The 230686-nt window shown below is 61.1% G+C and carries 177 protein-coding genes, 3 tRNA genes and 2 pseudogenes (2 of these 182 running past the window's edge); 54 read left to right on the top strand and 128 right to left on the bottom strand.

Annotation, left to right across the window (positions count from 1 at the left end; all coding sequences use genetic code 11):
• Positions 1 to 566, bottom strand: the start of a protein-coding gene (locus H3V08_RS01980) for a DNA translocase FtsK (RefSeq protein WP_198181436.1). It extends 2209 nt beyond the left edge of the window; 566 of the gene's 2775 nt are visible here — the first part of the coding sequence; its start codon is at positions 564 to 566; its stop codon lies off the left edge, out of view.
• Positions 567 to 685: 119 nt separating this feature from the next.
• On the opposite strand from H3V08_RS01980, the gene H3V08_RS01975 reads away from it, so the two are divergent.
• Positions 686 to 1399, top strand: coding sequence for a Fic/DOC family protein (locus tag H3V08_RS01975; protein WP_198181435.1), 714 nt, complete (start codon positions 686 to 688; stop codon positions 1397 to 1399).
• Between the two features lie 98 nt (positions 1400 to 1497).
• Here the strand turns inward: H3V08_RS01975 and H3V08_RS01970 are convergent, their stop codons facing one another.
• The 4 genes from H3V08_RS01970 to miaB are packed head-to-tail and all read right to left on the bottom strand — an operon-like array spanning position 1498 to position 5599.
• Entirely contained in the window at positions 1498 to 2565 is a 1068-nt protein-coding gene (locus tag H3V08_RS01970) for an alcohol dehydrogenase catalytic domain-containing protein (protein WP_198181434.1), read from the bottom strand.
• Positions 2562 to 3101 (bottom strand): MerR family transcriptional regulator, encoded by a 540-nt coding sequence (locus H3V08_RS01965; protein WP_198181433.1) that lies wholly within the window; start codon positions 3099 to 3101, stop codon positions 2562 to 2564. Before H3V08_RS01965 ends, H3V08_RS01970 begins: the two co-directional genes overlap by 4 nt.
• Before the next feature lie 46 nt (positions 3102 to 3147).
• Complete coding sequence (gene miaA, locus H3V08_RS01960; RefSeq protein ID WP_198181432.1) at positions 3148 to 4167, bottom strand: tRNA (adenosine(37)-N6)-dimethylallyltransferase MiaA; 1020 nt, start codon at positions 4165 to 4167, stop codon at positions 3148 to 3150.
• Positions 4168 to 4171: 4 nt separating this feature from the next.
• Entirely contained in the window at positions 4172 to 5599 is a 1428-nt protein-coding gene (gene miaB / locus H3V08_RS01955) for a tRNA (N6-isopentenyl adenosine(37)-C2)-methylthiotransferase MiaB (protein ID WP_198181431.1), read from the bottom strand.
• Between the two features lie 136 nt (positions 5600 to 5735).
• Here miaB and H3V08_RS01950 point away from each other — a divergent pair, with 136 nt between their 5' ends.
• Positions 5736 to 6485: a GTP pyrophosphokinase gene (locus H3V08_RS01950; RefSeq protein WP_420796643.1), complete on the top strand. Its 750-nt coding sequence runs from the start codon at positions 5736 to 5738 to the stop codon at positions 6483 to 6485.
• A gap of 95 nt (positions 6486 to 6580) precedes the next feature.
• On the opposite strand, the gene H3V08_RS01945 is transcribed toward H3V08_RS01950, so the two are convergent.
• Positions 6581 to 7420, bottom strand: coding sequence for an aldo/keto reductase (locus H3V08_RS01945; protein WP_033489893.1), 840 nt, complete (start codon positions 7418 to 7420; stop codon positions 6581 to 6583).
• Between the two features lie 366 nt (positions 7421 to 7786).
• On the opposite strand from H3V08_RS01945, the gene H3V08_RS01940 reads away from it, so the two are divergent.
• The 3 genes from H3V08_RS01940 to H3V08_RS01930 all read left to right on the top strand — a co-directional run bounded on the left by H3V08_RS01940 (position 7787) and on the right by H3V08_RS01930 (position 18073).
• Entirely contained in the window at positions 7787 to 13099 is a 5313-nt protein-coding gene (locus H3V08_RS01940; RefSeq protein WP_198181430.1) for an InlB B-repeat-containing protein, read from the top strand.
• Between the two features lie 210 nt (positions 13100 to 13309).
• Positions 13310 to 14284 carry a Bax inhibitor-1/YccA family protein gene (locus H3V08_RS01935; RefSeq protein ID WP_232340064.1) on the top strand — a complete coding sequence of 325 codons (975 nt, stop codon included), beginning with the start codon at positions 13310 to 13312 and terminating at the stop codon, positions 14282 to 14284.
• 276 nt (positions 14285 to 14560) lie between these two features.
• On the top strand, positions 14561 to 18073 hold the full coding sequence (locus H3V08_RS01930) for an RCC1 domain-containing protein (RefSeq protein WP_198181429.1): 3513 nt from the start codon (positions 14561 to 14563) through the stop codon (positions 18071 to 18073).
• Between the two features lie 61 nt (positions 18074 to 18134).
• Here the strand turns inward: H3V08_RS01930 and acnA are convergent, their stop codons facing one another.
• From acnA to H3V08_RS01870, 12 genes are all read right to left on the bottom strand, one after another.
• Positions 18135 to 20849 (bottom strand): aconitate hydratase AcnA, encoded by a 2715-nt coding sequence (acnA, locus tag H3V08_RS01925; RefSeq protein ID WP_198181428.1) that lies wholly within the window; start codon positions 20847 to 20849, stop codon positions 18135 to 18137.
• A gap of 115 nt (positions 20850 to 20964) precedes the next feature.
• Positions 20965 to 23454, bottom strand: a complete 2490-nt coding sequence (locus H3V08_RS01920) for an HAD-IC family P-type ATPase (RefSeq protein WP_198181427.1) — start codon at positions 23452 to 23454, stop codon at positions 20965 to 20967.
• A 2-nt stretch (positions 23455 to 23456) separates the two neighbouring features.
• Entirely contained in the window at positions 23457 to 24116 is a 660-nt protein-coding gene (locus H3V08_RS01915) for a hypothetical protein (protein WP_198181426.1), read from the bottom strand.
• A gap of 174 nt (positions 24117 to 24290) precedes the next feature.
• Positions 24291 to 25568 (bottom strand): class I SAM-dependent RNA methyltransferase, encoded by a 1278-nt coding sequence (locus tag H3V08_RS01910; protein WP_198181425.1) that lies wholly within the window; start codon positions 25566 to 25568, stop codon positions 24291 to 24293.
• A gap of 41 nt (positions 25569 to 25609) precedes the next feature.
• Positions 25610 to 26389, bottom strand: a complete 780-nt coding sequence (locus tag H3V08_RS01905; RefSeq protein ID WP_332461776.1) for a DUF3159 domain-containing protein — start codon at positions 26387 to 26389, stop codon at positions 25610 to 25612.
• 4 nt (positions 26390 to 26393) lie between these two features.
• Positions 26394 to 27284, bottom strand: coding sequence for a DUF3710 domain-containing protein (locus H3V08_RS01900; RefSeq protein WP_198182083.1), 891 nt, complete (start codon positions 27282 to 27284; stop codon positions 26394 to 26396).
• Between the two features lie 80 nt (positions 27285 to 27364).
• Positions 27365 to 29380 carry a dipeptide ABC transporter ATP-binding protein gene (locus H3V08_RS01895; protein WP_198181424.1) on the bottom strand — a complete coding sequence of 672 codons (2016 nt, stop codon included), beginning with the start codon at positions 29378 to 29380 and terminating at the stop codon, positions 27365 to 27367.
• Between the two features lie 11 nt (positions 29381 to 29391).
• Positions 29392 to 30381 (bottom strand): ABC transporter permease, encoded by a 990-nt coding sequence (locus H3V08_RS01890; RefSeq protein WP_232340253.1) that lies wholly within the window; start codon positions 30379 to 30381, stop codon positions 29392 to 29394.
• 31 nt (positions 30382 to 30412) lie between these two features.
• Positions 30413 to 31339: an ABC transporter permease gene (locus H3V08_RS01885; RefSeq protein ID WP_045921180.1), complete on the bottom strand. Its 927-nt coding sequence runs from the start codon at positions 31337 to 31339 to the stop codon at positions 30413 to 30415.
• A gap of 230 nt (positions 31340 to 31569) precedes the next feature.
• Entirely contained in the window at positions 31570 to 33225 is a 1656-nt protein-coding gene (locus H3V08_RS01880) for a peptide ABC transporter substrate-binding protein (protein ID WP_198181422.1), read from the bottom strand.
• 143 nt (positions 33226 to 33368) lie between these two features.
• Complete coding sequence (locus tag H3V08_RS01875; RefSeq protein WP_198182082.1) at positions 33369 to 35063, bottom strand: peptide ABC transporter substrate-binding protein; 1695 nt, start codon at positions 35061 to 35063, stop codon at positions 33369 to 33371.
• A 208-nt stretch (positions 35064 to 35271) separates the two neighbouring features.
• Positions 35272 to 36213, bottom strand: coding sequence for a tyrosine recombinase XerC (locus H3V08_RS01870; RefSeq protein ID WP_198181421.1), 942 nt, complete (start codon positions 36211 to 36213; stop codon positions 35272 to 35274).
• Positions 36214 to 36283: 70 nt separating this feature from the next.
• Here H3V08_RS01870 and H3V08_RS01865 point away from each other — a divergent pair, with 70 nt between their 5' ends.
• A complete protein-coding gene (locus tag H3V08_RS01865; RefSeq protein WP_232340057.1) occupies positions 36284 to 36601 on the top strand; it encodes a DUF6725 family protein in 318 nt (105 codons plus the stop codon).
• Positions 36602 to 36605: 4 nt separating this feature from the next.
• Here H3V08_RS01865 and H3V08_RS01860 read toward each other — a convergent pair whose 3' ends face one another.
• The 18 genes from H3V08_RS01860 to msrA form a co-directional block, all read right to left on the bottom strand.
• Complete coding sequence (locus H3V08_RS01860; protein WP_198182081.1) at positions 36606 to 37643, bottom strand: prephenate dehydrogenase; 1038 nt, start codon at positions 37641 to 37643, stop codon at positions 36606 to 36608.
• Between the two features lie 86 nt (positions 37644 to 37729).
• Entirely contained in the window at positions 37730 to 38755 is a 1026-nt protein-coding gene (locus tag H3V08_RS01855) for a prephenate dehydratase domain-containing protein (RefSeq protein ID WP_198181420.1), read from the bottom strand.
• A complete protein-coding gene (locus tag H3V08_RS01850) occupies positions 38752 to 39303 on the bottom strand; it encodes a hypothetical protein (RefSeq protein WP_051875616.1) in 552 nt (183 codons plus the stop codon). The genes H3V08_RS01855 and H3V08_RS01850 overlap by 4 nt, the downstream gene beginning before the upstream one ends.
• Positions 39304 to 39357: 54 nt before the next feature.
• Complete coding sequence (gene typA, locus H3V08_RS01845) at positions 39358 to 41277, bottom strand: translational GTPase TypA (protein ID WP_033497193.1); 1920 nt, start codon at positions 41275 to 41277, stop codon at positions 39358 to 39360.
• A 120-nt stretch (positions 41278 to 41397) separates the two neighbouring features.
• Positions 41398 to 42126: an SMC-Scp complex subunit ScpB gene (gene scpB, locus H3V08_RS01840; protein WP_198181419.1), complete on the bottom strand. Its 729-nt coding sequence runs from the start codon at positions 42124 to 42126 to the stop codon at positions 41398 to 41400.
• Positions 42123 to 42950, bottom strand: coding sequence for a segregation and condensation protein A (locus H3V08_RS01835; protein ID WP_332461777.1), 828 nt, complete (start codon positions 42948 to 42950; stop codon positions 42123 to 42125). Before H3V08_RS01835 ends, scpB begins: the two co-directional genes overlap by 4 nt.
• An 8-nt stretch (positions 42951 to 42958) precedes the next feature.
• Positions 42959 to 43798, bottom strand: a complete 840-nt coding sequence (locus H3V08_RS01830; protein WP_198181418.1) for a ParA family protein — start codon at positions 43796 to 43798, stop codon at positions 42959 to 42961.
• Positions 43799 to 43880: 82 nt separating this feature from the next.
• Positions 43881 to 44786, bottom strand: coding sequence for a site-specific tyrosine recombinase XerD (gene xerD, locus H3V08_RS01825; protein WP_198182079.1), 906 nt, complete (start codon positions 44784 to 44786; stop codon positions 43881 to 43883).
• A 70-nt stretch (positions 44787 to 44856) separates the two neighbouring features.
• A complete protein-coding gene (locus tag H3V08_RS07605; RefSeq protein ID WP_198181417.1) occupies positions 44857 to 46278 on the bottom strand; it encodes a sensor histidine kinase in 1422 nt (473 codons plus the stop codon).
• Positions 46269 to 46928, bottom strand: a complete 660-nt coding sequence (locus tag H3V08_RS01815) for a response regulator transcription factor (protein ID WP_198181416.1) — start codon at positions 46926 to 46928, stop codon at positions 46269 to 46271. Before H3V08_RS01815 ends, H3V08_RS07605 begins: the two co-directional genes overlap by 10 nt.
• Positions 46929 to 47093: 165 nt before the next feature.
• Entirely contained in the window at positions 47094 to 47870 is a 777-nt protein-coding gene (locus tag H3V08_RS01810) for a lantibiotic immunity ABC transporter MutG family permease subunit (protein WP_198181415.1), read from the bottom strand.
• Positions 47870 to 48631, bottom strand: coding sequence for an ABC transporter permease (locus H3V08_RS01805; RefSeq protein WP_198181414.1), 762 nt, complete (start codon positions 48629 to 48631; stop codon positions 47870 to 47872). The genes H3V08_RS01810 and H3V08_RS01805 overlap by 1 nt, the downstream gene beginning before the upstream one ends.
• The gene (locus H3V08_RS01800; RefSeq protein ID WP_198181413.1) at positions 48628 to 49350 is read right to left on the bottom strand and encodes a lantibiotic protection ABC transporter ATP-binding protein; all 723 of its coding nucleotides are present in this window, start codon (positions 49348 to 49350) and stop codon (positions 48628 to 48630) included. The genes H3V08_RS01805 and H3V08_RS01800 overlap by 4 nt, the downstream gene beginning before the upstream one ends.
• 259 nt (positions 49351 to 49609) lie before the next feature.
• Positions 49610 to 49993: a 50S ribosomal protein L20 gene (gene rplT, locus H3V08_RS01795; RefSeq protein ID WP_033489862.1), complete on the bottom strand. Its 384-nt coding sequence runs from the start codon at positions 49991 to 49993 to the stop codon at positions 49610 to 49612.
• Between the two features lie 49 nt (positions 49994 to 50042).
• Entirely contained in the window at positions 50043 to 50237 is a 195-nt protein-coding gene (gene rpmI / locus H3V08_RS01790; protein WP_033489861.1) for a 50S ribosomal protein L35, read from the bottom strand.
• A complete protein-coding gene (gene infC, locus H3V08_RS01785; RefSeq protein ID WP_198182078.1) occupies positions 50218 to 50979 on the bottom strand; it encodes a translation initiation factor IF-3 in 762 nt (253 codons plus the stop codon). The genes rpmI and infC overlap by 20 nt, the downstream gene beginning before the upstream one ends.
• A 311-nt stretch (positions 50980 to 51290) precedes the next feature.
• The gene (asnB, locus tag H3V08_RS01780; protein WP_198181412.1) at positions 51291 to 53180 is read right to left on the bottom strand and encodes an asparagine synthase (glutamine-hydrolyzing); all 1890 of its coding nucleotides are present in this window, start codon (positions 53178 to 53180) and stop codon (positions 51291 to 51293) included.
• Positions 53181 to 53313: 133 nt separating this feature from the next.
• A complete protein-coding gene (gene msrA / locus H3V08_RS01775; RefSeq protein ID WP_232340055.1) occupies positions 53314 to 54366 on the bottom strand; it encodes a peptide-methionine (S)-S-oxide reductase MsrA in 1053 nt (350 codons plus the stop codon).
• A gap of 241 nt (positions 54367 to 54607) precedes the next feature.
• On the opposite strand from msrA, the gene H3V08_RS01770 reads away from it, so the two are divergent.
• From H3V08_RS01770 to gap, 5 genes are all read left to right on the top strand, one after another.
• Complete coding sequence (locus H3V08_RS01770; RefSeq protein WP_198181411.1) at positions 54608 to 55357, top strand: AzlC family ABC transporter permease; 750 nt, start codon at positions 54608 to 54610, stop codon at positions 55355 to 55357.
• Entirely contained in the window at positions 55354 to 55713 is a 360-nt protein-coding gene (locus H3V08_RS01765; protein ID WP_198181410.1) for a branched-chain amino acid transporter permease, read from the top strand. The genes H3V08_RS01770 and H3V08_RS01765 overlap by 4 nt, the downstream gene beginning before the upstream one ends.
• A 40-nt stretch (positions 55714 to 55753) precedes the next feature.
• A complete protein-coding gene (locus H3V08_RS01760) occupies positions 55754 to 56710 on the top strand; it encodes a thiamine pyrophosphokinase (RefSeq protein WP_198181409.1) in 957 nt (318 codons plus the stop codon).
• A 56-nt stretch (positions 56711 to 56766) separates the two neighbouring features.
• A complete protein-coding gene (locus tag H3V08_RS01755; RefSeq protein ID WP_198181408.1) occupies positions 56767 to 57180 on the top strand; it encodes an arsenate reductase family protein in 414 nt (137 codons plus the stop codon).
• 189 nt (positions 57181 to 57369) lie between these two features.
• Positions 57370 to 58425, top strand: coding sequence for a type I glyceraldehyde-3-phosphate dehydrogenase (gene gap / locus H3V08_RS01750; RefSeq protein WP_033489855.1), 1056 nt, complete (start codon positions 57370 to 57372; stop codon positions 58423 to 58425).
• 82 nt (positions 58426 to 58507) lie between these two features.
• Here the strand turns inward: gap and H3V08_RS01745 are convergent, their stop codons facing one another.
• Positions 58508 to 59107, bottom strand: a complete 600-nt coding sequence (locus H3V08_RS01745) for a DedA family protein (RefSeq protein ID WP_198181407.1) — start codon at positions 59105 to 59107, stop codon at positions 58508 to 58510.
• Positions 59108 to 59275: 168 nt separating this feature from the next.
• Positions 59276 to 60397 carry a 4-hydroxy-3-methylbut-2-enyl diphosphate reductase gene (locus H3V08_RS01740; protein ID WP_198182076.1) on the bottom strand — a complete coding sequence of 374 codons (1122 nt, stop codon included), beginning with the start codon at positions 60395 to 60397 and terminating at the stop codon, positions 59276 to 59278.
• Positions 60398 to 60698: 301 nt separating this feature from the next.
• Here H3V08_RS01740 and H3V08_RS01735 point away from each other — a divergent pair, with 301 nt between their 5' ends.
• Both H3V08_RS01735 and H3V08_RS07630 read left to right on the top strand, forming a co-directional pair.
• Complete coding sequence (locus H3V08_RS01735) at positions 60699 to 61649, top strand: aldose 1-epimerase family protein (RefSeq protein WP_033490791.1); 951 nt, start codon at positions 60699 to 60701, stop codon at positions 61647 to 61649.
• A 95-nt stretch (positions 61650 to 61744) separates the two neighbouring features.
• Positions 61745 to 61819, top strand: coding sequence for a 50S ribosomal protein bL37 (locus H3V08_RS07630; protein WP_099327425.1), 75 nt, complete (start codon positions 61745 to 61747; stop codon positions 61817 to 61819).
• A gap of 121 nt (positions 61820 to 61940) precedes the next feature.
• On the opposite strand, the gene H3V08_RS01730 is transcribed toward H3V08_RS07630, so the two are convergent.
• Both H3V08_RS01730 and H3V08_RS01725 read right to left on the bottom strand, forming a co-directional pair.
• Entirely contained in the window at positions 61941 to 62231 is a 291-nt protein-coding gene (locus H3V08_RS01730; protein WP_232340052.1) for a hypothetical protein, read from the bottom strand.
• A gap of 49 nt (positions 62232 to 62280) precedes the next feature.
• Positions 62281 to 62916 carry a sigma-70 family RNA polymerase sigma factor gene (locus H3V08_RS01725; protein WP_198182075.1) on the bottom strand — a complete coding sequence of 212 codons (636 nt, stop codon included), beginning with the start codon at positions 62914 to 62916 and terminating at the stop codon, positions 62281 to 62283.
• Positions 62917 to 63089: 173 nt separating this feature from the next.
• Here H3V08_RS01725 and H3V08_RS01720 point away from each other — a divergent pair, with 173 nt between their 5' ends.
• From H3V08_RS01720 to H3V08_RS01705, 4 genes are all read left to right on the top strand, one after another.
• A complete protein-coding gene (locus H3V08_RS01720; RefSeq protein WP_198181406.1) occupies positions 63090 to 63845 on the top strand; it encodes an exonuclease domain-containing protein in 756 nt (251 codons plus the stop codon).
• A 166-nt stretch (positions 63846 to 64011) separates the two neighbouring features.
• Positions 64012 to 65616, top strand: coding sequence for a UDP-N-acetylmuramoyl-L-alanyl-D-glutamate--2,6-diaminopimelate ligase (locus H3V08_RS01715; RefSeq protein WP_198182074.1), 1605 nt, complete (start codon positions 64012 to 64014; stop codon positions 65614 to 65616).
• A 75-nt stretch (positions 65617 to 65691) separates the two neighbouring features.
• The gene (locus H3V08_RS01710) at positions 65692 to 66936 is read left to right on the top strand and encodes a carboxylate--amine ligase (protein WP_198181405.1); all 1245 of its coding nucleotides are present in this window, start codon (positions 65692 to 65694) and stop codon (positions 66934 to 66936) included.
• On the top strand, positions 66933 to 67655 hold the full coding sequence (locus H3V08_RS01705) for an aspartate/glutamate racemase family protein (protein WP_198181404.1): 723 nt from the start codon (positions 66933 to 66935) through the stop codon (positions 67653 to 67655). Before H3V08_RS01710 ends, H3V08_RS01705 begins: the two co-directional genes overlap by 4 nt.
• Positions 67656 to 67835: 180 nt before the next feature.
• On the opposite strand, the gene smc is transcribed toward H3V08_RS01705, so the two are convergent.
• Positions 67836 to 71480 (bottom strand): chromosome segregation protein SMC, encoded by a 3645-nt coding sequence (smc, locus tag H3V08_RS01700; RefSeq protein WP_198181403.1) that lies wholly within the window; start codon positions 71478 to 71480, stop codon positions 67836 to 67838.
• Positions 71480 to 72901 (bottom strand): bifunctional folylpolyglutamate synthase/dihydrofolate synthase, encoded by a 1422-nt coding sequence (locus H3V08_RS01695; RefSeq protein WP_198181402.1) that lies wholly within the window; start codon positions 72899 to 72901, stop codon positions 71480 to 71482. Before H3V08_RS01695 ends, smc begins: the two co-directional genes overlap by 1 nt.
• Positions 72902 to 73252: 351 nt before the next feature.
• Here H3V08_RS01695 and H3V08_RS01690 point away from each other — a divergent pair, with 351 nt between their 5' ends.
• Positions 73253 to 74812, top strand: coding sequence for an aminopeptidase P family protein (locus tag H3V08_RS01690; protein ID WP_232340247.1), 1560 nt, complete (start codon positions 73253 to 73255; stop codon positions 74810 to 74812).
• A 3-nt stretch (positions 74813 to 74815) separates the two neighbouring features.
• Positions 74816 to 75352, top strand: coding sequence for an NUDIX hydrolase (locus H3V08_RS01685; protein ID WP_198181401.1), 537 nt, complete (start codon positions 74816 to 74818; stop codon positions 75350 to 75352).
• 95 nt (positions 75353 to 75447) lie between these two features.
• Here the strand turns inward: H3V08_RS01685 and H3V08_RS01680 are convergent, their stop codons facing one another.
• The 4 genes from H3V08_RS01680 to H3V08_RS01665 form a co-directional block, all read right to left on the bottom strand.
• Positions 75448 to 76683: an ROK family protein gene (locus H3V08_RS01680; RefSeq protein WP_198181400.1), complete on the bottom strand. Its 1236-nt coding sequence runs from the start codon at positions 76681 to 76683 to the stop codon at positions 75448 to 75450.
• A gap of 161 nt (positions 76684 to 76844) precedes the next feature.
• Positions 76845 to 78074, bottom strand: coding sequence for a multiple monosaccharide ABC transporter permease (gene mmsB / locus H3V08_RS01675; protein ID WP_232340245.1), 1230 nt, complete (start codon positions 78072 to 78074; stop codon positions 76845 to 76847).
• Between the two features lie 20 nt (positions 78075 to 78094).
• Positions 78095 to 79666 (bottom strand): sugar ABC transporter ATP-binding protein, encoded by a 1572-nt coding sequence (locus H3V08_RS01670; protein WP_198181398.1) that lies wholly within the window; start codon positions 79664 to 79666, stop codon positions 78095 to 78097.
• Between the two features lie 70 nt (positions 79667 to 79736).
• Complete coding sequence (locus H3V08_RS01665) at positions 79737 to 80855, bottom strand: substrate-binding domain-containing protein (RefSeq protein WP_198182072.1); 1119 nt, start codon at positions 80853 to 80855, stop codon at positions 79737 to 79739.
• A gap of 227 nt (positions 80856 to 81082) precedes the next feature.
• On the opposite strand from H3V08_RS01665, the gene H3V08_RS01660 reads away from it, so the two are divergent.
• Entirely contained in the window at positions 81083 to 82588 is a 1506-nt protein-coding gene (locus H3V08_RS01660; protein WP_198181397.1) for a xylulokinase, read from the top strand.
• A gap of 182 nt (positions 82589 to 82770) precedes the next feature.
• On the opposite strand, the gene xylA is transcribed toward H3V08_RS01660, so the two are convergent.
• A complete protein-coding gene (xylA, locus tag H3V08_RS01655) occupies positions 82771 to 84114 on the bottom strand; it encodes a xylose isomerase (RefSeq protein WP_198181396.1) in 1344 nt (447 codons plus the stop codon).
• Positions 84115 to 84413: 299 nt separating this feature from the next.
• Here xylA and H3V08_RS01650 point away from each other — a divergent pair, with 299 nt between their 5' ends.
• Positions 84414 to 85628 carry an ROK family transcriptional regulator gene (locus tag H3V08_RS01650; RefSeq protein WP_198181395.1) on the top strand — a complete coding sequence of 405 codons (1215 nt, stop codon included), beginning with the start codon at positions 84414 to 84416 and terminating at the stop codon, positions 85626 to 85628.
• Positions 85629 to 85782: 154 nt separating this feature from the next.
• The gene (locus H3V08_RS01645; RefSeq protein ID WP_198181394.1) at positions 85783 to 86682 is read left to right on the top strand and encodes a carbohydrate kinase family protein; all 900 of its coding nucleotides are present in this window, start codon (positions 85783 to 85785) and stop codon (positions 86680 to 86682) included.
• A 182-nt stretch (positions 86683 to 86864) separates the two neighbouring features.
• Here the strand turns inward: H3V08_RS01645 and H3V08_RS01640 are convergent, their stop codons facing one another.
• Entirely contained in the window at positions 86865 to 87149 is a 285-nt protein-coding gene (locus tag H3V08_RS01640; protein ID WP_033489840.1) for a hypothetical protein, read from the bottom strand.
• 211 nt (positions 87150 to 87360) lie between these two features.
• On the opposite strand from H3V08_RS01640, the gene dtd reads away from it, so the two are divergent.
• Positions 87361 to 87834, top strand: coding sequence for a D-aminoacyl-tRNA deacylase (dtd, locus tag H3V08_RS01635; protein ID WP_045921153.1), 474 nt, complete (start codon positions 87361 to 87363; stop codon positions 87832 to 87834).
• Positions 87835 to 87838: 4 nt separating this feature from the next.
• On the opposite strand, the gene H3V08_RS01630 is transcribed toward dtd, so the two are convergent.
• The 12 genes from H3V08_RS01630 to mraZ form a co-directional block, all read right to left on the bottom strand.
• Entirely contained in the window at positions 87839 to 88867 is a 1029-nt protein-coding gene (locus H3V08_RS01630; protein ID WP_332461779.1) for a cell division protein FtsQ/DivIB, read from the bottom strand.
• On the bottom strand, positions 88864 to 90540 hold the full coding sequence (locus tag H3V08_RS01625; protein WP_442859354.1) for a UDP-N-acetylmuramate--L-alanine ligase: 1677 nt from the start codon (positions 90538 to 90540) through the stop codon (positions 88864 to 88866). Before H3V08_RS01625 ends, H3V08_RS01630 begins: the two co-directional genes overlap by 4 nt.
• A 196-nt stretch (positions 90541 to 90736) precedes the next feature.
• Entirely contained in the window at positions 90737 to 91957 is a 1221-nt protein-coding gene (locus H3V08_RS01620) for a UDP-N-acetylglucosamine--N-acetylmuramyl-(pentapeptide) pyrophosphoryl-undecaprenol N-acetylglucosamine transferase (protein ID WP_198181393.1), read from the bottom strand.
• 14 nt (positions 91958 to 91971) lie between these two features.
• Entirely contained in the window at positions 91972 to 93201 is a 1230-nt protein-coding gene (locus H3V08_RS01615) for an FtsW/RodA/SpoVE family cell cycle protein (RefSeq protein ID WP_033489838.1), read from the bottom strand.
• Positions 93185 to 94618, bottom strand: coding sequence for a UDP-N-acetylmuramoyl-L-alanine--D-glutamate ligase (gene murD / locus H3V08_RS01610; protein ID WP_198181392.1), 1434 nt, complete (start codon positions 94616 to 94618; stop codon positions 93185 to 93187). The genes H3V08_RS01615 and murD overlap by 17 nt, the downstream gene beginning before the upstream one ends.
• A gap of 87 nt (positions 94619 to 94705) precedes the next feature.
• The gene (mraY, locus tag H3V08_RS01605; RefSeq protein ID WP_033489837.1) at positions 94706 to 95809 is read right to left on the bottom strand and encodes a phospho-N-acetylmuramoyl-pentapeptide-transferase; all 1104 of its coding nucleotides are present in this window, start codon (positions 95807 to 95809) and stop codon (positions 94706 to 94708) included.
• 74 nt (positions 95810 to 95883) lie between these two features.
• The gene (locus tag H3V08_RS01600) at positions 95884 to 97398 is read right to left on the bottom strand and encodes a UDP-N-acetylmuramoyl-tripeptide--D-alanyl-D-alanine ligase (RefSeq protein ID WP_232340049.1); all 1515 of its coding nucleotides are present in this window, start codon (positions 97396 to 97398) and stop codon (positions 95884 to 95886) included.
• A 9-nt stretch (positions 97399 to 97407) separates the two neighbouring features.
• Positions 97408 to 98286 (bottom strand): hypothetical protein, encoded by an 879-nt coding sequence (locus tag H3V08_RS01595; RefSeq protein WP_033489835.1) that lies wholly within the window; start codon positions 98284 to 98286, stop codon positions 97408 to 97410.
• A 47-nt stretch (positions 98287 to 98333) separates the two neighbouring features.
• On the bottom strand, positions 98334 to 100118 hold the full coding sequence (locus H3V08_RS01590) for a peptidoglycan D,D-transpeptidase FtsI family protein (protein ID WP_198181391.1): 1785 nt from the start codon (positions 100116 to 100118) through the stop codon (positions 98334 to 98336).
• On the bottom strand, positions 100115 to 100582 hold the full coding sequence (locus H3V08_RS01585; protein ID WP_198181390.1) for a hypothetical protein: 468 nt from the start codon (positions 100580 to 100582) through the stop codon (positions 100115 to 100117). Before H3V08_RS01585 ends, H3V08_RS01590 begins: the two co-directional genes overlap by 4 nt.
• Positions 100582 to 101697 (bottom strand): 16S rRNA (cytosine(1402)-N(4))-methyltransferase RsmH, encoded by a 1116-nt coding sequence (rsmH, locus tag H3V08_RS01580; protein ID WP_198182069.1) that lies wholly within the window; start codon positions 101695 to 101697, stop codon positions 100582 to 100584. Before rsmH ends, H3V08_RS01585 begins: the two co-directional genes overlap by 1 nt.
• Before the next feature lie 29 nt (positions 101698 to 101726).
• A complete protein-coding gene (gene mraZ / locus H3V08_RS01575) occupies positions 101727 to 102185 on the bottom strand; it encodes a division/cell wall cluster transcriptional repressor MraZ (RefSeq protein ID WP_232340233.1) in 459 nt (152 codons plus the stop codon).
• A gap of 590 nt (positions 102186 to 102775) precedes the next feature.
• Between mraZ and H3V08_RS01570 the strand changes: the two genes are divergently transcribed.
• Entirely contained in the window at positions 102776 to 105046 is a 2271-nt protein-coding gene (locus tag H3V08_RS01570; protein WP_198181388.1) for a HelD family protein, read from the top strand.
• 77 nt (positions 105047 to 105123) lie between these two features.
• Here H3V08_RS01570 and nrdR read toward each other — a convergent pair whose 3' ends face one another.
• Positions 105124 to 105603: a transcriptional regulator NrdR gene (nrdR, locus tag H3V08_RS01565; RefSeq protein ID WP_033497249.1), complete on the bottom strand. Its 480-nt coding sequence runs from the start codon at positions 105601 to 105603 to the stop codon at positions 105124 to 105126.
• 257 nt (positions 105604 to 105860) lie between these two features.
• On the bottom strand, positions 105861 to 106262 hold the full coding sequence (locus tag H3V08_RS01560; protein ID WP_081830756.1) for a LysM peptidoglycan-binding domain-containing protein: 402 nt from the start codon (positions 106260 to 106262) through the stop codon (positions 105861 to 105863).
• Between the two features lie 277 nt (positions 106263 to 106539).
• Between H3V08_RS01560 and lexA the strand changes: the two are divergent.
• A pseudogene (lexA, locus tag H3V08_RS01555) lies at positions 106540 to 107193 on the top strand (transcriptional repressor LexA); the annotation flags it as partial.
• 116 nt (positions 107194 to 107309) lie between these two features.
• Here lexA and H3V08_RS01550 read toward each other — a convergent pair.
• From H3V08_RS01550 to hflX, 3 genes are all read right to left on the bottom strand, one after another.
• Positions 107310 to 108260 carry a cation diffusion facilitator family transporter gene (locus H3V08_RS01550; protein ID WP_198181386.1) on the bottom strand — a complete coding sequence of 317 codons (951 nt, stop codon included), beginning with the start codon at positions 108258 to 108260 and terminating at the stop codon, positions 107310 to 107312.
• 340 nt (positions 108261 to 108600) lie between these two features.
• On the bottom strand, positions 108601 to 109563 hold the full coding sequence (locus H3V08_RS01545; RefSeq protein WP_033489828.1) for an L-lactate dehydrogenase: 963 nt from the start codon (positions 109561 to 109563) through the stop codon (positions 108601 to 108603).
• Positions 109564 to 109778: 215 nt separating this feature from the next.
• Positions 109779 to 111251, bottom strand: coding sequence for a GTPase HflX (hflX, locus tag H3V08_RS01540; protein ID WP_442859353.1), 1473 nt, complete (start codon positions 111249 to 111251; stop codon positions 109779 to 109781).
• A gap of 279 nt (positions 111252 to 111530) precedes the next feature.
• Here hflX and H3V08_RS01535 point away from each other — a divergent pair, with 279 nt between their 5' ends.
• The 3 genes from H3V08_RS01535 to H3V08_RS01525 are packed head-to-tail and all read left to right on the top strand — an operon-like array spanning position 111531 to position 117270.
• Positions 111531 to 112187: a class I SAM-dependent methyltransferase gene (locus H3V08_RS01535; protein ID WP_198182067.1), complete on the top strand. Its 657-nt coding sequence runs from the start codon at positions 111531 to 111533 to the stop codon at positions 112185 to 112187.
• On the top strand, positions 112184 to 116374 hold the full coding sequence (gene hrpA, locus H3V08_RS01530) for an ATP-dependent RNA helicase HrpA (RefSeq protein ID WP_198181385.1): 4191 nt from the start codon (positions 112184 to 112186) through the stop codon (positions 116372 to 116374). Before H3V08_RS01535 ends, hrpA begins: the two co-directional genes overlap by 4 nt.
• Before the next feature lie 2 nt (positions 116375 to 116376).
• A complete protein-coding gene (locus H3V08_RS01525; RefSeq protein ID WP_231570896.1) occupies positions 116377 to 117270 on the top strand; it encodes a hemagglutinin in 894 nt (297 codons plus the stop codon).
• Positions 117271 to 117303: 33 nt separating this feature from the next.
• Here H3V08_RS01525 and H3V08_RS01520 read toward each other — a convergent pair whose 3' ends face one another.
• The 16 genes from H3V08_RS01520 to H3V08_RS01445 all read right to left on the bottom strand — a co-directional run bounded on the left by H3V08_RS01520 (position 117304) and on the right by H3V08_RS01445 (position 136008).
• On the bottom strand, positions 117304 to 118641 hold the full coding sequence (locus H3V08_RS01520) for a glutamine synthetase family protein (protein WP_033497255.1): 1338 nt from the start codon (positions 118639 to 118641) through the stop codon (positions 117304 to 117306).
• Between the two features lie 46 nt (positions 118642 to 118687).
• The gene (priA, locus tag H3V08_RS01515) at positions 118688 to 119419 is read right to left on the bottom strand and encodes a bifunctional 1-(5-phosphoribosyl)-5-((5-phosphoribosylamino)methylideneamino)imidazole-4-carboxamide isomerase/phosphoribosylanthranilate isomerase PriA (RefSeq protein ID WP_198181384.1); all 732 of its coding nucleotides are present in this window, start codon (positions 119417 to 119419) and stop codon (positions 118688 to 118690) included.
• Position 119420: 1 nt separating this feature from the next.
• Complete coding sequence (hisH, locus tag H3V08_RS01510) at positions 119421 to 120170, bottom strand: imidazole glycerol phosphate synthase subunit HisH (RefSeq protein ID WP_198181383.1); 750 nt, start codon at positions 120168 to 120170, stop codon at positions 119421 to 119423.
• A 31-nt stretch (positions 120171 to 120201) separates the two neighbouring features.
• On the bottom strand, positions 120202 to 120993 hold the full coding sequence (locus H3V08_RS01505) for a hypothetical protein (protein ID WP_232340048.1): 792 nt from the start codon (positions 120991 to 120993) through the stop codon (positions 120202 to 120204).
• A complete protein-coding gene (hisB, locus tag H3V08_RS01500) occupies positions 120990 to 121592 on the bottom strand; it encodes an imidazoleglycerol-phosphate dehydratase HisB (RefSeq protein WP_198181382.1) in 603 nt (200 codons plus the stop codon). The genes H3V08_RS01505 and hisB overlap by 4 nt, the downstream gene beginning before the upstream one ends.
• A 127-nt stretch (positions 121593 to 121719) precedes the next feature.
• Positions 121720 to 122868 carry a histidinol-phosphate transaminase gene (locus tag H3V08_RS01495; RefSeq protein WP_198181381.1) on the bottom strand — a complete coding sequence of 383 codons (1149 nt, stop codon included), beginning with the start codon at positions 122866 to 122868 and terminating at the stop codon, positions 121720 to 121722.
• The gene (hisD, locus tag H3V08_RS01490; RefSeq protein WP_033489821.1) at positions 122865 to 124262 is read right to left on the bottom strand and encodes a histidinol dehydrogenase; all 1398 of its coding nucleotides are present in this window, start codon (positions 124260 to 124262) and stop codon (positions 122865 to 122867) included. The genes H3V08_RS01495 and hisD overlap by 4 nt, the downstream gene beginning before the upstream one ends.
• 82 nt (positions 124263 to 124344) lie before the next feature.
• The gene (gene dnaE / locus H3V08_RS01485) at positions 124345 to 127905 is read right to left on the bottom strand and encodes a DNA polymerase III subunit alpha (protein ID WP_198181380.1); all 3561 of its coding nucleotides are present in this window, start codon (positions 127903 to 127905) and stop codon (positions 124345 to 124347) included.
• Between the two features lie 78 nt (positions 127906 to 127983).
• Positions 127984 to 128913: an RluA family pseudouridine synthase gene (locus H3V08_RS01480; RefSeq protein WP_033497264.1), complete on the bottom strand. Its 930-nt coding sequence runs from the start codon at positions 128911 to 128913 to the stop codon at positions 127984 to 127986.
• Entirely contained in the window at positions 128910 to 129473 is a 564-nt protein-coding gene (locus H3V08_RS01475; RefSeq protein ID WP_237742959.1) for a signal peptidase II, read from the bottom strand. Before H3V08_RS01475 ends, H3V08_RS01480 begins: the two co-directional genes overlap by 4 nt.
• 10 nt (positions 129474 to 129483) lie before the next feature.
• Positions 129484 to 130818: a DivIVA domain-containing protein gene (locus tag H3V08_RS01470; protein WP_198181379.1), complete on the bottom strand. Its 1335-nt coding sequence runs from the start codon at positions 130816 to 130818 to the stop codon at positions 129484 to 129486.
• Between the two features lie 98 nt (positions 130819 to 130916).
• Positions 130917 to 131201, bottom strand: coding sequence for a YggT family protein (locus tag H3V08_RS01465; protein ID WP_198181378.1), 285 nt, complete (start codon positions 131199 to 131201; stop codon positions 130917 to 130919).
• A 67-nt stretch (positions 131202 to 131268) separates the two neighbouring features.
• Positions 131269 to 131733, bottom strand: a complete 465-nt coding sequence (locus H3V08_RS01460; RefSeq protein WP_198181377.1) for a cell division protein SepF — start codon at positions 131731 to 131733, stop codon at positions 131269 to 131271.
• A gap of 17 nt (positions 131734 to 131750) precedes the next feature.
• Entirely contained in the window at positions 131751 to 132932 is a 1182-nt protein-coding gene (ftsZ, locus tag H3V08_RS01455) for a cell division protein FtsZ (RefSeq protein ID WP_198181376.1), read from the bottom strand.
• A 345-nt stretch (positions 132933 to 133277) separates the two neighbouring features.
• The gene (gene dusB / locus H3V08_RS01450) at positions 133278 to 134468 is read right to left on the bottom strand and encodes a tRNA dihydrouridine synthase DusB (RefSeq protein ID WP_332461780.1); all 1191 of its coding nucleotides are present in this window, start codon (positions 134466 to 134468) and stop codon (positions 133278 to 133280) included.
• Between the two features lie 22 nt (positions 134469 to 134490).
• Complete coding sequence (locus H3V08_RS01445) at positions 134491 to 136008, bottom strand: glycine--tRNA ligase (protein ID WP_198181374.1); 1518 nt, start codon at positions 136006 to 136008, stop codon at positions 134491 to 134493.
• Positions 136009 to 136209: 201 nt separating this feature from the next.
• Between H3V08_RS01445 and H3V08_RS01440 the strand changes: the two genes are divergently transcribed.
• From H3V08_RS01440 to H3V08_RS01425, 4 genes are all read left to right on the top strand, one after another.
• The gene (locus H3V08_RS01440; RefSeq protein ID WP_198181373.1) at positions 136210 to 136554 is read left to right on the top strand and encodes an MTH1187 family thiamine-binding protein; all 345 of its coding nucleotides are present in this window, start codon (positions 136210 to 136212) and stop codon (positions 136552 to 136554) included.
• 71 nt (positions 136555 to 136625) lie between these two features.
• The gene (locus tag H3V08_RS01435) at positions 136626 to 137675 is read left to right on the top strand and encodes a LacI family DNA-binding transcriptional regulator (protein WP_198181372.1); all 1050 of its coding nucleotides are present in this window, start codon (positions 136626 to 136628) and stop codon (positions 137673 to 137675) included.
• Positions 137676 to 137845: 170 nt separating this feature from the next.
• Entirely contained in the window at positions 137846 to 139138 is a 1293-nt protein-coding gene (locus H3V08_RS01430; protein ID WP_198181371.1) for an MFS transporter, read from the top strand.
• Between the two features lie 78 nt (positions 139139 to 139216).
• Positions 139217 to 140737, top strand: a complete 1521-nt coding sequence (locus H3V08_RS01425) for a glycoside hydrolase family 32 protein (RefSeq protein ID WP_198181370.1) — start codon at positions 139217 to 139219, stop codon at positions 140735 to 140737.
• Between the two features lie 125 nt (positions 140738 to 140862).
• Here the strand turns inward: H3V08_RS01425 and H3V08_RS01420 are convergent, their stop codons facing one another.
• From H3V08_RS01420 to H3V08_RS01390, 7 genes are all read right to left on the bottom strand, one after another.
• Positions 140863 to 141651, bottom strand: coding sequence for an isoprenyl transferase (locus tag H3V08_RS01420; protein WP_198181369.1), 789 nt, complete (start codon positions 141649 to 141651; stop codon positions 140863 to 140865).
• A 2-nt stretch (positions 141652 to 141653) separates the two neighbouring features.
• On the bottom strand, positions 141654 to 142376 hold the full coding sequence (gene recO, locus H3V08_RS01415) for a DNA repair protein RecO (protein WP_198181368.1): 723 nt from the start codon (positions 142374 to 142376) through the stop codon (positions 141654 to 141656).
• 18 nt (positions 142377 to 142394) lie between these two features.
• Complete coding sequence (locus H3V08_RS01410) at positions 142395 to 144119, bottom strand: alpha/beta hydrolase family protein (protein WP_232340045.1); 1725 nt, start codon at positions 144117 to 144119, stop codon at positions 142395 to 142397.
• 33 nt (positions 144120 to 144152) lie between these two features.
• Complete coding sequence (gene ispG / locus H3V08_RS01405; protein WP_045921135.1) at positions 144153 to 145400, bottom strand: flavodoxin-dependent (E)-4-hydroxy-3-methylbut-2-enyl-diphosphate synthase; 1248 nt, start codon at positions 145398 to 145400, stop codon at positions 144153 to 144155.
• A gap of 11 nt (positions 145401 to 145411) precedes the next feature.
• A complete protein-coding gene (gene dxr, locus H3V08_RS01400; protein ID WP_198181366.1) occupies positions 145412 to 146680 on the bottom strand; it encodes a 1-deoxy-D-xylulose-5-phosphate reductoisomerase in 1269 nt (422 codons plus the stop codon).
• 85 nt (positions 146681 to 146765) lie between these two features.
• A complete protein-coding gene (locus tag H3V08_RS01395; protein WP_198181365.1) occupies positions 146766 to 148454 on the bottom strand; it encodes a DivIVA domain-containing protein in 1689 nt (562 codons plus the stop codon).
• 79 nt (positions 148455 to 148533) lie between these two features.
• A tRNA-Val gene (locus H3V08_RS01390) sits at positions 148534 to 148607 on the bottom strand.
• Positions 148608 to 148723: 116 nt separating this feature from the next.
• Between H3V08_RS01390 and H3V08_RS01385 the strand changes: the two genes are divergently transcribed.
• Positions 148724 to 150253 (top strand): MDR family MFS transporter, encoded by a 1530-nt coding sequence (locus tag H3V08_RS01385; RefSeq protein WP_232340044.1) that lies wholly within the window; start codon positions 148724 to 148726, stop codon positions 150251 to 150253.
• A gap of 93 nt (positions 150254 to 150346) precedes the next feature.
• Here H3V08_RS01385 and H3V08_RS01380 read toward each other — a convergent pair whose 3' ends face one another.
• Positions 150347 to 150763, bottom strand: coding sequence for a DUF3052 domain-containing protein (locus H3V08_RS01380; RefSeq protein ID WP_033489805.1), 417 nt, complete (start codon positions 150761 to 150763; stop codon positions 150347 to 150349).
• A gap of 83 nt (positions 150764 to 150846) precedes the next feature.
• Positions 150847 to 151728, bottom strand: coding sequence for a S16 family serine protease (locus tag H3V08_RS01375; RefSeq protein ID WP_198181363.1), 882 nt, complete (start codon positions 151726 to 151728; stop codon positions 150847 to 150849).
• Between the two features lie 92 nt (positions 151729 to 151820).
• Between H3V08_RS01375 and H3V08_RS01370 the strand changes: the two genes are divergently transcribed.
• Complete coding sequence (locus H3V08_RS01370) at positions 151821 to 153401, top strand: zinc-dependent metalloprotease (RefSeq protein ID WP_198181362.1); 1581 nt, start codon at positions 151821 to 151823, stop codon at positions 153399 to 153401.
• 124 nt (positions 153402 to 153525) lie between these two features.
• Here H3V08_RS01370 and H3V08_RS01365 read toward each other — a convergent pair whose 3' ends face one another.
• Positions 153526 to 155034, bottom strand: coding sequence for an ATP-dependent helicase (locus H3V08_RS01365; RefSeq protein ID WP_198181361.1), 1509 nt, complete (start codon positions 155032 to 155034; stop codon positions 153526 to 153528).
• Positions 155035 to 155162: 128 nt separating this feature from the next.
• Here H3V08_RS01365 and H3V08_RS01360 point away from each other — a divergent pair, with 128 nt between their 5' ends.
• A complete protein-coding gene (locus H3V08_RS01360; protein WP_198181360.1) occupies positions 155163 to 156716 on the top strand; it encodes a phosphotransferase in 1554 nt (517 codons plus the stop codon).
• 89 nt (positions 156717 to 156805) lie between these two features.
• Complete coding sequence (locus H3V08_RS01355; protein WP_033490765.1) at positions 156806 to 157045, top strand: DUF3107 domain-containing protein; 240 nt, start codon at positions 156806 to 156808, stop codon at positions 157043 to 157045.
• Between the two features lie 44 nt (positions 157046 to 157089).
• On the opposite strand, the gene H3V08_RS01350 is transcribed toward H3V08_RS01355, so the two are convergent.
• Positions 157090 to 157998 (bottom strand): PHP domain-containing protein, encoded by a 909-nt coding sequence (locus H3V08_RS01350; protein ID WP_198181359.1) that lies wholly within the window; start codon positions 157996 to 157998, stop codon positions 157090 to 157092.
• A gap of 104 nt (positions 157999 to 158102) precedes the next feature.
• Here H3V08_RS01350 and H3V08_RS01345 point away from each other — a divergent pair, with 104 nt between their 5' ends.
• The gene (locus tag H3V08_RS01345) at positions 158103 to 158753 is read left to right on the top strand and encodes a vitamin K epoxide reductase family protein (RefSeq protein ID WP_198181358.1); all 651 of its coding nucleotides are present in this window, start codon (positions 158103 to 158105) and stop codon (positions 158751 to 158753) included.
• 39 nt (positions 158754 to 158792) lie between these two features.
• On the opposite strand, the gene H3V08_RS01340 is transcribed toward H3V08_RS01345, so the two are convergent.
• Positions 158793 to 159821, bottom strand: coding sequence for a diaminopimelate epimerase (locus H3V08_RS01340; RefSeq protein ID WP_198181357.1), 1029 nt, complete (start codon positions 159819 to 159821; stop codon positions 158793 to 158795).
• Positions 159822 to 159888: 67 nt separating this feature from the next.
• Between H3V08_RS01340 and murI the strand changes: the two genes are divergently transcribed.
• From murI to H3V08_RS01325, 3 genes are all read left to right on the top strand, one after another.
• Positions 159889 to 160674, top strand: a complete 786-nt coding sequence (gene murI / locus H3V08_RS01335; RefSeq protein WP_198181356.1) for a glutamate racemase — start codon at positions 159889 to 159891, stop codon at positions 160672 to 160674.
• A gap of 57 nt (positions 160675 to 160731) precedes the next feature.
• A complete protein-coding gene (locus tag H3V08_RS01330; RefSeq protein WP_198181355.1) occupies positions 160732 to 161583 on the top strand; it encodes a patatin-like phospholipase family protein in 852 nt (283 codons plus the stop codon).
• Positions 161584 to 161938: 355 nt separating this feature from the next.
• On the top strand, positions 161939 to 162886 hold the full coding sequence (locus tag H3V08_RS01325; RefSeq protein WP_198181354.1) for an aldo/keto reductase: 948 nt from the start codon (positions 161939 to 161941) through the stop codon (positions 162884 to 162886).
• Positions 162887 to 163083: 197 nt separating this feature from the next.
• On the opposite strand, the gene ileS is transcribed toward H3V08_RS01325, so the two are convergent.
• The 10 genes from ileS to H3V08_RS01275 all read right to left on the bottom strand — a co-directional run bounded on the left by ileS (position 163084) and on the right by H3V08_RS01275 (position 179496).
• Positions 163084 to 166431 carry a mupirocin-resistant isoleucine--tRNA ligase gene (ileS, locus tag H3V08_RS01320; protein ID WP_332461781.1) on the bottom strand — a complete coding sequence of 1116 codons (3348 nt, stop codon included), beginning with the start codon at positions 166429 to 166431 and terminating at the stop codon, positions 163084 to 163086.
• A 290-nt stretch (positions 166432 to 166721) separates the two neighbouring features.
• Positions 166722 to 167747: a LacI family DNA-binding transcriptional regulator gene (locus H3V08_RS01315; RefSeq protein WP_198181353.1), complete on the bottom strand. Its 1026-nt coding sequence runs from the start codon at positions 167745 to 167747 to the stop codon at positions 166722 to 166724.
• A 218-nt stretch (positions 167748 to 167965) separates the two neighbouring features.
• Positions 167966 to 169345, bottom strand: a complete 1380-nt coding sequence (dcuC, locus tag H3V08_RS01310; protein WP_198181352.1) for a C4-dicarboxylate transporter DcuC — start codon at positions 169343 to 169345, stop codon at positions 167966 to 167968.
• Between the two features lie 34 nt (positions 169346 to 169379).
• The gene (gene rihC / locus H3V08_RS01305) at positions 169380 to 170300 is read right to left on the bottom strand and encodes a ribonucleoside hydrolase RihC (RefSeq protein WP_198181351.1); all 921 of its coding nucleotides are present in this window, start codon (positions 170298 to 170300) and stop codon (positions 169380 to 169382) included.
• Entirely contained in the window at positions 170297 to 170764 is a 468-nt protein-coding gene (locus H3V08_RS01300; RefSeq protein WP_198181350.1) for a GNAT family N-acetyltransferase, read from the bottom strand. The genes rihC and H3V08_RS01300 overlap by 4 nt, the downstream gene beginning before the upstream one ends.
• A gap of 107 nt (positions 170765 to 170871) precedes the next feature.
• Positions 170872 to 172146, bottom strand: a complete 1275-nt coding sequence (locus tag H3V08_RS01295) for a glutamate-cysteine ligase family protein (protein ID WP_198181349.1) — start codon at positions 172144 to 172146, stop codon at positions 170872 to 170874.
• 105 nt (positions 172147 to 172251) lie between these two features.
• Positions 172252 to 174552 carry a glycoside hydrolase family 3 N-terminal domain-containing protein gene (locus H3V08_RS01290; protein WP_198181348.1) on the bottom strand — a complete coding sequence of 767 codons (2301 nt, stop codon included), beginning with the start codon at positions 174550 to 174552 and terminating at the stop codon, positions 172252 to 172254.
• 25 nt (positions 174553 to 174577) lie between these two features.
• Positions 174578 to 176692: a beta-galactosidase gene (locus H3V08_RS01285; RefSeq protein ID WP_198181347.1), complete on the bottom strand. Its 2115-nt coding sequence runs from the start codon at positions 176690 to 176692 to the stop codon at positions 174578 to 174580.
• A gap of 19 nt (positions 176693 to 176711) precedes the next feature.
• The gene (locus H3V08_RS01280) at positions 176712 to 178067 is read right to left on the bottom strand and encodes a glycoside hydrolase family 30 protein (RefSeq protein WP_442859340.1); all 1356 of its coding nucleotides are present in this window, start codon (positions 178065 to 178067) and stop codon (positions 176712 to 176714) included.
• A 94-nt stretch (positions 178068 to 178161) separates the two neighbouring features.
• On the bottom strand, positions 178162 to 179496 hold the full coding sequence (locus tag H3V08_RS01275) for an MFS transporter (protein WP_033497517.1): 1335 nt from the start codon (positions 179494 to 179496) through the stop codon (positions 178162 to 178164).
• 296 nt (positions 179497 to 179792) lie between these two features.
• On the opposite strand from H3V08_RS01275, the gene H3V08_RS01270 reads away from it, so the two are divergent.
• The gene (locus H3V08_RS01270) at positions 179793 to 180410 is read left to right on the top strand and encodes a TetR/AcrR family transcriptional regulator (RefSeq protein WP_198181345.1); all 618 of its coding nucleotides are present in this window, start codon (positions 179793 to 179795) and stop codon (positions 180408 to 180410) included.
• Positions 180411 to 180501: 91 nt separating this feature from the next.
• Here the strand turns inward: H3V08_RS01270 and H3V08_RS01265 are convergent, their stop codons facing one another.
• Together H3V08_RS01265 and H3V08_RS01260 are read right to left on the bottom strand one after the other, a co-directional pair.
• Positions 180502 to 181155: a sugar O-acetyltransferase gene (locus tag H3V08_RS01265; RefSeq protein WP_198182064.1), complete on the bottom strand. Its 654-nt coding sequence runs from the start codon at positions 181153 to 181155 to the stop codon at positions 180502 to 180504.
• 131 nt (positions 181156 to 181286) lie between these two features.
• A complete protein-coding gene (locus H3V08_RS01260; RefSeq protein ID WP_198181344.1) occupies positions 181287 to 186731 on the bottom strand; it encodes an acyl-CoA dehydratase activase-related protein in 5445 nt (1814 codons plus the stop codon).
• Between the two features lie 466 nt (positions 186732 to 187197).
• Here H3V08_RS01260 and xseA point away from each other — a divergent pair, with 466 nt between their 5' ends.
• Together xseA and H3V08_RS01250 are read left to right on the top strand one after the other, a co-directional pair.
• Entirely contained in the window at positions 187198 to 188475 is a 1278-nt protein-coding gene (gene xseA, locus H3V08_RS01255) for an exodeoxyribonuclease VII large subunit (RefSeq protein WP_198182063.1), read from the top strand.
• A 77-nt stretch (positions 188476 to 188552) separates the two neighbouring features.
• Entirely contained in the window at positions 188553 to 188873 is a 321-nt protein-coding gene (locus H3V08_RS01250; protein ID WP_045921120.1) for an exodeoxyribonuclease VII small subunit, read from the top strand.
• A gap of 31 nt (positions 188874 to 188904) precedes the next feature.
• On the opposite strand, the gene H3V08_RS01245 is transcribed toward H3V08_RS01250, so the two are convergent.
• From H3V08_RS01245 to H3V08_RS01235, 3 genes are all read right to left on the bottom strand, one after another.
• Complete coding sequence (locus H3V08_RS01245; RefSeq protein ID WP_232340043.1) at positions 188905 to 189930, bottom strand: endonuclease/exonuclease/phosphatase family protein; 1026 nt, start codon at positions 189928 to 189930, stop codon at positions 188905 to 188907.
• A 508-nt stretch (positions 189931 to 190438) separates the two neighbouring features.
• The gene (locus H3V08_RS01240) at positions 190439 to 191206 is read right to left on the bottom strand and encodes a hypothetical protein (RefSeq protein WP_198181343.1); all 768 of its coding nucleotides are present in this window, start codon (positions 191204 to 191206) and stop codon (positions 190439 to 190441) included.
• A 62-nt stretch (positions 191207 to 191268) separates the two neighbouring features.
• Positions 191269 to 191874 (bottom strand): DJ-1/PfpI family protein, encoded by a 606-nt coding sequence (locus tag H3V08_RS01235; RefSeq protein ID WP_198181342.1) that lies wholly within the window; start codon positions 191872 to 191874, stop codon positions 191269 to 191271.
• Positions 191875 to 192073: 199 nt separating this feature from the next.
• On the opposite strand from H3V08_RS01235, the gene H3V08_RS01230 reads away from it, so the two are divergent.
• The 3 genes from H3V08_RS01230 to H3V08_RS01220 all read left to right on the top strand — a co-directional run bounded on the left by H3V08_RS01230 (position 192074) and on the right by H3V08_RS01220 (position 193686).
• The gene (locus tag H3V08_RS01230; RefSeq protein WP_198181341.1) at positions 192074 to 192610 is read left to right on the top strand and encodes a GrpB family protein; all 537 of its coding nucleotides are present in this window, start codon (positions 192074 to 192076) and stop codon (positions 192608 to 192610) included.
• A 187-nt stretch (positions 192611 to 192797) separates the two neighbouring features.
• Positions 192798 to 193439 (top strand): excalibur calcium-binding domain-containing protein, encoded by a 642-nt coding sequence (locus tag H3V08_RS01225; RefSeq protein WP_198181340.1) that lies wholly within the window; start codon positions 192798 to 192800, stop codon positions 193437 to 193439.
• A 174-nt stretch (positions 193440 to 193613) separates the two neighbouring features.
• Positions 193614 to 193686: transfer RNA gene (locus tag H3V08_RS01220), tRNA-Arg, on the top strand.
• Positions 193687 to 194551: 865 nt separating this feature from the next.
• On the opposite strand, the gene H3V08_RS01215 is transcribed toward H3V08_RS01220, so the two are convergent.
• The 4 genes from H3V08_RS01215 to H3V08_RS07625 all read right to left on the bottom strand — a co-directional run bounded on the left by H3V08_RS01215 (position 194552) and on the right by H3V08_RS07625 (position 197002).
• Positions 194552 to 194758, bottom strand: a complete 207-nt coding sequence (locus H3V08_RS01215; RefSeq protein ID WP_232340210.1) for a helix-turn-helix domain-containing protein — start codon at positions 194756 to 194758, stop codon at positions 194552 to 194554.
• 470 nt (positions 194759 to 195228) lie between these two features.
• Positions 195229 to 195301, bottom strand: a tRNA-Arg gene (locus H3V08_RS01210).
• Positions 195302 to 195652: 351 nt separating this feature from the next.
• Positions 195653 to 196492 (bottom strand): excalibur calcium-binding domain-containing protein, encoded by an 840-nt coding sequence (locus H3V08_RS01205; RefSeq protein WP_198181338.1) that lies wholly within the window; start codon positions 196490 to 196492, stop codon positions 195653 to 195655.
• 222 nt (positions 196493 to 196714) lie between these two features.
• A complete protein-coding gene (locus H3V08_RS07625; RefSeq protein ID WP_198181337.1) occupies positions 196715 to 197002 on the bottom strand; it encodes a GrpB family protein in 288 nt (95 codons plus the stop codon).
• Here H3V08_RS07625 and H3V08_RS07620 point away from each other — a divergent pair.
• Positions 196957 to 197352 (top strand): annotated as a pseudogene (locus H3V08_RS07620) (DJ-1/PfpI family protein); the annotation flags it as partial. The gene H3V08_RS07625 and the pseudogene H3V08_RS07620 overlap by 46 nt on opposite strands.
• A 295-nt stretch (positions 197353 to 197647) precedes the next feature.
• Here the strand turns inward: H3V08_RS07620 and H3V08_RS01190 are convergent.
• The 3 genes from H3V08_RS01190 to H3V08_RS01180 form a co-directional block, all read right to left on the bottom strand.
• On the bottom strand, positions 197648 to 198661 hold the full coding sequence (locus H3V08_RS01190) for a LacI family DNA-binding transcriptional regulator (RefSeq protein ID WP_198181336.1): 1014 nt from the start codon (positions 198659 to 198661) through the stop codon (positions 197648 to 197650).
• Positions 198662 to 198764: 103 nt separating this feature from the next.
• The gene (locus H3V08_RS01185; protein ID WP_198181335.1) at positions 198765 to 200054 is read right to left on the bottom strand and encodes an oligosaccharide MFS transporter; all 1290 of its coding nucleotides are present in this window, start codon (positions 200052 to 200054) and stop codon (positions 198765 to 198767) included.
• An 87-nt stretch (positions 200055 to 200141) separates the two neighbouring features.
• Positions 200142 to 201137, bottom strand: coding sequence for a glycoside hydrolase family 43 protein (locus tag H3V08_RS01180; protein WP_198181334.1), 996 nt, complete (start codon positions 201135 to 201137; stop codon positions 200142 to 200144).
• Between the two features lie 265 nt (positions 201138 to 201402).
• Here H3V08_RS01180 and H3V08_RS01175 point away from each other — a divergent pair, with 265 nt between their 5' ends.
• On the top strand, positions 201403 to 202095 hold the full coding sequence (locus H3V08_RS01175) for an L-ribulose-5-phosphate 4-epimerase (protein WP_045921936.1): 693 nt from the start codon (positions 201403 to 201405) through the stop codon (positions 202093 to 202095).
• Between the two features lie 64 nt (positions 202096 to 202159).
• Here H3V08_RS01175 and H3V08_RS01170 read toward each other — a convergent pair whose 3' ends face one another.
• Together H3V08_RS01170 and H3V08_RS01165 are read right to left on the bottom strand one after the other, a co-directional pair.
• On the bottom strand, positions 202160 to 202831 hold the full coding sequence (locus tag H3V08_RS01170) for an endonuclease III domain-containing protein (RefSeq protein ID WP_232340042.1): 672 nt from the start codon (positions 202829 to 202831) through the stop codon (positions 202160 to 202162).
• Positions 202832 to 202964: 133 nt separating this feature from the next.
• Positions 202965 to 203168 (bottom strand): hypothetical protein, encoded by a 204-nt coding sequence (locus tag H3V08_RS01165; RefSeq protein WP_033498764.1) that lies wholly within the window; start codon positions 203166 to 203168, stop codon positions 202965 to 202967.
• A 361-nt stretch (positions 203169 to 203529) separates the two neighbouring features.
• Between H3V08_RS01165 and H3V08_RS01160 the strand changes: the two genes are divergently transcribed.
• The gene (locus H3V08_RS01160; RefSeq protein ID WP_198181333.1) at positions 203530 to 204234 is read left to right on the top strand and encodes a DUF4391 domain-containing protein; all 705 of its coding nucleotides are present in this window, start codon (positions 203530 to 203532) and stop codon (positions 204232 to 204234) included.
• Positions 204235 to 204367: 133 nt separating this feature from the next.
• Here the strand turns inward: H3V08_RS01160 and H3V08_RS01155 are convergent, their stop codons facing one another.
• Positions 204368 to 205486: a zinc-binding dehydrogenase gene (locus tag H3V08_RS01155; protein ID WP_051875599.1), complete on the bottom strand. Its 1119-nt coding sequence runs from the start codon at positions 205484 to 205486 to the stop codon at positions 204368 to 204370.
• A 328-nt stretch (positions 205487 to 205814) separates the two neighbouring features.
• On the opposite strand from H3V08_RS01155, the gene H3V08_RS01150 reads away from it, so the two are divergent.
• Entirely contained in the window at positions 205815 to 206483 is a 669-nt protein-coding gene (locus H3V08_RS01150; RefSeq protein WP_198181332.1) for an SOS response-associated peptidase, read from the top strand.
• Here the strand turns inward: H3V08_RS01150 and H3V08_RS01145 are convergent.
• From H3V08_RS01145 to pepN, 3 genes are all read right to left on the bottom strand, one after another.
• Positions 206469 to 207131 carry a peptide deformylase gene (locus H3V08_RS01145; RefSeq protein WP_198181331.1) on the bottom strand — a complete coding sequence of 221 codons (663 nt, stop codon included), beginning with the start codon at positions 207129 to 207131 and terminating at the stop codon, positions 206469 to 206471. The genes H3V08_RS01150 and H3V08_RS01145 overlap by 15 nt on opposite strands.
• Before the next feature lie 50 nt (positions 207132 to 207181).
• A complete protein-coding gene (glmM, locus tag H3V08_RS01140) occupies positions 207182 to 208558 on the bottom strand; it encodes a phosphoglucosamine mutase (protein ID WP_198181330.1) in 1377 nt (458 codons plus the stop codon).
• A gap of 175 nt (positions 208559 to 208733) precedes the next feature.
• Positions 208734 to 211358 (bottom strand): aminopeptidase N, encoded by a 2625-nt coding sequence (pepN, locus tag H3V08_RS01135; protein ID WP_198181329.1) that lies wholly within the window; start codon positions 211356 to 211358, stop codon positions 208734 to 208736.
• Between the two features lie 278 nt (positions 211359 to 211636).
• On the opposite strand from pepN, the gene H3V08_RS01130 reads away from it, so the two are divergent.
• From H3V08_RS01130 to H3V08_RS01115, 4 genes are all read left to right on the top strand, one after another.
• Positions 211637 to 212479, top strand: a complete 843-nt coding sequence (locus H3V08_RS01130; RefSeq protein ID WP_198181328.1) for a hypothetical protein — start codon at positions 211637 to 211639, stop codon at positions 212477 to 212479.
• A gap of 314 nt (positions 212480 to 212793) precedes the next feature.
• A complete protein-coding gene (locus H3V08_RS01125; RefSeq protein WP_198181327.1) occupies positions 212794 to 214101 on the top strand; it encodes an ABC transporter substrate-binding protein in 1308 nt (435 codons plus the stop codon).
• Positions 214102 to 214207: 106 nt separating this feature from the next.
• Entirely contained in the window at positions 214208 to 215146 is a 939-nt protein-coding gene (locus H3V08_RS01120) for a carbohydrate ABC transporter permease (RefSeq protein WP_033491592.1), read from the top strand.
• Positions 215147 to 215182: 36 nt separating this feature from the next.
• Complete coding sequence (locus tag H3V08_RS01115; protein WP_198182060.1) at positions 215183 to 216064, top strand: carbohydrate ABC transporter permease; 882 nt, start codon at positions 215183 to 215185, stop codon at positions 216062 to 216064.
• 116 nt (positions 216065 to 216180) lie between these two features.
• On the opposite strand, the gene H3V08_RS01110 is transcribed toward H3V08_RS01115, so the two are convergent.
• From H3V08_RS01110 to H3V08_RS01080, 7 genes are all read right to left on the bottom strand, one after another.
• Entirely contained in the window at positions 216181 to 218055 is a 1875-nt protein-coding gene (locus H3V08_RS01110) for a ribonuclease J (RefSeq protein WP_033498659.1), read from the bottom strand.
• Between the two features lie 68 nt (positions 218056 to 218123).
• Positions 218124 to 219029 (bottom strand): 4-hydroxy-tetrahydrodipicolinate synthase, encoded by a 906-nt coding sequence (gene dapA / locus H3V08_RS01105; RefSeq protein ID WP_198181326.1) that lies wholly within the window; start codon positions 219027 to 219029, stop codon positions 218124 to 218126.
• Between the two features lie 79 nt (positions 219030 to 219108).
• On the bottom strand, positions 219109 to 219861 hold the full coding sequence (dapB, locus tag H3V08_RS01100) for a 4-hydroxy-tetrahydrodipicolinate reductase (protein WP_198181325.1): 753 nt from the start codon (positions 219859 to 219861) through the stop codon (positions 219109 to 219111).
• Positions 219862 to 220035: 174 nt separating this feature from the next.
• Positions 220036 to 221337 carry an MFS transporter gene (locus H3V08_RS01095; RefSeq protein ID WP_198181324.1) on the bottom strand — a complete coding sequence of 434 codons (1302 nt, stop codon included), beginning with the start codon at positions 221335 to 221337 and terminating at the stop codon, positions 220036 to 220038.
• Positions 221334 to 222077 (bottom strand): GNAT family N-acetyltransferase, encoded by a 744-nt coding sequence (locus H3V08_RS01090; protein WP_198181323.1) that lies wholly within the window; start codon positions 222075 to 222077, stop codon positions 221334 to 221336. The genes H3V08_RS01095 and H3V08_RS01090 overlap by 4 nt, the downstream gene beginning before the upstream one ends.
• A gap of 195 nt (positions 222078 to 222272) precedes the next feature.
• Positions 222273 to 226448 (bottom strand): ATP-dependent DNA helicase, encoded by a 4176-nt coding sequence (locus H3V08_RS01085; RefSeq protein WP_232340038.1) that lies wholly within the window; start codon positions 226446 to 226448, stop codon positions 222273 to 222275.
• Positions 226445 to 230686 carry the 3' portion of a PD-(D/E)XK nuclease family protein gene (locus H3V08_RS01080; protein ID WP_198181321.1) on the bottom strand. 234 nt of this gene lie beyond the right edge of the window, so 4242 of the gene's 4476 nt are visible here — the last part of the coding sequence; the start codon falls outside the window, past its right edge; its stop codon occupies positions 226445 to 226447. Before H3V08_RS01080 ends, H3V08_RS01085 begins: the two co-directional genes overlap by 4 nt.

Raw genomic sequence — 230686 nt, 5'->3', positions numbered from 1 at the left:
GTCTTGGAAAGGCCCCAGGCCAGCGGCGACCCCAAGGCAAAACCAAGCAGGCCGCCGGAGGCTGTGACCGCCTGGAAGTCAAAACCGCGCTGGTCCGAAACCATGATGACGTCCAGAATCGAGCAGACCGACCAGAGGAGGACGAAAAGGCCGCCGACCACATGGATGTTGCCGGATTCATGACCGGAGTACCGTACCAGCCGGTAGGCCACGATAAGAAGGACCACAGGCAGAATGACGCTGCACAACCCCAGGGATCCGGCAGCCACCACGTGCAGACCGCGCCCCAGGAATCCATCGACACGGAACCACTCGCTGGCGCAGAAGAACACGGCCAGGATGACCAGAATGAAGCAGATGCCATCCTTGCGATATGCCGGATCATACTCATCACCGGTCTGGCCGCGAATCAGGGAGCCAATCCCCCTGGGCAAGGCAAGCAAGACCTTGTGCCATAAGGCTTCCTGGGGTTGATTCGACCCTGATGACCGGCCTGCGCTCTTGGTGCCTCCGGACTTCGACGACCCGGACCGGCCCTTCCTGTCTGTGTCTTGCTTTCGTGTCATAACGCCTTTCAGACTACCCAATACCCCACCCCGCTGCATGAGGTCCGGCCAGCGTCCACAAAGAATTCAGACGGGTCACCCGGTGGCGAGGCAGGACGGGCGGTACTAGCATCGGTGGCATGACACCCGCCGAACGCGAGAGCGCAATCGCCTTCGCCCGCCGCAACCTTCTTATTGACGGAGTGAGACCCAGTACGCATGCCATGGGTATAGCGGCAGCATATTCAGCGGGAAACATCGACGACGATACCCTGATTACACAGACCGGCAGCCAAACCACGGATATTGCCACCGACACCGTCTTCATTGCAACCATCCTGGTCTGCCGCCGACCTTGGGCGCGCACCTGCGACCTGGAAGAGCTCAGGGCCATCCACACCCGCCTCTTCGGACGGCTCGGCCCCTGGGCAGGTCGCCTGCGCGCCGCCGATGAGGCTTCACCACAGCCGGAAGGCTATTTCCCCGCCGGCCTCCTGAACCAGGGAGCCGCAAGCATCGGTGGTGGTCTGGCCGCAGAGCGGAACCTGACCAGCATGGACAGGCCGGATTTCGTCGACAGGCTGGCCTACTACTACGACGAGCTGGGCTTCCTTCACCCCTTTGACAGGGGCAACGCCATGACCCTGCGCATCTTCGCATCCCGCCTGGCCCATGATGCCGGATGGGATCTGGACTGGGGCTCGGTGGACCGCCATACCTATCAGGAGGCCACCCACCGGGCATACCTGGGTGACATATCAGGACTCAGGTCTCTCTTCGCCACCATCATCAGGCCGGTCAACCCGACCAGGATATTCCTCATCGCCGGTTGGGATCAGGGACCCGCCCACTGATTTCCTGGTCGGACCTACCCACGACACACATGCGCAGACAGTCGCGGAAACAGGTAGACGGGCACAGGCCGCCGGGACACGGCAATTCGGTAATCGGGTCAGACCTCACTGACCTTGAGCAGGGATTTGATTGCCCTGCGCTGGTCCATGACCCGGTAGGCGTCATGAATCTGCTCCAGTCCGAAGTCTGCCGTAAAGACACGTCCCGGATTGATTTTCCCTTCAAGGACCCGGTCCAGAAGCCCGTTCACGTCATAGGTGCGCACCGTGGCAGGGCCACCACGCACACCGATGTTGCGGTAGAAGGTCTCCTGCGCGGGGATGGTCACCCCATGGGGAACCCCCACCCTGCCCACGATGGCACCAGGACGGGCCATGGCGAAAGCGCTCTCGTTGGATTCCTTGGTACCCACGCATTCCAGGACGGCATCGGCACCATACCCGCCGGTCAACTCCATGACACGACGCACACCCTCATCGCCACGCTCGGCAATGATATCGGTGGCACCGAAGATCTTGGCCAACTCCTGCCTGTCCTCATGGCGACTCATGACCACCACCCTGCCAGCCCCGCGCAGGCCGGCGGACAGAACCGCACAGAGGCCCACGGCACCATCGCCGATGACAACGACCGTATCGCCCTGCCCCACCTCGGCACTTACCGCTGCGTGGTACCCGGTGGCCATCACGTCGGAAAGGGTCAACAGGGATGCCAGCATCTCTTCGGAGAAACCGCGCGCACGTTCCACTCCACCCGGAACCACCACCAGGGTCCCGTCAGCCTGGGGCACACGCAGATACTCGGCCTGGGCCCCCATCCCCGGCTCGCCCCCGAAGAACCCGCCGTTGGGACAGGCCGACTCGAATCCTGCCTTGCAGATCGAGCAGCGGCCGCAACTGAAGGGGAAGGGAACGATGACGAAATCCCCCTTACGGACAGTGGCGACCTGGTCGCCGACCTCTTCGACGACGCCTATGGCCTCATGCCCGAGGGTGCTGCCGGGGGCGATGGTGGTCAGCCCACGGTAGTACCAGAGGTCCGAACCGCAGACACAGGCCCGAACAACACGGACCACCACATCGGACGGCTCCTGAATCTCCGGCTTCGGAACATCCCTGACCACTAGACCGTCAGCGCCGGCCCCCTCGAACATCACAGCCTTCATGATTGCCTTCCCCCTTCTGCCGGCTTATCGTCGACCGGCCGTTCCATGTTTGCCTTTTTGACCACACTGCACCGGGCCGCCTCGATGATGGAGGAGCCCTGGTCGAGAATCTGTGCCGCGCCATGCTCATCATGGTCTCGGATGTGCTGCCAGTACCGGACCTTGACCTCAACATAGCGACGTTGCGCCTGAAGGCGCTCAATCTCCGTATCCAGACGACGACCCTGTTCGGCCATCAATTCCATCTGCCGCCCGGCCCGCTCGGAACCGTGGCTCTGGTTGGCCAGATACTCCTTCATGTTCTCCAGCGACATGCCCGTGGCGCTGAGGCAGGAGACCGTCAGCAACAGGTCGATATCACCGTCGTTATAAGAGCGGTGACCACTGGAGGGATCCCTGGCGATGGGCGGAATCATGCCGATGGACTCGTAGTATCTGAGCGTGGACTCCGGTAGGCCCGTCATCAGGGAGGTCTGTCGAATCGTGTACCACCGAGGAGCGCCCGATGGTGGTTCAACTTCCGTGGTGCTTGTCATATTCGCCACCCTATGAACTTCAAGCACTTGAAGTCAACACTGGGAGTCAGATGGATTCCCCGTCCAGAGAACCCAGAGGATGCCGGGTACCGTAAAGGCCTTCGTCCTGGTCCGCCTCACGGTCGGCTCCGTCGAAATCGCCATTGTCCGCCTGGTCCACCAGGTCCAATGCCCGACGGATCAGATCGGGTGCCAGGGCATTCAACCAGTGAATCCTGGGGTCACGCCCGAACCACCCCATCTGCTTTCGGGCCAGACGCTTTGTCTTCTGGGCTATCAGGGAGAAGGCTCCATCAAGATCGGTGCGTCCATCAAGGTAGTCCTCCACCTGGGGGTACCCAAGTGCACGGGCTGCAGTGGTACCCAGATTGTCGCGAAGCCGACGGACCTCACCCACCAGGTCGTTGCGGCGCATGGCTTCGGTCCTGGCATCTATACGTCTGTCCAGCTCCTCCCGGTCCAGGTCCAGACCGATCTGGACAGCCGGCAGGAGGTAACGGTACCGGGGCAGGGTGGCGGAATAGGGACGACCTGTAATCTCCATGACCTCAAGGGCCCGGACCGTGCGCCGCACGTTTCGTGGGTCCATCCGAGCCGCCGCCCGGGGGTCCTTCTCCTCCAGCTCTTTGAACAGCAGACCGGCACCCTCGTTCTCCGCCCGCTCCTCGATGCGGGACCGGACAGCCTGGTCGGTCCCGGGGAAGGACAGATCATCGAGGACGGCACGGGTATAGAGACCCGAACCACCCACCAGGATGGGCCTGACACCGCGCTCCCGCAAATCGTCTATCAGGCCCCTGGCCATCTCCTGGAATCGGGCCACGCTCATGGTTTCCCGGGGTTCGATCACATCGACCAGATGGTGGGGTACGGCGGCACGTTCCTCGACCGTGGGTTTGGCCGTACCCACATCCATCCCCCGGTACATCTGGTAGGCATCGGCATTGATGATCTCGGCCTGTTCACCTCGTTGGCGCAGGGCCAGGGCAAGGGCCACACCCAGACCCGTCTTGCCAGAGGCGGTAGGACCAACGATGGAAACGATGCGGGGTACCCCGCCGTCCATTCCCTCACCTGACTTCATAGACCTGCCCGGCTTCCGGATCGGGGTCGGCAACAAGGTAGTGGGGACCGCAATCCGTAACGGTGCAGGTGACCAGGTCTCCGACCTTGGGCTCCGGGAACCCCTGAGGCCTGCCGACATGAACCAGGACACCCGTCCGCTCGCGCCCGGTCAGCCTATGGGTGGTCCGATCGTGGCGACCGTGGCCTCCTTCAATCAGGACCTCCACCTGCCTGCCCACAAAGCCACGCATCTGCTCCTGGGTGATTGACTCCTGAAGGGACTGGAGACGTTCGAACCTGTCATGAACGATCTCCCTAGGCAACTGCTCCATCCCCGCGGCAGGGGTTCCTGGCCTGGGCGAGTACTCGAAGATGAAGGCGGATGAGAATCGAGCCTCTTCCACCACCCGCATGGTCTCCTGAAAATCCTCCTCGGTCTCACCCGGGAATCCGACGATGATGTCGGTGCTGATCTGAGCATCGGGCATGACCTGGCGGACCTTGTCAAGGATGGACAGGAAGCGCCCGGACCTGTATGAGCGGCGCATGGCCCTCAAAACCCGATCGGACCCTGACTGGAGAGGCATGTGCAGCTGATGCATGACGTTGGGCGTCTGAGCCATGGCCAGAATCACATCATCGGTGAATGCAGCCGGATGGGGCGAGGTGAACCTGACCCGTTCAAGCCCTTCGATCCGTCCACAAGCCCTGAGCAACTTGGAGAAGGCGAACCTGTCGCCCACAGACCATCCGTAAGAGTTGACATTCTGTCCGAGGAGGGTGACCTGGCGCGCCCCTCCGTCGACACAGCGCCGAATCTCCCCCAGGACGTCATCCATGGACCGGTCCCGCTCCCGGCCACGTACGGCAGGAACGATGCAGAAGGTGCAGGTGTTGTTGCAACCGACGGAAATGGAGACCCAGGCCTGCGAGCGCGAGGCACGCACCGTCGGCAACTGGCTGGGAAAGACCGTGAGGTCATCCACGACCTCCACCTGGGAGCGCTCCGTCTCCTCGGCCTTCGCAAGCAATCCAGGCAAAGCGCCGATGTTCTTGGTTCCGAATACCGCATCGACCCAGGGGGCCGTTTCCGCGATCCGGTCCCTGTCCTTCTGGGCCATGCACCCACCCACGGCGATTCGGGTGTCGGGCTTGTGCTGCTTGAAGCGGCGCCAACGCCCTATGGTCCCATACATCCGCTGTGTGGCATTGTCTCGCACTGCACAGGTGTTGAGCACCATCACGTCCACCTCACGGCGTTCCACCTGCTCAAGGCTGGCCGGCCTGTAGCCCTGGGCCTCCAGGACCCCGGCGATGCGTTCGGAATCGTGCTCGTTCATCTGGCATCCCAAGGTATGCACATAGTAGACGCCACGATCGGTCACTCCCCCGTCCATGACCTTGGAGGGTTCCACGCTCTGTCCTGTCCTCATAAGCCCTGATTGTATCCACAGACGACGTCCAGGAAACCATCACGGCATGTGCGTACCATTGGGGTGTTCCTATTCAAGGACTGCTTGGGAGGTTTGCGTGATACTCGACCGGAACAGCACCATGAGCGCATCCGAAATGAGGCAACGCCTTTCGGACCTTGACGAAAAGGAACGCCCCAGACTGAGCAAGGACGATATCGTTGAATTCGTCAACCTCATGCAGACCTATGAAGGTGCCATGTATGAGATTTCAACCAAACTGGATGTACTCGACACCGAATTCCAGGTCAGGTTCAGCCACAACCCCATCCACCACATGGAGCGCAGACTGAAGAGCGTGGATTCCCTGATAGGCAAGCTCCACCGTAAGGACCTGCCGGTTTCGATCGAGTCCGTTCGTGACCATATCTTCGATGTGGCCGGGGTCAGGGTCATCTGCAACTACCGCGATGACGTCTATTCGGTCTCCCGCTACCTCTCGGACCAGTCCGACATCCAGGTGCTCCGGGTCAAGGACTACATCCGCAACCCCAAGCAGAACGGATACAGGTCCCTCCATGTCATCTATGCCGTGCCGGTCTTTTTGACCTCAGGCCCCCACTACACCCCGGTCGAGGTGCAATTCAGAACGATCGCCATGGATTACTGGGCCTCTCTTGAGCACCAGCTCCGGTACAAGTCGGATCTGCCGGACAACCGCCTGGCTGAGCACTCCCAGACACTGCTGGATTGCTCTCGGTCCCTGCAGAACATAGAGGTACAAATGCAGTCCATCCACCGCGACATCTCGGGATCACCGCAGGAACAGGAGTCGGACGATGCCACCATCCGTGCGGCCAAGTCCAATCTTGCCAACGGATTCGATACAGGTTTCGACGGAAACTGAACCAGCCCATCCTTGGCAGGCCCGTCCGCATGTGTCCGGAAGCACCGAATCCGGGACCGGGCGGAGAGCGTGTCTCCGAGCCCGGTCCTCCTGAATCAGAAGTCGAAGTTATCCGGGTCCGCACCGGCACGGATGCCGGAGTCCATAGCTGAGATGGCCTTCATGTCGTCCTCATCCAGGGTGAAATCGAATACCTGGGCATTCTGCTCGATCCGCTCCTGATGGGTGGATTTGGGAATGACGACCAGCCCACGCTGTATGTGCCACCTGAGAACGACCTGTGCCGGAGACCTGCCGACCTTCCTGCTGATGGACTCGAGCCTTGGATCAGAGAGCACGGAGCCGCCGGTGCCGCCGAGGGGACTGTATGCTTCCACATCGATCCTGAGTTCACCGTGGCAATAGTCGATCAGTTCCTGGTTCACGAACTGGGGCGAGGACTCAATCTGATTCACGGCAGGCTTGGTGGAACTGATGGAATGAAGCTCCTCCAGATGGTGCTGCTGGAAGTTGCAGACCCCGATTGCCCGGACACGCCGCTGCCTGTACAGCTCTTCCATGTCCTGCCATGCCTGCTGCCACCCCTGGGCCGGCCAGTGAATCAGATACAGGTCAACATAGTCGGTGCCCAGCCTGTCCAGACTCTCCTCGAAAGCCTCTTTGGCCCGACCGGACCGGATGTCATCGTTCCAGAGCTTGGTGGTCAGGAAGACATCGCGGCGTTTCAGCCCGGAATCGCGTAAGCCCTGACCAACGGACTCCTCATTGCCGTAAATCATGGCTGTGTCGATGTGGCGGTAGCCTGCCTGCAGTGCCCAGGTGACCGCCTGACTGGTCGCCTTTCCGTCCGGGGTCTGGAAGACACCCAGTCCCAGCTGTGGAATCTGAACCCCGTTATTCATGGTCAATGTAGTGTCGGTGACGTTTTCAGTCATATGGTCTGCTCCTTGATCGGTTGCCCGTTATGGCCTTATTCTCATCGTAGGCCTGGCGGAAAGCCCCAGGAAAACGAATCTCCGAAAGTTGGTCTTCCCTTAGTCACCGATGTTTGCGCCCGACACCCCGATGCTCAGAGCCTTCCACACTAGGCATGCCCTCATTTTATGCTGCCTCTGGCAAGGGTACGGACACGCAGGCTGTCGCACCCTCGGGAAGCATGGTAAACTTTTCTCGGTTTGATTGTTGGGATCATCCTTACTCTTGTCCGATTCCGTCATGGGGGTGGCGGGATTCCGTTTTAGTTGGGTTTGCTGTTGTTCGGACGACAGTAGGGGTGGATTGTTGGGGAGGTAGCTACGCGTATGCGCAGTTCCGTCGTGTCCGGGCGTCGTTTCTTGCGTCCCGTTCTGGGTATCATGGCCGCCCTGTCCCTTGCGGGGCTGGGATTGGCAGCGGGAGTCCAGGCATCGGGGGCCGAACAGGACCAGGTGGATTCCGTCAGCGTCTCTCCTGCCCCCTCGGCCTCTCCCTCTGTTATGCCCTCCCCCTCGGCTTCACCATCACCTTCGGTTTCGGCTTCGCCGTCTTCGGCAACTGCACCAAAGCAGCAAACCGCCCCCTCCCCGCTGTCGACGCCCAGTCCGCTGGCTGACGCGGGGCGCCCTGCAAGCAGGGCTCTGGGCAACCATACCGTGACCTTCTCTTCCGTGGCGGGCACTCAGGGGATGCCGTCCGGGCAGACCGTGGCCGACGGAAAACCAGCCGCCATTCCACATGACAATCCCACCCGTGCGGGCTGGACCTTCAATGGCTGGTTCCAGGGTGATGTGGCCTACGACTTCTCCAAACCCGTGACCGGGAACGTGACCCTGACCGCCAAGTGGGGCGGCTCGTTCTCCACCAGCCCAAACGAAGGCCCCCATCTGGGCGGCACCGACGTGACGGTGGCGACGCCAACCGACCAGGTCCGCCTTGCCCAAGTGTCCACAGGTAATGGCTTCTCACTGGCGGTGGGCAGCGACGGCAACGCCTACGCCTGGGGTACCAACAAATACGGCCAGTTGGGTGACGGCACCACAACCCAGCGCAACATTACACAGATGGTCGCTCTGCCCGAAGGTGTCAGGATCGCCCAGGTGTCCGCCGGGGACGACTACGCCATGGCTCTGGACCGGGATGGCAAGATCTGGACCTGGGGACACAACAATTGGTACGGTAACCTGGGGCAAGGCTCAAACACCGAGGAGACCATATCGACACCCGTCTTGGTCGCCGCACCCGAGGACGTGACCTTCACAGCGATTACCGCTGGCTCCGTCCATTCCCTGGCCCTGGATCAGAATGGACGGGCTTGGTCCTGGGGTCATTCTGCTTACATTGCTCGCAACACCAGAAACTGCCCTCAATACACACCCGGACTGGTGGAATACAACATGCCCGAAGGGCTCACTGCAATCAGCGCCGGGAAAGACCACTCCATAGCCCTGACAGAGGATGGCATCGCTTGGACCTGGGGGACTTTCAGCAACGCTCTCGGTACTGACAGAACCCCCAACTTTCCACCAGGCATGTCCTTCAGTTTGGATCCCGCCCCGGTCGCTACTGACCTGCGATTCACTGTCATCAGCGCAGGCGATCGTTATTCGACGGCCATAGCCGAAGACGGAACCATTTGGACTTGGGGCGACACAGAAAATGGAAGACTGGGCCATACCATTGATAAGGACAACCCCGCCGACAGACCAGGCCGCGTGCCCGGCCTGACAGGGGCAACCGGTGTCAGCGCCGGAGCCGGCCGTACCGTGGCCGTTACGGACACCGGTATCTGGGCCTGGGGAAGCAACGACCGGGGCCAACTCGGCGACGGAACCACCCAGGATTCAGTCACACCCGTCCGAGTCTCCGCCCCCGACAAGGTACCCGCAGGATTCGGGTACATCTCTATATCGAGCGGCTCAGCAGGCACCCATACCCTGCTCGTCGGCTCCGACGGTAATACATACGCCCATGGAGATAACGCATACGGTCAGTTGGGATTCAACACCGCGAACAAGACATCCAACCCCCTCCCGGTGATGGTCTGGCAGGTCGCCAACACCCAGCTCACCGACCTCCCCTTCGATGAATCACGCAACTCCGCCGGCCCCTATCGCAAGGCCGACGGTTGGCATGTCACCGCCCCCAGGCACGGCCTGGGCACCGCCACCCTCACCATCCAATCCACGATTGACCGTGTCGCCCAACCTGACGACACCAGCCAACGTTTCACCTACACCGGCCGCACCGCCACCGTCACTTTCAAGACCGAGCACGGATCCTCCACGCCCGCACAACACGTCGTCGTCGGCGACACCGTACGCCTCCCCGACGACCCGACCTCGGACGGATGGACATTCAACGGCTGGTTCCAGGGCGACCTGGCCTACGACTTCTCCAAACCCGTGACCGGGGACGTAACCCTGACGGCCCGCTGGGGGCAGAGGGTCACCACCCCCAACAGGGGCCCCTGGCGTGGCGGCACCGACGTGCACCTGGCTTCACCCACAGCACCGGTCAGGTTCGCCCAGGTGTCCACAGGGCTACACCACTCTCTGGCCCTGGGCAGTGACGGCAATGCGTATGGGTGGGGGGGCAACTACGACGGACAGGTCGGCGATGGCACCACCACCAATCGTTCGACCCCAGTGATGGTCGCCATGCCCGAAGGCGTGAAGTTCACCCAAGTGCAGGCAGGCTACTGGCACTCCGTGGCACTGGACCGCGACGGCAGGGTCTGGACCTGGGGCTATAACGGACAGCACCAACAAGGCCGCCCAGCGGACGATGACCACCCCTACAAACGACCCGGCCTGATCGATGTGCCCGCGGATGTGAGGTTCATCGCCATCTGCGTTGGCATGAGCCATACGCTGGCCCTCGACCAGGATGGCAACATCTGGTCTTGGGGACTCAACGGTAACCGTCAGCTGGGACGCCACCTCGGCTGGGACGGCCGAGGTTGGGGTGACACTGCCGGGAAGGTGCTCGTACCCGAGGCGGCTTTCACCACACTTGGCGGAGCCGAATCCCATTCCATGGCCCTGACCAGCGATGGGACGGCCTGGACTTGGGGCGCCGATGACATCATGAGCGACCACCCTGCGGACCCTGATGCTGTGCTCGGCCACGTCGGCAACGGGCCGGCGCCCGTCGACACCCGACTGCGCTTCACAACTCTCTGCGGTGGCTCTTTCCACACCATGGGAATCGGCCGGGACGGTAACGTTTACACCTGGGGGGATGAACCAAGAGCCACGTTGGGCCGCACCTCAGACGCAAACAACCCCGCCAACCGACCCGGCCGGGTACCCGGTCTGTCCGGAGCAACTGAGATAGGTGGCTCGTGGAGCAAGTACATGGTCATCACAAGCACCGGTGTATGGGCTTGGGGCGATAACTCGTACGGAGAGCTGGGCTCCGACATCAACACGGGCCGCAACGACCCGCCTGTATCCAACCCCATCCGTGTCCCAATCCCCAAAGGAATGCCGAACGGATTCAAGTACGCCCGTCTCTTCACCGCGAACAGCAGCGGCTACCACACACTAATCATCGGTTCGGACGGCGACACGTACGCGTTCGGGGACAATGACCGGGGTCAGCTTGGCGTCAACACCGACGGTGATGATGACTACGACGAACGACGCCATATCGATCCGGTCATGGTGTGGCGCCCGGTGGACGGTCGAATCACAAGTGTCCTGTTCGGCCCCAAGACGAATCTCGGGGATATGCGGCGCATGTCCGACGGCTGGCATGCCTATTCGCCACGGCACCGGCCCGAGACCGTTCCGATGACCATCCGGACCCTGCCCGGCGTCCAGGGGGACGACGACTACGAAGAATCCCAGCACGTCGAGGACACGAGCCAGCAGTTCACCTACACCGGCGACATGGCCACCCTCACCTTCACCACCCCACACGGTCACGCCCCCGACCCGCAGCAGGTTCCGGTCGGCGAGCCCACTCAACGCCCGGTTGACCCACACGAGGACGGGTGGACGTTCGACGGATGGTTCGACGGTGACGTGGCCTACGACTTCACCCGACCTCTGGAGCATGACCTGACCCTGACCGGTCGGTGGCACCGAGCCGGTCGGTGGGTCCTGAGCCCGGACCACGGCAGCGAGTACGGCGACGAGACCCTGACCCTGACCGCACCCGCCGCGCCCGGTATCCGCCTGGCATCAGTGGACACGAGTGGATCGTCCGCTTTGGGCATCGGCTCGGATGGCAACCTGTACGCCTGGGGCGACAACACTTACGGGCAACTCGGGGACGGCACCCTCACCCGGCGCACCTCCCCGGTCCTGATTACCCGACCCGACGGCACCGGCGACGAGTTCACCTGGGTGAAGGCCGCATCCGGGCGCACCCACAGCACCGCAGTCGGCTCCGACGGCAACCTCTACATCTGGGGGTCGCTACCCAGCGGACTTGGAGATAGGGACTACAGCACCAGCAGCGCCAGGCCCGTCAAGGTCCGCACCCCTGCCGATGCCGAAGACCCCGAATTCACCTGGGTCTCCACCGCCGCCGGAGACGGTTTCGTCATCGGGCTCGGATCCGATGGCACCATGTACACTTGGGGAACCATGCCAGAAGGGCTCGGCGACCCATACGGGAGCACCAAAAGCGACATCCCTCTGCTCGTGCACGTCCCCAAGGGGGCACCCCCGGCGTTCCGTTACGAACAAATCGCTGCGGGCGATCGGCATGCCCTGGCAATCGGATCGGATGGGAACCTGTACACCTGGGGGTCCAATACACACGGCCAGCTCGGCCACGCCGACACCGATGCCAACGTTGACGAAGACGATGAAGACGAGGACACCGGCACCCCCATCGCCGCCGATGCACCCGACCCGCAACAGCCTACAGGCTATGTCCAGGCCAGCGCGGGAGGCGATCACACCCTGGCCATCGACCAGCAGGGACGCCTCTGGGCCTGGGGAACCCTCGCCGACGGCACCGACACCGCAACCCCCGTACGTATCCAGCCCGCAGGCACGGCCGACACGTACCGGTTCACGCACACCTCCACCGGGCGCGCCCACTACACCGCCACCGGACAGGACCACCGCACCTGGACCTGGGGCGACAACACCAACGGACAAGCAGGCCATGACACCTCCACCCCGTTGCAGCCTACGGTCGTCCCCGGCCTTCGTACCACCGTCACCATTGCAGGCGATGACACCACCATCGCCATCGATACCAACGGCGACACCCAGGCATGGGGAGACAACACCAACGGACAAGCAGGCCACGGCGACACCGATCCCACGCCAACGCCACACAAGGCCACCGTCCCCCCGCAGCCCACACCCACCAGCCTGACCATCGACAACGCCACACTCCCCCTGCGACGGACAGGACCGAACACCTGGCAGGTCACCACCACCGTTCACGACCCGGGACCTGTACCCGTGCGCGTCCGGTGGACCCTCGCAGGGCAGGACCAGCCCGACGACACCACCAACACCTACACCTACCGGCACACCGGCATCCTGCCGAACGCGGGAGGCACCGGCATCATCCTTCTGATCATAGCCGGCATGCTCACCCTTGCCATCACCAATGCCAACCGGCATCGGCACACCCCACCAACCACTACCAATACTTCACCTGAGTAAGAGGCCATTTCGGGCATCCCAAAGCCCATGGCCATCGGAGGCGGCTCACTCAATTCCCCAGGGGGCCGCCTCCATTTTTCTCCCATAGGGGTAACCAGCCAATACGTCACGCATAGTACGGAGACTAATATCGCATACACCCAGTTTCCAAACGTGTAGAATTGACCGAACGGTGCCTAAACTAGTCTCAGGCACTTCAAGGAGAACCTTATGGCACTCAACGGTCAGCCCCAAGAAAGCAATGACTTCAATCAGCAGGGCATCCAGTACAGGCAGCAGAACCCCCAGATGCAGGCCTCGCCTCAGGCGCAATACACGCCACAGGCCCCCTACCCAGGACAGACCCAGTACGCCCCGCAAGGTCAATATGCCCCACAGGGTCAGTACGCCCCGCAAGGACAGTATGCTCCGCAGGCCCAGTACGGCCAGACGATCTATGCTCAGCCACCGGCCATGCCGATGCCCCAGCCTCAATCCACACCGCCGATGAACAGCCGCGCTGCCGCTTCCCTGCGAAGAGCCGAGAATATCTCCATGTCCCGCGCGTACGGGGAAATGGCCGTCGGTCTGCTTGTCACGGCTGCTGTTGCCTACCTTACGGCCGTTTCCGGTCTCCTGTACGCCTTCATCATGGCCACGGGAATGTGGGGTTGGATTGGCCTGTCCGTTGCCCAGGTACTCTTCGCCGTCTTCCTGGGCACCAGGATCATGACGATGAAGACAACGACCGCCAGGGTCATGTTCTACCTCTATGCAGCCTTGATGGGCTTCACGCTGAGTTCCATATTCGTGGCATACTCCCTCCCGAGCATCCTGCTGACCTTGGTGATTTGCGCCGGGTTCTTCTTCGTTCTGAGCATGCTGGGACTCACCACGCGCAAGAACCTGATGGGCATGGGCAGCATCCTCCTGGTCGCCCTGATCTTCCTGATTGTGGTCCAGGTCGCACTGATGTTCCTGACTCCCTCGAACACAGCCCTCAGGATTGTGGCAGGCATCGGCATCGTCCTCTTTGCGGGACTGACCATCTATGATGCCCAACAGACGAAGCGCATCTTCGCCGCTTACCAGAATCAGGGAACCGAGGTCATCAAGAAGGTCTCCATCCTTTGCGCACTGAACCTCTATCTTGATTTCGTCAATCTCTTCCTGTACATCCTGGACATGGTCGGAAACAGTGACTGATTGGTAGACCACCGGCTCAAGGCCGGAGCGGCTGGAACACCAGCTGCTCCGGCCTTTTTGATATATGAAACCCGCCTCCTTGCCGTTCCAATCGGAAAAAGAGACCGAGGTAACAAACCCTGTGTCGTGTCGTTTCTTCGAAATCAACGGATTCCAGGGTTGCATTCCCTACAGTGGATGATTCAGAGCTTATCGAACTTGCAGTAACGGATAAGCGCCATGCTCGATTGCGCGCCCTTATTCTCTTGAGAAGAGGAGCACGACAAGGAGGCCCTCGTGTCCATAGGCAGACGTGCTTCTTCTACCCTGACCACACTTCTGGCTGCTCTGGTCCCGATTTTCCTTATCGTGCCCTTGATTACGACCACGGAAGTCGCGACGGCCAGCGAGGCCGGCTACCAGGTTGAGTTCGATGCCACACAGGGGCAACCGGCCCCCTCCCCCCAGACCGTGCCGGCCAGCGGACTGGTCACCAGGCCCACCAATCCGCAACGCGAAGGGTATCATTTCGACGGCTGGTTCGCGGGTGGTGTTGCATATGACTTCAGCAAGCCGGTAACCTCCCCATTGACTCTGAAAGCAGGCTGGACCCCTGAAAAGAACTGGTCCATGAATCCCGACAGCGGCGACCCGGCAGGTGGCACCCGGATCGTGCTGACGCCCCTGGCACCGGACGGAACCAGATTCAGCAAAATAAGCGCAGGATCCTGGCGGACATTCGGTCTCGGCAGCGACGGCGACATCTACGCCTGGGGCGACAACCGCGACAACACACTTGGCGGAGACTTCGACAACCCCACCACCTCCCCCGTCCGGCTGAAAGGAATACCCGCGGGAACAGCAACCGACATAGCCACCGGTGACTACACCACAATTGCCCTGACCGCAGAAGGGAAGGCCTGGGCCTGGGGACATAACGACCGGGGCCAGTTGGGCGACCCCACCAAACCCTATGGATGGGGCAAGCCAGTCCCCGTTCAGCTCCCCTCGGACCTGACCCTGGCGCAGGTAAGCGCCGGAGCCAGCCATATGATCGCCCTTGGTCGAGACGGCAAGGTCTATACCTGGGGCGACAACCAGTATGGGCAGCTGGGCAGGACGGATCTTCCCACCGGTCACGGGGAGGCGAGCGCCTTGAGCAAGACGCCTGTGGAGGTGCAGGGATTACCGTCGGGCACGGTACCTGTTTCCATCAGTGCAAGAGGCAACTTCAACATCCTCCTGGATTCCAGCGGGAGGGTGTTTACATGGGGCAGCAATGCCCACGACCAACTGGGCAATCCCTCAGTGCCCTCAGGATCGGACCGGGATGATTCCTGGTCCGCCGCACCTACCGAGGTGAAGGGATTCCCCGAAGGCACCAAAATCGTATCCGTCAGCGCAGGTTCCGAACACGCCCTGGCCTTGGACGACCAAGGCACGGTCTGGGCCTGGGGGGTCAATACGTCGGGGGAACTGGGTAACGGTCAGTCCTCCTCATCCAACTCCTCCCCCACCCGCGTGTCCATGCCCAGCGGGATGAAATGCGTTGCAATCAGCGCAGGTTACGGGCACTCCACCGCAATCGGAGGTGACGGCAAGGTCTGGGCCTGGGGTTACGGCGGTGGCGGGGAGATGGGCAACGGCACCACCACGACCACCAATAGGGTCCCGGTCCAGGTCCAGGGCCTACCCAGCCACGTGCAGGCGAATTCCATCAGCGCCGGACGGGCGCATACCATGGCTTTGACCACCAACGGCAGGGTCTATGGGTGGGGCGCCAATGGTTTTGGACAACTGGGCGGAGGCAACGGGGATCAGGCAGTTACCGTGGCCACCGAAACCCCCTTCCCCCTCCCTCAGGTCATCGATTCGGTCACCTTCGACGGGCAGGCGGGAACGGACCTGTCCAGGCTGTCTGACGGCTCCTGGACAGTCACCACACCCCCTCATCCTTCGGGAAGGGCCGTCGCCCTCCTCCACCTGACCCGATACGGGGCATCAACCACCACCGCCCTGCCTTACCTCTACACGGGAGAGACCGCCAAATACCAGGTCACCTTCGATACCGGTCAGGACGGCCCTACAGTCCCGGAACAAACCTTGGAGCCGGGGCAAAGGGTCGCACGACCGAATGACCCGGTCCGTTCCGGATACCGCTTCGACGGATGGTTCATCGGAAAAGTGGCCTATGACTTCAACCGCTCCGTCATCGGAGACACGACGTTGACCGCCCGATGGACCGGTCAGGACGGTTGGAAGATGCAGCCAGCCAAGGGTCCGGACACCGGCGGCACCCGGGTTACTCTGACACCCCCGGCACAACGGGGGGTCAGATTCAGCCAGGTCAGCGCCGGCGGTAGCCATTCCCTGGCCATAGGGTCGGACGGGAAGATCTACGCCTGGGGTTCCAACGCCGAAAGCCAGTTGGGACGGACCCAGGCCGAGGGCGATTCCCCGGTACCGGTGGAGGTCAGGGGGTTTCCAAGCGGAGTGACCCCCGTCAAGGTCTGCGCCGGCAGCAACCACTCCCTTGCACTCGGATCGGACGGGAAGATCTACGCCTGGGGCTCCAACGAATTCGGCCAACTGGGACGTAGTGACATCCCAACCGGGAGCTCCGTATCCGTCGCAATGAGCCCCACACCCACGCCAATACAAGGGCTGGCCTCAGATGTAACGGTGGTTGATATCTGCGCCGGTTACTTCCACAACCTGCTCCTGGACAGCAAGGGAAGGGTCTGGGCTTGGGGGAAGAACGAGCAGGGCCAGCTGGGCAACACCTCGGTCCCCACAGGCGATGGCAATGCGGCCGCCCTGAGCACCACCCCCGTACGCGTTCAAGGACTGTCGGAAGACGTCGGCGTGGTTTCCATCAGCGCAGGCAACAACCACAATGCCGTCCTGGACAGGTCAGGCAAGGCCTACCTCTGGGGCATGAACGGGTCCGGAGAGTTGGGCAATGGAGGCACCACCTCCAGTCCGACAGCTGCTCCGCTCCTTGGCCTACCGACGGGTACCGTCCTGACCAAGATCCTGGCCACGTACGGCCATACAACCGCCCTGGATTCCAACGGCAGCGCCTGGACCTGGGGATTCGGCGGATCGGGTGAGATGGGCAATGGCTACGAAAACCGAACCAACCCGTTGCCTCTTCGGGTTCCCCTGCCTACGGGTGTTGTCCTGACCGACATCGAGACCGGATACGGGTTCAACATGGCCCCCGCAACCGACGGAAAGACTTACTGTTGGGGGTGGAACGGCAGCGGGGCGCTGGGAGTTCCGTCCATTCCGAACGACTGGAATGATCAGACCTCCAAGGCCCTGACCCCGACCACCGTCCAGGGTCTGCCCGAGAACGTATCACTGACCCAGGTAAGTTCAGGCTTCCTCTTTTCCATCGCCATCGGCAGTGATGGGCAGACCTATTCATGGGGCCGCAACACTGAGAACCAGCTGGGACTGGGTGCCATCAGCCAGACACTGGTCCTCACGCCGACGACGATGCCCTTCCCCGGAAGGGTGGATCTCACCTCCGTGGCCTTTGACGGCCGGAACGGCATCGATCTGAAGGCGGAGAACGACGAAACCTGGACGGTGACCACACCGGCCCATCCGGTTGGAGTCGTCGACACCACAATCGTATGGAAAATCAACGGAATCAAGCAGGACGACGCCATCCTCCCCTATGAGTATCTCAGCATGCTTCCTAATGCCGGCGGGCCGGGAATCATCGTGTTCCTGGTGGTCGGCGGTCTGGTCATGGCCTTGGTATCGGCAAGCTCATGGCTGAGACGCCTGAAGCGATAGACAACTCAAGGGCCATGGCCCCCGAACCCAGACAGCAGACCTTGTTCCCACCGGCAGCGGCCTAACGCCCATCCATCAGATTGCGCAGCACATACTGGAGGATGCCGCCGTTACGGTAGTAGTCGGCTTCGCCGGGGGTATCTATGCGAACCTTGGCCTTAAAACTGACGGTACAACCGTCATCACGGCGGGCGGTGACCCTTATCGTATCGGGTATCTCCCTGTTGATGGCCTCAATTCCTTCAAACCCGTAGGTCTCCGTCCCGTCCAGACCAAGGCTCTCGACCGATTCCCTCTGGGGGAACTGCAGGGGAAGAACGCCCATACCGATGAGATTGCTGCGGTGAATACGCTCGAAGGATTGGGCAATGACCACCCTGACCCCCAACATCAGGGTCCCCTTGGCAGCCCAATCACGCGACGAACCGGTTCCGTATTCCTTCCCGGCAAGAATGACCAGAGGGACACCCCGCTCGGCATAGTCCCGGGAGGCTTCGAAGATCGTGGCCGGCTTCCTGGACAGGAAATCATAGGTGAACCCACCCGGACGGACCTCCATCCCGACCGAGGCCAGGAGCTGGTTGCGCAGACGGATATTGCCGAAGGTACCGCGAACCATGACCTCGTGATTGCCGCGCCGTGACCCATAGGAGTTGAAGTCCTTGGGGGCTATGCCGTGCCCCTCCAGGTAGAGCCCTGCCGGGCTATCCGTCTTGATGGCACCCGCTGGCGAGATGTGGTCGGTGGTGACCGAGTCTCCCAGGAGCGCCAGGACCCTGGCTCCCTCGATGTCACCGAGGGGGGCCGGGGTTGCCGTCAAACCATCGAAGAAGGTCTGCCTGCGCACATAGGTGGAATCCGGATCCCAGGTGAACAGTTGCCCGGAGGGAACATCCAGGCCCAGCCAGCGATCATCGCCCTTGAACACCTGGGCATAGTCCTTCACATACATGTCGCGGTCCAAGGTACGGTTGATGACCGTCTGAATCTCCTCATTGGAAGGCCAGATGTCGCACAGGTAGACCGGGCTGCCGTCAGGGGCCTCCCCCAACGGATGGTTGACCAGGTCCACGTCCATGGAGCCGGCCAGGGCGTATGCCACAACCAGGGGCGGAGACGCCAGGTAGTTCATCTTCACATCAGGACTTATCCGGCCTTCGAAGTTCCTGTTCCCCGAGAGGACAGCGGTCATGGTCAGCTCGTGCTCGTTGATGGCCTTGGATACGGCGGGATCCAGCGGACCGGAATTGCCTATGCAGGTGGCGCAGCCGTACCCGACCAGTTCGAATCCCAAGGCATCGAGATCCTCGGTCAGTCCAGCCTTTTCCAGATAGTCCGTCACCACCTGGGACCCCGGGGCCAGGGAGGTTTTGACCCAGGGCTTGGGTCTGAGTCCCAAGGCACGCGCCTTACGGGCCAGGAGGCCCGCCGCCACCATGACCGAAGGGTTGGAGGTGTTGGTACAGGAGGTGATGGAAGCGATGACCACAGCCCCATTGGTCAGCTCGAAGTCCCCGTGTGTCTCCGTGTGGACCGGGACCGGTTTCCGGTCGGCATCAGGCGCTTCATAGTCGGGAAGGGCTGCCCTATAGGCACTCCTGGACTGGTCCAGGGCGATTCTGTCCTGGGGGCGTTTGGGACCTGCAATCGAAGGCCGGACGGTGGAGAGGTTCAGTTCCAGGGTCTCGGAGTACCTCGGCTCCGTGTAATTCGGGTCGTCCGGGTCGTGCCAGAGCCTGTTGGCCTTGGCGTAGACCTCGACCAGGGCTATCTGGTCCTCACTGCGGCCGGTCAGCCGAAGATAGTCCAAGGTCACCTCGTCAATCGGGAATATGCCGCAGGTGGAGCCGAACTCTGGGCTCATATTGCCCAGGGTGGCCCGATTGGCCAGGGGAACCTGGCTCAGCCCCCTGCCATAGAACTCCACGAACTTGCCGACCACTCCATGGTCACGGAGCATCTGGGTTACGGTCAGGACCACATCGGTGGCCGTCACCCCTTCGGGAATGGAACCGGTCAGCCTGAAACCGACCACCCGGGGAACCAGCATGGAAATGGGTTGGCCCAGCATGGCCGCCTCGGCCTCGATACCGCCCACACCCCAGCCCAGAACGCCCAGGCCATTCACCATGGTGGTGTGCGAGTCCGTGCCCACACAGGAGTCCAGATAGGCCAGAGGCCGTTCGCCCTCCCGCCCGGGTTCCTTCTGCATAACCACCTGGGCCAGGTATTCGATGTTGACCTGGTGAATGATGCCGGTGCCCGGAGGCACCACTCGGAAATTCCTGAAGGCCTGCTGCCCCCAGCGCAGGAACTGGTAACGCTCCCTGTTGCGCAGGTACTCCACGTCCATATTGTGCTCGATGGCACCGGGCACCCCGGCCAGGTCAATCTGGACCGAGTGATCGATGACCATCTGGGCCGGCACCTGGGGGTTGATGACCTCCGGGTCACCACCCAGGTCCCTGACGGCATCACGCATGGTGGCCAGGTCGACGATGCAGGGGACTCCAGTGAAGTCCTGCATGACCACCCGGCTCGGAGTGAACTGGATTTCATGGCTTGGTTCCGCATCAGGGTCCCAGCCCAGAAGGGCGTCCACCTGCTCGTCGGTGATATTGATTCCGTCACGGTTTCGGACCAGGTTCTCCACCAGGACACGCAGGCTGTACGGCAGCCGGTCAAGACCGGGAAGGTCGGCAATACGGTAGTAGTCGAACTCCCGGCCTCCCACACGAAGCTTGGACAGCACCTGTCCTGTCGGCCTATCGCTCATGGGCATATCCTCTCGCGCAGCCCGGGAAACCCTGTCGGCACGGTCCGGACAAGACGCAGGAACCGGCTCATACGGTTGCCCGGGAAACGGACACCATCGGAATATGCTCCCTGTTTTACCGCCTGCTTGTTAACTGGGATATGAACCGCGCACATGGCGGATAGGCCAGAACCGCCAAGGCCATGAGAGCACCCCCAGCCACGACTGAGACCGCGGTCACCGCCAGCGCTCCCCCCTGGGGAATAGTGATGGCGAAGAAGCGTGCCACCAGGGGGATGCAGGCACCGATGACCCCGGCCAAGGCAAAGACCAGGACCAGGAGGCCACGCCAGGAGCGCAGGGGACGGGCCACCTGAGCAAGAACCAGAACCCCCATGAAGAAGAGGATGATGGCACAGATGGACCGCTGGGCGTTCAAATCCGAAGAATCACCCCTGTCCAGACCCAACAGAGTCGGCACGAACCAGGCGGCGGACAGGATCGTCAGCCCTGTGGCAAACCCGGAGGGGAGGGCAAAAGCGACCACCCGTTTCAGGAAGCCGGGACGATAACGTCTGGTATTGGGGGCCAGAGCCAGGAAAAAGGCTGGGGTACCGATGGTCAGGGCACCAATGTAGGTGATATGACGTGGCAGATAGGGGAAGGGAATACCCGTCAGGACCACTCCCAGGGAGATGAGAGCCGAGTAGACGGTCTTGACCAGGAAGAGGCCTGCCACACGTTCCATATTGGCCATGACCTGGCGGCCCCTGGCCACGACGTCGGGCAGGTGGGAGAACCGGGAATCCACCAGGACCACCTCGGCAACCGCCTTGGTGGCCGGTGCAGCATTGCCCATCGCAATTCCCAGGTCGGCCTCTTTCAGAGCCAAGGAATCATTGACCCCATCCCCCGTCATGGCCACGGTGTGACCGCTCAGGTGAAGGGCTTGGACTATGGCCTTCTTCTGGTCCGGGAGGACGCGCCCCAGGACGTCCACCGATTCAAGGACATCAGCCAGCTCCTCCAAATTCTCGGGCAGGTCCCGGGCATCCATGGCACGCGGTTTCGCCGCACCTGTCAAGCCGACCTTATTGGCTATGGCTGCGACCGTAGCAGGATTGTCGCCGGAGATGACCCGGCAGCGGACGCCCTGATCCCTGAACCAGGCCAGTGTGGGTCCAGCGTCCTCACGGATATGCTCCGAGCAGGTAATCAGGGCCCTGGGAATCAGATCCGTAGGCAGGGCCTCGGCCTCTTGGAAGTAATCCTGGTCTGCGTCGGACTTTCGAACCGTTCCCCCATCCGCCAGCATCAGGACCCTATGGCCCTTATTTGCCAGGTCGGTCACCTGGGCCTCCACTACGGGATGTGCTTCGGCCTGGGAGGCCAGCAAGACCTCAGGAGCGCCGAAATACCAGAGCCTGCCTGACCGGTCAAGGATGGCACTCCACTTCCTCGCCGAGGAGAAGGGCAGGCGGGCCCAGACGGTTCCGGACGGGGATACCTGGGGCAGGCCCGCCATGATGGCCGTACCGGTGGCGTTGGGATTCTCCTCGGCGCAGACATCAACCAGGGGCTGGGCCAGGACATCCTGGTCGCTCTCCCCTGATGGGTCAAGGGGATGGAGGGCCTCGAAGACTATGCCCCCATCGGTGATGGTTCCTGTCTTGTCCAGGTTGAGGGCATCAACCCGGGCAAGGGTCTCCACCGACTCCATCTGCTGCACCAGGGTTTGCTTCCTGGCCAGCCGAATGGCTGCCAGGGCGAAGTTCAGTGAGGTCAGGAGCACCAGCCCCTCGGGAATCATCCCGACCACCCCGGCCACGGCAGAAACGACGGCCTGCCGCCAGGATCCGTTCGACAAGGCGGTCTGGAGCCCGCCTACGGTGCGCATCTGGGTGAAAATCAGAAGGATGCAGAGGGGTATGACCACCACGGTCATGACCTTGAGTATGGTGTTGATTCCCTCATTCAGGTCAGAATGGACCTTTTTGAAGACCTTGGCCTTGGCGGTAAGCCTGGCCGCGTAAGACCCCGCCCCGACGGCCGTGACCTCGGCCAGGGCCATGCCTGAAACAGCGGTCGAGCCCGAATAGGCCTGGTCACCCGGCTCCTTGCGGACCGTTCTGGACTCCCCTGTCAGCATGGACTCATCCAGCTCCAGCCCGTACGACTCGACGATTCGGGCATCGGCGGGAATCTGGTCGCCGGAACGAATCCAAAGCAGGTCATCGCGGACGATGGCATCATGGGAGACGCGCTGGTCGGCCCCATCCCTGCGGACGTAGTAATCCGAGGCCACCAGGATGGAGAGGTTGTCGAGGGTGTGCTTGGCTTTGAGCTCCGTGGCGATACCGATGCCGGTGTTGATGATGATGACCAGTCCGAAGACGGCATCCTTCCACTGGCCCGTCAAGAGGACCACAACCATGGCCCCCAGGATGATGGCATTGAAGAGAGTGAAGACGTTGGCCCTGACTATCTGCCCCAGGGTCCTGGACGACCTCTCCTGGCTCGTGTTGACCTGCCCGGCATCCCGGCGTTCCTGCACCTGGGAGCTGGTCAGACCGGGTTCATCGACCCGGGGAAACGTGGGGGTGTTTCCGTCTTTATACTCACTCATGCCTATTCCCCCGCCTGACCCAGGGTGACCCGTATGGCTCGGGCGTGAGGGCCGTCATCGATGATATTCTGCAGGGCGTCGGCCAAGAGCACCGGGGTGTCCTTCCCCGTATCGGCATCCAAGCTGAGCGTGGCGGCATAGTAGATGCCATCAGGACCATCTTCCCAGGTGGCCCCACTCTTCGGTATGACCGCCACAGGTATGCCGGCCTTCCTGGCCTTGGCAAGGGAGGGTGTCCAATCCCCTTGTGCCGGGGCATGAACAAGAATCAGGTCGACCTCGCGATTGACCGCATCCTCCACACCCGCCTGCTGGTCAGCGAGCGATTCCGCCTGCGAGTAGTACCCGTCCATCCGTTGCTGCTTCAGGGAGGCCAGGATGCGACTGTCCTCCTCATTGGTTCCCGCATCCGTGGGCTTGGAGGGACTCCCGACCAGTGCCACCATGATATCGGAGCGGTCAACCCCATCATGGTCAACGGTCGAAGGGTGCCAGGTATCGCCCACGGCCTGGCTGGATGGGGTGCAGGCCGTCAGGACAGTCGCCAGAATCAGGGTCAGGGACAGGGCCATCAGGGCTCGCGGAATCCGCCGCCTGCTGAAACGCAGGGTTGAAATACCGAACACGTCTGGTTCGCCTGAACCTCTCGTCATTCCTGCCATCACCGGTATTGTAGACGAAAACCACCATTTCCACCCGCAATGCGCCGACTGCTGGGGCCATCGAGTCAAAGGATGACACCTCCGCCACCGACCTCTGGGCGACCATGGCAGGGCGGGGGCGTCAACCCGGCCCGAAAAATCCACGGATGCAAGGCAGGAGCCATAACCGCGAACCTACCTGGTAAAGACCGCCATGGTCTCCACATGATGGGTCATCGGGTAGATGTCGTAGGCGTGAATATCGGCCAGCTCGTAGCCAAGCGAGAGCAGGGTTCCCGTATCCCTGGCCAGACTGGTGGGGTCACAGGCCACGTAGATGATCGTCGAGGGGGCCGCCTGATCCAGAAGTCTGCATACCTCGGCCTTGGCACCCGCACGTGGAGGGTCCAGGAGGACAAGGTCAGGATGGGACAGTGCCTTGGGCACTCCATGCCTGAGCACGCGCCCCACATCGCCCCGCCTTACCTCAGCATTGGTCATATCCGCAGCCGCGAGGTTTTCCCTGGCCCTGGTCACCGCTCCGGCAGCACCCTCCACTGCCAGAATCCGTGACCGCCCTCCGAAGGCGGCGGCCAGGGGAAGGGTGAAAAGACCAGCACCGGAATAGAGGTCCCAGACAACCGGGGCCTTCTGCTCGCCAACCCGTCTTCTTGCCTCGGTCAGGACCGCACCCGAGAGCAGGGAGGGAGCCAGCCTGTGTATCTGCCAGAACCCGCCGGCATCGACCCTGTACGTGAATGTATCCTCATCCGGGCGACCGGTGTTCGGCCGTATCTGCTCCGTCAGGGGGTCGCTCCCCTTCTCGGTTCTTCCATCAATCTGCAGGGCAAAGTTCCCATCCGTGCCTGGACCGTCCAAGGGTTCCGGCATGGCCATTCTGATTCTGCTGCCCGGCTTGAATCCGCCGTTCCAGAGGCCGAGTTCATCGGCTTGGTCGAGAAGCCGTCGCGAAGCCAGCGGCATGGACTCCAAGGCCACCCTCTCGTGGGAGCCTCGGCGCCGCATTGAGGGTCTGCCTTGGTCGTCGGCAACCAGATCTATACGGGTTCTCCAATGCAGACCATCCGGGCAGGTGCCGTCATCGGGGCGTGCGATGGGCACATCTTCAAGCCGGGTGCCACCCAATCGTCCCATCTGTTGGCGAATCAGGTCGGCCTTCCAGGTCAGTTGCCCGGGCAGGGAGACGTGGATCAGATCGGCACCACCCAGACCGCCTCCCCATGCCAGGGGGCCCGCCATCGGCCAGACCGGCTCCCGTCGGTCAGGACTGGCCTCCAGGACCTCTATCACCTCGCCCGTGCAGTACCGGTCCTGTCGCTTGTGCGGTTCATCCAGTCTGACCCTCACCAGTTCCCCCGGCAGGGCAAAACGCACGAAAACCACGCGTCCGTCCAGATGAGCCACACACCGGCCCTGGTCCGCATATCGTTCAATGCGAAGTTCAACGTCCATATTCGCCTTTCTTACAAGCCAAGGGGTATCCCCTGACGGAATCAGCCCTTGGACCGCCCGGCACCATTCGCACCTGCATCAATGCCGTCAAGCTCTTCCGTTTCAGCACCCTTGTTCCCTGGCACAGCGTGGAAGGCATGGAAGGGATCGCGCATCATCAGCCAGGAAACCCAGATGGCCAGGGCGAAAAAGGGGACGCCGAGCACCAGCCGGGCCCCGCCCAGGAGACCGACTGATCCCGCAAAGTACAGGGGAACCTGCACGGCCAGACGGATGACGAAGACCAGTATCCAAACCAGGGTGACCCTCGTATAGGCCCGAAGCAACGCAGGGTCGGACCGCCAGGATTTCAACCAGGCCCGAAATCCCGAAAGCACGGGTTCGCGCACGTACTCCACCAGGACACCTATCCCCGGAATCCTGACCAGCAGGCTGACGCCCAGTACCAGGATCCAGAACGTGTTAATCAGGAAACCCGGCAGATAGTAGTTCCTGGCATCCTTGCTCAACCAGGCCGAAATCAGACAGATGCCAACCCCCAGCAGGCCGGTCAGGGCTCCCAGGAAGGATCCTCCTTGGAGGAGTCTCAGTATCAGCTGTACCAGGGCAAGGGCACCCGACGCCATGATGGTCCAGGTCAGGCTCTCCGTTATGAGGAACACAACCAGGAACACCAGGCCCGGCAACAGGGACTCCACAATGCCGCGCCATCCGCCGATGGCCTCGTAGACCGAGAAGTCCTCATCGGCCAGGGCCGCCAGGCCGGTGTGCTTCCCATCACCCCGATCGGTGGACCGGTCATCCCGCCCCTGCACGCCCACAGACTCAGCGCACCTCGGTGAACATGGGGCCGCGTGAGAGGGTGGTCTTCACCTCGGTCTGCTGGTCAGAATCGAAAGGCCCCTCGGGCTTGTCGGGAATGGTGTCCTTGGACTTGCCGTCCTCGTCCCCGTCCTGTTCAGGAGTGACCGGGGCATGCATGGGGATCAGGTCACGCGGAGCAAGGGGCTCATTCCCCCTGACCACGACCAGGTCGGCCAGGTATTGGTCGAGCAGGTCCTTCTCCTTGCCCTTCGTTGCCGCAGGGCCGGAGAAAATGCCTCGCAGCATCCAACGTGGTCCGTCGATACCCACGACGCGGGTCATCAACTTCTTGCCACGGACCTCGACGGGAAGGGTCAACTCGCAACCGAAGACCCCATCCACTTCCTTGGACTTGGGATTGGCCTTGTGGATGTCGGCACGGATCTCCTCCCAGAGACCCAGGGACTTGGGTGCCGCGAAGGCTTCCAATTCCAGGCTGGAGGACCCATACGTCACAGTGGCACCCAGGATCTCCCCCGTCTTCCCATTGGACTTGAGCCTGAGCTGACTGCCCTGGAGGAAGGGAAGCAGCAAGGAACCGATGTCGAGGTAATCGTCATAGTCGACGGCATCCTCATCTTCGCTGTCCCAGGGACCACGATCCACACCACGTTCGCCTTCGGTCAGGCTCACGTCACCCCGTTCATCATGAGCGGACTCCTGCCTGGTCTCGCCGGTTTCCTCCGACTGGGCAGGGGCATCCTGGTCCTGTGGGTTCCGGTTTTCGCCAACCTGGTCGGAACCCTTATCCTGGCTCTTCAGGGCTTCGGAATCAGACGTTGAGGTTTCCTCATCGTGACCCTCAAGTACCTGATCCTTCTTGTGCTTCCTACCGAAACCGAACAGTCCCATGATGCCTCGTTTCCTCAGTGACGCCAATCCGGCGCCTTCATAGCCGGCCCCTGCAACCCGTCACAGGAGCCGGCCGATCGTTAATCGAGACCCAGACGAAGCTTGCCGCCGGGAATGGCGTCAAGCAGGTCACGGGTGTACTGACGCTGCGGGTGGTCGAACACCTCATCGGTGGTGGCGTGCTCAACCAACCTGCCATGCTGCATGACGACCACCTCGTCGGCGATCTGCCTGACCACGGCAAGGTCATGGGTGATGAAGAGGTAACTCAGACCACGCTCTGCCTGAAGGTCATTGAGCAGACGCAGAACCTGGTCCTGGACCAGAACGTCCAGAGCGGAAACGGCCTCATCGCAGATGATGACATCCGGATTCAGGGCCATGGCACGGGCGATGGCGATGCGCTGACGCTGACCACCGGAGAGCTCGTTGGGGTAACGCCCCATAACCGACTCCGGCATCTCCACCATGTCAAGAAGTTCGCGGACACGCTCCTCCCTGGCCTTGCGATCTCCGATCTTGTGGATGCGCAGGGGCTCCTCGATGGACCGGAAGATGGAGTACATGGGATCCAGGGATCCGTAGGGGTTCTGGAACACCGGCTGGACATGCCTGCGGAATTCCAAAAGCTCCTTGCCCTTGAATCCGGAAATGTCCTTGTTTTCGTAGGACACCTTGCCCGACGTGGGATTCAGCAGGTGGAGGACCATGTTGGCCACGGTCGACTTGCCCGAACCGGACTCCCCCACTATGGCCAGGGTGGTTCCACGCTTGACCGAGAAGGAGACATCATCGACGGCCTTGAAGAGTTCCCTCCGCTTCGGAAGCTTGAACTCCTTGGTCAGATGCTCCACCGTGATGATGTGCTCGCTGCGCTCCAGGGTCGATTCACCCTTGACGTGGTGCTCCATCAGACTCTCGGCATCCTGCCCCCGCTCCTTGGCGGAAATGATGCGCTGGGAGGCCAGGGACGGAGCGGCCTGAACAAGCCGCTTGGTGTAGGGGTGCTGCGGGTGCTGCAGGACGTCCAGGCTGGGGCCGGATTCGACCACCTGACCCTTGTACATGACCACGATGTGCTGGGCACGCTCTGCGGCCAGACCCAGGTCGTGAGTGATGAAGAGCACGGCCGTACCCAGGGAGTCGGTCAGACCCTGAAGATGATCGAGGATCTTCTTCTGAACAGTCACGTCCAGGGCGCTGGTTGGTTCATCGGCAATCAGAAGGTCAGGCCTGGAAGCCAGACCAATGGCGATCAGGGCACGCTGACGCATACCACCCGAGAACTCGTGCGGATACTGACGGGCGCGGGTGGCCGCCTCCGGCAGGCCCGCCTCGGAGAGGAGACCTGCAATACGGTCGTTCATATCCGAACCGGTCACGTGGGCCTTGGCCAGGGACCAGGCCTCGTCCTCACTCAGACCGGCCTTGATCAGGGAGCTTGCAACCCCCCACCTGGTCTCGGAGCCTACATCCCATTCTGATTTGAGGGACTCCATGACCTTGTCGGCATCCTTGACGCCGGCCCTGTCCAGGGCCGTCTTGGCGGCATCGAGGAGACCGGGCAGATCAGCTGAGGAAATGAAGAGCTCATCATCCGAAGACTTGAGCTTGACCTTCTCGGTCTCCGCCAACCGTTGGGCCAGCTTGGAGCGCTTCTCACGGGAAACGTCCATCTTGTTGGCGACCAGGGCCTCCTTGACCTGTGTTCCGATCTTCCAGACCGGATTCAGGTTGCTCATCGGATCCTGGGGTACCAGGCCAATCTGGGAACCACGGAGGTCCTCATACTCCTTGGAGCTCAGCCCGACCAGCTCTCGGTCGTGCAGCTTGATGCTGCCGCCGACCACCCTGCCGGTGCCGGGGAGAAGGCCCAGCACACCCATGGCGGAGGTGGACTTACCCGAACCCGACTCCCCCACGATGGCAACCCACTGCCCCGGGTAGACGCTGAAAGAGGCGTTGCGAACCGCATGGACATCCCGCCCGTCCGAGGTGAAGTCGACCTTGAGGTCCTTCACCTCCAGGAGAGGACTGGAGGCTTCAGGGGTTGGCTGCTCAGCCTGTTGATTTGCAAAGCTATCTTCTTGACTCATGCTTCCTCCACTCAGGCCGTTCTGCTCTTCGGATCCAATGCATCCTTGACCGCATCACCCATCATGATGAAGGCCAGGACCGTAATGGCCAAGGCTGCGGACGGATAGAAGAGGACCGAGGGATTGGTGGTCAGAAGGCTCTGTGCCGTCGAAATGTCGCCGCCCCAGGAGACCACGCTTGAGGGCAGACCCACGCCCAGGAAGCTCAGTGTCGCCTCGGAGACGATGTAGGTACCCATTGACGTGGTGGCCATGACGATGATAGGGGCCAGGGAGTTGGGCATGATGTGCCTGAAGAGGTTGCGCACCGGAGTGGAGCCCAGGGCCGTCGAGGCCGTGTTGAACTCCAGGTTCTTCGCCTCCATGACCGCACTCCTCGTTATGCGGGCCATGTTGACCCACCCGAACAGGGTCAAGGTGAAGATGATCTTCCACAGGGAGGTGGAGGTGCGGAACATCTGCAGGAGGACGATTGCGCCCAGCAACATGGGGATGGCGAAGAAGATGTCGGTGATTCGGCTCAGCAGGCCATCGACCCAGCCTCCGAAGAAGCCCGCCAATGCGCCAATCAGACCGCCGATCAGGGTGACCAGGATGGTGGTCATGATGCCGATGGAGACCGAGGTTCGGGCCCCATAGACCACACGGCTGTACACATCGCATCCCTGAAGATCGAACCCGAAGGGGTGGCCTGCGCGGCTAGGCTCAAGGGAGTCGTTCAGGTTGCAGACAACGGGGTCTTGCTTGGTGAAGAGCGACGGGAAGAGGGCCACAACGATTACGAAAATGGCCAGAATCGCCGAGATGATGAAGAGGGGGTTCCTCCGCAGGGTCCTCCAGGCATCCACCCACATGCTGGTGGGAGGGACATCGTCATCCACGGAGTCCACCGCACGCAGGGGCGTCTCCTCGGTGGGTGCGACGAAGCGCTCCTGACCGGGCAGGGGGTCCGGGAAGAAGACCTCGGCCTGACTCTCGTTCATTGAATCGAATTCGTTCATTGTCATATCAGTCATATCAACCATGGCCCTTTCACGCGTACCTGATACGCGGGTCGAGGACCGCATAGAGCATATCGACCAGGAGGCTGCAGACCACGAAGATCATGACCAGGATGGTGACCAGGGAGACCACCAGGGTCCCCTCACCACGTGTGATCGCCTGAAACAGCGTGTTGCCCACGCCCTGGATGTTGAAGATTCGTTCCGTGATCATGGCGCCTCCCATGAGTGCACCGATGTCGGCGCCCAGGTAGGTCACAACCGGAATCAGGGAGTTACGGAGAACATGGCGGCCGATGACCTTGGAGTTGCTCATACCCTTTGCTCTGGCCGTACGTACGTAATCCTCGGAGATGTTCGAGGTGATCTCGGTTCTCGTCAGTCGGATGATCGAAGCCATGGATACCGATCCCAGCACCACTGCAGGCATGAGCAGATCGACGAAACCGGGTGAGGCCCCGGCTGTGACCGGAAGGATGTGCCACTTTACACCACAGAGATACTGCAGGATGAAGCCGGTGACGAAGGTGGGCACCGAAATCAGGAGGAGTGAGAGGACCAGGATGACGCTGTCGGACCACCGACCCTTGTTCAGGCCACCGATGATGCCGAAGATGACGCCGAAGACACCCTCGAAGACGAAAGCCATCAATGCGAGCTTGATGGTCACCGGGAAGGCCCTGCCGATGACGGCGATCACGGGCTGCCCCGAGAAGGTGTTGCCGAAGTTCAGGGTCAGGGCGTTCTTGAGGAAGAGGACGTACTGAACGATGAACGGTTTGTCGAGATTGTACTCCGAACGTATCTGTGCAGCCACCGCCTGATTGACCGGCTTGTCTCCGAACATGGCGGCCACGGGGTCGCCGGGAAGCGCAAAGACCAGTGCGTAGATCAGCAGGGTGGTGCCGAGAACGACGGGGATCATCTGCAGAATACGCCGCAGAAGATATTTACCCATCGGCTTTTCTCCTTTATAGTCCGCGACCTGGGCTGACATTGGGACCCGGTCGCCTCAAAAATACTTGTACGAGTCTACCAGTACACCTCAACAGGGCCTGCCGAGACCCCATCCGGCCGGCTGTGCCGGGGTGCTGGATGGAAAAACCGGTGCGGACATCACTCATCCGCACCGGTTCAGACCGCTTCCCTGTCGACTGTACCGATCAGGGAAACAGTATCAGACCAAAATCACTTGCTGAGTTCGGAGTATTCGGGGACGCCCTTCCAGTTGAAGGTGAAGCCCTGAATATCCTTGGCAGCAATGCCGTTGGCGTTCCTGTAGTACAGCGGAATGGCAGGCAGGTCCTCGAAGAGGATCTGCTCGGCCTGCTGATAGATCTTGTTGGCCTCGTCAAGGCTCTTGGCGGAGGCCGCCTTGGTCAGCAGCTGGTCGAACTCGGGGTTCTTGTAGTCGCCATCGTTGGATCCCTTGCCGTCGGCCGCCGAGGAAGCGAAGTTGCTCAGCAGGTAGGACTCGGGTGAGGGGTAATCGGGCTGCCAGCCGGAGCGGAAGGCCGAATCGGTGAACTTGCGGTTCTGGACGTTGCTACGGAACTCGTTGAAGGTGGGCAGGGGGTTGCCGGCTGCGTTGATCTTCAGCGTGTTCTTGATGGAGTTGGTGACAGCGTCGTAGACCTCTTTGTGGGCACCATCGGCGTTGTAGGCGATCTTGAAGGAGTCGGCCTCGGTCCAGGGGCTGATCTTGTTGGCCTCTTCCCAGAGCTCGTTCGCCTTGTCGGGGTTGTACTTCAGCACGTCGGAGCCCTTGATGTTCTTGGAGTAACCGGGGATGACGGGCGAGGTGAAGTCGTGAACCTCCTGGCCGGTGTCGGCGAGCACCTTCTTGATGATCGCGTTGCGGTCGATGGCCATGGAGATGGCCTGGCGGCGGAGCTTGCCTTCCTGATCCTCACCGAAGTGCTTCATGTAGGTCGGCACGGTGAACATCTGAAGGACCGAACCTGGATCATTGATGGCCTGAACGGAGCCGTTGGTCTGGAAGGTCCTGCGGTCGGAAGACGGGATGGTGTCCAGAACGTCCAGATGTCCGGCCTCGACGTCGCGGAATGCCGCGGTCGGGTCGAGGTAGGCACGGAACTCGATTCCGCCGTTCTTCACCTTGACGTCGCCCTTGTAGTTCTCATCCTTGACGACCTTGATGAACTTGTTGTGGCTCCAGGAGTCGAACTTGTAGGGGCCAACGGTCACCGGCTTCTCGCCGAAGGCCTTGGTGTCCTTGTAGAAGGACTCGGGCAGGGGCGCGAAGGCGGTGTAGCCGACCTGGATCGGGAAGGTGGACGAGGCCTCGTTCAGATCCACGGTGAAGGTCTTGTCGTCGACGACCTTGAGACCGGAGAGCTGGGCGTCAGGTGCGACATCATCGCCCTGCAACTCGTCAAAGCCCTTGATGTCCGTGAAGAAGCTCGACCCCAGCTGCTTGTTAGCAGCATTGGCGGCAAACGACCAGGCCTTGGTGAAGGACTGCGGCGTCACTGGGGTGCCATCGGAGAACTTCCATCCGTCCTTGAGTGTGACGGTGTACTGCGTGTTGTCGTCGTTGGCCTTGATCTCCTTGGCGATCTCGTTCTTCGGCTTGCCCTTGTCATCAAACCGGACCAGCTTCGAGAAGAGGATATCGATGGGGTTGCCACCGCCTACCTCATTGGTCATGCTGGGGATCAGGGGGTTGGCGGGTTCTGGGTTGAACACACTGATCATGGTGTTGTTTCCGCCCTTGGCATCTGCGCTGCCAGCGGAATCGCCCGAACCACCGCAGGCGCTGAGCAGGAGCGCCATGGAGCACATACCTGCAGCAGCAATGGTAAGAACCGATTGCTTCTTCATAAACTTGCTTCTTCCTTTGTATTCCTGTTGGTACGAGGCGAGAAAGGAGATTTTGTCCTCTTCCCCGCAACGAATAATAATCTAAATCACGTAACGCCTATGTGAGCGAGGTTATCCAACATAGCGGACGGATCTGGTCAGAATCAATTATCTTGCTCCTCCCTGGACAGGTCCCAGAAGGAGGGCCATCCGTTCCATCCCGGTACCATCCCCCGGACCCTTCTGGACCCTGCACCGACATTGTTGGCGGTGAAGAGCGGGATGGACGGAAGGTCCTCCAGGAGGGTCTCTTCCGCCTCCTGATAGAGCCCATTCGCCTCATCGACACCCTGGGCCTCGCCGGCCTTCTTCAAGAGATTCTCGAACACCGGACTGGCATACCCGGAAGGGTCACGGCCTTGCAGAACATCCGAACCGGTCGGGGAACTCGTACCATCACCGATTGTCACGAACCCTTGATTCAGGTAAGCCTCCGGCGAGGGGTAGTCAGGCAGGATCCGGGTAGAGAATGCAGCCTGACCGTACTCCCCCCTGTCGAGTCCAGACAGAAGTGCGGCCCTGGTGGGAACCGTCCTGACTTCAACATCGATGTCCAGGGCGTCCCGAACCGATGCCGCCAGTCCCTCGTAAAAGACCCCGGTGCCCTCCTCGGTCACGCAGACCAGGGGCAGGGAACGGCCGTGTGGCCACATCCTGATGGCATCGGCCTGGGACCAGGCTTCCCTGGCCGCCCCGGCACGGTACCTCAGGTGCTCTTCCCCCTTCAGGTCCTCGGACCAGCCGGGAATCGCCGGAGAAGTGAAGTCAGTGGGTTGCTGGGCCAGGTTGTCGAGGGTTTCCTCGATCAGGGTTCGCCTGTCTATGGCCATGGAGATGGCCCGACGGCGCAGACGTCCTTCCCGGTCCTGCCCGAAGTGCTCCATACCGGTCGGGATGGTCAGCAGTTCAATTCCGGACCCGGCCTTGTTGTAGGACTGCAGACTGGAGTCCTCGACGAAACTCTTGCGTGCCGAGTCGGGGACCGTGGTGATTACATCCAGTCTTCCGGCCTGCACATCAGACAAGGCCGAGGCAGGATCGGAATAGACCATGAAGTCCACCCCCGCATTCCTAATGCCGATATCACCGGTGTAGGTGGCACTCCTGCGGATTTTCACCACTTTCTGGTGGGTCCAGGACTCGAAGCGATAGGGACCGGAGGTGACCGGTCGACTGCCGAAGGCCCCGGGATCCTTGTAGAAGGATTGCGGTAGGGGTGCATAGGCCAGGGCCCCTACCAGGATGGGGAACGTCGCGGAGGGAGCGCTCAGGTCGACCGTGAAGGTCAGGTCGTCGACAATCTTCAGGCCGGAAAGCTGGGCATCCTTGGGGGTTCCGGCCTGCTGCAGGTCCTCATACCCCCTGATGTTGGAGAAGAGCATGGATCCGGCCTGCCCATTGACGGGATTGGCCGCCCAGGACCAGGCCATGGTGAAGGAGGAGGACCTGACCGGACTTCCGTCCGAGAAGGACCGGCCGTCGACCAACCTGATTGTGTAGCGCGTCATCCGCTCATTGTGGGTGATTTCCTCGGCAAGGTCATTCTGCGGTTTGCCCTTGCTGTCGAACCGGACCAGACGGGAGAACATGGCGTTGACCAGCTGACCACCGCACTCGTCCGCCGTGTCGCTCGGAATCAGGGGCCTTGAGGGCTCGCAACCATACACCTTGATGATGGTGCCGGGGAGGGGCTGTTCGGTGGTCTGGGCGAGGTCCTCCGCATCAGTGCCGCCACACCCACCCAAGGCAAGGGAACAGGCCATGACCGCAACAAGTGCCTTACCGATTCTCTTCTTCATCACACACCACTCCTGCCCACTGTAACCAGCAAGTAAAAACGTGACCCTGCCCACATGATTGGCTACAGCGACCACCCTGCCCGGGGCTTTGACACCCCCGCATGCAGCACCGTTCATTGCTTTGCGGCTGTGGGCCTTTCGCAAAACGCCTCCACCACTGAACCTTAAAGGAAGCCCCATCCATATCGTCAGGCCCGGCCATAAACGTTCAGGCTCTGGGAAAGGCCAACCGATAGCGCTGACGCAGCTGCTCGATGGAAACATGCGTATAGCGTTGGGTGGTCCTCAAGGAGGAGTGTCCCAGCATCTCCTGAACCTCACGCAGATCCGCGCCGCCGTCCAGCATCTGGGTGGCGGCCGTATGACGCAGGGAATGAGGGGCGATGTCGGGAACCTGCGCCCGGTCGGCGGCTTCATGGACCACCTGTCGTACCTGACGCTGACCTATCCGGCGACCGCGCACACCAAGAAAGAGAGCCTGGTCGTCATGAACCACCCCTACCCCACCGGTACGTTCAATCAGCCGTGGCCTCCCCCCGTCAAGCCATCCATCCAGGGCCCGCTCGGCAGGAAGTCCGTAGGGAACGACCCGTTCCTTGCGCCCCTTGCCCAGGACCTTGACGGTCCGAGACCGGGTGTTCAGATCGACCAGGTCCAGCCCGCACAGCTCGGCAACCCGCATCCCGGTCGCATACAGCAGTTCCAGCATGGCTGCATCCCTGAGCTGGATGATTCCGGTCATGTCATCATCCGCACCGTCCTCGACCGGGGACTCTTCCACACGGTCCATCAGACGTTCGGCCTGGTTTCCGGTCAGAACCCGGGGCAGATGCTCCGACTGTTTGGGGGTCTTCAGTCCCTGGGCCGGGTCCGTCTCAATCAGGTCATGGTCGGCCAGGTAGGCGAAGAAGGAACGGATGGCTGCGGTCTTCCGAGCCATGGTGGACCGGGCATGGGACCGTGTTTCATGAGCCAGCCAGGACCGGAGGGTGGAGAGGTCCGTTTCGTTCAGATCCCTGATGCCCCGCAGTTCCATCAGGTGCAGGAAGGACGCCACATCGGTCCGGTAGGAACGAACCGTATTCGGGCTCCGTCCCAGGACCTGGTCCAGATAGCGGGTGTATCCGTCCAGTTCTCGTTCAAAGGCCATCTGACACCTCCCATCCGGCCCAACCTAGTCTACCCGGGGCGGGACGCATATACTGGTCCCGGAGGTGACCATGCACTTGCCGAAAGAGATACCACCTGGTGTCCGTATTGTGGCCAGAACGGTCGAAGGGCGGGACCCGGAGGATGGGCGCCTCAAATTCCGCGACTACATAGGCCATGTCATTTCCTGGGACGGAACCACTCTGGACCTGAGCAGGGACCCGTCGGCCAACGGTTCGCGCGAAGCCCAGAAGGTTCGGTTGACGGCCGCTTCGATAGTCGGACTCAAACCCATTCCTGAGCGCAGATACCCTGCAGGGCACCATGACATGGATCAGGCGGGACTCAGTGACACCAATCCGGTCCAGGACCAACCGAACGAGGATTGAGGACTCAGTCACCGATGGTCGGGAGCTGGACGACCCTGGCCTGGTGGGTGGTCAGGAAGACCTCGACCTCCTGTCCCCGCCTCGCTGATTCCAAGAGCTCGGATCGCCAGCCCTCATCACTGAGTGCCAGCTCGAACCTGTTGTCCTCCTGGTCTGCACCGGCCAGCTCCGCCTTGTAGTCCCTGAAGGGACGGGCCTGGGTGAAGAAGTCATGGATGCCAGACCTGTTCCACCCCTCCGAGCCCCGGAGATTCTTGGCCACGGCACTCAGCCTGATGGCCATATCGTCCAGCAGGCCGGCCACCTGATCGGCATCTTCATCCACCATGGCCTCGGTCCTGTCGGGATCGGTCAGGGCCACCCGGGTCATGTCACGCCAGGACCCCGCCGCCAGGGCAGCGGCTATATTCCTGTCATCCGAATCCACCAGGAGGTTGGCCAGGGCGGTGGCCACCACGTGGGGCATGTGCGATATCAGAGCGGCCGCCCTGTCATGTGTCTGGTCATCAAGGGCAATCAGTCGGTTCCCCAACCCCTGGGTGACCATATCCGCCACGGTCAGGAAACGGCCGTAATCAGTGTTCTCATCTACGGTCAGGGCCCAAAGTGCCCCTTCGAGAAGATCAGGGTCGGAAGCCTCGTAGCCGGAGAACTCGCTACCTGCCATCGGGTGCCCACCCACATATTGGTCGGACAGACCGGCTTCACGAACCTGCTGGCGGACCAGGCCCTTGACACTGCCCACATCGGTCAGGGTGGTTCCGCGAGTCAGGACTGGGGCCAGACGACCCAGCATCTCAGGCATGGCCTTGAGCGGGGTGGCCAAAACCAGCACATCAGGCTTGCCCTGGGCCAGCTCCTCCAGGGTCTCCACGCAGTGGATGCCCTCGGACCTGGCTGCCTCGTATGGGCGGTCCGTATGATTCCAGGCCACCACGAACCTGCCCTGCCGCGCCAGGCGTCTTGCCAGCGACCCGCCGATCAGCCCCAGACCTGCAATCGCGATCTTGTGGGCCGATGTCAGAATGGGCGATGCCGTCATACCAGCCATGGGGTGCATTGCATCCGGCCCGGTCGCAAGGCCGTCACCGTGGGCATGGACGGACCCCGCCTGCAGTTGTTGGTCCTCTACCATAACAACTCCTTATCAACCCCCGACTTGTCCAGGTTACGTTCCCTCCAGGCACCTGCCCTGGGCAGCATCCAGTCCGGTATGGGAGGATCGGGGCGCTCCATCCGGGGATATACGGCCAGGGTTTTGATCCAGTCGCCCAGGTCCAGAAGATCCTGCATGACACCACCCAGGGCAGGCTCCCAGGGGGCCGCATCGATGGTGGCGATGAAACTGTATGTCCCGTCGTTGCCTTTGATGGGGCGGGACATGAAGGATGTCATGTTCAGCCCCGCATCACGGAACCGATCCAGGAGGTCGGCAAGAACACCCGATCCAGTATGGAGCGGAATGAAGGCGATGATGGACTCGAACTCGCGTAAAGGCCTGGACCCGGGACCTTCGCCTGCACCGGCACCCTTCGCACCTTCGACCTCAGACCGCCCGAACATGGCCCTGGCCAGACCGGTTATCTCCTCCCGGGGGGCCAGAAGAAGGAAGTCCGTGCGGGCACCCTGATAGTCCTGAACCTCGCGCCTGTAGGTCTGTAAACCATACAGGCCCCCACAGAGTCTGGGCCCCAGGGCCACCTGATCCTGCCCCAGGTCACGGCAGGCCGCTGCATTGGAGGATGCCGCCTCCTCCGCCAACCCGATGTCACGAATGAATCCGCGGCACTGTGCCAGGCCATGCGGATGAGCGCTGACCGAGCTCAGCCTCCCATGGTCAGGGCGAACAAAGGCATCAAATACGATGGGGAGACTTGTCCTGCCGAACCCGGCCACATTCGTGGAATCGATCAGGGCATCCATGTTGGGGATGACATGACCCTCAACGTTGCTTTCCCAGGCGATGATTCCCCAGCATCCGCCGGATTCCACCGCTTCGACGATCCGGGTGGCCCGGTCGCAGGGCACCAGATCGACCTGCCGCCCCAGGGAGGCTTTCAAGGAGGCGGAGGCCTCAACAGCGGCCTGATGGGTGAACGACCCTTGGGGGCCGAGATAGCACAACCCGACTGAAGAATTCCGATCGGAGCTCATGCCTTGACTTCTTTCGTGGAGGCGGTTCCTGCTACCTGATGCCCATCATGGTCCTGACCAGCTTCCTCCCCGGGTTCGGAGACCGGCCACTCCCTGATGATCCCATCATCGAACCAGGTCCTGGGAAGGCAGAGCGCCAGGAACTGAATCAGTACCAGTCCCCCCATCCAGAGGAACACGGCGTACTTGGCAAAAAAGCTCGGGAAGTCGGCATAGGGCATGAGTACATCCCCACCGGGCCCTCTCATGGACAGGGCCCAGACGACCATCGTGGAGGCCACCAGGTGGAGGGACAGGCCCAGGGTGCCGGAATCGTTACGGACCCACCAGGAGGCCAGGGCCACCAGAAGGTAAGCCAGGGCCATCCCCCAGGGAATGCCGGCGGCCGCCCCGGATCGTTGGACCAGGGTGCCCAGGGTGCCCACCAAAACACCAATGACCAGGGCCAGAAGATACCGACTGGGTCGGATCGCCTGACGCCTGGTCACCTGCTGCTTCCCACCGGCATCCTCATCATCGGCATGGATTGTGTCATGCTGTCTTGCCATGGGAATCAGCCTAGTCCGACCCGGTCACCGAAGCCTCGACCGGGTCGGGTCGTGTCACTTCTTGTTGGCGCGACGCTGGCGGGCATTCCACTTGTACCAGGCGTCACGGTCCAGGATGATCTTGCGCACGCGGATGGACTCGGGTGTTACCTCAACGCACTCATCGTCATTGGCGAAGTCCAGGGACTCCTCCAGGCTCATCTGGATGGGCGGGGTCAGGGTCTCCAGAACATCAGCCGTGGCGGAGCGCATGTTGGTCATGTGCTTCTCCAGGGTGATGTTGATATCCAGGTCCCCGGGCTTGTTGTTGATGCCGACGATCTGTCCCTCGTAAACCGGCGACTGCGGATTGACGAAGAAGTCACCACGGGCCTGGAGCTTCTGCATGGCGTAGGGGCTGGCCTTACCCGAGCGGTCTGAGACCATGGACCCGTTCTGACGGGTCTTGATCTCACCGGCCCAGGGAGCATATCCGGCCGAGATGGAGGACGATATACCCGTGCCGCGGGTGGCGGTCAGCAGGGCCGTACGGAAGCCCAGAAGACCACGGGAGGGAACGGTGAACTGCATCCGCACCCAGCCGGATCCGTGATTGGTCATCGTGTCCATCCGGCCCTTGCGGTCGGCCATGAGCTGGGTCACGGCACCCATATACTCCTCGGGCACATCGATGGTGTCGGACTCCATGGGCTCCTGGACCTTGCCGTCGACCGTCTTGGTGACCACCTGGGGGCGGCCCACGGTCAGCTCATAGCCTTCACGGCGCATCTGCTCGGCCAGAACGGCCAAGGCCAGCTCACCGCGGCCCTGAACCTCCCAGGCATCCGGACGGTCGGTGGGGATGACCTTGATGGAGACATTGCCGATCAGCTCGCGGTCCAGGCGGTCCTTGAGCATGCGGGCGGTCAGCTTGTGGTCCTTGCCCTCGGTTCCCGCCAGGGGCGAATCGTTGGTGCCGAAGGTCATGGAGACGGCCGGGTCGTCAACGTGAATCAGGGGCAGGGGCTTCGGGTCGCTCTGGTCGACGATGGTCTCGCCAATCATGATGTCATCGACACCTGCAACGGCCACGATATCGCCGGGGCCTGCCTCGTCCACGGGGAACCGATCCAGCCCCTTGGTGCGCAGAATCTCGGTCAGCTTGAAGTTCTCGATGGAGCCGTCCACGCGGGAGAGCCCATACTGCTTGCCCTTGAGCAGGGTTCCGTTGTAGATGCGGACCAGGCCCAGACGGCCCAGATAATCCGAGGCGTCGATGTTGGTCACATGGGCCTGAAGGGGGGCGCCCTCCTCGTACTCAGGGGCGGGGATGTTGGTCAGGATGGACTCGAAGAGCGGCTCCAGATCATCATTGTCGGGTACATCGCCGTCTGCAGGCTGGTTGAGCGATGCCTTACCGGCCTTTGCCGCGCAGTAGATGACGGGGAGGTCCAGAAGGGAGTCCAGATCGAGGTCCACCCCCTCCTCGCTCACATCCTGGGCCAGACCCAGAAGGAGGTCGGTGGACTCGGAGACCACTTCGGAGATACGCGCATCGGGACGGTCGGTCTTGTTGATGACCAGGATGACGGGCAGCTTGGCCTCCAGGGCCTTGCGCAGGACGAACCGGGTCTGGGGCAGGGGCCCCTCCGAGGCATCGACCAGCAGGACAACACCATCGACCATGGAGATGCCGCGTTCCACCTCGCCACCGAAATCGGCGTGGCCAGGGGTATCAACCACATTGATGGTGATGCCATCCGGCTGCCCGAGCTTGGGGGCCAGGGGGCCGGTGTACTTGACGGCGGTGTTCTTGGCCAGGATTGTGATGCCCTTCTCGCGCTCCAGGTCATTGGAGTCCATGACCCGGTCGGGCACCTCCTCGCGATCGGAGAAGACGTGCGACTGCTGGAGCATGGCATTGACCAGGGTGGTCTTGCCGTGATCAACGTGTGCCACAATCGCAACATTTCGTATATCGCCGCGTACCGCCATCAATACCTCATTCTCGTAAGTGCTTCATCTCATGTCGCCGGGATTCCAGGGCCGGAACAAACAGCCGCCGAAGACTCCCCAAACGGGCATGGTCCAAGGATTGGACAAACAGAGACAATACTAATCGTCTTTGCTGACAGGACCGCGGAGACCCTCACCCTGAGCGGAAACCACCTGATCCGCACCCTGGGGCAGGGCCTCCTGAACCTGGGCAAGGGCCGACTCCTCGTCAGGCAGGAAGGGGGCCAGGGAGGGCAACTCCTCCAAGGAGTTCAACCCCATCTTCTCCAGGAAGATACTCGTGGTGACCAGGCGGGCGGCGTGGGTATCCGGATCGACTCCATCCTCACGGACCAAACCACGGACCAGAAGGGAACGGATGACCCCGTCGGAGTTGACCCCGCGGATCTGCCCCACCTCGGAGCGGGTCATGGGTTGGCGATAAGCCACAATGGCCAGGGCTTCCAGGGCGGCCTGGGAAAGCCTGGCCGTCTGCCCGTCCTTGACGAATGCGGCAACGACGGGTTGATAGTCCGGGCGACTGTCCAGCTGCCACCCCCGCGTGGTCTCCCTGAGCTCGAATCCCCTTCCCTGATAGGACTCAGCAAGGGTCTGTAGGGCTGTCTGGGCCTGATTCGGTTCGACGGCGAGGACCCTTGAGAAATCCTGGCTGGTCAGGGGTTGGTCCGTGGCCATCAGAATGGCCTCCAGGCATCCCGCCAATCCGCCCGGGAAGTCGTCTACATCGAAATCCACATACTCCGGTCTAGTATCGGGATGTGTGACGGGAACCTGCCCCTCCTCCCCCGGTAGTCCATCCGCCTGGGTCTCTGGTTTGTCCTGGCTCATGCGAAGTCCCCCTCACTGATCCCTTGGAGATCTTCCTTCTCGGTACCGCCCACCCAGCGAAGATAGAGAGGCTCGTATGGCCCTTCCTGCTTGTACTGAATCAGCTGCTGCTTGAAATAGACCAGAACGGCCAGGAATCTGGCCACAATCTCCAGGTTCCCTTCAGCCGAGGCGATGATGGACGCGAATGCCACCGGCTGTCCGGGAGTGGCCACCAGGGCCTCGCGAACCAGATCGGCCTGCTGGTTCAGGTCGACTAGGGGCACGTGAAGCTGCCCCAGTGAGACCTGGGAAGCCGGGGCATTGGCCAGGGCCGTGGCCGCTAGAAGGGCCAGATCCCCGGGGCTGGTGACCCAATCAAGTTCAGGCATGAGGCTGGGCAAACCTTCATCCAGCCGCCCTGGATGAGCGTATCTGCCTGAATTCGCCGCCAAGATGGCCCGGAAATCCTCACCGGCCTCTTTGAAGGCGCGGTATTGCAGAAGCCTGGCAAAGAGGAGGTCACGCTCCCTCAAGGCCTCCATTGAGGCCTGGTCGCGCAGGGACTCATCCTCAACCGGCAGGAGAGCAGCGCTCTTGGCCTCCACCAGGACGGAGGCGACATCAAGAAAAGCGCTGGCCTGATCCAGACTGGTCTGGAAATCCAAGGTGCTCACATAGGACAGAAACTCGCCGGTCACCGCTGCCAGGGAAACCTCAGTCAACTCGAGCTTCCTGTTGGCCAGAAGGCTCAGGAGCACATCAAAGGGACCTTGGTAGACATCCAGGGCGACCGAAAACCCCTCGCCCGATCGGCCGATGGACTCCCGGGGGGATTCTGCCACAACCCCGCTCACGCCACGATGCCGCGGGAGATCAGCTCCCTGGCAACCTCCCGATACTCCTTGGAGGTCTTGTGCTCGGGAGAGAACATGGTGATGGGCTCGCCCGCCACCGTGGCATCCGGCAACTTGATGGAACGGGAGATGACGGAGTGAAGGACCCTCCCCTCGAAGGCCTCATGAATACGCTGGAGAACCTCCTCCGAATGCAGGGTGCGGGTGTACATGGTGACCAGTACCCCATAGACCTCCAAATTCGGGTTGATCCTGCTCTGCACCTTCTCGATGGACTGCATGAGGAGCGCCACGCCACGGAGGGCGAAGAACTCCGCCGCCACCGGGATGACGACCCCATCCGCCGCAGTCAAGGCGTTGACCGTCAGGAGACCCAGGGAGGGCTGGCAGTCGATGATGATGGCATCGTATTCATTGAGGAGGGGCCTGATGGTCGAGGCAAGGACCTGCTCGCGCCCGACCTCGGTGACCAGCTGAACCTCGGCGGCCGACAGGTCGATATTGGCGGGGATGATGTCAAGCCCGGGGAAACGGGTGTGGTGAACCACCTCATGCACGTCGAGGGAAGAATCGAACATGGCCGTGTAGATGGTGTTGTCAACGCTGTTGGCATTGATGCCCAGACCCACGGTAGCGGCCCCTTGGGGATCGAAGTCGACAATCAGGACCTTGCGCCCGTAGAGACTGAGCGCACCGGCTATGTTGATGGAGGAAGTGGTCTTGCCCACGCCGCCCTTCTGGTTGCACATGGCGATGACACGGGCAGGGCCGTGCTGTTTCAAAGGCTCAGGGGCTGCGAAAGTCTCATACTCGCGCCCTAACAAATCCGTAGGCATACCTCTAGCCTACCAACATCCGGGAATCATCCGCTCAGGGCGGGTTTACCGGCAGGGTGTGACGTTTCCGAGGCACCTTCCCTCAGCGGGCGCGGGGGTGCGCCGTCTGGTAGGCCTCAATCAGTCCTTGAGGGCTCACGTGGGTATATATCTGCGTCGTGGTGACCGAGGAGTGTCCAAGAAGCTCCTGAACGGACCTGACATCGGCGCCACCCTCGATCAGATGGGTGGCGAAGGAGTGTCGGAGGGTGTGCGGGTGCAGGGGCCGCTGGATTCCCGCCCGTTCGCCGGCCTTGCGCACCACCTCCCAGACGGATTGCCTGGTCAGGCGCTTCCCGCGCTTGTTGAGGAAGACGGCTGTCAGCTCCCTTCCCCGGGTGGCGCGGCCCTGCAAATCAGGACGACCAAGGTTCAGGTATGACTCCAATGCCGCGCAGGCATACGAACCGACCGGGACCAGGCGCTGCTTGTCACCCTTGCCGGTCAGGCGAACCACATGCTCGTCCAGATCCAGATCGTCCAGGTTGGCACCCACAGCCTCTGATACCCGGCAACCCGTTGCATACATGAACTCAAGGAGGGCCTTGTCCCTGAGCACCACCGCGTCCTGTGACCCACCCATGGCGGCGGCATCCAGGAGCCGGGCGACCTCGTCAACGGTCAGGACATCAGGCAGGGAGGTCGTTCCCTTGGGAGCCTTGACCCCCCTTGAGGCGTCCTCACCTGTCACCCCTTGCTGCAGGGCGAATTTGTGCCACTCGTGGACAGCGGCCAGACGGCGGGAACGACTTGCCGGACTCTCCGATGAGAGTCCTGCTAGGAAGCCCTCCACATCCCCTTTGGTTACCTGGTCAAGACTGCGAATACCCTGCTTGGAGAGCCATCCCGCATACATACTCAGGTCCGACCGGTAGGCCTTGACCGTCGCCGGCGCCAATCCCCGTTCCACACCCGTATAGGCAAGGAACTGGTCCAGCAGGTCCGCCATCGCCTTCGGAAGGTCATCGGGGATGGTCCTGCTCCCCTGCCGGTCGTGCTGGCTGGTCATAGGCGGTATTCTAGCCCCTCCGACCTTCCGTCCGGAATGTCAGGACGACCTTGGCCCCACCCAGATCGGCGGAGCCCCCCAGGCTGATGTCGCCACCCTGCTCCTGGGCATCACGTTTAGCCACGCTCAACCCCAGTCCGAAGTGATGCCCCGACCTGCTGGGGTCACCCATATACGACTGCTCGGTGGCCCGCTCAAGATCCTGCCGGCTGAATCCCGGGCCGCTGTCCTCCACTGTGAATACCAGGCAACCCGGTTGTTTCATCATCTGCCGGTCGGGAACATCAAGCTCGACCCCGATCCGGATACGCCCCTGGTCGGGGGTGTGCTCAACGGCGTTGACCAGGACGTTGCCCAGGGCCTGCACGGTCAGGTCCGCGTCGAGATTCACCTCGTCCGCTGTGAACTCCCCTATTTCAAGATCGATGGACTTGTCGAGGACCTGGCCTCTGACCATATCGATGACCGTGTTTACGAGTCCTGACAGGTCGCAGTATCTTCGCTCGGGTCCGGCCTCCGGAGTGCTGAGGGAGGATTGAATCAGGGCGGAGGTCAGCTCCTCCATCCTCTTTTCCTCCGAAGCGAGCCTGTTCAGGTATTCCGTCTGGTCCGCATCCAGGTCAGTCTCCCCCAGGAGGTCAGCCCAGCCTGCGATGCCCGTGAGGGGGGTCTTGAGATCATGGGCCAGGGCGGCCGTCCTCTGCCTGCTCTCCTCCTGGGTCCTCCACTCACTTTCCAGGGAGGAACGAAGGTTGGTCTTCATCACGTCCATGGACCCCAGCACCTGGTCGAATTCACGAACGGTGGATGACCCTACGGCGAAGTCCAGGTTCCCGGCTCCGATGTAATCCACGGCCCGGCTCAGGGGGGCCACCCCCCGGCGCAGATACCTCACCAGAAGAAGGATGCTCACGACAGCGACCAGGATGACGTTGACGGCCATGCAACCGTTCAGGACGGTTTCCGGCGAGGGCAGCGCACGATTCAAGCCATCCTCGGCATAACGGGCGCCCATCTGATAGGAAATGACCACGTACCCCTTCTCCTGCGGAATCACGACGAAGCTCCCCGCCGCCTTCATGCCACTCGCCGATATGAGGTCCAGGATCCTTGAACGGGTCCGGGCATCCATATTCGAGGATTGCACCTTGAGGCGGGAATCAAGGACCATGTATGCACTGCAGGAGGGCAAATCACTTGGACGGAAGGTGGTGTCCCCCATCAGGGTCATGGCATATTCGCCAACGGACTCCTCGCATGAGTTCGCCGGCAGGATGAGTCCCGTATTCACGCCGACCGCCAGCCCCAGGATGGGAAGCCCAAGACCAAGGGCTTCCGCAGCCGTGAACATGACCAGAAACCACCCCAGAATCGTATTCAGCTTTCTTCCGTGGCCGCGCTGAGGGACTGCGCCGGGATTCTTCACACCCACAGGTAACCCACCCCCCATCTGGTATGAATCGGAGCCATTCCTACCTCCTGAAACTTGGCCCTGATGTTGCCTATATGGGTGGCTACGGCCGCAGCCTCCCCACGCGGATCAAGGCCGGATACCTCCCGGTGTATCTGCTCCTTGGAATAGACATGCCCACGGTTGACGGCCAGGAACTCGCAGATGGCGTACTCGGTCGGTGTCAGGTTCATGGCACGGTCCCCGCAGGTGAGTTCCTTGGCAGACATGTCGAAACGGAACTCACCCAGGGTCAGCACCTGCGAGCGCGCCCGACCTTCCCGGCGCAGGTGTGCATCGACCCTGGCGCGCAGCTCATCCAGGTGGAAGGGTTTGGTCAGATAGTCATCCGCACCGAGGCCGAGACCGCGAACCACATCCGCCTGGTCCGTCCTGGCGGTCAGGAAGATGATGGGAACCCCGGTGGCCTCACGGAGCTTACGGACCAGCTCGAATCCATCCATACCGGGCATCATGATGTCCAGGAGGACCAGGTCGAAGTAGTCCAGGTGAAGCATATCCACCTTCCGCGGGTCACTGACTGTGGAAACCTGGTGCCCCTCCTTGCCCAGTCCGATGCGGATGATGTCCAGGATGGACTCCTCATCATCCACCGCGAGAATCCTGGCCATGACTACCTCCTTACAGAACCCGGCCGCGCAGACCGCCTGACCTGCCTCAATGCCAGGCATATACGCATGGACCGCATCACCTGCGACCAAGATGCCATCCATCCCTCACGTTGCGCCATATTCCTTTGCGCGGTCACGTATTGCGGTAAGTCTCCGTCCATTTTCTCATTCGTTCCGCTCATGGCCGGGCCGACAGGCCGACACCCAAATCATCGCCAAGACCCAGGAGGCACATGTCAGCAGGATGCCCATCCCCCATCCCAGGTTCTGCTGGGTGTTAAAGGCCGCCAAGACCGTCTGGTCCGCGCCTCGAGTCTGCGTGGCCTGGACCAGGGCTGCAACCCCCACGGGGAGTCGTGAGGGTAGGGCGGGGAGCAGGAACCACCATATGCCGTCGCCCAGCCCGGTCTGAAGCAGGAAACCCATAAGACTGCCGAATACACCGACCAGTATGCCGACCTGACGCCCCCACGCCATGGCAACCACCATGGTCAGGGGAATCAATGCTGCCCCACCGAGAACGAGCCCCAGGAATACCAGCAACCACGAGCCCACCCCCATCGGGTTCCGCCCTAGGAGGCCCATACCCAGAGCGAAAAGACAGATTGCAACCGCACACACCAAGGCGTAGAGGAGTTCGAGATACGTCAGGATTCCGGCCAGGGCCAAGCGCCGAGAGGGCAATCCCAGAAGGGCCGTATAGTTGCCGGCCCTGAACTCCCTCTCGGATATGAAACCGCAGACCAGTCCCAGAACCAGGGGCAGGATTCCTCCTATTACCTGCAGGTATCCCGTCACCTTGTACCAGGGCTCATAGGGGGTCACGGCAAAGTAGGCGAGGAAGAGGAGCACACCAACAAGCGTGGTTACAAGAAGGATGGGGGTGAACCATGAATGCCGTTGACGGATCGCCTCCGCTCTGATTGACCCGATCAGACTCATCAGACCGTCTCCCTCTTGGAAAACCACCGAGAACCAAGCACGGTCAGGGCCAGGAAGAGGCTCACGGAGATCACCAGGGACAGGGCCGATTGCACACCGAAGACCTCGAGGGGACTCTCCGCCCGCATGGGCAGCCCATTGGGCAGGACCCCCAGCACCGGTGCAGTTGTGGTCAGTGAGGATGCAGATGGCACCAGCCACCAGATCGGGCTATCCCAGGCCATGCTACCTGCATACTCCAAGAAGAAAGGCAGGGCCATGCCGAAAATCGGCCCTACCGCGGCTGTACCCAGCAGGCCCAGAGGGATCAACCAGGCGGACGTGGCCAGATTGAGCATGAAAGCCGCAAAACCTGCCTGAAGAGGGGTACCCTCCAGACCCAGCATCCCGGGCAGTACGGAGGCAAGCAGGAACACGGCCAGATTGGATACCGCACTCCACAGGAGAACCACCGCCGTCTTTGCAAGGAAGGCCAGGCCCGGATCCCGCGGAAGCAGGAGAAGGGAACGAAGACGCTGCCGGGTGTCCTCCCCCATTACCGTGACAGCCAGGAGGGCAAGAAGGGCAGGCTGAAGAATGGAGCCCCACCAGTTCCATATCTCACTGACCATAACCTCGGTTCCCGGACCTGCGGGCATGAGGAGGCTCAGAAGAAGCGCAAGAACCAGGTCAAGAACCGGCATGCCCAACCCCAACCAGGGCAGGGCTGAGTGACGGCTTTTCAGCAGCTCGGCTCGGATTGCAGCCCTCAGCCCTCTCATCGTGCACCTGCCTCTGCGGATACGCGCCGGCATTCCCGCATGAACAGCTCCTCCAGATCAACGGAGTGGTCCAGACTGTGCTCATAGACCAATCGACCCTGGGTTATGATGCCGATGTGATCCGCCACCTGGGATATCTCGCTGAGGATATGACTGGAAATGATGACCGTGGTGCCTCCGGCGGACAGGGTGCGAATAAGGGCACGGAGATCCTCGATACCCATGGGGTCCAGACCGTTGGTGGGTTCATCCAGGATGAGCAGCTCCGGATCCGACAGGAGGGACAGGGCGATGCCCAGCCGCTGCTTCATCCCCATGGAGAAACGACCTGCCTGCTTGTTTCCCGTGTCGACGAGACCAACGGTCCGCAAGGCCCGGTCCATGGTGGAGGGGTCCAATCCAAGAAGGGTGGCCCTGACCCGGAGATTCTCCCTGGCGGTCAGGTTGGGATAGAGGGGCGGACTCTCAATCAGAGCACCGATTCGGTAGAGGTCCTCCCTGGTCCAGGGGTGTCCTTGGAAAAGGATGTCGCCCTGGCTGGGGCGGAGCATGCCCGTCAGCATCTTCAATGTTGTGGACTTGCCGGCGCCGTTGGGGCCAAGCAGACCGTATATATCCCCCCGTCCGACATGCATCTCGATCCGATCGACCGCCTTTCTGCGGTTATGCCCCCGACCGAACCATCTGGTCAGCCCCCTGGTTTCGATGACATAGGTCATGATTCATCCTTCCTCGACTCCTATCGGACAAGGATGGATCAGAGATTTCAAGAATTCATCAAGATAGGCGAGCTGTATCCCATCGACCGAGATACGACGGCACGATTCAGAACTCAAAAGGCATCGACACAGGCTTCAAGGCTCCGGAAAGGCCATCGCCAGATATGAAAGAACCCCGCCGTAGCGGGGTTCTACAAGAATGCAGTCACAGGCACCAAGTCAGCCGATGACTCGGCGACGGCACCCGGAGAGACCGGACTCAGGCCTCGACGGGGGCATTCACGTCGGCGGGCAGGGCCTTCTTGGCCTCGTCCACAATGGCATTGAAGGTATCGATGTCATTGACGACCAGGTCGGCCAGTGCGCGGCGGTCCAGCTCGATGCCGGCCAGGCGCAGGCCCTGGATGAAGCGGTTGTAGGTGATGCCCTGAGCGCGGCATCCGGCGTTGATGCGCTGGATCCACAGCTTGCGGAAGTCACCCTTACGGGCCTTGCGGTCGCGGTAGTTGTAATTGAATGAGTGGAGCAGCTGCTCCTTGGCCTTGCGGTAGAGGCGTGAACGCTGACCGCGGTAGCCGGAAGCCCGCTCAAGGACGACCCTGCGCTTCTTGTGCGCGTTGACTGCCCGCTTGACTCGTGCCATAGATATTCCTCAGCTTTCTAAAAATCTAGTTCAATGACCAACGGCCCGCTCAGCGGCCCAGCATCTTCTTCATGTTCTTGGACTGGCTCGGAGCAAGCACCTGATCGGTGGAGAGGTGGCGGCGCTTCTTGGCCGACTTGTGCTCCAGATTGTGGCGCATACCGGACCCGGCGGCCATCAGCTTGCCCGTGCCGGTGACCCGGACTCGCTTGGACGCGGCAGAGTTACTTTTCATCTTCGGCATTGCTGCCCTCCTTGGATTTCATCTTCTTCGGGGAAGTAGTGGTTGACTTGGGAGCCTTGAGAGCGGGAGCGGCGTCGATCTTCTCGACGGTCTGCTCGGCCTCGTCCTCGGCCTGCTTCCTGGCTTGGGTCTCATCGGACTTGGCGGCCAGACGTGCCGCCTGCCTCGCCTGACGCTCAGCCCTGGCCTGGCCGCCTCTGCGGCGCTGCTCGGACTGGGTGTGGACCTTCTTGCCCTTGGGGGCCAAGGTCATGATGATGTTACGACCCTCCTGCTTGGGGGCGAACTCGATGGAGCCCAGATCAGCGACATCATCGGCCAGCTTGCGGAGGAGTTCCACGCCACCGATGGGCCTGGACTGCTCCCTGCCACGCAGCATGATCGTGACCTTGACCTTGTCTCCGGCGGACAGGAAGCGGCGTACGTGCCCCTCCTTGACCTCGAAATCATGGTCGTCGATCTTGAGACGGAAACGAATCTCCTTGATCTCCGATGTGCTCTGATTGCGACGGGCCTCACGGGCCTTGATCTTCTCGTTGTACTTGAACTTGCCGTAATCAATGAGCTTGGCGACCGGAGGTTTGGCCTGGGCTGCCACCTCGACCAGGTCCAGGTTCGCCTCCTTGGCCAGATTGAGTGCGACCGAGGTTGCGATAATCCCGACCTGTTCGCCGTTCGGGCCGATCAGGCGTACCTGAGATGCTCGTATCTCGTCGTTAATCCTTGGTTCGTCGCTAATGATGACTCCTTTTCAAATTCACACAACACCCACTGCAGGCGGACAACCATCAGGAACCGCAAGCGACGAATTCACAGCATGAGCCGGCGGAATCCTCCATCCGGAGGGCAAACCGCATTACTCCTCGTGGTCAGGCAACCAATATCACGGAGCCAAACCCACAATGTGAACCCGAAGCCATGGGAGGCTCCCAGGTGGGATTATCCACTTTCTTGATTTCTCAAGCCAAAGGACACTATACCACAAAACCGGAGACATGCCCACGGGAACGGACCGCAGCAAAACACCCGCAGCGCGCCGGTCCGTGCAGGGGCCTAGTCCGCCAGGTCGAGAAGCTCCGGCTTGGTGCCGTCGTGGATGAAGTAGTCGTCGTACCAGGTCAGGAAGGAGTAGATGGTCCAGATCTTGCGCCGGGCATCGTTCCTGCCGGCATAGTTGTCGTCAATCATCTGCAGGAGGGCCTCCTGGTCGAAGAACTCCCCCACGTAATCCCGCTCGAAGACCGAACGGACCAGACGATAGTACTTTTCCTGGCGAAGCCAATCCTTGATGGGGACCGGGAAGCCCAGCTTCTCGCGGTCGGACCACTCCCGCGGTATATGCCGGTCAGCGGCCTTGCGGAAGGCGAACTTGGTGTTCTCGTCCGTAATCAGATACCTGGTGGGAACCTTCTCGGCCACATCCATGAGGCGCGTGTCGAGGAGCGGCACACGCAACTCCAGGGAATGGGCCATGGTCATCTTGTCGGCCTTGAGGAGGATGTCACCGGGCATCCACTGATGCATGTCCAGATACTGCTTTTTCTTGAGCTCGGACAGGTTCTGTCCTCGGAGACGGGCATAGGTCCGGTCCACGATCTGCTTGACCGAAGGCGCTTTGCGGTACTCGGGCCGAAGGATGCGCCCGGCCTCGTCCTCCTCGAAGACCTTGGCCTGGCCGATGAAGTTCTCCTCGGCCGGAGCCAGGTTGGCATAGAGATGCCAGGCCCCGGGGAAACGCTTCCCCTTGGCCCAGCGCCCTATGGCATAGCGGGCCTTGCGGGGCAGGTGCCCCAGAATCCGGGTGGCCACCTTGATGACCTTGTACCGGGTGTGCACCCCGTAGTCCACATAACCCGCGAAGAGCTCATCGGCCCCCTCCCCGCTCAGGACCACACGCAGATCGCGGCTGGCCAGCTCCGAGAGGAAGAAGAGGGGCACACAGGAGGGGTTGGAGTCCGGCTCGTCCAGATACCACTGGATCTGCGGGAAATACTGGAAGGCCTGGTCGCCGTCCAAAGATTCGGTGGTGTTGTTGAGCTTGAGGAGGGAGGCCAGTTCCCCGGCCTGGTCGGACTCGTTATAGGTGCCCTTGCCGAAGCCGATCGAATAAGTGTGCTCCGGGCGGGCAACCGCGGCGACATAGCTGGAATCCACTCCGGAGGAAAGGAAGGACCCCACCTCCACATCGGCGACCTGGTGGGCCTTGACGGAATCCTCCACGGTCTTGTCGATCGAGTCGACCAGGTCGGCCAGATTCTGGTCGCTCTCACCAAAGGCTGGATCATAGTACTGGTGAATGTCCATCTTCCCGTCCCGGTAGGTGAACCAGTGGCCTTCGGGCAGCTTGAATACGCCCTTGAAGAAGGTCTCGGGCAGGGCCGGGTACTGGAAGGTCAGGTAGGGCCGCAGCGCTTCCTTGTTGAGTTCCTTATGGAAATCGGGATGCTGGATGAGGCTCTTGATCTCCGAACCATACATGAAGGTGCCGTTCATGATGGCGTAATAGAAGGGCTTGATGCCGAAGTGGTCACGGGCCCCGAAGAGTTCCTTGCGGTTGCTGTCCCAGATGACGAAGCCGAACATGCCGCGAAGGCGGGTCAGCACGTCCTTGCCCCACTCCTCGTACCCATGCAGGATGACCTCGGTGTCGGAGTCGGTGGTGAAGGTGTGCCCCTTCTCGATCAGGACCTCGCGCAGCATACGGTAGTTGTAGATCTCACCATTGAAGGTGATGGCCATGCTGGAGTCCTCGTTGAAGATGGGCTGGTCACCGCCCTGGAGGTCGATGATGCTCAGCCTGCGGAAACCCAGGGCCACCTGCTCGTTGACGAAGCGCCCCTCCTGATCAGGACCTCGATGGGCGATGATATCCGTCATCCGCTTCAGGACGGCCGTCTTCTCCTCGATTGGGGCATCAGAGACGAACCCGGCTATTCCGCACATTGGCAGCACTCCTTATAGATTCAGACCAGCAATCAACGATAGCAAAGGCATGTGTCTGAACTGTGCCCGCGCGGAACCATCGGGCGCAGGCACAGTCATGACGGTCGGGGGTTCAGACCCGGCCACACGGGATTCAGTCGGCCCGCCCACCGGCCTGGCCATCCACCAGGGGCAGATAGTCCCCGTAGCCTTGGGCCTCCATCTCATCCCTGGGCACGAATCGAAGGGCTGCGGAATTCATGCAGTAGCGGCGACCGCCCCGGTCCGCCGGGCCGTCGTCGAAAACGTGCCCCAGGTGGATGCCGGACCGGGCCGTCCTGACCTCGATCCGGGGCCTGCCCAGGAGCTTGAAGTCCTTCCGGTTGACCAGGAGGTCAGGGTCAATGGGCTTGGAAAAGGCCGGCCACCCGCAACCCGAATCGTACTTGTCCACCGAGGTGAAGAGCGGTTGCCCATCGACCACATCCACATATATCCCCGGGCGGAACTCCGCATCGTACCTGTTCGTGAAAGGTGCCTCCGTGGCAGCGTGCTGGGTCACCTCGTAGCTCTCCTGATCCAGGGCCCATATCCGTTCGATGTACCGCTGCCGCTTGGGGGCTGCCGCGATGGCGTCCAGAGGGATGTGGCAGTACCCGTCAGGATGCTTGATCAGATAATCCTGGTGGGATTCCTCCGCCGGGTAGAAGTTGCTCAGGGCCTCGACCTGGACCGCAGGATGCCGCCCCGTCCGCTCCTCAAGTTCATGAATCGCCCTACGGAAAACAGGTTCCTGCTGATCGCGCCGTCCGGCCTCCCAGTAGAGTCCACTCCGGTATTGGCGACCCCGGTCATTGCCCTGCCTGTTTACGGAGAAGGGGTCGATCATATCCAACAGGAGAAGGGTCAGGGTGCGCAAGGTGACCCTGCCCGGATCATAGGTGATCCTGACGGCTTCGACCGCATCGGTATTGCCGGTGCAGACCTCCTCATACGAGGGATTCTCCACCTTGGACTGGGCGTACCCCACCTGGGTATCGGTGACACCGCTGACTTCCTGGAAGAAGCGTTCCACCCCCCAGAAACACCCTCCGGCAAGGACCAGGGTTTCGCCCCCGCCAGGAGCCGCCTGCCGACCATCCGAACCCGTCGGCACCTCGGCGACCACGGCCGGGAACCGCATTCGAACGTGCATCATCGAGAACATATCGTCTGCTCCTCTCATGACCCCTGGCATCGTCCGCATCATTACATTTGGTCCAACACGTGCCCGAACCGGCCTATTCCTACCCGGACATCCATATGTTCCGCTTCTCACACTTCCGACACCTAGCCTTGGCACCACTTCCCACTCCCGGTTACCATCGAGCCGGTATCCAAGCCATCCAGTTCCGGCTGGGCGGTTCGGGGAATCGGCGGTGGAAGCGCGGAAAGGTCGGAAAGAGACGATGAAGCAGGTCAGGGAGGGCTCGGCTGCAAGCGAGGCGTTCAGGGCGGCCCTGCCGTTGACCCTGCCCATTCTGGCCGGGTTTCTCTTTCTGGGCATCTCCTACGGATTCCTGATGACCAGCAAGGGGTTCCCCATCATCTATCCCCTGGCCATGAGCGCCCTGATATTCGCCGGGTCCATGGAGTTCGTCACCGTTGAACTTCTTCTGTCGGCCTTTGACCCCCTCGGTGCCCTTGTTCTGACCCTGATGGTCAATGCCCGCCACCTCTTCTACGGATTGGCCATGCTGCCCCGGTTCAGAGGGACGGGCTGGAAGAAGCCCTACCTGATATTCGGCATGTGTGACGAGACCTTCGCCCTTATCTCCTCCAGTAAGGAACCACCCGGAGTCGATCGAGGATGGTTCATGTTCTTCATCACCCTCCTCAACCACGCTTACTGGGTGGGCGGGGCCGCAGCCGGAGCGGTGCTGGGGAACCTGGCCCGATTCGACGCACGGGGGCTTGAATTCGTCCTTACCGCAATGTTCGCGGTCCTCTTTATCGACCAGTGGATGAGGACGAAGGAGCACTCCCCTGCCCTTATCGGATTGACGGCCTCGCTGGTCTGCCTCCTGGTCTTCGGACCGGACCATTTCATCATTCCCTCCATGGTTCTTATCGTGGCGGCTTTCGCCATCGCCGACCAGACCCTTGGGAAGCACCGGAAAGATCAAAACGACTCCGAAGAGACGGGGGCCATCGCATGACCACCCTGCAGAGCGTCCTCACCATCGCCATCGTGGTTCTTGGCACCATGTGCACCCGGTTCCTCCCCTTCCTCATCTGGCCCGAGGGGCGCAGGCCACCCGCATCCGTCATCCGCCTGGGGCAGGTGCTTCCCGCCGCAGTCATGGGGATGCTAGTGGTCTACTCCCTGCGCAACACCTCCCTGACCGGCGGAGACCACGGCATATACGAGGGGGTATCCCTCCTGGTTACGGTTCTGGTGCACTACAGAAGGCGGAACATGATGGTCAGCATCGCCTGCGGGACCCTGACCTACATGGCCCTGGTCCAGGGTTGGATTCCCCTGGCGGCGCAGGCACTTGGCCTAGGATGGTGACCAAGCCCGGCCGGATTGACCCAAGGAAAGGCGGACAAGGATGAAGGAAACGGTTGAAGACACCTCCCCCCGTATCTGCCAGATCTGGGGGGCAGGTCAGTATTACGGCCACGAAATGGCATCCCCTGATGCCGCCGTCATCATCGCTGCCGACGGCGGAGCGGACGAGGCGGCCTCAAGGGGCGTTACCCCCGACCTAGTCGTGGGCGACTTCGACTCCATCGCAACCAGCACGTCCGCTCTTGTAGACCTCGGCGGAAACAAGGGTGACTCCGCACATTCACCAGGCACGCCCGCACCGGACGAGTCCCGCCCCTTGTCGGACGATTCGCCCTCTCCCTTGAGACGATCCTCCTCGCAGAGTGCAATCACATCATCGGAATCACCGTCCCAGATCAGATACCAGCGGCTGCCGGCCGAAAAAGACGACACCGACATGCTGGCCGCAGTCAAATTGGGTTGGGAGGCCGACTGCCGTGTCTTCCGTATCTACGGTGGTCTGGGCGGACGGATGGACCACACCCTGGCCAATCTGAATCTGATTTCCCTGGTGGCGGCCGCCGGAGGACGAGCCAGCCTATATGGCGACGGCATAATCGTCACTGCCATCAGCCGGGGTTCCCTCTCATTCACCCCCTGGCAATCCGGAGAGCGGGCCATGGTCTCGGTCCTTTCGGCCTCCGACCGGTCGGAGGGCATCAGCGAGCGCGGCCTGAAATACCAGGTCGAGGGAATGACCATGACCAACCTGGAACTGACCGGCGTCAGTAACGAGTTCCTTCCGAACACCCCCGCCCGGATTGGTCTGGACAGGGGAATCATCTACGTCACCTATCCGGACGCAGCCCCCATGCCAAGTTGGCACACGGACATCACCCCCGCCACATCCCTGGGCCACCTCGATACCCGACCCTCCCGCTGGCTGACCCGACCAGAACGGGGCCAGGTCGAAGAGGAAACGAACCCGACCACCTCTGCGTTTCAGGGCGGTGAATGAACTCGCTCGGTGGAGGAAACACCCGAAGACAACGCCCAGAGAGAAAGGCCAGCATCATGTCGGATACACCTGCGGCAAACCCAGGAAACAAGCCGGTTTTTGTCTGCTACAAGCCTTGTTCGACCTGTGCCAAGGCGCGTACCTGGCTCAGGTCTCAGGGGATCGATTTCCGTGAACGTGACATCAAAGGAGACAATCCCACGTTCGAGGAGCTGGACACATGGCAAAGGCTGAGTGGACTGCCGGTAAAGCGGTTCTTCAACACATCCGGGCAACTCTACCGATCCATGGGACTGAGTGGGAAGCTGCCGGAAATGAGCAGGGAGGCGGCCCTGCGTCTCCTGTCCACCGATGGGATGCTGGTCAAGCGCCCTATTCTGGTCGACGGGTCCACGGTGCTGGTCGGGTTCCGTCAACCACAGTGGGAGCAATGGTGGACCGATACGAACGAGAATCCTCACAAATCTTGAGCGGTTTGATTGGATAGTGTACAACAATTTCTAACATTGCAGATGTTCGTTTTTGGCCCGACATTCCCCGGCCTTCCGCTTGGTTAAAGTACACACGACCCACTAAAGTATGAGATGTTATCAGTAAGTGGACGTGTACAGTCCCGAGTCACTTGTTCTGTATACGGCCGGTCTCCAAGGGAGAAATCAATGACAGTAAAGATTGGCATCAACGGCTTCGGTCGTATCGGTCGTCTGGCTTTCCGTCGCATCTTCGAGCTGCAGGCCCGTGGCGGCGACGCCTCCGAGATCGAGGTGGCAGCCATCAACGATCTGACCACCCCGTCGATTCTGGCCTACCTGCTCAAGTACGACAGCACCCAGGGCAACTTCCGTCATGACGACGGCACCCCGGTCGAGGTTTCCGCCACCGACACCGCCATCGTGGTGGACGGCAAGGAATACCCCGTGTATGCCGAGAAGGACGCCAACAACATCCCGTGGGTCAAGAACGACGGCGTGGACTACGTGCTTGAATGCACCGGCTTCTACACCTCCGCCGAGAAGTCCCAGGCCCACCTGAACGCCGGAGCCAAGAAGGTCCTCATCTCCGCTCCCGCCAAGGACGACACCACCCCCACCGTGGTCTTCGGCGTCAACCAGGACATCCTCAAGGCTTCCGACAAGATCATCTCCGCCGGTTCCTGCACCACGGGCTCCATGGCCGCCATGGTCAAGATGCTGGATGACAACTTCGGCATCCGCATCGGATACATGACCACCATCCACGCCTACACCGGCTCCCAGATGCTCCTGGACGGCCCCAAGGGCAGCAAGCCCCGTGGCACCCGTGCAGCCGCCATCAACACCATCGAGCACTCCACCGGTGCCGCCAAGGCCATCGGCAAGGTCGTCCCCACCGTTGACGGCAAGCTGCAGGGACATGCCCAGCGCGTGGCCGTCCCCTCCGGCTCCGTCACCGAGCTGACCACCGTCCTCAACAAGAAGGTCACCATCGACCAGATCAACGAGGTCGCCAAGAAGGCCTTCGAGGGCACCGAGTACTACGGCTACAACGATGAGGGCATCGTCTCCTCCGATGTCATCGGCGATACCCACGGCGGTATCTTCGATGCCACCCAGACCGATGTCAACACCCATGGTGATGACCAGCTGGTCCGCACCGTTGCCTTCTACGACAACGAGTACGGCTTCACCAGCAACATGATTCGCACCCTGCTCTACTTCGCCGAGCTGGGCGAGTGAGCATCGTTCCGATGCGGTGAATAGTCCGGGGCCACTCCTCCAATCGGGAGTGGCCCCTTTTTCATACCCGGAAACCTCTGCCTCAACGATGACGCGAAACGGTTTTCATGAGCATGTCGCAAAGAAAGCCGACCACCATACCGACCAGAAAGCCCAGGGCCATCACGGTCAGGGGGTTATTGGCAAGCCAGGCGGAGGCCAGATAACCCAGTGTCCACATGTATATGCCCCAGAGACCTCCGGCCAGGGCCGACAGGGGTATATATCGGCTCAGCGGGTAGTGGGCGGCACCTGCGGTCAGGTTGATGATGGTACGCCCGGCAGGTACGAACCGGGAGGCCACGGTGAAGAACCCTCCCCCGCGCTCAAAAGCCCTGTGAGCCCATGAAATCACGGCCTTTCCGGCTGCACCCCGGAAGAAGACGATCTGTCGTAATGGCACCAGTCTGCCCAGCCAATAGGTGCAGACATCCCCGAGGGTAAAAGCCAGGGCGCAGACCAGAATCACCCAGATGGGCAGGGGGGAACCACCCGCCCTGAAGGCCGTGGCCGTGGCCAGCACCACCAGCTCGGTGGGAATGGGGATGATCAGGGCATCAAGGAAGGCCGCCAGGAAAAGGGACCAGAGACCCCATCCGCCGGAAACGGCGGCAAGCAGCCAGGCATTGATTGCCTGCATCATGGGGCCACCAACCTTTCTTCCTCTTGACATCGCCCGATGGAACAGACCCAAGGATAACCTGACCTGGGGTCGTCAAGCACAGAACCGTAAGAGCGGGGAACGAGCTGAAAGGCTGAAGTGCCGGGAATCATCCACTCCCGAAAGGCACGGGTACATCGGAAACGGGAATCAGTCCCGCCGCTCCGTGGCTGAAGCGGGAGACGAAGCCCCGGTCTTCCTGTTGCCGGCTGCACCCCGAGAACGCAAGGCCGAGGGCAGAACAAAGTGCATGGTCTCCTTGATGGTCTCCGCGTAGGAGACCCTCCCGTAGCCCCATTCTGCCAAGGCATCCAAGACACCCTGGACCAGGTCTTCAGGAACCGACGCGCCCGATGAGAGTCCGACCTTGGTGACCCCCTGGAACCAGGCGGGGTCCAGATCACCGGCATCATCGACCCGATGCGCCCGCCCCGGCCCGGAACCCTCGGCACCTGCATCACCGGCGGCGAACCGTTCATTGAGCACGTCCTGCGCAACTTCGACCAGCCTGACCGAATTCGAGGAGTTTGCAGACCCGACGATGACCACACAGTCGGCATGCCCGGCCACCAGCTTGACGGCATGTTGCCTGTTCTGGGTGGCATAGCAGATATCAGACCCGGGAGGCTCTTCGATCCAGGGAAAACGGCGGTGAAGGGCCGCAACGATATCGGCGGTCTCATCCAGACTCAGCGTGGTCTGGGTCAGCATGACCAGCTTGGTCTCCGAGGTGAAGTCAAGCCCATCAACATCGGCCTCATGCTCAATCAGGTGAACATGCTCCGGGGCCTCGCCCACCACACCGATGGCCTCATCATGGCCGCGATGGCCGATATACACGATCTGGTACCCGTCACGGACGAAACGATGGACCTCCCGATGCACCTTGCTGACCAGGGGGCAGCTTGCATCGACCACCTCCATCCCCCGCCTCCGGGCCTCGTCCTGGACCGCAGGTGCAATGCCGTGGGCCGAGAAGACCACAGGCACCCCGGCCCGGACGGCACGGTCGGGAATCTGGTCCAGCTCGTCGACGAAAACGGCCCCGCGGTCGGAAAGGTCTTCGACCACGTGACGGTTGTGCACAATCTGGCGTCTCACATAGACCGGTGGCAAGTCGGCATCATCGGCCTCCCCGTCAGGCGGAGTCCAGGCGTCCAGGATGGTCTCCACGGTCTGGATGGCCCGGTCCACACCGGCACAGAACCCCCTGGGGTCGGCAAGGATGACCTCCCGGTCGTCCCGGAAGGCCTGGGTATCGGACTGATCCAAGACCTGCCCGACGCCGGTTGCTCTGAACCCTGACACTGAAGACTCCTTACAGAACCGCAATCACACCCTTACCCGAACCAAGGGTCGGGCAACGACCACTCCCGGGCCACACCCTGGCCGATAGGCCTGAACCGATCGCCCGGGTGCGACTTCCGGTACAAGCACATGGTAGGTGGTCCGACCCCTCCCTGCCATGCGGGGAGCCACTCTTTCACCAAGAACCCCAAGAAGGGTGTCACCAGGTAGGATTGTGAGGGAAAGTCGCAAACACTACGGAAGTGAAGCTATGCATAACAGTGAGATGGCAGGCCAGGCAATGCCGCGTACAGGTCAGCAATACTGCATTCACCATGGGGATTACTCGGCAGTGGTGACCGAGCTTGGAGCCACCCTGCGTGTACTGAGGTACCAGGACCAGGATCTGATTGCGTCCTTCGAGCCCGACGGACTTGTCCCCTGCTCCAACGGATGCGTGCTGGTCCCCTATCCCAACCGAATCGAGGACGGGGAGTACACCTTCCAGGGCAAGACCTATTCCATGCCCATCGACGAGCACGGCAGGCGGACCGCCATCCACGGTTTCGGATACCGCTATTACTGGAAGCTTGAGCGCCTCAGCGAGTCCTCGGTGACCCTGGTCTGGCGTGTACCCGACCTGGCCTCCTACCCCTTCGACGTCCTGGTCGGCGTCACGTACACCCTGGATGACCGTGGACTGACCATGACCACCACGGCCACCAACATGGGCGATGAGGCTGCACCCTGGGCCTTCGGAATCCATCCCTGGCTGGCCAACGGGGCCAACGGGAAGGGCGATGCCATCCAGGAGGACAACGGCAGGTGCTCCCTCTCCCTTCCGTGCAGGACCCATATCATCGCCAGCCCAGACCGGCTCCTCCCCCAGGGCAAGGAGCCCGTTGAGGGACGTACGGATCTCAGGGAAGGCCCAAGCCTGGAGGGACAGGCCTTCGATGATGCCTGGACCGATGTCGACCGGGCCGGTGACGGAACCTGCACGGCGGTCTTCACCCGCCCCGACGGGATCCGGATTCAGCTCTGGGGCGACGAGACCATTACGTCCTGGCAGGTCTGCACCGGCACCGGTTTCGATGCCTCCTTCCGACCGGCCGGCGTCGCCGTGGAACCCATGACGGCCTATGCAAACGCCTTCCGCACCGGCGAGAATCTGGTGGTTCTCCAACCGGCATCGGTATATACCACCCAGATCGGGTACAGGGCGGAACGGGTCTGAACCGGCGGCCGGGACGGGTACAATCTGAGAATGGTCAAGTCGGTGTGCGATAATCGACAAGGCTTATAAGACCATCAGTAGCAAAGGAGTCCATTATGGGCATGCGCGGACGTAAGCGCAGGGATCGCCGCAAGAAGGCCGCCAACCACGGCAAGAGGCCGAACACCTGATCGTTGGCCCCGGTACCTATCGGTACCGGGGTTCTTTTTATGCGGACCCTCCCTGCATGGAAGCAACCGGACCTGTGTGGTCATCGAAGATCCACTACCACCAAGGGAGCCTCTGGATCGGCTAATTCCGACGGGCGGTGTCGCCTTCCTTCACCGAAGCATCCTCCAGTTGATCGAACATACGGCGCAGACGGTCAATCAGGCAGGCCGGCGCAGACTGGGGACGCAGATACTCCCGCAACTCCTCAATCAGGAGACGTTCCCTCTCATCGCAACAGGTCTCCGGGTCGAAGCAATCATCCACGGGTGCCATAGGGGTCTCATCGTGAATATGCAGGCTGGCGCTGGTGATGCTGACGGTCCCACGACTGTCGTCAGAGACGTACTGACTCACTTCAATGCGTCTATCCATCGCGATTCCCTGCTTCCTGAACAGTATCGGGGAACTCCATGCTCCCTGTTCAGCGGCCCCTGGTCGCTGTCCCTGACTTCATACTAGGACGGGCGGCACCTTCGCCGCCAGGTTCTGCTGAGGGCTTGCCCGGACTGGCCTTACCGGACCTGGACCCGCCAGATCCGTATCCACGCTCCTTGGCATAGCGTTCCAACTCCTGACGGAGCTGGGACCTGGCCCGGTTCAGCCGGCTCATGACCGTACCTATCTTGATGCTCTCTTCATCCGCCACCTGCTGATAGCTCTTCCCATCGATGGCGGCATCGATGAAGACCCGCCTGCGCTCCGGGCTGAGCCGGTCAAGGGCGGCCATGATCTCCTGGGGGGCGAAGGTCTCCAGATATTCCTGTTCCGCCGATTTGAGCCCCTCGGAACCATGCTCCGATGCGGAGTAGATATCCCAGTCGTTGTACTCACCGGTCGAGTCATTGGCCCGCTTGGGACGGCGCTTGGCCTTGTGATACTGGTTGAAGTAGGCGTTGCGTTCGATCGTGGTCATCCATGCCTCAAAGTTGCTGCCCGGCTCGAACCTGTCGAAGGCCTTGAACCCCCGCTCGAAGGTATCCTGCACCAGGTCCTGGGCATCATCGGGGTTGTTGGTCAGTCTCATCGCCTGACGGTAGAGCACATCCACAGCCAGCATGGCGAGCTCTTCGAACCGACGCTTCCTGTCTTCGAGCTCTTGTTGATCTGCCACGCCTCCATTCTGCCATTCGGCCGACCGGTACGGGGTTACGACATGGGTACCCCTTGCAGAAACTACCCAACCGAGAAGACCCTCGGCTACCATGTTCCCTGAAGGGAAGGTTTGCAACCATGAGCACCGTTCTTACAGCCTTGCACGAAGCGCTTGACTCCGCGCCTGAACAGGATATGACGACCAGGCTTGACCAGTCCTGGCTCCTGGGTTTCGACACGGAGACCACGGGCACCAGCCCCAATCAGGACAACATCGTATCGGCCAGCCTGGTACTGCGTAACCCCCGAACAGGGTATGAGGGTGATGCCGTGGCCGAGTGGATCATCAACCCAGGTCGGCATATCAGCGAGGGAGCCAGCCGGGTCAATGGCTTCACCGACGAATACCTGGCCGAGAACGGAAGCGAACCCGCCGAGTCGATAGAGCAGATCGCCGGGTTGATCATGACGGCCCAGAGCAAGCACATACCGCTCCTGGCCTACAATGCCCCCTTCGATGTACGTATGCTCAACGGAGACATTCGCCAATGGTGCTCAGGCAGGATGGAACCAATGCCCGAGAGGGAGCTCCTGGTGGTCGATCCGCTGGTCATCGACAGGGCCATTTCGCACCGTTCCGGGCGGCGGACCCTGACCTATACGACCGAATACTACGGGGTCGTTCCTCATGGAGATTTCCACGACGCAACCACCGACACGGTGGCCTCGGTGGATCTGATCGAGCCTATGACGACGCTCTACCCGCAGGTAGGCAGCATCACCCTGGGCGAGCTCATGGACTGGCAGCGTGATGCGCACAGAACCTGGCTGGAGCAGTTCAACGAATGGCTCGCCTCAAAGGGAAGCCGCCCGGCAATCGATACCTGGTTCTGAAACCTCCCCTCCCCCGCCCGGGGCTTTTGTCCATTCGGTCAAGGCGATGCCCCGCCAGGAGATTTCCGCCCCATGCCGATATAGACTTGGCTTCTGGTCGCGCCCGAGGCATTCCCGCCTACCGGCACAATCGACCAGATTCCCAATGGGTGAAGGGAGAGACGGCATGGCTCTGACGATGACTTCCGCACTGGATCTGCTGGGCAGGCACCACCTGCTCCGCGAGGTGATTCAGGGCGGGGACTGGTCCCTGGATGCTCCGAACCAGGACGGCGAGCCTACCGAGTTCAAGACGCTGACCTACGACACCCGCCAGGTGGAACAGGGCAGCCTCCTCTTCTGCAAGGGGAATTTCAAGCCCGAATACCTGGACGGATGCGACCAGGCCGGGATGGCTGCCTATGTGGCCGAGACGGACCTGTCCGAACGGTGCCAGGCCCCGGGCATCATCGTTTCCGACGTACGCAAGGCCATGAGCCTCCTGGCTGCGGCCCACTACGGATACCCGCAGGATGACCTCACCCTGGTCGGCATCACCGGAACCAAGGGGAAGACGACCACCGCCTACTTCCTCCAGAGTATGCTCAACCAGCTTTCGGACGGACGGGCGGCCCTCCTTTCGTCCGTCGACAACTGCCTGGACGGGCAGCACTACCGGGAGTCCGAACTGACGACCCCGGAGTCCCTGGACCTCTTCCGGATGATGCGGCAGGCCGTGGATGCCGGCATGCGCTACATGGTCATGGAGGTCTCCTCCCAGGCCTACAAGGTCGACAGGGTCTATGGGTTGACCTTCGACCTGGGCGCATTCCTCAACGTCTCCCCTGACCACATCAGCCCCATTGAGCATCCCACCTTCGAAGACTACCTGTTCTGCAAGCGCCAGCTCACCTACAACTCCAGGAAACTGGTCCTGGGGGCCGACTGCGCCCATGCCGACCTGATCAGGCAGGATGCGGCGGCCGCAGGCACACCGTTGACCACCTTCGGCATGGACAGAACCGAGGCGGGATCCCGGCCGCGACAGGATGCGGATTTCCTGGTCCGGCTCGGGGAACGTCACGAGGATGGCCCGGCGGACTCCTATTTGATTGGACCGGCCTCGGGCCCCATGACTGCGATCAATCCGTCCATGGACGGGGACTTCAATGCCCTGAATGCGTGTGCCGCCTTGGCCATGGTTCAGGCTCTCGGCCTGGAACCCGACCAGGAGGCCCTGAAGGCCATGGAGGAAGTAAGAATCGCCGGAAGGATGGAACACTTTGCCTCCGGCAATCGGGTGGCTTATGTGGATTACGCCCATAACCAGGCTTCGGTCAAGGCCCTCCTGGACTTCGTGGATGAGCAGTTCGGCAACCGCAACCCGGCTGTCACCCTGGTCTCCGGCTCAGCAGGCGACAAGGCCATCGACCGCCGCCAGGGAATCGTCCAGGCCGCCCAGAACAGGGTGGATCGGCTCATCATCACCGGCGACGATGAAGGCACGGAAGGAGCCGACCGCATCTGCCGGCAAATGCTGGGCTATGTGACCAATCCCGATCTGGACGTCTCGATCATCCTCGACAGGACCCAGGCCATCACCACGGCCATCCAGGAGGGGGCGGGCGACGGCACCGGGCTCCAGGTCATCCTGATCATCGGCAAGGGCGAGGAGCGCTGGATCAAGGTTGGTCACCAGCAGGTCCCCTACGAGGGCGATGACCGGATCGTGGCACGCCTCCTGGGAACCCGCAGCCATGACCTGGGTGCCACAGGCACACCCCGGGGATGAGCGGAGGGCGGGCTATATGATAGAAATCCGTACGAGTATTCCAACCGAGGTCAACACAGCAGGTGGTCCACACAGATGAAACGATTTCAGCCGGTCATTTTAGGTAGCGATATCAACGCCTACGGCATGGCCAGGGCCTTCCATGAGGCCTACGGACTGGTTTCGACCGCCTTCGCCCACTTCCAGCTGTCGCCGACCAAGTACAGCCGAATCATCGACGTCCATCTCGTCAAGGACTTCACCAAGCCCCAGGTCTTCGTCCAGGCTTTGACGGACTGGGCCAGGGAATACCTGCAGAAGCACCCCGGAACCACCCTCATCCTCCTGCCCTGCGGGGATACCTACGCCAACCTTCTGGATCAGGTTGGCGCACCCCTCCACCGGTATTTCGCGTTCAACGCCATCGATGCGGATCTGAACCGCAGGCTGAGCCTAAAATCCTCCTTCTACGACCTTTGCGAGGAATATGACCTTCCCCATCCGCTGACCAAGAGCGTGGACAAGGCCGGCGTGGAGGCCGGTGAGCATCGGAACCTCCCCTTCGACTACCCGGTGGCCATGAAGCCCGCCGACAGCGACGAGTGGCTGGGTATCGATTTCCCCGGACGCAAGAAGGCCTTCATCATCCAGGACCCGGAGGAGCTGGATATCCTGATACGCCGCGCCTACCAGGCGGGGTACACCGGCAGGATGGTCATCCAGGACTTCATTCCCGGAGGCGATGAGAACATGCGGGTGCTCAACGCCTACGTGGACCAGCACCATCGGGTGCGGATGATGTTCCTGGGGCACCCGTTGCTGGAGGACCCGACCCCTGAAGCCGTGGGGAACTATGCGGCCATCATCCCCGATTACAACCAAGGCATCTTCGACCGGATCAAGACGTTCCTGGAGGATATCGGCTACTGCGGGGTGGCCAACTTCGATATGAAGTACGACCCGCGCGATGATACATACAAGCTCTTCGAAATCAACCTCCGCCAGGGACGAAGCAGCTACGTGGTGACCCTGAACGGATTCAATCTTGCCCGGTACTTCGTTGAGGACCTGGTCGAGGACTCGGCATTCGACGGCCGCACCGTCTTCGGCCGGGGGCACAGGCTATGGATGGAAATCCCGCAGGACATCTTCCAGACCTACACCCAGCCGTCCAAGGACAAGGACAGTGCCCTGTCCATGATCAAGCGCGGCGACTGGGGAACCACCCTGGAGTACAGGCAGGACAGGAATCCCCTGCGCTGGCTGATGGTGCGGCATATGTTCTCCATCTACCGCAAACGCTATGCCCAGTACTTCAGGGACAAGGGAGGCCTGGCATGAGGAACTTCTTCGCCGTTCTGGGCGGCATGGGAACCATGGCCACCGAGAGCTTCGTGCGCGTTCTCGACAAGGAGACACACGCCACCCGCGATCAGGAGTTCCTGGACTATGTGGTCTTCAACCATGCCACGGTCCCGGACAGGACGGACTTCATTCTGGGGCGGAGCACGAATGACCCCTACCCCTACCTGGCCGAGGATGTGGACCAGGCCACCCGGATGGGTGCCTCCTTCATGGTCATGGCCTGCAATACGGCCCACCTGGTCCTGCCCCGCCTCCAGGACCGCACCACGGTGCCCATCCTGGACATGCCCCAGGAGACCATCGACTGGGCCGTGGAGCACTTCCCCTCCTCCACCCACCCCCGGATGGGGTACATGGGGACGGAAGGGTCCCGACATGCGGCCATCTACCACAGCCCTGCCAACAAGGCGGGCTACGACCTGGTAGACCCGGACCAGGCCCTCCAGGACAAGGTCAACGCCCTGATCTACCAGGATGTAAAGGAGGGCAGGTTCGACCGGGACCGGTATCTGGCCGTGGTCCAGGAGTTCCTGGAACATTACCACTGCGACACGGTATTGCTGGGCTGCACCGAACTGTCGGCCCTGAACGAGGTTTACCCCATGCCCGACCTGCCCATCGTGGACTCTCAGGCCATCCTGGCCCTATCCACCGTGCGACGGGCCAAGGAACTCCGGGCGGAATCATCCCACTGATCGACCCTATATCCGCGTAATTGCAGAAATAAGCAGCAGCAGAGGCGATTCAATCAAAGTTGTCGAAGAGCCTCTTGGGAACATGGTTCACTCCGCCCAGCACCCTGACGGCTTTGGGCCCGCACGGGCGGGCCCGGTCCGAAGTGGTTCACGGCGTTCCGTGTCGATGACCGATGAACCCTACCCTTCGTCCTGCTCCCTGTCGAGCTTTTGGGAGATGACGGACGTGACACCATCCCCACGCATGGTGATGCCGTAGAGCGAATCGGCGATGCTCATGGTCCGTTGCTGATGGGTGATGACAATCAGCTGGGCATGCTCACGCAGCTGGTTGAAGGCCTTGATCAGCCTGGTCAGGTTCACGTCATCCAAGGCCGCCTCGACCTCATCCATGACATAGAAGGGGCTGGGGCGCGCCGTGAAGATGGCAAAGAGGAGAGCCAGGGCCGTCAGCGAGCGCTCCCCACCCGAGAGGAGGGACAGCTGCTTGACCTTCTTCCCGGCAGGACTGGCCTCGACCAGCACCCCCGTGGTCAGGAGGTCATCCGGGTTCTCCAGACGCAGCCTGCCGGTGCCACCGGGGAAGAGGGTGCCGAACATCCGCTCGAAGGCTTCGGCCGTGTCGTCAAAGGCCTCCTTGAAGACCTGGACCATGGTCTTATCCAGGTCCTTGACCAGCCCCATCAGGTCGTCCCTGGATTTGACCACGTCATTGCGCTGCTCGTTCAGGTATCGGTTACGGGTCTGTAGGGCATCATATTCCTCGGTGGCCAGGGGATTGACCTTGCCCAGGGCGGCCAGGTCCCGTTTGGCCTTTTCGAGTCGTTTGACCTGCTCGGCACGAACATAGGGTACGGTCTTGCAAAGTCGGGTATCGGTCACCGACTCCGGAGATGAATCGGAGTCGGCCCCGTCCGCATCCAGGGGCACGGGGTTGCCCTCGTCGTCAAGGACCGGTACCGGTCTGTCCGGTCCGTATTCGCGGATGAGCTCATCGACCTCCATACCCAGGTCGTCATGAATCCGTTGCCTGAGCTGACCATCCTCAGTGGCCAGGCGTTCACGGTTCAGGTCCAGGGTGTGCTCACGTTCCTGGAGGGCGGCCACCTCGGGCTCCAACCCATCCCGTTCCTTGCGCAGACCGATCAGCTCCTGATCCTGAGCGGAGACCCGCTCCTGGAGGCGTTCCCGTTCCTGTGTGGCGGCCTCCATGCTCTTGGTGACCAGGCGGGACAGAAGCATGGATTGGGAGCTGATGCCCCTGAGTGTTCCGACCTCCTGGCGCCGCAGCTCGTTTTCCTTCTGCTGACGTTCCCTGCGTTGCTGCGCCTGATTGGCCTGATCCATGAGCAGTTCCGCCTGCCGGGTCAGGGAGCCGGCCTTCCGGTCGGCCTCCTTCCAGGTCAACCGGGCCTCCATCTCCCGGGACCGGGCCTGGTCCAGGGCACCTTCCAACTCCCCCGACCGGCGGTCCATGTCATCCAGGTCGACCTGGTCGTCCCCATTGGCCTCCGCCTTGGCCAGGCTTGACTTGAGGTCTTCCAGCTTCAGGGTGTGCATATGGATCTGCTCCTGAGCCTGATCCCTGCGCTCCCTCAGGTCCTGGAGCCGCGCTTTGACCTGCGCCGCCTGGGTCCTGGCCCCTTCCAGGGCACGGGCGGACTGTTCGGCTTTGAGCCTTGCCTCGGTCTGTCGGTTCCGGGCCTCCTCCACCCGCCTAATAGCCAGGTCCAGGGTCTTCCGGGCCTCCTCCACCTTGGGTGTGAGGGCTTCCGACTCCCGGACCAGCCCTTCGGATTCCGCCAAGGCCTTGTCCCGGCGGGCCACCAAGGCCAGGTCGCTGGTGGCCGGGGATGAACCGCCTACGGCCCCCACCCTGTCGAAAAGGTCTCCATCCCGGGTCACGGCCTGATCCCAATCTCCGGTTTCCAGAGCTTCCAGGGCGGCTCGACCGTCCTCTACAGCTGCCGTTCCGGCAAGCAGGAGGCGGATGGCCGCCAGAACCCTGTCGGCCTGGCCGCTTCCACCCTCCGAGGCTGCTTTGCGCGGTCCGACCAGCGATGCTGCGGACCTGTGGCCTTCGCCTTCCCCCGCACCCTTCTGAATGGCATCGTCCTGCACCACGTCACTCGGCACAAGCAGGGCCGCCCTGCCCAGTCTGTCATCACGGGCACGGTCCAGGGCCTTGAGCAGGGTATCGGGACCGTCCACGACGATTGCTCCGGCATAATCACGCAAGGCATGGGCCAGAGGTTCCTCCCAACCCTCCTCAACCTGAATGAAATCAGTGACGGAACCCAGGGAAACCAAGTCGTCCTGACCGGTCAGTTTGTCCGAGGCGCTCCTGCTCTCGATGGTGTCGGTCAGGGCATCGGCCTTGGCCTTGAGGGAGATGATCCGGGCATCGAGCAGGCGCTGCTGCTCTTCCAGGGCGTCCAGTTCCTGACAAGCCTTCGATTTGGCTTCCTGGGCCGATTCGATGCCCTGGGGATCTTCCTGGGCAGGCTCCCTGGACTCCTCCTCCAGAAGGTCCAGACGCTGTCTGGCCTGGTCCTGCTCCTTGGCCAGCCCCACCTCCTGCTGATCGAAGTCGTCCGTACGTCGCTGGGCCAGATCCAGGGCCGATTCCTCCTTGGCCACCATCTGTCGCAGGTCGCCCAGCCTGGCATCACGCCGCCGAGCGTTCTGTCGCAGCTCGGTCAGGGTTTGGCGGAGGGCCGCCAGCTGCTTCTCCTGGTCGGCCCTGGACTGCACCGCCTTGTCCAGGGCGATACGGGCATTGGACACCTGCGTTTCCTGGGCCTCAGCCTGATCTTCAAGCTCCTTGGCTCGTTTGCGCAGTATCTCCGGGTCGTCTCCCGGATGATCGATGATGCGTCCCTGGAGGGAGCGCGCCCGCTCGTCGGCCAAGGAGGCCATCGACCGGAACCGTTCCTGAAGCTGGGTCAGGTCATGCCATACCTGATTGATTCGCTCCATTTCAGGGTTCGATCTGCTGGAGACCGACTCAGCCTGTTCGATTTTCAGCTTGACCCGGGCAAGATCACGCTGACGCGAGGTCAGGTCCTGTCGGACACTCCCCATCTCCTGGCGGACCGAGACCAGCCCCTCCTTTGATTTCAGGGCATCCTCGGCATCGATCCTGGCCTGGGCGTCCCGCAGGGAGACCTGTATCTTGTCGGCCCGACGGGAAACCTTCGCCTGGCGGCCCAGCGGCCCCAGCTGGCGGTGAATCTCCCCTATCAGGTCATCAAGGCGCGACAGGTTGGTTTCCGTGTTGGACAGCTTGCGCAGGGCCCGCTCCTTGCGCTTGCGGTGCTTGAGTATCCCGGCGGCCTCCTCGATAAAGGCACGGTGCCCGCTCGGATCGGCCCTGAGAATCTCGTCCAGGCGCCCCTGCCCGACAATGACGTGCATCTGCTGGCCCAGGCCCGTATCGCTCAGAAGGTCCTGGATGTCCAGGAGACGGCAGGCAGATCCGTTGATGGCGTACTCGGAACCACCGTTGCGGTAGATGGTTCGCGAGATGGTCACCTCGGTATAGTCGATGTCCAGGGCATGATCGGAGTTGTCGATCGTCAGGGTCACCTGTGCCCGTCCAAGCGGCGGCCTGGAGGAGGTGCCTGCAAAGATCACGTCCTCCATGGAGGAGCCACGCAGACTCTTGGCCCCCTGCTCCCCCATCACCCAGGCCAGGGCATCCACGATGTTGGACTTCCCCGACCCGTTCGGGCCCACCACGGCCGTGATGCCGGGCTCGAACCGGAGGGTGGTGGCCGAGGCGAAGGACTTGAAGCCCTTGAGCGTCAGCTCCTTCAGGTACATCAGGCACGCTCCGATTTGGGCTTGTCCAGATCGGGGTTGTGGTGCTCCTTGAGAAGGGTACGGGCGTCGCCTGCGGTGACGAAACTGCCGCAGATCAGCACACCCCTGCCGTATCCCAGACCGGTCTCATCCTCAGCGTCGACCATGTTGACGGCCTCCTGGATGGCGTCGGGAAGGGAGTCCCTCCTGATGACCCGGTCGGGACCAAAGACCTGCTTGGCGATCTTCTCCAGGTCCTCGGCGGGCATGACCCTGTCACGCCAGGAGTTCTCGGTGACGATGATCTGGTCCATGATCGGCTCCAGAACACCCAGATAGTCCTCGACCTGTTTGTCGGCCATCATGGCCACCACCCCGACCAGCTGTTCGAAGTGGTAGTTCTCCTCGATGGCCTCCCTCAGGGACTGGGCGGCGTTCAGGTTGTGCCCGCCGTCGATGATGATGGTGGGCGAGTTGCGTATCTGCTCGATGCGCCCCGGAACGCGGACCTGGCTCAGGGCCTCGTCCACCAGATCCTGATTGAGGGTTCCGCTGACCGGGATGACGATTTCGGCTGCAGCCAGGGCAGCAAGGGCGTTGTGGGCCTGGTGGGCTCCGAACTTGTCGATGGGAACCTCGGCGTACTCCCCGTTGGGAGTGCGCAGGGTGGCCACCTGACCACCCACGGCGGGCATCCGGGACACCACCTCCAGCTCCTGCCCGTCATGGAGGACCCGGGCTGCACCACGCTCACGGGCGGCCGCCTCGATGATTGGCATGACAGCCTCCTCATGGGGCTGCGGCCCTACGATGACGGTGGAACCCTCCTTGATGATTCCCGCCTTCTCGGTGGCTATCTGTTCGACCGTGTCGCCCAGCCACTGCATGTGATCCAAGTCAACCGGACCGATGACGGCAACATCCGCATTCAGGACGTTGGTGGCGTCCCAGAGTCCGCCCATACCGACCTCAACAACCGCCACGTCCACGGGGGCATCCGCAAAGGCCCAGATGGCCATGGCCGTCAGGACCTCGAAGAAGCTCATCGGCGGCCGCCCCTCCTTGGCGAACCGGTCGTCGACGATCGTGATGAAGTCCTCAATCTGCCGGTATACATCCACGAAGCGCTCATCCGACAGCTCCTGCCCATCGATGGCGATCCGCTCGTTGATCCGCTCCAGGTGGGGGGAGGTATAGAGGCCCGTCCTCATGCCGTAGGTGCGGGCGATGGCCTCAGCCATCCGGGCCGTTGACCCCTTCCCGTTGGTTCCGGTGATGTGGATGACACGGAAGCTCTGCTCCGGATGCCCCAGGAGGTCCAGTATCAGGCTCATCCGATCCAGGTCCAGATTGGTGGTGTTGTGCTCGGCAGGGCGCGACATGATGGCACGCTCCACCTCACGGATATCTTGACCATCGCTGTTGGGTTCTTCGAATGACATACTCAGCCCTTGCTCCTGCTCCCGTACGGTACTAGCCCTACCTATTCTATGCGTCAGGGCGGTCCGGGCAGGCCTTCATCCCAAGGCCGAGATGCATCCCCCGCCCACCGTTCGCACAGCCCCGCCCACCCTGCCGGGCAGGCCCCGCCTCCTCCACATGCCGCCCTCGTGTTCTTCAGCGCCGGGCACTAGCATGGAACCACAGCACAAGAGATCCCTCTTCCTTCGCGTCTCAGACGCGGACTCGGCTCATTGAGAGGGATTACGGACTGGATTGACCCAAGGAGGCAGAGGATAGTGACGACACCCGCGGAAAAGGTTGCTCAGGACAAGGGACGGGACGATACCGACCTGAGGAATGTCGACGTGAACGAGCAGGACATGAGCGATCGGGTGAACAACCGCACCCTCAGGCCCAACTCCCCTGCCTTCCAGAAGTTCATGACCACCGGCTGGCAGGCCCAGGAGCCCGATATGGAGCCTTTGGAATCCAGCAGGTTCATCGGCCGCCGCCTGGAGGAGCTGGGACGACGCTTCCCCGGCGAGCGCCTCGTCATCCCCGCCGGCGACTTCAAGACCCGTAACAACGACAACGACTATGCGTTCCGCCCCGACACCACCTTCGCCTACTACACGGGGCTTGGCGAGGACTTCGAGCCGGGATCGGTCCTGGTCCTGGAGCCAGTGGCCCCCGATAGCGAAGAGGCCGGTGCAGGAAGGACGCATACGCCCGAACTCTTCGTCCACCCCAGGGCGGACCAGTCCACCTCGGACTACTACCGTTCGTCCCAGTACGGGGAATACTGGGTCGGCCCCAGGGCTGGTCTGAAGGAACTGTCCGTCATGACCGGCATCCCCACCCGCGACATCGCCTCCTTCCCCGATGCCATCGCCAAGGACCTGGGCCCGGATGACGGAGCGGTCAGAATCCGTGTGATTCGCACCGCCGACACCGAGGTCTGCAGCCAGGTGGAGGCCGCCCGCAAGGCCAGCGGAATAGGCGGACCCGACAGGAACCAGGCGGCGGATGAGAAGCTGGAGGAATTCACCTCAGAAGCCCGTATGATCAAGGATTCCTATGAGGTGGGCGAGATGCGCAAGGCCATCGCCGCCACCAAGGACGGATTCGACAAGATCCTGACCCGCCTCCCCCAAGTGGTCGGCAAGCCCCGTTCCGAGCGGATGCTGGAGGGTGTCTTCAACGCCAACGCCCGAGAGGAGGGCAACGATGTCGGCTATGGATCCATCATCGCCTCCGGCAGCCATGCCCCTGTTCTCCACTGGATGCGCAACAACGGAACAGTCAAGGAGGGCGACCTCCTGCTGATTGATGCCGGAGTCGAGGTGAACAGCCTCTATACGGCCGACATCACCAGGACCTTCCCGGTAGGCGGCACCTTCAGCCCCCTTCAGAAGCGAATCTATGAGACCGTTCTCAAGGCCCAGCTGGCCGGATTCGAGGCAGCCAAGCCAGGTGCCACCTATTCGGACATCCATCATGCCGTCATGCGGGTCCTGGCGGAGACCCTCCATGAGTGGGGCATCCTCAAGGTCAGCGTGGAGGAGTCCCTCTCCCCCGAGGGGCAGCAGCACCGGCGTTGGCACGCTTGCGGATGCGCCCACCATCTCGGCCTGGATGTGCACGACTGCGCCGAGGCCCGCTACGAGTCCTATCAGGGGGCACCCATCACACCCGGCATGATCTTCACCATCGAGCCGGGTCTCTACTTCAAGGAGAACGATCTTCTGGTGCCGCCCGAGTTCCGCGGCATCGGCGTTCGCATCGAGGATGACGTGCTGATGACGGAGGATGGCCCGGAGTGGCTTTCCGCCGCCATCCCCAAGACCGTGGAGGACGTCCAGGAATGGATGGCCCGGCAGGCCACCCAGAGCGGACAGGGCAGGGACTGACCCATGCCCACCCCGGACTTCGTGCTGAACCTGCGGCACTCCATCGGCCACGACCTGCTCTGGCTGAATGGGGTGACCGGGTTCGTGGAGGATGAGCGGGGTCGCATCCTGATGGGGCAACGTGCGGATACAGGCCAATGGGCCCTGGTTTACGGCATCAACGAACCAGGCGAAGACCCGGCCGACACCGTAGCCCGCGAAATCAAGGAGGAGACCGGGGTGGACGTCGTCGTCACCGATTTGGTGGCGGTCACATCATCCCGGGAGGTTGTCACTTACTCCAACGGCGACCGGGCCATGTACATGGATCACCTCTTCATATGCAAGCCCGACCCCGACGGGAACACGGACCCTTTCGTGGGTGATGAGGAGAGCCTGTCGGTGGGTTGGTTCAGCCCCGACGACCTCCCCACCCCACTTGCCGACAGCACCGTAGAGCGCCTGGCAAGGGTCCGCACCTACAAGGCACGCCTGCATACCGGTGACGCCCACGCCCTCTTCGTGTTCAACGGGCGGGAGAAGCCTGCCGTCAGCGATTAGGACAGCAAGGGCTCCGATGTTCATCCTCTTGATTCCGCGTTCGGAGCCCTTCCTCCGCCGACCGGAGGATCTGAATCGTGCAAGTCTCCCCGACCTCAGTCGTCAAAGAACCCCAGCGGATTGTCAATGAACCTGCGCAGACCTATCAGAGCCGCCCCACTCAGGGCCGGATTGGGAGTCCTTGAGGGGATGAGGACACGAACATGCACGGCATCCCGGCCCAGGGTCAGCTGATTCAGACGATTCTGAAGCCGCTGGGCGAGGTCCCCGCCGAAATTGGACCAGAACCCACCCAGGATGACCGTATCAACATCAACGATATTGATGGCCGTTGCAATGACCGAGATCATTGCATCCACACCCCGATCTATGGCATCGACGGCCTTGGGATCATCCTGCTGCCAACGCCGATACAGCTCGTCCATGGCCTGTGAGGAAAGAGCCTCGCTGCCGTTGGCGATACCGGCGGCCTCCACCAGGGCCTTCCGCCCGGCATAGGTCTCCAGACACCCACGGCGCCCGCATCGGCAGGTCGGTCCGTTGAGATCGACGGAAGCGTGACCCAGCTCACCGGCGAACCCATGGTCTCCCGCCTCGATGGCCCCGTGGCGCACCACCGCACCGCCAATACCGATGTCGGTTGATATATACAGGAAGGAATCCGTCGGGCCAAGAAGGTCATTACCGCCACCGGTGGAGCGCTGGGTGGCATAGCCGGGAATCTGCGAAAGCGCGGCCAGACGGGCCTCGTTTCCCGCGATTGGGTCAAGACGCTGCACCAGATCGAACCTGGACAGGTCCAACCTCTCCCAATCGAGGTTTCTGGCCATCAACAAGGTCATATCATCGGTGACCAGGCCAGGCAGGGCCAACCCGGCTCCCACCACCCGATACCGCTGACGCTTCAGTTTCGCCTCCAGGGGCCTGACCAGGGCATCCAGACTGTCGAAGACATGATCGGGGCGCGCCTCGTGCATGTCATCGTGGACCCAAGCCGAATCAATCAGGCTACCGTCCAGATCCATGGCCAGGCAACCGTACCCATCGGTATTGATCTGCAGGCCCACACCAGCCCAGCAACCATGTGAGATGGCGAGAGGGGTGCTCGGACGGCCATACGTGATCTGCGAGGTTTCCGGATTTCCCTCCTGGACCACCCGGTTCTTCAAGAGCAGGGCACCCAGCAGGGACATGGTCGCCTTGGTCAGACCGGTGGCCTTGGCAAGATCGGCCCGGCTGAGCGGCATAGACGAACGCAGAATAGTATCGATGATGACCGAGAGGTTGTGATTCCTCAGATCATCCTGATTAATCGAACGTAAGGCAGTCACTGGTCGACCTTCCAAATAACCCACAGTCCCCAGGTCCGGGTTCCATGCCTTCCCAGTATCACATGACGACCACCCAAACACGGCAAAGGCGCACCCCGCTTTCCAGTACGGGATACGCCTTGCAACACAGCGAAATGAGGGGTCTGACTGCCCCCGTCACCTCACTTCTTGCGGTGCTTGCTCACCAGATCATAGGCGACGGCCACAATGACGACCAGGCCCTTGATGATCTTGACGATGGCGGCGTCCGCACCCATGATCGAGAGTCCCTGGTTGAGAACACCCATAATGAGGGCCCCGACCATGGCACCGGGGATGGTGCCCACACCGCCGGCAACAGCGGCTCCGCCGATGAAGCAGGCCGCTATGGCATCCATCTCGAACTCCATGCCGGTCTGGGCCGTAGCCGATGCCAGACGGGACAGGGTGATGATGGCCGCCACTGCGGCCAGGAGACCCATGTTCAGGAATATCTTGAAATCAACCTTCCTGGTATCGATGCCGGAGAGTACTGCAGCCTTGCGGTTGCCGCCGACGGCATAGATATCACGCCCCAAGACCATCCGGTTGAGAACAAACCAGTAGATGCCGACCAGGATGCCGATGATCACCAGAACAATGGGGATGCCTCCCTGGGTCTCGTTGCCGGAAGAGGCCAGGAGATAGGTCACGAAACCGATTGCCAGCGTGGAGAGAACGCACTTGATGATCACCCAACTCATCGGTTCGACCTGAAGCCCTGCCCGGAGGGAGCGGGAACGACGGCGGAACTGCATGAAGACAACCAGGGCGATGGCCACGGCCCCAACCACCAGGGTCAACCCATCCAGTCCGAACCAGAAGCCGAAGATATTCGGCAGGAAGTCCTTGGATATGGCCCTGAACTCCTTGGATCGCAGCGGAATCGACTCACCGGCGACGACCGTGGCCAGACCGCGGAAAACCAACATGCCGCCCAGGGTGGTGACGAAGGCGGGCACGCCCACATATGCCACCCAGAAGCCTTGCCAGATGCCGACGATCAGGCCGAGCACCAACATCAGACCGATGGCGGCCACCCAGTTGAGCCCCCAGTTCTTCATGGCGAAGGCACCCATACCGCCGATGAAGGCCACGACAGAACCGACCGAAAGGTCGATATGGGTGCCGATGATGACCATGAGCATTCCGATGGCCAGGACCAGTACATAGGCATTCTGCTGGAAGAGGGCCACGAAGTTATTCGGGAAGAGCAGACGTCCTCCTGTCAACACCTCGAATATCAGGATGACCACAACCAGGGCCAGGTAGATGCCGTACTGTCTGGCATTGCCCAGGAGGGTCGATCGGAGGGTGGCCACCTGTCCATCCGCCTGGGTCCTACCCCTTGCTGATTCGATTGTGGTTGACATGGTTTCCTTCTTTTCGGTCCTCATTGTGCGAACACCTCTTCCTTGGCGAGTGGCTTGTCCGAAGTCATGTACCTCATGAGCTCCTCCTGATCGGTCTGGCGCGCATCAAGACAGGCTGTGATGACACCCTGACTCATCGTGTAGATGCGGTCGCAGATTCCAAGGAGTTCCGGGAGTTCGGAAGATATGACCAGGACGGCTGAACCTGAATCGGCCAGGCGGTCGATAATCTCGTATATCTCATACTTGGCACCGACATCGATGCCGCGGGTGGGTTCATCAAGAATCAGCACCTTGGGGTCCGTGGAAACCCATTTCGCCAGGACCACCTTCTGTTGGTTTCCGCCCGACAGACTATCGGCAGGCATCTCGATACTCGGGGTCTTGGTCCTGAATTCCCTTCGGTACTCTTCGGCGATACGCTGCTCACGACCCAGGTCGATGACCCCATGCCTGGACAGGTTGCCCAGATTGGCCATGGATGTGTTCTCCCTGATTGAGGCAATCAGGTTCAAACCGTAGACCTTCCTGTCCTCGGTCACATATGCCAGTCCCTTGTCGATGGCCGAGCGGACCGTCGGGAAGGAGACCGTTCTGCCCTCCATGCTGACTCGCCCCTCGGCCTCCACACCATACTGGTGACCGAAGATGCTCATGGCCGTCTCTGTCCGTCCTGCACCGATCAGCCCTGCAAGACCGACGATTTCACCGGCCCGGAGATTGAAGCTCACATCCTTGGCCACCAATCGGCTGGTGTCCTGGGGGTGATGAACGCTCCAGTCCTCGACACGGAACATCTCCCTGCCAATCTTCGCTTCATGAGCCGGGTAACGATTGGTCATGGGTCTGCCAACCATGTCCTTGATCAGTGAATCCACGTCGAGAGGCCGTTCCTTGCTGACAGGACGGTCCGAGATGGTCCTGCCGTCCCTGATCACCTGGACGGCATCGGCCGAAGCAGCAATCTCGTTGAGCTTGTGAGAGATGATGATGGCCGTGATTCCCCGCTCCCTGCGCAGCCGGTCAATCAGGTCCAGAAGATGAAAGGAATCCTCATCGTTCAGAGCCGCAGTGGGTTCATCGAGGATGAGTAGCTTCACATTCTTGGTCAGTGCCTTGGCAATTTCCACCAGCTGCTGTTTGCCTACACCCAGGTTGGAAATGAGCGTATCAGGATCCTCGTCCAGCCCGACCATATCCATAACCTCGCGGGCTTTGACACGCTGCCGGTCATCATCTATGAACAGCCCCTTGGTTATGGGGTTCCCCAGGAAGATGTTCTGGGCGATGGTCATATAGGGTTCCAGGGCGAGTTCCTGGTGGATGATGACGATGCCCTCCCGCTCGGAGTCCCGGATGCCCGAGAACATGCACGGTCTTCCCTGATAGATGATCTCTCCCGAATAGGAACCATGCGGGTAAACGCCCGACAGGATGTTCATCAGCGTGGACTTGCCGGCGCCATTCTCGCCACAGATGGAGAATATCTGTCCACGACGAACCTTGATGTTGACATGGTCCAGGGCCGTAACAGGACCGAAGGTTTTTACGATTTCCTTCATTTCCAGAATCGTGTCTTGAGATGTTGTCATTTGTTCCTTCCCCACACCGGGAATTCAGTGCTCTCCCCACAGGCATACGAAGAGAGCACTTTCCGGATGTTCAGAGACCGGCGTCACCGGCGGAGATGTAGCCGGAATCGACCAGTTCCTTCTTGACGTTGTCCTTGTCTACCGAAACGGGTTTGAGCAGGATGGAGGGAACATCCTTATCTCCGTTGTTGAAGGTGTCGTTTGTCTCGGGCTTCCCACCCTTGACCAGGGTGTCGATGAGCTTGGCCGTGGAGTCTGCAAGCTTACGGGTGTCCTTGTAGACCGTCATGGTCTGCTTGCCCGCCACGATATTGGCCACATTGGCCTTTTCGGCGTCCTGACCGGTAATGATCGGATAGTAGTCCCACCCTGCGGCATCAACGGCATTGACGGTACCCATGGCGATGGCGTCATTGGGGGCCAGAACGGCATCCAGGTGAGCACCCTTGTTGTAGTAGGAGTTGATCCGGTTCTCCATCTCACTTTGGGCGTTCTGACGATCCCAGTTCTGGATGCCGATGCTCTGCCAGTCATCCAGGTTCCGGGGAACCCGGCCGGAGGGAGAGACCAAGGCACCGCTCTTGAAGTAGGGTTCCAGAACCGACCAGGATCCCTTGAAGTAATACTTGGCATTGTTGTCGGTGGGAGACCCGGTCATTAACTCGATGTTGAATGGACCCTTCCGTCCGCTGTCCAGCCCCAGCTTCTTGACGATGTACTGGCCCTGGAGCCTGCCCACCTCGGTGATGTTGAATGTGGAGTAGTAATCGCAGGCTTCGGTGTTCATGATCAGCCTGTCGTAGGCGATTACCTTGGCACCGTTCGATTTCGCGGCTTCTGCAGCGGGACCTACAGCCGTACCGTCGATGGCTGCGATGACAACGTAGTCCGCGCCCTGGTTGGCCATGTTCTGAATCTGGGAGGCCTGCAAATCGGTCTTGTTATCGGCAAACTGGAGAAGTACCTTGTACCCCTTCGATTCCAGTTGTTTCTTGAGGTTGTCGCCGTCCTGGCGCCAACGCTCAAGCTGTTGTTCGGGCATTGAAATCCCGATGGTTACCTCAGAGGGGTCTTTGGCACCTGCCCCCCCCCCCCCCGCGACAGAGCCTCGTGACCCGCCGCAGGCACCAGTACCGGCCAGCATGGCCACACTCGCCAGAGCGCAAACCGCCTTGGTCCAGTTCCTCATGTTGTTTCCTTTCCTCATTGAACGGAACGGGCACTTTCCGCATCGGCGCGGAGCCCATTCATGTGACGGCGACTATCGTAGCATAAAGTTCATTGGTTTGACTAATATTCGCCTCCATTCGCTTCTCTCAACCCAGAAAGACAGTATGCCGTTTTCCAATTTTAGTATTTTCATCTAATAAACTGGGCTACTATGGAGCTATGGGCACCTATGCAAGGAGGCAAGGCATGAACGAGATTCTGGTGGCGGGGGTTGACACCTCGACCCAATCCTGCAAGGTCAGAATCACCGAAGCCAGAACCGGCCGAATGGTCCGGTTCGGCAAGGCCCCCCACCCCGATGGAACCAGCATAGATCCTCAGGCCTGGTGGGAGGCCTTCCAGGAGGCTGCCCGCCAGGCGGGCGGGCTGGATGACGTCTCCGCCATATCGATTGGCGGTCAACAACACGGGATGGTCCTCCTCGACGAATCCGGTCAGGTGATCCGCGATGCCCTGCTTTGGAACGACACACGCTCGGCACCGGAGGCCGAAGACCTGATCGCCCGTCTGGGTCGGCCTCCCCGCCGGGCTGACGAGTCCGACCTGGACACAGACCCCATGATGCGCGGACGGCAGCGCTGGGTCAGGGCCGTGGGATCATCGCCCGTAGCCTCCCTGACCATTACCAAGGTGGCCTGGGTGAGCCGCAACGAACCCGACAAGGCCAAGTCAATCGCCGCCATCTGCCTGCCCCATGACTGGTTGAGCTGGGCCATCGCCGGGCATGGCCCCGCCGCCCAAGGCAGCGAGAACGCGGGATTGGAATCCCTCTTTACCGACCGGTCCGACGCTTCTGGCACCGGCTATTTCGACTCCGCAGCCGACACCTACCGGCGTGATCTCCTGGCCATGGCCCTGCCGGAGAGGATGGCCGACACAGTAGTGCTCCCCCGCGTGCTGGCACCACACGAGATTGGCGCCAAGGCCGACCCACGCATCGCCGGCAAGGATGTTCCAGGAGGTTGCATCATCGCCCCCGGGGGCGGCGACAATGCCATGACCGCCCTTGGGCTCTCCATGCAGGTCGGCGATGTATCCATCTCCCTGGGCACCTCCGGAGTGACCGCGGCCATCAGCCCGGTTCCCGCCTACGACATGACCGCCTCGGTAACCGGCTTCGCCGACGCCACCGGACATTGGCTCCCCCTGGCCTGCACCATCAACGCTTCCAGGATTCTCGACGCCGGTCGCGCCGCCCTGGGCGTCGACTATGAGGAACTGGCCGACCTGGCCGACCAGTCGGAACCCGGCGCGGCCGGTGTCACCCTGATACCCTACTTCGACGGCGAGCGCACACCCAACCGCCCTGATTCCAAGGCCGGCATCCAGGGGCTCACCCTGGGCAACACAACCAAGGCCAATCTGGCCCGCGCCTTTGTGGAAGGTCTGCTCTGCTCCCAGCGGGACTGCCTGGAACTCCTGAAGCGGCCGGGAACCGAGGTAAGGCGAATCCTCCTGGTAGGAGGCGGTGCCAAATCCCGAGCAGTCAGGGCGTATGCACCCCAGATTCTGGGCAAGAATGTGGAGCTACCCAAGCTCGACGAGTATGTGGCCATCGGAGCCGCGCGCCAGGCCGCCTGGGCCCTCTCCGGCGATAATCAACCCCCCGAATGGCCCATTGAGGTTGAGGAGACCCTGACGGGGGAACCCGAGGAGGGAATCTTCCGCCAGTACCAGTCCTGGCGGAAGTAAGACCAGACAAGGGCCTCCTGTGAGCATTGCCGCAGGAGGCCCTTTCCATTCCCCGACCCGGACGTTTCCGCCCCAGGTGGCGCAGGCGATTTCCCATCCGAGTCGAATCGGTATCGATTACAACGAAAGACCCTGCGCGATGCCGAAGCACCGCGCAGGGTCTGCAATGTGGCAGTCAACAATCAGACTGCTGAGAGGGTATCGACAATGTAGTTGTTGATCGTGGCCTTGACCACCTCAAGATGATCCGACCTGTCGGCGGCAATCAGCTCGGACTGCGGCTTGTCGATGCTGTACTCCTCCAGGGAGGTCAGGGAGGCGGAGCCGTCCTCGATGCTGGTGCCGATGCCGGAATCGAAGGAGGAGTATCGCTCCTCCTGGAGATTCTCGATATATCCGTCCTTATGCATCCTGTCGGCAATCAGCAGACCGGCCGCGAAGGTATCCATACCGACGATATGCGTCTTGAAGAGATCCTCGGGCAGGAAGGAGGTGCGACGGGGCTTGGCATCGAAGTTCAGTCCACCATGGGGTCCGATTCCTCCGGCGGCCAGCACCTCCCACATAACGGCCGTCGCGTCGTAGAGGTCGGAGGGGAACTCATCCATGTCCCAGCCGACCAGCTTGTCGCCCTGGTTGGCGTCCAGAGAACCCAGGAATCCGGCCTCGCGGGCCACGCGAATCTCATGCTGGTAGGTATGCATGGCCAGGTTGGCATGATTGCCTTCGAGATTGAGCTTGAAATCGTCCTGCAGACCATAGGTACGCAGGAAGTTGATGGTGGTGGCCGCATCATAGTCGTACTGATGCAGGGTCGGCTCCTTGGGCTTGGGCTCAATCAGGAACTGAGCATCGAAGCCGATCTCCTTGGCGTAGTCCACACACATATGGAAGAGCTGGGCCATGTGGTCCTGTTCGCGCTTCATCTGGGTGTTCCAGAGGGATTCATACCCCTCGCGCCCACCCCAGAAGACATAGTTCTCGGCGCCCAGGCGCTTGCCTATCTCAAGGCTGTGCTTGAGCTGGCCCGCGGAATAGGCGTAGATGTCGGCGAAGGGCGAGGTGCCCGCGCCGGCCTCGAACCGGGCGTTGGTGAAAAGGGATGAGGTGTTCCAGAGCAGTTTGACCCCGGTGTCCTTCATGTTCTTCTCGATCCGGTCGACCACCTTGTCGAGGTTGGCATTGGATTCACGGAGGGTGTCGCCCTCGGGTGCCAGATCGCGGTCATGGAAGCAGAAGAACTCAACACCGAGCTTGGTGAAGAGCTCGAAGGCATAGTCCACCTTGGCCAGGGACTGGTCCATGGGGTCGGTGTACTTGTAATACGGGCGCTGGGCCGTAGGATCACCGAAGGGATCCACCAGACCCTGGTTGAAGGTGTGCCACCAGGCCACGGCAAACCGCAGCCAGTCCTTCATCTTCTTACCGGCCACCACCTTGTCCTTGTCGTAGTAGCGGAAACCGAGGCCTTCCTTTTCGCCCTGCCGTCCGACGTACTCGATCTTGTCGACATCCCACAGACCCATCAGATTGCTCCTTTGCGTATGAAACTGTATTCAGCGGAAGTCAGAACTCCCCCTATTGGACAACGGTAGAGCAGTCGAGTTAATTTGTCAAACCGTTAAATTAAATACCGGGCGTTCGAATCCGTCTATGGGAAACCCCTGCCTACATGGAGACAGGCCGGCGGCCGTCTTGCTGCGAGCAAAGCGACCAGCCGGTCGACAGTTTGCCTAAACGGTGTTAATCTATAAACGTCGTTAATTAGTTTGGACCAGAAAACCATGAGCGGTTTCCGTTGGCCCAACTCAAGGAGGAGGCAGACATGCGCCATACCAGACCTGCCAGCACCCCTGCAGCCATGTCCGAACTCAACCAATCCAGGATTGTGCACAGCCTGCATGCCGATGGAATCAGCTCCAGGGCCGACATCGCCAGGAAACTCAACCTCACCGCCCCGGCAGTGGGCAAGCTGGTCGGCCGACTCATCGACGCCGGCATCGTCAGCGAGACCGGCGAAATGACCTCCGGAGGGCATGGCCGATCCATTGGACTCAAACTGAATGCAAAACGCTACCAGGTCATCGGAGTCAAATTCGCCCGCAGCCTGGTGCAGATTGCGGTATTCGACATCGGTGGACACCTGTTGAGCATGGAGGAGCTGCCTCCAGTGGCCGATGAGGACGTGGAGGACTGCGTCGAGGAGGTTCGCGAACGCATCCGAGGCCTGCTTGACGAAGACCCCTCCATTGTGGCCATCGGTATGGCCGTACCCGGACCCTATCTACGCGACGAGGGTCGAATCGCGGTTGTCACCAGCATGCAGGGCTGGCGCGGCATCAACTTCATCAAGGAGTTCGGCAAAGCCTTCCGGGTCCCCACCTTCATTGAGCAGGACGCCCGGGCCGGAGCCATGGCCGAGAGTCTCTTCGATTCCCGCATCGGAGATTCCAGCCTGGCCTATTACCTGGTGGGCGAAGGCGTCGGCCTCGGAGTCATCGACCAGGGCAACCCGGTGGATGGAAGCCTGGGAGCCGCCACGGAAATCGGCCATGTCAGCATCGACATGAACGGAACCGCCTGCGAGTGCGGCAATCGGGGATGCCTGGAGTGCTACTGCTCGGCCGTGGCCATACACACCCTGATGGGCAGAACCAACCGGGAGGACCACTTCCCCGGCCTGGCGGCCATGACCCACAAGGAGGCCTGTGACCTCCTCTTCACCATGGCCCGCCAAGGCGACAGGACATCCATGGCGCTCCTCGACCAGGTGGCCGACTACGTTGGCTACGGATGCGTCACCATCGTCAACGCATATAATCCCGCGCAGATCATCATCGGCGACCTGGTGGCACAGGCTGGCCAACCCCTGCTGGACCGGGTCAAGGGCCTGGTGTCCGCACGGGCCCTCCCCCAGGTACGGGACCACACCGAGATTCTGCTGTCGGACCTCCCCGCGGATGCCACACTGACCGGGGCCGCCGCCGTGGCCGCCAACCAGTTCCTGGAGCACCCCTCAAGCCTCGGAGGAATGGGATGAGAAACCATGCGAGGCCATTCTTCGCGACATCTATTGCTCCGACCGACAGAGGGGCTCAAACACGAACATCGCCCCCAGCCGGCGCCTACCGTACAAGCACCATCCGTAAGAAAAACACCATCAATCTGAAGAACACCATCAGGAAGGGAAGACCATGGCCGCAAAACCAATAGTCCTCAGCATCGGCGAACTCCTCTGGGACGTGCTGCCCTCGGGCAAGCGTGCAGGAGGGGCCCCCGTCAACTTCAGCTATCACGCCACGAAGAACGGGGCTGACGGGTACGCCTTCAGCGCCGTAGGCAATGACGACCTGGGACAGGAGTTGGAAGAAGCCATCAAGGAGGCCGGGGTCAAGGCCATCCTGCAACACAACGACCATCCCACCAGCACGGTCGAAGTGGAACTGAACGAGGGCATCCCCCAGTACATCTTCAAGCCGGACGTGGCCTGGGACCATCTGAGGTGCACCGACGAGCTCTCCGACCTCGCCAGGAAGGCCGACTCGGTCTGCTACGGAACCCTGGCCCTGCGCAGCGACGAATCCCGCAAGGCCGGTTTGGAAGCCCTGAAGGTCACCCGCCCCGATGCCATGCGGTTCTTCGACATCAACCTTCGCGGCACCTTCTACTCCCAGGACCTGATTCACGAACTTCTGAACATGGCAACGGTCTTCAAACTCAACGACGAGGAGCTGGTGCTTCTGCGTGACATGTTCAAGACCCCCGGGGATACGGATGCCGAACTCTGCCAGTGGTTCATGGACGAGTACCACCTGAACACCATCGTCCTGACGGCGGGCAGCGACTACAGCACCATCTACCTTTCGAATGGCGAGACCTCCCGCATCCAGACCCCCAAGATCAAAGTCGCCGATACGGTCGGCGCCGGGGACGCCTTCTCCGGCACCTTCGCCATCAACCGTCTCCTGGGGGCCTCGCTGATCCAGGCGCACCGTGCAGCCGTCAACACAGCGGCCTTCGTCTGCTCCCAGCAGGGGGCCTGGCCGGAATACCCCGACCAGATTCCCGATTACCTGGCCCAGGAAGGGCGCTGAATCCTGACGAACCACTCCCCGACCTGCCTCTTGTAGCCGGGTCGGGGTGGCAATGGCTGCCACCGCTTCGTCTTTCACTTGGCTCTGCCTCGCCGCCTCTGGCCGACGGGAACCCTATCCTCTCGAATCCAGCGATCCAAGACCGCCCGATGGATTCCCCGCCCTTACGCGCCCGAACGAAGTCATGCGTATTTCCGTTCGAGTTCGGCACAGAGGGATTCGCGGGCGTCCAGCCTGATGGACTCGATATCGGCCTTTATCTGACGGTACTGGGCGACCAGACTGTCGCGACGGGGCGGGGTCAGGCTGGGGTCATCGAGCTGGTAGAGCACTTGATCCTTGCGTTTTTCAAGTAAGGTACGTATGCGGGCATGGTACTGATCGGGCGACTCAGGGCCGGAATAGCGGGGCGAGCGCAGGACGACATCTGCCGGATCCTGGTATTTCATGGGGTCAAACTTACCCATTCGTGGATAAATACAAGTTATTTCTCACCAAAGGCATAGCCGAAGCGAAGCCACCAAAATCGTCGAAACCACTGACACTCGTAGTCAGAGACGCAGACACAGACACAGACACAGACACCGGCATCGCTATCAGCAACGTCAGTTCACCGGATGCCCTCCCTCGCAGGCCCCCAGCCAACGCGGTCGGGCGGCGGCCCCTAGACTGGTAACCATGAGAATCGTCATTCAGCGGGTTACCCGGGGTCGCGTGGACGTAGTGGATGAGCAGGGCCGGCCAGACACCGGTTTTGCTCCACAACAGATCAACCAGGGGCTCCTGCTCCTGGTGGCGGTCAGCGATCAGGACGGCCCGGACCAGGTGGCATATGCAGCCAGGAAGATCGTCAATATGAGGATCTTCGAGGACGAGCAGGGCAAGATGAACCGGTCGGTACTTGACTGCCGGGGGCAGATTCTGTCGGTCTCCCAGTTCACACTCTACGGCGATATTCGCCGTGGCAACCGCCCCAGCTTCATAGCAGCCGGCAAGCCAGACCACGCCAAGGCGGTCTGGGAGGATTTCAATCAGGCCCTGTCGTCATACGACATCAAGGTGTCCACCGGCAGTTTCGGCACCCATATGCGGCTTGACTTCATCAACGACGGCCCTGTGACCATCCTCCTGGACACCGACGAACTGATGTAGGCACCTATCTGACTATGGGCCTGAGGGGCGCGGAGACATCGAGCTGGTGCTTGTCTCCGATTTTGCTGGGATCGTTGATGATTTTATCCACGACGGCCAGCTTGAGTTTCAGATCGGAGCTGTCGCCCCAGACAATCACGCGCTCACCATTATTCAGCTCGGTGGTGATGGAATCCTGGGTGTCGGCCGTCACCTTGGTCACGGAGTGGCGCATCGTTTCAGGCATGGCGGAGAGTATCCGAAGGGTCTGTTTGACCACCAGGTCGCTCTTGCCGTGTTCCAGGTTGGACACCTGGATGATGGGAATGTCATTGACCGGCTTGTCGACGGTGTTGAGCACCCGCCCTTCCCGGTCCACGGCAGTCATGGTGTCGTTGGAATCCTTGAGGATTGCAGTGGGCTCCTGGGCGTTGAAGGTCACACGAAGACCGTGGGGGAAGTGCTTGTGCACCTGGGCGTCGGTCACTCCGGCCATACCGCCGATGTCCCGCTCGATCGCCCCTGTCGAAATCAACAGGAGGGACCGGTCACCCTGCCCTTTGACGATTGTCTCCACCCGTTCGTTGTTCACCCAGGCATTGCCGCCCGAAACCTCGATGTCCTCGGCATGTAGCCTGAAGACGGGCGAGATGAAGAGAAGCCAGACCAGGGCGGCAACAAGGGCCAGCACCAGGACGGAGATACCGGTACGGATAAGGATGACCCGGCGATTGACCGACTTCTTTTCTTGGACCCTGGCCTGGAAATCGATGACCTTGGGACGGACGAAGACCCCCATGCCCTGCTGATCCTGGTCGGCCCCGATACGGTTCGATACCGCCTGGTTGGAGGGCATGTTCCTGGCGTCGACGAAGTCGTCGGTCTTGCTTTTCTTGGTTGAGCTGATGGTGCGGGCGGACGACTTGTCGACATCAGCCGGTGTCTTCCCTTTGATTTTCCCCCGGCGGGAAATCAGTCCTCCGGACTTGACCGACCGCTTGGACCCCTCTTGCCCCTTCGGGTCCTGTGAGCTGATGACTCTGCGGGTTGTCACCGTACGCCCTCTCTCCGGCCCCGGCCCTCGGACCTGGAGGCCAGCCTGTCAAGGATGACCTGCCCCATGGTTGTGATGTCACCGGCCCCGACCGTGATGATGACATCACCGGGCTGAGCCCGGTCAGCGACATCCAGAGCCGCCTGGTTCATGTCCTCACATGCGTGGAAGTCGGCCTGGTGCCCCGGTGCATCCTCCGCCTTCGCGGATCGTCGGGCCTGGAGGATGGTATCAGGGCGAACCTCCGGGTAGTCCTCCTGGCGCTCCCGGGCAGGGAAGATACCGGTCACGGTCACATCGTCCGCCTGGCTCAGGGCTGCAGCGAACTGGTCGGCGAAGATCCGGGTCCTTGAAAACAGGTGGGGTTGGAAGAGCACCCGGATGACCCGATTCGGATACCGCCTGCGGGCGGCATCCAGAAGGGCTGCGATTTCGGTGGGATGGTGGGCGTAGTCATCCACCAGGGTCACGCCGCCTATCTCCCCCCTGACTTCAAACCTCCTGGAAGCGCCACGGAAGTCCCCCGCCGCCCTGGCTGCGGCCTGGGGATCCATACCCAGAAGGGTGCAGGCGATGATGGCCGCAGCGGCATTCCTGGCATTGTGCAGGCCGGGTATGGCCAGGTCGACGGGGATGTCGACCGTCCGGTCCGTCGAATCCCCCCGGCCTGCGGAATCACCTGAACCGCCGGACCTCACCGTATCGGTTCCCGACCCGCCTGCATTCAGGTCCAGGAGATTGGAAGGAATCCGCAGGGTGCACCGTTCACGCCCGGATCCACTGGCCTCCGACTCGGATACTATTCTGACCAGACTGGCTCCCTTCAGGGTCTCCTCCCCCAGCTGCGAACGCGTCCCGGTCGAGTAGACCACAATCCTGGCCCGGCAATCCCCATCCAGGTCCCTGAGTACATCCAGTCCCCCCTGGTCGTCACCGCAGATGACCAGGTACCCCTCGGCACGGCGGGCATGGTCGACGAAGGCCTGGCGGAAGGCGGTCGGCGTTCCATAATGGTCCAGATGGTCGGGTTCCACATTCGTAACGATGGCAATGGTGGGGTGGTATTTGTTGAAACTGCCGTCCGACTCGTCCGCCTCCGCCACAAGCACGTCACCCTGCCCGACATGTCCGCCGTCGATGGCCCCCTGTGCCGACTGGATGGAGCTCCCGATGGCGTAGCTTGGATCGGCGAGCCGACCTGTTCCGGCCTCAGTCAGGATATGGGCGGTCAGGGCGCTGGTTGTGGTCTTACCGTGAGCACCTGCGACGGTCACGGAACGCCGCGAGGCCATCAGGAGGGCGAGGATGTCGCTGCGATGCAGGATCCTGGAGCCCTGAGCACGTGCCGCCAGAATCTCAGGGTTATCCGGCTTGATGGCACTGGACCAGACCACGGTCCGGGCACCCAGCACATTCTCGGCCTTCTGACCTATGTGAACCGTAATGCCCAGTTTCTCCAGACGCTCGGTCTTCTCGTTGGCCTGCCTGTCGGAACCCGAAACCTGGACACCGGTCTCATGGAGCATCTCGGCCAGAACACTCATACCGGCTCCCCCGATACCGATGAAGTGGGTCGCACCCAGGGCCCGCGGGTCGGTGATTCCCGATCCGGCCAGTGAATCACGGGTCGGATCCAGCCCTGCCGAGTCGGCACCCTGAGCGCCTTGCGTCACACCCGAGCACAGGGACGGAGAATCCGAAGTCGGCACCGACGAGTCCATGGCCTGAGCCGACTGGTTCCCTGTGGCTGGATTCCTACGATCATTGCTGGGCAAGATACATCTCCTCGGACGATTCATACTGACTTCATTATGGCGGCAGACCTGTACGCAGGGGAAGCCGCTTCCAGGCATGGACCTGGGGTGACCATCAGCCCTTCCCGGCCGTGGATAGGATCCGGGAAGCCATGACCTGAGCGGCATCACGGATACCGTATTCCCATGAACGTCGTCGCATGGTCCGAAGCGCGTCCTCATCGGCCAGGAGGCCGGGCACATGGTCTTCAATCCAAGCAGGAGTCAGGTCGGCATCGCCCACCATCACCCCTCCCCCTGCCTCGACCACAGGCTGGGCATTGAACCGCTGTTCTCCGTTGCCGATCGGCAGAGGAACGTAAATCGCAGGCAGTCCCAGCGCCGTCAATTCACTGACGGAGCCTGCACCGGACCGGCATATCACCAGATCGGCACAGGCAAAGGCCAGGTCGATGCGCTCCAGATACTCGGCCATGTGGTAATCACCGGACCCACGATGCGCCGGATCCAGATCGGTGACCACTCCCTCACCCAGGTCGCCGACCACACGCCTGCTCACCTGTTCCGCCTTGCCGCGACCGGTCAGGTGAATCACCTGCCCCAGCTCCAGAAGCCTCCCTGCGGAAGCGGATACGGCCTTGTTGAGACTGGCTGCTCCCAGGGAGCCACCTGTCACCAGAATCACCTTCCGGTCCGGATCCAGGCCCAGCCGTGTCGCTGCTTCGACCCGGACGGACCGGGGATCGCGCTCCATCCTGTCGACCAGATCCGCAATGGCCGGCCTCAGGGGCAGACCGACACGTTCGACCGGAGCGCCGGGGCGGGCCTTGATGCCCGTGTGCGCGTATGCGGTTCCCACATAGTCTGCCCAACGGGCTCCCAGCTTGTTGGCCATGCCGGCCCGGGCATTCTGCTCATGAATCAGGATGGGGATGCCCATCACCCTGGCCGCCCGGTATACCGGTGCCGCGGCGTACCCACCGAAACCGACAACCAAATCGGCCGATTGGCGGCGGAGAATCTCCTTGACCTTAGCGACCTCCCTGCACCAACGCACAGGGAATCTCAGGGCATCCAGGTTGGGCCGACGGGGAAAGGGCACCTTTTCGATTGCTTCCAGGGGGAATCCCGCAGCAGGGACCAGTTCATGCTCCAGACCCACGGCAGTGCCGATGACGCTGATGTGCGCCTGGGGACATTCCTTCCGCAGGGCAGCTGCCACACTCAACAGGGGGTTGACATGCCCGGCAGTGCCGCCTCCTGCCAAGACCACATGAGGCCTTTTTCCGGCCTCTTTCCTCTGCTCTGCCACTTCAGTCCGGTCCTCGTCAATCATGGTGAAGATTCTACTCATTCCCCCGTAGCAATGGCATTGACATCCGGTTGGGTACGAATCATGCTCAGAGCCACTCCGGCCGAAACCAGACACATGATCAGAGCCGTACCGCCTGCGGAGACGAAGGGTAGCGGCAGACCGATGACCGGGAGAAGTCCGAGGACCACACAGATGTTGATCAGGGCCTGACCCACCAGCCATACATCCAGGCAGACCAGGACCATACCGGCATACCTGTTTTCGGTGGTCAGGGCGATGCGCAACATGCACCATCCCATGGCGATGAAGACCACGATGACCAGGACTGCACCGAAGAAGCCCAGCTCCTCGCCGATCACAGCGAAGATGAAGTCGTTATGCGCCTCGGGCAGGTAATTCCACTTCTCCCTGGAATTGCCGAGCCCTACACCGGTGAGTCCACCGGAGGCCATGGCATAGAGTCCATGTATGGATTGGTAGCAGATTCCCTGAATGTCATCGGCCGAGCACTCCCCGTAGGCCGCCAGGATGCGCTGGGTCCTGTTGCCGTTCCCCATGACGGAGAAGCCGACGATTCCGGCCAGGCCGAGCGTGGCCAGACTCAGGAGCCACTTCAGGGGGAAACCAGAAACCAAGAAGGCCACGAAACCTATAATGACGATGATCATGGCCGTACCCAGGTCCTTGCCCAGCATGATCAGGCCGAAACTGAGTACAAATCCGATAATCGGCTTCAAATATGGTGTCCAGGGATGGGCGGGATCCTTCCCGTCACGAATCTCGTGCTGCGCCACTATCAGCGCCTGGGGAAGCCAGATGCACAAGGCCAGCTTGAGCATCTCGGCCGGCTGCATGGAGATGCCGCCGATTGATATCCACCCCTGATTGCCGTTTGCCGAGCGCCCCAGTGGGGTACGTGTCAGAAGCTGTGTAAACTGGCTGAAAACCAGGAATGCCATCGACCAACGTTGATAACTCTCCACCTTGATGCGCTGGGCAACGAAGGCGCAGGCCAGGCCGACCAGGCAGTAGATGGCCTGTCGAATCACCTGGCTCCAGGGAGAACTGCCCTGGGCCACCAGATCGACCGAGGACGAAGAGAAGACCATCATCAGACCGAAGACCGTGGTGGCCATGACCGAGGTAACGAACCCGTTATAGCACCAGACCGGATTCAGGATGGCCCGCCAGCCCCGATATGGGTCGCGTGCCCCTCCCTTGCCCTTGCTCCTGTCGTCCTTGTTTGGGTCAGCGGTTTTCGCCATGAGCCTTCACCCACCTCCTGGCCTGGTCAGCGAATTTCCGACCACGGTCGGCATAGGACTTGAACTGGTCCATGGAGGCACAGGCCGGTGCCAGGAGGACCACCTGACCGGGGTGGGCGTAATCTCCGGCGGCCCGAACGGCCCTGCCCATGACATCCTGTTCGGAGTCCGGGTCGATGATGGTCAGGGGGATATCCGGAGCCTCGGATTCGAAGGCCTGAAGCATGGTGGTCTGGTCCTTGCCGATGATGACGGCGCCTGCCATCCGTCTGGCCTGGGTCCGTACCAGGTCCTCGAACCGACCTCCCTTGGCCAGGCCGCCGGCAATCCAGACCACTGAGCCGTCCGGGTAGCTGGACAGGGAGGCCTTGGCAGCGTGGGCGTTGGTGGCCTTGGAATCATCCACAAACCTGATGGCCTCCGCCCCGGACCCCAGGCTGGCCACGGTCTGGATTCGATGGTCTCCCGGCGCAAAGACCCGCATGGCCTCCAGGGCGGCATCCCTATCGGCGCCCGCACCCAGGCACAGGGCAAGGGCACAGAGGGCATCAGCCAGCAGATGCGGATAGACGGTCCCGTCCGGTTCGCACAGGTGGGTCAGGTCGGCAAGGGCGACCAGGCGCTCGGCCAGTCCCGGCTGACCTCCACCGAGACCGCTCATGTCGACGACCCAGCCGCCGTCCACGCCGATCTGGCCTGGCTCGGGGGCACCAAGAGTGAATCCCACCTTGGCACATCCGGGAGCAGGATGGGCCTGGTCGGCCAGGGCACACACCCGGTGATCATCGGCGTTGTAGACCAGGGCCTTACGCACACCCTCGTAAATCCTGGCCTTGTCGGCGGCATACTGCTCGAACCCGCCATGCCAATCCAGGTGGTCGGCAGCCAGGTTGGTGATGGCCGCGCACTCCAGGACCGGCGATTCGGTGAAATGAAGTTGGAAGGAACTCAACTCGACGCACAGCACATCATTTGCAGGATCAAGGACAGCCTGCGAGACGGCCTTACCGATGTTGCCGACCGCCGGTGCCCGCATACCCGATGATTCCATCATGGCCGAGACCATCTGTGTGGTCGAGGTTTTCCCGTTGGTGCCCGTGATGCCTATCCAGGATGCCGGGGCTCCGGTCCGCGTACTGTTCACCCGCATACGCCATGCCGCCTCGACTTCGCTCACCACCGGAATGCCTCGCCGTTGCGCTTCCAGGATGAAGGGAGTGCGCGGGTTGAAGACCGGTGAAGTCACAACCAGGTCGGTCTGGTCCCAGTCGATGGACTCGAAGTCCCGGAGGTCGGCCTCGGCCACGTTCTGGTCCAGGGTGGTCACGGCGGCCACACGTCCCCGAAGGGCTTCGGCCACACTTCTGCCGGAGATGCCCAACCCTACGACCAGTACCCGCTTGTCGCTCATGTCCATGAAGGGAAACACCCCGTTTCACTCGACCGGCGGTTCCTGGGTGTGGTTCCGGCCGCCGGTGGACCGATACCCTGCAATTTCAGCCGCTCAGATGGGCAGGCCGGACCGGGCCACCCAGTCCACGTAGAAGAGGACCAGGGCCAGGAGGACGAAAATCAGGTCGATCATCCAGAACCGGACCACAACCTTGGACTCCTGCCATCCCAGCAATTCAAAGTGGTGGTGGATGGGTGCCATCTTGAAGACACGCTTATGGGTCAGTTTGAAATACCCCACCTGGATTACATCCGAAGCGGTCTCGATCACGAAAAGTCCGCCCAGGATGACCGCCAGAAGCTCGGTGTGGGTCGCGATGGAGAGGGCCGCGAAGAGCCCGCCCAGGGCCAGGGATCCCGTGTCGCCCATGAAGATGGAGGCCGGATTGGTGTTGTACCAGAGGAAGCCGAAGCAGGCCACGGCCGCACAGCAGGCGATGATGGTCAGGTCCAGGGGGTCCGAAACAGCATAGGAATGGCCGGGATGCCCTGATCCCTTGAGGTGGTAGCTCTCCCAGAAGGCGATGACGGTGTACCCGGTGAAGGCGATCATGGAACTGCCCGAAGCCAGGCCGTCCAGGCCATCGGTCAGGTTGACGGCATTGCTCCAGGCCGTCATCAGGAGGTTGACCCAGATGATGAAGAGGATGATGGCCACCACATGGCCCGCCGCCTCGAAATTGATGATGGGATGCTCCACGAAGGATATCCCGGCCTGGGCGCTGGGAAAGCCGTTCTTGGTGGGGAGCTGAAGGGCCAGGATGGCGTAGATCGTGGCCAGGATGAACTGCCCGGTGAACTTGGCCTTGACGGAAAGACCCAGGTTCTGCTTCTTGCGGACCTTGGCAAAATCGTCGATGAAGCCCAGCCCGCCCATGGAGAGCATGGCGAAGAGGACCAGCATGGCCGAGAGGGATGGAGTCTCTCCCCGCGACAAGTAGCGGTAAAGCGCGGAAGCGGCCCACCCGAGGAGGATGGCCAGGTTGATGACCACTCCGCCCATGGTCGGAGTCCCCCTCTTGATCTGGTGGGATTGGGGACCGTCCTGGCGGATGTACTGCCCGTAGTGAAGACGGTGCACCAACCTGATCAGCAGAGGGGTGCCAGCCAGCGTGACCACCAGGGAGACCAGAATTCCTATGATGAGGGCTATCACTGTGTGTACTCCAACTCTTGGATCATGTCCGTGAACGACTTCGCCTGAAAACAGGTCTCCAGCTTACCCATACCTCAGCCCTGCCACCTGTCTGCCAGGGCCGAAAGGCCGGACATGTGCGACCCCTTCAAAAGGACTAGGGCTCCGGGATGCTCTGCGGCCAGACCCTCTACCGTCTCTCCGGCCCGGTTCGCATCGGGCGTATAGATGACCCGCATGGGCACATCGGACCCCCCGGTCTCTCCGCCGGCCCCCCGAACCATGGCTTGGACCAGGTCGTTTGCTGATGCATCATCACAGCCCACGGCAACCAGGGCATCCAGATCGATCCGACGGCAGTAAGCACCGATCTGCTCATGCAGTTGCGCCGCCTGGTCACCGAGTTCCAGCATGACGCCCAGGACCGCGACCCGGTAGGGTTTGCCCTGGTTCCCGGCTCCCTGCCAGGTGGACAGGGCATCCAGACCGGCCCGCATGGAATCGGGATTGGCGTTGAAGGAGTCATCAATCAGGGTGAATCCCGCCCTGTCGGTCCGTACTGTTCCCACAGCCATGCGGTGTGGGCTGATCCTGGCATCCCGGCCCAGACCCTCGGCAATGGCATCGGGGTCCAGACCCAGATGATGGGCTACCGCAGCCGCAGCCAGGGCGTTCATCACATTGTGCATGCCCGATATGCCCAGGTGGACGCGGACAGGATCGGCTCCGGCGAAGGCCAGGGTGAAAGAGGGGCGGTCCAGCCTGTCCCTGACCACATCGGTCGCGCAGGCATCCAAATCAGACGACTCCTCGTTCATGCCAAACCTGAGGACACCGCCCGGAGAGAGAGGCGCCATGGCAGCAACACGTGAATCGTCGGCGTTGAGCACGGCCAGCCCTCCAGGGACCAGTCCTTGGACCATCTCGCTTTTGGCCTGGGCTATGCGGTCCACCGAGCCGAACTCGCCCAGGTGGGCCACACCCACCTTGAGGACCAGGGCCAGGTCAGGGGGAACAATCCTGGTCAGATGTGCTATCTCACCAATATGGTTGGCCCCCATCTCGGCCACCAGGAACCGCGTCCCCTCACCCACCCGCAGGGCTGTCAGCGGCAGTCCTATCTCATTATTGAAGGAACCGACCGGAGCCACGACCGTCCCCAGTGCTGACAGCAGGGAGGCCAGGAGGTCCTTGGTCGTGGTCTTACCGACAGAACCGGTGATGCCGATAACCGTGAAATCAGTACCCGCCGCCCGGCGCAGTTCAATATTGCGCTTGGCAAGGAGCCCCAGAGCCTCGATGGTGTCATCCACCAGAATCTGCGGCAGGTCAGCCCCGGAAACCGGGTGGTCCACCAGGGCGGCGCACACTCCACGGGCACCCATCCCGGGCAGGAAATCATGCCCGTCCACCCGTTCTCCACGGATGGCCACAAAGAGGGAGCCCTCCCCTGCCTGCCGTGAATCTGAGACCACCCGGAGCGATACGGACTGGGCGGCGCCACCTTCAATCGGCTCCGAACCTTCGACGGGAATCAGACGGCCCGACACACTCCGAGCTACCTCCTGCAGGGTCATGGGCATGGTCCCTGCCTGAACACACTGACTCATCCTCACCTCTCAGGACATTTCGCGGGAGACACGCAGGGCGCTCCTGATGTTGTTGCGCTTGACCCCGGCGGCCATGGTCATCGCTATGCACAGGGACAAATCCTCGAAGGGCGATCCCGGGAGCACCGACTGCCTGGCCAGGGAATCCGAATCGTCGGTTCGCCGTGCCACAGTGGTCCGCCCGCCCAGGCCGAATCCGAATCGTCGGGCATGGGAGAGCATCCTTGCACGTCGCAGATCGCTGGCGGAAGCCTCTTGCTCACCCAGGGCCACCACGTCCATGTCGACAGACCGGAGGGCATCCTTCTGCAGGGTCTCCTCCCCCACCGATATGACAACCGCGGCGGCGCCATCCTCAAGGTAGATGGACAGACAACGCTGGATGTCGAACATGCTCAGCGGGTAGTCCAAATTCAGCTCGCGATCGAGGGAATAGGAACCGTGGGCGCTGATGACCCCCACCGGATTGCCCAGGACATGCAGGAATTCGGCCAGGGTATCCACCCCGCCGTACACATCAGACCCGACCAGGCCGAAGACGGCCAGGGAACTGGAAGGATCACCCGCCACAGTGGAAAGGAGCTGTCCCATTTGGGAAGGAAGCATATTGCCGAACAGGAGGGGAATCTGAGCATTTCGTATCTTGTGCCGATCCGTGGAGGGCAGGAGGGCGGCATAGGCGCCTCTGCGCTCGGCCTCGTCCACCATGCCCTGGTCTGCCTCCCCATCCGGCACATAGAGGCTGCCGGGACGCACTGATACCAGGTCATTGGCCAGGGATGTGACCGTGACGGGTTCCGCAAACGAAGGAATCAGGGTCAGCCCATACCTCCCCTTGAGCTGTCCCAGGGTCATTCTTCGGGAGATTGACTCGCTCAACGCGCTCATTCTTCAATCTCTCCTTTGCTCGGGAATTCGACGGTGGCCCGCCGGTGTCACCATTCTACCGGGATAGCATCGGTTCTCGGCGAGGAGGCGGGGACCCGGTATTTCTGCATAAGGAATTCACCGATTTGGGCGAAGACCGGGCCGGCCGTGATGCTGCCGAAGACACCGTCACTGCTTTTGGGGTTCTTCAGGACCACGGTAACCACAAAGTGGGGGTCGTCGGCCGGGAGGACTCCCACCCAGTCGCTGATGATGCCGGTCAGCTTACCTGAGTTATCGGCCACCTCGGCCGTACCGGTCTTTGAAGCCACCCGGTACCCCTCGACCCTGGCCGTGTTCTGATAGAGCTCGGCCACCGATTCCATGCCGTTCATCAGCGAGGCGGCCACCGCCTCATCGACCACCCTGACCTGGTTGGCGTTGGTCTTCCCCTCGCTGAGGATGATGGACTGGTCGGAGCGCACCCCCTTGTTGGCCAAGGTGGCGACCGCGTTGGTGAGCTGGATGGCATTGGTGGCATAGCCCTGACCGAAGAGAACAGTGTTGCGCGTACGGCGGTCCCAGGTCTGAGGCGTGGTCAGCAGGCCCTTGGACTCGCCGGGCAGCCCCAAAGCGGAAGGCTGGCCTATGCCGAACCTGGTCAGGTAGTCATAGCGTTTTTGGTCAGGGTACTTGTCGCCTGCCATGACCATGCCCACATTGGAGGAATTCTGGAGTATGCCAGCCAGGGTCCAGTGTTCAGTGGGATGGTCGAAGGCGTCCTTGTACTGCTGGTTGTCGACGGTGATGTGGTCCGGCACGGTGAACTTGTCGGACATGGTGTGCAGCTGTTCCTGGAGCATACCCGATATGGCGATGGTCTTGCCGATGGAACCAGGCTCGAAGGTCTCGGCCACGGCACGGGATGAGTGGATTTTGGCATCATCGCTGCCTGCCAGATAGTCATCGGTGTCGGCCAAGGCCACGATTTGGTTGGTATGGGTATCCTGAACCACGGCCAGAGCCCAGTCCGCGTGGAATCGATCACGACCGGTTTTCAAGGCCTGGCGGACGTACCACTGCACATCCTGGTCGATGGTAAGCCGTACATCCTTACCGTTCTCGGGCGGATTGGACCTGGTCACGGTGCCGGGAATCTGCTGGCCCAGCATCCCCTGCTGGTAGACCTCGTATCCATCCTTGCCCGTCAACTGTCTGTTTTCGAGCTGCTCCAGGCCGGCGACACCCTTGCCCTCGGCGTCGATGCCGCCTATCAGTGAACCCATCAGGTCGGCATGCGGGTATGTGCGCTCGCTGCTGAGCTCGGCCGTGATGATACCGGCCAGCCCCAGCTTGTCGATGGAGCGCTTGACCTCGGGGGTGACCTGCTTGGCCAGAATCACATAACGCCCGGGCACACTGAGCTTGCCGCCAAGCTCCATGGCATTCATGTTCAGCTCGGGCGCAAGAAGACGCGCCACGCCTGCCGCTCCATCGGCCCCAACCGGGTTTCCGCCGATACTGTGGCAGTTCTCCTCGGTCTTCTTGGTGCAGTCGATGGGGACGAAATCAGCCGCAGCCTTCGGATCGCCCGCAATCGTGTACCGCTCCAGACTCTGGGCCAGCACCCGCCCATTCACATCCAGAATCCGCCCTCGCTGAGCCTTGATGGTGTGCGGAACCGTGCGGCTTTCAGCCGCAGCCTGGGCCATGGACCGACCGTCGAACAGCTGGATATAAGCCAGCTTGCCAAGGGCCGCCAGCGCAACAATCACCAAGACCAGGCCCACCACCAGCGACCTGCGGTAGAAAGGACGACGCCACGAGATGGACGTACCCGATCTGCGGCTCACTGCTGACCGCCCGTCGCGTCTATGGAAGGAGCCTGGTATCCCTGAAGATCGATGGAATTCAGGCCCTGCTGAGGCTGCATACCGAGTTCTTGGGCCTTATCGGGCAGGGAAGCCTGGAGCTGGTCCAGTTGGTTCTGGTCGTCCTGGACATCCTGGGTCAGGTTGCTGATCGAGTTCTGGACCCGGGTGGCCTCAAAGGAGTTCTGGATCATCTGGGTACGGAGCATCAGGGATCCGAACATGGAGGCGGCCAGGAAGATGACCGCCACCAGGATGTGCATCATGGGAGTACCACGGTTGCGGGTCCAGGAGATGACCTTCCTGGCCCCCTCCGCCACGCTCCTTTCGTCGGACCGGCCACCCTTGATCAGACTGAGTTCAGGACGGGTAGAAATGGGTTGCGATTGCGGGTGACCCTTGCCCGGTGTCGCCTTGGAGCGCACGGTACGAGCTGCCGATGCCATCACAATCCCCTTCTGTAAGCGTGTACGGACCCGGCGGGGCCCGAACGGCCCCTTCCCTTCCCTTTCCGGGTCTTGGAGTCAGCGAAGTCAGTGTGTTTGGACAGGGTTTCCATTTCCCTGCGCCGTTCCTCGGGAATGGGGCCGGTCAATTCCACGGCCCGCAGTCTCACCGAAGCGGAACGTGGGTTCATGTCGAGTTCCTGACGGTCAGCCTTGATGGCACCGTGGGTCAGATCCTTGAAGAAGGGCTTGGCCTCTTCAGGGACCACAGGCAGGCCGGCAGGCAGGTCCACATGCAGACCGGCCCCCATGAACCTCTTGACGGCGCGGTCCTCCAGGGAGTGGTAGGACTCCACAACCAAGCGCCCTCCTTGGGCCAGTCTCAGAGCAGCCTGCGGAAGGGTCCGTTGCAGCTTGTCCAGCTCACCGTTGACTTCGATTCGGAGAGCCTGGAAAACCCGCTTGGCCGGATTGCCCGGAGCCCTGTGGGCCTTGGGCACGGTCCTGTCGACCAGGTCATCCAACTGCGCCGAGGTGGTCAGGGGTTCCTTGTCCCTCGCATCAACGATGGCCCGGGCTATGCGACCGGAGAAACGTTCCTCCCCGTAGGCACTGAAAATCCTGGTCAGGTCCTCCTGGCTGTATTCGGCAAGAATCCGACTCGCGGTCAGATCCTGGTCGGTGTCCATACGCATATCCAGGGGGGCATCCTGGCGATAGCTGAACCCCCGGTCCTGCTGGTCTATCTGCAGAGAGGAGAGGCCCAGGTCCATAAAGACCAGATCGACCTGACCGATCCCGGCCTCCGACAAGACCTGATCCAGTTGGTCGAAGGCGGCATGGACCGGAATGAACCTATCGTCCAGACCCGCATCGCGCATCCTGCCGGTGGCCAGGTCCAGCGCCTCCCTGTCGCGGTCGATGCCCACCAACCTGGCCTGGGGGCAAGCCTTCAGGAAGGCCGTGGCGTGTCCGGCCAATCCCAGTGTGCAATCCACCGCCGTGGCTCCGGGATGGTCCAGAGCAGGGGCGGCAAGGTCGAGGCAGGTCTGGAGGAGCACAGGCTGGTGCACCTGTCCCCTGTCAACAGCCTCCTGGTCGGGCCTGCCGGTCATCTGTCGCCGGTTCTCTTCCATGGCGCCCATCAGAAGTCCACCGCCGGCAGAACGTCGTCTGCAATGTCGGAGTACCCCTGCTCCTTGCTGTCCAGATAGGTCTGCCAGGCATCCTGATCCCAAATCTCGGCCCTGGTGCCCACACCGATCACGACCACCTTCGAGGTGAGCCGTGCATAATCGCGGAGCATGGGCGGCACGAGAATGCGACCCTGCCTGTCCGGGGTCTGGTCGACGGCACCCGAAAGAAAGACGCGCAGATAGTCCCTGGCGGCCTTGTTGCCCATGGAGGTGCGCTGGATTCTCACGGCCATCCGGCGGAATTCGTCCACGGGAAGGAGGCTGACGCATCGCTCCTGCCCCCTGGTCATGACCAGACCCTGACCCAACTCGGTCCTGAACTTTGCCGGCAGGGCCATGCGGCCCTTGGCATCCATCTTGGGCGTGTAAGTGCCCAGCAGGAGGGGCGGCAGGGCCGTGCCCTGCATTACATCCTGATCATTTCCGTTGCCATTTCGGCCTGTTTCCAGGTCCTGGACCGGTGGGGTCGCTTCAAGTGGCCTGTCAGCCATTTCCCCACCTCCTATGCAACGAGCACCGAGGGGACTCCCCAGTCAGAAAGGCGCCCCGATTCACAACGTTCCCCACTTTACCCCACGAATCACCATGAATCACCACCAATGTGCCAAATGGACACCGAATTAGGGTTTTGACACCAAAATTGACTTCACACGGCGTTTCTTCCCGATTCCTGCAAGTCGTGAAAACCGAGGCGGAACAACTCCTCCTACCGGTCCCGGACAATCGGATTCCCAGCTCCGATGGGGGAATCCACGACGGCGATTTTCTCCTGTATCTGCTGTGACCGTCCCACTCGATGCTCATATAGCGTGGCGAGCTTCCCCAGGCAACCAATGAGGATGCCCGCACCATGGAGACCATCCTCGTAGGTTCATGTCGATTCCGGCCAAAAGGTGGCGGAATACAAGGAAAGGTAGAGGTCAAGCGGTATATTTAGTAGCCCGGTTTTTTGATTACCGGCGGTCTACCCGCAAATTCGCCACAGAAATGGAAGCACATGTCAAGCTATTCCTCACAGCTGCATGAAGAGCAGGAAGCGGTGGACAAGGCCTACGGACGGTTGGACGACCTGCGGAAGCAGGCTCAGACCCGACTGGATGCGGTCAGGGCGGCAGGTTCACACGGATCACCCACCCAGCGAACCGAGCGCGATTCGTTCGCCACCATGTACGAGGACAGGCTGACCCAGCTCCGGGCGGTTGAGGACCGCCTGGTCTTCGGGCGTCTGGACACCACCGAAAACCAGCGTCGATACATCGGCCGGCTGGGACTGCTCAACAAGGAGCATGAGCCCATTCTCACCGACTGGCGCGCCGAGGCGGCAAGACCCTTCTATGAAGCGACCCCATCCAACCATGGCGATATCGTCATGCGTCGTCACATCACGCTGAATTTCCGGAAGGTCACGGGCATCGAGGACGAGATTCTTGACCTCCAGGCACCTGAGGTGGGCCAGGCAGCCGACAGGGGGACCCTGGCCGGAGAGGGCGCCCTCATGGCCTCGCTCTCCAGCCGCAGGACCGGGCGGATGACCGATATCGTGGCCACGATCCAAGCGGAGCAGGACCGAATCATCCGATCCGACATGAATCACCCCCTGGTGGTCCAAGGCGGACCGGGTACCGGCAAGACTGCAGTGGCCCTCCATCGTGCCGCCTACCTGCTGTATACACATCGGCGCATGCTGGAGCGCTCAGGCGTGTTGATGGTCGGCCCGAGTTCGGCCTTCCTGCATTACATCGACCAGGTTCTCCCCTCTCTGGGTGAGACCGGCGTACTGAGCAGGACCATGGCGGATTTGATCCCTGGCATCAGCGCCAAGGCCCATGATTCCCCTCGGGCCGCCATGCTCAAGGGCGATCACAGAATGGCCCAGGTGGTGGCCAGAGCCGTTGCCGCACGGGAACGGGTCCCCAAGGACCTGCCAACGGTCATGGTGGATGGGGTGTCGGTGCCCATGCTTGCCATCGATCTGGAGGAGGCCCTGACCGATGCCCACCGGAGCCGTCAGCCGCATAACCGGGCCCGAGCCACATTCGTCCGGTCGGCTCTAGCGGCCATGACCAACCGCTATGCGGAACGTTTGGATTACGAGCCCAAAGAGGACGAGCTTGCCCGGGCCACCTCCCTGCTCAGGATGAACGACAAGGTCCGCCGTACCCTCAACCTTGCCTGGCTGCCCATGAACCCCCTCTGGCTGGTGGACAACCTCTGGTCACGTCCGGACCGGCTGCGCAGGTTCGCCCCATGGCTGAGCAACGATGACATATCAGAGCTGACCCGGCCCAGCGGATCGGAACTCACCGTTTCGGACATCCCCATTCTCGATGAGGCCATGGAACTCCTCGGTCCCGACCCCAGAGAAGATGAACGCCGCCGGGCCGAGGAGGCACGCAAGGAGGAGGAACGTCAGTTCGCCCGCGACACCCTGGCCCAGAGTGGAATCGGTTCGGGCATCGTCACATCCCAGATGCTCCTGGACTCCATCAACGGCTCGGAAGAAGCCCTGGCGGCCCAACAGGCTGCCGGCGACCGCGAATGGGTCTTCGGTCATATCGTTGTTGACGAGGCCCAGGAACTCACAGCCATGGACTGGCGGATGCTGATCAGGCGGTGCCCCTCGCGATCCTTCACCATCGTCGGAGACGTGGCTCAGACCGCGGCTCTTGGAGGGACCAGATCCTGGCAACGGACCATGGATCGACTGTTCGGCCCCGAGGAATGGGACCTGCGCCAGCTCACCATTGACTACCGCAATCCCAGCCAGGTCTCTCAGTTGGCTTCAGACTTTGCCAGGTCCGAGGGTCTCGAGGTATCCACGCTGGAAGCCGTTCGCCAGGTTGATCACGCCGTCGAGCGGGTGCGGGTCGACACCCTGGACCAGCTCATGGAAGTGGCCCGCGATCGCATATACTCCCTGGCAGGGGAATATGTGGGCAATGACGGAACAGGTCGTCTCGCGGTCATAGCACCCGACGACATGGTTCAGCCGCTCCAGCGCCTGGTCGATCAGATCACTGCAGCCAACCCGGAATACGTCGCCGTACAGGATCAACCCCTGTGGGACCGCCAGATCCTGGTGACCGAAACAAACCAGACCAAAGGACTGGAATTCGATGCCGTGGTCCTGGTCAACCCCGGACGAATAGAAGACGACGCCCCATCAAGGCTCACGGCCGCGGCCGATCTCTACGTCGCCATGACCCGCCCCACACAGAAGCTGGTCGTCATACAGACCAGCGAGGACGCGCAGTCCCTGGACCTGTAATCAGATAAGGCCGGTTAGGCAGCACCACGCAGCATGGTCGTGCAGTCAGTGGGTTCGACCGCACGACCATCCCGGTTTCAGGCGGATATTGATTCCTGTCGGTCCGCGGATTCGTCTTCTTCTCGCAAGGAGTCAATAGCGGACTGGAAATCCGCCAATCCAGCGAAGTTCTGATATACCGAGGCGAAACGAAGGTAGGCAACCTCATCAAGCTCTCGAAGTGGTTTGAGGATGGCCTTGCCAACCTCTTCCGAGTCGACCTGTGCGAGACCTCGCGACCTGAGATCCTCCTCGACCTGCTGGCCCAGTTGCTTGAGGTCATCCTCATCTATGGGCCTGCCTTGGCATGCCTTTCGAACACCCGTAATGACCTTGTCCCTGTCGAAAGGCTCGGCATTACCGGACCTCTTCATCACCAGGAGTATGGAGGTCTCGACCGTGGTGAAGCGCCGGGAGCATTCCGGGCATTCACGGCGACGTCTGATGGCGTGACCATCTTCACTGATACGGGTATCCACAACCTTCGTATCCGGATTCTGACAGAAAGGACAATGCATGCCTGCCAGTTTAGCGCCTGCATGCCCAGAAATAAGGCAGTGAGCCGACACTGGACACTATCACCATAACCTTCGACTTCGATCACGCGGGCCTGCAGGAGCCGCCACATCTTGTGTTCAAGGATTGGAACACGCCCACTCCATCCGTACCGCCATCCGCAAACAACCCCATTCAATCGAAAACGAAGCGGACATCGGCAAGCGAGGGGTACCTCCTCACCGGCAAGAGAACGGCCGGATAAGCAACGAAAAGGACATCAGGCCTGATTGTCCGGGACCAGTATTCGGTCACCGACCTGAAGTCTGGGAGAGGACAGATTGTTCATCTGCATGATTTGGTCAACCGAAGCACTGACATCCCCTCCGGCTGGAGTGACCGAGGCTGCATAAGACCAGATTGTGTCACCCGGACGAACCGTGTAGGAGATAACCTCCTGGGGACCCGTGGTCGACTCGGCATGTTGGACACCGACACTGAGTCCCGCAAAAACGAGCGCCACACTCAGGAGAAAGGTGATAAGCCTGCCTCTTGCGTTCAGTCGAATCCTCCTTGATTCCACCTTATGACCGGCTGGCTTCAACCCATTGAGCCGGTACAGGGATGACCGACCCGACGCAGAGGACGGCACGAGAACCTTAGTAGCACTGCAAGCTGTCATCAGAAGCCCCTTTCGAACAAATGTTCTATCGAACAGATGTTCTCATTGTGCCATGGGTCTGAGAACTTGGCAAGCCCCATTCGAACATTTGTTTGATTTTTGCTTTTTGCTGAGATACGATTACCGGCAGCAACTAGGAAAGGAGCCTGCCGTGAGCACCGTCCCATACAGACCCGAGACAGGCATGGGTTCACTCCCCGGTCAGACAGCGGCCGAGGAAACCAGCGCCACGCATGACGGGATTACGGCTCCGTCTCCCGATGTACAAGAGCAGCCCCAGCTCACGGACCGTCAGGAGCGGGTGCTCCAGGCCATCAAAACCCACTTGTCCGAGCGTGGCTTCGTTCCTTCCTATCGTGAAATCGGCAAGAACGCGGGACTGAAAAGCACCTCCTCGGTAAAACACCAACTTCAGGTTCTGGAAGATCTGGGGTACATCCGCCTTACGGCCAACAAGGGCAGGGCCATCGAACTGGTCCATGACCAACCCGAGCAGGAACAGGCATCATCCACCGTCATCCCCTTCCCGGACCAGTACACGGACGAGGCCATTGCCGGTTCGCACGACGTTCCCCTGGTGGGCAGGATTGCAGCCGGGCAGCCCATCCTGGCCGATCAGCATGTCGACGACGTCATGCGGCTGCCCGAGCGATTGACCGGTACCGGGCAGCTTTTCATGTTGGAAGTACACGGAGACTCCATGGTGGATGCAGCAATCTGCGACGGTGATTTCGTCGTGGTACGCCAGCAGCAGGAAGCCGAGAACGGCGATATTGTGGCTGCACTTCTTGACGATGAGGCCACTGTCAAGACCTTCCGGCGCGAGAAGGGCCATGTGTGGCTCATCCCCCATAACCCGTCCTACTCCCCCATCGACGGCACCCATGCCAAGATAATGGGCAAGGTGGTAACCGTCCTACGCAAGGTCTGACGAGATAGAAGATCGGCCCCCTCCGACCATTGTGGTCGGAGGGGGCCGATCTTACGGGTACAAATGGAAATCAAGGACCGTCTTGGAACACAACCTGGGACGGCACTGGATCTCACTCACATGCTCAGGCGTTCACCACTCAGGTCCTGGTGACCCTGAGGCTCAATCTGGAACGTGGTGTGTTCGACGGAAACCGGGAAGTGGGTTCGCAGACATTTCTGCATACTGGTCAGTATCTGCTCGTTTTCATCAGTGGTGGAGTCGGTATTCACAATCACATGGGCAGTGAGCTGGGGCAAACCGCTGGAGACGCTGTTGGCATGCAGGTCGTGCACCTCAAGAACACCAGGCACCTTTTCCAGATGCTCTCGGACCTGATCCATGTTCAGTCCCTGGGGAGTCTCCTCAAGGAGAACCCTGATGCTCTTCGAAAGAAGCGAAAGGGCACGTGGAATCATCAGGACGGCAATCAGACCACCAGCAACGGCATCGAACCCGTTCCACCCCGTCAGGAGCATGACCACAGCCGAAATGATGACGGCCACGGAACCCAGCGCGTCGTTCATGACCTCCAGGAAGGCCGCCTTCATATTCAGGTTGTCGTCATGACTGGATGACAGAACGAAGATAGACCCCAGATTGGCTGCAAGCCCCAGAATACCAAAGAACAGGAGGAGCCCCATACCCTCCACCTGATCCTGATTCGGCACAAAGAGGCGTATCCCGGCCTCGACGATGGCATAGATTCCCACCAGGAGGAGAACAATTGCGCCTCCTGCCGAGGTGATGACCTCCAGTCGCGACCAGCCCCAGGTCCTGTTGGAGGTAGGGCGCCGCTCCATCATGATGGCGGTCGCCGTGGATGCAATCAGGACGGCCATATCGGTCATCATATGACCCGCATCGACCAGAAGGGCCAGGCTGTTGGTGACAATCGCCCCGACAACCTCTGCCAGGAAGACGCTCCCCGTCAGGGCCAGGGTCATCAAAAGCTGTTTGCGGTGTTTAGCACCGGTAGGGGTCTGGTGCCCATCGTGGAACCCATTGGATACTGCATCTTCAGCCATCGAACACCTCCAGAATATAAACCTCACGACACCCCCAACCCCGGATGCCGTATTACAACAGCACCAACCACCGAACGAAACAGTCAGATGTCAGCCGGTGCTCAACTTCATCAGATATCTCCGAGGGTCTGTTAGCAATGAACGGATGACCCCGAATCTGTGCCATCCTATCATCGCCGACCAGGAGGCGGGAATATCTTCACCTAAGCGGCGAACGATACAGAAAGAACCAGGACAAGGCAAACAAACCAAGGTCCTGGTTCTTCCTAAAAGCCGTCAGGCACTATCAGTCACCCGAACCCGACAGGTGAAACCGGTACAGGACCGGACCGTGCGGGAATCAGAAGCCGAACTTGGCGGCCGTCTCCTTCAGGGTCTCGGCGGACCGCTTCAGGGCTGCCAGTTCGCCGTCACTGAGCGGAGTATTGATGTGGGTGTTGACGCCCTGGCGGTTCAGGACGCTGGGCACCGACATGCAGACACCGGAGATGCCGTGGAAGTCTTCAAGCATGGAGCTGACCGGCAGGATCCTGTTGGTCCCGTTCAGGATGGACTCGATGATGTCGACACCTGACATGGCGATGGCGAAGTTGGTCGCACCCTTGCCCTCGATGATCTGGTAGGCGGCGTTCTTGACCCCCTGGTGGATCTCCTCGCGCTTGGCTGCATCCAGGGGCTCGTGACCGGGCATTTCCTTCCAGTCACACATGGGAACCCCGCCGATGGTGGCTGAGGACCAGAGTGGAACCTCGGAATCCCCGTGCTCGCCGGCGATATAGGCATGGACGTTCTTCACATTGACACCGGTCTGCTGGGCAATCAGGTAACGCAGACGGGCGGAATCCAGGTTGGTGCCCGAGCCGAACATCTGGTTCGAAGGCAGCCCCGACAGATCCAGGGAAACCCTGGTAACGATGTCGACGGGGTTGGTGATGAGCATGAAGATGGCGTTGGGGGCGACCTCGACCATCTGCGGAATGATGGACTTCATCATCTCGATGGTCGCGCCGGCCAGGTCGAGCCGGGTCTGCCCAGGCTTCTGACGGGCACCGGCGGTGATGACCACCATGTCGGCCCCGGAACATATCTGCGGGTCATCCGACCCATCGATGGAAACAGTCGGATAGAAGCTGGAGCCGTGCTGCATATCGCGCACCTCAGCCTCAACGCGCTGCTTATTGACATCCTCAAGCACGATCTCGCGTGCAACACCACGCTGGGCAGCCGAAAATGCCAGGGTGGAGCCCACCGCCCCAGCTCCTACAATCGCAAGCTTGGTTGGCTTAATTGGTGATTCCGCCATAGTTTTTATTGGACCTCTCTCATCGGAACCCGGAAAAGACGGGTTTGCCGCATTCAACAGGTTCACTGTATCCGCAGTATATGACCTTCGGAAGCGAATCCTGTAGGGTGAACGATTGTTCGGTAACCCAGGCCACGAAAGCTGGCGACCGGGGCCTCGAGACATCCCGCAAGAACGGCATGAATCGGTCAATCACGTCAATGATACCAGCAGTTTCAGTCTATTGATTCCTTCAGGATGGCGGCCGCCAGTCCGTCGTCCACATCGGCACTCAGCATGATGCCATCAGGTCGATAGTCCAATCCCGTCACCCGGCCAAATTGCCTGACCCGGGCCAGGAGGGATCCGCTGGTATAAGGCATAAGCGCTTCCACGTGGACCTCCGGCTTGGGCAGAAGGTCCTCCACCCGCTCACGCAGGTCATCGATGCCGGTTCCACTACGAGCCGAAACCAGGAAGGCATCCGGCTCCAGATTGGAGAGCCTGTCTCGGACGGCCCCTTCCATCAGGTCGACCTTGTTGAAGACCAAAATCCTGGGAATGGACCCCACGCCTTCTATATCGGCCAGGACCTTGTCAACGGCGCGAATCTGCCCGAAGGGATCAGGATGGGATCCATCCACCACGTGGAGAATCAGGTCAGCCTGGGCGACCTCCTCCAGGGTGGACTTGAAAGCCTCAACCAGCTGGGTGGGCAGACGGCGCACAAAACCGACCGTATCGACATATACGTAGAGTCTTCCGTCCCTGGCCTTGGTGCGGCGTACAGCCGTATCCAGGGTGGCGAAGAGGGCATTCTCGACCAGCTCGCTGGACCCGGTCAACCTGTTGGTCAGCGAGGACTTACCCGCATTGGTATAGCCCACTACGGCCACGGTCGGCAGGCCGAAGCGCTGCCGCGACCCTCGCTTGACCTCTCGGGAGGGTGACATCTGGGCGATTTGCCGCTTCAGGCGGGTAATACGGTGACGAATGACGCGACGGTCGGTCTCGATTTTGGTTTCGCCCGGACCTCTCGACCCGATACCACCGGACTGTCCAGCTGCCTGACCACCGGCCTGGCGGGAGAGCGATCCACCCCAGCCACGCAATCTGGGCAGCATGTACTCCAACTGGGCCAACTCCACCTGGGCCTTACCCTCGCGACTGGTTGCGTGCTGGGCGAAGATGTCAAGAATCAGGGCGGTCCTGTCCACCACCTTGACCTTGGTCACATCCTCCAGTGCACGCCGCTGGGAGGGATGGAGGTCGTCGTCGGCGATGATTGTATCCGCCTCAAGCCCGGCAACGATATCCGCCAGTTCCCTGGCCTTGCCCGACCCCACATAGGTGGCCGGGTCGGGCTTGGCCCGCTGCTGGAGGAGACCATCCAGGACCTCTGCACCAGCTGTCTGCGCCAGCGCCGCCAACTCACGGAGGGACTCCTCGGCCTCCTCCACCCGAGTCCGGGCATTGGACCATACGCCAATCAGAACGACCCGTTCAAGGCGGATCTTCCTGTACTCGACCTCGGTTACGTCCCTGAGTTCACCCAGTCCCTCAACATGTCTGAACTGATTGCGCCGCTCGCGCTCCTCCCACTCCACCTGGTCCACGGTCTGGGGTGCATCCCCGGCGGACTGCTCCAAGAGAACGTCCGAACGCCCGGTCAGACGGTCAACATGTCCTGGAGACGAGGGTGAGGACACTTCCTCGAACTGCGGCACGGACGATTCCGGGCGGTCGGTCTTCCCGATGCCCGTGCTGTCTTCGCTGGAATGGTTCTGGGTCAAAGGCACCTCTGCACAGATAGATGATGGAATCAGTCCGGAATCCGGTATAAGCGGAATCAAGGCATGGTCTTTATTATCATCGTCTTAGCAGACATTGAGAAGCCCTGAGCCGAGTCGGGGGCCGGGCCTTCCGGGAGAGAGATGCAGGCGGATGATGACAGGGCGGACAGGATGGATGGAACGGACGGGACGGGTATGACGGACAAGAACCGGGAAACACCCACGGATGGGCGGCTGACTTCAGGCCGGAACGAGCAGTACTTCACCGCATCGCCGGCCTCCCCCGACGAGCGCAGGACCATACAGGTCAACCTGGCAGGCCATCAGATTCCGGTGCAGGTCTCCAACGGGGTGTTTTCCGCCAACAGACTGGACCTTGGCACCTCCGTCCTCCTGAAGAAGGCCCCAACCCCTCCGCCGACCGGCGACTTCCTCGACCTGGGCTGTGGATGGGGACCCATCGCCCTCAGCATGGGGCTCCTCTCCCCCGAGGCAAGCGTCTACGCCGTGGATGTCAACGAGCGGGCCCTTGACCTGACCCGGCGCAATGCCGAATCCAATGGGCTGAAGGGCATCCAGGCGGTCCTCCCCGACCAACTGCCGGACGACCTTATGTTCGACCTGATCTGGTCCAACCCACCCATTCGTGTCGGCAAGGAGGCACTGCACGAACTCCTGATGAATTACCTGCCCCGCCTGAAACCCGGGGGCCGGGCCTACCTGGTCGTCCAACGCAACCTGGGTGCGGATTCCCTTGTCCCCTGGCTGTCCAAGAACCTCGGAGATTGCTGGACCGTGACCAAGGCCGCCTCGGCAAAGGGCTTCCGAATCATCGAGATAGGCCGGGCATGAGGTTCCAATACCCTGTGGAGCTGCCGGTCAGTGCAGCCAAGGACGACATAGCGCAGGCCGTCAGAACCTCGCAGGTGGTCATCGTCTCGGGGCAGACCGGGTCGGGCAAGACCACCCAGATACCCAAGATCCTCCTGGAAATGGGGAGGGGAACCCACGGCCACCAGATAGTCCACACCCAGCCCAGGCGCATAGCCGCCAGGACGGTGGCGGAGCGAATCGCATCCGAGACAGGGGTGCGGTTGGGTGAGGAAATCGGTTACCAGGTCAGGTTCACCGACCAGTCCTCCAAACGCACCCGTCTGCGTGTGGTAACAGACGGCATCCTGTTGGCCCAGATACAGGGTGACCCCCAGCTGCGGGCCTACGACACGATCATTATCGACGAGGCCCATGAACGCAGTCTGAACATCGACTTTCTTCTGGGGTACCTGACGGCTCTGCTGCCCAAGCGTCGTGACCTGAAACTGATCATCACCTCGGCCACCATCGACTCGGTCAAGTTCCGAGACCACTTCGCCAAGGCCCTCCATACGCAGGTCCCGGTCATCGAGGTCTCGGGCCGCACCTACCCGGTCCAGACCCTTTACGAACCCGCCGGTTCCCCACCGGCCCTTATGCGGTCGGTGCCCGGTTTCCCTTCCGGAGGCTTCCTTCAGGAAGGTGATGGGGACCAGGACGACCTGGACGTGCCCACCGCCGTTGCCAGAGCGTGTGCCGAACTGGTCATCCATTCCACCCATGTGAGCGGTCCACGCGACATCCTGGTCTTCGCGGCCGGCGAGCGCGACATCCGCGAGTACGAGACCGCCCTGAGGCGCCACTTCGGCCCCAGGGCTTCGGATATGCAGCGCACCGATGCCATAGAGCTGGTTCCCCTCTTCGCCAGGCTTTCGGCCAAGGAGCAGCACCGGGTCTTCGAACAGCACAACCACCAGCGCATCGTCATCGCCACGAATGTGGCCGAAACCTCCCTGACCGTACCCGGCATCCGCTATGTGGTGGACCCGGGCATGGCCAGGATCAGCAGGTATTCCAAGTCGGCCAAAGTGCAACGGCTTCCCATCGAACCCATTTCCCAGGCATCCGCCGACCAGCGGGCCGGGCGCTGTGGACGCGTGGCCGATGGCATTGCCATCCGCCTGTACAGCAAAGACGACTACGATACACGACCCAGATTCACGGATCCGGAGATTCTGCGCACTTCTCTGGGGGCGGTGGTTCTCCATATGCTCTCGGTAGGCGTGGCAAAGACCGCCGAGGATGTAACCGGTTTCGGGTTCATCGACCCACCGGACACAAGGGCGGTCACCGACGGCTTCAACGAACTGACCGAACTCCAGGCCGTGGCCCGGACCCGGGGCGAGGTCAGACTGACCCCCTTGGGCAGGAAACTGGCCCGGATCCCCATCGACATCCGCCTGGGCAGGATGATTCTCCAGGCGGGCCAGGACACCACGCCCGACACCCTGGCGGCGGTTCTGGTGGTCGTCGCCTTCCTCTCCCTCCAGGATCCGCGCGAGCGCCCCGAGGAGAAACGGGAGGAGGCCGATCGCCTCCATGCCCGGTATGACGACCCGACGAGCGACTTCCTGACCGCCTTGAATATCTGGCACCGCTTCTTCCCGGAGGTGAAGCAGTCCTCCAACTCGGTCCTGCGCAAGGCTTGCAAGCAGGAGTTCATCAGCTTCATGCGGATGCGGCAGTGGCACGACCTCTACCAGCAGCTGGTGCAGATGTGCCAGGGAATGCACATACAGGTGGGGAACCCTAAGCCCATCAAGACACCGGACAAGGGAATCCTGAACCTCCCCCAGGCTCAACAGGCCGCCCACTCCCTGGTATGTTCCTGGGACGACCAGGGGATCCACCGCTCCATGCTCTCCGGTCTCCTGTCCAGTATCGGCATGCAGGTCATCCATGAACCCAAGGCCTCGGACTTCACCGGCCTCAAAGGGGCCGCCAGAGCCAAGGCCATGAAACGTGCCCAAAAACGCTCCAAGAACGAGTACCAGGGCGCCAGGGGCACCCACTTCGCCATCTTCCCCGGATCAGCCGTCTCCAAGAGCACCCCCGCCTGGATCATGTCGGCCGAACTGGTGGAGACCTCCCGGCTCTGGGCCCGGTACTGCGCCGCCATCGACCCGGCCTGGGCGGAACCCCTGGCCAGGTCCCTGACCCGGACCACCTATGCGGAACCCCACTGGTCAGCCTCACGCGGTGCGGCCGTGGCATCCTCCAAGGTCCTCCTATATGGCCTCCCCATCGTTCAGGACAAGACCGTCCAATGGGGCTCCATAAATCCCACCCAGGCCCGGGAGTTCCTGGTGCGTCAGGGGCTGGTCGAAGGCGACATACGGCAGAGGTTCCCTCACGACGACTTCATCCGGGCCAATCGTGACATCCTCCAGGAGGCCGACGACCAGACCAGCCGAACCCGCCAAGTGGCCGACACCATCAACGAGACCGACCTGGCCGACTTCTACTTTGAACGACTCCCCCATGAGGCAACCTCCGTGGCAGCCCTCGGAAACTGGTGGAGGCACAACCACGACCAGGATCCGCACCTCCTGGACTTCGACCCCGGCAAGGTGGAACGACTCAGCCGGAATGAGGAGGGATACCGGCCAGGCGACTATCCCAACCACTGGCATACCCTGGGCAGGGACGGGAACGAACTGGACCTCCCCCTGACCTACGTCTACAACCCCAGCGACCCGAACGACGGGGTCACAATCCACATACCGGTCGGCACGCTCTCACAACTGAACCCACAAGAGTTCACCTGGAACGTGCCCGGACTCCTGGATGACCTCATCGTCTCGACCATCAAATCCCTCCCCAAGACCCTCCGTGTCCAGTTCGTTCCCGCACCCGACACGGCCCGGGCCATCCGCCGGTGGATCGACGGGCACTACGCCACCCTCCCCGGGTCCGATTACAGCGGGGCAGGGCAGGAACCCGTGTACGGGTCGGCCACCGCGTCCGGATCAGGCACTAACGGGAGAGGCAAGGCAGCCGACCAGGAATCGACGGTTGGAACCTGGCCTGATTTCACCCATGTCTTCACCGCCGCCGCCATCGATGTGGTCGGCGCGCAGATCCACCCCGAGGTATTCGACCAGGCTCAACATGACCGATTGCCGCCCTACCTGCGAATGACCTTCCAGGTCGAGGAGGAACCCAGTCGTCATCGCAAGCATGGTCGCGTCAGGAAGGGCCGCTCCGATCCGGTCGCGTCAGGCCAGGACCGTCCGGGTGCCGATAGGCCGAGTGCAGGGCAACCAGCTCCGGAACAGCCGAAGGTGCTGGGGCAATCCAAATCCCTGTCCGAGCTTCAGTCACGCCTGGCCGGACTGGCCAGGGAGTCCGCCCGGACCGTGGTCGGAAACAGGGCCTCGCAGGCCGCCAAGGAGGGGAAGGCGGTCAGGCGTGCCGACCTGCTCCATAAGGCAGGAGCCACAACCGAGTCCCGGAAGGACATGATATGGCAGGCCGCTCTGGAGAAGCTTGAGCTCCCCTCCCAACGCATATCCTCCCGCTGGTTGAGCCGCGAATCACTGATGCTGGCCTCAGCCCCCTACCGCAATACGGATGCCCTGACCAAGGACCTTCAGTTGGCGGCCGTGAAACGCCTGATTCCCGAAACCGAAGCCATCACCGATGACCAGACCCTACAGGAGACGGTGTCCGGGCTGGGGCAGGTCTTCGAAGACACCGTCTACCAGGTGGCCAAGGATGCGATTGCCATCCTCCAACGCTACGCGGAGGTCGACAAGGCCGTATCGGGTCCTGCCGACCTCCCCCTCCTTTCCGTTCTGCAATGGATACGGCAGCATGCATCAACCCTGGTGGAGAAAGGGTTCATCGGGGTTGATCCTCCCTATGCCCTGCCCCGCCTGCAGACGTATCTCCATGCCGACTTGATGCGCCTGGAGAAGGCCCGCAGGGACAAGGACCGGGATGTGCGATGGGCCTGGCAGGCCCAGACCGCCCAGGACAAGGTGGACAAGGCACGGAAGACGACCTCGGCACTCCCCAACGGTCCCGCCCGTGATGCGGCCATGGACAGGATTCAGCGGGCCAGGTGGATGCTTGAAGAGTACTATGTCTCCATCTGGGCCCAGGAGCTGGGTACGGCTACGCCTGTGAGCCTGCAGCGTATCGAGAAGGTCTTGGAGGCCTGAGCATGGGGAAGACACCGGGCAAACGACATACCAGCAGCAATCTGGCCAGGACCTGGAAGCGGATGGGGACCACCCGCCGCGTCGAGGCCGTTGCGGCGACAGTGATGGCTCTGGTTCTTGTGGTCGCGCTGGTCATTGTGTCTTTGCGCTTCGTCTCATATCGGGAGCTGGTCGGCAGGACCCGGGAGCATCAGAACGAGATGGCCAGGCAGTATGAGTTCAACCCGGGCAGAATCATCACCGATCAGCGTTTCCATGACACCACCAGCATGAATGCCGAGGACGTCCAGGTCTTTCTGGACCAGAAGGGGGCCGACTGCACCGGGGACTCCTGCCTGAGAACCATGAGGGTGGACACCCCCAGTCCTGACGGGGATGGGCTCTGTGACCCGTACCAGGGTGGGAAGGGACAGACTGCGGCACAAATCATCGACGGAGCGGCAAGATCCTGCGGCATCAGTCAGAAGGTACTGCTGACCATGCTCCAAAAAGAGCAGCACCTGGTCACGTCCAAGAATCCGGACCCCACCCAGATCCGGTCGGCCATGGGACTCTCCTGCCCTGACGATGCTGCCTGTGATGCCCGATATGCCGGCTTTTTCAACCAGGTCTACGGAGCCGCCAAGCGCTATCGGTACTATGAGACCCACCGGTCCGATTATCAGTTCCAGACAAGGGCCATCAATCAGGTCAGGTTCAGTCCCGAAGCCTCCTGTGGTGCCTCCGATGTCTATATCGAGAACGATGCCACGGCGCTGCTCTACATCTACACCCCCTACCAGCCCAACACCGCAGCCCTGGCAGCCGGTGACGGTGAGGGCGACTCCTGTTCCAGCTACGGGAACAGGAACTTCGTCATCATCTACGACGCCTGGTTCGGAAGGGCCGACGAGTAGAGGGGGGGGGGCTGCCGCCTGACGGCAGGGGTCCTAGAGGCGCGGCAGGTAGTACTCCAGCTCGTAGGGATTGACCTGCCTGCTGTAGCTGTTCCACTCCTTGTGCTTATTGCGCAGGAAGTACTCGAACGTGTGTTCTCCCAGGACATCGGCCACAAAGTCCGATTTCTCCATCAGTTTTAGGGCGGAGTCCAGAGAGTCCGGCAGAGGTGCGATTCCCATGGCCTGCCGCTCCGAATCGGTCAACTCCCATACATCGTCACTGGTGGGCTCCCCCAGAGTCATTTTCTGCTCGATCCCATCCAGGCCGGCAGCCAGGAGGACGGAGTATGCCAGATAGGGATTGGCCCCCGGATCCAGGCCGCGGAACTCCATCCTGGCCGAGTTCCCCTTGCCGGGCTTGTACTGGGGTATGCGCAGGAGGGCCGAACGGTTGTTGTGGCCCCAGCATACGTAACTGGGGGCCTCAGCCCCTCCCCAAAGCCTCTTGTAGGAGTTGACGTACTGGTCGGTCACCGCGCAGATTTCGGCGGCGTGGGCCAGAATGCCGGCCGCGAACTGACGGGCGGTCTGCGACATGTTGAACTCCTGGCCCACCTCGTAGAAGGCATTGCTGTCTCCCTCGAACAGGCTCAGATGGGTGTGCATGCCCGATCCCGGCTGATCGGTGAACGGCTTGGGCATGAAACTGGCGTAAATCCCTCGTTCCAGGGATATCTCCTTGACCACGGTGCGGAAGGTCATGATGTTGTCGGCCGTGGTCAGGGCATCGGCGTAGCGCAGGTCGATTTCGTTCTGGCCCGGTCCGGCCTCATGGTGGGAGTACTCCACCGAGATGCCCATCTGCTCCAGCATGTTGACGCAGGCCCTGCGGAAGTCCATTCCCGGGCTGCGGGGAACATGGTCGAAATAGCCGCCTTCATCGATGGGAACCGGGGGCTGGGACCAGTCCTCCTGGTTCTCAAAGAGGTAGAACTCGATCTCGGGATGGGTGTAGAAGATAAAACCCTTGTCCTTGGCATGGGCCAAGGCACGCTTCAGTACGTGTCGTGGATCACCGCTGCTGGGCTCGCCGTCGGGCGTGAGCACGTCGCAGAAAATCCTGGCTGTACCCTGGGGGCCTCCCCTCCAGGGAAGAATCTGGAATGTCGAAGGATCCGGCTTGACGATCATGTCATCCTCGGAGACCCTGGTCATGCCCTCGATCGCGGACCCATCGAAACCGAGTCCCTCCTCGAAGGCCACTTCCAGCTCAGCCGGGGCTATGGCCACCGATTTCAGCGTGCCCAGAACGTCCGTGAACCAGAGTCGAATGAACCGAACATCGCGCTCCTCGACAGTGCGTAGCGCAAATTCCTCTTGCTTATCCATAGAGCACATGCTCCCATTCCTATATTTCGCCGACTTGCCTATCGCGTTAACAATGCCCGGAAACCAGGTCCAGAGCCTGCTCCAGGGTAAAGGCTCCCTCATAGAGGGACTTGCCCAGAATGGCGCTGTCCACACCCTGATCGGACAACCCGGCGATGTCCCTGAGGTCATTGAGGCTGGAGATGCCCCCGGAAGCGGTTACCTTGGCCGGGGTCCGACTGGACACCTCACCCAGCAGGTCCAGGTTGGGGCCGGTCATCATCCCGTCCCGGGCCACGTCGGTGACCACATACCGACCGCATCCATCATCGTCCAGTCGCTTCATGGTCTCGAAGAGATCCCCGCCCTTGCTGGTCCAGCCTCGGGCGGCCAGGGTGTGCCTACGCACATCCAGACCTACACAGACCCTTTCCCCATAACGACTCAGGACCCGACTGGTCCAGTCCGGGTTCTCCAGGGCGGCCGTACCGATGTTGACCCGAGCCGCACCGGCTTCCAGGGCGGCCTCCAGGCTGGCATCGTCTCGGATTCCACCGCTGAGCTCCACCTTGACCCGGTCTCCCAGCTCGTTGACCAGGGCGGCCAACTTGTCACGGTTGTCTCCAGTACCGAAAGCCGCATCCAGATCTACCAGGTGGAGCCACTCGGCACCCTGATCCACCCAGGCCTTGGCGGCATCGGCAGGCTCTCCGTATACCTTCTCGGAACCGGAGACACCCTGCCTGAGGCGGACCGCCTTCCCGTCGCGGACATCAACTGCCGGTAAGAGCGTCAGCATCTCATTCACCTTTCTCGGGTGCAGGAGCGGAAGCCCCCGATAGGGTCCGCACCCAGTTGGTCAGCAATCGCGCACCCGCCATGGCCGACTTCTCGGGATGGAACTGGGTGGCACTCAATGGGCCGCACTCATAGGCCGCCACGAACCTGCTGCGTCCGTAACCGGCCCATGTGACCAGGGGGGCGGGATCATTTCCTGACGGTTCCATATGCTCACTGTTCTTACGGTCCTGGCCTAGTACGGGGACCCGCATTGACAGACCGGGGTCCACTTCCCGTCCATCACCATCCCCCGGCGCAATCATGGCCGCGTAGGAGTGGACGAAGTAGAAACGCTGATCCTCGACCCCGGCCATGAGTTTCGAGCCTTGGGGCACCTGCACCTCGTCCCACCCCATATGGGGCACCACATCGGCATCCAACTTCGTTACCCGTCCGGGAATCAACCCCAGGCCGGGCTCATCATGGCCATCCTCGTCCCCGGCCTGAAACATGACCTGGAGACCCACGCAGACACCGAGAACCGGCAGACCCAGGGCGATACGGTCGCGGATTATGCGGTCTCCGCCGACGGCGCGCAGCCCCGCCATGCAGGCTCCATATGCCCCCACACCGGGGATGACAAGGCCGTCGGCGCTCATGGCCAGGTCCGTATCGGCGCTGAGCTCCGCATCGATCCCAAGCTGGGAGAAGGCATGCACCATGGACCGTACGTTGCCGAACCCGTAGTCAAGCACCTGTATCCTGGTCATGTTCCTCCTTGCAAGGTCCTCTGCCCGATGTCTATTCGACGCGACCCTTCCGAGCCGATCCCCCGGCCCCGAACCTGGTGTGCGCGGCGATGATGCCCATGGCCTTCTCGCGGTTGTACTCCCCCGAGTCGAAGATGGTGGCCCCTTCCTCATGCAACCTGTCCACTGTGGTGGTCCCAATCATCAGATCCTCCACGAAGTCGGCGGTCGAGGCGAAGAGCATGGGGGGCGCGAAGGTCTGGCCCGACTGCCCGTTGATCCATAGGGTCGATTCAAGCTTGTCAGCCCGGTTGACCGCCAGGATGGCACTAAGTCCCGAGACGACGGTGGTCAGGTCGCGGATGGCCGCTTCGGGTCCATCCCCATCCAGGTTTCTCAGAACCGCCACGGCACCCTCACGGGCCTGTATGCACCAGGCCGAGATATCGGAGATCTGGCAGAATGCCGCCAGAAGCTCGGCCGAGGCCAGACGGGTCACCATGACGGCGGCCTTGGCCCGGTTGCCAATCAGTCCTTCAAGCTCCTGATCGAAGTCGGCAACACCATCAAGGTTCCCGTTCTGCTCCATAGGCTGTTCGCCGGTCGGCCCGGTTTCATCACCGGCCCCGGCTTCCGTGCCGGATTCGGAATCCACATCCGACTCAAATCGTGAGTCATCCTTGGAATCGTCATCGGTGTTCCGATCGGTCCGATCCTGGCCCTCACCGAACTCGGCCTCAAAGCCGGCCAGGGCCCGCTCGATCTCCTCGTCACTCAGATGGTGGCCGAAATCGGGCAGACCCTCATCCTTCCGGTCCTTGTCCTCATTCCCGTCCCCACTCATAGCGATCCCTTGGTACTGGGAATGCCGTCCACCCTGGAATCCGGCTCCACGGCGAAGCGCAAGGCCCGGGCCAGGGCCTTGAACTCAGCCTCGGCGATATGGTGCGGGTCCCTTCCGTCCAAGAGGGTCAGGTGAAGGCAGATTCCCGCATGCATGGCGATGGACTCCATGACGTGCCTGACCAGGGAGCCCGTGAAGTGCCCGCCAATCATGGCATACTCGAACCCTTCCGGTTCTCCGGTGCAGACCGCATATGGCCTGCCGGATATGTCGACCACAGCTCGGGCCAGGGCCTCATCCAGGGGCACGGTGGCATCAGCGAACCGTTTGATGCCACGCTTGTCACCCAGGGCCTGGGCCAGCGCCTCACCGAAGACGATTGCCACATCCTCGACGGTGTGATGAACATCAATTGGGGTGTCCCCGCTGGCCTTGATGGTCAGGTCGATCAGGGAATGCCTGCCCAGGGCCGTCATCATGTGGTCGTAGAAAGGCACCGAGGTGTCGATATTGGTCGCCCCGGTACCATCCAGGTCCAGACTCAGACTCACCTTGGATTCACTGGTCTGGCGTGTGATGGTGGCTGTTCTGCCTGCCATTGCTGCTCCTCTGCTCTTGCCGCACACCGTTCTGCACCGCGGGCCATCGGCCTCTGTCGGACCACACTGTGGGTTCGCGCACGGCCTCTAGACCACCAGCATAGCCGTGCCGCTGGTCCGTATACCCCTAGAACCGCTTCAGGACATCGACCAGGGTTCCGCGGAACCGTTCCATCTCCGCATCGGTGCCCATACATACCCTCAGGTAGCCTTCGGGGCCTACGGCCCTGATCAGCACGCCGGCCTCTTTCATGGCCCCGAAGATGGCATCTCGGTCAGGGAAGATACCGAAGAGGATGAAGTTGGATGCCGACGGAACCACAGTCAGCGGTTGACCGTTGTACTCCTGCTCCGACAACCATCCGGCGGTCTTCCGGCGGGTCTCACGAAGCTTGCCCACACGAGCCAGCTGGAGGTCGGTGTGCTCCAGGGCGGCCAGGGCGGCGGCCTGGGTGAGGGCGCTCAGGTGGTAGGGCATCCGGACGATGCGGACCGCGTCGATTATTCCCCGTGATGCTGCAAGGTAGCCGACCCTGGCACCGGCGAAGGCAAAGGCCTTGGACATGGTCCGGCTGACCGCCAGATGGTCGTATCGCCCAATCAGGCTGACCGCCGAGGGGGTGCCGGGGTCACGGAACTCGATGTATGCCTCATCTACGACCACAATGGGACGGGCCGACTGGTCCGCACCCGATACATGGACTTGTGAGCAGACCTCCAGAAGCCGGGTCAGTTCCTCCATGGGCAGAGGGGTTCCCGTGGGGTTGTTGGGACTGGTTACCAGGACCATGGCGGGCCCAAGGGCTTTGATTCGCTCGATGGTCGTTTCCATGTCCAGGCTGAAATCAGGAAGACGGTGAGCCAGTTCCCAGTCCGTAAAGGTATCCCTGGCATACTCGGGGTACATGGAGTAGGTCGGATCGCAGCCCAGCACGGTCCTGCCCGGCCCGCCAAAAGCCTGGAAGAGCTGAAGCATGATCTCATTGGACCCGTTGGCCGCCCATACCTGCTCGGGTTCCAAGGCAGCCTGGGACTCCTCCTTCAGGTAGGCGGCAAGGGCCTTGCGAAGACCCTCGTGCTCCCTGTCGGGATACCGGTTCAGCCCAGGGGCCTCCTCCCCCACACGTCGGCAGATGGCCTCGACCACCTCCGGGTCCAGCGGGTAGGGGTTCTCATTGACATTCAGACAGACCGGAACATCCAGCTGGGGGGCACCGTAAGGCTCCTCCCCCACCAGATCCGTGCGGAGGGGAAGGTCGGCAGGTATGGCACTCACCGCAAGCCGGCCTTTTCTTCGTTGGATTCCAGGTCGGCCTTGTCGTACGGGTCGTCCAGGAACCGGCTCAGGATGCACTCGCCGTGGGCGGGCAGGTCCTCGGAGACGGCAAAATCGTTGATCTTGGCTGCGATGGGCTTGAGTCCCTCCCGGTCATACTCGATGACCTCAACAGGCTTCATGAAGGTGTGTACGCCCAGGGCCACGTCGAACCTGGCTGTGCCGCCGGTGGGCAGGACGTGGTTGGATCCGGACATGTAGTCTCCCAAGGGCACCGGGGAGTATGGGCCACGGAAGATGGCGCCGGCGTTCCGAATCCGGTCGATGACGGCATCCGGGTCGGCCGTCTGGATCTCCAAGTGCTCGGCGGCATAGGCGTTGGCCACATCAATCGACTGGTCGATTCCATCGGTCAGGATGATTCCCGACTGGTTGCCACTCAGCGATGTACGCACCCGGTCAGCGTGCTCGGTTCGCGGCACCCTGCGCTCCAGAGCCTCCTGAACGCCCTGTGCCAGGTCCTGGCTGTCGGTGACGAGGACCGAACCGGCCAGCTCATCATGTTCCGCCTGCCCGATCAGGTCCGCCGCAACCCAGTCGGGATTGGCCTCCCCATCAGCCAGAATGGCTATTTCCGTAGGCCCGGCCACGGCATCGATTCCCACCATGCCTGAGACCATCTGCTTGGCTGTGGCCACGAAGATGTTACCTGGGCCGGTGATCTTATCAACCGGGTCGCAGAGGATCTCCCCGTCTTGAGGCTCCGATCCCCTGGCTCCGTATGCGAACATGGCCACGGCCTGGGCACCGCCCACGGCATAGACCTCGTCCACCCCCAGGATGGCGCAGGTGGCCAGGATGATTGCCGCCGGCAGGCCACGGGGGTCATCGGAAGCAGGCGGGGTGGCCACGGCCAGGGAGTCGACGCCCGCCACCTGGGCGGGCACCGCATTCATGATGACCGAGGAGGGGTAGAGAGCCTTGCCCCCAGGCACGTAAAGGCCGACGCGCTCGACGGGAATCCATCGCTCGCTGACGCGGGCGCCGGGGGCCAGGTCTGTCGCCATGGGCTCGGGCACCTGGGCGGCGCAGACCTTGCGGATGCGGGTGACGGATTCCTCTATGGCCGCCCTGACCTTGGGGTCCAGCCCCTCAAGGGCCTCCTGCATGGCAGCAGCCGGTACCCTCAAATCATGGGGACGCACATGATCGAACCGCTCCTCCAAATCACGCAGGGCCGCAGCCCCACGCTCACGCACCTGGTCCAGGATGGGCTGCACCTGACTGCTTGCCTCCCGAGTACCCATATCGGCCCTGGGCATGGCGGCGAGGAGCTGGGCGCGGGACATGGTCTTCCCGCGCAGATCCATGGTTCTCATCATGAGTTTTGACATACCTCGATGGTAGTGAACTTTTGTGTCGCCGAGGCCAGGTGTTCACCTCCATCCCAAATGGTGAGACGGTTCCGCAGGCGTCCTAGGTCGAGGGAAGGCAGGAGGGCCCGAAGACCGATTTGATCTCAGCCAGCATCGAGGTGTCGTGGGTGGTCCTGAAGCCGTCCCCGAAGGTCAGCATGCGCACGTTCCCCCGCTCATCGGTCACAGCCAGCCTGACCTGGCAGTACCCTGGATGGGTCTTCAGAATCTGTGCCAGCCGCTCCATCCGCCCGCGGTCCAGGGCCGTCCTGGGCAGGGTGATGGTCAGAGGCCGTTCATCGGCCGACTCCAGCATGGGCACCTCCATGTCGGTGACCCGCAGGCTGGATTCCTCATCACGCAACTCCACCAGTCCCCGCACCCGGATCACCGAGTCCAGGGAGAGGTCGTCGGCATTGGCGTCGTATACCTTCCCGAAGAACATGCACTGTATGGAGGATTCCAAATCCTCGATGGTGACAATGGCCCAGGGGTTCCCCTTCTTGGAGACCCTCCTGTCGACGGCCGTGACCAGTCCTGCCAGGGTGACGGTCTGGTTGCCCATGGTGTTCGCCCGGTTCAGCAGCTGGGCGATCGACATATCGCGCATACCCGCCAGAACCGAGGTCATACCGCTCAGCGGGTGGTCGGACACATAGAGGCCCAGCATCTGGCGTTCGAAGTTAAGCTTGGTGGACTTCTCCCACTCCTCGATGTCGGGAATGGTCACCTGGGCATCACCGAGGGCATCCGACTCGTTCCCCCCATCGTCATCGGCCTCCGCGAAGAGGTCGAACTGCCCCTCGGCCTGCTTGCGCTTGATGGGCATGACCTGGTCGATGGCTTCGTCATGCACCTGGAAGAGGGCCCGCCTGTTGGGGTCGATCCCGTCGAAGGCACCGCCCTTGATCAGGGATTCCACAGTGCGCTTGTTGAGGACGTCCATGGGCACCCGCTTGACGAAGTCCATGAAGTTGACGAACCTGCCCCGGGGACCTGACCGCTCGTCGATGATCGCCTGGACCGCCTTGGAACCCACGTTGCGGATGGCCGCCAGACCGAAGCGGACCACGTCGCCGACTGCGGAATAAGCGGCCACGGACTCGTTGATGTCCGGAGGCAGGATCTGGATCCCCATACGCCGTGCCTCGCCCAGATAGAGGGCCGTCTTGTCCTTGTTGGTCCGTTCGTTCTCCAGGAGGGCCGCCATGAACTCCACCGGATAGTGGGTCTTCAGGTAGGCGGTCCAGTATGCGATCAGGGCGTAGGCGGCGGAGTGGGCCTTGTTGAAGGCGTACCCGGAGAAGGGAACCAGAACGTCCCAGACGGCCTGGGCGGCCTCCCGGGAGTATCCGTGCTCCTTCATACCCTCGAAGAAGGGCACCTGCTCCTTGGCCAGGACCTCGGGCTTCTTCTTGCCCATGGCTCGACGGAGCACATCAGCCTTGCCCAGGGAGTATCCTGCCAGGATTCGCGCGGCCGACTGGACCTGCTCCTGATAGACGATCAGACCGTAGGTCTCGTCCAGGACCGCCTTGAGGGGTTCGGCCACCTCGGGATGGATGGGTTCTATCTTTTGCTGGCCGTTCTTGCGCTTGGCGTAGTTGATGTGGGAGTTCATATCCATGGGCCCCGGCCGGTACAGGGCGATCAGGGCGGATATGTCGTTGAAGTTATCGGGCTTGAGCATCCTCAGGAGGGACCTCATCCCGTCACCATCGAGCTGGAAGACACCCAGGGTATCACCCCTGGATAGGAGTTCATAGGTTTCCTTGTCGTCCAGGGGAACCTTCTCGATGCTGATTGGCTCCTTCCCGTTGCGCTCGATGTTGGTTATGGAATCCCTGATGACCGTAAGGTTGGAAAGCCCCAGGAAGTCCATCTTGACCAGTCCGAGGGTCTCGCAGGTGTGGTACTCGAAGGTGGTCGTGACCGTACCGTCGTTGCGCTCCATCAGGGGGGAGGTGTCGGTGATGGGGTTGGATGCCATGATGGTGGCGCAGGCGTGCACACCGGTCTGGCGTATGATCCCCTCGATGCCCTTGGCCTCCTCGGTGATTCGTTTCACGTCCGGATTGGAATCGTAGAGGTCGCGGAACTCCTTGGCCTCGGGGAACCGCTTGGAACCGGGATCGAATATCTCCTTGAGGCTCATGTCCTTGCCGTTGGCGGAGGGAGGCAGGGCCTTGGTCACCTGGTCACCCATGGAGTACTCGTAGTCCATGATCCTGGCAGAGTCCTTCAGGGCCTGCTTGGTCTTGATGGTGCCGTAGGTCACGCACTGGGCGACCTTGTCGGACCCGTACTTCTCGCCCACATACTCCAGGACCTTGGCCCTGCCTTCGGGGTCGAAATCCACATCGATATCAGGCAGGGACACACGCTCGGGGTTGAGGAAACGCTCGAAGATCAGTCCGTGCTTCAGGGGGTCCAACTCGGTGATGCCCATGGCGTAGGCCACCATGGAACCTGCTGCGGAACCACGGCCCGGACCCACCATGATGCCATGCTGCTTGGCCCAGTTGATGTAGTCGGAGACCACCAGGAAGTAGCCGGTGAACTGCATCTGGCAAATCACACCGCACTCGTAGTCGGCCTGATGGGACACCTCTTCGGGCACCCCGTCCGGATAGCGGTTCTTCAGTCCCTCATCGACCTTCTTCAGGAAGAGGGAGGTCTCATCCCATCCCTCCGGGCAGTCGAAGCGGGGCATGAAGGCCCCGTCCTCATGGTCGTCGAACATGATGTTGCAGCGCTCGGCGATCTCAAGAGTGTTGTCGCAGGCTTCGGGGAACTCCTTGAATATCTGCCGCATCTCCTCGGACGAACGGATGTAGTAGCCGGAACCGTCGAACTTGAATCGACCGGGGTCCGTAAGGCGCGAACCGGAGTTGATGCAGAGCAGGGCATCCTGTGCCGAGGCGTCGTCTTCCCTCACATAATGGGAGTCGTTGGTGGCCACCAGAGGGGCATCCAACCGCTTGGCGATCTCCAGAAGGTCCTTGGTCACCCGGCGCTCGATATCCAGCCCGTGGTCCATCAACTCGATGTAGTAGTTCTCCTTGCCGAATATGTCCTGGAACTCCCCGGCAGCCCGGAGGGCCTCGTCGAACTGCCCCAGACGCAGCCTGGTCTGAACGATGCCCGATGGGCAACCGGTTGTTGCTATGACGCCCTTGTGGTAGGTGGAAAGGAGGTCCTTGTCCATTCGTGGCCACTTGCCCACCAGACCCTCAAGATTGGCCAGCGAGGAGGCCTTGATCAGGTTGACCAGACCCTCGTCATCACTGGCCCAGAGGGTCATGTGGGTGATGAAACCACCACCGGAAACATCATCCGAACGCTGCTCCTCGGTGCCCCAACGAACCCTGGTCTTGTCCTGCCGGGCCGTTTCGGGGGTCACGTAGGCTTCGATGCCGATGATGGGCTTGACACCCGCATCCACGGCGGTTCGCCACATCTCGTAGGCACCGTGCATATTGCCATGGTCCGTAATGGCCACTGCCGGCTGGCCCTGCGCCTTGACCTCAGAGACCAGGTCGGGGATCTTCGAGGCCCCGTCCAGGGTGGAGTAATGGGTGTGGGTGTGCAGGTGAACGAAGTTCGACTGGGAAGAGGACATACGTTCTAATCTAGCGTCCACCCCGACCGAATCGCCGAAGTCAGCTGCATGCGTAGCGCTGACTGCCGGGAAGGCCGGTCATTCATCGCGCTTCTGACGCTCCTCGCGCTCCATGTCCAAGGCCTTGCGCAGGTCCGCCGGGTATGAGGAAACCACCTTGGTCCAAATGTGGGTACGTGGGTGCCTGAATTCCAGGCGCATGGCGTGGAGCCACTGCCTGGTCAGGCCAAGCCGATCAGCCAGTTCAGGATTGGCCCCATACATGTGGTCCCCCACAAGGGGGTGCCCGATTGAGGAGAAATGAACACGAATCTGGTGGGTGCGGCCGGTCTCCAGGTTGACGCTGGCCAGTGTCGTGGAGCCGAATCGCTCCATCACGTCCCAGTGGGTTATGGCCTCCTTGCCAGCCGGGGTGACCGTGAAGCGGAAGTCCGATACCTTGGCCCGACCTATCGGCGCCTCGATTGTGGCCCTGTCCTGGACGAGATTACCCTGGACCAGGGCGTGGTAGATCTTGACCACCTCATGGTCGGCGAACTGCCGTCGCATTTCCTTGTAGGCCAGGTCTGACTTACAGACCAGCATCAGGCCACTGGTGCCCGCATCCAGGCGCGAGACGATGCCCTGGCGCCCCTGGGCACCCATGGAGGTGATGTGCGTCCCCCGCTGCAGGAGACTGCCCAGAACGGTAGGTCCGGTCCATCCGACCGAGGGATGGGCGGCCACCCCGACCGGCTTGTCTACAACGATGACGTCCTCGTCCTCGTAGACCACCGGCATATCATCAGCCACCGGTTCCACCTCATCGACGGGGTCCGGCTGATCCAGTTCAATCAGATCACCACTGAGCAGGGTGGAGGATTTGGTTACCGTCCGGTCCAGGACTCGCACCCGGCCGTCTGCGATAAGCTCGGACGCTTTAGCACGTGACATGCCCAGCATCTTGGATAGGGCCATGTCCAGGCGTTTGCCCACCAGGGCATCAGGAGCAGGCAGGAGCTTGGTCACTGTTCCTCTCCCCCGTGTCCCTCTTCGATCTCCTGAAAATCGGGGGTCTTCTCCGTCTTTCCGGTGGAAACAAACCGAACATCGGCCAGAATAAGGAGCACCACGACCACTCCGGCCACGGTCAGATAGATATCGGCAACGTTGCCGACCGACCAGCCATAATCCAGAAAATCCACCACTTTGCCGTTCAGGAAGCCATCGGCATAGGCCACACGGTCAATCAGATTCCCTGCTGCCCCCGAAAAGGCCAGGGAGAGGACCATGGTCCAGGCCATGGAGGTCGTCTTCAGGGCCAAGGCCACGATGATCAGGCAGGCCCCGACGGCAATCAGTGAAATGACCCAGGTAGCCCCGGACCCCAGGCCCAGGGAGGCGCCCGGATTACGCAGAAGTCGCAGGGAAACCAAGGAACCCAGGAACGGATGCACTGCACCGTCTCCCAGAACGATCTGGGCCAGGGCCTTGCTCACCTGATCCAGACCGATGGCAACAGCGGCCAGGCATACGAAGACGGCCACGCGTTGGCGCAGCCGTCTCGGTTCCTGTTGTGAAGAGTTCACAGTCGGGTGCTCAGTGGTTGTCCGTGGCGTTGTCCTCCATGGACTGGAAGTTGCTGGTATCCGAAATCTGGTTGACCAGCTGGTTGAGGAACTCGGTCAGCTTGCTGCGGTAACCGGCCTCGAACTGCTTGAGTCCCTGGATGTTGTCCTCAAGAACCTTGGACTGCTCGACCAGCTTGCTCTTGACCTCGGTGGCGTAACGATCGGCACCGTCGCGGGTGTTCTTGTCGTACTCCTGTGCCCTGGTCTGCACCTGGGTCTCGTACTCGTCGGCCTGGTCGTGCTGGTTCTTGGAGTAGGCATCGGCATCCGAACGGGTCTTGACCGAGTACTCGTCGGCCTGGGTACGCACGCGCTCCGAGTAGCCATCAGCCTCGGAACGCACCCGCTTGGAGTACTCTTCGACCTCGGTGTGGGTGCGCTTGGAATAGTCCTCGGCCTTCTTGACGATCTCGTCGTGCTGGGCCTTCCCATCGGCCACCAGCTGTGCGGCGTTGGCCTTGCCCTTATCGACATACTGATCGTGCAGCTGCATGGCCAGGGTGAGCATGGCGGTCGCACGGCCTGCCTCGCTTCCGGCCTCGGCACCTGCGCCTGCAATCTTGCGAAGGCTGCCGGTCTCGGTCGAAGGCTCGACCTTGGAGACCTGCTCGCGCAACTGTTCCTCGCGCTTCTTGGACTCTTCCAGCTGCTTGTTGAGCTGCTCGATCTTGGAGAGCTGCCCCTGCCCAGCCTGCTGTGCCTGGGCCGCCTGCTGACGTGCGGCATTCGCGTTCTGCTGTGCTGCATTCAGCTCGGACTTGGCCTTGTTGAGCTCGTTGGACAGGTTCTGGGACTGTCGACGGGCCTCGTCGCGTTCCTTCTGAACCGCATTGAGCTGGTTCGTCAGGGTCTGGGCGTTGTTGCCGTTGGCGGCCTGGGCAGTCAGCTGATCGATCTGGGAATTCAGCTGCTCGACCTGACGACGAAGCTGCTCGTTCTGCCCGCTCAGCGTCTTGACCTGTCCCTCGGCCTCAGCCAGCTGACGGGTGGCCTGGGTGGCGGCCGCGGAAGCCTGGTTGTTCTGCCCGGCAGCCTGGCTCTTGCTCTTCAGGTCGCGGTTCTCGGCCTGGAGGGACTCCACCTGGGCGCTCAGGTCGGAGATCTTGGAGTTCAGTGAGGCCACGTCAGTACCCAAGGACTGAGTCGAAGCCGTCCTGCCTTGGATGGCCTGCCTGCCCAGGGCCTCGACGGTCTCGGTCACTTCGTCCAGGAAGTCATCGACCTCATCGATGTCGTAACCGCTCTTGAGCCTAACTATATTGAAGTTATGCTCCCGGATGTCTTTGGGCGTCAAAAGAGCCATTTGATTCTCCACCTCGCTTCAGGCCAACCAGCCCGATTGTTTTTCTCTTATTGAATGCTAGCACGGAGCGTGCCAATCGCTCCGTCTTGCCTTCTTACTCAAATCAGAATCTGTATCACAATGAGGATGAAATACAGGACTATAAAGGAGACATCCAGCTGGATTCGACCCATGGGCAGAGGCGGTATGTAGCGCCTGAGCCAGCGCAGGGGCGGCTCGGTCAGAGCATAGATGACCCGTATCAGGGATGAGACGACACCCCTTGGGTACCACCGCGGCATCAGGATCATGGCCCAATCCACTATCATCCTGATGAAAAGAACGAACAGGTATGCGTCGATAAGGACGTTGATCAGGTAACGGAGCAGGGGAATAACAATCATGTGGTGAGACTCCGGAAGTAGTCCATATTAAGGAACCCCGCCCTGGCAGGGGCGGGGTCAGACGCAATCACTGAGCAAAGAGGCCTTTGGCGGAGGATGAGGACTTGACCTCTTCCACCTTGATATTGACCTGTGCAGGACTGAGCAGGAAGACCCTGGGGGTCACCCGTTCGATGGATCCGCGAACGCCGAAAACCACACCCGCGGAGAAGTCAACGATTCTGTAGGCCACGGACTCGGAGACACCGGTCAGGTTGAGGACCACAGGGACCCCGTCACGAAGTGCCCTGCCAACCATCTGGGCATCCTCGTAGGACTTGGGGTGAATGGTGGTGATGCGGTTGATGTGGCTCTGGAAGGGGGTCGACTCCCCCTCCTGGCCGGCTGCTGACGACTGGGCCGCCATGGGTGTCACCGAGTGATCGGTATCGAAGCCGTCACCGGTTTCTTCCTCATCCATGATTTCATCCTCTGCGTCCACAACGTCGGTCATCCCCAGGAAGGACATCGCGTTCTTCACCAAACCTGCCATCTTTGCTCCTTATTGCGTCACCGAAGGAAATCGGGAATATCAAGATACCCCGGGTCGGCTGAGTTTCCATCATCCTCGGTCGTCGGGGGAACCACCTCATGTTCGGAAGTCTGGTCGGATTGTCCCTGTTCCTGCTGGATGTCAGCAGCCTCCTGAAGCGGGGCGGCGGAAGGGGACGGGGTGGTTGCACGCACCTGCTGCACACTGGCCGACTGGGCTTCTTCCTCATCCTTCTTGGCGTTGGGGTCGAAACCGGCGGCGATCACGGTGACCCGGACCTCGTCGCCGTACGCATCGTCCAGGGCCAGACCCCAGATGATCTGCGCCTCGGGGTGGATTGCATCCTGGACCAGCTGGGCTGCGGCCGATGCCTCCTGCATGGTCAGGTCGGTGGGACCGGCAACGTTGATCAGGGCACCATGGGCACCTTCGATGCTCTCCTCCAGCAGGGGGGAGCTGATGGCGATCTCGGCGGCCTGGGTGGCCCTGTCCTCGCCACGGGCGGCACCGATGCCGAAGAGGGCCGTACCGGCATCCTTGAGGATGGCGGTCACATCGGAGAAGTCGACGTGGATGTAGGAGTTCATCGTAATCAGGTCGGTGATGCCCTGGACACCGGCCAGGAGGGCGGTATCGGCGGTCTTGAAGGCGTCCATCACCGAGACCGTGCGATCGGAAAGATCAAGCAGGCGGTCGTTCGGGATGACAATCAGCGCATCGACTTCCTTACGGAGGTTTTCGATGCCGGACTCGGCCGAGGCGGAACGCCGCGGGCCTTCGAAGGTAAAGGGCCTGGTGACCACAGCGATGGTCAGTGCGCCCTGCTGTCGTGCCGCCCGGGCCACCAGAGGGCCTGCACCCGTGCCTGTGCCACCACCCTCACCGGCGGTGACGAACACCATATCGGCTCCCTTGAGAACCTCTTCGATGTCGGACTGGTGGTCCTGTGCCGCCTTGGCTCCCTTCTCGGGATCGGCACCTGCACCCAGACCTCGGCTGTTGCTGTCGGAAAGGGATATCTTCACATCGGCATCGGACCGGAGAAGATCCTTGGCATCCGTATTGATGGCCACAAACTCGACGTTCTGCAGGCCTTCGGCGATCATCCTATTGACCGCGTTACCGCCTGCGCCGCCAACACCGACGACCTTGATGTTGGTCTTGTCATTGAAATTGTCAGTCTGGGCAATCTCGCTCACAGTATGCTCCCGTCACTCACCTTACGCTTAACTCTAGCGCAGACCGTATACGCCAACACGCATTTGCCCATAGGCGCCCGCCCATGAGGCACCCATCCGCGGTGCTCGTGGCCTGCACGGAACTCCCGTACACGACCCGGACCCAACCAGATAGGAACCCCATGCTGTCTCTGTCGCATATTCTAAACCACAACCGGGTACTTTGGATACGGCAATTCACAACCCCACACGATATGAGCCCACCTGACAGGTCAGGATCCCCTCTTTTCCGTTGATTCATCCTTACTGAAGGTGAGGGAGGCAACGGCTGACGAATCAGTTCCCCACACCTGGGCAAACCCAGACTCAGTAGGCGGCATCCATGGGGTCGTTGCCGAAAAGCGCATGGCGTTCCTCGGAGGTGGTGGTTCTTGAATCAAGCCAGCCGTACGGCAGCCGAACCTTCTTGGCATACCTCACCCGGCCCCGGGGCTTGTCGGCCACACCTGCCGGATAGGGCATTTCCTGGTCCAGACCGGCGATGCACCCGTCCAGCTGATCCAGCGTCTCGCACGACATGAAGGCGCGGCGGGTCGCTCCCCCGACCGCGAACCCTTTGAGGTACCAGGCCACGTGTTTGCGCATGTCATGCACAGCCATCATCTCGTCACCATCGTAGAAGTCCACCAGGAGCCGGGCGTGACGGGCGATAATTCGCCCCACCTGGCCCAGGTTGGGTTCCTCGCGCACCGCAGACCCCTGCAGGGCATGACGGATATCGGCGAATATCCAGGGCCTGCCCTGGCAGCCGCGACCGATGGCCACGCCTGCGCATCCGGTCTGCCTGACCATTTCCATGGCATCTTCGGCGGTCCATATATCCCCGTTGCCGAAAACAGGGATGCTCAGGGCCTGGACCAGCTGCGAGATGCGGTCCCAGTCGGAGTGCCCACCGTAGTACTCCGCCGTTGTTCGGGCATGGAGGGTGACGGCGGCACACCCCTCCTCCTGGGCGATATGCCCCGCCTCCATGTAGGTGAGATGATCCTGGTCGATACCCACCCTGATCTTCGCCGTGACGGGGATACCGGCAGGTTCGCAGACAGAGACCACCCGATGAACCAGGTCCTGGAAGAGGTCCGTCTTCCAGGGCAGGGCCGAGCCACCTCCATGACGGGTCACCTTGGGCACCGGGCAACCGAAGTTCATGTCGATATGGTCGGCCCACCCCCGCTCGACGACCATCCGCGTGGCCTGCTCCATGATCTGGGGGTCAACCCCATAGAGCTGGAGGGAACGCACCTTTTCCTCGGGCGCGAACCGGCAGAGACGGAAGGCCTTGGGATTGCGCGCCACAAGGGCCCGGGCCGTCACCATTTCAGCCACATAAAGACCGTCGGGGCCGAATTCGCGGCAGAGCAGTCGGAAGGGCCAGTTGGTGACCCCCGCCATGGGTGAGAGCATGACCGGAGTGGGGATGCGTATGGGGCCCAGATCCAGGGGCTTGACCTTGACGGGTTCTCCTGACCGCTGCGATGCCTCGTCTGCAGATGTCACAGTTACCATTGCAGGTCCGGTCTCAGTACTCACCGCCGGCTTCGGCCACCTTGACCGGAGTGGATGCATCCTGCCCGGGCTCATCCCTCACATCGGTGTACCCGTCGGCAGCCTGGGTACCGGTGATGGCGGCCGGCCCCATCGGATAGCGCAGACGCTTCTCACTGATGCACTTGCGGACATAGCCCTCGACCTGGTCCAGTGCGACCCGCTCCTGCTGCATGGAGTCACGCTGGCGGATGGTCACCGCGTGGTCATCCAGGGAATCGAAGTCCACAGTGATGCACAGGGGGGTACCAATCTCGTCCTGACGACGGTAGCGGCGACCAATGGCGCCGGACTCGTCGTAATCGATCATCCATTCCTGCTGGCGAAGGTCCGCGGCCAGGTCGTGGGCGATCTCCTGAAGCTCAGGTTTCTTGGACAAGGGCAGGACTGCCGCCTTGATCGGGGCCAGCCTGGGGTCCAGACGCAGAACGGTACGGCGGTCCACCCCGCCCTTGGTGTTGGGGGCCTCGTCCACGTCATAGGCATCAACCAGGAAGGCCATCAGGGAGCGGGTGAGTCCGGCCGCGGGCTCGATGACGTAGGGAACGTACCGCTCCCCACTGGCCGGATCGAAGTAGCTCAGATCCTCACCGGAGTGCTCGGCATGGGCCTTCAGATCGAAGTCGGTCCTGTTGGCGATACCTTCCAGCTCGCCCCATTCCGACCCCTGGAAACCGAAGCGGTACTCGATATCGACGGTCCGCTTGGAATAGTGGGCCAGCTTGTCCTTGGGATGCTCATACTGACGCAGATTGTCGGGGTTGACACCCAGGTCGGTGTACCACCGTGTACGGGCATCGATCCAGTACTGATGCCATTCCTCATCGGTACCGGGCTGGACGAAGAACTCCATCTCCATCTGTTCGAACTCGCGGGTACGGAAGATGAAATTGCCGGGGGTGATCTCGTTTCGGAAGCTCTTGCCCATGTTGGCGATGCCGAAGGGGGGCTTGGAGCGGGAGGATGCCATGACCGTCTTGAAGTCGACGAAAATGCCCTGGGCGGTCTCCGGACGGAGATAGTGCAGGCTCTTGTCATCCTGTACCGGCCCCAGATGGGTCCGGAGCATCATGTTGAAGTCACGCGGCTCGGTCCACTGGCCCTTGGTGCCGCAGTCGGGACAGGGAATGTCCTTGAGTCCCTCGGCCGGATCGTGTCCGTGCTTCTCGACGTATGCCTCTTCGAGGGTATCGGCCCGGTGACGCTTGTGGCAGTTCAGGCACTCGATCAGGGGGTCATTGAATACGGAGACATGACCCGAGGCCTCCCAGACGGCCGTGGGCAGGATGACCGAGGTATCGACGCCGACCACGTCGCCTCGGGTGACCACCATGGACCGCCACCACTCACGCTTGATGTTGTTCTTGAGGGCAACACCCAGGGGACCATAGTCCCATGCCGACCGGGTCCCTCCGTAGATCTCCCCCGCGGGGAAGACGAACCCCCGGCGCTTGGCCAGGGAGATGACCTCATCCAGTTTCGAGACTGCCACTGATCACACCTTCTCTTGAGGGACTGCCGTATGGCGCATACGGACCGACGACTGGCCCCAATCATACCGTCGGCTTATGACCTGCCCAGCCCGGCGCGGGAGACCTGTCAGAACCGGGACCTACGATTTTGCTTACTGCGGATGGGATGGGCACCGGACCTGCGAACTGACTCATCTCCATCATGATGAAAGGCATCGGACATGGACCAGTCACAGACCCCGGAGAATTCCTCCTACCTGAATACCGTGGCATCGGTCGCCATCGCCCCCAGCGGGCAGGGTGAAGAGCTATCGACCTACGTAGCCCAGGCCATCGAAGTCATCAGGGATTCGGGGCTGCCCAACGAGACCAATGCCATGAGCACGGTGATCGAGGGCGACCTGGGCCAGGTCATGCAGACGGTCGAGAAGGCGACCAGGGTCCTGGCCGAGCAGGGTTACCGGACAGGCGTGACCCTGAAATTGGACATCCGCCAGGGCAAGCGGGACCAGATTCACCGGAAGGTGGAGCTGATCGACGAGATTCTCTCGGACAGGGAGGTCTGACCGACCCAGACCTTGTAACGCAGGGAACGCCCGCCCCGACCGGAAATGAAAATGAGTGTAGAGGTACGCCCGTGATCACGATGAAACAGATCGCCGCCGAGACAGGTGTATCCGTTTCTACGGTCTCCCTGGTCATGAACAACCGCGACCAGGGGCGGGTCAAACCGGAGACATCCCGGGCCATACGGCGGACAGCCGAGCGGCTGGGATACCGTCCCAACCCCATGGCCAGGTCGCTGCGCACCAGCCGGACCGGCATGTTGGGATTCATCAGCGAGGAAGTCGCCACCACACCCTATGCCGGTGCCATCATCAAAGAGGCCCAGGATGCGGCTTCATCCCTGGGATACGTCCTTCTGACCGTTTCCACCGACGGAAGCGACAGGGAGTCGGACCAGATTCAGGCTCTGAACCGTTACGGGGTGGATGGATTCCTCTACGCCAAGATGTACGACCAGATGGTCGATCTCCCCTCCCCCCTTCGCTCCAGACCCTCCGTGGTCGTGAATGCCCAGGAGGCCCGGAACCGTTGCCCCAGCATCGCCCCCGATGAGTTCCTGATTGGATACGATGCCACCCGGCATCTGATCGATTCGGGCTGTCGGAGAATCGCCTATCTCGGGACCACCCAGGACCTTCCCGCCCAGACGGACAGACGGCGCGGTTACCAGGCCGCCCTCCATGAGGCAGGTCTGCCCGATGACCCCGGCCTGGTCTGCAAGGTGGGATTCAACCAGGAGGCTCTGGATGCGGTCAACGCCCTGATGGACCGGACATCACCGGATGGGTTCTTCTGCTTCAACGACTCCCGCTCCTTTTATATCTACCAGGCGGCGGCAGCCAGACACCTGTCCATCGGGCGGGACATCAGCCTCGTCGGCGTGGATAACCACCAGGTCATGGCCGAGACGACGGCACCAAGGCTGACCACGGTGGAACTCCCCCACTATGAGATGGGATATTGGGCCGCCCGCAAACTCATGGATCTGATCGGCGACTCAGACGCGGCCACACTTCCCTGGCCCGAGACCCTGGCACCCCTTCCCCCGATTGATGCCGAAGAGCCTGTCCGAATCCACTGCCAGCTCGTCGCCAAAGACTCCACCAGGGCCGACAGGTAATCTCGCCGCTTCTCTTTACGCTACTGCCGACGCAAACAGTCAATCGTTTGACGTAAATCGATTGACGCCCTAGTATGTGATGAAAGGATCCGCCAATGTTGGAGCAATACCTCGGGTCCCGACTCCGCAGGGATGCGGAGCGTCACGAGAACAGAGAAAGAGACATGGGTATGGTCGGAAAAACGTCAATGTGGAGAAACCCATCCTATCTGGAATCCTCCACCGGTATATTCTTCTTCTTCTGCGCCTGGGGTGTCTGGTGGTCCTTCTATCAGCGCTGGCTGGTCACCGGTCTCGGCATGACCAACACCCAGGTCGGCAACATCTACTCCATCAACTCCGTGGCGACGCTGATAATAATGTTCGTCTACGGGGTCATCCAGGACGAGCTGGGGGTCAAGCGTAGGCTTGCCGTCTTCATCGCGGCCATTGCGGCACTGGTCGGACCCTTCGTGCAGTTCATCTACGCCCCCCTCATGCGTTCCAACATGGTCCTGGGCGCCGTACTCGGTGCGGTCGTACTGTCCGCAGGCTTCATGTCAGGCTGCTCTCTGATCGAGGCCATCACCGAACGGTACAGCCGCAAATTCGGATTCGAATATGGTCAGTCCCGCGCCTGGGGTTCCTTCGGTTACGCCATTGTGGCCCTGATTGCCGGGTTCGCCTTCAACGTCAACCCGATGATCAACTTCTGGCTGGGATCCGCCTTCGGCATCTGCATGCTCCTGATCTACGCCTTCTGGATCCCCGATGAGCAGCGCACGGAAATCAAGCGGGAGTCCACCCCCGAGGGCGAAAAGTCCCAGCCCTCCCTGCATGACATGATTCATGTCCTGGGCATGCCCGCCCTGTGGCTGCTGATTATCTTCATGATCTTCACCAACACCTTCTACACGGTCTTCGACCAGCAGATGTTCCCCACCTACTATGCCAACCTCTTCCCCACGCCTGAGCAGGGTAATGAGGTCTACGGCATTCTCAATTCCTTCCAGGTGTTCCTGGAATCGGCCATGATGGGCGTGGTTCCCGTCATCATGCGCAAGATCGGTGTCCGCAACTCCCTGCTGCTGGGTGCCACGGTCATGTTCGCCAGAATCGGCCTGTGCGGTTTCTTCCATGACCCAATCGCCGTATCGGTGGTCAAGCTCTTCCACTCCATCGAGGTGCCGCTCTTCTGCCTGCCCGCCTTCAGGTACTTCACCCTCCACTTCAACCCCAAGCTCTCGGCCACCCTCTACATGGTGGGCTTCCAGATCGCCTCCCAGGTGGGTCAGGTCGTACTGTCCACACCACTGGGAATGCTCCACGACAGGGCCGGGGATCAGACCACTTTCTACACGATTTCCCTTGTGGTCCTCGTTGCACTCATCTATGGGTTCTTCGTCCTGAAGAAGGATGACCAGCAGGTGGACGGAGACCCCTTCATCAGGGATTCGCAGAAGGTCAAGGTCGTCGAGGCCTGAACCAGCAAGAAATACCAATCATAATCATGGACCGCCCCGCAACCTCTTGGCGGCGGGGCGGATCGGAAAGGCTCAAGGATGAACCAAGCCGCAAACGAACAAACCGACATGACCGCCCAGTTGGAAAAGGCCCAGGCCGGCATCGACGAACTCTTCCAGCATCGCAATGATCGCTGGTACCCACTTTGCCACATCGCATCCAAGGCGGGCTGGATCAACGACCCGAACGGTCTGATCTTCTTCAAGGGCCGCTACCAAGCCTACTACCAGCTCTACCCCTATGGAACCAAGTGGGGACTCATGCACTGGGGTCACGTATCCAGTGAGGACCTGGTGACCTGGCGGCGCGAGCCCCTGGCCATGGCACCCTCCCTGGAGGCCGAAAAGGACGGGGTCTTCTCCGGATCCGCGGTCCTGGCCGATGACGGCAGGATGGTCATCTACTACACGGGCCATCGCTGGCGTAACGGGGTGAACGAGGACCAGGGCAATTTCCAGGAACAGTGCATGGCCGTTTCCGATGATGGAATCCACTTCGAGAAGAAGGGCGTGGTTGTGCCATGCCCGGATGACCGCATCCTTCATTTCCGCGACCCCAAGGTCTGGAAGCAGGGCAATCGCTGGTATATGGTCTTCGGGGTCAGCAACGTCGAAAAACGCGGAGAGATCTGGATGTACACCTCCCAGGACATGGAGCACTGGAGCTTCGACCGGGTGATATACCGCCATCCCGACCCTGATGTCTTCATGCTGGAGTGCCCGGATATGTTCCCCGTGGAGGACAAGTGGGTCATCTGCTACTCGGCCATGGGCACCAAGCCCCACGGGTTCGACCAGCGCAACCATAACAACGCCGGATACGTCATCGGCACCTGGCAGCCCGAGGGCGACTTCCACCAGGAGAGCGACTTCCATCTATGGGACCTGGGGCAGAATTACTATGCGCCGCAGACCATGGAAGCCCCCGACGGAAGACGTCTGGTCTTCGGATGGATGAGTCCCTTTACCGAGCCCATCCCCATGCAGGACGACGGGTGGTGCGGCCAGTTCACCCTTCCCAGGGAGGTGACCCTTGCCGGTGACCATCTGCGCACCAGGCCAGTGGCCGAGTTCTCCCGCCTCCGCAAGGAGACCCGCGATTTGGGACCGATTGACCTGGATGTCAACGAGACCAGGACCCTGGTTGAGGATGCCCGTACCGCAGACATCGAGATGACCATCGATCTGGACCGGAACCAGGCCGAACGGGTGGGTCTGGAGGTCCACGCCACCCAGAACGGAGGCCACACCATGGTCTGCTACGACGACCAGCTCGGGCGTATCGTCCTGGACCGCCACAGCAACACATACGGAGACCGGGGCTACAGGACCGCCCCACTCGATGGACACACCGACCAGGTCAAGCTGCGCATCGTACTGGACCAGGGGTCCGTCGAAGTGTACGTGAACGACGGGTTGGAAGCCATGAGCTCCTACAGTTTCCCCTCTGATGGGCCGCGCGCCATCAGGCTCTTCAGCGAGTCGGGAGAAGGGCAGGCGCACATCTCCTCCCTGACCGTCTCCGCCCTTGACACGATTTGGGAGACTCCAGACAAGTAAGCCTCTACTGGATACACTTCGACCCTGGTACAGTCATGTGACCGCACCAGGGTCGTTGTTTGCGCACAGACGCCACCGGGAACCGGAATCTCCATCTTGCGTCAGACAGGCACACGCCAGCCCCCCTACTCAGCACCCCCGAAACGGCGGTTCCGGCGAACGTACTGGTCGATGGCCCTCCAGAGAACATCCCGCCCGCAGTCCGGGAAGAGCTCATCGGCGAAAACCAGTTCAGCGTACGCCGCCTCCCAAGGCAGGAAATTGCTGGTCCGGTACTCCCCCGAGGTCCTGATAACCAGATCGCAGTCAGGAATATCGGGATTGTAGAGGTGCTCGGCAATCATCTTCTCGGTAACCCGGGAGCCGGTGATTCTGCCCTGGGCAACCTCCTGGGCGATGGCGGTGGCCGCATCGGCCAACTCGGCACGGCCCCCGTAGTTGATGCAGAAGACCACGTCGATGACCTTGTTGTGCCGGGTCCTGTCCATGGCCGTCTCGAGTTCGTCAATGACGGACTTCCAAAGCCGTGGCTTGCGTCCCGACCAGCGGACCCTGACCCCCCACTCGTCCATCTGCTCCACTCGGCGGTGGATGATGTCACGGGAGAACCCCATCAGGAAGCGGACCTCCGAGGGCGACCGCTTCCAGTTCTCGGTCGAAAAGGTGTAGAGGCTCAGGTACCGCACACCCGCTTCGATGGCCCCGGCAATGGTGTCGAACACCACAGGCTCGGCGGCACGGTGTCCCTGGGTGCGTTCCATTCCCCTTTGCTTGGCCCAACGCCCGTTCCCGTCCATGATGACACCCACGTGCCGGGGTACGGACTTACTGGGAAAGCGGGGAATGCGGTCCGGATCCGAGAAGGGCGCCCGGGGCATATCCAGGGATGTGTAGTCAACCTGGTCAAAACTCATGGTCATGAATCTAATAGGCGCAGGGAGTGGATGGGGCGTTCCAGGTAATATTCGCCCCATTTCTCAACAAGCTGGTCGCAGAGGGGGGTCAGGGGGTCAGTGCCCAAAGACCGCCAGTCCCCTCGGCTCAAGGCCTTGAATTGGTTCAGGGTGACCGAATCAACGCGTATGGCATCGGTGGTCCTGTCTGCACTGCACATGGCTCCGCCACCGGAGATGGAGCAGTAGGTCAGGTCATCGGTACGCCCGCAGACCAGGCAGGAGTCAAGGCGGGGTCGCCAACCCGCCAGGGCCAGGGCACGTATCAGGTAGGAGGCGGAGATTGCTCGTGGATCGTGCCTGTGCCCGGCCAGAGCGGCCAGAGCGGCCAGCAGGAGGCCGTACTGATCCGAGGCGGGCTGGTCCTCACCGGCAATGAGCTTGTCCGCGGTCTCCAGAATCACACCACCGTTGGCATAGAGATCATAATCGGCACTGATGGAATCCGCATAGGTGGCCAGGGATGAGGCCTGGGAGACGATATCCAGGTTTCTCCCCTGTGCAATGAGGAGGTCGACCCGCATAAAGGGCTCAAGGCGGGAGCCGAACCGGGACTTGGTACGCCTGACGCCCTTGGCCACGGCCCTGATCTTGCCATGCTCCCGGGTCAGTATCGTGATGATCCGGTCAGCTTCGCCCAGCTTGGTCGTTTTGAGTACCAGACCTTCGTCACGATAGATGGCCATCTATGCTCCTTGACCGAATCAGTAGTAGATGAAGAGACCCCAGAAGGCAAAAATCAACAGGACCCCGAACATGGCCAGGGTGGTGACGATGAAGAGGGCCAGTCCCAGTCTGGTCGAGGCCACCACCGGCTGAGGATCGTTGGAGTGCATCTGCTGGGCCACGGTGGGGCCACCGGCCCGGTGCGCCTTGAGCTGGGAGGGAATCTGGGAGACCCCCTTGAATGAGGCCACTTCGGCCATTCTGGTGAAAATCCGCGACCAGGCCCAAATCACCAAGGCACAGACCACCTGAATGACCGGCCAGCTCCAATAGCTGACACCGGCAGGGTCGGGCACCCCGCCCCAGCCCAGTCTGACCACGGCCATGATGACCTGGCCGAGCCCGGCTACAAAGAGCACCAACGAGGCCAGGGTGGTTCCGGTGACGGTGGCCAGGGACCCCCCGAACCCGTGCGAGAAGCCCAGAGCAGGGCCCTTATGGCGGATCAGATGATGAATCTTGACGCCAGCGGCCACCAGGGCCATGACCAGGGAGATCAGCAGGAGCAGGAAGGTCAGAATGTGGAGGGCCACCATATAGATGGTCAGGACCGGCCTGCCACGCAGGTCAGTGGGAACGGCGATGGACTGGTGGATGGTCGCCCCTCCGACGCTGGGACTGGTCTGCCTGAGCCCATTGACCTGCCCCACGGCCCAGTTGGTCATGTCTTGCTGGTAGTGATCAGCCAAGGGAGTACCGGTGTTGGCTTCGTCCCCCAGCCTCAGCACATGGTTGGATACGGCGTAGGAGCGGACGGTCACGTTCTCGTTCCCGGCGGCATGGGCCTCGGCCAGCACCTTCTGGACCCCCTCGACCTGGGCGGTCATCACATCCTTGGCCCCGTAAGCCAGAAGGGTCGGTATGGCGTAGGTGTTCCCGTCGGTCGGATCGATGTCCAGGTTGTTGATGTTGAAAAGGGAAGCGTCCGTGCTGAAGAGACGGCGAACCACCGACTGGTAGCCCTGGTTGGCACCGGCGATGGCAAAGTCCTGGGCAACGAAGAATCCGACGGCGTGACGGGGCGAATAGACCATGGGGCTGAGAAGAATCTGGAAGGCGACATCCTTATCCATGGTCAGCAGGAAGGACGATATCCAGGTGCTCTCACTGGTCGCATAGACACCCACCTTGGCGGGATCCACATTCTGCTTGGCACGCAGGAGATTGATGACCTGATCATAGGCCCTTGCGGATGCCGGATAGTCCCTGTTGGCATCGGTGGTCGACCAGACCGGCTTGTCGAGGACGGCCGTCACGAAGCCTGCCGAGGCCAAGGTCTCCGCCACATCACCAAAGGAGTTGTCGCAGGTTCCGTATCCCGCCCCATGCATGAAGACCACACCCGGGCGTTCCCCCTGCACTCCCAGGGGTTCACGAATCTGTACCCTGATCTCCTGGCGCTCATCGGTCCCCTCACGAACGGCCGTTACAGTCTCATGGTGGGCTTTGACCCGGTAGTCCCCCATCTTGTCAAGATGGATACCGTCCGGGTTGTCGAAGGTGACCGAAGTGTCGGGGGTGAGGGTGGGGAAGTTCTGGTCCACCGGATCGTATTTCCAAGGCACTGCGGTCAGATGGGACACCGATACCAGGATTCCCATCAGAATCACGAAGATGGGCAGACTGGTCATGAGCCGTCTTACCCTGCTCCACCTGCCCACCTGGTCCGGCTGCTGTTCATCCTCTTGCGACACGTTGGTCATTGTAGCCGTTGACCGGGATTGACCGACCCGGAATCAGCTGGCCGTGCCCGTCACAGGAACCACCGTGGGGCCCATGTCCGATATGGTCTCGCCCTCGGCGGCTGCCTTGGCCTCCATATCAGCCGCAATGGCCCGGGCCCGCTCCAAAAGGGTGGGGACTATCTGATCCTCGGGAACGGTCTGCACCACCTTGCCCTTGATGATGATCTGGCCCTTGCCGTTACCGGACGCGACTCCCAGGTCGGCCTCCCTGGCCTCCCCGGGTCCGTTGACGATGCATCCCATGACGGCCACCCTGATCGGTGCCGTGATGTCCTTGAGCCCCTCGGTAACCTCCCTGGCAAGCTGGATCACGTCCACCTGGGCCCGTCCGCAACTGGGGCAGGAGATGATGTCGAAGTGGCGCTGGCGCAGTCCCAGATACTCCAGGATCTTGCAGCCCACCTTGACCTCCTCGACCGGCGGAGCCGATAGGGAAACCCTGATCGTATCGCCGATCCCCTCGGACAGAAGGGCTCCGAATGCGAGGCAGGACTTGATGGTCCCCTGCCAGGCCGGACCCGCCTCGGTCACGCCCAGATGGAGAGGCCAGTCACCCTTGGAAGCCAGGAGCCGGTAGGTCTGGACCATGGTGATCGGGTCGTGGTGCTTGACGGATATCTTGAAGTCATGGAAGCCCACATCCTCGAACATGCGGGCCTCTTTCATGGCCGACTCGACCAGGGCCTCGGGCGTAGGGCCACCGTACTTGGCATAGATGTCCTTATCCAGACTGCCGGCGTTGACCCCGATCCTCAGGGAGATGCCCGCCTCGGTCGCCGCCTTGCAGATATCAGGACCCACCTGGTCGAACTTGCGGATATTGCCTGGGTTGACCCTGACCGCAGCGCAGCCTGCGTCGATGGCCTGGAACACATACCTGCTCTGGAAGTGGATGTCGGCGATGACCGGAATGGGCGACTTCTTGGTGATGATCGGCAGGGCATCCGCATCGTCCTGGCTGGGCACCGCCACGCGGACGATGTCACAACCAGCCGCCGCCAGCTCGGCTATCTGCTGAAGGGTGGCATTGATATCGGCCGTTACCGTGTTGGTCATGGACTGGACGGAAATGGGGGCACCGCCGCCAACGGGAACGGACCCGACCATGATTCTTCTGGACTTGCGCCTGGAATGGAGGGGGGTCTCGCTGATGGCCTGGTCACCGGTCTTCCGGAATCCCGCTTCCTTCTTCACCTGGTCCGGCCGGCCACTGTCCGCGGATCGCCCGGAATCAAACATCTCATCACTAGTCACGCAGTAATCTCTATCAAAGCATCCGCACGCCGACGAGCTTCCTGCTCGACTTGCTCCATTACCTCCACGGATGTGAAAGTTCGTGACAGATGGGAATCGGCCATCTGGTCCATGACACGCTCCACCGTATCGACGATGCCCAGGTACGGAAGGCGACGATCCAGGAAGGCCCGGACAGCCTGTTCATTGGCTGCATTGAACACGGCCGTCATCCCCTCCGAGGAATCCAGGGCACGCCGAGCCAGGTTCACGGCCGGGAAGACCCTGTCATCCAGTGGCTCGAAGGTCCACTGTGCAGCCTGGGTCCAGTCGCAGGGGGCCGACACATCACCCAAACGTTCCGGGGCCGAAAGCCCCAGAGCTATGGGAAGACGCATATCGGGGGGCGAAGCCTGGCAGATTGTGGCTCCATCACGGAATTCAACCATGGAGTGGACCAGGGACTGCGGGTGGACAGTCACGGATATCCGATCCTGCGGGATTCTGAAGAGCCTGGCGGCCTCGATGACCTCCAGCCCCTTGTTGACCATGGTGGAGGAGTTGATGGTCACCACAGGGCCCATGTCCCAGGTGGGGTGGTTCAGGGCCTGCTCAGGGGTGATTCCTTCCATCCGACTCCTGGTCCAGCCCCTGAAAGGACCTCCGGAGGCCGTGACGACCAGCCTCGCCACCTCCCCGTGACGACCTGAGCGCAGGGACTGCCAGATTGCCGAGTGTTCGGAATCCACGGGATTGATCTGCCCCGGACGGACCTGGGCATCAAAGAGGAGATGCCCACCGGCCACGACTGATTCCTTGTTGGCCAAGGCCAACTGGGATCCGGCCTGAAGGGCGGCGATGGAGGGCCGAAGCCCTATCGACCCGGTGATGCCGTTCAGCACCAGATCAGCCCCCGACCCTGCCAGGGCAACGACCGCATCCATGCCTGCTTCAACATGAACCTGACCGGCGCCGGCCTGGGACAGGGCCTGGCGGAGTTCTTCAACCTTGGAGGGGTCCGCCAGGGCAACTTTCTCGACACCGAACCGGGCGGCCTGCCGGGCCAGAAGATCCGTATGACCGCCGCCAGCCGCCAAGCCCACCACCCGGAAGTGCTCGGGATGGCGACCAACCACATCAAGGGCCTGGGTGCCGATGGAGCCGGTCGAACCCAGGATCACCAGACTCTTGGACCAGTTCCTGTCTCCTTTACCAGTCCAGTCCTCCAGGGTCCTGGCCTGACCGGCCTCGGCACCTGCGTCGGCCTTATCATGACCGCTTATCATTCCTGCACACTTTCCACGGTCCGCTCGGACCGTAACTTTCAGGCCCTGAAGTCCGTCTCGTCGGGTCTGCCCGACGGACTCTGCGCTACGCCTGGGAACCCTTCGTCTCCTCGCCCTGCTGCCCATCGGCCCCAAAGGCCGGGAAGGAGATATCGGGAATATCAAAATCCATGTCCATCTTGGGCAGGTCGGTATTCACCAGGGAGTTCAGGTAGGAATCGGCATCCTGCGCAGCCTGCCTGACCGGGGCCTTGCTGATGGAATCCTCGGACACGGGACGGGCCCAGCTTGGCTCGTCCGAGACCGACGGAGCCGCACCAGGTTGCACGGACTCCTCCTGAGGACGGCTCCAGGCACTGGGGGCCTGGGGCTCGGGCTGTGCGGACAGGGGCCCGCTGACCCCGACCGGGGAACTGAAGGAGGACCCCGCGCCAGGCCTTGTCGAAGGGGCCGTAAAAGCGGGTTGCGTCGACCAGTCATGACCCGAGGCAGAGGCCGAGCTCGGTTGGTCGGATACTGGCTGAACCGGCTGAGAGGACGGGACACTGTCAGATCGCGAGGGCTGTACCGGTGAAGACGGTACGGACGGGGAGGATTGTGCCGAATCAGCGGACCTCACAGGCTGGGAAGGCGATGCGAACGAGGCAGGCTGACCGGCCTGAGCACCGCTTGCACCCGTACCGGTCCCTGCCTGGTCCCGGTTCTGCCCCACGGACCTGGCCAAGGCCCCCAGGGAGCCGTTCATCTGACTGGCCGCCGAAACCTCAGGCGTGCCGGACGGAATGGTACCCGAGGCAGGAACCGCGGGAGCCGTCGGCTGAGGAGAGTCAAAAATGGCCTGCTCCGCCTGATGCAGCTGGGCGAAATCAGTCGATCCGGTTTCGGCCGGTTGCACAGCGGGCGCCTCGGCAAATCCCTGACGAGCAGCATCGGCAGATCCTGTGGGCTGCCCGGCCTGCCAGGCAGGAGCCTGTTGCTGACCAATCAGGGGCTTGATGGACCCATCCTCGCCAGCAGTTCCAGCGGACGGACCCTCCTTCGACCGATTACCGCCTGATCCGGCATTCGGACGGGTTCCGACATGGACCTGTGCATCAAGCCCCAACCGGGCGACCGACTCCATCTGCTGCAGGAGTTCCACGGCCTTGGAAAGGAAGTAGTCCACCTGGCGCTCGTCATAGCCGTGCTTGCCCTTGCGCTGGGTGAAAATCACGTTGGAGATACGGTCCGAGGTGATGTCGACGGGCTTCTTGCCATCGGCACGCTTCGCATCCCGCAGATGCAGGTCGTCGGCAATGCGGTCCAGAACCTGGAAGACCAGACGATCCACCTGCTTGCAGTCGTAGGAGGGCTTGCCGGAAAGGCCCCTGTCGAAGATGTCGCCACCGTCCCGGTTCGCATGCCTCTTCAGGGCCCGGTACTGACGTACCACCCGCGTACTCCAGGCCTCCATGCCGGACTGGTTGATCTCCCTGGCAACACTCCTGTCGGAGATGGCGCGTTCCAGACGGGCCAAGGCGGCATCCACCTGGGCGATGGTGTACCCGCCCTTGCGCAACTCAAAGGAGGCGTTGGCGATCTGGTCCTGCGTCAGGCTCGGATCCTCGCTCTCATAGAGAGTGTGGGCCCTGTCCAGGAACTCATCGACCTGAACAGTGTTATAGCCGAACTTACGCTTCCCCACACGGGCTATGGTGGCTTCGTTCCTGCCGGAATCAGGCTTTGCTGACATCAGGACATCGACCTCCTGACCTTTCTTGCCGATGGGAGTCATGCCTACCCATCTTGATGGTAATGCAGACGATTCTACTTGAGAGTTCAGACTCGGTGGGGACTGGTCATTGCAGAGGGAGTGGTCCCGCTCGGACTCGAACCGGGGACATCCACCGTGTAAAGGTGGCGCTCTAACCAACTGAGCTACGGGACCGAGCAATATGATAGCAGAGTGTCCCGCCGGCGACAGGGCCGATATGGTGGTTATAATCCGCGGGGAGTTTCATCAATGGGGCGAACCTCGTCCATCCGTCCGAATCGAGGATGCAGATGTCGGCAAAAGGGACAGTCAGGAAAACCAATGTGACCCTGGTCACGGTGGCGGTCTTCATCGCCACCTTCATGACCGCAATCGAGGGGACCATCGTATCCACGGCCATGCCGACGATCATCTCCGACCTGCACGGTCTATCGATCATGAACTGGGTCTACTCCATATATCTTCTCATGTGTGCCGTCACCACCCCCATCTATGGGAAACTCTCCGACAGGTACGGCCGTAAACCCCTCCTGACCATCGGACTCCTGATTTTTGTGGTCGGATCCAGCCTCTGCGCACTCTCCCAGTCCATGCCCCAGCTCATCGGAGCCAGGCTCCTTCAAGGCCTTGGCGCCGGCGCCATCCAACCTCTGACTTATACGGTCCTGGCTGACATATACCCCCTGAGCAAGCGGGCCGGGATGATCGGACTGAACGGATCCGCCTGGGGCATCGCCTCCATCATCGCCCCACTCCTGGGCGGATTCATCGTCCAGCACCTCAGCTGGCACTGGGTCTTCGCCATCAACGTCCCCATCGGCCTGATCGTCATACTCCTGATACAGGCCTTCCTCAGCGAGCGCATGGAGCCCAGACTGGCACCGGTCGATTACAAGGGGATCGGGCTGCTCAGTCTGGGGCTGATCTGCCTCATGTTGGGCCTGCAGAGCCTGGGCTCCCACCAGGGCATCCTGACTCCGGCCCTTCTGGGCCTTGCCGCTGTGGTCATCTTTGTTGTCCTCCTGCGTCTTGAGAACCACCAGGCAGACCCCATTCTTCCCCTGAGGCTCTTCCGCAACCGGACCTTCGTCATCCAGAACGTCTGCATGCTTCTGATTGCCGGGTTCCTGATGTGCTTCGACACCTATATGCCGATTTGGATGCAGTCCGTCATGGGACTCAACCCTTCCATGGGCGGCTTTGTCGTGACCCCCTCCTCCATCCTCTGGCTTCTGGGCGCCTACCTGGCCGGGCCCTTGACCATGCACCACCCGCCGCACCGGGCCACCAACATCGCCCTGGCCTTCATCCTGACCGCGTGCGTATGCTACGTTTTCCTTCCCATGGCAACCCCTTATTGGGCGTTCCTGGTCATATCGGCCATCGTGGGGTTCGGTTTCGGCTTGGCCATCACCACTTCGACGATCACCGCCCAGAGCGTGGTACCGGCCAGTGATGTGGGTGCCTCCACCAGTTTCAATACCCTGGCGCGTTCCCTGGGGCAGACGCTGATGGTCTCGATTTTCGGAATCGTCATGAACACGGTCATTGCCGACAGGGTCCCCGATCATCCCGGCCTCACCGCCGAGATGATGGACAGGATGATCAATCCGGCCACGGCCAACCAGATTCCTCCGGCACTGCTGGCCCCGGCCAGATCCATCGTCTTCGACGGTCTGCACTGGATATTCCTGACCGGGCTGGTCATACTACTGTTGGCTCTGGGTGCCAACCTGCTCGACCTGCGATCCAGGTCGCTCCTGTCGGAATATCAACATTCCGCCACAACCAAGACTGCAACAACCGGTTCGATCCGATGAGCAGATCGGCATCCGCCCAACCCGGGAGGAGAGATTAAAAATCCCCCGGCCGTAAAACCGGGGGATGGAAAAACAGGGGACCTGGAGGAGTGTTTACTTGCCTTTTCCGAAGGCACGCAGTTGGGTGGCGTTCCAATCCTTGCTCACGGTGGTGGGCATAAGGGCGTTCATTCCTGCAGTCTTGGCGGCGTTGGAAACGGTGCTGGGACCGGGAGCGCCATCACGCCCCGGCTTGGGGGTCAGCACCCAGAAGGGAGCACCAGGATTGATCATGGCCGAGGCGTCGACGATGGTATCCGCCAGGTCATCCTCGGAATCGCCATCGCGCCACCAGATGATCACGCCATCCACGGCCGCATCGTAATCCTCATCGACCAGCTCTTCACCGGTCAGGTCTTCGATTTGAGTCCTGATGCCATCATCGACATCGTCATCCCACATCCATTCCTGGACGATATCGCCAGTATGGAAACCGAACTCTTCCGCTGTATAGGTTGTAGTCTCAGCCACGTTGTCAGCATAACAAGACTGCTGGAATTCACCAATTGTGGCCCAGTGTTTCCGGATGCGCCTGGACTCGACCGCCGCGCATCCTACTTGCTTGGGGAACTCGAATCAACGGTGCAGCGGGGCAGGTCCTCCCCCCTGCCTTGTCCTATTTCCACAACGGCCTTGTATGCCTGGTCAAGGGTTTCCACCTGGACATCCCGCAGACCGTCGGGCACATGGCCCGCCACCTGACTGCAGTTGGCCTTGGGAGCCAAGAACCAGGTAGCCCCATCACGTTTGGCACCCATCAGTTTCAGATTGATGCCCCCTATCGCCCCCACGGTACCTTTTTCGTCAATGGTCCCTGTGCCGGCAATGGTCCTGCCGCCCGTCTCATCCTCGGGGGTCAGTTTGTCGATGGCTCCCAGGGCATACATCATGCCGGCGGAGGGGCCCCCTATATCGTCCACATGCATGGTGATCTCGATGCCGTCGGTCTGGTATCCCTTGGCCTGAAGGAAGGAGATGGCCGCCTTGGCAGCCGCATCCTGGGACCCGCTCATGTCGCTGGCCTCCTGCTTGCGGTATTCGTCGGCGGTCATTCCCTCGGGAATTATGGCTTCCCTGGGCACGACCATGGCTTTGGGGTTGGCCCATCCCAGCAGGGCCTCCATATTCGTGACCATCGAGCCGGGTAGGCCGCCGGCGTTGATGGTGGTCAGGAGGAGCTTGCCGGAACCGGTGTGGGTCTGGCCTCCCTTCACGGAGACGACCTCGGTGGACCCGCTCCTGCCAAGAACGTCCTGGGTGGGCCCTGGGGTCTCGATTACATAAGGACTGGGCAGGAAGAGGATGACCAGGGAGAGAATGACCAGGAGTCCACCGACCATGCCGCGCCTGGTCAACATGTGGCCCGCGACGGCCTCAGGCATCTGTTCGGGTGCGCCTGTGGCGGAGATTCCCGCTTTCCCATGCGTATGTGTCATAGCTCCAATATTATGGGTGAAAGAGACGATACACTGCTCATGCGGTGCACTTTCAGCACCGTCACCCTATTTGCGAGGACTGGAACGACCTTATGGACGAGAATGCAATCCACCAATGGCTGATTGACTGCTTTGGCCCCTTCCAGGGCGAGCTGGCCTGGAAGCAATTCTCGCAACTGCCGGAGTCCGTCCGTTCCCAGATCGCCAATCAGGACCCCACGCAGCTGCCCAAACCCGACGAGGTGAAGGCCCTGATCCAGGCCTTCACGGCAGGTGGACTCAACACACCTGCCGACATGCAGAGTCAGGCCCAGGAAGGCCCCATCAACGTCAATCTGGCAAAGTCCATAGCCTTGGGGCGTGCAGCTGCCGACCAGTCCGACACCACGGTGACCGCAGAGGATGGCGACCGGGTGACCAGGATCATGAGTGAAGCCAACCTCTGGTTGGATTCCGTCTGTGCCTTCGACCCTGCTCCCGGCCATGCCGAAGCCCTGACCCGCTCCGGTTGGATCGAGGGCAGCATCGACTCCTGGATCCAGTTCGCCTCCCCTGTGGCGCAGGCCGTCAGCAATGCCCTGACCTCGGTACTGAGCGAGCGGTTGGGCGGATTCCCCGAAGGCGAGATCTCCGGCATGTTTGCCGGGCCGGTCCCCATCCCACTGCCCGACAACCTCAAGGACCCGGCCACCCTTATGAAGCTCCTGGGCAACACCTCCTTTGCCATACAGCTCGGGCGGGCAGCCGGAGAACTCTCCGAAGAGGTCCGCGGCGGGTTCGACCAGGGGGTCGCCCTCCTGAAAAACCCGGCAGGAGCCCTGATTCCGCAGAACATCAAGTCCTATGCCTCATCCCTTGACCTGGATTTGGATGAGGTTATGAGCTATCTGGCCCTCCAGGAGGCCGCCCATGCCCGCCTCTTCGCATCCGTCCCCTGGCTGATGCCACGCTTCGAGGCCCTGATAGGCAAGTACGCACGCGGAGTCTCCATCGATCTGGACGCCATGGAAGAGCAGCTCCGCGAGGCCACCGAGATCAATCCCGAGTCCATCGCTGGCGCCATCAACCTCAGCAATGTCGGCATCGAGGACACCCCCGAGCAGAAAGAGGCCCTGCGCAGTCTGGAGATTCTTCTGGCTCAGGCCGATGGTTGGGTGGACTGCGTGGTCTGGAACGCCGGCATGGCGCATATTCCGCATCTGGAACAGCTTCGCGAGATGACCAGGAGGGAGCGGGCCGTGGGCGGCCCCGCCGAGCAGACCTTTGAATCCCTGCTTGGTCTCAGACTCCACCCCAAGCGCCTGCGCGAGGCAGCTGAGCTTTGGGAGGGTGACACCGCAAGGCTTGGTTTCGAACAACGCGACGCCAAATGGTCCCACCCCGACCTCCTCCCAACCCTGCCCGAGGAGCAGGCAAACGCCAGTGTTGATACCGGGAACCAGGCGGAACCCACCCAGGGTGAAACCAATCACACCGATGAGGGGGCCGCCAACCCTGATTCGGTCGACTGGGACGCCGAACTGGCCAAACTCTTGGATGCCGATAAGAAGGCACAGGGAACCAACTCCCCCGAGCGGCCCGACAGTCAGGCGAACAAAGGCCAGGGCGATACGGGCGACCCAGATGGGGAAAACGAATCCGCTGACGGGAATCCCGACGAAAACAATAAGTAACAGAGACTAATCGTGCCCATCACTCCATCGCCGTAAACCGCAACCATGCTCCCCTCACAAGGGTGCATGCGGTTTTCACAAAGGATAACCGGTCCTCATATTGCACGCCGTCTGAAGAGGGAGCTTACCCCTGCACGAAGCGACTGGGGGTACGTCTGGCGAACGAGGCGGGATCCTTCTTCTCGGCGAACGAGAGATGGAGGGTGTCCTCGGCCCTGGTCACCGCCACATACATGAGCCTGCGTTCTTCTTCCAGGTCCTCCCCCTCCCTCGGCGAACCGAAGGGAAGAAGCCCCTCGGAACAGCCAACCAGGAAGACATGGCCGAATTCCAGTCCCTTGGCGGCGTGAATGGTGGAAACGGTGACCTGACCACGCGCCCTGGCCTGCTGAAGATCCTCTATTGTCTTCTCAGTGCTCTGGACAGCCGTCACCTCGGATACACTCTGGTCCAGCCAGCCCGAGTCGGTCCGTAGGCGGTATGGAATGCCCCGTTCATGCAGGGCTGCACATATAACCGGCTGCTGGGCGTTGATTCTGGTGAGCACCGCGCACTGCCCCGGATCGGCTCCACCATGGATGAGCCGCTCTATACGCTTAGCCACCCCATGGGCTTCCTCGACATCATCCTGATACCGGGTGGTCCCAATGCGCTTGCCAGCCTCCCTGTTCGATTTCAGTTTCAGGTAGTCGCCACGATTGGGGGACTTGGAAAGGACCCTATTGGCATAGTTGACCACCTGGGGGGTGGATCGGTAGTCCGTATTGAGCTGCAGGTCGGCTTTCATCGACGGGTACTCCTCGGGGAAACCCAACAGGTAGTAAGAGGTTGCCCCGGCAAAGGAGTAGATGGTCTGGGCAGGGTCTCCCACCACGCAGAGATTGTCTCGGTCATCCAACCAGAGTTTCAACAGGCGATGCTGCAGGGGTGACACATCCTGGTACTCGTCGACCGTCATCCAGCGAATGCGCGATCGGATGACGGCCGCCGCCTCCGGCTCCTCCTCCAGGATGTGACAGACCAGGAGGAGGATGTCGTTGAAGTCCATTTGATTATGGGTGGACTTGTCATATTCGAAGGCCTCGTAGAGGTCGGCCATCCTGTCGGGATCGAGACCCGCCGGCGGAGTGCGGTGTGTGGCTGCGCAAACCCGGACATACTCCTTGGGGGCAATCAAGCCCACCTTGGCCCAGTTGATCTCCGCCTCCAAATCGCGGACCTGGCCCGGATCGGCCTCCTCCTGACCACAGACCCGCTTATAGGCGGTCTTGACCAGGGGGCGGAGATCCTGAATCAGGGTGGGTGGATATGAGGAGCTGACCTGAGGCCAGACCTGACGGAGCTGCTGGAAGGCCGCCGAGTGGAATGTGGCGGCCTTGACCGATTCCGGCACACCGAGGGCGGTGAGTCTGGACCGCATCTCGGCAGCAGCCTTGACGGAAAAGGTGACGGCCATGGTCTTCGACGGGTCCCAACTACCCTGGGCACAGGCATAAGCAATCCGGTGGGTGATGGTTCGGGTCTTTCCGGCACCTGCCCCGGCTATGATTCTGACCGGCCCGTCCAAACTGGTGACCGCCTCCCTCTGGAACCGGTCCAGCCCCCCTAGGAGCTTCTCCTGATCTTCATGCACACCCCCATTGTGCCAAATCGTCCTGTCGAATCCGCATTGGGGTGGTCATGTGGTCGAAGGTGCCACGCAGAGCCTCTTCGACGTACCAGGCCACCCGCAAAGCCTTACGCTTGTATTATCCTGAGAGTGTGAGTGAAAAAACGAAGCTGACCTTGGCCGCACTGGCCTCCGCCGCCATGCCTGATGTGCCGGTGACAGGCGCCAGGGATTGCGATCAGATCAGCCATAGGGACCGGGCCGAGGGAATCAGTTGTGCAGTGGTCCAGGATTCCACCGGGAACACCTACGATGTGTGGGCAACCGACCAGGAGGCCGGTAAGAAACGCATGGCAGCCCGGGTCAAGGCCGCACGGGCCTTGGAAGACGCCAAGGAAGTCGCCGCAATGGGCTTCCGGGTTGAGCGGGTCCTGGCCTATGAACCGGGACTGAGCGAAGCCAGTCCTACAGGAAAGGTCAGTGTGACCGTCCTGAAACACAGCCCGGGCAGAATTCGCCCCCTCCATCTGTTGACAATCAACGAGTGCACGGCCGCAGGCACGGCCATAGGGGCCATACACCGTATACGACCCGAGTTCCTCGGGGAACACGGCTACCCGGCCTTCACCACGAGCCAGATATCCTCCCAGCTCAAGGGCTGGATCACCCGCCTGCGCAAGGACGGTCACGTTCCCGAGGAAATCACCAACAGCTGGTCTTCGATTGCAGAAACCGACGGGCTCTGGTCTTTCGATACCTGCACTGTACATGGCGGATTCACGGATGGAGACCTCCTGTATTCGAATTCCGGACTGAGCTCCATTTACGGATGGCAGGACATGCAGGTCAATGACCCGGCCCGCGATCTGGCATGGATATTCTCCAAGCTGGACGGGTCCCGCCGCAATGCGGTCATCGCCGCCTACGGCAGGATGGTGGGCTCCCGTCTGGACGATCTGATCATGCTCCGCGCAAACCTCTGGCTGCAGATGGAGCAGGTCGGCGAATTCATCACCGCCCTTGACCGGGCCGACAACGAGCGAATCATCCAGTTCAAGGCACAGGTCGAACGCCTGGCCCAGCAGCTCAGCGAGCATGAGCAGCTCAGCCACGCCCGCCAAAACCACAAGCCAGCCAGGCCAGCCGCCGGTTCCAACCCTTCGACGATTACAGTGGGGAACCTCCTCGGTGGCGAGAACGACCCCGCTAAACCGGAATCAGGCAAGACCGGAAGCGCAGCTCCCAACAGGCCGACAGTCGAGCCCAAGGACGACCAGGACAAGGCCGAGGAACCTGCAGACGACAGCTCGGTGACCATCGCCATCAACAAGGTCGATATGGCCGATTTGGCCAGAACACAGACCGCCATGAATCATCAGGCAGCCAAGGCCAAGGAGGAATCCAAGACCGACCACGCCCCCGTCACAGAGGCCGACAGCAGCACCAAGAGCAAGAGCGAACCGGTCCCGGATGGAAAAACCGCAACTGCCGAAGGGGAACCATCCGGAGAAGGTCCCGCAGTCCCGAACGAGGACGGCATTGCGCACCATGCGGCGACACAAACCGAGACCACAAAAGATAAGGCCGCCGAAGAACCACCGTTGACGGGCGCGGAGACAATCATCATGCCTCGCAAGTCCAGTCCGGACGATGCCCCGACCAGGACAACCGACGGAATCATCAGCCGGCACGGAGACGACGCTTAGGGCGTAATCGACCCGACCAGCGAATAATGAAACCAGCACATTTGCCTGTCGATTCGACTCAGTGGCAGGCGGAATCCCTGGAGGCAAACATGGATATTGAATTCGGCATCAGGAACGTGGCACGCACGGTCAGCTTCAGCACGGACGAAAAGGCCGACGAGGTTGCGGCCCACATCAGCCAGGCCTTGAAGGAAGGCGGGCCGATCGATCTGGTGGACGACAAGGGTCGTCACATCGTCGTTCCCAAGGATGCCCTGGGATACGCGGTCATCGGATCGGACACCACCCATCCGGTAGGATTCGGTGCCTTGGGTGGCGCCACCGACTGAGTCAGAACTCGACAGACCAGAACGGACAGGCCGGCAGGAAACCCTCAGACAGAGGGATATCCTACCGGCCTGATTCCGTATGCCCGGTCGATGATGCGGCCGACCACCTCAGAGCTGGTCCAGTTCTCCCCGAGCACATTGGGCTTACCCTTGCCGTGCCAGTCGGACCCACCGGTCACCAGCAGGTTCCACCGCTCGGCCAGAGCCAGCAGGCGTTCCTGCTCCTGAGGAGAGTTGTCACGATGCCGTACCTCCAGGCCGTCCAATCCCTCCCTGACCAGGTTCCCGATCTGCACATCGCTGAGTAGGACCGGATTGCGCTGTGTGGCACCCGGATGAGCGATGACCACGACCCCGCCGGCATGTTTGACCGCCTTCAGCACCTGGTGGGTGGTGGGCGACGGGGTAGGCAGGTAATACGGGCCGGACGACGAGCAGACCCCCGCGAAGGCCTTGCTCCGGTCGGAATAGACCCCTGCCCTGACCAGGGCATCGGCGATGTGGGGACGACCGATGGTGGTCCGCTCCCCTTCCTTGACCTGATCCAGCACATCCTGCCAGGTAATCGGATAGTCCCGGGAGATCCTGTCCACCATGGTCCTGGTCCTGGCCAGCCTGGCCTGTCTGGTCCTATCGAAAAGCCTGGTGATGACCATATCCTCGGGATCATAGAGGTAGGCCAGCATGTGGACAGAGACGTTCTGGTCCTCGGCCGTTATCTCGGTGCCCAAAAGGAGGGGCATCCCCTCACTCTCGGCGGCCTCCGTGGCCATGGCCCAACCCGCATTCGTATCGTGGTCGGTTATGGCCAGACCCGCCACCCCCTGTTTCCCGGCCAGGGATACCATCTCCGCGGGGGTCATGGTCCCATCGGAGAACACCGTGTGGCAATGCAGGTCCCATCCTGCCCTCTCATGTGATGAGGCAGGGTTCACCCCGGTCTGATGAGTCATGCCTCCATCCTAAACTCGCTTCCGTATCAACGCCCTTAGCGAGCGCTCCCCCGTAGGAGTCGCCCCCGTATTCCGGACCATTCAGACCTAACGAGGTGGTGGCCATGAACGAGCAGATCCCCGAAGCCACACCAGGCTGGCGCCATGGGCATGTCTGGACCTACACGATGGCCGCGGTCGCCTCCCTGATGGCCCTCTTTTCAAGTCTCATCCTGGCTGCGGAGACCCTGCAACTGGCCAGGAACCCCCAAGGGCGGCTCAGTTGCGATATCAACGCCGTGGTCTCGTGCTCGACCGTGGCCGGGTCATGGCAGGCCGAACTGATTCATCTGGGTACCCTCCCCATTCCCAACGCCTTCCTGGGGTTGGCCGCCGAAACGGTTTTCCTGACCCTGGCCGTGGTCGGACTCAGCGGGGTCGGGCTCCCCTCCTGGATGGCCGGCCTGACCTGGTTGGGATCCCTGCTGGCCCTGGCCTATGCCGTTTGGCTCTTCACCCAGTCCATATTCGTCATCAGGGCCCTCTGCCCATGGTGCCTGGTCATGCTGGCCTCCACCAGCATCCAGTTCATGGCCTTCAGCCATGCCACGGTAACCGTTCAGGGCCTTCCCTCATCCCAGGGGCATATGCCCGGTCTGGGGAGGGGACTGCGCGCTTACTACCGTCTGCACTTCGATCTTATGGTGGACCTGGTCTGGCTGGCGGCCCTGATCACCATCATCCTGGCCAAGGAGGGGGCGGCCATCTTCGGGTGACCCGACCGGAAATCCGCTTTCTTGCCGACCTTCGGCAAATCAGGCCAGACCCCGGGGGATGTCCTCAAGGGATACCCGCGCAACCATCCTGGCCTCGCCGGTCAGGTGGACTTCCTGGTCGTCCACGTCAACATCCAGGACACCGCCACCCACACGGATGGTCCAGTGGTCGAGGCCGGTCAGGGCACGCAGGACCACCCCGCTGGCACTCAGCCCCGTCCCGCATGAGAGGGTCTCCCCCACTCCACGTTCATAGACGCGCATGGAGGCATGCCCCGATCCGGTCTGGGGGTCCACGGATTCCAGTCTGAGGAACTCGATGTTCTGCCCCTCGTCAAGACCCGGATGGGCATTTGGCTGCCTACCGAGGTCCAAGGTGTCCAGGTCGGGCAGCTCGGTCTTGCCCAGGAGAGCGGAAACAGCTCCCGGCAATCCATCCGGCATGGAGTGCCCGCCTGCACCGTTCCCATCGATCCCGGTGCCTTCCGAACCCTGCCGGGCAAACCCCTCGCCCAGTCCTGCCAGGACCACCACATGAGGATTGCCCATATCGACCAGGGTTCCCGGAGCCGATCCGCCCAAGGCGCCGCCGTCAACCATCTGCCCGCCGAGGGCACCCATGGTCCAGGCACCGATGTTGACGGTAAAGACATACCCGTCCACGTCAGAGGCGGCGCCACGGGAAACGATGCGCTTGACCCCGGCACGGGTGCCTAGCAGGAAGGATGATCCATCCATGGTCGGAGCCAACCCCTGCTTCTGGGCGAAGAGGGTGATGGCCCTGGTCCCGTTGCCGCACATCTGCGCCAGTGACCCGTCAGCATTGCGATAATCCATGAACCACTGGCAGCCGAACCGGTTACACCCCTCGATGGCCTCCTGGTCCAGGTCGCTCACATCCTGAGGGTGGGCCAGACGAATCACCCCGTCGGCACCAACCCCGAAGTGCCTGTCACAGAGCCAGCGAACCTGGTCGGCACTGGGTTCCAGGGTCCCCTGGGGATCCGCATAGACCACAAAATCGTTGCCGGTTGCATGCATTTTGTAAACAGTCCGGGGAATACTCATGGTTGTAGGGTACGGCCTTTCACCGACAGGCTAGGCTGGTCATTCGGCTTGGAAAGGAGCTGGTCAGATGGGTTCAGGGGCACCGATCGGAATCTTTGATTCCGGACTCGGAGGATTGAGCGTCACCGCCAGCATCCATGCCCTCCTGCCTTCCGAGGAACTCAGCTACTTTGGCGACTCGGCGAACGCCCCTTACGGGACCAAACCTCCCGAGATGGTGACCCAACGGTGCATAGACATCGGTGATGCCTTCATGGACCAGGGCGTCAAGGCGATGGTCATTGCGTGCAACACCGCCACCAGCGTCTGCGTGGAAGAGATGCGTCGGCGCTATCCCGTTCCCATCATCGGCATGGAGCCGGCACTGAAACCGGCCTGCCAGCGGGGCGGTGGTCTCCCCCAGCGGGTCATTGTGACCGCCACTCCCCTGACTCTCAAGGAAGACAGATTCTCCCGTCTGATGGACCGGTTCAAGGCCACCCACACGATTTTCGCCCAGCCCTGTCCGGACCTGGTCCGGATAGTCGAGTCGGGCCACCTGGATGACCATGACCTTGTGGACGCGACACTTCACAAGTACCTCGACCGGTACGACCTGGACACCATGGATTCAATCGTTCTGGGATGCACTCACTTCGTCTTCTTCAAGGACCGTATCGCCAGCCTCTGTCCACCGGGCCTGGCCCTGATGGACGGCAATGAAGGCACCGCCAGGCACCTCAGGGACCTCCTGTCCGAGGCCGGGCGGCTGAACGAGAGCGAAGCGCCGGGCCGGATCCACATCGCCAACTCCGATTCATCGCCACGGATTATCGAGTACTCCCGGCACCTGCTCGAAACCTGCAAATCCTGAGTTTGTCCATCATCCACGCATAAGCTGTAAGGGATAACCGACGAAACGAGGTGCCTTATGGGAACGAACCGGACAGCAGTCATCGACGTAGGCGGCGGGTTCCGTTCCATCTTCGGCGCCGGCGTCTTCGACCGTTGCATAGAGGAGGGCATAACCTTCGACCACTGCTACGGGGTGTCGGCCGGCAGTGCCAACCTGGCCTCCTTCCAGGCGGGTCAACTCAGGCGATGCTACAAGTTCTATACCGTCTACTCCTCTCGGAAGAAGTACGCGAGTGCGGGCAACTTCCTCAGAGAGGGAAGTTACGTCAACCTGGACTACGTCTACGGGACGCTTTCGGCCCACGACGGGGAATGCCCCTTGGATTACCCAGCCTTGAGGAAGAACCCCGCAGGGTTGACCGTTGTGGCCTGCAACGCACTTGACGGATCGACGACATACTTCGACAAGTCCGATCTGGCTCAGGATAACTACGACATTCTCAAGGCCTCGTCCACGGTGCCGTTGGCGAACAAGCCCTACATGATCGAGGGAGTACCCTACCTGGACGGTGGTATTGCCGACCCAGTACCGATCAGGAAGGCCCTGGATGAGGGGTACGAACGCGTGGTTCTGATCCTGACCCGTCAGCGCGATATCCTGCGCGAACAGAAGAAGGACGTCCTCCCGGCGAAAATCCTGTCCAGGACCTACCCGGCGGCCGCGGAACGGCTCCTGGAGCGATACAGGACCTACAACGACGAAGTGGCCCTTGCCAAGGAGGCCGAGAGAGATGGCAAGGTCCTGATTCTGGCACCCGACAGTCTGTGCGGACTGACCACCCTCAGCAAGTCCATGAAGGGGTTGAACGAGATGTACGACAAGGGTTATCGGAGTGCCGAGGCCATCAGGGACTTCCTGTCCGACTGAATCCGGCGAGCCATCCGGCTGATTGGTGGTCGGACTTTCGGTGATGTGCGTCTGCCGTCAGGACATCGGAACGAAATGCCTGGCCTGAAACAGATCGTCTGGCGACCAACGCGACCAGCACGGTTAAGTCATGGTTTCGCCTACCCCCCCCCCGCCCTCCTCAAGGGTCCTGACCTCGGGCTCCTGGCCAGGTATCCGCGATGCCGTCATTTCAGCACCACTGGGGTTCGAATCTTGGTCTGAGCCTCTCCGAACTTTGGAAATACATCGCCAGCGTAATCGAAGGTAATAGACTCGGCCTTACCAGCCCGCGCCGAAACCGTGGACGAATGCACCTTTCCCGAAAGGACGATTCATGACACAACTTCGCAATACCGATACGGATATCTTCCCCCTGGTGCTTGGCGGAAACACCTTTGGATGGACCAGCGATGAGCAGACCAGCGACCGGGTCCTCGATGCCTACGTCGAAGCCGGGGGAAACCTGATTGACACCGCCGACGTCTACTCGGCCTGGGCGCCGGGCCACTCCGGCGGCGAATCCGAGATCATCCTGGGCCGATGGCTGGCCAGGAGCGAAAAACGAAACGAGGTACTGGTGGCCACCAAGGTCAGCCAGCATCCTCAGTATCCCGGTCTATCGGCCGAGAACATCGAGCATGCAGCCAACGCCTCCATGCTCCGCCTGGGCGTGGATGTAATCGACCTCTACTACGCCCACTTCGACGATCAGGAGACTCCTCTGGAAGAGACCGTCTCCGCTTTCGACAAGCTGGTCAAGGAGGGCAAGGTCCGCGCCATCGGCCTTTCGAACTACTCCCCCGACCGGATTCGCGAATGGTTCAGAATCGCCCGTGAGAACGATCTGACCCTGCCGGTGGCCCTGGAACCTCAGTACAACCTGGTGTATCGATCCACCTATGAGGATGGGCTCATGGAGGTCGCCAAGGACGAGGACCTGGCCGTATTCCCCTACTTCTCCCTGGCGTCCGGCTTCCTTACCGGCAAGTATCGCACCATGGACGATCTGAAGGGCAAGCAGCGTGAAGGCATGGTCAAGGACTTCTTCACCCAGGAGGGCCTGGACGTGGTCTCTGCCATGGACGACATCGCCAAGGCGCATGGGACCGAGCTTGCCACGGTGGCCCTGGCCTGGTTGAACCACCGCCCGCAGATTGCGGCCCCCATCGCCTCGGCACGTACTCCCGAACAGCTGCCGGCTCTCCTGGCGGCAGCCAAACTGGAATTGAGCGATGACGAGGTACAGACCCTGAACACCGTCAGCGACATGGTCGGCGCCTGAGCCTCTCATTGAGTGGCAGGCGGCAATCGTACGGACCAGGACCGAGAGATAGGACTGGTTACGACCTGGATTACAGGCCGAGCGGAGTCAACCAGACCACGTGCTTCGATCGATGAAACCTGCCAAGCGCAACCTGGCATAGGAAAATGGGGTTCCCATCCTTGACGGGATGGGAACCCCATTTTTCCGGCTCTGTGTCAGGCCTTGGCCAGGTCCACCTGGGCCTCGGTCAGACCCTCGTCCGACCTGATCTCCAGGCCGGTGGCCAGGGTCTCCTGGCTGATCAGGTCCCGGAACCGCTCGGCCTTCGACGCATCGGCCTCGGGCAGGGTCAGGGTCAGGTCTATCCGATCTGCGATATCCAGATCGGCGGCCTTACGGGCATCCTGAACCTGCCGAATCAGGTCTCTCACATACCCCTCGGCGAGGAGGTCGTCGTTGAGCTGGGTATCAAGAATGACGAATCCTCCTGTCGGCAGGGCGGACGAGACCGACTGGTCCATCCTGGCTCCGTCCTCCTGCTCAACCCGGTTGTCAAGCTGATACTCGGCGGGTTCCAGGGCCACATCCCCGCCAGGAGTCTGGACGACCACACGACCGTCCTCTTCACGCCAGGCACCGGTCTTGGAGGCCCTGATGACGAACTGCACCTGCTTGCCCAGCCTGGGCCCGGCGGCCCTGGCATTGACCTTCAGGTCGTGGATGATGCGCAGACCCTCTTCCTGGGCCTGGTCCAGAGTGCAGAACTCCACATCCTTGATGTTGAGTTCGGACTTGAGGATACCCGCGTAGGGCCGGGCCGCCTCGGGATCGTGGTCGATGACGGTCAGTCTGGAGAGGGGCTGACGGACGCGAATCTGCTCGGACTTGCGCAGGGAGAGGGTGGCTGAAACAACCTCCCGGACCTTTTCCATGGCGGCGACCAGGGCCGGATCGTCCTTGACGACCTGACCCAGCTCGGTCTCTTCGCCAGTGGTCTCATCGACCAGGAAGGGCCAATCCTCCAGGTGGACGGACTCACCGCCGGTCAGCCCGCGCCAGACCGCCTCGGCCTCCATGGGGGCGAGCGGGGCCAGCACCCTGGAGAAGACCTCCAGAACCGTATAGAGGGTGTCGAAAGCCTGGTGATCCTCGCTCCAGAACCGGTCACGATTGTTGCGGATGTACCAGTTCGTCAGCACATCGATGAAGTCGGTGACGGCATCGCAGGCATCCGAAATGGCGAAATCATCCAGGGCCTTCTCCACGGTCAGAACCAGGCGACGCAGACGGGCCAGCAGGAAGCGGTCCATTTCGGGTAGGTCGCCGACCTGGTCCGCCGTCAGCCGTTGCGCCTCATACCCATTCCCCCCATTGGCCGCATTGGCATAGAGGGTGTAGAAGTAGTAGGAACTCCAGACCGGCAGCATGACCTGGCGGACCGTATCGCGGATTCCATCGGCCGTGACCACCAGGTTGCCGCCACGAAGGATGGAGGAGCTCATCAGGAACCAGCGCATGGCATCTGAGCCATACTCATCGAAGACCCCATTCACATCCGGGTAGTTGCGCAGATGCTTGCTCATCTTCTGTCCGTCGGACCCCAGGACGATACCGTGGCAGATCACGTTCTTGAAGGCCGGTCGGTCGAAGAGCGCCGTAGACATGATGTGCATGGTGTAGAACCAGCCACGGGTCTGACCAATGTACTCCACCACGAAATCGCAGGGGTCCCTGTCCTCGAAGTACTGCTTGTTCTCGAAGGGGTAGTGGAACTGGGCGAAGGGCATGGACCCCGATTCGAACCAGCAGTCCAGCACGTCCGAAATCCGGTGCATGGTCGACTTGCCGGTCGGGTCGTCAGGATTGGGCCTGGTCAGCTGGTCTATCCAGGGTCGGTGCATGTTGACCTGACCCTTGTCATCGGTCGGGTAGCGGCCGAAGTCCCGCTTGAGCTCCTCCAGGGAGCCGTAGACATCCACCCTGGGGTACTTGGGATCGTCCGAGACCCAGACCGGTATGGGCGAACCCCAGAATCTATTGCGTGAGATGGACCAGTCGCGGGCGTTGGCCAGCCACTTACCGAATTGGCCGTCCTTGACGTTTTCCGGAATCCAGTTGATCTCCTGGTTGAGTTCCAGGAGACGATCCTTGATCTTGGTCACGGAGACGAACCAGCTGGACACCGGCTTGTAGATCAGCGGTGTGCCGCAGCGCCAGCAGTGGGGATAGGAATGGACATAGCTCTTCTCCTGGAAGAGTATGGCCCGGTGTTCGGCGGGAACCCTGGCCAGGGGGCCGTCCCCGGCACGTAGGTTGCGGATGATGGGCATATTGGCCTCGAAGGCCTGTACGCCCTCATAGTCCGGGCAGACACTGGTGAATACGGCACCGGCATCGAGCACATCCACACTGCGGATGCCCTTGGCGTTCAGGGTGTTCATATCGTCTTCGCCGTAAGGGGCCTGGTGGACCAGACCGGTACCCTCCACCGTGTCGACGTAGTCGGCCGTGTAAATCGTATAGGCATTGGGGCCGGGGGTGCCGCCTTCGGACTCGGCCTGCTCCCCCTCGAAGTACGGGAAGACGGGCCAGTACCGCCAACCATCCATCTCGGCCCCTTTGAGAGTGCGGACCACCTGGTAGTCCTCCCCCAGCTGCTTGGCATAATCCCCCAGGCGGGCCGTGGCTATGTAGAAACGCTTACCGGCGAAGGGGCCCTCCACCGGGCTGACCTCGGAGTACTCGATGTCGGCCCCGACCACGATGGCCAGATTGGTGGGGACGGTCCAGGGGGTGGTGGTCCAGAAGACGGCATAGGCGTCCTCGTCCCGAAGCTTGACCGCCACGGAAACCGTCGTGTCCTGCCGGTCCTGGTAGACATCCGCATCCATGCGCAGCTCATGATTGGACAGGGGGGTCTGGTCCTTCCAGCAGTAAGGCAGAACCCGGTTCCCCTTGTAGGCCAGACCCTTGTCGTAGAGGGTCTTGAAGGCCCACATGACCGACTCCATGTAGGAGACGTCGAGGGTCTTGTAGCCGTGGTCGAAGTCGACCCAGCGTGCCTGACGATGGACATAGTCCTTCCACTCGCCCGTGTACTTGAGCACCGAGGCACGGCAGGCATCATTGAACTTCTCGATGCCCATGCCCTCGATCTGGTCCACGCTGTCGATGCCAAGTTCGCGCTGGGCCTCAAGCTCGGCAGGCAGGCCGTGGGTGTCCCAGCCGAAGACCCGGTTGACCTTTCGCCCCTTCATGGTCTGATAGCGAGGAATCACGTCCTTGACGTACCCGGTCAGCAGGTGCCCGTAGTGGGGCAGACCATTGGCGAAAGGAGGACCGTCAAAGAAGACGAACTCATTGTCGGCATGGTCGCCCGAGGGCCGACGGTCCACGGACTTGTCGAAGGTATCGTCACGGTCCCAGTAGTCCAGCACGGACTCCTCCATCCCGGGGAAGGATGGGTTGGGTGTCACCCTGGACAGAGCAGGGTCGACCACCGCCTTGGGGTAGACGTCGCCGTCCCGACTTGTCATGGTTGAGGTATCAGTGGTCCGATTCACCGTTCACGCTCCTCGCTGGTTGCTCATTCACCATGTCGAGGACGAGGGACCCTGGGGTCCACCGCGGTACCACCTCGCTTGCCCGGACGGAACCGTACCGGACCGCTTGATCTGATTGGGCTGTACGGGCCCACCCGTCGGTTCTACTGGGGACGCATCGCAATGGTCCCGTTCTTCCGAAGGCTCCCCGCTGATAACGGATCACTGCCCACTACCTAAAGAATATACCACCGGGCGTTTGCTGCCAGGGCGGTCTCGGAAAATGACATGAATCATCTTCCCGGCCCCGCTCAGGTACGGGAATCGGAATCCTGTATCTTCCCCACAGACTCCCGCTGGACGAAAATCGTGGGGATGCTCAACATGGGTCCCAGACCCGTAACCCCATTCCGGATCAGTTCAAGGAGCATATCCACTCCCCTGCGCCCCATGTGACCGGCCTGCTGGGAGATGATTGAAATCCTGGGGGTCATGAGATTGAAGACATCGATGTCATCGAACGAGACAAGAGACATCTGGGATCCGATTCTGATTCCACGGTCGTGGAAGATGCCCAGACAGCTGATCGCATCAGGTGAGTACCCGAAGATGAGGGCCGTGGCACCGAATTCGGTAATCCTATCCAGGGCCGCTTCAAGAGAGGCACCCGTACCATCACTTGAGAGGGTCAGGGCCCCGCCGTCCCCGAAGAAGTCGGGGCTCAGCGTTTTGAAGGCTTCTGCACGCTCGTTAAGGCTGAAAGACTTCAAGGATGGGTGGGCGAGGTAGGCGATTTTCCTGTGCCCATTGGCGCGCAGTGTGCTCATCGCCTCTTCCAGGCCGGGCCTGGGGTCAGAAACCACATAGGGAATGGTATCCATACCCGGTACGCGTCGATCCACGAAGACCGTGGGAAGTTTCCGCTTCACCAGAGCCTTCAACCCGTCCGACTTCTCGCCTTGGGGAATGACAATCAGTCCGTCGAATCGCTGCCCCAGGATGTTGGTGATGAAAGAGTCCTGACGCTCTACGTTTTCCGCGGATGTACCAATCAGGGTGTTGTATCCGCTCTCGTAGAGAATCCCCTCAACGGAGCTGACCAGATCGGCGAAATACCTGTTACGCAGATCAGGCACCAAAAGGCCGACCATTTTGGAATCGGACGCACGGATGGCCTGGGCCCTCGAGTCCGGAATATACCCCAGGTCATCAACGGTGTTCAGCACCAACGTTTTGGTTTTGTTTGAGAATCTGCCCTTGCCGTGCAGGACCTGCGAGACGGTCGCGATGGAGACACCTGCCTCTTGCGCCACATCGCGAATAGTCACAAATCCCATAAAGACTCTTTCTCATTTGACAAGCTGCAACTTTTCAAGCATAGCCCAGACTCAACATTGGATACTGAACACGCACCAGGTACCAGGCCCGCCCGGCTGACCCCACAGAGGCCGGACGGTCGGTCGGCGACCTACCTCTACACCTGGAATCGAACAGGGGCCTCCCAGGGCCGACAACATCGACACCGGGAGGCCCCTGGCATGATTCCCGCCGCCTATCAGTACGGAAGCAGGAGGACGGAGAGGACCAGTACGCTGATGATGCCCACGATGCTGGGCACGCTGGTCCGCTTGAGCACCTTGGTGGGCTCCACCTTGATGCTGGCAGCCACGATCATAATGACCGCCGCCACCGGGGATATGCCACGGGCCAGGTTGGCGATCATCTGCATGGGCAAGGCGATAAGGATGCCGTTGACACCCGCAGCAGCAGCGATTCCGGGCACCAGGGCGATGACCGCGTAGAACATGGCCAGGCCGCCACCGGACAGGAAGCCGAACAGGCAGGTGGCCAGAGCGAAGATCAGAGCCACAGTCAGGCCGGCCCCGGTGGATCCCTCCACAGAGTGGGTCAGGGCATCAATCAGCCCCAGCTTCTGCACACCGGTGGTGAAGAGGGAGCCGCCGCAGACCAGGATGACCACCTGGCTGAAGCCACGACCCATACCGGTGAACATCTCGACGACCGATCCCTGGATCTTCTTGAAGGAGCGATGGCGGATGGTCTCGATGATGACCGCGATGAAGAAGGAGATGAAGGTCAGCACCACGATATCCATGGTCAGACCCTTGACGAACATGGCCGCAATACCGATGACCAGGATCAGAATGAGGGGCAGCAGGGGCAGGAAGGCGTAGTATCCGGGAATACCGGTGGTATCACGCACGGCTTCCGCTTCATGCTCGGCCTGGTCGGCAATGACCGTGCCCTCCTCATGACGGTCGCACCACTTCTGCCAGAGGTAGTGGGCCAAAGCCATGATAAGCAGGGAGGGAATGGCGATCTTGGCATTGTTGCCGACATATTCGATCAGATCGTAATTGAGTGTCTTGGCGGCAATGACGTTGTCCGCACCCAAGGGGGTGGGCATGATGGTGGCCGTGCAGGCAATCACTCCGGCGGCGGTCAGTGAGGAAAGGCCCATGCCCACCAGTACCGGGTAGAGGATCGACATGAGGATGATCGCCAGGCTGGAAGCGCTGGGGATGACCAGGGACATGACATTACCCAGCAGGAAGACAGCCGGCACGATGAGCGCCTTGTGCTTGATGTGACGCAGGGGCTTGACCATGTAGTTCACGGCAACCTGGTTGGCTCCGATGACGTTCATGTAGGCCGAGTAACCAAACAGGACCATGATGACCAGACCGGCGGCCTGGAGCTGGTCGAGGATGGTGTCCTTGAATACCATGAAGACATCGAAGAGACCGAAACCGGTACCCTTGCCCGCATCATACAGGGGATGTCCCAGAGCCCAGGCACCCAGGAGGAGGACCAGGCCACCGATAATCAGGCTCAGGGCCGGATTGTATTTCTTGATGATCAGGTACCCGATCGCCACCAGGACGACCAGAACCAGAATGATCTCCGCAATCATCTATTGACTCTCTTTCTTGATCTTACTTTTGTTATCAAATGCACTTGCTCATGCCGTCCAGGAACCAGGCCCGGAATCCTTCGGAATCCACATCGACAGCCACAGAAGCATTGGCGGCGCGGTTCCGATACCCCTTCAGGTCAACGACCGTGCAACCGCGGGTCGGCCCCTGCGCCAGCTCCACCTCAACTGAGGTTTCCGCGAATTCGAAGAGTTCGGGGGCCAGGATGCATGCGACAGCGCAGGGATCGTACATCTTCAGACCCGTGGCGAAGCTTCCTCCGCGGTACTTCTTGAACAGGTCGTGGGTCATTGTGCCCACCTTCCCCATGGCAGGCAGCTGAGCGCTGTCCTCGGGCAGGACCAGGGCCTTGAGACCGACATCCAGACCGGCCATGACGATGGGGATTCCCGACTCGAAGACAATGGCAGCGGCCTCGGGATCCGTGGCTATATTGAACTCGGACATGACGCCACGGTTGCCGCGGGCAGTGGAGCCTCCCATCATGGCGATCCGCCCAATCCCCTTGGCGACCTCGGGGTACACCTTGAGCAGGAGGGCGATATTGGTCAGCGGTCCGATGGTCACCAGGGTGACCGGTTCGGACGAGTCCATGATCTCCTTGCGCATGGCCTCGATCGCATGTTCCTTCAGCAGCAGGGAGTGATCGGGCTCAGGGAAGTCGAAGCCCTCCATTCCGGTTTTTCCATGGATGTCACTGGCATCCACGAACGGCTCCAGCAGAGGAGCGGGGGCCCCCTGGGCCACCGGAATGGGTCGCTCGAAATAGGTCAGCAACCGCAGGGCGTTCAGTGTGGTCTTGTCCAAGCCGACATTACCGGCCACCGTGGTAATCAGACGCACATCCAGCCGGGGCGAGAACAATGCCAGGGCGATGGCGACGGCATCGTCGATTCCCGGGTCGGTATCGATGATGACAGGTGTAGGATTCATGATTCCTTCTCCTTTGACTTGTTTACAGTTGATACTCGCGCCTCACGGGCACCATCCAGGAAGAGGACCATCCCGCTTCCCAGACCCGGACCGGGTCGCCGGGTAAAACCATGCCCCTCGTAGAAGCCCTCCTTGCCGGGGGTGGCCATCAGCCCTACGTAGGCATGCTCACAGGCCTCTTGTCCAATTCGGTCCAGCAGAGCCTGGAGGATGACACTTCCCACACCCTGGTGACGGTAAGGGGGCAAGACCACGAGGTCCTTGATGAAGAAGGCGATGCGCCCGTCGGCCACGACCCGGCCGATACCGGCCGGTTCACCGTCTACATCGGCCACGACCGAGCAGTAGCCACCGACCAGGGCCGCCTTTACATCATCGATGGGGTAAGGATGAAAATCCGCAGTCGAACGCACCCGTTCATAGAGTTCCGGCGTCAGTGCATCGTGCCGAATGACGACCTCCATTGGAATCCTCTCCTTTGAGTGCCCACGTTGCTATAACGTTTTATCAACACATCAGAGTGTAACCCGACGCCCAAGGTTTGTCTAATTCAGCAGTTTCGCACTAACCGTCAGTCCTGGAATCGCCCGGTATTCCTAGGGTCTCCCGGCAGGTCATCCAGGGTGTCCTCGGCACCCAGGGTCTGCCTCCAAACGTCCAAAGGTCGGCCATAGGGGCAAGCCCGGCCTCCCCTCACCTGCAGGTCGGCCTTGGCCTGGAGCACATCCTCCTCGTCGACCCCGTCCAGGAAGCCGGTCAGCCCGGCAAAACGATCGGGGTCATAGAAGGCGCCGCCGATGATTTCAAGGAGCCGCCCGGCCCTCTGCATGGGCAGGGAGTCCCAGTGCCGGAGTTCGATGTAGTTCTTCAATCGAACGTCATTGAAGTGGGTGGTCAGGATATGTGCAATCTCGGCATCATTGAGTCGCCGGTCGGGATAGATGTCCCCGGCGTTCTCATGCCAGGCAATGAAGACCTGCTTCCCGTCTGGCCCCTCCACCTCAGGGGTGTGCGAGACGTCGGCCACCATGAGCGGGGTCGACAGCACATCAACGGCGTAGTCCTCCCAACCGAATCCATCATCGAACAGACCAGGGATCAGGCCGGTACGCTGAGGGTCGAGCCAATCCCATATCCTCTGTCGCCTCAAGGGCAGACGATTGGGCCTACCCTCGAAGACCGGGGTGTTTCGGAAGAAGTAGGCGAGAATGGGACCGATGGCCGTACCCAGGCGAATCTTGGCAATGGCATCGGACTCGTCCCGATAGTCGATGCTGATCTGGGTGGAAGCGGTACTGCGCATCATCATCGGCCCGCATTGGCCGATGCGGCCCAGGTAGGTGTTCATGACCGCATACCGTTCCTTGGGGTTGACCCCCACATCCGCATATGAACCTGCCGGACGGTACCCATATTCAACCAGGCGGAACCCCAATCGCTCGGCAATCGGATTGACTTCTGCACGAAAGCGTCGGTACAGGTCCTCGAACCCCTGACGATCGCGCACCACACCCAGCGAGCACTCCACCTGGCTCCCCGGCTCCAGGGAGACCACGCAGCCCGGCCGGCTCAACCCGACCAGGTGTCCATCCTCGCGATATTCCGCATCACCGTCATAGTAGGGCTCCAAGGCCGCAAGCAGAGCCTCTATGCCCCGCTCCCCCTCATAGGGAACCGGGGAATCGCACCCGTCGTTGCTGACCGGGATATGCTCTATTTCGACGCCGAAACGCCACCGGGACGGAGGCTTGGCCCCCCGCGAGAAGTAGTCAACCAGGCTGTCCACATGACGGGGATTGGGCACCGTCAACAGGTGTGCATATCCAACGCTTCCGTTTTCCCTCATGCTGCCATGGTAGGAGCGCGCGGAGGTCACGGGCAATCAACACGCCAGGACATCCGCACCTGGCGGACAGCCCACAGACGGCCACAGTCCAGGGCGATTGCAGACTCAGTCGACGGTCACCGTCACAGCCTGCAAATCCTCCCTGCGAGAGGATGACCCCACCAGCACCTGGAACTGACCAGGCTCGACCTTGCGACGACATTCGGCATCAACCAGGGTCCATTCGGCCACTGGAAGATCGAAGACCACCTTGCAGGTCTGCCCCGGATCCAGCCGAACCCTCCGGAAAGCCTTGAGCTCGCGGTCGGCCCAGCTGACCGAGGTCACCAGGTCGCTGATGTAGACCTGGACCACCTCGGTACCCGGCAGCCGGCCGGTGTTGGTCAGGTCCACGGACACTCTGACCACGTCTTCAGCTCCCACGGTGTCCGAGCCGTCGACCTGGGGCTCTCCGTACGCGAAGGTGGTGTAACCCATTCCCTGTCCGAAGGCGAAGGCCGGTTCCTGGGTCAGGTCGGCATAACGGTTGCCGTGCTGTCCTCGGATCTGGTTGTAGTAGACCGGCAACTGCCCGGCATGCCTGGGGAAGGTGATGGGCAGTCGGCCCGTGGGCTCGACCATCCCGGTCAGAATCCTGGCCAGGGCCAACCCGCCCTGCATACCAGGGTCAGGCTGCCAGATCAGGGCCTTGGCCGACTGTGCCGACGGGGGCAGAATCAACGGCTTGGAGGACATGAGCACAATGACCATGGGCTTGCCCGTCTGGGCCAGGGCATCCAGGAGATCGCGCTGAGGGCCGTAGAGTTCCAGAGTGGCAGTCGAGCAGCCCTCACCCACCAACTGGACCACGTCACCGACCACGGCCACCACCAGGTCGCTTTGCCTGGCCTGGTTGACGGCCTTATCAAACCGGACCCGATCGATTTCGGCAGGGGCAGCCACCTTGGGCCTGGGCTGCCCGTCCGGGAAGAACGGGCCCTCCGGGTCGTCAACCAAGCGGACAATATCGACACCCTGCTCGCAGTTCAGGGTCCAGTTCTCCGGCAGCACCCGACGCAACCCGTCTGCCACGGTCGAAATCATCTCCCGAGGCTGGTCTTCGATCCAGTCGCATTGACCCGAGCCACCGGCCCAGTCCCCCAGCTGGTTCTGGGCATCATCGATCAGCGGCCCCACCAGGGCAATGCTGTGCGCCGCATCATCGCGAGGACGACCCTCCGCGTCCACCCCGCCGAACAGGGGAAGGATGCCGTCATTCTTCAAAAGAACCGCCGACTCCTGAGCCACCTTAAGGTTGAGTTCCTGATGCTCCGGAGAGTTGATGACCGCCTTCTGGGCCTGAACATCCGGCAGGCGCGGATCTTCGAAGAGCCCCATACGGAATTTCAGGGCCAGGATGTGCCTGACCGCTCGATCAAGGTCTTCCTCACGGAGCAACCCGGAATCCAGTGCATCCAGGGCCCCCTGGTAGAAGCCTGGCGTGGTCATGATCAGGTCGTTGCCCGCCTTGACAGCGGCCGCGGCAGCCTTGGTGTAGTCGGGCTGCACCTTCTGTTCCCAGACCATCCGACCCACGTTGTCCCAGTCTGTGATCAGGGTCCCCTGGTAGCCCCACTGCCCGCGAAGAACATCGCTGAGCAGCCAATCGTTGACGGTGACCGGAACCCCGTCGATGGACTCATACCCCAGCATGAAGGTGGCCACACCCTCCTTGGCCAGGCGCTCGAAGGGCGGCAGGAACCATGAGAGCAGTTTGCGGTGGGATAGGTCCGCCTCGGAGGCATCGCGCCCGCCTTGGGTCTCGGAATAGCCGGCGAAGTGCTTGGCCGTGGCCAGCACGGCATCCTTGGGCAGCTTTCCGGTCAAGGCCGAGCCGCCCTGATACCCGCGCACCATGGCTGAGGACATCTCCCCAATCAGGTAGGGGTCTTCGCCGAAGGTCTCATCCACCCGGCCCCAGCGGGTGTCCCTTGCTATGCACAAGACCGGGGAAAACGTCCAGTGAACGCCGGTGGTGGCCACCTCCCTGGCCGTGGCCCGACCCATTCTCTGAATCAGATCAGGGTCGAAGGAGGCCGCCATGCCGAGCTGCTCGGGAAAGATGGTGGCTCCGCGGAAGAAGGAGTGTCCATGGATGCAGTCGTCACCAATCAGCAGGGGAATGCCCAGACGGGTACGATGAACAGCCTCGTCGGCCTTGACCATGTTCTCCGGAGAGACATGCAGAAGGGATCCGGCGTGCTGGTCCACCACCTCCTTGTCAATTCCCTGGCGGGCATCCACCTGCATCATCTGCCCGACCTTCTCCTCACGGGTCATCCGGCCCACGAGGTCATTCAACCGTTCATCCACTCCCAAGTCGGGATTGCGATAGGGCATATCCTGCGCCATAGCATCCACTGTCATCAGACCAACTTCCTTCCTTACGAACCTACTTGACGATGATTGCCAGATCCCACGGCCCGATGGTCATAGGCTGGCCCCGATCTACTTGCTTCTGAGAATCGGACTGTCCGCCGGACACTAGTAGATGGCCCTCATAAGGCGAATCAAGCCTGACTTCCTCAGATGAGTAATTGAGCAGGTAGGCGACATGCTCCCCCAGGGCATTGATGCCTTCGCGTACAGTAACCACACCGGCCAGGTCACGGGCAGGTCCATGCAAACCGGCTGCATCCGCCGCATCCGAGAGCAACAGACGCATACCTTGGGCCGATGGAAGAGCACCGATCCATTCTGCGCTGCCAAGACCGTGATTGTGACGGGTCGCGGCCGCATACCGTCCCCATACAGGGTGGTCATAGGAAGCCAGGACCTCGGTGCCGGAACGCGGATTCAGCAGTTCAATCAGCCCCTCGCAGGCCGGCTCGGCCTGGGGTGTGCCATGCAGATCCAGGGTCAATCCCTCTCCGGGGCGGGTGAACTGGTTGTAATCGATGCCGAATGCATCGGTCAGCAGGTGCGGGGCCTTGTCGTGCCAGACCTTAAGGTTCTCATCCGCCACGAACGAGCGCAGCGTGGCCACCAGGTGACCCCCCTTACGGACATAGGCATCCAAAGCCCTCAGCGTATCCTCACTGGTGCTGTACAGGGCTGGAACCACGACCATGGCATAGTGTTCCAGCAAGGACTCGTCGGCCTCGTCGTTGATGAAGTCGCACTCGATGTTCAGCTCGAAGAGGGCATCGTATACCCGTCTGACCACGTCGTTGTAGGAGATCTGCCCCTGCTCACGCGGGAAGCCGGTCTCCAGAGCGAACCAGTCCAAAGCGGTCAGTGAGTCATTGCCCACCATGATGGCCACCTTGTTGCGTTTTTGGAGATGGATCAGACGCTCACCCACTCCCTTCTGCGCCACCTGCCTGCCGAAACCGCCTGCCTCCTCATAGGTGGGATTGGGTTCCAGATCATGCGAGAGCAGACCCTTCCAGTAGGTCTCAAAAGAGTTGTGAATGGAATGCCAGTGCCAGTACATGACCCCATCAGCACCTGAGGCCATATGGCTGTATGCCTGCAAGCGCAGCTGACCCGGGTAGGGCAACCAACCGTCCTGCCCCTGGGCCTGGGTTTCCAGAACCAGGTAATTGGCGCCACCCTTCAGACTGCGGGTCATGTCCCCGCCGAAGGCGATCTCCTTGCCTGTCAGGTCATCCTCTGTGGGATGGTAGATATCCACGCCGGCCACGTCCGCACATTCGGCCGCCTCGAAATGATCGACGGCAGGCTGGACCCCGTATGACCAGCCGGGACCCCAATCGAAATCGAAGTTGTGGGTGACGAACTGGTCGTCGCGGGCATATTCGCGCACGATGTCCGCCTGCCAGGACAGGTAGCGACTCACCTGGTTTCGTCGGAAGTGATCGAAAGCCGAGCCCAAGGACGCGTTGATGGTCCTGGTCAGGTCGGGAAAGTCCTCCCAGGAGTCGACCCTGTTGGACCAGTAGTCCAGCCCGTAGGCTGCATTGAGACGATCCAGGTCATCATCAAACCGCTGCCTCAGGTACTTGACGAAGAGGCGCTGCATGTCGGGTGATACACAGTCGTAGTACTTGGTCTCATTGTCGACCTGGTAGCCAATCACCTGGGGGTTATCGGCCACATGGCTCACCAGCCTGCGGATGACGCGCTCGCCATAATATCGGTAGGAGGGGTTGACGATGTCCATGATCTGACGCGCGCCATATCGGTTGGGCCCTTGGGGAGTGTCCGCCAGAACATCCGGGTGCATGGCAACCAGCCAGGCGGGCACGGCATAGGTGGGTGTGCCTACGATAACTTGAAGGCCGAAGCGCCCCGCGGCATCCAGCACCCGGTCCACATGGCTGAAGTCGAAAACACCGGGCTGTGGTTCCAGGGTGCTCCATGTGGATTCAGCGATACGAATAGTGGTGATGCCTGCAGCCTTCATCATCGACATGTCCCTGTCAACCCGCTCATAGGGCATGTACTCGTCATAGTAGGCGCATCCGAAGATGAGGCTGTCCGGAAGGCGCGTATCGCCTCGCGAAGCTGAATGGTCCTTGGCGTGAACCGCATTATCTGACATGATGAGCTCCAATTTGCATCTATAGGACGAACGTGTTGAAGGAGCGTGGTTCCAGAATCACCTGGAAACCCTGGCCTAGCTCGCCTTCCCCTCCTCGCGACGAGAATGAGAAGGGCATGGTTCTATCGAGCGCGTTCTGGGCCACGACCACAACCGATCCATCCGGGTTCTCAAAGGCGGCGGCCATCGAGCTGAAATGGCCACGGGTATCAAGCAGGCAAGCGCCCGGGCGCACATAGTGGGAGAAGTGGCGCATGACATAATATTCAGGATTTCGCGTGAATTGGCCTGTGTCCGCATCAATCGAGAAGAGCGAATTCTGCTTCCAACCCCAGGTGGATACACCCTGACCGAGCACCATGTTCCAGTATGTGTAACAGGTCGCTCCGGCACGAAGGTACCGGTTGATGAGTGAGAAGATGTACTCTGCATATTCCCAGGTATTGCTACCCATACCGCACTCGGACTCGGTCTGCTCCAACTCGATCTCAGGCCAGGACAGATGGGTGCGCTCGATGTCATGCTGACCGGCCCATTGGTATCCGATGCCGGCGATGAATCTGCGGCAGTCCTCATCGAAGAGGATGTTGTCCACATACCTGTTGTAGTTCTCCAGCTCCATGCCCCCGGGGCCGAATTTCATGTCCTCGGGACCGTTGAGCGTACCCAGGAAGATGGCGGTATCCGGAGCTTCTCTGGCGAAAAGCGGCCCCAGATAGTCTCGAATGAAGATGCGCATGTCATCGCTGGACCATAGGCAGGAGGGGAATTTCTGGTCCGCAAAAACCTCATTCTGCACATGCAGCTGGTCGATGTGGATGCCACGGCGGTCATACTCTCGGACGTAACGCAGAAGGTAGCGGGCATATGCAGAAAGGTTGCGCTCGCTCATGTCAATCCTGCCAAAATTGTAGACCTTGGGCCTTTTCATCCAGGTGGGCGGGCTCCAGGGACTGGCAAAGAGTCCCATATTCGGTTGATATTTCTGGGCCTGTCGAATATATGGAATCAGGGTCTGCTCATCATGGTCGACGCTGAAGTGGTTCAGGTCATAGTCGCCATCGGTCTCGTCGTAGCTGTACCAACCCGCCGCGAAGTCGTTGGCACCCACTGGAGTCCTGTTGAAGGTCAGATTCAGCTCGTCAGGACTGAAGAGCTCACGGATGACCTGTTCTCGATCTTCACTTCCCAACTCCTGCAGGGGCAGCCAGCCCAGCTCATTAAAGCAGCCGCCGAACCCTCTTAGAGCCTGCAACCTGGCACCGCTCCATTCCAGATCCGTTGACGATTCCAACCTTGATACACTCAGCGGCCGCTCCTGCATGGCTCGCTGACGAGTGGTCGAGACCCAAATAGGCCCAGTGTTTCCATTCATAAATCCTCCGCTCCTTTGCATAATCTTCCTTAATGCCTTCTCAACCGTGGACCCCGGCCGGTTCACCCGACCGGGATATCCGTAGAGGCCAGAATCACTTGACGCTCTTGATCATCAGAATAAAGACGCATCCCAGCAGGGCGAAGACGATGGCCGTGGGGAAGGCCGCCGCATAACCCCAGTTCAGCGTGATGAAGGACATGACCAGAGGACCGGCCATCTGCCCCAGTGTGGTAGCCAGATTGAGGATGCCCAAATCCTTGCCGGCCTCTTCCTTACTGGGAAGCACATCAACATTGAGTGCCTGGTCGACAGACGAATAGACTCCATAGCCGAATCCGGCGATACCGGCATACAGATACATGCCCATGACGGTGGGGCTGATCCACGGCATGGCGATGCCGATGGCGAAGAGAACGGAAGCGATAACCACCGGGACCTTGCGTCGCCCGATCATGTCCGAAACCGGGCCGGAGACCAGGGAGCCCAACAGAGACACAACCATGGTGATTACGGACATGACCGAAATGGTGGCGGCGGCTTGGGTGACGGTTTGCCCCACGTATTTTTCGATGATATAGAGCTGATAGGCGGATATCATCTGATAGCTCAGCAGCATGCAGAGCCTACCGGCGAAAGCCTTGTAGAAGTCATGGGCTCCACGGAAACGCGGGGGCCGGAAGGACCTGAGTACATCCATCATGGTGCCCTCATCCTTCGGCAGATAAGCAGCCGAACCCTCCTTGGGCATGATCAGAATGGCCACAATGCCACCCAGGAACATGAGCACACCGGCCAGGACGAATCCGGTGAACATGTGGGTCACCAAGGCGGCACCTATCAGGGAACCAATAGGCGACCCGATCGTGGCCCCGGCTCCATAAAAGGCGGACAGGGTTCCGCGCACACCTGATGGCACGCGGTCGGAGAGGATGGCCACCATTGGGGCGATCATGCAGTTCAAGCCGAACATGCAGAGGCAGTACACGATGGTCAATAGGACAGGGTTCGTGGTCATGCCCGTCAGGAACAGGCTTACACCACCCAGGACGGCACCACCGATGACCCAAGGGGTTCGACGCCCGTACCGCGAGCGGCTTCGATCGGAGAAATTGCCGAAGAGCAGGTTGGAGACCAGCGAAGCAACCGCCGTGCAAGCGTTGACTATACCCATCAGCGCCTCGGGTGCGATGCCGGGAACCTGCTTGAGATGTTCGGGAAGAAGCACGATGCTGACGATTCCCAGGCCTGACATCCACAGGATACCGAAGGCCAGGAAACTGGCGCCAAACCGGAACAGGGTCTTCCTGGGAACCGGCTTGCCCGTCTCGGGAGACAAGAGCGGATCCTTCTGGGCAGCAACGAGGGCCGCCTTATGCGCCTGCAGAAGTTCCGAATTGTTCAATATCGGGGTTGTTGAGTCGCTCATTGCGTCGACCTCTTTCAATTAGTCTTCTCTGACAAATCCAATGCAGGCAGACAACAATATCTACCAGTCATTAGATAAGTGTATATCTAACAACCATTCGACAACTTTGTCAAGTCGTTGACTCAATACGGATTCACAGACTCTTACCATCACAGCGCAATCGCCCGCCCACAGCGAGACTCCGGCCGAGCCTTGTCTGCATATACTCCCGTATACGGCCTCAATGTACGATGGATAACAGGCAACCAGCACCACACCGGTGCCAACGAGCTCGGAAAGAGGCAGTGGAACCAGCAATGGCGAGCCGAACCAGAAAATCACCGGAGACAAGACGGGCGGAAATCACACAAGCCGCCGCATACCTCATCAGTCGGCATGGATACAACGGCATATCTCTCAAAGACGTTGCCGACAAGGTAGGAATGTCACAGCCGGGCATTCTCCATTACGTTGGCAGCAAAGAAGGCCTGCTCTCCCTCCTGGTCACGGACATCTACGACGCCAATGGCACCCCCGAGGAATTCATGCAAACGGGCCTGCCGGGCTCAGACCCCGATCATCCGCACCTGCCGGCCTATTTCAACTATCTGGTCGCCCACAACGCCGGCCGGCCCGAGCTCACCCAGCTATATACGGTCCTGGAAACGGAAGCGATTGCAGTCAGCCATCCGCTGCACGACTACTTCATCCGCAGGCCATCTGGCGTATGGGAGCACTACTCCAAATTCCCCTGGCTGTTGCCCGATGGCATGGAGTGGGAGAGAGACATGCAGAGCAAGGTAAGGATGAGCCTGGAGGTGATGGATGGTATACAGATACGGCTGCTGCGCGAGCCGAAAATCGACTACGTCCAGGAATGGGGTAGATTCAAGGACCTGATCTTCCCCTCCCCGCTCTGGGATGGGTGCTGCTGATCAGAATATACAGATAGGGCCTGAGACCCACACCTACCGTGGCCGAGCCGGCCGCCAGAGACCGAATATCAAGCGGCCGGCACATGAGAGGTCAGCTCTCCGGATCCATCTTGAACGGCCGGGCGTCAAAGGGTGCCTGATATCGACGGTCTCGCCAGAAGTACTCGTAATCGTGGTCATTGATTGGACGGACGACCTTGCAGGGATGGCCGTAGGCGACCACGTCGGACGGGATGTCTTTGGTAACCAGGGACCCCGCCCCGATGACCGTGTTGTCGCCGATGGTGACCCCCGGCATGATAATGGCACCAGCGCCAATCCACACATTCATGCCGATGCTGACCGGGACAGTGAACTGGGGCGTTCCGCACTCCCTCACATCGGGCCGGATGGCATGACCGGTGGTGACGATGGTGACGTTGGGACCGAACATGGTATGGTCGCCGATATCGATGCGGCCATCATCGACTAGGACCAGGTTGAAATTGGCATAACACCTGCTCCCCCAATGGGTATTACAGGCCCAGTTGGCCCGAACGGGCCCTTCGATCCAGCTCCCCTCGCCGAAGGAGCCGAACATTTTCCTGCACAGGGCCTGCTTCTCCTCCACCTGGGAGGGACGGCAGGAGTTGAAGGCAAAGACCATATCCTGTTGGGCGTCCTGGACCTCCTTCATCTCAGGCGTATCGGCGATATACATCCGATCGGTATCCAGTGCTGCCATGATCTCCTCGCGGCTGGTCATGGGCATCCCCTCTCCTTGACTGGGGCAGACCCACCCTGTGGCGGATCCGTCCTTTTCTCCCCACCCGGATGGGTGGGGCAATACATCCCAGGAGCCCGCAGCCCGAACGGCGGCCACCAGCCCCGCTCCGGCTACGGCCTATCCGGAACCTTCTCCTGGTCGCCCTGCTTCTTGGCTGCGGCGATCATCAGCTTGATCCGGTTGAGCTGGTTGGCCTCCGATGCCCCCGGGTCATAGTCGATAGAGACGATGTTGGCCTCTGGATAGGACCTGCGGATCTTGCCGAACATACCACGCCCGGTCACATGATTAGGCAGGCAGGCGAAGGGCTGGGCACAGACGATGTTGGGGGCACCGGACTGAATCAGCTCGATGATCTCACCGGTCAGGAGCCACCCTTCACCGGCCTGGACCCCCAGCGAAGTGACCGAGGCCGCCTTCTCCCGCAACTCGCTGATGTGAGCCGGAATATCGAACTTCCCCCTGGAGGCCCGGAATCCGGCAATCATGGGGGCCCGGTAGGCGTCCGCAGCCTTGAGCACGACCTTCTTGATGCCTACCTGGCCGCCGGTTCCCAGCATCTCCTCGTTCCATTCGGCATTGGAGATGCCGTTGACCATGAAGTCGCAGACTCCGGGCAACACGGCCTCGCACCCCTGACTCTCAATCAGGTCGACCACGTGGTTGTTGGCGTCCGGATGGTACTTGACCAGGATTTCACCGACCACGCCCACCCGGGGCTTGCGGGGAATCCTGCGAAGGGGCAGCTGGTCGAAGGCCTGAATCATCCGCTTCATCAGCGTGCCATAGGGCAGATAACCACGGCCGTAGACCTTCTTGGCGGTCCTGGAGTAACCATGATGCTCGATGGTCTCCCTGCAGATCGTGTCCCAGAGCTTGTACAGCCTGTTGGCCGAGCCGGGCTCCTGCTCATAAGGACGGACCCTGAGGAGGCACTCTATCATGGCGTCGCCCAGGTAGAAGGCCTTGACGGCACGGTGCAGCAGGGCCGGGGTCACTTGAAGACCGGGATTGGCCCGGAACCCCTGAACGCTCAGCGTGATGATCGGCACATAGCCGTATCCGGCATCAGCCAGGGCCTTGCGGAGCAGACCGTAATAGTTGGTGGCCCTGCACATGCCGCCGGTCTGGGTAACGATGACCGCACACGTATGGGGGTCGAACTTACCGGAGAGGAAGGCGTTGACCAGCTGACCCACCACGATGATCGCAGGGAAGCAGGCATCGTTGTTGACGTACTTGACCCCGGTGTTGATGTCCTCGGCCGAGGCGTGCTTCAGAAGCTCGAAATGATAGTCCGCACTGGAGAAGACCGATTCCAGGAGGGAGAAGTGCACAGGTGACATCTGCGGTGCCACCACCGTGTATTTATGCCCCATCGCCTTGGTGAAGCGATGCTCGGTGGCATACTTGGACAGGGTCGGTTTTGCTGCGGCTCCGCCATTCTGAACGCCTGGGCCCTGTTCGCCATCACCCTCAGCCTGTTTCCTCTCAGCCTCCTTGTGCTGCGGGGCCGCGGTCTCTCGGATGGGCCGGATACCCATGGGATGAAGACCTACCAGACCCTGATCGCTCTTGTCGTGCAGGGCAACGAACCGGGCCAGGGCCACGATATCGGCCTTCTGCTCTGACAGACTGATTTTCCGGGCGTTGGTCGATCTGAACCTGTCGGATTTCGACCGCTCGCCTGTACCCGCCCCACCTGTTTCAGTACGGCCGTCAATGGCCTGGGGATTTGGCGAATCAGCTGAATTTCCCACATGGAACGAATCAGGCAAAAGGCCGGAATCCCGGTCTGCCGTATTCGCAGGCACTTCCCGAGCAGGGAGAGTCTCCCCCTCCTCATCCAGATCACGTTGATGACGTTCATCCATGGCGGCCTTCAGCGAGCGCAGACGAATCTTGGCCGCACCCAGATTGGAGACCTCGTCAATCTTCAGCTGTGTGTAGACATCGCCCTTGTCGGCCAGAATCTCCTGGACCTGGTCCGTGGTGATGGCATCCACGCCGCACCCGAAACTGACCAGCTGGACCAGCTCCAGGTCGGGATATTCGGAGACGAACCTGGCAGCGGAGTACAGCCTGGAATGGTAGGCCCATTGGTCGGTCACCCTCAAGGGCATCTTCTGATGGTCGTCGCCGAAGCCCGGGACGGTCTTGCGGAACTTGGCGGCCGTGGGGTTGTTCGAGGCAAGGGCCCGCTCCCCCGCCTCGGGAATGATGTAGTCGCTCAGCTTGGGCAGGTCATGGATATCCAACTCACAGATCGAATCCTCGGAAAGCACAGCCATGCCCAGAGAGCAGATGGTCTCAGGAATGCCATGGTTGACCTCAGGATCCACATGGTAGGGCCGCCCGGACAGGACCACACCCTTGACCCCGTACTCCTGCATGTAGGCCAGGGCCCGCAGACCCTCCTGGCGGACATCCTCCTTGAATCGAGCATCCTCCCTATAGGCCTCCTGGACGGCGATTCGGGCCTCCTCTTCGCCGACCCCGGCCCAATCGAAGACCTTGACGATTCGCTCGACCATCTTCTCCTTGTTGGACAGGTTGAAGTAGGGCCGCATGAACCGAACGCCATCCTCCTTGAGCTCGGTCATACTGGCCTCGATCACCACCGGGTAGTTGGCCACGATGGGGCAGTTGTAGTGGTTGTCCGTTTCAGGCACCAGCTCCTGTTCATAGGTGACGCAGGGGTAGAAGATGGTATCGACCCCCTTGTCGAGGAGGGAGCGGATATGCCCGTGCACCAGCTTCGCCGGATAGCAGATGTTCTCCGAGGCGATTGACTCCATGCCGCTCTCGAAGAGTTCATGGTTGGACCGCCCCGAAATCATGACACGGAAACCCAGGGAGGTCAGGAGGGTGAACCAGAAGGGGTAGTCCTCATACATGTTCAATACCCGGGGTATGCCGATATCGCCCCTGGTGGCCTTGTCTGGGGTCAGACGGCGGTAAGCGAAGGCCCGCTTGTACTTGAAGTCATAGAGATTGGGACGGTCGGAACGTTTACGGTTCTTGTCACCGCCCCGTTCGCAACGGTTTCCCGTTACGTAGCGGCCACCGTCCTCAAACTCGGTGATAGTCAGCTTGCAGTGGTTCTGGCAGAGCTTGCAGACATCATGGGTGGTGGTCATGGAGAGGTTGTCCAGCTGATCCCCGGCCAGGATGGAACTGACAACATGGCCCTCATCGACCTGGATGCCGGGCAAAGTCGATTTGAACCCTTGCTCGTTCTTGGACCCGACGCTCGGCGGTATCTGGGAGCGCCCGCTATCGGAACCCCGGGATTCGATCCTGTTGACCGAAGCCTGCGACAGCTGCGCCCGGACAGGAACCGGGACCTTGTTGACGGTGGTGGGCGTGACCCCCTTGGCCCCATCCCCGTCAGCCACCCCTATGGAGGGGTGGGCCATGCGGGGACCCGCCGCGACGATATCTTCGATCTCCTCATTCTGGGGGCAGTGCATGCGTGCCGTCAGTGCTGCTCCGTAGGCCCCCATGAGCCCGGCGATATTGGGTCTGGTGACCTTGCGACCAGTCAGCAGCTCGAAGGCTCGCAGAACGGCATCGTTGAGGAAGGTCCCGCCCTGGACGACCACAACCGGCCCCAGGGCGTTGGCATCACGCAACTTGATGACCTTATATAGGGCGTTTCTGACCACCGAATAGCAGAGTCCTGCGGCGATGTCCTCCGGGGAGGCGCCCTCCTTTTGGGCCTGCTTTACCGAGGAGTTCATGAAGACCGTGCAACGTGAACCCAGATCGGTCGGAGCCTCGGAGGCCAGGGCCTGCCTGGTGAATTCCTGAATGCTGATTCCCATGGACTGGGCGAAGGTCTGCAGGAAGGACCCGCATCCGGCCGAGCAAGCCTCATTGACGCAGATTGAATCGATGACCCCGTCGTTGACGGCTATGTACTTCATGTCCTGGCCACCGATGTCGATGACCGAGGTGACCCCCGGGCTTATCTCTTCAGCCGCCCGGTAATGCGCCATGGTCTCAACCACACCCTCGTCCACGTGCAGGCCGGCGGTGATCAGGCCTTCGCCGTAACCGGTGGCGCAGGCCCGGGCGATATAGGCGCCATCCGGCAGGGACATCCGAACCTCCCTGACAATATCCGCGGCGGCAATCAGAGGACTGTCCTTATGGACCCCATAGGTGGACCAGACAATGGTCTTGTCGTCATTGATCAGAACGGCCTTGATGGTGGTGCTTCCCGCGTCAATCCCCAGGAAGTGCGGCCCCTTGGCCCCCGTCAGATCCCCGGTTGGGATGACCTGGGCACCATGCCGGTCGTCAAACTCCTCGTGCTCTTGCGTATTCAGAAAGAGGGGACGGATGGTCCTGGCCGTCGAGGGCATGTTCTCCAGACCGGCCAGAGCAGCAAGCACACCATCCAGCGACGACAGATCGAAATGCCCGTTCCGGCAGCCATCCTGTGCGACTTCCTCCGGGTGGGACCGCCCAGCCGGAACCGCCGCCCCGCTCCCCTCTTCGTTGCCGACCAGACTGGTTGTACGGCCATCCTGCATCGCATCCTTGAGAGCCAGCCTGTCCAGGTCGGTGGCCTTCTCGGATCTGGCCCTGTCGACCTCCTCCTGGTCCAGTCCCCATGCCGGGCCGAAGGGGTCATTCACGTCGGTATCAGGTGAGTAGTCTGTTTTCACCTGCGCAGCACCATCAGAATCATCCTGATCGCCGCGCCCGGCCATGATGGCCGCCCCGTAAGCGACATAAAGGTGGGCGTTCTCGGGGATGATGTAGCGGCTGACCCGGTCCTGGAGAATGCGCTTGAAGGATTCCCTGAGCTCACTCATGAAGAACAGGGGTCCACCCAGGAAAATCACGTTGCCCCGGATGGGTCGGCCGCAGGCCAAACCGGATATGGTTTGGGTGGCTACAGCATTGAAGATTGACGCGGCCAGGTCCTCCTTGGCCGCCCCGTCGTTTATCAGGGGTTGGAGATCGGATTTGGCGAAAACCCCGCAACGTGACGCAATGGGGTAGATGGTCCTGTATCTGGAGGCCATCTCGTTCAGGCCGGAAGCATCGGTGTTGAGAAGGGTGGCCATCTGGTCTATGAACGCACCTGTTCCGCCCGCGCAGGAACCATTCATCCTTTGCTCAGGGGTTGGCTTCAGGTAGGTGATCTTGGCGTCCTCGCCGCCAAGTTCGATGATTACATCGCCTTCGGGATAGGTGGCGTTGATGGCTTCGGTTTCGGCGATGACCTCCTGGGCGAACTCAGCCTGGAGCTGACTGGCCAGTTCCAGACCTCCGGAACCGGTGATGACGAGACTGATCGGGTTCTTCGCCAGCCCGACCCTGGAGAGGGCGATCCTGATGTCGGTGACCAGCTCGGCCACGCACTGTCGAACATTGGCGTGATGTCGGCGATAGTCGCTGAAGAGGGCCTGATCCAGCCCGTCCTCGACTCCAAGAACCACGGCCTTGACCGTGGTGGAGCCGATATCAAGCCCCACGCGCAGAAGTTCCCCTGTTCCCGTTCGCCTATACCGACCTGGGGCGTCGACGCCTTCAGACATGAAACAACCTCAATTCGTGAGACCGCCATGACGGGGAAAATAAACCCCTCATAATACCTGGCTTGCTCTCACAATGCTACCGCCAGAAGTCAATGCCCCCCGGCCTCGACGGCGTTTCCCCGTCACATGCTTTCAATCACTCCTTAGGGACCCCACCAGCTGCCGCAGAACAATAGGATTTTGCACCAGGCAGGCGCATTTCTCCGCCCGCTGTTCCTCAGGATTATCGTATTTTGCCCTTGGTGAAACAGCTGGGTTGCCGACCTCTTTGCGAACCGGGGGCGGACAGCATCCCATCTCATATTCGTTGGGGTATTTGTCCCCGTATTGAGAGACCCTGAAAGGACTTTTCATGGCACCGGCCAGGCCGGATGGGGCATAGCCCGGTCAGCTGGTCTGTCCGGCGGAGCCAGCGGTCAGGAGGCAATAGGTGCGAGCATACATGGGTTCGGATGTGGACGGAACGATGAGCGCCCCCGCCGTTTCAGCCGGGCCGGGCGGCCCGGCCCCCAAACCTCTGGACCAGTTGCCCCGGTTGGCACGGGACACCACCGAGGAGGACCCGTGGCCGGTCAGCGTACTCAGCCAGAAGTACCACGATGCAGTGGCACGCTGGCCCGGGGCCTGGATTGAAGGGCAGATCGTCGAGATCAATACACGGCGCACCGGTTCGGCCTATCTGACCCTCCGTGACAACTTCGAAGACATATCCCTCAACGTCATGGGGTTCAGGGCCTTCGCCACCCAGGCCAGGGACTTCCGCCAGGGGGACCGCGTGGTGGTGCATGGCCGGCCCGACCTCTGGACCAAGCAGACCAGGCTCAGCTTCATGGCCGACCGGATCAAGCGCGTCGGTACCGGCGACCTGAAAGAGCAGATCGATGAGCTGAGGCGAAAACTCAAGGGCGAAGGTCTCTTCGACGCGGAGAACAAGATCCCCCTACCCGAGTTTCCGGCGAGGATCGGATTGATTTGCGCTCCCAAGGCAAGGGCCGAGGGTGATGTCATCACCAATGCCCGTCTGCGCTGGCCCACGATTGAGTTCACAGTGGTTCACGCCCACGTGCAGGGACCGCAGTGCCCGCCCGAGGTGGTTCAGGCCATAAACAAACTCGATCAAGACCCCGATGTCGATGTCATTATCGTGGCCAGGGGCGGCGGCAGCTTCGAGGACCTGCTCGGGTTCTCCGACGAGACCGTGGTTCGGGCGACCGCAGCCTGCCGGACACCCATCGTTTCAGCCATCGGGCACGAAGATGATTGGACCCTGATCGATCTGGCAGCCGACCTGCGAGCCTCCACACCCACCGACGCGGCCAAGCGTGTGGTGCCCGACCTGGTTGAGCAGGAGGCAATCGTCCTGGAAGCCCGGACACGAATCGAATCCCGTATCCAGAACATGGTCGAGGGCGAGACACGGTTGATTGAGGGGTATGCCAATCGCCCCAGCCTCACCAAGCCGCAGACCATGCTGGACAAGCCCCAACGGCTGGTCGACGATTCCAGGGTCCGCCTGGACATCGCCCTCCGGCGGATTGTGGATGATGCCTCCCTTACGGTGGAGAAACTCCAATCCTCCCTGACTGCCCTCTCCCCCCAGTCCACTCTGGACAGGGGCTACGCGGTGGTGCAGACCGCCAGCGGCAAGGTGGTCAGCAGTCCCGACCAGGTGTCCGAGGACCAGGACCTGACCCTTACGGTCAAGGAGGGGAAGATTGAAACCAGGGTCGTTGCAGCCGGTTGATACCGACCCATGCCGCCATGGCCCACATGCCTTCCACATACGAACCAAGCAACTGACAAATCCCACAAGGAGCATCAATGAGTGAATCATCCACCAAGCAGACGAAGGGCAAGCAGGAAGCACCCGAGCTGGCTTCGGCCCTGACCGACAAGGAACGCGAAACCATCGCCAAGCTCCCCTATGAGCAGGCCCGCGACCAGCTCATCCAGGCGGTTCAGGCCCTGGAAGCCGGCGGACTGGACCTGGATGCCTCCATGCGACAGTGGGAGATTGGCGAAGCCCTGGCCAAGCGAGCCCAGGAACTTCTGGGTCAGGTCCGGGCAAAGCTCGATGCCGCCCAGGAGGAGCAGGCCAGCGCCGGCGCCCAGGCAGGCACCCAGTCCAACCTGGACGCCTGAATTCGGTTCGGACCGGTCCTTTCGGCCCCGCTCAGTCAACCTCCAGCGTCGCAAGCAAGGCCGCGTGATCCGACCCGGGAATGGTCAAGGTCTGCAGCTGGCTTGCCCTGATGCCCTGGTCGACCACCACATGATCGATGGCAACCGCCCTTGGAACCCACGAACGGTCGGTGGGCCAGCTCATGGTCATCCCATGCCCAGCCATATGGGCGGCATCCTGGAATCTGTCTCCCAGGAAATCACGGAACACGGCATGATCGTACGTGGAGTTGAAATCCCCCATCAGCACATACCTGGTGTGGATGTGCTGCTTGAGACTGTTCATGTCGTCGATGCTGTCGCGCCAGTCCGACCAGTACCCGGGTGTGGGCGAGGTCGTATGGACCGAAATAAAACGAATGCTGGTGGAACCCTGATTGAAATCGATGCTCCCAGCCGGCATCATGGAGGCCCGGGAGTCCACATCATCCCGGGAAGGTGACCCCATCGGAGCCGCTGTCCACAGGCCGTTGCCATACATCCCGTCGGCCGAGGACACCTTTTTATATGGCAGGTATTCATCGATGCCGGCGGCCTGAAGCCGCTGGACGAAGTCATCCGTCGTCTCCTGGAGCGCCAGAACCTCCACCCGGTTCTCCTTGACAGCGTTGACGATCGCATGCTCGTCGGCCTGCCCCTTGTATACGTTCGCAGTCATGACCCGGGCGACACCATCGTTCCGATCGGGATGCCCCAAGGCCATCCTCGTCATGGACGCATACGAGATATCCTGACCCCCGCTGTAAAAGGGGTACTGCCAGGAGACATTCAGAGCCAAGGCACCAACCAGGATCAGGGCGGTCATCCACTTGGAAGCCGTCAACGCAAGAACCAGCGCAAGGAGATCGACCAGAATCAGCCAAGGAGTAAGCGACACAAGGTCAGGAAGGTACGGGATGACAGGAAACCAGGCAGGCAGTGCCCTGGCGCCCAGCACCAGCAAGGAGACCATGACCAGAATCCGCGCCAGCCAGCCGAACACCAGTCGAACCAGAAAAGACTGCCGGAACTTCGCCATATACGCCTTTCGAACACGATTCAGAACTGGTCACATTTTACCCAGATCACGCTACGCCACTCCCCATCAGATACAGCACCTACACCCTTGTGCAGGCAAACTTCTGCAACCTTCGCCCACGCATATCGTCGGGCATGCTCTGCCTGTATATGGTCGAAATCGCCACAAAACAGCAGTCACCATGATTACCCTTGATTACAGGGTTGATCAGCTGCGCGCAATGATTGCCAATGGCTCACAAAGCAGCTCTCTCCTTTGCTAATCAGCCAATGCCACAAGAGCCATCTGGATTACAACCATTGCCGCCAGTGGTATTCTCTTTGATCCGGTCGCGCCAGTTTCCGTAACCCGAACTTCCCTGTAACGATGGTGCGGGTTGCTGTGCCGGTGCGGGAATTGTCCAACCGCTCGCTCCGCCCTGCCCGTAGGAGGGCGGGTAGGATGGGGCCGCCTGTTGGACGGTCTGGTCCTGCTGCAGGGCCGCTAGCTGCATCGCCTGTTGTGCGGCCTACTGGTCCGCCTGGGCCTTGGCCTGCATGGAAGCGTTCACCTGGTCGATGGCCGCTTGGAGAGGACCAACGGCTTCCCGCCAGGCCTGGGCCTTGTCACCCTTGGTCTGCTCGGCCTGTCCGATGGCCTGTTGCAAAGCCTCGCGGGAGGCGTTGTCCGCCACCTTCCCGTCGCTGTCGCCCAGCAGGCTGGAGGCCTCTTCCTTCTTCGCATCTAGGGCGGTGCGTGCGTCGTCCAGGTCCTTCGCGTCGCGGGAGGCCAGGACCGCCTTCGCGGCCCGGTCCAGTTCGCTATACCGGCCGTTTAGACCCTCGGCCTTGTCGGCAACAGCCTTCAGGTCCTGCGTCGTCATGGACGCGTCGCAGCCGACGGTCTGCGGCCTGGTACCGCCGGCGTTCTTCACGGCTCTGGCCATGGCGATCACCGTCTTCACGTCCCTGACCTGGTCGGAGCTAACCTCAGCCGCCTCCCGCCAGCGCGCCACCCTGGCGGCGGGCCCGCCGGCCGGCGTCTCCAGAAGGGCCACAGCCCGGGAGCACCGCTCCGCCTCATGGTCATGGTCCCTGCCGGAAACCACCATCCAGGAGACCACGCCGGCCATAACAAACACAACCACAACAACGGCCGAAACAACCGGAACCAACCACCGAGGGCGACCCGACCCCTCGGCAGGGTCTGCATCATCCTTGCCCGGCGTCTGATTCGAACCGGCTTCCTTCACGTCGGTCAGAATCTTCGAACCTTGCACATCCTCTTCCCCACTCATATCATCCCTTCTTCCTGAAACGTGTACGATGTCCTCGCCAGGGTGGTTCATCCGTATCGGTCCTAGTGAGTATCAGGCCGGGAGAAGGGGTCGAAATTCGAGCCCATGTTGCGGACGTATTCCATTTCAGTGGTTGCCCGGTCCGCGGCATCAGGGCCGACCATGTCCTCAATGAAGGAGAGGGCCATATCGATACCGGCGGAGATGCCTGATGAGGTGCGGAAGTTCCCATCTACCGTCCAGCGGGCATCACGAATCCAGGTGACTCGATCACTTACACTGGTCACCCAGTCGAAGGCCAGGTCGTTCGAAGTCGCTCGGCGGCCGTCCAACAGGCCTGTGGCTGCCAGCAGGGCCGACCCTGTACAGACGGTCAGCACATGTGAGGCTTCGCATGAAAGATCTCTGAGCCTATCCAACCACTGACGGTCCTTGCTGAGGGGACGTGTGCCATCACCACCGGGGATGAGGAGAACCCCGCGATGGTCAATCTCGTTCGGTCCTATGGCGGAGACCGGAACATGACCTGCCCCACACACCACCTGCGGCCCATCCAGGCAGAAGAGCCGGGTTCGGACACTAGGGGTATTAAAGAAAACCTCGAAAGGCCCGAAGACGTCAAGAGGTTCGAATTCCTCGAACAACAGTATGTTGATGTTCATATCCATTGGTTAGGCTCCTCGCGTCCGGTGTCCGCAATCAAGAAATCTGGACTTATGACTTCCTTGCCGTGGAAAAGACCTGCACCGAAACCGGCAGGTGCAACTTATGATTACCCTATCAAGCCTATGAGGCATAGTCTCTGGGCTGATATCCAATCTACCAAGCGGGGGGATGCTGGTCATGACAAGGAAACGGCTGACGGAAATGAGCAAGGAAGAACTATGGCGCTTGTTTCCCATTGAGCTTGTGGAGCACCAAGATGTGTGGGAGGACTATTACAAGGAGGAAGAAGAGAATCTGCTCAGCACATTGGGGGATGCAATCAGCAGGATCGACCACATTGGCAGTACCTCCGTTCCTGGGTTGTTGGCCAAGCCAATTGTGGATATCCTCCTCCAGGTAAGACCGAATACGGATATGAGGCGAATCGTTGAAGAGCTGGAAAGCGCGGGCTGGTTCGTCATGTACCAAGACATCAGTGGAGGCGAAGTCGACCTCAGCAAGGGCTATACGGAAGACGGATTCGCCGACAAGGTCTACCATCTGCACCTTAAGCGGCTTGGAGATTGGGACGAGCTGGTTTTCCGGGACTATCTCGAAGGTCATCCGAAAGTAGCAGCTGACTATGCGGCGCTCAAACTCGACCTGCTCTCAAAGTTCAAATACAACCGCCCCGCCTACACCGAAGCCAAAACAGACTTCATTCGTAATGTTGTAAAGCGGGCCAGGAACGACGAATAAGGGGCCGTGGTGGTGTAGAGAGCCGGCAGTGCATGCGGTCCCGCTTTGTGGGCGTAGCTTCACCTCAAGTACTGCCGGTCCGGCTCGCATCCTGTTTCCGGTATTATGGTATGCGGACTGCGCAAGTGCTGTAATTGACTCGCTGCAGGTCGAAGGGGATCAACAGAGGGGAAAGGCTCTGTCCATCATGGATGATGTAACAAAAAGAATGTCGAAAATCCTGACCAGTACGGTAAATCGAAAGTCAACGCCGTCATCGCCCTCTCCGGAGGAGCCTCAGGATTCAAAGCAGCCGTCAGAATCCGGGAAGAGGTTCCCGTGGGCCACTTCGCTTGTGGCTTTTCTTGTTGGTATAGGTGCAGCCTCATGCGGCGAGACAAAACCTACTGAATCTCATGAATACAAAAACCTGAGTGCCAAGTACTCCGATACCCAGAATGAACTTCAAAGAATGCGCATGGAGCTTGATAGCGCCAAGAGCGATTTGAAGACGGCCTCGCAGAAAGCGGATATGTGGGATAAGGAGCAGGAAGAGAAGAAGGCGGCAGAGGAGAAGGCAGCCAAGGAAAAAGCCGAGCAGGAAAAAGCCGAGCAAGAACGGGTCGAGCGGGAAAAGGCCGAGCAGGAAAAGGCGGCTCAGCAGGCCCAACAGCAGGCCCAACAGCAAATTCAGCAGAGATCCCAGATGTCGGCTCCTGCGCCAGATACGTATGCGTACTATCAAAACTGCGATGCGGTACGAGCGGCTGGCAGAGCCCCTCTTTATGCAGGGCAGCCTGGGTATCGTTCTGCACTCGATCGCGACCACGATGGTATAGCCTGCGAATAACAGGTAAGGAAACCTGCATATTTCAGTCCGGTCACAGTGCTGCCGAGATTCCTCATGGCAAGTGCTCTGACCGGATTTCCAGGCATTCAGGTTGCAGGGTTCACGGAGTGCCCCGTTTCCCAGAACACGGAGCCTCCCGACACGGGCGCCAGGCGTGGTACAGTAGTACGCGTTGCCCCGGTAGCTCAGGGGATAGAGCACTTCTCTCCTAAAGAAGGTGTCGTGCGTTCGAATCGCATCCGGGGCACTCTGAAGACTCAGGCATAACGAAATACCTAGCTTTGCTCTCTGCAACTAGGTCCTGACTACCTATTTCTGTACCCTTCTGGTTTACCTGACCCCATTCCGTCATGCGCCGGTAGATGGAATCGTCCATCAGGGCTTGTACTGAGGTGCCTAATTCATCGGCGATAAGGATTACATCCTTGAAAGATAAGCGGCCTGGTCTGTTGAGTTTGTATGACATTCCCGCCGTCGTGATATGGAAAAGCTTGGCGAGGCTCGTCTGATTAATGCTGGGAGAAGCGGCGAGCAGCATCTTTATGTTGAAACGAAGCACCTGGTCTTCATAATCTGCATGATCGTACGAGGTCTCTTGCACAGCCTCTATACTCGCGGTACTCATTGTGAATCACTCCACTCAATCTGCTTAACAGAACGAATTGCTCTTTATCATCTAAACACCTGGTTTGCACAAAATCAAAATTTTGCTCTACTGTTTAAATGTCAGTTAACAAGCAAAGTGAGCGGCTATGTCAAACATGTACCACTGGATGCAGAGTAGAGGCCTTTCTTATTCTGCTCTTGCCGGGATGCTGAACCAGACTCCTGTGAACGTAAGCAATAAAGTGCGAGGTAATACCACCTGGCAGCAAAGCGACTTGATTGCCCTTCATCGGTTATTCGGTTTATCGTCCGATTTTGTCATTGGCATTAGTGACAGCCCGCTAGCCAAAACTGACTGATATCAAAAGGAGCCCCTGGTTTGACGACCAAGAGACCTCCCGTGAAATGTCAGCAGGCGCATCCGGTCGCTCCGCCAAGATTGTCTGGATGTACCTTCGGTCATTTCATCTACGGCTTCCTATCTGCATTAGACGGGAAGCCGTATCTCATACAGGCTGAAGAACCTTTGCCTTGTCGCAGAAGCCGAGAACAAAATCAGCAGAAAAGCCGAATTGCTTGTTCAATGTATGCAGCTCGTCTGCCTGCCAACTGACGCTTCCATTTACTTTCTTGCAGACTGACGAGGAAGAGATACGAAGTATCCGAGCCAGAGCCCTGTAAGAAATATGCTGATCAGCTAGCCACTGCTTCATATTCGTGTTCACGCCAGCATGTACTAGTTCATTCATATTGAACAAAAGAGTGTTGAACTGGAAGAAACGCTAGTTGTGATGTAAAGTGTTGCTATCACAAGGACATAGTAGAAGGAAGTGCAATGAGTTCAGTGCAAGAAATGGAAGTGACGCGACTCGATCCTAATCAGGTGGAGAACGTTATTTCCTTCAACGTAAAAGTCATGCTGACCGCCACCGGCAAGAGCCAGTCGAGCTTGGCGGATTACCTCGGAGTGCGCCGTTCCACCATATCCGTAAAACTGAGCGGGAAAACCCAGTGGTCGGTTCCTGATTTGGTCAATACAGCCAACTTTTTGGACACCACCCCCGAGGCGCTTATGGATGATTCCATGATGAAGACAATCAACAGGATGGGTATACAACAAGGTTCACTGACTCCGGCAGGGGCTGCAATGCCCAGGTATTTCCTTATGCCTGAGTCGTCAGAGTGCCCCGGATGCGATTCGAACGCACGACACCTTCTTTAGGAGAGAAGTGCTCTATCTCCTGAGCTACCGGGGCAACGCGTACTACTGTACCACGCCTGGCGTCCAGGTTGTGAGGTCCCGTGTTCAGTGAAGCTGGATAAGCACTTGCACTCTCGCGGAGCGTCCATACACTCACGCCTTGCCTTTAATTCAATGAAGGTCACCCACCGTTCTTCTTGCCTGCCAAGAAGAACGGGAGACCTGTTTCACCTGGCATGTTCTTCAATTAAGCGGTATAGACATTCAACCGTTCAACCGGATATGGAGTCGTTAATCAGACATAGACCGCAATAAACTGATCCAAACACAAACCCGGTCAGAGTACTCGCCGCAAAGAACCTCGGCAGCACTCTGACCGGACTGAAATAGCCGGACTCCTTGTCCGTTATTCGCAGGCTATACCATCGTGATCGCGATCAAGTGCGGGGTGGTATCCAGGCTCCCCCGCATACAGGGGAGCTCTACCTGCGGCACGTACCGCGGCACAGTTCGGATAGACCACATTTGCATCCGGAGCAGGAGCCTGCATCTGGGCTTGCTGCCGTGCCGCCTGCTCAGCAGCCTGACGAGCTTGCTCCTGAGCCGCTTGTTCAGCTGCCTGCCGTGCCGCCTGTTCAGCAGCAGCCTGCTGAGCCGCCTGTTCCTGTTCGGCCCTTTCCCTGGCTGCCCGTTCCTCTTCGGCTTTCTTCTTTTCGGCTTTTTTCTTCTCGGCCTTCCTCTTTTCAGCCTTCTTCTTCTCCTTCTTCTTCTCGGAGTTCTTCTTATCAGCCTTCTTCTTACCGGAGTTCTTCTTACCAGACTTCTTCTTACCAGACTTCTTCTTTCCGGACTTCTTCTTTCCCGACTTCTTCTTATCAGCCTTCTTTTCGGCCTTCGCCGCTACCTGCTCCACGTTCCAGCTGTCTTCTTTATCAGAGGCAACTGCCAGATTAGTTTTGGCGCGTTCGAATTCCACGCGTGTTTCTTTAGGATCTTCCCTAGTTCCGACGTATTTGACACTCAGATCTTGGTGTCCCAGGGATTCCGTCGGTTTTGCCTCGCTGCAAGAAGCAGTACCTATAGCAAGGAGGATAGTTACAAGCACAGCTATCCACGAGGATTTCCTGCCTGATTTTGGCAACCGTTTGATTTCTTTGTTCCGCTCGGGCGGTGGTGTTGACTGCGTGCACTTCCGACTTACTGTATCGTCCTGAGCGGTCGGCAGCGTGGTTGTTTCATCATCCATGATGAGCGGAGTCCTTTCCCCTTTGTTATCCTCCTCACCTGCACAAGTCAATAACTACACTTGCGCAGTTTCGTATGCCATGATATAGCAAACGGGGAACGGCCTGGGCCAGATGCGGAACTCAAATCAGTCGAAGAACATCACTGCGCCCGCAAGTTACAGCAAGCGCACCACCGGTCCTTTACATGACCACGGACCCTTATTCGCCGGCTCTGGCCCGTTTTACAATAGTACGAATGAAGGCGGTTTTGGCTTCGGTGTAGGCGGTGCGGTGTACTTGAACTTTGAGAGTAGGTCGAGTTTGAGCGCCGCATAGTCAGCTGCCACCTTCGGATGATTTTCGAGATAGTCCCGGAAAACCAGTTCGTCCCAATCTCCAAGCCGCTTAACGTACAGACGATAGACCTTGTCGGTGAACCCGTCTTCCGTATAGCCCCTTGTTGAGGTCGATTTCGCCTTGACTGATGTCTTGGTACATGACGAACCAACCGGCGCTTTCCAATTTTTCAACGATTCGCTTCATATCCGCAGTCGGCCTTACCTGGAGGAGGTGTGGGGCAGGTCATGTTCCAGTCTCCGCTGTAGTCCCGAACGAGATTGACCGTCACAGGGTTCTCCTCATCCCCGGTGGCGATGGCACACGTCCCCTCAGCAAGGACCGTCAGTGGTTGGATCGGCTCAGAGAACTCTCATCCGAGGCTTCACGGGTGTTGACCGTCTGTACGGGGTCGGCCCTGCTGGCAGCCACAGGCTTGTTGGACGGTTGCCGAGCCGCTTCGAACGGCCTGACCTTTGACTGGGTGACCAGTGTGAGTGATCGAGTCACCTGGATTCGGGATGCTCATTGGATTGTCGATGGGAACTTCCGCACCTCATCAGGCATCTCTGCTGGTATTGATATGGCCCTCTCCTTCGTCCAGGACCTGGTAGGCTCTGATGCCGCGGACCAGGCAACCACTGAAATGGAATACATCCGCAACCGGAATTCGAATTTCGCCCCCCCCCTTCTCCCGGTCCAATACTCACTAGAACCGATACAGAAGAACCACCCTGTAGAGGATATCCCTCCCGTCAAAGGTACCGATAAAACACTGCCGACTCAGACTGAGTCAGAACAGAGCAGGCCGGTATCCGGTTCCCCGTTCGCCCGTTCCCCTAGCGAGTGGTCTGGCGAACAATCAATTCAAGGGGAAGGGTGGTGCCTACCGGAAGACCGCCCTCAAGAAGAACGAGCAGCTGATCGACCATGCGCTTGCCGATTTCCGCGAAAGGCTGGCGCATAGTGGTCAGGGGCGGCTCGGATATCTGGGCCAGGGGCTGATCATCGAATCCGATCACCTGCACATCGCCCGGCACACTCTTGCCTCGCTCCCTCAAGGCCTGCATGGCACCAACAGCCATCAGATCCGACGAGGCGAAAATCCCATCCAGGTCCGGGGCACGGTCAAGAAGACGCAGGGCGGCGTCATGCCCGCTGTCCTTGGAGTAATCGCCGTGCTCTATCCAGGCCGGCTCCCCCGTCATGTCCTTGACCACATCGCGATATCCGCGTACACGGGCCAGGGTGCCTGATGGCCCCTCAGGGCCGGCAATCATGCCTATGGAACCTGCACCACATTCAGCCAGGTACCGGGTGGCGCGGATGGCACCACGGTAGTCGTCCACATGCACATAGCTGGTGGAGTCGCTGTCGACACTCGGATACTCGGCAACGACCACCGGCATCTCCATGGCATGCAGGGAGTGAATCAGCCCCTTGCGCACGCCGAGATGCCAGGCAACGAGAAGCACCCCGTCGACGTGCCCGCCGCGCAGGTATTTCAGGTTGCGCCTGTTCTCGTTTTCATTGTCGGTCGTCATCATGATCAGCGACATGCCCTTGCGGCCCAGCTCATCGGCAATGGACCTGAGCAGGGTGGAGAAGTTCGGATCGGCAAAGAGGAGCTCCTGGGGCTCCCCGAGCAGGAAGGCCACTGAATTGGAACGTCCCGTGGCCAGGGATCGGGCCCGCTCATTGGCTACATAGTCGGTACGGTCAATGACATCCTGGATACGCTTGGCCGACTCTTCGCTGACCCAGTGCCCCCCATTGAGGAAGCGCGATACCGTCGCCCTGGAGACCCCTGCCTCCTTCGCGATATCCCTGATGGTCATCGGCTTGTCCCGCATACCCCACCTTTCCTGCACCGACCGGACGTCCCGGCAACCATGCGAAGGCCCCTCGCTCCATCCGAGCAAGGGGCCATCTTATGATACATCCCGCAAGAAAAGGTCAGTCGGCGACGGCCTTGGCTGATTCCGTGGCACGCATGACCTTGGTGTCAGAGCGCATCAGGGAGGAACCGAGCAGGATGAGCACGGCGATGACGACGGCCAGCACCAGGTAGGCGTGCTTGAAGCCCATGGAGGTGATCATCACACCCATGCCGATCGAGAAGATGGAAACACCGATCTGTTTGGCTGTGCCGAACCCGTACATATATACCGTGGCGGACATCTTCTTATCGAAGATCCTGGTGATGTACTTCATGACGGAGACCAGCATGAAGGGCATCTCCAGGGAGGCGAGCAGACGCCAGAAGATCAGCATGGGAACACTGGCGATGAAGGCGCAGCCCAGGACCCTGATGAAGAGGATGGAACCATAGATGATCAGGCCGGTCTTGGCACCGATCTTGTTGATCAGAGCGGGCATGAAGAGCATGAAGAAGGCCTCAAGCAGGATCTGCACCGACACGACCTTGGCGAAGAGGGCTTCGCCCTGGGCCAGGTTGCCCATGTTGGATTCGACGAACATCTTCGAGAAGTAGTTGGCGAACTGCTGATCGAACACGTCGTACATGGTGGCGGAACCGATAACCAGCAGGACGAGACCCCAGAAGCTGCGGTTGCGCCAGGTGTTGCGGGCGAAGTCCTCCTTGGTGATCTCCAGCTCCTCCTTGTCGCCCACTTCGGTATCGTCGATACCCTCGGCGCGCTCCATGGCGTCCTTGGGCACCTTGACCAGACTGAGGAGGACGATCAGGACGGCGCCGCAGAAGGTCATGCCCCAGAAGATGGATGAGGGGTTGGCCGAGTACATGTACCCGCCCACGAATGAGGCGCAGGCACCGGCGAGCGAACCGAAGAGTCGGGCGTGGCCGTACTCGAAGTCATAGGCGCGGGACGAACGTTCGTTGTAGGCCTCGACGATACCCACTCCGCCGTTCAGACAGAGGCTCAGATAGGCACCGGCCACGATTGCGCCGAGAATCTCGTTGAAGTGAATCAGCGGAAGGAAGACCCAGTTGAAGAGGGGCCCCACGAACAGTATGCAGATGACCACGAAGTAGAAGAGGTTCTTGCGAAGGGCCAGTTTATCCTGCAAGGGACCGAAGATGGGCTGCAGGATCAGGGCCCCGACGGCTGCAATCGTGTTCAGCATGCCGATGTGGGTGGCATTCATGCCGGCGGTATCCTGCAGCCACATGGGCAGGAACGTGGCCGACAGCTGCCAGGTGGCGAAATAGAAGAAGAACAGAAGACCGAAATTCCAGAATACTGGTCTGCGTAGTGATTTCATGATAATCTCATCTGCCTTTTGACATTGAAACGTTGATTGTTGTCCGTGGGGACGGGCCGTCGGGCCGTCCGCCTGTACATAGGGGAACTACTCGTGCGAACCGTCCGGGGGAAGAACCTCGGTGGTGGTGGGGGTCCAGCGGGACATGGCCTCGGGCTTGCCGAAAATCGGACCTTCCGCACCCCAGGAGATGGTCTTTGCGCAAGCCTGACGATTGGGCTCATAGAGCGGATCGCCCACGATCTCGGTGTAGTTGCGTACGTGGTAGACCATGACATCGGTCACGTCGTCCTCCGCCTTGGTGAAGGAGTTATGACCCGGCCCGTACATATGGGCCTCGGCGTTGGTGGTGAAGACCGGATTGGGAGACTTGCTCCAGGAGGCCGCGTCGAGCAGGTCGGCATCCAGGTCGGCGGTGAGCATGCCCATGGCATATTCGGGGCCGGTTCCGGAGGCCGAATAGGTGATGTAGATGTGATCGTCATGGGTGATGACCGCGGGTCCCTCGCAGACCTTGAAGCGGATGCACTCCCAATCGTATTCGGGCTTGGCCAGCATGACCGGGGTCGTGGCCAGGGTCCAGGGGTTCTCCATACGGGCGATGTAAAGGTTGGAATGACCGGGAATATCAAGGTCCTGCTGACCCCAGACCAGGTACTGGCTCCCGTTGAGTTCGAAACTGGTGGCGTCCAGGCTGAAGGTATCCATACCGGTCTCCACCTTGCCGCGCTCGACCCAGGTTCCCGTGGTAGGGTCCTCGGCCTCGTTTTCCAGGCAGAATATCCGATGGTTGAAGGTATCATCGGACTGCCCGTCGTTGGGGGCGGCGCCGAAGTAGATGTACCACTTGTTCTGAATCCTGTGCAGCTCCGGAGCCCAGATCAGGTGGCTCATGGGACCGGTCTCATGCTTCTTCCAGATCATGACTTCCTCGGCCTGTTGCAGGTCCTCCAATCTCGAGGCCTTGCGCAGGGCTATTCGATCGAACGCCGGGTATGAGCCGGTGAAGTAGTAAGTCCCCTTATACCGTATGACATAGGGATCCGCCCTCTGCAGGACGATGGGATTGGGTATCTCCGTCATTGGTTTCCTTTCTGCGCCTTCGCATGAATCTCTCGACCGTCCACCTTCGGACTCTGTGGCCCAACTTCACTGTGACCGGTCTCAGTCTGGAATTATATACAGTCCGAACCCGGCAGGCAAATCGGATTGATCAGGTCGCCCCCTCACACCAACCCAGGCGCAACACTCCCATGCCAATCCACGGAATCTTATATGATGACTGCGTTGTTATCGCTAACACACAAAACCATATACAATGGTCCCATATCGAACAAAGGAGTGAGTTATGGCTGGTTTGGCTGATTTTTCGTCTGAGGTGCGTGCCGAGGTCAAGCAGGTGCGCGAGCAGGTCGCCACCCTGCACGAGCAGCTGCTCAAATGGAACCTGGTCGTCTGGACCGCGGGCAACGTCTCCCAACGCCTCAGGACCGCCGACCTCATGGTCATCAAACCCTCGGGGGTGCGCTACGAATACCTCACCCCCGCCTCCATGGTCGTCACCGACCTCGAAGGCAACGTCGTCGACGGCACCGAGGCACCCTCCTCCGACACCCTCTCCCACGCCTACATCTACCGGCACATGCCCGACGTCCACGGCGTCGTCCACACCCACTCCACCTACGCCACCGCCTGGGCCGCCACCGGCCGCAGCATCCCCTGCGCCCTGACCATGATGGGCGACGAATTCGGCGGCGACGTCCCCGTCGGACCCTTCGAACTCATCGGATCCGAAGCCATCGGCAAAGGCGTCGTCGACACCCTCGCCGACCACCCCGGATGCCCCGCCGTCCTCATGCGCAACCACGGCCCCTTCACCATCGGCAAGGACGCCGAGGACGCCGTCAAGGCCGCAGCCATGACCGAAGAGGTCGCCCACACCGTATGGGCCGCCGAACAGATAGGCACCCCCATCCCCCTCGACCCCGACGACATCACCAAACTCAACAACCGATACCAGAACATCTACGGACAACACTAACCACCACGGGCCGGCCGGACCACCACCACACGGAAAACGAGTGCACCGAATCGGCGAGCTCACATCACCGGCCAGAAGCCTCACTGGTCTGAGTGGTGAGGAAATCCCAATCACCCGACTGTCCAGCCTCCTTACCGGCTGTGACGATCAGCCCGTGGTACTCCTTCATCTCAGTAAGCGTGAAATCGTCCAGGTCGATGAACTCCCCCTGGTGGCGCAGGGCCTGGTCGTAGTTCCTCCAAGACGCCAAGCCCAGAGCGCGCAGCATCCGGAGAGCGTAGGCATCCCAGATGAAGCACTTTTGCCCAAAGGCATACAGTCGGATTACATCCGCGGTTTCATTTCCGATGCCAGGCAGGGCCAGGAGTTCCTCCCTGAGATCCGGATCACGGCTGGGCATCATGTCAGGTTCGGTATAACCCCGGTTCACGAGCCAAGAGGCAAGGCCCTTGAGTGCGCGGCTCTTGGACTTCATGAACCCACTGGGTCGGACGATGCAGGCCAGCTCTTCCTCGGAAACCTGCGCCAGGGCCCCCTGGCTGAGCAGACCCGCAGCCTTGAGCCCACGCAGGGATGTATCGACATTGCGCCAGGCAGTGTGCTGGACCAGGATGGCACCTGCCATCATCTCGAAATGGGATTCCGCCGGCCACCAGTCCTGCCTTCCGAATCTCTTGAGCAGGAGCTTATACAGCTGTCTGGCGGCTGTGCGGTCCTGATTCATCGAGGAAACCATGGGCATGCCCCTTCCGAGGACTCTCACAATCCTCACTACAGCCGGTTCGGGCATAGAAGATGCCGTCGTCACCCATGTATCTTATCGATAGTCGATGGGTCGCCGAACGCCTCGGAATCGTCACGACCCCACTTCAGATGTCGAAGGCCTCCTTGGCCAGTTTGGCCACGGTGTCACCGCTGAGTTCGGCGGCATCGTTCTGGCACTGGTTGATCCTGCCGAAGAGCTTGTCGGCATCGTTGTATGAGAGAGGCTTACCGATCTCCTTGGAAAGGTCGACCAGTTCGTCGATGGTTTGCAGCTTGCTCATCCTGTCCACCAAGGTCATTTCGTCCATATCCCACTCCTTTGTATGCGGCAACACGATGCCGAAGGCTACTTCCATTTCCAGTTCTAATCACTTCAACCGCTCTTGTAAAACACCGAAACGCCTTCCCTTCGACAGGGCGAATACCTTCACCTTCTAAGTGCACCCGGCACCGGTGCCCAGAAGCAGCCATACAGTTGTGCGGATACACGCTCCCCGACCAGGGCCGGTTTGGCTCCTTGAGCGTGAAAAACGAAGGCCGAAGACCTCACGTTCAGCCTGGTTAGCAGAAGGGCCTGAAACCGGACGGTTTCCGCCCGGACAGAAAACCTGTGGATACAATGGCATTCAGCCAAGCGGGCGCCAGTCCCGAACAACCAGAGAAAGGCCAATGATGACTATTGCGAACCACGAAGGTGTTTCCGCCGCCAGTCTCGGCCTGCCGGCCACATCGGCCATCCCCGAAGCCAAGAGCCACCTGCCCGCCCAGGCCTTCATCACCAAGCCCCCGGCATCATCCAGGCTCAGGCAGCATTTCACCACAAAGGTTGATTCGATTACCATGCTCTCGCTCCTGCGCCCCGCCACAACAGGCCTGGCGGACGGAATCAGATGCCACGAGGTCCTGGTCATGGCCATCGGTCTGAAAAGTGAGGATGTACCGGTCGATGTCCTGGACCGCATCGCCTCTCTACGCTCCTCAGGAATCATCTTCGTCTGCATCCATCCCTCGGAGGGGAGGACCGCCTGCACCATGGCCCTTCGCCGCGCACTCCCGACCCGACCCGGCCATCAGCAGGAATATGCAACGCACCTGGGCCGGACCCAGACCATCGATGGGGCCAGACTCAAGGTCAGTGGATCCACCATGGACGACCTTTGGGACAGTCTCTGCGCCCAGGTAATCCTGGGAACCACTGACGGCGGGGATCTGGACCAGTGCATCGCCAAACGCGAGCGCATCACCGCCCTGCTCAACGAGGAGAGCAAACTTGCAGGAGACCATGGGCGGGCAAAATCCACCCAGGACCGCAATGCGATCTATGCCAAGCTCCACAAGGTTCGCGCCGAGCTCGAAGAACTTCAGAGCAAGTAAGCCCGGGGACATGGGAACGACAGCCGCCACCGGGTAAGGCAAGGGGGGTGTCGGATGCAGTTGCGCATCCGACACCCCCCTTCCGATTCAGGTAGGCATGAGGGACGAGACACGACCCACGACGCCGAGCCGCTCAGTCGAAATCGGTGATGACGGAACGGATGACCTCGCCCTTGACCAGCTGCTTGTAGGCCTCATCAATCTGGCTGAGCTTGATGTGCTGGCTGACGATATCGTGCATGTTCAGCCGCCCATCGACGGCCAGGTCGGCATACATGGGAATGTCGTGCTTGATATTGGTCGATCCCATCCAAACACCCTTGAATCCACGCTGATGCACCAGGAGATCAGCAGGGTTGATTTCCAGGGAAATCGTGGCATCAGGCTTGGCCAGACCAATCGGGAAGGCAGTGCCTCCGACGCCAAGCATGTCCCAGGCCTGCTTCATGGTCGATTGCAGACCGATGGCCTCGAAGGCCTCATCCACGCCGCCGTCGGTGAGTTCACGAACCTTGGCGACCGGGTCTTCGTTCTTGGAGTTGATGACATCGGTGGCGCCGAACTTCCTGGCGAATTCCAGCTTGTTGTCGAACACGTCGATGGCGATGATTCTCTTTGCACCGCAAATGCTGGCACCGGAGATGATGTTCAGACCGATGCCGCCGGTTCCGATCACAGCCACGGTATCGCCCGGGCGGACGTGAGCCGTGTTGATGGCCGCCCCGGCACCGGTGATGGTGGCACACCCGATGCAGGCGGCCTCGTCCCACTTGACCTGGTTGTTGACCACAGCCAGCTGGTTCTCGTGAATCAGGGCCTTTTCAGCAAACCCGCCAGTACCGAAGGCCTGGGTGATGGGCCGACCGTCGGGGAAGGACAGGCGGGGCTTCTCCCCCTCGCCACGCACGCACTCCTGCTGCTGGGTGCAGGACTGGGGCTGACCCTTGAGGCAGTTGGCGCAGTGTCCACAGACCTGCTCAAGGGAGGCCACCACATGGTCGCCCACCTTGATTCCGGACACTTCGGGCCCCACGGCCTCCACAACTCCAGCCACCTCGTGGCCGATGACTGCCGGGAAGGGGAAGAACTTGTCATCGTCCTCCACCAAATGAAGGTCCGAATGGCACAGGCCGGAAGCCTTCACATCCACCAGCACCTCCGCACCGATGGGGTCGTCGATGATGATCTCCTCGGGCTGAGCGAATCCCTTACCGATACCATAGGCCACCGAGGCCTTGATCTTCTGAGGCATATCGTCTCCTTAGTCAACTACTATGCGCCGGCTTCCCGTCGGCGCGAAACATGGTACATCGTGTCAGCAACGCTGCTTGTGTGCTTATTCCCGCAAGCGAACTTAACCCGCCAGCACACTCTAATTCTATCTCGCCGGCTCCGGCGGACCGTCATTACCGACCCCGGCGTTTATGGAAGACACACTCCCCCGAACACCGGGAATCGATGCATCGCCCGGTAGCGCCAACCCCATCCCGAGGGTTGCGGAAACTCAACCATCATCGGTATTTTCCGATGCATCCGTGCCATCCGATTGACCCGCGGGGCCCATCACCTACTATGGAATCATGTGCGGAAGATTCTCGGCGGCTTTTGACTATTCCCGCCTGGCAGAGCAGTACCAGGCCCAGCGGGCACCGAATCTTCCCAAGTCGTCTTGGAACATCGCACCCGGGGCGACGATTGCGATTATCGCCCAGGACAGGAACGGTATCCGCCACCTCAATCCTGCCAGGTGGGGCCTCATACCATCATGGTCCGTCAGCGACCATCTGGATTACCCGACCCACAATGCCCGGGTCGAGACGGCCCTGACCAAGCGGACCTATGCCGATGCGGCACGGTGCCAACGAGCCATCATTCCTGCAAGCGGCTATTACGAGTGGACCAAGGACCACCGGCCCTTCTATTTCCAGTCCCCCGATGAATCGCCTTTGGCCATTGCGGGGCTCTATTCCTGGTGGCGTAAGGATGAGCACTCCCCCTGGCTACTGACAGCCACCATCCTGACGACCCAGGCCGAGGGTGAGGCGGCACTCGTTCACGAGCGCATGCCCTTGCTGATTACCGAAGCAAACGCGGATGCATGGCTTGACACCGGTCTGGATGGTTCGGACGTATTCACCCAAGCCGTAGATCTGGGGCGGAAATCGTCGGCCAGGCTTGTCCAGCACCAGGTCGCCCCTCTCAAGGGCGACGGGCCTCAGTTGGCTGACGACATCTCACTCAGATTGTAAGGCGAATCCCAGCTCCTCGGCGGCTTCGGTCGGTATGGGATCAAAAGCCCAGTACTCACTCAGGTTGTCGTCCGAGGAGAGACTGCGGATCTCGGCCTGGTCTATGTAGACCTCCCCGGATAGATGGTCGGTCTCGTGTTGGAAGATACGGGCCGGCCATCCGTGCATGGTTTCCTGGTGGTTCTTGCCCGTCTCATCCTGCCAGCTGGCGGTGATGTCGAGCCAGCGGCCGCGCACGGCCTGGTACCCCTCAAGCGAAAGGCAACCTTCGTAGAAGGACGTCCTGGCATTCCCCACAGGTTCATAGGAGGGGTTGATGATGGTCATGAACGGCAGTTCGGCAATCTCCCGGGGGTCGTCTTCGTCATCGCGCAGATGGTCTTCGACCACCGCAATGGCCAGACCCAGGCCAATCTGCGGAGCTGCCAAACCCACTCCCGGGGCATTCAGCATCGTCCTATGCATGACCTCGACCAGTCGGCCCAGGGTCTTCTTGGAGAGCTGCCCGGTATAGGGTTCGGTCTTCTGACGCAACACAGGCTCCCCCATCTGGACGATAGGCAGGATTCCCCTCCTCCCGGCATCCGAGAGCAGGGCATCGACCTGATGATTGAGGGCGGTGTCGATTTTGGCGTTTCTTCCGAACATGGCGGCCTTTCCAGGATTTCAGACAGACGGGCGATTACCCGGTCCGGACTTCAGAGGGATAGCTCGTCGGCAACCACTTTGGCCAGCCGGTCGCAGACCTGATCGGCCTGTTCCTGGGTGGCGGCCTCGGCCATGACCCGGACCAGGGGCTCGGTGCCGGACGGGCGTAGAAGCACCCTACCGGTCGCGCCCAGCAGCTCCTCTTCACGTTCCACCGCCGCCTGGACCTTGGCATTGGTCCTGGCAGCGTTCTTGTCCACACCGGGCACGTTGATCAGCTGCTGAGGCAGTTGGGGGAAGTCCGCAGCCAGTTCCTTGAGGCTCCGGCCCGAGCGCACAACCTCCTTGGCCAGGGTCAGCGCGGTCAGGGTGCCGTCACCGGTGGTGGCGAACTCCCTGTTGATGACGTGGCCGGACTGCTCCCCGCCCAGGGTGTAGCCTCCACGGAGCATCTCCTCCAGCACGTACCGGTCGCCCACGCCGGTCTGTACCGTGACGATACCCATCTCTTTCAGGGCCAGTTTGAGCCCGAGGTTGCTCATGACCGTGACCACCAGGGTATCGTTGGCCAACTTGCCTTCACGCTGCTTGGCCCTGGCCAGGATGCCCATGATCTGATCCCCGTTGACCAGGGTACCGTCTTCATCGACCGCCAGGCAGCGGTCTGCATCCCCGTCGAAGGCCACACCCATGGCCGCATCCGAAGCCCGTACCATGGCCTGGAGCTGCTCGGGGTGTGTGGAGCCTGCATGCTTGTTGATGTTGTAACCGTCCGGGGAGGCATTGATGACCACCACGTCGGCGCCCGCCCTGCGCAGGGCTTCGGGGGCCACCACCGAGGTGGCACCGTTGGCGCAGTCGGCGACGATGCGCAGACCGTCCAGGGGTTTGGTCTGGGTCTTGTCGGGGTTGATGGGCGCCACCGCCTCGACCAGGTGGTCGATGTACATGTTGGTGGCCGTCACCGTGTCGTGGGAAACCCGGCCCACCCCCTCACCCGTCGGACGCTCCCAGTCCTGCCCGAGGACGGACTCGATCTCATCCTCCTTGGAATCCTGAAGTTTGAAGCCACCCCGTGCGAAGAACTTGATTCCGTTGTCGGGCATTGCATTATGGGAGGCCGATATGACCGCACCCATCTCTACGTTGAGGACACTGGTCAGGTAGGCGATGCCCGGGGTCGGAATAATACCGACGTCAATCACATCGAAGCCACCTGCCGACATACCCGCCGCCAGGGCGGAAGCCAGGAAGTCACCGGAAACCCTGGTGTCACGCCCGATGAGTGCACGCCTGCGCCCTTCCGTCTTGTCGGCGCCCTTGCCCAGGACCCGTACGGCGGCATCGCCCAGATCCAAGGCCAGCTGCGAGGTCAACGCCCTGTTGGCCAATCCGCGAACACCATCGGTTCCGAATAATCTCGGCATCTCATTCCTCCGACTCCGTATGCAGGTTTCGGGAGCCTGCACATCTCCACGCGCTAGGTTAATTATGGCCCCTACCCTGACAGGGCGGTTCCGGCCGGGCGGGTTTGCACATCACTTCCACCGGAAAGGAAAGGGCCGGCCCCCGGTACACAGGGAGCCGGCCCGAATCCTGGATTCAGTCGTTCCGCCTCAGTTGCTCGTTGTAGGAGCGAACCTTGAGGAAGCGCCGGGATGCTGCCGTGTTCTGGGCAATCATGCCGCGCAGGGCCTTGGGCGCATCCGGGTGGGAATCCAGCCAGGCATCTCCGGCCTCGACCAGGGCACGGGGGTCGGCCGAGGACGGGTAGAGGCCTCCGGCCGAGAGCGGATTGAGCAGGGTCTCCGCAATATGGAAGGTCTTGTGTTCCCAGATCCAATCCACAGCCCCGAAGAAGCGGTCCACGTAGGGATCGAAGAGGCTCTCCTGACCGGAACCGGAGAACCCGTCAGCCACCGCCCCGATCTGGGAGTTGGTCAGGTCCTGGTTATTCAGGGCCTGGTCCCATGCCCAGTCCTTGGCCTTGGCGGTAGGCAGGGCGGCACGGGCCCCCATGGCGAACTCCCGGTTCTCGGTGGTGTCGTGGCGGGAGAGTTCCTGATCGATCTCCCCATCGGCCAGGAGGTCGTGGGCGGCCAGGGCATGGATGATGACCCACCGGGTGTTGTTGTCGATTTCCAACCCTTCCAGCTTCAGATCACCACTCAGGAGGCCACGGGCCGTCTCCTCGAAATCAGGATCGTCTCCATAGCCCAGGTAGGCGCGAACCAGCTGGAACTGCTCATCCGATCCGGGCTCCGCCTTCCGAGCCAGATCCCAGAGCGACTGGGCAACAAGCTGGAGCATGGGCTGCCTGCGCCGCCCGGCCACAAAGTGATGGGCTGCGGTCGAAATCTGCGAAAGGGCATAGCGGAAGGTGGTGGACTGGTGCTCGGTTGCCAGGGCCTTGAGGCTGAGTCCAATGAAGCGCTCGGCGGGGAACTCGGCATCCCGGGTCATGTCCCAGAGGCTCAGCCAGATGACTGCCCTGGTCAGACGGTCCTGGACCCGGTAGAGGTTCTCGGACACGAAGTCCAACGATGCCTGATCCAAGCGAAGCTTGGCATAGGTCAGGTCGTCATCGTTGATCAGGATCAGGGCTGGACGCTTCCTGCCTTGGGCGGCGGTCACCTCGGTATGGCCGCCATCCACGTCCAGTTCGAACCGGTCCGTGCGGACGACCCGGCCCTGATCGTCCAGGTCATAGAACCCGACGGCCAGGTGGTGCGGACGCAGAACAGGATGGTCCTCGGGGGCCGTCTGGTCGATGGCCATGGAGGTGATGACCCCGTCAGCATCGGTCTGGACCTTGCTGATCAGGGTGGTGATGCCGGCCTCTTCCAGCCAGAGCTTGGACCAACGCCCCAGATCACGACCACTGGTCTTCTCCAGCTCTGCCAGGAGGTCATTGAGTGTGGCGTTGCCATAGGAATTGGAAACCAGGTACTGGTGAATGCCCTGGAAGAACTGGTCACGCCCCACCCAGGCCACCAGTTGCTTCAATACGGAGCCACCCTTGGCGTAGGTGATCCCATCGAAGTTGACTTCCGTATCGTGCAGGTCGTTGATGGGAGCCACCACCGGATGGGTGGTGGGCATCTGATCCTCGGTCAGGGCCCAGCTCTTCTCGCCGGAGCAGAAGGTGGCCCAATCGTCGCTCCACTCGCTGGCCTCGGCGGTGGCCAGGGTCGACATGAACTCCGCGAAGGACTCGTTCAGCCAGAGGTCATTCCACCACTTCATGGTCACCAGGTCACCGAACCACATGTGGGCCAGCTCATGCAGGACGGTCTCGACGCGGCGGTTGATTTGGGCTCCCGTGGCCTTGGATTCAAAGATATAGGAGTCGCGGAAGGTCACCAGGCCGATGTTCTCCATGGCTCCGGCGTTGTACTCCGGAACGAAGACCTGGTCGTACTTGGCCCAGGGGAAGGGCAGGTCCCAGGTCTTGGCGTAGAAGGCGAATCCCTTCTTGGTCACGTCGAAGAGGTAGTCGACGTCCTTGGCCAGGGAGTCCTTGAGGGCCTGGCGGCAGTAGAGGCCCATGGGGATGGTCCGACCGTCCTCGTTGGAGTACTCGCTGGTCCAGGAGGCATAGGGTCCGGCGGTGAAGGCGGTCAGGTAGGAGCTCATGACCGGGGTCGTTTCGAACACCCACCGACGGCAGGATTCACTCTTGCCGCCCTCCAGGGTGCCGGGGGCGGTCTCCTGGTCGAGGGCCTCCTCGCTCACGGCGGGCATGTTCGAAAGAACCTGCCAGGAGGCGGGGGCCGTCACGGTGAAGTCGAATGTGGCCTTGATGTCGGGCTGGTCGAACACCCCGTATACGCGGCGGGCATCCGGCACCTCGAACTGGCTGTACAGGTAGACGTTGCCGTCCGATGGGTCGACGCTGCGGTGGAGGCCTTCACCGGTGCGCGAGTAGACGCATAGGGCCGTGACCTTGATCTGGTTGTGCTCCTTGAGCCCGGCCAGTTCGATACGGCTGTCGCGATAGACCTGGGCGGGGTCGAGACCCTCCCCGTTGAGTTCGATCGCGCTCACTTCATCGGCAATCAGGTCAAGGAAGGTCGATTCCCCCGGCTCGGCATCGAAACCGATGGTGGCCTGGGAAAGGAAGGTCCTGGGGCCCTTGGTCAGATCCAGGGCGACCTGGTAGGTGACATTCGATACGACGGTTGCGCGTTCTTCTGCTTCCACACGCGTCAGATTGGCTCCGGGCATGGTTTCCTTTCACACATACGGTTGATGCCGACGGCCTCTCGGGACTGGCAACGGGTGCACAGACACCAGGGCCGGGTCTTGGGTACTCAGAACAAGTCTAATCAATGCCCCTGAGCAGGAAGACACCCGCCGGTTTTCCTCCGAGCACGGAACTTCGCGGCCTGCGGTACCTTAGGAACTCAACCGGGGGAATACCACGGCAGACAAAGGACTTGTCATGATAGATCGGGTAGCCGCACCCGGTCGGACGGTTTTGCAGGCGGATGGAGAGAAGGACCATGAGGGGTATCAGGGCAGCCGGCGCCTCGATCCGTACACCATGCCGCCATCACCGCCGGCTGGCGGACGAGAGCTCAGCGGGCACAGTCTCGGCCGTCGCACCCCACACCGGCGGATTCAACCTCCACCAACTCAACCTGCTCTGTCAATACTCCTATGGGGTTGCACGAGGAGACGGACTGACCCACGTCGGCAGGCATCGGTTCCTGGACCAATCACTGGGTTTCTACTGGGTGATTCGCTCCCACTACTGTGCCGGCAATGGGTTCGAGGGCATGGTGACCACACCGGACCGTCAGGGACGCCCCGACTACCGCCACCTGACCGTGGTCTTTGCCGGCACCAATCTGAGGGACGACACTTCGAGAGACATCCTCGCCGCCCTGACCACCTTTCTTGCTCCCTTTCCCCTCCCCTGGTCCCAGATCGGCGAGGCCAGGGCCATGGCCGACGATGCCTTGGGACTGGCCCGGAAACAGGTGGGAACGTCTGCCACAATCCTCTTGACCGGTCACAGCATGGGCGGCGGCCTGGCCCTGATGCAGGCAAACCGGCTCGGTATGCCGGCCCGGGCCTTCTGCGCCGTAGATCCCTGGAGGGCGATGGACCGACACCAGCGAACCCTGATCGAGACCCACCGCGCCACGGGGCTCCTGCAGGATTACCGCCTGACCAACGACCTGGTAACGGGAACGGTCAACCATATCCTGACCGGTTGCGCCGACCGGAGCGCAAGAATCATCTGGTGTGGACGGGGTGCCGGTGGATTCAACCACTGGTTGAGCCATTTCACCTACGACGCGAACGGCAACCCTGTCGCAAATCCGGCCAGGAGGGCGTGAGGTCCTGATTGCAGACGCCCAGACCGGGAAGCGAAGAAGCTCCACCCCGGCGGCGCACAGAATTGACTTCTAGAAAACCCCTATGGTATCGTCGTTTATAGAAACGTTTCGACGACGATCGTAAGAATCGACAGCGAGGTGAAGATGCCTGGCACAAAGGTTGCATAGCGATGAGGGCCCCGGTCACCCAGGACCGGCCCGATCGATCGGATACCAAACCGAACTTACGGAAACAATGCCGATTTTTGCAATCGAAACGTTTCTACTGCTGGTCGGACCAGTACGACCGGCCCGGAAAGGAAATGAGGAGAAATATGAGAATCAAGAAAGCGTTGGCGACCCTGTTGGTGGCCGCCTCGGCAGTGACTGCCCTGACCGGCTGCGGAGGCGGCGGGGAGCAGAAGGACGACAAGAAGCCCGAGAGCATCTCCTTCTGGTACTACGACAAGGACACCGCCGCCCAGACCATGGCCTGGCGTGAGGCGGCAGCCGACTTCACGAAGAAGACCGGTGTCAAGGTCAAGTTCGAGGTGAAGTCCTTCGCCCAGATCGCCCAGAACAGCAGCCAGTTCCTCAATTCCGACCAGGCCCCCGACATCATGGAGTCCAACAGGGGCAACGGCAGCGCCGGCATGCTCTCCTCCATGGGGCTCCTGACCGACCTGGGACCCTATGTCGAGAAGTACGGCTGGGATAAGAAGGTCACCGAGGCGGACGCCTCCATGGCCAAGTATGACGAGAAGGGCGTCATGGGCGGAGACACCTGGTACGGCGCCCCCAACTACGCCGAGTACCAGCGGGTCTACTACAACAAGGACATGTTCGCCAAGTACAACATCAAGGAACCCACCACCCTGGCCGAGTTCGAAGACGCCTGCCAGAAGTTCAAGGATGCCGGAGTGACCCCGATTGCCGCCGACGCAGGCGAGTTCGGAGTGCTGTGGCTCTGGTGGCAGCTGGTTTCGACCAAGGCCGACAAGGGCTTCATCCAGGACTGGCAGATGTACAAGCACGAGGTGAACTGGAAGGACGAGTCCCTGACCTACGCCACCAAGACCCTGAATGACTGGCTCGACAAGGGCTACATCTCCCGCAACGCCACCGGCCTCAAGGCCGAGGACACCACAACCTCCTTCATCAAGGGCGAGTACCCGATATACCAGACCGGCACCTGGAACCAGGGGCGTTTCGTGGATCAGATCAAGGGATTCGAATGGGATGCCTCCATCCTCCCGGGATCCAAGTTCGCCCAGGGATGCACCGGCAACCTCCTGACCATCCCCGAGAAGAGCAAGAACAAGGATCTGGCGGCCCAGTTGATTGACATGGTCCTCTCCAAGAAGGAACAGAACGGCATTGCCAAGCACGGCGGAATTCCGCTGGCCGCAGACAACGACAGCATCGACAACCCCAAGAACAAGGCCATGGCCGAGGAGTACGCCAAGTTCTCCAAGGAGAATGCACTCTCCTACTACCCCGACTACCCCGCCTCCAACCTGACCGACGCCATCCCCGCGGCCCTCCAGGAACTGGTGAACGGAACCAAGACCCCCGACCAGGCCCTGGAAGCCATCAAGGATGCCTACACCTCGGGCGTCAAGGACATGGACGTCAAGGACTAGTTCAAGCAATCCAATCACCTTCAAATCCGGACGGTGCCTTCCAGACCGGAAGCACCGTCCGTCTTTCCAGTATCAACTAGCTTCAAAGAGGAGTTCGGAGGCTGCCATGTCTCAAAGCGGTAGCAGTAAACGGTCCACAGCGTCAAGGCTGCCGGGCAACAAATCAACCAGGTTCATCCCCTATCTGATTCCGGGGATCCTCTCCCTGGCTGTCATCATCATCGTTCCCTTCGTCTGGAACATCTATCTCAGCTTCACCCGTTGGCGCGGGGTCGGACCGGTCCGTTTCGTAGGCCTGAAGAACTGGCAGAGGCTCGTCGCCGATGCAACCTTCTGGAAGTCCTTCATCAACTCCTTCTGGATCATCGTGGCGATCGTCATCATCCCCACCATCCTGGGACTTCTGATCTCGTCCGTCCTGACGGATGTGATTCAGAAGAAGTTCAACTCCGGAACAGCCTCCTTCATCCGGGCCCTGTACTACCTGCCCCAGCTCCTGCCCGTGGCTGTGGCCTCCATCATCATGGGATGGATCTTCCGTCCGGACGATGGCGCCTTCAACGCCCTCCTCGAGAGCATCGGGCTCGGTGGTCTCCAGCACAATTGGCTGGGCGATCCCGGCAGCGCCCTGCCGGTGCTCATGTTCATCCTGATCTGGATACAGCTGGGCTACCCCATCGTCATCTTCATGTCGGGCCTGCAGCGCGTCGATCCCGAGCTCTATGAGGCAGCCAGCCTGGACGGGGCCAACTGGTGGCAGAAGTTCAGGGTCGTGACCCTCCCCTCCATCATTCCGGAACTCCTGGTGGTCATCCTCACTGCCACCATCGGTGCTCTGAAGACCTTCGGCCCGGTCTATCTGCTTACCAAGGGCGGACCAGGCACGAGCACCATCGTGCCCTCCTACTACTCATACAACCAGTTCTTCCAGCTTCACCAAGTGGGCTACGGAGCCGCGATCTCCACAGCACTGACCTTGGTAATCATCGTCTTCTCCGTCGTGTTCACCCTGGTGCAGGGGCGCGTCGAAAAGAACATGGCCTAGGGAAGGGGACACACAATGACAGAGGCAAACATACAGATGTCAGAGCAGAACGGCGCCGCATGCCCGAGCAGGCAGTCCGGCAGGAAGAGCAAGCACATCCGCAGCTGGGGCAACTGGGTGGCACTGGTCCTCCTGGTCCTGGGTGCCGTGATCATGCTCTTCCCCCTCCTCATTTTGGCCATGAACGCCTTCAAGACCATCGGGGACTACAACGCCACGGGACCGCTCTCGCTTCCCGCCCACCCGACCATGAACGGAATCACCTCCTTCTGGGTCAGCAGCAACTTCCCCATGAAGTTCGTCAACAGCCTGATAATCTCGTTGGTTGTGGCCGTGCTTGGCGTCGTGCTCTCCGTGCTGAACTCCTTCGCACTGGGTATCGGGCGGGTCAAGGGCAACAGGTGGATCATCCTCTTGATCATGCTGGCCAATATGCTCCCCCAGGAGTCCCTGCTCTACCCCCTCTACACCATCTTCAAGGAGGCGGGACTCTACAACACCCAGCTCGCCATCATCATCATTTTCACGGTGATTCAGAGCGCCTACGGCACCTATCTGCTGTCGGCAGTGTACGGCACCTTCCCCCAGGCCATCCTTGAGGCGGCCTCCATCGACGGCGCCACCCGCTGGCAGGTGTTGAGCAGGATCGTCCTGCCCATCTCCTGGCCGACCATCAGCGTACTCTTCGTCTTCTTCTTCGTATGGACCTGGAACGAGTACATGATTCCCATGGCCTTCCTCATGGACGACTCGGTGCAGACCATCCCCCTGGCCCTGGCCACCATCCAGGGGCAGCACACCATGGATGCCACCGCCCTGGCAGCGGCCTCCCTGCTCAGCATCATCCCCACCATCATCTTCTATGTGATCTTCCAGCGGAAGCTGAACCAGGGAATCGTGGCAGGCGCGGTCAAGTAGACAGAGCGTCAGTCCGCACCCTCCCGGCAACATCAAGGCCCCGGCCGCTTCAACGAGCGGCCGGGGCCTTGATCATTCGCGCAGAAGGCCGTCAGGCCAATCCGCCAGACGAAACGTCAGTCCTGCTTCTCTACATCGGTGGCCACGTCGGCCACGACCGGGACAATCATGGGCCGGCGATGCAGCTTCCTGGAGATCCACCCGCCCAGGGTGCGACGCATGAGCTGCTGCAGTTGGTAGGTGCCCGTGGTGCCATTGGCCATGGCATCCTCAAGCTGGTCGACCACCTGCGCGTTGATGGCCTTGAACTCGCTCTCGTCCTCGGCGACTGCATTCAGGTAGACCTTGGGGCCTGAAACGACCTTGCCGGTCTCGCTGTCGACCACGGCGAAGGCCGAGACGAATCCCTCGGTGCCCAGGATGCGGCGCTGCTCCAGCTCCTCATCGGTCAGCTCGCCCACGGAATCACCATCCACGTAGACATATCCGCAGGGCACGGATCCGACTACGGCGGCCTTGCCATGGTAGAGGTCGACCACGTCGCCGTCCTCGGCCAGGACGACGTTCTGGGGGTCCACACCGGTCTTGACGGCAATCAGACCGTTGGCCACCAGGTGGCGGTTCTCACCGTGGATGGGCATGGCGCACTTGGGCTGCACGATGTTGTAGAAGTGCAGGAGCTCGCCCTCGTCGGAGTGACCGGAAACGTGGATGGCCGCATTGTCGCGGTTGACCACCTTGGCCCCCATACGCACCAGCTTGTTGATGACCTTATAGACCCCGTGCTCGTTGCCGGGAATCAGGGAGCTGGCCAGGATGACCGTATCGAACTCGTTGATGGTGATGTCACGGTGGGTCCCATCGGCGATACGGCCCAGGGCCGCCATGGGCTCGCCCTGGGAACCCGTGCACATGTAAACGATCTTCTCGTCCGGGATGTCATGCGCATCCTTGAGGTCCACCACCGTGTCCTCGGGCAGATGGAGGTATCCGAGGTCGGAGGCGATCGACATGTTACGCACCATGGAGCGTCCGGCGAATACCACCTTGCGTCCATACTTGTGGGCGGTGTCCACCACCTGCTGCACCCGGTGCACGTGGCTGGAGAAGGAAGCCACGACGATCTTGCGCTGAGCCTCGGCAAAGGCCTTGTCGAGGGCCGGGGAGATGGAGATCTCCGGCTTGACGTATCCAGGTACCTCCGCATTGGTGGAGTCAGCCATGAGCAGGTCCACACCGGACTCACCCAGCTTGCCGAACTCACGCAGATCGGTCAGTCGGTGGTCAAGGGGCAGCGGATCGATCTTCATATCGCCGGTGTCGATGATATGACCGGCGGGGGTCCGTACGGAGACGGCCAAGGCATCGGGGATGGAGTGGGTCACGGACACGAACTCCAGGTTGAAGGGGCCGACTTTGAGCTTGTCGCGTCCCTTGACCTCCACCTCGGTGGGCTTGAGGTGGTGCTCCTCACACTTGGCGTCAACGAAGCCCAGGGTCAGCTTGGAACCAATCAGAGGGATGTCCGGACGCATCTTGAGCAGGTAGGGCACACCACCGATGTGGTCTTCATGCCCGTGGGTCAGAACCAGGGCATCGATCTGGTCCAGCTTGTCCTTGATATAGCTGAAGTCGGGCAGAATCAGGTCCACACCCGGCTGCTCCTCTTCGGGGAAGAGGACACCGCAGTCAATGAGCAGAATGTGTCCGTTGTACTCGATCACATTCATGTTGCGGCCGATTTCGCCCAGACCACCCAGTGGAACGATCCGCATGGATCCCTTGCGATACTTGGGAGGCGCCACCAGACGCTGCTCTACCTGGGTCCCCTTTCCTCGCTGCATGGAACCGTTGCGGCGACCGCGGGATTCACCACGCGACCTGCCGTTCCCCTTCTTGCCTGCGCCTGCGGACCGGTTGCGGCCCTTGGAGGCGGATTGCCTGTTCCTGCTCTTGCTTGTTGTCTTCTCTTCTTGCGTTTTTCTAGCCATTCTCACTTGTGTTTCCATTATCTGTACCCCTGCCTATACAGGGGCGACGTTTCGTTTTCCGGTCCCGGTCAGATAAGACCGGCGGCCTTCATGCCCGCCTTGGCCTTGGAGAGCTGCTCCTTACCGGGTCCCAGATTGGGCAGCCTCATCGTGGTTTCGTCGAGTGACCCGGCCACCTTCAGGGCGGCCTTGGCCATGACGGCCTGCTGTCCATCGCCGTTCAGGGCCTGGACCAGGTGCGCCAAGGTGGCAGCCAGCCGCTGCGCGCCCGTCAGGTCACCGGTATCGAACCGGGCCGCCAGATCCTGCATGGGGCCACTCGCCACATGGGCCATGACCGATATGATGCCGACTGCCCCCAGGGCCAGGAATGGCAGATAGAGCCCATCGTCACCCGAATACCATGCCAGCCCGGTCTCCTGCCGCTTCTGCGGCACCGCGGCCAGGTCACCGGTGGCATCCTTGACGGCTTCCACATGCTTGAGCTCCGACAGGCGGCGGTAGGTTTCCAGTTCAACGTGCAGACCGGTACGGCCAGGCACGTCGTAAAGGATGACCGGGCAATCGGCGGACTCGCATACCGACCGGAAGTGTGCCACCACGCCATCCTGGGAGGGACGGGAATAATACGGCATGACCACCAGGAGGGCATCCGCCCCGGCCTCCTGAATTATCTCGACCATGCGGACCGTATGAGCGGTGTCGTTAGATCCGGCACCCGAAATGACCGGAACATCGACTGCCTGCCTGACCACCCGGACCAGATTGACCTTTTCGTCCATGTGGGTCACCGGGGATTCCCCCGTGGTGCCGTTGACGAGAATCCCATCGGCCCCATCGGCCACCAGTCTGCGGGCCAAGGCAGCAGCAGCCTGGAAGTCCATGGATCCATCGGCCTTCATGGGGGTGACCATGGCCGGAATGACCCTGCCGAAGGGAGCAGGTGGCATCAGATGGGTTTCGGACTCAGTCATAGTTTCACGCTACTTGCAGATGGGGACTCAATCGGGCCTTGGCACATTCCCGCCACATCTCGTTCCACCTGGTGACCATTCACAGATCCAGGAAGCGGTCCAGCCCCACGGTCAGACCAGGATGGGAACCGGAGGCGATGGTTCTCACAGCCAGGAGCACACCGGGCATGAAGGAGGACCTGTCGAAACTGTCTGCACGGATGGACAGCTGTTCGCCGGTGTTCCCCAGGAGAACCTCCTCGTGGGCATTCAGGCCCTGCAGGCGAACAGCGTGGACATGCACCCCATCAATCACCTGCCCTCGGGAATCCGCCGCACCCTGGGTGCCGTCCGGCATCGGCCCCAAGCCGGCCTGACGCCGGGCCTTCCCGATGGCCTGGGCCGTGTGGATGGCCGTTCCCGATGGAGCGTCCACCTTGTCGGGATGGTGGAGTTCAATCACCTCGGCCGAGGTGAAGTACTCGGCAGCCTTGGCGGCGAAGTGGTCGGCCAGGACGGCGGAAATCGCGAAATTGGGGGCGATGAAGACCGATTGATGCTCACGGGGGGCCTGCTCCAGGGCCTGCCGTACCTGGTCGAGTCCCTCATCGGTCCAGCCTGTTGTACCCACCACCAGGTCGACCCCCCGCCCGACCAGGGTCAGCACGTTGTCCAAAGAGGCCTGGGGAACCGTGAACTCGACGGCCACATCGGTATTGTCGGAGGTAATCCCCGCCAGACCGTCCCGACCATCGACGGCAAGGGAGAGGGTCATGTCATCCGCCTCTTCCAAGGCCTGAACGACACTGGTTCCCATTCGTCCAGCGGCCCCTACGACTGCAACCCTGATCATGCCCACCTCCGTGACTCGTCCTGCTTGTGCACTCGACCCCAGTCTAGGAGCCGTCACCAACCGTGGCCCGTTCCTTCCACCTGGCGGATGTGCCGACCCTTGGAATCATCTCCGAAGGTCTCCCGGGTATCGAAACGGCTGGCGGGGGTCCCGATTCGGGTCGGACCAGAACCCTTATTCCGACGACGATGCGGACGCCGTGCGCCTGCGGCTGCTGATCCATCCCAGGACTGCCAGGGGTATGGCACAGCAGGTGACGATGGCCGGAATGGTCATGCCGCCATGAGGGCCGAACTTATCCAAAGCAATTCCTGCCAGTGTGGACCCCAGCGAGGTTCCGATGGAGCCTCCGGTGGACAGCCAGGAGAGGCCTTCGGTCAGGGCGCGGGAGTCCACGCTCTCCCGGACTATCAGATTGCCCGTGGCGAAGATGGGAGAGACGCACAGGCCTGAGAGCACCTCGGCCAGCCCCAGGAGGACCAGATTGTCCATGACCAGGCGGAAAACCACATAACCGGTGGTCAGCAGGGTCAGGAAGACCACCAAGTAGCGCCACCGGGAACCCTTGAGTTTGACCGACCCGAAGATCAAGGCCCCACAGAGGGACCCCAGGGCGAAGAGTGCAAGCTGGAGCCCCACGGCCCCTTCCCTGCCCATGGCCTTGGTCAGGGCCGTCACCGAAACATCCACGGCCGAAAAGCTCATGTTGAAAACGACGAAGACCACGAAGAGGAGGAGTATACCCGGGTAGGCCAGAGCCAAACGGGCCCCTTTCATACCGTCCGAGTCCTCGGGATGGACACTGCCACCGTCGTCGACCGGCGAGTGATCGGCGGCCTTGGTTGCGGCAGCATCCATCCTGACGATGGCCGGAGGTTCCGTGGACCGCATCGAAAAGAAGGTCAGTCCGCCGACGAGCAGGGCCGCAGCCGGCAGGAAGAGCTGGGATACAGGGTTCACCGAAGTGGCCAGGTAGGCGGAAAGGATGGGCCCCAGGATGAAGACGCACTCATCGAGACCGGATTCCAAAGCGTAGGCCGTGTTGAGCAGATTGGTCCGGTCGTCCCGTAGGACCCAGGCCCAACGCGTGCGGACCAGGGCCCCGAAGGCGAACTGGGTCAGGCCCATCAGGGCGGCCAGGATGAAGAGTATGCCCAGGGAGACCCTCTTCATGGCTCCGAAGGCGAACCCCAGGATGGCCAGTGTCTGGATCATGAGTGCCACAAGTCCCACCCGGCGCTGACCGAACCTGTCGACGAGGCGGGCGTAGACGGGGGTGACCAGGGCCGCACAAAGCGTATAGACCGCGCTCATCATGCCTGCCGAGGTCCAATTATCGTAGATATGGTTCAGGGCCAGGACGATGCCCAACCCCATCATCCCCAAGGGCAGTCGGGCAAGAACCGCCGCCAGGCAGAACCCTGCAGCGCCGGGGTAGGTGAAGAGCCGCAGGAAGGGGGACCTGGATTCCTTCATGACCGTCCGCACCTTTCCAGCTGTTCGCGGACCTTTCCGCCGTAGATGTAGATGTCGTCGACCCCTTCGAAGAAGGCCGGATCGACACCGCGGGAATCGGCACCCTGCTGTTCGGAGAACGCCTGGTAATCCCGGCCCTTGAGCTCGGCCAGGCAGGTCATGCCCTGATGGTCGTAGTACCCAACATCGCAGGAAGAGTCGGTATGGAGGTAGAAGTCGGTGATTCCCTTTCCGTCCATGTACGTCAGGGCATCCAGCCAGAGCAGCCGCCCGATGCCGTGACCTCGGGCCCTGCCGCTGACCAGGAACAGCTTCAGTTCGGCTTGGGGCGGGGCCGTCAGACCGGCCTCCTCCTCAAGACGCACCTCCGTAGCGTGCCAGTGCCGGGCGCTGGCCAGGGTCTTGCTGCCCAGCGGCGTGGAGCCCAGGGAGGCGTCCACGGATTCCAGGCAGGCCTGTGCCTGGAGGAAACTCAGGGGTCCGACACCCTCCCTGAGCAGGGTGACCCCCATGAACCGGCCATCCATACTGGCAATGCGGGCTCGGGTGGTTTGGGTCAGGTAGTCAAGGACGAAGTGTTCCGCGCTTAACTGCGAAACCTTGCCCTGCTTGTCCGCCTCCACCTTCCAGGTCCTCTCGAATTCCCTTATCAGGTCGGGCATATCGCTCCAGACCATGGGGCGTATCGAAGGCATGCGGGGGCTGGTCCGGCCCGGTTCGGGCCGGCTTGTCTCTGTCATCTCTTGTCACTCCGTCTGGCTGCGCGGAAGGTATGGGCGCGTCAAACCGCCCCGGCCATTCCGGTCACCATGTACTCAGGGGCACCCATCGCCACCTGAGGGAGCGGGGTCTGCCTGGGACCGCCCCGACCATGCTCTGCATGCCGGTTTGCATCCCGTTCTTGTCATTGCGTGTACGCGGCCCGCCCTGCTGGTTCAGTCGTTGTCCGACTCCTGCGGAGCACCCCGACGCAAACCCTGAAGGATCTCCTCCTGGGATCTGGGTCTTGCCCTGATCAGCCGCCGGGATGACTGGGCCTCACTTACATAGTAAAGGCAGGCGTCGATGGTCGACAGGTCGATTCCCTCCAAGCGTGAAAGGAGTATCCGGTACATGTCGAGCTGGGCCAGTTTTTCGCTGATGTCCTCCTCGGTCGTGGGCCGGGTCCCGGTTTTCCAGTCCACGATGGTGTAGAGCTTGGAGCCGTCATCCTGGTCGAGCCCTCCGCGGAACACAGCATCGAGTTTGCCCTTGACGATGGTGCCGTCCAGTACTGCGACGATAGGACGTTCCACCCAGGCAGGAGTCCTTTGTCCCCACTCGGATTCAACCAGACGCCGCTCCCATATCCTGAGGTTCCGGGCCGTTCGGTCGCTTCCTTCCTGCTTCCTTCCCTCTTCTTCCTCGTCCAAATCCGCCAGCATCCGACGGCGTTCCGCCATGGCCTCCGGCCCCAAGGGAACGACCGATCCGGATGGGGTCTGAGATTCCACCAGGGAATCATCCACGGCCTGATCAGTCACATCAAGTAATCCCGATGAAGGTTCGAAGTCAGGCATGATGTAGCGCTGAGCCCATTCATGGAAGAGGGTACCGGCCTGGGCCAGAGGCGAGGCCACCCGGGGCACAGGCCTGACCAGGCCCTCCCAGTACTCCCGTTCCCTGACGGCCTCCATCCCGCCCGATCTGGCCTGGATGGAAGTGACACTCTGAGCGCCATGCCCGATGATTCTCCGCCCCGTACGGCGCAGAGCTTCCAGGTCCGCGACAAGGCGGTCACCGGCAACACCCAGCCTTCCGGTGGCAACCTGGAGCACCCGGACCGCGTCGGCATAGAGGCTGCCTTCCGCGTGCGGGGTTCCGGACGGGTCCTCGTCGAAGCCCACCCATTCGGCACTGCGTTGCAGGGCCTGTGACACCTTGTTCCCCATGGTTATCGGCCAGAGGACCCTGTCGGATTCATCCTGCCTGGCTGCCAGCTGGCCCACCTGATCCAAGGCATCCTGAACAAGGGCCTGACGGAAGGCCTGGGCATCCTGACCAACCAGAAGACCCACAGGAGGAGTGGGGGGAAGCGGTTCCCCGTCGTCCCCATCCTGGCCCCCATCGATGGAATCCAATCTGACGGCACCATCTTCGCCGTCCAGACCCCTGACCAATTCCCGCCAGAAGTTCGAGGCATCCTTCCCGGGATCGGCCTGGGGGGTGTTCAGGGCGGGATTGGTATCGGTGGCCTTGGTGCTGAACGTCAGGAGGAGGTCATGCCTGGCCCTGGTCACGGCCACATAGGCCAGTCGTCGCTCATCGTTGTGGTATCGGTTTCCGTATTCCTCTTCCTGCGGCAGGTATCCCCTGGCACTCAGGAAGTCATAGTCATCCCCGGCATCGTCCACGCCGGTGCTCCTGATCTCCCCGATTGCCTCGTCCTCCAAATCGGCCAGGCTCAGACCACCAAGGTCATCCCCCGGTTCGGATCCCGGACGGGCGTCATGGGGGAATCTGGGGAGAATCATGGCATCGGCCCTGACCGGTACAGGAACTGCCTGCGGATCCTCCAGCCAGGTACTTGCCGTGTTCCGGTAAGGCACTCCCACCGGGGAAGCCTCGGTGCTCAGCGTCTCGATTTTCAGGTGGTCGCCCTGCTTGCTCGGGAAGGAGCCGGCGGACAGTCCGACGACGGCCACGGCATCCCATTCCAGACCCTTGGCCTGGTGGACGGTCATCAGGGTCACATCGGCATGCCCACCAGCCCCCTCATCGGGCAGATCGGGACTTTGGACCATGGCATCCACCCAGGCCACGAATCCTCGAAGACTGGGCCCCAGGCCGGCAGGTAATTCGGATATGTAGGTATCGACCTGTTCCAGAAGGGCTTCGACACCGGCATTGGCCCGGCTCGGTTGAAGAGGCTGGTCCGGTCGCTCCATGGCCTGGGCCAGGACCAGATCGATGTCCAGATCCAGGGCCTGGATGGCGGCGATGACCACCTGCCTGACCGAGGCCGAAGACTGGGACTGGACTGTGCGAATGACCTCGGCCGCCCTACTGACCAATGTACGGCCACGCGGACTGAGTCGTGAGGTCCGGAGCAGGTCGTCCAGGTCATCACGCAACAGGAGATCAATCAGGAAGAGGGAGTTCGGTACCCGGTCCCGTTGTTCTCGGACCAGTTCTCTCCTGACCTTGCCGTCGTCCGTTTCGGGCACCATTCCGGCCTGGAGAAGAGCACGGTACTGGCTGTCGGCGTTGATGGTCTCCGCGAGGGAGGCCAAGGCTCGCAAGTCGGCCGGATTCATGTTGAACCGGGCCGAAGCCAGAAGGCGCATCAGCGAATCACTGTCGGTATGGTCGCAGATCACCCTGAGCAAGGCCAGGACATCCATGACTTCGGGCCGGTCGAAGAGGGCCGAATATCCCACCACCTGGCAGGTCAGTCCCGCGGCTTCCAGTGCCGTCCGATACTGGGGCATCCTGGACTTGGACCGGAAAAGGACGGCCACATGGGGGGCATCGGGATCCTCGCCCGGCTCATCCTCGCCGCGCCCGCCGTAACGTGACCTGGCGTGGAGGGCGAAACGGACCACAGCATCGATCTCCTGGCCAACTGTGCTGTAGCCAAGCAGGCCAACGGTCCCCTCGTCGGCCCCTTCCCTGGCCTCCAACCGGGCCACGTCCACCTCGTTCATCCTGGCACTGGAAAAGCGGTCGGTATCCTGCCGGAGTGGAACCGTCAAGAGATTGGCCGCCTTCAGGACCATCCTGGAGTTCCTGAAGGTGCGGGAGAGCGTCAGAGGTTCCTTGTCCTCGGACCTGCCGAAGGTGGTGATTCCGCCAACCTGCCCGTCCTGGACACTGGGCCTGTCGGCCAGCATACCGAACTGGGACTGGAAGGTGCGGAAGGCTCCCGGGCTGGCACCACGCCATGCGTAGATGGATTGGAAGGGATCCCCTACGGCGGTCACGGCCGATCTGGATGCCCCCTCCTTGTCGTTCGGATGGAAGATGGCGGCAAGGAGAAGCGCCTGGGTGGTGGAGGTGTCCTGGTACTCATCCAGGAATACGTGGGTGAACCTGCGACGATAATGGGCTCCGATGGCGGGAAATCGGTCGACAAGCTGGAAAGCGGCTACGGTGAAGTCGCCGAACTCGGCCATGTTGGCCTGGCGTTTGGCCTGCTGATAGTAGTCGGCCAGGGTCAGGAGCTTCTCCCGGGTCCTGACGGTCCTGAGCAGCCTATTGGCCTGATAGAGCCGGAAGTCCAATCGGTTCTTCCTCATTTTGCTCAGCTTGAGCTCATAGTCCTCGTCGATGTCCTTCTTTGCTCGTCTCGGCCGTTTCAGGGAGGCTTCGGTCGGTTCGGCATCCGGTATGGGACGACCATCAATCAGGGCCACGGTCTTATCGATGAAGGCCTGGTCCCACTCCCGTACTCTGGCCAGGGCCTGGTCGAAGTCCGGGCAGTCCCGACTGATCATGGAGGAGGTCAGGGCATGGGTGATGCCCAGGACCTGGTTGACGGTGGTTTCAAAGGTGCCGGAACCCACGTCATCCTGCCCCAATTCCCTGGCACGAGCCAGTCTGGCAGCCTGGGCCGGTCCGCCGAGGGTGGCGGCCGAGAATCCGGACAGGGGGTCGTCCACATCCAGACCACCCTCGACCTGGTCCATGACCTCCCCACGGTCGGGGAAGACCAGGTCGATATGCTCGGCCACCACCCCCGCGGCCAGCTGAAAGGCTCCGGGAGCGCTCAGGGGTTGGGTGTCCTGGTCCATCCCCACCAGGAGTCCATACTGCCGGACGATGGACTGGAAGAAGGCATCATAGGTGAAGACCGAGGGTTTGAGGAAGTTCCTCTCCGGGTCCACCTGGCCCTGGTCCGACCCCGGACGACTCCTGATGACCGCGGCCGAGACCCGGGAGAGAAGTTCCGAGGCGGCCTTACGGGTGAAGGTCAGGCCCAGAATCTGCTCCGAGGGGACCCCATGCCGAATCAAGGCAATGATGCGTTGTGTCATGGTCATGGTCTTGCCGGAACCGGCTCCCGCCACGACCAGGAGGTCATCCTCGACCCCGGCATCGACTATGGCCGACTGCTCTGCTGTCTGCTTCATTCCTGGTCCTCCAGAAGATTGGTAGCCAGCCGCTTCCAGGCCGGGCATACCCCGTCCCCGCCCTTGTTGTGGCAACGGGAGGAATCGAAGAGGGCGTCGGGACGGTCGGCCGAGAGCCGGACTCCGGCGGCAAAGAAGACCCGGGCCACCATGGTCAGGTCCCAGACAATCTGGGAGCCACCGCCGTGATTGCGTACCAGGTCCCAGACCTCCTGGTCAACCCCGCGCGGAGACTCTGCAGGGAGGTCCTCCAAGTCAGCCAGCTTGGAGGGGTCGGGGATTCTAGTTCTCGGCTGGTAGGCGGGCGTGAAGGTTTCCCCCTGGAAGATGGACGGCTGGTAGGGGGCTTCCTCGGGCCTGGTCCCCATGTCCGCATCCTTGGCGGGTCTGCCCACGTCGAAAAGCAGGGACTGACTTACGGAAAGTCCTCCGTCCTGTGCGGGATCAGGGGCCCCAGGCAGGACCCAGCCGGCCTCAGCGTCCGACCGCCTTCTCTCCTCGTCGGTCTGGAAGGCCAGACCAAGTTGGTAGCAGACCAGCTGAAGGTCATTGAAGAGCTCACCGCGCCTGTGCACACGACCGGTTTTGTAATCCACCAGACGCAGGTAATGACGACCGTCAATGCACCGGGTTTCCAGCCTGTCTATCCTGCCGGACAACCGCACGGACGTCTCCGAGGTAAGTGCCTCGGGGAACCCTCCCACCAGACCGGAGAGAAGATTGAAGAACTGCTCCCGGTCCAGCGCATTGCCGGGGAAGGTGGCCTTCCATACCCTGCAGAAGTCCTCCATGGTTATGGTCACGTTGAAGGACCGCTCGCTCTGAACCCCCTCCAGGCTTCCAACGGGAACCGGGGCCTTCCCACCACAACCGTAGCCGTCTGTCGTGGAATGGACGAAGTAGGAGGCCAGATTATCGATGATTCCCTCCGCCTGATGCTCTTTGCTGCGGATACCGTAGAGCTCCTTGGGATTCAATCCAGCCGAAGGATTCTGGGCGAACTCGTGGTAGATGTCCATCAATTCGGCCCCCACCATGGACTTGCGCTCCGCCAGGGATTGAGCATTCCGACCCAGTTTCCCGGGGTCAGGCCTGTCCAGACCGCGATTGGTCGCCTCCTGGGCCACCTGATGAATCAGGGAACCGAAGCCGGTGTCCACCCTGCTCGGCTGTGGACCGGAATACCGGTCACTCAGCGCCCATTCCAGTGGGCAGCGCCAGATTTGATCTACGGTGGATGGAGAGAGGGACACCACCTGGGCGGAGGTCGCAACTGCTTCTCCTTGTTGCGATTCTCCGGGCTTCAATGCCGGAGGTTCGCCCACTGCGGTCACCTTGGAAACGGAGGCCGGTGAATCCGTATCGGGGCGTTCGGATGCTCCGTTCGAGGACCGTTCAGTATCGAAATCGGCATACAGGAAGGGCCAGAACCTGGGGTCGGCCTCCTGCAAGCCCTCTCTGGAAAGGAGTCGCAGGGTATCGATGGCATCATCTACTCGACCACGGTCCAGACCATCCTCCTGGAGGGCCTGCCTGGCCAGGAGGGAACGGGCCACGGCGGTCAGCCCCCTGGGTGAGACCTCCAGACCACCGTATTCCCTGCCCGTGTCACCCCCGGACCCCACCGGGGTGAAGTTGGCTCGGGCCATATCCGCGGTCCGCTCATAGAACTCGGGCAGGTACCCATAGAGAAAATCGGATGGGACCATATCGTCATTCCAGACGGCACTGACCCGTACCTGCTCGCCGGCACGCGTCACAGCCTCCAGGAACCCCTTCTTCTCGGTATACAGCACCGACTGAATCCTGGGGTCATGCCCGGAAGAGGGTTGGTCAAGCGTCCCGATTCGGTTGTGGAGAACAAGGTCGGCCAGGTCCTCTGCCCCGAACATGGTGTCACGGGGGGTCAGATTGGGCCAGTTGCCGTCCTGGACCGCCGGAATCCATACCAAAGGCCAGACCCTGGCCAGTGCTGCGGCACCGGCGGGCGTGGTTAATGTGACCGCGTGTTCCACGGGGCCGATATGTGCCAGGGAGTCCGCCTCGATCTGCATACTGCGCACCTGGTCCATGAAGGCCTCGATGGTGCGGAATCCCTGGGAGCCGGACGCATATTGGAAGAGACGCATCAAGGCATCGAGGCGGTCATTGACCTCCTCGCCCTCCTGGCTGGCCACCAGGGCACGCTTCTGCCAGTCATCGGCCAGGCCCAGGCTGTCCCAGGCCTCCCAGAGCACATACTGTGGTTGGGGATCAGGCAGGGCGGCCACCCGGTCGGCAGTGGTCCGGATAATCCGCAAGGCCCGGCGGAGGGCGCGTACGTCAGGGTCCTCCCGGCGGCCACCGGCGATGGAATCCATGGCGGACAGGATTGCCGACGCGCACTCCTGGGGGTTCAGCAGGAGCATGGCCTGCAGGGCATCGACGCTCAGACCACCCTCGATATCCAAGTCGTTTCCACCACCGGTTATCACCGAATCATCAATACTGACCCCGTCCTGCCGGGCGGTATCAGCCTGCTGGTTCAGGATGCCCCGGCACCAGTCCCTCCAGACCGATGCCAGAGCGGGCAGAGTCGACAGGGTCTCCTCTGGGCGGCCTTCCCCGTCGCCCCCGTCCGCTTCTTCGACATCACCTGCTTCTTCGACATCGGAACCCGCTTCCCGAGGAAGGACCTCATCGGTCGACGGGGCCGATGGGTCAGGCATGTCCCCCGAGGACTGGATTCGGGACAGTACGGCCATGGAATCCATCAGAGATTCCAGGTGCTCCATCCTCACCGGACGCTCATGGCCGGTGTCCCCCACCCTGGCACAGACAAGCGGGCTGGCCATGAGGGTCCTCAGGTGCAGCCTGACCCAGGAGGCAATGCCACCGGGCCCGGTCGCTTCATCCGACAGTGCGGACAGGTCCCCCGCAACCCGGGCCAGCTCGACCAGGGCGAAGAGCCCCTGGATGACAGTCTCCTCGCTGAGGGGCCTGGTCACCGACGAATACCGGACAGGGACCCCCTGCACCCTGAGCTTGCGGCCCAGGGCACGAATCGTCGCATTGTCATGGGCGATGACGGCCATGTCATTCCAATCCCTGCCCAGGGTCAGGAATTCATGCTTGACCTGCCAGACCAGGTCATCCTCCTCCTGGGCTGGAGTGTGGAACAGTCGCGTGGCCACGGAGCCGTCGGCAAGGAGCGGATTGGAGGAGGCCAGGGGGGCAACGGGCCCGGCACCGGGCCAGGCCGGCAACTTACCCGGCCGGCTGGGAAGAGCGACATTCTCCTCCTCAAGACTGGCGATGCCCAGGGATATGCGGGCAGCCACCAGGTCCGCATAGGAGCCGGGCCCGTCCTGCAAGGGTTGACCCGCCGCGCTCGGAGCCACGATCTGCCGCTGCGGCAGGACCACCTGCCGGGCGTTGAGACAGGCAAAATCCTCGGCCAGTATGGGGAGCGCCTCCCCCTGGTTCGGGGCAGTAAGACCAGTCAACCGGGTTGCCAGGAATTCCGGGTATGAACCTCGGAAGGACTGGACCGCCTGGTCGCAGTTGCCAACCAGAAGCAGGCTGCACCCGGCCCGATTCAAGGCCTGCAGGAATCCCATGCCGGCAAGGGTAACGTCCTGCCAGTCATCCACCACCAGGAGCCTGGGCAGGGTCAGCCCTTCGACCTTTCCGATTCCCTCCCTTGCCCGGACCATTAGCAAGGAGGGGTCCAGACGGAACTCGTCCGGGTAGGTCCGGTCGATGCACGCCAGGTATTCGTCATTCATGGCGAAGGCCAGACGCCACTGCAGCCCCAGGCGTTCCTTCTGGTCGAGGTCGATGGCCTGGGTATCCAGTGCGGAAAGGAGCCGTTCCCTGTCTTCGGGGGTTACCCCCAGCTCCGTCATACGGGCGAACATGTCACGCAGCTGGGCGATGAACCGGTCACTGACCCCTTCGACCTGCCCGTCCGACCGGGTGACCAGGACGGAGGACCAGCCGGATCCACTCTGGAAGTAGCGCTCCAGGAGTCGGCATACCGCACAGTCGTCACCGGATCGGACGTGAGCGATATGACTGGTCAAGACCTGACGCAGGAGGGCATCCTGCTCGGCCCCGTTGAGCAGCCTGGGCAACAGTGCACCGTCTTCCTCCGACAGGGAGGAGACCTGGGTCAGTATCTGGAACGCCAGGGCCTGGAGAGTACCCACCGGACGGGTCCTGCTGGCGCTCCCCCGTTCCAGGATGACCTGGCGACT

It is taken from the genome of Bifidobacterium sp. M0307 (assembly GCF_016100445.1).
In the GTDB taxonomy this organism is placed as follows: Bacteria; Actinomycetota; Actinomycetes; order Actinomycetales; family Bifidobacteriaceae; genus Bombiscardovia; species Bombiscardovia coryneformis.
The sequence above is the reverse complement of the archived record's forward strand: the minus strand, read 5'-3'. Positions and strand labels throughout refer to the sequence as shown.

Excerpts from the sequence above, each read along its gene's own strand:
- H3V08_RS01975 (WP_198181435.1), top strand. The coding sequence starts at position 686 with ATGACACCCGCCGAACGCGAGAGCGCAATCGCCTTCGCCCGCCGCAAC.
- H3V08_RS01970 (WP_198181434.1), bottom strand. The coding sequence starts at position 2,565 with ATGAAGGCTGTGATGTTCGAGGGGGCCGGCGCTGACGGTCTAGTGGTC.
- H3V08_RS01965 (WP_198181433.1), bottom strand. The coding sequence starts at position 3,101 with ATGACAAGCACCACGGAAGTTGAACCACCATCGGGCGCTCCTCGGTGG.
- miaA (WP_198181432.1), bottom strand. The coding sequence starts at position 4,167 with ATGGACGGCGGGGTACCCCGCATCGTTTCCATCGTTGGTCCTACCGCC.
- miaB (WP_198181431.1), bottom strand. The coding sequence starts at position 5,599 with ATGAGGACAGGACAGAGCGTGGAACCCTCCAAGGTCATGGACGGGGGA.
- H3V08_RS01950 (WP_420796643.1), top strand. The coding sequence starts at position 5,736 with ATGAGGCAACGCCTTTCGGACCTTGACGAAAAGGAACGCCCCAGACTG.
- H3V08_RS01945 (WP_033489893.1), bottom strand. The coding sequence starts at position 7,420 with ATGACTGAAAACGTCACCGACACTACATTGACCATGAATAACGGGGTT.
- H3V08_RS01940 (WP_198181430.1), top strand. The coding sequence starts at position 7,787 with ATGCGCAGTTCCGTCGTGTCCGGGCGTCGTTTCTTGCGTCCCGTTCTG.
- H3V08_RS01935 (WP_232340064.1), top strand. The coding sequence starts at position 13,310 with ATGGCACTCAACGGTCAGCCCCAAGAAAGCAATGACTTCAATCAGCAG.
- acnA (WP_198181428.1), bottom strand. The coding sequence starts at position 20,849 with ATGAGCGATAGGCCGACAGGACAGGTGCTGTCCAAGCTTCGTGTGGGA.
- H3V08_RS01920 (WP_198181427.1), bottom strand. The coding sequence starts at position 23,454 with ATGAGTGAGTATAAAGACGGAAACACCCCCACGTTTCCCCGGGTCGAT.
- H3V08_RS01915 (WP_198181426.1), bottom strand. The coding sequence starts at position 24,116 with ATGGCAGGAATGACGAGAGGTTCAGGCGAACCAGACGTGTTCGGTATT.
- H3V08_RS01910 (WP_198181425.1), bottom strand. The coding sequence starts at position 25,568 with ATGGACGTTGAACTTCGCATTGAACGATATGCGGACCAGGGCCGGTGT.
- H3V08_RS01900 (WP_198182083.1), bottom strand. The coding sequence starts at position 27,284 with ATGGGACTGTTCGGTTTCGGTAGGAAGCACAAGAAGGATCAGGTACTT.
- H3V08_RS01895 (WP_198181424.1), bottom strand. The coding sequence starts at position 29,380 with ATGAGTCAAGAAGATAGCTTTGCAAATCAACAGGCTGAGCAGCCAACC.
- H3V08_RS01890 (WP_232340253.1), bottom strand. The coding sequence starts at position 30,381 with ATGAACGAATTCGATTCAATGAACGAGAGTCAGGCCGAGGTCTTCTTC.
- H3V08_RS01885 (WP_045921180.1), bottom strand. The coding sequence starts at position 31,339 with ATGGGTAAATATCTTCTGCGGCGTATTCTGCAGATGATCCCCGTCGTT.
- H3V08_RS01880 (WP_198181422.1), bottom strand. The coding sequence starts at position 33,225 with ATGAAGAAGCAATCGGTTCTTACCATTGCTGCTGCAGGTATGTGCTCC.
- H3V08_RS01875 (WP_198182082.1), bottom strand. The coding sequence starts at position 35,063 with ATGAAGAAGAGAATCGGTAAGGCACTTGTTGCGGTCATGGCCTGTTCC.
- H3V08_RS01870 (WP_198181421.1), bottom strand. The coding sequence starts at position 36,213 with ATGGCCTTTGAACGAGAACTGGACGGATACACCCGCTATCTGGACCAG.
- H3V08_RS01865 (WP_232340057.1), top strand. The coding sequence starts at position 36,284 with ATGCACTTGCCGAAAGAGATACCACCTGGTGTCCGTATTGTGGCCAGA.
- H3V08_RS01860 (WP_198182081.1), bottom strand. The coding sequence starts at position 37,643 with ATGACGGCATCGCCCATTCTGACATCGGCCCACAAGATCGCGATTGCA.
- H3V08_RS01855 (WP_198181420.1), bottom strand. The coding sequence starts at position 38,755 with ATGAGCTCCGATCGGAATTCTTCAGTCGGGTTGTGCTATCTCGGCCCC.
- H3V08_RS01850 (WP_051875616.1), bottom strand. The coding sequence starts at position 39,303 with ATGGCAAGACAGCATGACACAATCCATGCCGATGATGAGGATGCCGGT.
- typA (WP_033497193.1), bottom strand. The coding sequence starts at position 41,277 with ATGGCGGTACGCGGCGATATACGAAATGTTGCGATTGTGGCACACGTT.
- scpB (WP_198181419.1), bottom strand. The coding sequence starts at position 42,126 with ATGAGCCAGGACAAACCAGAGACCCAGGCGGATGGACTACCGGGGGAG.
- H3V08_RS01830 (WP_198181418.1), bottom strand. The coding sequence starts at position 43,798 with ATGCCTACGGATTTGTTAGGGCGCGAGTATGAGACTTTCGCAGCCCCT.
- xerD (WP_198182079.1), bottom strand. The coding sequence starts at position 44,786 with ATGGCGGACCTGCTGGACCAGTTCCTTGCCTATACGGGTGTGGAACGG.
- H3V08_RS01815 (WP_198181416.1), bottom strand. The coding sequence starts at position 46,928 with ATGGCCAGGATTCTCGCGGTGGATGATGAGGAGTCCATCCTGGACATC.
- H3V08_RS01810 (WP_198181415.1), bottom strand. The coding sequence starts at position 47,870 with ATGAGTCTGATCGGGTCAATCAGAGCGGAGGCGATCCGTCAACGGCAT.
- H3V08_RS01805 (WP_198181414.1), bottom strand. The coding sequence starts at position 48,631 with ATGAGAGGGCTGAGGGCTGCAATCCGAGCCGAGCTGCTGAAAAGCCGT.
- H3V08_RS01800 (WP_198181413.1), bottom strand. The coding sequence starts at position 49,350 with ATGACCTATGTCATCGAAACCAGGGGGCTGACCAGATGGTTCGGTCGG.
- rplT (WP_033489862.1), bottom strand. The coding sequence starts at position 49,993 with ATGGCACGAGTCAAGCGGGCAGTCAACGCGCACAAGAAGCGCAGGGTC.
- rpmI (WP_033489861.1), bottom strand. The coding sequence starts at position 50,237 with ATGCCGAAGATGAAAAGTAACTCTGCCGCGTCCAAGCGAGTCCGGGTC.
- asnB (WP_198181412.1), bottom strand. The coding sequence starts at position 53,180 with ATGTGCGGAATAGCCGGGTTCGTCTCTGATGCCCCAATCGAGGAGAAG.
- msrA (WP_232340055.1), bottom strand. The coding sequence starts at position 54,366 with ATGTTCTCGATGATGCACGTTCGAATGCGGTTCCCGGCCGTGGTCGCC.
- H3V08_RS01770 (WP_198181411.1), top strand. The coding sequence starts at position 54,608 with ATGAAGCAGGTCAGGGAGGGCTCGGCTGCAAGCGAGGCGTTCAGGGCG.
- H3V08_RS01765 (WP_198181410.1), top strand. The coding sequence starts at position 55,354 with ATGACCACCCTGCAGAGCGTCCTCACCATCGCCATCGTGGTTCTTGGC.
- H3V08_RS01760 (WP_198181409.1), top strand. The coding sequence starts at position 55,754 with ATGAAGGAAACGGTTGAAGACACCTCCCCCCGTATCTGCCAGATCTGG.
- H3V08_RS01755 (WP_198181408.1), top strand. The coding sequence starts at position 56,767 with ATGTCGGATACACCTGCGGCAAACCCAGGAAACAAGCCGGTTTTTGTC.
- gap (WP_033489855.1), top strand. The coding sequence starts at position 57,370 with ATGACAGTAAAGATTGGCATCAACGGCTTCGGTCGTATCGGTCGTCTG.
- H3V08_RS01745 (WP_198181407.1), bottom strand. The coding sequence starts at position 59,107 with ATGATGCAGGCAATCAATGCCTGGCTGCTTGCCGCCGTTTCCGGCGGA.
- H3V08_RS01735 (WP_033490791.1), top strand. The coding sequence starts at position 60,699 with ATGGCAGGCCAGGCAATGCCGCGTACAGGTCAGCAATACTGCATTCAC.
- H3V08_RS01730 (WP_232340052.1), bottom strand. The coding sequence starts at position 62,231 with ATGGATAGACGCATTGAAGTGAGTCAGTACGTCTCTGACGACAGTCGT.
- H3V08_RS01725 (WP_198182075.1), bottom strand. The coding sequence starts at position 62,916 with ATGCTGGCTGTGGATGTGCTCTACCGTCAGGCGATGAGACTGACCAAC.
- H3V08_RS01720 (WP_198181406.1), top strand. The coding sequence starts at position 63,090 with ATGAGCACCGTTCTTACAGCCTTGCACGAAGCGCTTGACTCCGCGCCT.
- H3V08_RS01715 (WP_198182074.1), top strand. The coding sequence starts at position 64,012 with ATGGCTCTGACGATGACTTCCGCACTGGATCTGCTGGGCAGGCACCAC.
- H3V08_RS01710 (WP_198181405.1), top strand. The coding sequence starts at position 65,692 with ATGAAACGATTTCAGCCGGTCATTTTAGGTAGCGATATCAACGCCTAC.
- H3V08_RS01705 (WP_198181404.1), top strand. The coding sequence starts at position 66,933 with ATGAGGAACTTCTTCGCCGTTCTGGGCGGCATGGGAACCATGGCCACC.
- smc (WP_198181403.1), bottom strand. The coding sequence starts at position 71,480 with ATGTACCTGAAGGAGCTGACGCTCAAGGGCTTCAAGTCCTTCGCCTCG.
- H3V08_RS01695 (WP_198181402.1), bottom strand. The coding sequence starts at position 72,901 with ATGTCATTCGAAGAACCCAACAGCGATGGTCAAGATATCCGTGAGGTG.
- H3V08_RS01685 (WP_198181401.1), top strand. The coding sequence starts at position 74,816 with ATGCCCACCCCGGACTTCGTGCTGAACCTGCGGCACTCCATCGGCCAC.
- mmsB (WP_232340245.1), bottom strand. The coding sequence starts at position 78,074 with ATGTCAACCACAATCGAATCAGCAAGGGGTAGGACCCAGGCGGATGGA.
- H3V08_RS01670 (WP_198181398.1), bottom strand. The coding sequence starts at position 79,666 with ATGACAACATCTCAAGACACGATTCTGGAAATGAAGGAAATCGTAAAA.
- H3V08_RS01665 (WP_198182072.1), bottom strand. The coding sequence starts at position 80,855 with ATGAGGAACTGGACCAAGGCGGTTTGCGCTCTGGCGAGTGTGGCCATG.
- H3V08_RS01660 (WP_198181397.1), top strand. The coding sequence starts at position 81,083 with ATGAACGAGATTCTGGTGGCGGGGGTTGACACCTCGACCCAATCCTGC.
- xylA (WP_198181396.1), bottom strand. The coding sequence starts at position 84,114 with ATGGGTCTGTGGGATGTCGACAAGATCGAGTACGTCGGACGGCAGGGC.
- H3V08_RS01650 (WP_198181395.1), top strand. The coding sequence starts at position 84,414 with ATGCGCCATACCAGACCTGCCAGCACCCCTGCAGCCATGTCCGAACTC.
- H3V08_RS01645 (WP_198181394.1), top strand. The coding sequence starts at position 85,783 with ATGGCCGCAAAACCAATAGTCCTCAGCATCGGCGAACTCCTCTGGGAC.
- H3V08_RS01640 (WP_033489840.1), bottom strand. The coding sequence starts at position 87,149 with ATGGGTAAGTTTGACCCCATGAAATACCAGGATCCGGCAGATGTCGTC.
- dtd (WP_045921153.1), top strand. The coding sequence starts at position 87,361 with ATGAGAATCGTCATTCAGCGGGTTACCCGGGGTCGCGTGGACGTAGTG.
- H3V08_RS01620 (WP_198181393.1), bottom strand. The coding sequence starts at position 91,957 with ATGATTGACGAGGACCGGACTGAAGTGGCAGAGCAGAGGAAAGAGGCC.
- H3V08_RS01615 (WP_033489838.1), bottom strand. The coding sequence starts at position 93,201 with ATGGCGAAAACCGCTGACCCAAACAAGGACGACAGGAGCAAGGGCAAG.
- murD (WP_198181392.1), bottom strand. The coding sequence starts at position 94,618 with ATGGACATGAGCGACAAGCGGGTACTGGTCGTAGGGTTGGGCATCTCC.
- H3V08_RS01600 (WP_232340049.1), bottom strand. The coding sequence starts at position 97,398 with ATGAGTCAGTGTGTTCAGGCAGGGACCATGCCCATGACCCTGCAGGAG.
- H3V08_RS01595 (WP_033489835.1), bottom strand. The coding sequence starts at position 98,286 with ATGAGCGCGTTGAGCGAGTCAATCTCCCGAAGAATGACCCTGGGACAG.
- H3V08_RS01585 (WP_198181390.1), bottom strand. The coding sequence starts at position 100,582 with ATGGCATCGGCAGCTCGTACCGTGCGCTCCAAGGCGACACCGGGCAAG.
- rsmH (WP_198182069.1), bottom strand. The coding sequence starts at position 101,697 with ATGACCGGCAGGCCCGACCAGGAGGCTGTTGACAGGGGACAGGTGCAC.
- mraZ (WP_232340233.1), bottom strand. The coding sequence starts at position 102,185 with ATGCAGGGCACGGCCCTGCCGCCCCTCCTGCTGGGCACTTACACGCCC.
- H3V08_RS01570 (WP_198181388.1), top strand. The coding sequence starts at position 102,776 with ATGTCAAGCTATTCCTCACAGCTGCATGAAGAGCAGGAAGCGGTGGAC.
- nrdR (WP_033497249.1), bottom strand. The coding sequence starts at position 105,603 with ATGCATTGTCCTTTCTGTCAGAATCCGGATACGAAGGTTGTGGATACC.
- H3V08_RS01560 (WP_081830756.1), bottom strand. The coding sequence starts at position 106,262 with ATGACAGCTTGCAGTGCTACTAAGGTTCTCGTGCCGTCCTCTGCGTCG.
- H3V08_RS01550 (WP_198181386.1), bottom strand. The coding sequence starts at position 108,260 with ATGGCTGAAGATGCAGTATCCAATGGGTTCCACGATGGGCACCAGACC.
- H3V08_RS01545 (WP_033489828.1), bottom strand. The coding sequence starts at position 109,563 with ATGGCGGAATCACCAATTAAGCCAACCAAGCTTGCGATTGTAGGAGCT.
- H3V08_RS01535 (WP_198182067.1), top strand. The coding sequence starts at position 111,531 with ATGACGGACAAGAACCGGGAAACACCCACGGATGGGCGGCTGACTTCA.
- hrpA (WP_198181385.1), top strand. The coding sequence starts at position 112,184 with ATGAGGTTCCAATACCCTGTGGAGCTGCCGGTCAGTGCAGCCAAGGAC.
- H3V08_RS01525 (WP_231570896.1), top strand. The coding sequence starts at position 116,377 with ATGGGGAAGACACCGGGCAAACGACATACCAGCAGCAATCTGGCCAGG.
- H3V08_RS01520 (WP_033497255.1), bottom strand. The coding sequence starts at position 118,641 with ATGGATAAGCAAGAGGAATTTGCGCTACGCACTGTCGAGGAGCGCGAT.
- priA (WP_198181384.1), bottom strand. The coding sequence starts at position 119,419 with ATGCTGACGCTCTTACCGGCAGTTGATGTCCGCGACGGGAAGGCGGTC.
- hisH (WP_198181383.1), bottom strand. The coding sequence starts at position 120,170 with ATGACCAGGATACAGGTGCTTGACTACGGGTTCGGCAACGTACGGTCC.
- H3V08_RS01505 (WP_232340048.1), bottom strand. The coding sequence starts at position 120,993 with ATGAGTGGGGACGGGAATGAGGACAAGGACCGGAAGGATGAGGGTCTG.
- hisB (WP_198181382.1), bottom strand. The coding sequence starts at position 121,592 with ATGGCAGGCAGAACAGCCACCATCACACGCCAGACCAGTGAATCCAAG.
- hisD (WP_033489821.1), bottom strand. The coding sequence starts at position 124,262 with ATGTCAAAACTCATGATGAGAACCATGGATCTGCGCGGGAAGACCATG.
- dnaE (WP_198181380.1), bottom strand. The coding sequence starts at position 127,905 with ATGTCCTCTTCCCAGTCGAACTTCGTTCACCTGCACACCCACACCCAT.
- H3V08_RS01470 (WP_198181379.1), bottom strand. The coding sequence starts at position 130,818 with ATGGCTCTTTTGACGCCCAAAGACATCCGGGAGCATAACTTCAATATA.
- H3V08_RS01465 (WP_198181378.1), bottom strand. The coding sequence starts at position 131,201 with ATGATTGTTATTCCCCTGCTCCGTTACCTGATCAACGTCCTTATCGAC.
- H3V08_RS01460 (WP_198181377.1), bottom strand. The coding sequence starts at position 131,733 with ATGGCAGGTTTGGTGAAGAACGCGATGTCCTTCCTGGGGATGACCGAC.
- H3V08_RS01440 (WP_198181373.1), top strand. The coding sequence starts at position 136,210 with ATGGACCAGTCACAGACCCCGGAGAATTCCTCCTACCTGAATACCGTG.
- H3V08_RS01430 (WP_198181371.1), top strand. The coding sequence starts at position 137,846 with ATGGTCGGAAAAACGTCAATGTGGAGAAACCCATCCTATCTGGAATCC.
- H3V08_RS01425 (WP_198181370.1), top strand. The coding sequence starts at position 139,217 with ATGAACCAAGCCGCAAACGAACAAACCGACATGACCGCCCAGTTGGAA.
- H3V08_RS01420 (WP_198181369.1), bottom strand. The coding sequence starts at position 141,651 with ATGAGTTTTGACCAGGTTGACTACACATCCCTGGATATGCCCCGGGCG.
- recO (WP_198181368.1), bottom strand. The coding sequence starts at position 142,376 with ATGGCCATCTATCGTGACGAAGGTCTGGTACTCAAAACGACCAAGCTG.
- H3V08_RS01410 (WP_232340045.1), bottom strand. The coding sequence starts at position 144,119 with ATGACCAACGTGTCGCAAGAGGATGAACAGCAGCCGGACCAGGTGGGC.
- ispG (WP_045921135.1), bottom strand. The coding sequence starts at position 145,400 with ATGTTTGATTCCGGGCGATCCGCGGACAGTGGCCGGCCGGACCAGGTG.
- dxr (WP_198181366.1), bottom strand. The coding sequence starts at position 146,680 with ATGATAAGCGGTCATGATAAGGCCGACGCAGGTGCCGAGGCCGGTCAG.
- H3V08_RS01395 (WP_198181365.1), bottom strand. The coding sequence starts at position 148,454 with ATGACTCCCATCGGCAAGAAAGGTCAGGAGGTCGATGTCCTGATGTCA.
- H3V08_RS01385 (WP_232340044.1), top strand. The coding sequence starts at position 148,724 with ATGTCGGCAAAAGGGACAGTCAGGAAAACCAATGTGACCCTGGTCACG.
- H3V08_RS01375 (WP_198181363.1), bottom strand. The coding sequence starts at position 151,728 with ATGACACATACGCATGGGAAAGCGGGAATCTCCGCCACAGGCGCACCC.
- H3V08_RS01370 (WP_198181362.1), top strand. The coding sequence starts at position 151,821 with ATGGACGAGAATGCAATCCACCAATGGCTGATTGACTGCTTTGGCCCC.
- H3V08_RS01355 (WP_033490765.1), top strand. The coding sequence starts at position 156,806 with ATGGATATTGAATTCGGCATCAGGAACGTGGCACGCACGGTCAGCTTC.
- H3V08_RS01350 (WP_198181359.1), bottom strand. The coding sequence starts at position 157,998 with ATGACTCATCAGACCGGGGTGAACCCTGCCTCATCACATGAGAGGGCA.
- H3V08_RS01345 (WP_198181358.1), top strand. The coding sequence starts at position 158,103 with ATGAACGAGCAGATCCCCGAAGCCACACCAGGCTGGCGCCATGGGCAT.
- H3V08_RS01340 (WP_198181357.1), bottom strand. The coding sequence starts at position 159,821 with ATGAGTATTCCCCGGACTGTTTACAAAATGCATGCAACCGGCAACGAT.
- murI (WP_198181356.1), top strand. The coding sequence starts at position 159,889 with ATGGGTTCAGGGGCACCGATCGGAATCTTTGATTCCGGACTCGGAGGA.
- H3V08_RS01330 (WP_198181355.1), top strand. The coding sequence starts at position 160,732 with ATGGGAACGAACCGGACAGCAGTCATCGACGTAGGCGGCGGGTTCCGT.
- H3V08_RS01325 (WP_198181354.1), top strand. The coding sequence starts at position 161,939 with ATGACACAACTTCGCAATACCGATACGGATATCTTCCCCCTGGTGCTT.
- H3V08_RS01315 (WP_198181353.1), bottom strand. The coding sequence starts at position 167,747 with ATGGGATTTGTGACTATTCGCGATGTGGCGCAAGAGGCAGGTGTCTCC.
- dcuC (WP_198181352.1), bottom strand. The coding sequence starts at position 169,345 with ATGATTGCGGAGATCATTCTGGTTCTGGTCGTCCTGGTGGCGATCGGG.
- rihC (WP_198181351.1), bottom strand. The coding sequence starts at position 170,300 with ATGAATCCTACACCTGTCATCATCGATACCGACCCGGGAATCGACGAT.
- H3V08_RS01300 (WP_198181350.1), bottom strand. The coding sequence starts at position 170,764 with ATGGAGGTCGTCATTCGGCACGATGCACTGACGCCGGAACTCTATGAA.
- H3V08_RS01295 (WP_198181349.1), bottom strand. The coding sequence starts at position 172,146 with ATGAGGGAAAACGGAAGCGTTGGATATGCACACCTGTTGACGGTGCCC.
- H3V08_RS01290 (WP_198181348.1), bottom strand. The coding sequence starts at position 174,552 with ATGACAGTGGATGCTATGGCGCAGGATATGCCCTATCGCAATCCCGAC.
- H3V08_RS01285 (WP_198181347.1), bottom strand. The coding sequence starts at position 176,692 with ATGTCAGATAATGCGGTTCACGCCAAGGACCATTCAGCTTCGCGAGGC.
- H3V08_RS01280 (WP_442859340.1), bottom strand. The coding sequence starts at position 178,067 with ATGAATGGAAACACTGGGCCTATTTGGGTCTCGACCACTCGTCAGCGA.
- H3V08_RS01275 (WP_033497517.1), bottom strand. The coding sequence starts at position 179,496 with ATGAGCGACTCAACAACCCCGATATTGAACAATTCGGAACTTCTGCAG.
- H3V08_RS01270 (WP_198181345.1), top strand. The coding sequence starts at position 179,793 with ATGGCGAGCCGAACCAGAAAATCACCGGAGACAAGACGGGCGGAAATC.
- H3V08_RS01265 (WP_198182064.1), bottom strand. The coding sequence starts at position 181,155 with ATGACCAGCCGCGAGGAGATCATGGCAGCACTGGATACCGATCGGATG.
- H3V08_RS01260 (WP_198181344.1), bottom strand. The coding sequence starts at position 186,731 with ATGTCTGAAGGCGTCGACGCCCCAGGTCGGTATAGGCGAACGGGAACA.
- xseA (WP_198182063.1), top strand. The coding sequence starts at position 187,198 with ATGAGCGCCCCCGCCGTTTCAGCCGGGCCGGGCGGCCCGGCCCCCAAA.
- H3V08_RS01250 (WP_045921120.1), top strand. The coding sequence starts at position 188,553 with ATGAGTGAATCATCCACCAAGCAGACGAAGGGCAAGCAGGAAGCACCC.
- H3V08_RS01245 (WP_232340043.1), bottom strand. The coding sequence starts at position 189,930 with ATGGCGAAGTTCCGGCAGTCTTTTCTGGTTCGACTGGTGTTCGGCTGG.
- H3V08_RS01240 (WP_198181343.1), bottom strand. The coding sequence starts at position 191,206 with ATGAGTGGGGAAGAGGATGTGCAAGGTTCGAAGATTCTGACCGACGTG.
- H3V08_RS01235 (WP_198181342.1), bottom strand. The coding sequence starts at position 191,874 with ATGGATATGAACATCAACATACTGTTGTTCGAGGAATTCGAACCTCTT.
- H3V08_RS01230 (WP_198181341.1), top strand. The coding sequence starts at position 192,074 with ATGAGCAAGGAAGAACTATGGCGCTTGTTTCCCATTGAGCTTGTGGAG.
- H3V08_RS01225 (WP_198181340.1), top strand. The coding sequence starts at position 192,798 with ATGGATGATGTAACAAAAAGAATGTCGAAAATCCTGACCAGTACGGTA.
- H3V08_RS01215 (WP_232340210.1), bottom strand. The coding sequence starts at position 194,758 with ATGAAGCAGTGGCTAGCTGATCAGCATATTTCTTACAGGGCTCTGGCT.
- H3V08_RS01205 (WP_198181338.1), bottom strand. The coding sequence starts at position 196,492 with ATGGATGATGAAACAACCACGCTGCCGACCGCTCAGGACGATACAGTA.
- H3V08_RS01190 (WP_198181336.1), bottom strand. The coding sequence starts at position 198,661 with ATGCGGGACAAGCCGATGACCATCAGGGATATCGCGAAGGAGGCAGGG.
- H3V08_RS01185 (WP_198181335.1), bottom strand. The coding sequence starts at position 200,054 with ATGAAATCACTACGCAGACCAGTATTCTGGAATTTCGGTCTTCTGTTC.
- H3V08_RS01180 (WP_198181334.1), bottom strand. The coding sequence starts at position 201,137 with ATGACGGAGATACCCAATCCCATCGTCCTGCAGAGGGCGGATCCCTAT.
- H3V08_RS01175 (WP_045921936.1), top strand. The coding sequence starts at position 201,403 with ATGGCTGGTTTGGCTGATTTTTCGTCTGAGGTGCGTGCCGAGGTCAAG.
- H3V08_RS01170 (WP_232340042.1), bottom strand. The coding sequence starts at position 202,831 with ATGGTTTCCTCGATGAATCAGGACCGCACAGCCGCCAGACAGCTGTAT.
- H3V08_RS01165 (WP_033498764.1), bottom strand. The coding sequence starts at position 203,168 with ATGGACGAAATGACCTTGGTGGACAGGATGAGCAAGCTGCAAACCATC.
- H3V08_RS01160 (WP_198181333.1), top strand. The coding sequence starts at position 203,530 with ATGATGACTATTGCGAACCACGAAGGTGTTTCCGCCGCCAGTCTCGGC.
- H3V08_RS01155 (WP_051875599.1), bottom strand. The coding sequence starts at position 205,486 with ATGCCTCAGAAGATCAAGGCCTCGGTGGCCTATGGTATCGGTAAGGGA.
- H3V08_RS01150 (WP_198181332.1), top strand. The coding sequence starts at position 205,815 with ATGTGCGGAAGATTCTCGGCGGCTTTTGACTATTCCCGCCTGGCAGAG.
- H3V08_RS01145 (WP_198181331.1), bottom strand. The coding sequence starts at position 207,131 with ATGTTCGGAAGAAACGCCAAAATCGACACCGCCCTCAATCATCAGGTC.
- glmM (WP_198181330.1), bottom strand. The coding sequence starts at position 208,558 with ATGCCGAGATTATTCGGAACCGATGGTGTTCGCGGATTGGCCAACAGG.
- pepN (WP_198181329.1), bottom strand. The coding sequence starts at position 211,358 with ATGCCCGGAGCCAATCTGACGCGTGTGGAAGCAGAAGAACGCGCAACC.
- H3V08_RS01130 (WP_198181328.1), top strand. The coding sequence starts at position 211,637 with ATGAGGGGTATCAGGGCAGCCGGCGCCTCGATCCGTACACCATGCCGC.
- H3V08_RS01125 (WP_198181327.1), top strand. The coding sequence starts at position 212,794 with ATGAGAATCAAGAAAGCGTTGGCGACCCTGTTGGTGGCCGCCTCGGCA.
- H3V08_RS01120 (WP_033491592.1), top strand. The coding sequence starts at position 214,208 with ATGTCTCAAAGCGGTAGCAGTAAACGGTCCACAGCGTCAAGGCTGCCG.
- H3V08_RS01115 (WP_198182060.1), top strand. The coding sequence starts at position 215,183 with ATGTCAGAGCAGAACGGCGCCGCATGCCCGAGCAGGCAGTCCGGCAGG.
- H3V08_RS01110 (WP_033498659.1), bottom strand. The coding sequence starts at position 218,055 with ATGGCTAGAAAAACGCAAGAAGAGAAGACAACAAGCAAGAGCAGGAAC.
- dapA (WP_198181326.1), bottom strand. The coding sequence starts at position 219,029 with ATGACTGAGTCCGAAACCCATCTGATGCCACCTGCTCCCTTCGGCAGG.
- dapB (WP_198181325.1), bottom strand. The coding sequence starts at position 219,861 with ATGATCAGGGTTGCAGTCGTAGGGGCCGCTGGACGAATGGGAACCAGT.
- H3V08_RS01095 (WP_198181324.1), bottom strand. The coding sequence starts at position 221,337 with ATGAAGGAATCCAGGTCCCCCTTCCTGCGGCTCTTCACCTACCCCGGC.
- H3V08_RS01090 (WP_198181323.1), bottom strand. The coding sequence starts at position 222,077 with ATGACAGAGACAAGCCGGCCCGAACCGGGCCGGACCAGCCCCCGCATG.
- H3V08_RS01085 (WP_232340038.1), bottom strand. The coding sequence starts at position 226,448 with ATGAAGCAGACAGCAGAGCAGTCGGCCATAGTCGATGCCGGGGTCGAG.